Source organism: Paenibacillus tritici (assembly GCF_013204885.1).
GTDB lineage: Bacteria > Bacillota > Bacilli > Paenibacillales > Paenibacillaceae > Paenibacillus_AQ > Paenibacillus_AQ tritici.
This window is the reverse complement of sequence record NZ_JABMKX010000010.1, coordinates 1-230686: the sequence shown is the minus strand read 5'-3', so window position 1 is coordinate 230686 and position 230686 is coordinate 1. Positions and strand designations below refer to the sequence as shown.

At 53.4% G+C, this 230686-nt stretch carries 195 protein-coding genes, 4 pseudogenes, 2 riboswitches and 1 other annotated feature (1 of these 202 cut by a window edge); of the genes and pseudogenes, 136 read left to right on the top strand and 63 right to left on the bottom strand.

Features of this window, described 5'->3' with window-relative positions; all coding sequences use genetic code 11:
* The 3 genes in view from HQN87_RS19320 to qoxA are tightly spaced (at most 43 nt apart) and all read right to left on the bottom strand, a layout consistent with a single transcriptional unit that may run on beyond the window.
* Positions 1-338, bottom strand: partial view of a cytochrome (ubi)quinol oxidase subunit III gene (locus HQN87_RS19320; RefSeq protein ID WP_173136721.1) — the 5' portion only. 259 nt of this gene lie to the left of the window's left edge; 338 of the gene's 597 nt are visible here — the first part of the coding sequence; its start codon is at positions 336-338; the stop codon falls past the left edge of the window.
* Positions 335-2284, bottom strand: a complete 1950-nt coding sequence (gene qoxB, locus HQN87_RS19315; RefSeq protein WP_173136719.1) for a cytochrome aa3 quinol oxidase subunit I — start codon at positions 2282-2284, stop codon at positions 335-337. The genes HQN87_RS19320 and qoxB overlap by 4 nt, the downstream gene beginning before the upstream one ends.
* Before the next feature lie 43 nt (positions 2285-2327).
* Positions 2328-3344, bottom strand: a complete 1017-nt coding sequence (qoxA, locus tag HQN87_RS19310; RefSeq protein WP_173136717.1) for a cytochrome aa3 quinol oxidase subunit II — start codon at positions 3342-3344, stop codon at positions 2328-2330.
* Between the two features lie 528 nt (positions 3345-3872).
* Here qoxA and HQN87_RS19305 point away from each other — a divergent pair.
* From HQN87_RS19305 to HQN87_RS19285, 5 genes are all read left to right on the top strand, one after another.
* Entirely contained in the window at positions 3873-4988 is a 1116-nt protein-coding gene (locus HQN87_RS19305; protein WP_254075565.1) for a polysaccharide deacetylase family protein, read from the top strand.
* Between the two features lie 612 nt (positions 4989-5600).
* Positions 5601-5990 (top strand): GntR family transcriptional regulator, encoded by a 390-nt coding sequence (locus HQN87_RS19300; RefSeq protein ID WP_173136715.1) that lies wholly within the window; start codon positions 5601-5603, stop codon positions 5988-5990.
* Positions 5983-6885 carry an ABC transporter ATP-binding protein gene (locus HQN87_RS19295; protein WP_173136713.1) on the top strand — a complete coding sequence of 301 codons (903 nt, stop codon included), beginning with the start codon at positions 5983-5985 and terminating at the stop codon, positions 6883-6885. Before HQN87_RS19300 ends, HQN87_RS19295 begins: the two co-directional genes overlap by 8 nt.
* Positions 6860-8866 carry a DUF6449 domain-containing protein gene (locus HQN87_RS19290; RefSeq protein ID WP_173136711.1) on the top strand — a complete coding sequence of 669 codons (2007 nt, stop codon included), beginning with the start codon at positions 6860-6862 and terminating at the stop codon, positions 8864-8866. The genes HQN87_RS19295 and HQN87_RS19290 overlap by 26 nt, the downstream gene beginning before the upstream one ends.
* A 173-nt stretch (positions 8867-9039) precedes the next feature.
* Positions 9040-9561: a mismatch-specific DNA-glycosylase gene (locus tag HQN87_RS19285; protein WP_173136709.1), complete on the top strand. Its 522-nt coding sequence runs from the start codon at positions 9040-9042 to the stop codon at positions 9559-9561.
* A 423-nt stretch (positions 9562-9984) separates the two neighbouring features.
* Here the strand turns inward: HQN87_RS19285 and HQN87_RS19280 are convergent, their stop codons facing one another.
* Positions 9985-10944 (bottom strand): MraY family glycosyltransferase, encoded by a 960-nt coding sequence (locus HQN87_RS19280; RefSeq protein ID WP_173136915.1) that lies wholly within the window; start codon positions 10942-10944, stop codon positions 9985-9987.
* A gap of 135 nt (positions 10945-11079) precedes the next feature.
* On the opposite strand from HQN87_RS19280, the gene HQN87_RS19275 reads away from it, so the two are divergent.
* Both HQN87_RS19275 and HQN87_RS19270 read left to right on the top strand, forming a co-directional pair.
* Positions 11080-11766: a YjjG family noncanonical pyrimidine nucleotidase gene (locus tag HQN87_RS19275; protein ID WP_173136913.1), complete on the top strand. Its 687-nt coding sequence runs from the start codon at positions 11080-11082 to the stop codon at positions 11764-11766.
* Between the two features lie 104 nt (positions 11767-11870).
* Complete coding sequence (locus tag HQN87_RS19270) at positions 11871-12569, top strand: stalk domain-containing protein (protein WP_173136707.1); 699 nt, start codon at positions 11871-11873, stop codon at positions 12567-12569.
* A gap of 99 nt (positions 12570-12668) precedes the next feature.
* Here the strand turns inward: HQN87_RS19270 and HQN87_RS19265 are convergent, their stop codons facing one another.
* On the bottom strand, positions 12669-13652 hold the full coding sequence (locus HQN87_RS19265) for a ring-cleaving dioxygenase (protein WP_173136705.1): 984 nt from the start codon (positions 13650-13652) through the stop codon (positions 12669-12671).
* A gap of 402 nt (positions 13653-14054) precedes the next feature.
* Between HQN87_RS19265 and HQN87_RS19260 the strand changes: the two genes are divergently transcribed.
* The 6 genes from HQN87_RS19260 (at position 14055) to HQN87_RS19235 (ending at position 18424) form a co-directional block, all read left to right on the top strand.
* Entirely contained in the window at positions 14055-14891 is an 837-nt protein-coding gene (locus HQN87_RS19260; RefSeq protein ID WP_173136703.1) for an AAC(3) family N-acetyltransferase, read from the top strand.
* A gap of 87 nt (positions 14892-14978) precedes the next feature.
* Entirely contained in the window at positions 14979-15911 is a 933-nt protein-coding gene (locus tag HQN87_RS19255; RefSeq protein ID WP_173136701.1) for a manganese-dependent inorganic pyrophosphatase, read from the top strand.
* Between the two features lie 177 nt (positions 15912-16088).
* Positions 16089-16661 carry a hypothetical protein gene (locus tag HQN87_RS19250; RefSeq protein WP_173136699.1) on the top strand — a complete coding sequence of 191 codons (573 nt, stop codon included), beginning with the start codon at positions 16089-16091 and terminating at the stop codon, positions 16659-16661.
* A gap of 46 nt (positions 16662-16707) precedes the next feature.
* Positions 16708-17409: a pirin family protein gene (locus HQN87_RS19245; RefSeq protein WP_173136697.1), complete on the top strand. Its 702-nt coding sequence runs from the start codon at positions 16708-16710 to the stop codon at positions 17407-17409.
* Positions 17410-17447: 38 nt separating this feature from the next.
* The gene (locus HQN87_RS19240; RefSeq protein ID WP_173136695.1) at positions 17448-17777 is read left to right on the top strand and encodes a hypothetical protein; all 330 of its coding nucleotides are present in this window, start codon (positions 17448-17450) and stop codon (positions 17775-17777) included.
* Between the two features lie 305 nt (positions 17778-18082).
* Positions 18083-18424 (top strand): DUF898 family protein, encoded by a 342-nt coding sequence (locus tag HQN87_RS19235; RefSeq protein ID WP_246553297.1) that lies wholly within the window; start codon positions 18083-18085, stop codon positions 18422-18424.
* A 116-nt stretch (positions 18425-18540) separates the two neighbouring features.
* Here the strand turns inward: HQN87_RS19235 and HQN87_RS19230 are convergent, their stop codons facing one another.
* The 3 genes from HQN87_RS19230 to HQN87_RS32085 all read right to left on the bottom strand — a co-directional run bounded on the left by HQN87_RS19230 (position 18541) and on the right by HQN87_RS32085 (position 21710).
* Complete coding sequence (locus tag HQN87_RS19230; RefSeq protein ID WP_425516995.1) at positions 18541-19251, bottom strand: peptidylprolyl isomerase; 711 nt, start codon at positions 19249-19251, stop codon at positions 18541-18543.
* 321 nt (positions 19252-19572) lie between these two features.
* Entirely contained in the window at positions 19573-20892 is a 1320-nt protein-coding gene (locus HQN87_RS19225) for a voltage-gated chloride channel family protein (protein ID WP_173136693.1), read from the bottom strand.
* Positions 20893-20975: 83 nt separating this feature from the next.
* Positions 20976-21037: riboswitch (Fluoride riboswitch) on the bottom strand.
* Between the two features lie 46 nt (positions 21038-21083).
* Positions 21084-21710, bottom strand: coding sequence for a hypothetical protein (locus tag HQN87_RS32085; RefSeq protein WP_216857380.1), 627 nt, complete (start codon positions 21708-21710; stop codon positions 21084-21086).
* 246 nt (positions 21711-21956) lie between these two features.
* Here HQN87_RS32085 and HQN87_RS19215 point away from each other — a divergent pair, with 246 nt between their 5' ends.
* Together HQN87_RS19215 and HQN87_RS19210 are read left to right on the top strand one after the other, a co-directional pair.
* On the top strand, positions 21957-23852 hold the full coding sequence (locus HQN87_RS19215; protein WP_173136691.1) for an ATP-binding protein: 1896 nt from the start codon (positions 21957-21959) through the stop codon (positions 23850-23852).
* A gap of 143 nt (positions 23853-23995) precedes the next feature.
* A complete protein-coding gene (locus tag HQN87_RS19210; protein WP_367272755.1) occupies positions 23996-25879 on the top strand; it encodes an ATP-binding protein in 1884 nt (627 codons plus the stop codon).
* 18 nt (positions 25880-25897) lie between these two features.
* On the opposite strand, the gene HQN87_RS19205 is transcribed toward HQN87_RS19210, so the two are convergent.
* Together HQN87_RS19205 and HQN87_RS19200 are read right to left on the bottom strand one after the other, a co-directional pair.
* Entirely contained in the window at positions 25898-26137 is a 240-nt protein-coding gene (locus HQN87_RS19205) for an NHLP leader peptide family RiPP precursor (protein WP_173136689.1), read from the bottom strand.
* Positions 26138-26220: 83 nt separating this feature from the next.
* Positions 26221-27159, bottom strand: coding sequence for a hypothetical protein (locus tag HQN87_RS19200; RefSeq protein ID WP_173136688.1), 939 nt, complete (start codon positions 27157-27159; stop codon positions 26221-26223).
* Positions 27160-27380: 221 nt separating this feature from the next.
* Between HQN87_RS19200 and HQN87_RS19195 the strand changes: the two genes are divergently transcribed.
* Together HQN87_RS19195 and HQN87_RS19190 are read left to right on the top strand one after the other, a co-directional pair.
* On the top strand, positions 27381-28457 hold the full coding sequence (locus HQN87_RS19195) for a Gfo/Idh/MocA family protein (RefSeq protein WP_173136687.1): 1077 nt from the start codon (positions 27381-27383) through the stop codon (positions 28455-28457).
* A gap of 359 nt (positions 28458-28816) precedes the next feature.
* The gene (locus tag HQN87_RS19190; protein WP_173136686.1) at positions 28817-31066 is read left to right on the top strand and encodes a glycoside hydrolase family 9 protein; all 2250 of its coding nucleotides are present in this window, start codon (positions 28817-28819) and stop codon (positions 31064-31066) included.
* A 218-nt stretch (positions 31067-31284) separates the two neighbouring features.
* Here the strand turns inward: HQN87_RS19190 and HQN87_RS19185 are convergent, their stop codons facing one another.
* Positions 31285-33564 (bottom strand): helix-turn-helix domain-containing protein, encoded by a 2280-nt coding sequence (locus tag HQN87_RS19185; RefSeq protein ID WP_173136685.1) that lies wholly within the window; start codon positions 33562-33564, stop codon positions 31285-31287.
* 313 nt (positions 33565-33877) lie between these two features.
* Between HQN87_RS19185 and HQN87_RS19180 the strand changes: the two genes are divergently transcribed.
* Genes HQN87_RS19180 through HQN87_RS19160 form a run of 5 tightly spaced genes read left to right on the top strand, consistent with a single transcriptional unit; the run spans position 33878 to position 39677 of the window.
* Positions 33878-34771 carry an ABC transporter permease gene (locus HQN87_RS19180; RefSeq protein WP_254075573.1) on the top strand — a complete coding sequence of 298 codons (894 nt, stop codon included), beginning with the start codon at positions 33878-33880 and terminating at the stop codon, positions 34769-34771.
* A 16-nt stretch (positions 34772-34787) separates the two neighbouring features.
* Entirely contained in the window at positions 34788-35654 is an 867-nt protein-coding gene (locus tag HQN87_RS19175) for a carbohydrate ABC transporter permease (protein ID WP_173136683.1), read from the top strand.
* Positions 35655-35693: 39 nt separating this feature from the next.
* Positions 35694-37259 (top strand): extracellular solute-binding protein, encoded by a 1566-nt coding sequence (locus HQN87_RS19170; RefSeq protein WP_254075563.1) that lies wholly within the window; start codon positions 35694-35696, stop codon positions 37257-37259.
* 48 nt (positions 37260-37307) lie between these two features.
* Positions 37308-37772: a sugar phosphate isomerase family gene (locus tag HQN87_RS19165; RefSeq protein ID WP_173136682.1), complete on the top strand. Its 465-nt coding sequence runs from the start codon at positions 37308-37310 to the stop codon at positions 37770-37772.
* Between the two features lie 24 nt (positions 37773-37796).
* Positions 37797-39677, top strand: coding sequence for a glycoside hydrolase family 20 zincin-like fold domain-containing protein (locus HQN87_RS19160; protein ID WP_173136680.1), 1881 nt, complete (start codon positions 37797-37799; stop codon positions 39675-39677).
* Between the two features lie 48 nt (positions 39678-39725).
* On the opposite strand, the gene HQN87_RS19155 is transcribed toward HQN87_RS19160, so the two are convergent.
* Positions 39726-41657 (bottom strand): beta-N-acetylhexosaminidase, encoded by a 1932-nt coding sequence (locus HQN87_RS19155; protein ID WP_173136678.1) that lies wholly within the window; start codon positions 41655-41657, stop codon positions 39726-39728.
* An 84-nt stretch (positions 41658-41741) separates the two neighbouring features.
* On the opposite strand from HQN87_RS19155, the gene HQN87_RS19150 reads away from it, so the two are divergent.
* From HQN87_RS19150 to HQN87_RS19030, 24 genes are all read left to right on the top strand, one after another.
* On the top strand, positions 41742-42596 hold the full coding sequence (locus HQN87_RS19150) for an AraC family transcriptional regulator (protein WP_173136676.1): 855 nt from the start codon (positions 41742-41744) through the stop codon (positions 42594-42596).
* Positions 42597-42744: 148 nt separating this feature from the next.
* Positions 42745-42915 (top strand): hypothetical protein, encoded by a 171-nt coding sequence (locus HQN87_RS19145; RefSeq protein ID WP_173136674.1) that lies wholly within the window; start codon positions 42745-42747, stop codon positions 42913-42915.
* Positions 42916-43443: 528 nt separating this feature from the next.
* The gene (locus HQN87_RS19140; protein ID WP_246553302.1) at positions 43444-44874 is read left to right on the top strand and encodes a sensor histidine kinase; all 1431 of its coding nucleotides are present in this window, start codon (positions 43444-43446) and stop codon (positions 44872-44874) included.
* Positions 44875-44898: 24 nt separating this feature from the next.
* Positions 44899-45534: a response regulator gene (locus HQN87_RS19135; protein ID WP_173136668.1), complete on the top strand. Its 636-nt coding sequence runs from the start codon at positions 44899-44901 to the stop codon at positions 45532-45534.
* Positions 45535-47333: 1799 nt separating this feature from the next.
* Complete coding sequence (locus HQN87_RS19130) at positions 47334-48074, top strand: YveK family protein (protein WP_173136666.1); 741 nt, start codon at positions 47334-47336, stop codon at positions 48072-48074.
* Positions 48058-48699, top strand: a complete 642-nt coding sequence (locus tag HQN87_RS19125; RefSeq protein ID WP_173136664.1) for a CpsD/CapB family tyrosine-protein kinase — start codon at positions 48058-48060, stop codon at positions 48697-48699. Before HQN87_RS19130 ends, HQN87_RS19125 begins: the two co-directional genes overlap by 17 nt.
* A gap of 46 nt (positions 48700-48745) precedes the next feature.
* The gene (galU, locus tag HQN87_RS19120; RefSeq protein ID WP_173136662.1) at positions 48746-49636 is read left to right on the top strand and encodes a UTP--glucose-1-phosphate uridylyltransferase GalU; all 891 of its coding nucleotides are present in this window, start codon (positions 48746-48748) and stop codon (positions 49634-49636) included.
* Positions 49637-49704: 68 nt separating this feature from the next.
* Positions 49705-50394 carry a sugar transferase gene (locus HQN87_RS19115; protein WP_173136660.1) on the top strand — a complete coding sequence of 230 codons (690 nt, stop codon included), beginning with the start codon at positions 49705-49707 and terminating at the stop codon, positions 50392-50394.
* Between the two features lie 24 nt (positions 50395-50418).
* Entirely contained in the window at positions 50419-51354 is a 936-nt protein-coding gene (locus HQN87_RS19110) for a glycosyltransferase (RefSeq protein WP_173136658.1), read from the top strand.
* 14 nt (positions 51355-51368) lie between these two features.
* The gene (locus tag HQN87_RS19105; RefSeq protein WP_173136656.1) at positions 51369-52715 is read left to right on the top strand and encodes an O-antigen ligase family protein; all 1347 of its coding nucleotides are present in this window, start codon (positions 51369-51371) and stop codon (positions 52713-52715) included.
* The gene (locus HQN87_RS19100) at positions 52712-53485 is read left to right on the top strand and encodes a WecB/TagA/CpsF family glycosyltransferase (RefSeq protein WP_173136654.1); all 774 of its coding nucleotides are present in this window, start codon (positions 52712-52714) and stop codon (positions 53483-53485) included. Before HQN87_RS19105 ends, HQN87_RS19100 begins: the two co-directional genes overlap by 4 nt.
* Positions 53486-53583: 98 nt before the next feature.
* Entirely contained in the window at positions 53584-55014 is a 1431-nt protein-coding gene (locus HQN87_RS19095; RefSeq protein WP_173136903.1) for an O-antigen ligase family protein, read from the top strand.
* Positions 54980-56359, top strand: a complete 1380-nt coding sequence (locus tag HQN87_RS19090; protein ID WP_173136652.1) for an oligosaccharide flippase family protein — start codon at positions 54980-54982, stop codon at positions 56357-56359. Before HQN87_RS19095 ends, HQN87_RS19090 begins: the two co-directional genes overlap by 35 nt.
* Positions 56360-56529: 170 nt before the next feature.
* The gene (locus tag HQN87_RS19085; protein WP_173136650.1) at positions 56530-57384 is read left to right on the top strand and encodes a glycosyltransferase family 2 protein; all 855 of its coding nucleotides are present in this window, start codon (positions 56530-56532) and stop codon (positions 57382-57384) included.
* Positions 57371-58561, top strand: coding sequence for a glycosyltransferase family 4 protein (locus tag HQN87_RS19080; protein WP_173136648.1), 1191 nt, complete (start codon positions 57371-57373; stop codon positions 58559-58561). Before HQN87_RS19085 ends, HQN87_RS19080 begins: the two co-directional genes overlap by 14 nt.
* Entirely contained in the window at positions 58558-59697 is a 1140-nt protein-coding gene (locus tag HQN87_RS19075) for a glycosyltransferase family 4 protein (RefSeq protein ID WP_173136646.1), read from the top strand. Before HQN87_RS19080 ends, HQN87_RS19075 begins: the two co-directional genes overlap by 4 nt.
* Positions 59698-59799: 102 nt before the next feature.
* The gene (locus tag HQN87_RS19070) at positions 59800-60900 is read left to right on the top strand and encodes a glycosyltransferase (protein ID WP_173136644.1); all 1101 of its coding nucleotides are present in this window, start codon (positions 59800-59802) and stop codon (positions 60898-60900) included.
* A gap of 4 nt (positions 60901-60904) precedes the next feature.
* Complete coding sequence (locus HQN87_RS19065; RefSeq protein WP_173136642.1) at positions 60905-62245, top strand: UDP-glucose dehydrogenase family protein; 1341 nt, start codon at positions 60905-60907, stop codon at positions 62243-62245.
* An 803-nt stretch (positions 62246-63048) separates the two neighbouring features.
* Positions 63049-64422: a sugar phosphate nucleotidyltransferase gene (locus tag HQN87_RS19060; RefSeq protein WP_173136639.1), complete on the top strand. Its 1374-nt coding sequence runs from the start codon at positions 63049-63051 to the stop codon at positions 64420-64422.
* 137 nt (positions 64423-64559) lie between these two features.
* A riboswitch (cyclic di-GMP riboswitch) is annotated at positions 64560-64640 on the top strand.
* Between the two features lie 14 nt (positions 64641-64654).
* Complete coding sequence (locus tag HQN87_RS19055) at positions 64655-67000, top strand: PA14 domain-containing protein (RefSeq protein WP_367272752.1); 2346 nt, start codon at positions 64655-64657, stop codon at positions 66998-67000.
* 195 nt (positions 67001-67195) lie between these two features.
* Positions 67196-68722, top strand: a complete 1527-nt coding sequence (locus tag HQN87_RS19045) for a glycosyl hydrolase (RefSeq protein WP_173136637.1) — start codon at positions 67196-67198, stop codon at positions 68720-68722.
* Between the two features lie 61 nt (positions 68723-68783).
* Positions 68784-71468: a discoidin domain-containing protein gene (locus HQN87_RS19040; RefSeq protein WP_173136635.1), complete on the top strand. Its 2685-nt coding sequence runs from the start codon at positions 68784-68786 to the stop codon at positions 71466-71468.
* Positions 71469-71600: 132 nt separating this feature from the next.
* Positions 71601-73079 (top strand): potassium/proton antiporter, encoded by a 1479-nt coding sequence (locus tag HQN87_RS19035; RefSeq protein WP_173136633.1) that lies wholly within the window; start codon positions 71601-71603, stop codon positions 73077-73079.
* Between the two features lie 211 nt (positions 73080-73290).
* Positions 73291-73746, top strand: coding sequence for a Dps family protein (locus HQN87_RS19030; RefSeq protein ID WP_173136631.1), 456 nt, complete (start codon positions 73291-73293; stop codon positions 73744-73746).
* A gap of 104 nt (positions 73747-73850) precedes the next feature.
* Here the strand turns inward: HQN87_RS19030 and HQN87_RS19025 are convergent, their stop codons facing one another.
* Together HQN87_RS19025 and HQN87_RS19020 are read right to left on the bottom strand one after the other, a co-directional pair.
* Positions 73851-74555 (bottom strand): AIM24 family protein, encoded by a 705-nt coding sequence (locus tag HQN87_RS19025; protein ID WP_173136629.1) that lies wholly within the window; start codon positions 74553-74555, stop codon positions 73851-73853.
* Between the two features lie 57 nt (positions 74556-74612).
* Complete coding sequence (locus HQN87_RS19020; RefSeq protein ID WP_173136627.1) at positions 74613-75101, bottom strand: hypothetical protein; 489 nt, start codon at positions 75099-75101, stop codon at positions 74613-74615.
* 208 nt (positions 75102-75309) lie between these two features.
* On the opposite strand from HQN87_RS19020, the gene HQN87_RS19015 reads away from it, so the two are divergent.
* From HQN87_RS19015 to modB, 12 genes are all read left to right on the top strand, one after another.
* Entirely contained in the window at positions 75310-75996 is a 687-nt protein-coding gene (locus tag HQN87_RS19015) for a M50 family metallopeptidase (protein ID WP_173136625.1), read from the top strand.
* 187 nt (positions 75997-76183) lie between these two features.
* The gene (locus HQN87_RS19010; RefSeq protein ID WP_173136623.1) at positions 76184-76867 is read left to right on the top strand and encodes a hypothetical protein; all 684 of its coding nucleotides are present in this window, start codon (positions 76184-76186) and stop codon (positions 76865-76867) included.
* A 232-nt stretch (positions 76868-77099) separates the two neighbouring features.
* Entirely contained in the window at positions 77100-78065 is a 966-nt protein-coding gene (locus tag HQN87_RS19005; protein WP_173136621.1) for a helix-turn-helix transcriptional regulator, read from the top strand.
* Positions 78066-78254: 189 nt separating this feature from the next.
* On the top strand, positions 78255-78809 hold the full coding sequence (locus HQN87_RS19000) for an RNA polymerase sigma factor (protein WP_173136619.1): 555 nt from the start codon (positions 78255-78257) through the stop codon (positions 78807-78809).
* The gene (locus HQN87_RS18995; protein WP_173136617.1) at positions 78810-79130 is read left to right on the top strand and encodes a hypothetical protein; all 321 of its coding nucleotides are present in this window, start codon (positions 78810-78812) and stop codon (positions 79128-79130) included. It begins immediately after the preceding gene.
* On the top strand, positions 79108-79482 hold the full coding sequence (locus tag HQN87_RS18990) for a PLDc N-terminal domain-containing protein (RefSeq protein WP_173136615.1): 375 nt from the start codon (positions 79108-79110) through the stop codon (positions 79480-79482). Before HQN87_RS18995 ends, HQN87_RS18990 begins: the two co-directional genes overlap by 23 nt.
* Before the next feature lie 20 nt (positions 79483-79502).
* A complete protein-coding gene (locus HQN87_RS18985) occupies positions 79503-79883 on the top strand; it encodes a hypothetical protein (RefSeq protein WP_173136613.1) in 381 nt (126 codons plus the stop codon).
* A gap of 24 nt (positions 79884-79907) precedes the next feature.
* A complete protein-coding gene (locus HQN87_RS32405; RefSeq protein WP_173136611.1) occupies positions 79908-80135 on the top strand; it encodes a PLD nuclease N-terminal domain-containing protein in 228 nt (75 codons plus the stop codon).
* On the top strand, positions 80132-81061 hold the full coding sequence (locus HQN87_RS18975; protein WP_173136609.1) for an ABC transporter ATP-binding protein: 930 nt from the start codon (positions 80132-80134) through the stop codon (positions 81059-81061). Before HQN87_RS32405 ends, HQN87_RS18975 begins: the two co-directional genes overlap by 4 nt.
* Complete coding sequence (locus HQN87_RS18970) at positions 81058-81828, top strand: ABC transporter permease (protein WP_173136607.1); 771 nt, start codon at positions 81058-81060, stop codon at positions 81826-81828. Before HQN87_RS18975 ends, HQN87_RS18970 begins: the two co-directional genes overlap by 4 nt.
* Before the next feature lie 201 nt (positions 81829-82029).
* The gene (modA, locus tag HQN87_RS18965) at positions 82030-82809 is read left to right on the top strand and encodes a molybdate ABC transporter substrate-binding protein (RefSeq protein ID WP_436836478.1); all 780 of its coding nucleotides are present in this window, start codon (positions 82030-82032) and stop codon (positions 82807-82809) included.
* A gap of 28 nt (positions 82810-82837) precedes the next feature.
* Positions 82838-83500 carry a molybdate ABC transporter permease subunit gene (modB, locus tag HQN87_RS18960; RefSeq protein WP_173136603.1) on the top strand — a complete coding sequence of 221 codons (663 nt, stop codon included), beginning with the start codon at positions 82838-82840 and terminating at the stop codon, positions 83498-83500.
* A 523-nt stretch (positions 83501-84023) separates the two neighbouring features.
* On the opposite strand, the gene HQN87_RS18955 is transcribed toward modB, so the two are convergent.
* A complete protein-coding gene (locus HQN87_RS18955; RefSeq protein WP_173136602.1) occupies positions 84024-85637 on the bottom strand; it encodes a helix-turn-helix domain-containing protein in 1614 nt (537 codons plus the stop codon).
* Entirely contained in the window at positions 85624-87429 is a 1806-nt protein-coding gene (locus HQN87_RS18950; protein ID WP_173136601.1) for a sensor histidine kinase, read from the bottom strand. The genes HQN87_RS18955 and HQN87_RS18950 overlap by 14 nt, the downstream gene beginning before the upstream one ends.
* Before the next feature lie 224 nt (positions 87430-87653).
* On the opposite strand from HQN87_RS18950, the gene HQN87_RS18945 reads away from it, so the two are divergent.
* The 4 genes from HQN87_RS18945 (at position 87654) to HQN87_RS18930 (ending at position 93426) form a co-directional block, all read left to right on the top strand.
* A complete protein-coding gene (locus HQN87_RS18945) occupies positions 87654-89219 on the top strand; it encodes an extracellular solute-binding protein (protein WP_173136600.1) in 1566 nt (521 codons plus the stop codon).
* Between the two features lie 150 nt (positions 89220-89369).
* A complete protein-coding gene (locus tag HQN87_RS18940) occupies positions 89370-90278 on the top strand; it encodes an ABC transporter permease (RefSeq protein ID WP_173136599.1) in 909 nt (302 codons plus the stop codon).
* A gap of 24 nt (positions 90279-90302) precedes the next feature.
* The gene (locus HQN87_RS18935) at positions 90303-91172 is read left to right on the top strand and encodes a carbohydrate ABC transporter permease (protein WP_173136598.1); all 870 of its coding nucleotides are present in this window, start codon (positions 90303-90305) and stop codon (positions 91170-91172) included.
* A gap of 43 nt (positions 91173-91215) precedes the next feature.
* Positions 91216-93426: an alginate lyase family protein gene (locus tag HQN87_RS18930; protein WP_173136597.1), complete on the top strand. Its 2211-nt coding sequence runs from the start codon at positions 91216-91218 to the stop codon at positions 93424-93426.
* 49 nt (positions 93427-93475) lie between these two features.
* Here HQN87_RS18930 and HQN87_RS18925 read toward each other — a convergent pair whose 3' ends face one another.
* From HQN87_RS18925 to HQN87_RS18915, 3 genes are all read right to left on the bottom strand, one after another.
* On the bottom strand, positions 93476-94267 hold the full coding sequence (locus HQN87_RS18925) for a hypothetical protein (RefSeq protein ID WP_216857364.1): 792 nt from the start codon (positions 94265-94267) through the stop codon (positions 93476-93478).
* The gene (locus HQN87_RS18920; RefSeq protein ID WP_173136595.1) at positions 94264-95265 is read right to left on the bottom strand and encodes an ABC transporter substrate-binding protein; all 1002 of its coding nucleotides are present in this window, start codon (positions 95263-95265) and stop codon (positions 94264-94266) included. Before HQN87_RS18920 ends, HQN87_RS18925 begins: the two co-directional genes overlap by 4 nt.
* An 81-nt stretch (positions 95266-95346) precedes the next feature.
* A complete protein-coding gene (locus HQN87_RS18915) occupies positions 95347-96984 on the bottom strand; it encodes an ABC transporter substrate-binding protein (protein WP_216857363.1) in 1638 nt (545 codons plus the stop codon).
* Between the two features lie 139 nt (positions 96985-97123).
* On the opposite strand from HQN87_RS18915, the gene HQN87_RS18910 reads away from it, so the two are divergent.
* From HQN87_RS18910 to dhaK, 3 genes and pseudogenes are all read left to right on the top strand, one after another.
* A complete protein-coding gene (locus tag HQN87_RS18910) occupies positions 97124-98149 on the top strand; it encodes a PocR ligand-binding domain-containing protein (protein ID WP_173136591.1) in 1026 nt (341 codons plus the stop codon).
* A 531-nt stretch (positions 98150-98680) separates the two neighbouring features.
* Positions 98681-99778, top strand: coding sequence for a glycerol dehydrogenase (locus tag HQN87_RS18905; RefSeq protein WP_173136589.1), 1098 nt, complete (start codon positions 98681-98683; stop codon positions 99776-99778).
* A pseudogene (gene dhaK / locus HQN87_RS18900) lies at positions 99779-101425 on the top strand (dihydroxyacetone kinase subunit DhaK).
* A gap of 154 nt (positions 101426-101579) precedes the next feature.
* Here dhaK and HQN87_RS18895 read toward each other — a convergent pair.
* Both HQN87_RS18895 and HQN87_RS18890 read right to left on the bottom strand, forming a co-directional pair.
* Entirely contained in the window at positions 101580-102602 is a 1023-nt protein-coding gene (locus HQN87_RS18895; protein ID WP_173136587.1) for a helix-turn-helix transcriptional regulator, read from the bottom strand.
* A 106-nt stretch (positions 102603-102708) separates the two neighbouring features.
* Positions 102709-103485: a polysaccharide deacetylase family protein gene (locus HQN87_RS18890; RefSeq protein ID WP_173136585.1), complete on the bottom strand. Its 777-nt coding sequence runs from the start codon at positions 103483-103485 to the stop codon at positions 102709-102711.
* Positions 103486-103678: 193 nt separating this feature from the next.
* Between HQN87_RS18890 and HQN87_RS18885 the strand changes: the two genes are divergently transcribed.
* Together HQN87_RS18885 and HQN87_RS18880 are read left to right on the top strand one after the other, a co-directional pair.
* Positions 103679-105088, top strand: coding sequence for a deoxyguanosinetriphosphate triphosphohydrolase family protein (locus HQN87_RS18885; protein ID WP_173136583.1), 1410 nt, complete (start codon positions 103679-103681; stop codon positions 105086-105088).
* A gap of 211 nt (positions 105089-105299) precedes the next feature.
* Positions 105300-107084, top strand: a complete 1785-nt coding sequence (locus tag HQN87_RS18880) for a methyl-accepting chemotaxis protein (RefSeq protein ID WP_173136581.1) — start codon at positions 105300-105302, stop codon at positions 107082-107084.
* 478 nt (positions 107085-107562) lie between these two features.
* Here the strand turns inward: HQN87_RS18880 and HQN87_RS18875 are convergent, their stop codons facing one another.
* Positions 107563-108519, bottom strand: coding sequence for a D-2-hydroxyacid dehydrogenase (locus HQN87_RS18875; protein ID WP_173136579.1), 957 nt, complete (start codon positions 108517-108519; stop codon positions 107563-107565).
* A 91-nt stretch (positions 108520-108610) separates the two neighbouring features.
* On the opposite strand from HQN87_RS18875, the gene thpR reads away from it, so the two are divergent.
* Together thpR and HQN87_RS18865 are read left to right on the top strand one after the other, a co-directional pair.
* Positions 108611-109222 carry an RNA 2',3'-cyclic phosphodiesterase gene (thpR, locus tag HQN87_RS18870; RefSeq protein ID WP_173136577.1) on the top strand — a complete coding sequence of 204 codons (612 nt, stop codon included), beginning with the start codon at positions 108611-108613 and terminating at the stop codon, positions 109220-109222.
* Between the two features lie 76 nt (positions 109223-109298).
* Positions 109299-110201, top strand: a complete 903-nt coding sequence (locus tag HQN87_RS18865) for a cell wall hydrolase (RefSeq protein ID WP_173136575.1) — start codon at positions 109299-109301, stop codon at positions 110199-110201.
* Positions 110202-110338: 137 nt separating this feature from the next.
* Here the strand turns inward: HQN87_RS18865 and HQN87_RS18860 are convergent, their stop codons facing one another.
* Positions 110339-111535 carry an MGDG synthase family glycosyltransferase gene (locus tag HQN87_RS18860; protein WP_173136573.1) on the bottom strand — a complete coding sequence of 399 codons (1197 nt, stop codon included), beginning with the start codon at positions 111533-111535 and terminating at the stop codon, positions 110339-110341.
* Between the two features lie 302 nt (positions 111536-111837).
* Between HQN87_RS18860 and HQN87_RS18855 the strand changes: the two genes are divergently transcribed.
* From HQN87_RS18855 to HQN87_RS18835, 5 genes are all read left to right on the top strand, one after another.
* The gene (locus HQN87_RS18855; protein ID WP_173136571.1) at positions 111838-112413 is read left to right on the top strand and encodes a TetR/AcrR family transcriptional regulator; all 576 of its coding nucleotides are present in this window, start codon (positions 111838-111840) and stop codon (positions 112411-112413) included.
* A 179-nt stretch (positions 112414-112592) separates the two neighbouring features.
* Positions 112593-114947 carry a YhgE/Pip domain-containing protein gene (locus HQN87_RS18850; protein WP_173136569.1) on the top strand — a complete coding sequence of 785 codons (2355 nt, stop codon included), beginning with the start codon at positions 112593-112595 and terminating at the stop codon, positions 114945-114947.
* Between the two features lie 375 nt (positions 114948-115322).
* Positions 115323-119918 (top strand): glutamate synthase large subunit, encoded by a 4596-nt coding sequence (gltB, locus tag HQN87_RS18845; protein WP_173136899.1) that lies wholly within the window; start codon positions 115323-115325, stop codon positions 119916-119918.
* A 535-nt stretch (positions 119919-120453) separates the two neighbouring features.
* Positions 120454-121380: an ABC transporter ATP-binding protein gene (locus HQN87_RS18840; RefSeq protein WP_173136567.1), complete on the top strand. Its 927-nt coding sequence runs from the start codon at positions 120454-120456 to the stop codon at positions 121378-121380.
* On the top strand, positions 121373-122161 hold the full coding sequence (locus tag HQN87_RS18835) for an ABC transporter permease (RefSeq protein ID WP_173136565.1): 789 nt from the start codon (positions 121373-121375) through the stop codon (positions 122159-122161). Before HQN87_RS18840 ends, HQN87_RS18835 begins: the two co-directional genes overlap by 8 nt.
* Positions 122162-122209: 48 nt before the next feature.
* Here the strand turns inward: HQN87_RS18835 and HQN87_RS18830 are convergent, their stop codons facing one another.
* Positions 122210-122662: a bactofilin family protein gene (locus HQN87_RS18830; RefSeq protein WP_173136563.1), complete on the bottom strand. Its 453-nt coding sequence runs from the start codon at positions 122660-122662 to the stop codon at positions 122210-122212.
* 22 nt (positions 122663-122684) lie between these two features.
* Entirely contained in the window at positions 122685-123935 is a 1251-nt protein-coding gene (locus HQN87_RS32770) for a peptidoglycan DD-metalloendopeptidase family protein (RefSeq protein WP_301953194.1), read from the bottom strand.
* Between the two features lie 201 nt (positions 123936-124136).
* On the opposite strand from HQN87_RS32770, the gene cls reads away from it, so the two are divergent.
* Positions 124137-125567 (top strand): cardiolipin synthase, encoded by a 1431-nt coding sequence (gene cls, locus HQN87_RS18820; protein WP_173136561.1) that lies wholly within the window; start codon positions 124137-124139, stop codon positions 125565-125567.
* Positions 125568-125735: 168 nt separating this feature from the next.
* Entirely contained in the window at positions 125736-126644 is a 909-nt protein-coding gene (locus HQN87_RS18815) for a YitT family protein (protein WP_216857362.1), read from the top strand.
* A 166-nt stretch (positions 126645-126810) separates the two neighbouring features.
* Here the strand turns inward: HQN87_RS18815 and ligD are convergent, their stop codons facing one another.
* From ligD to ku, 3 genes are read right to left on the bottom strand one after another with little or no spacing between them, the layout of a single operon-like run.
* The gene (gene ligD, locus HQN87_RS18810; protein ID WP_173136559.1) at positions 126811-127707 is read right to left on the bottom strand and encodes a non-homologous end-joining DNA ligase; all 897 of its coding nucleotides are present in this window, start codon (positions 127705-127707) and stop codon (positions 126811-126813) included.
* Between the two features lie 29 nt (positions 127708-127736).
* The gene (locus HQN87_RS18805; protein WP_367272751.1) at positions 127737-128729 is read right to left on the bottom strand and encodes an ATP-dependent DNA ligase; all 993 of its coding nucleotides are present in this window, start codon (positions 128727-128729) and stop codon (positions 127737-127739) included.
* Positions 128722-129702 carry a non-homologous end joining protein Ku gene (gene ku / locus HQN87_RS18800; RefSeq protein ID WP_173136557.1) on the bottom strand — a complete coding sequence of 327 codons (981 nt, stop codon included), beginning with the start codon at positions 129700-129702 and terminating at the stop codon, positions 128722-128724. The genes HQN87_RS18805 and ku overlap by 8 nt, the downstream gene beginning before the upstream one ends.
* A gap of 148 nt (positions 129703-129850) precedes the next feature.
* Here ku and HQN87_RS18795 point away from each other — a divergent pair, with 148 nt between their 5' ends.
* The 7 genes from HQN87_RS18795 to HQN87_RS18765 all read left to right on the top strand — a co-directional run bounded on the left by HQN87_RS18795 (position 129851) and on the right by HQN87_RS18765 (position 135672).
* Complete coding sequence (locus HQN87_RS18795; protein ID WP_173136555.1) at positions 129851-130030, top strand: hypothetical protein; 180 nt, start codon at positions 129851-129853, stop codon at positions 130028-130030.
* Between the two features lie 15 nt (positions 130031-130045).
* Positions 130046-130231, top strand: a complete 186-nt coding sequence (locus tag HQN87_RS18790; RefSeq protein ID WP_173136553.1) for an H-type small acid-soluble spore protein — start codon at positions 130046-130048, stop codon at positions 130229-130231.
* A 175-nt stretch (positions 130232-130406) separates the two neighbouring features.
* Positions 130407-130892 (top strand): tRNA (adenosine(37)-N6)-threonylcarbamoyltransferase complex ATPase subunit type 1 TsaE, encoded by a 486-nt coding sequence (gene tsaE, locus HQN87_RS18785; protein ID WP_173136551.1) that lies wholly within the window; start codon positions 130407-130409, stop codon positions 130890-130892.
* A 2-nt stretch (positions 130893-130894) separates the two neighbouring features.
* Positions 130895-131731: a tRNA (adenosine(37)-N6)-threonylcarbamoyltransferase complex dimerization subunit type 1 TsaB gene (gene tsaB / locus HQN87_RS18780; protein WP_173136549.1), complete on the top strand. Its 837-nt coding sequence runs from the start codon at positions 130895-130897 to the stop codon at positions 131729-131731.
* Entirely contained in the window at positions 131728-132252 is a 525-nt protein-coding gene (gene rimI / locus HQN87_RS18775) for a ribosomal protein S18-alanine N-acetyltransferase (protein ID WP_173136547.1), read from the top strand. The genes tsaB and rimI overlap by 4 nt, the downstream gene beginning before the upstream one ends.
* The gene (gene tsaD / locus HQN87_RS18770) at positions 132249-133298 is read left to right on the top strand and encodes a tRNA (adenosine(37)-N6)-threonylcarbamoyltransferase complex transferase subunit TsaD (RefSeq protein WP_173136545.1); all 1050 of its coding nucleotides are present in this window, start codon (positions 132249-132251) and stop codon (positions 133296-133298) included. Before rimI ends, tsaD begins: the two co-directional genes overlap by 4 nt.
* A gap of 447 nt (positions 133299-133745) precedes the next feature.
* Positions 133746-134034 (top strand) — a binding site (T-box leader).
* Positions 134035-134109: 75 nt separating this feature from the next.
* A complete protein-coding gene (locus HQN87_RS18765) occupies positions 134110-135672 on the top strand; it encodes a 2-isopropylmalate synthase (RefSeq protein WP_173136543.1) in 1563 nt (520 codons plus the stop codon).
* Between the two features lie 667 nt (positions 135673-136339).
* Here the strand turns inward: HQN87_RS18765 and HQN87_RS18760 are convergent.
* Positions 136340-138295, bottom strand: a complete 1956-nt coding sequence (locus tag HQN87_RS18760) for an ABC-F family ATP-binding cassette domain-containing protein (RefSeq protein WP_173136541.1) — start codon at positions 138293-138295, stop codon at positions 136340-136342.
* A gap of 217 nt (positions 138296-138512) precedes the next feature.
* On the opposite strand from HQN87_RS18760, the gene HQN87_RS18755 reads away from it, so the two are divergent.
* From HQN87_RS18755 to HQN87_RS18675, 17 genes are all read left to right on the top strand, one after another.
* Positions 138513-139175, top strand: coding sequence for a 5-formyltetrahydrofolate cyclo-ligase (locus HQN87_RS18755; protein WP_173136540.1), 663 nt, complete (start codon positions 138513-138515; stop codon positions 139173-139175).
* Entirely contained in the window at positions 139166-139642 is a 477-nt protein-coding gene (gene moaC, locus HQN87_RS18750) for a cyclic pyranopterin monophosphate synthase MoaC (RefSeq protein ID WP_173136539.1), read from the top strand. The genes HQN87_RS18755 and moaC overlap by 10 nt, the downstream gene beginning before the upstream one ends.
* A gap of 94 nt (positions 139643-139736) precedes the next feature.
* Positions 139737-140222 (top strand): MogA/MoaB family molybdenum cofactor biosynthesis protein, encoded by a 486-nt coding sequence (locus HQN87_RS18745; protein ID WP_036693720.1) that lies wholly within the window; start codon positions 139737-139739, stop codon positions 140220-140222.
* A 123-nt stretch (positions 140223-140345) separates the two neighbouring features.
* On the top strand, positions 140346-140585 hold the full coding sequence (gene tatA, locus HQN87_RS18740) for a twin-arginine translocase TatA/TatE family subunit (RefSeq protein WP_367272754.1): 240 nt from the start codon (positions 140346-140348) through the stop codon (positions 140583-140585).
* Between the two features lie 111 nt (positions 140586-140696).
* Complete coding sequence (gene tatC, locus HQN87_RS18735) at positions 140697-141461, top strand: twin-arginine translocase subunit TatC (protein ID WP_173136537.1); 765 nt, start codon at positions 140697-140699, stop codon at positions 141459-141461.
* A gap of 321 nt (positions 141462-141782) precedes the next feature.
* Positions 141783-142064, top strand: coding sequence for a co-chaperone GroES (groES, locus tag HQN87_RS18730; protein WP_036723192.1), 282 nt, complete (start codon positions 141783-141785; stop codon positions 142062-142064).
* An 88-nt stretch (positions 142065-142152) separates the two neighbouring features.
* Positions 142153-143784, top strand: coding sequence for a chaperonin GroEL (gene groL, locus HQN87_RS18725; protein ID WP_173136536.1), 1632 nt, complete (start codon positions 142153-142155; stop codon positions 143782-143784).
* 715 nt (positions 143785-144499) lie between these two features.
* A complete protein-coding gene (locus HQN87_RS18720; protein WP_173136535.1) occupies positions 144500-145489 on the top strand; it encodes a LacI family DNA-binding transcriptional regulator in 990 nt (329 codons plus the stop codon).
* 21 nt (positions 145490-145510) lie between these two features.
* A complete protein-coding gene (locus tag HQN87_RS18715) occupies positions 145511-146482 on the top strand; it encodes an N-acetylglucosamine kinase (RefSeq protein WP_173136534.1) in 972 nt (323 codons plus the stop codon).
* A gap of 23 nt (positions 146483-146505) precedes the next feature.
* Positions 146506-147804, top strand: a complete 1299-nt coding sequence (locus HQN87_RS18710; protein WP_173136533.1) for a 6-phospho-beta-glucosidase — start codon at positions 146506-146508, stop codon at positions 147802-147804.
* A gap of 23 nt (positions 147805-147827) precedes the next feature.
* Positions 147828-148754: an ABC transporter permease gene (locus tag HQN87_RS18705; protein ID WP_173136532.1), complete on the top strand. Its 927-nt coding sequence runs from the start codon at positions 147828-147830 to the stop codon at positions 148752-148754.
* Positions 148755-148781: 27 nt separating this feature from the next.
* Positions 148782-149672: a carbohydrate ABC transporter permease gene (locus tag HQN87_RS18700; protein ID WP_173136530.1), complete on the top strand. Its 891-nt coding sequence runs from the start codon at positions 148782-148784 to the stop codon at positions 149670-149672.
* A gap of 35 nt (positions 149673-149707) precedes the next feature.
* Positions 149708-151342, top strand: a complete 1635-nt coding sequence (locus tag HQN87_RS18695) for an extracellular solute-binding protein (protein WP_173136528.1) — start codon at positions 149708-149710, stop codon at positions 151340-151342.
* 45 nt (positions 151343-151387) lie between these two features.
* Complete coding sequence (locus HQN87_RS18690) at positions 151388-153121, top strand: family 10 glycosylhydrolase (protein WP_173136526.1); 1734 nt, start codon at positions 151388-151390, stop codon at positions 153119-153121.
* Between the two features lie 277 nt (positions 153122-153398).
* On the top strand, positions 153399-153623 hold the full coding sequence (locus HQN87_RS18685; RefSeq protein WP_173136524.1) for a hypothetical protein: 225 nt from the start codon (positions 153399-153401) through the stop codon (positions 153621-153623).
* Positions 153620-153796: a hypothetical protein gene (locus tag HQN87_RS18680; RefSeq protein ID WP_155991288.1), complete on the top strand. Its 177-nt coding sequence runs from the start codon at positions 153620-153622 to the stop codon at positions 153794-153796. Before HQN87_RS18685 ends, HQN87_RS18680 begins: the two co-directional genes overlap by 4 nt.
* Positions 153783-154154 carry a hypothetical protein gene (locus HQN87_RS18675; RefSeq protein WP_173136522.1) on the top strand — a complete coding sequence of 124 codons (372 nt, stop codon included), beginning with the start codon at positions 153783-153785 and terminating at the stop codon, positions 154152-154154. Before HQN87_RS18680 ends, HQN87_RS18675 begins: the two co-directional genes overlap by 14 nt.
* Before the next feature lie 46 nt (positions 154155-154200).
* On the opposite strand, the gene HQN87_RS18670 is transcribed toward HQN87_RS18675, so the two are convergent.
* Positions 154201-155484 carry an ATP-binding protein gene (locus HQN87_RS18670; protein WP_173136520.1) on the bottom strand — a complete coding sequence of 428 codons (1284 nt, stop codon included), beginning with the start codon at positions 155482-155484 and terminating at the stop codon, positions 154201-154203.
* Positions 155481-156275: a LytR/AlgR family response regulator transcription factor gene (locus HQN87_RS18665; RefSeq protein WP_173136518.1), complete on the bottom strand. Its 795-nt coding sequence runs from the start codon at positions 156273-156275 to the stop codon at positions 155481-155483. Before HQN87_RS18665 ends, HQN87_RS18670 begins: the two co-directional genes overlap by 4 nt.
* A gap of 96 nt (positions 156276-156371) precedes the next feature.
* On the opposite strand from HQN87_RS18665, the gene HQN87_RS18660 reads away from it, so the two are divergent.
* The 5 genes from HQN87_RS18660 (at position 156372) to HQN87_RS18640 (ending at position 160283) form a co-directional block, all read left to right on the top strand.
* Positions 156372-157292 carry an ABC transporter ATP-binding protein gene (locus tag HQN87_RS18660; RefSeq protein ID WP_173136516.1) on the top strand — a complete coding sequence of 307 codons (921 nt, stop codon included), beginning with the start codon at positions 156372-156374 and terminating at the stop codon, positions 157290-157292.
* Positions 157289-158086, top strand: a complete 798-nt coding sequence (locus HQN87_RS18655) for an ABC transporter permease (protein ID WP_173136514.1) — start codon at positions 157289-157291, stop codon at positions 158084-158086. Before HQN87_RS18660 ends, HQN87_RS18655 begins: the two co-directional genes overlap by 4 nt.
* Positions 158087-158117: 31 nt before the next feature.
* The gene (msrA, locus tag HQN87_RS18650; RefSeq protein WP_173136512.1) at positions 158118-159086 is read left to right on the top strand and encodes a peptide-methionine (S)-S-oxide reductase MsrA; all 969 of its coding nucleotides are present in this window, start codon (positions 158118-158120) and stop codon (positions 159084-159086) included.
* 74 nt (positions 159087-159160) lie between these two features.
* Positions 159161-159892 (top strand): ZIP family metal transporter, encoded by a 732-nt coding sequence (locus HQN87_RS18645; RefSeq protein ID WP_173136510.1) that lies wholly within the window; start codon positions 159161-159163, stop codon positions 159890-159892.
* Between the two features lie 94 nt (positions 159893-159986).
* Positions 159987-160283: a hypothetical protein gene (locus HQN87_RS18640; protein ID WP_173136508.1), complete on the top strand. Its 297-nt coding sequence runs from the start codon at positions 159987-159989 to the stop codon at positions 160281-160283.
* A 97-nt stretch (positions 160284-160380) separates the two neighbouring features.
* Here HQN87_RS18640 and HQN87_RS18635 read toward each other — a convergent pair whose 3' ends face one another.
* The 3 genes from HQN87_RS18635 to HQN87_RS18625 all read right to left on the bottom strand — a co-directional run bounded on the left by HQN87_RS18635 (position 160381) and on the right by HQN87_RS18625 (position 163374).
* Positions 160381-161289 carry an aldo/keto reductase gene (locus HQN87_RS18635; protein WP_173136506.1) on the bottom strand — a complete coding sequence of 303 codons (909 nt, stop codon included), beginning with the start codon at positions 161287-161289 and terminating at the stop codon, positions 160381-160383.
* 158 nt (positions 161290-161447) lie between these two features.
* Complete coding sequence (locus HQN87_RS18630) at positions 161448-162437, bottom strand: aldo/keto reductase (RefSeq protein WP_173136504.1); 990 nt, start codon at positions 162435-162437, stop codon at positions 161448-161450.
* Between the two features lie 94 nt (positions 162438-162531).
* A complete protein-coding gene (locus HQN87_RS18625) occupies positions 162532-163374 on the bottom strand; it encodes an AraC family transcriptional regulator (RefSeq protein WP_173136502.1) in 843 nt (280 codons plus the stop codon).
* Between the two features lie 254 nt (positions 163375-163628).
* Between HQN87_RS18625 and HQN87_RS32395 the strand changes: the two are divergent.
* A pseudogene (locus HQN87_RS32395) lies at positions 163629-164174 on the top strand (general stress protein); the annotation flags it as partial.
* A gap of 484 nt (positions 164175-164658) precedes the next feature.
* Here HQN87_RS32395 and glpX read toward each other — a convergent pair.
* From glpX to HQN87_RS18605, 3 genes are read right to left on the bottom strand one after another with little or no spacing between them, the layout of a single operon-like run.
* Positions 164659-165654, bottom strand: coding sequence for a class II fructose-bisphosphatase (gene glpX / locus HQN87_RS18615; RefSeq protein WP_173136498.1), 996 nt, complete (start codon positions 165652-165654; stop codon positions 164659-164661).
* 24 nt (positions 165655-165678) lie between these two features.
* A complete protein-coding gene (locus HQN87_RS18610; protein ID WP_173136496.1) occupies positions 165679-166479 on the bottom strand; it encodes a pyruvate, water dikinase regulatory protein in 801 nt (266 codons plus the stop codon).
* An 18-nt stretch (positions 166480-166497) separates the two neighbouring features.
* A complete protein-coding gene (locus tag HQN87_RS18605) occupies positions 166498-167142 on the bottom strand; it encodes a helix-turn-helix transcriptional regulator (protein ID WP_173136494.1) in 645 nt (214 codons plus the stop codon).
* A 277-nt stretch (positions 167143-167419) separates the two neighbouring features.
* On the opposite strand from HQN87_RS18605, the gene HQN87_RS18600 reads away from it, so the two are divergent.
* Positions 167420-168019, top strand: a complete 600-nt coding sequence (locus tag HQN87_RS18600; protein ID WP_173136492.1) for a hypothetical protein — start codon at positions 167420-167422, stop codon at positions 168017-168019.
* A gap of 356 nt (positions 168020-168375) precedes the next feature.
* Here the strand turns inward: HQN87_RS18600 and HQN87_RS18595 are convergent, their stop codons facing one another.
* Complete coding sequence (locus tag HQN87_RS18595) at positions 168376-169326, bottom strand: DMT family transporter (RefSeq protein WP_173136490.1); 951 nt, start codon at positions 169324-169326, stop codon at positions 168376-168378.
* A gap of 223 nt (positions 169327-169549) precedes the next feature.
* Between HQN87_RS18595 and HQN87_RS18590 the strand changes: the two genes are divergently transcribed.
* A complete protein-coding gene (locus HQN87_RS18590; protein ID WP_173136488.1) occupies positions 169550-170980 on the top strand; it encodes an aminotransferase-like domain-containing protein in 1431 nt (476 codons plus the stop codon).
* Positions 170981-171231: 251 nt separating this feature from the next.
* Entirely contained in the window at positions 171232-171876 is a 645-nt protein-coding gene (locus tag HQN87_RS18585) for a hypothetical protein (RefSeq protein WP_216857361.1), read from the top strand.
* A gap of 257 nt (positions 171877-172133) precedes the next feature.
* On the opposite strand, the pseudogene cysC reads toward HQN87_RS18585, so the two are convergent.
* From cysC to HQN87_RS18510, 15 genes and pseudogenes are all read right to left on the bottom strand, one after another.
* Positions 172134-172697, bottom strand: a pseudogene (cysC, locus tag HQN87_RS18580) (adenylyl-sulfate kinase); the annotation flags it as partial.
* A 517-nt stretch (positions 172698-173214) separates the two neighbouring features.
* Complete coding sequence (locus HQN87_RS18575; RefSeq protein ID WP_173136482.1) at positions 173215-174111, bottom strand: STM4011 family radical SAM protein; 897 nt, start codon at positions 174109-174111, stop codon at positions 173215-173217.
* On the bottom strand, positions 174108-175496 hold the full coding sequence (locus HQN87_RS18570; RefSeq protein WP_173136480.1) for an STM4012 family radical SAM protein: 1389 nt from the start codon (positions 175494-175496) through the stop codon (positions 174108-174110). Before HQN87_RS18570 ends, HQN87_RS18575 begins: the two co-directional genes overlap by 4 nt.
* Positions 175497-175538: 42 nt before the next feature.
* On the bottom strand, positions 175539-176324 hold the full coding sequence (locus HQN87_RS18565) for an STM4013/SEN3800 family hydrolase (protein ID WP_173136478.1): 786 nt from the start codon (positions 176322-176324) through the stop codon (positions 175539-175541).
* Complete coding sequence (locus HQN87_RS18560; RefSeq protein WP_173136476.1) at positions 176321-177796, bottom strand: STM4014 family protein; 1476 nt, start codon at positions 177794-177796, stop codon at positions 176321-176323. Before HQN87_RS18560 ends, HQN87_RS18565 begins: the two co-directional genes overlap by 4 nt.
* Positions 177796-178641 (bottom strand): STM4015 family protein, encoded by an 846-nt coding sequence (locus tag HQN87_RS18555; RefSeq protein ID WP_173136474.1) that lies wholly within the window; start codon positions 178639-178641, stop codon positions 177796-177798. Before HQN87_RS18555 ends, HQN87_RS18560 begins: the two co-directional genes overlap by 1 nt.
* Positions 178642-179740: 1099 nt before the next feature.
* The gene (locus HQN87_RS18550) at positions 179741-181150 is read right to left on the bottom strand and encodes a ferrous iron transporter B (RefSeq protein WP_173136471.1); all 1410 of its coding nucleotides are present in this window, start codon (positions 181148-181150) and stop codon (positions 179741-179743) included.
* Positions 181128-181859: a FeoB small GTPase domain-containing protein gene (locus tag HQN87_RS18545; protein ID WP_173136469.1), complete on the bottom strand. Its 732-nt coding sequence runs from the start codon at positions 181857-181859 to the stop codon at positions 181128-181130. The genes HQN87_RS18550 and HQN87_RS18545 overlap by 23 nt, the downstream gene beginning before the upstream one ends.
* Positions 181856-182110, bottom strand: coding sequence for a FeoA family protein (locus tag HQN87_RS18540; protein WP_173136467.1), 255 nt, complete (start codon positions 182108-182110; stop codon positions 181856-181858). Before HQN87_RS18540 ends, HQN87_RS18545 begins: the two co-directional genes overlap by 4 nt.
* 188 nt (positions 182111-182298) lie before the next feature.
* A complete protein-coding gene (locus HQN87_RS18535; protein ID WP_173136465.1) occupies positions 182299-183399 on the bottom strand; it encodes a GerAB/ArcD/ProY family transporter in 1101 nt (366 codons plus the stop codon).
* Between the two features lie 9 nt (positions 183400-183408).
* Positions 183409-183642: a hypothetical protein gene (locus HQN87_RS18530; RefSeq protein WP_173136463.1), complete on the bottom strand. Its 234-nt coding sequence runs from the start codon at positions 183640-183642 to the stop codon at positions 183409-183411.
* A gap of 12 nt (positions 183643-183654) precedes the next feature.
* A complete protein-coding gene (locus tag HQN87_RS18525; RefSeq protein ID WP_173136461.1) occupies positions 183655-184890 on the bottom strand; it encodes a Ger(x)C family spore germination protein in 1236 nt (411 codons plus the stop codon).
* Positions 184887-185990 (bottom strand): GerAB/ArcD/ProY family transporter, encoded by a 1104-nt coding sequence (locus HQN87_RS18520; protein ID WP_173136459.1) that lies wholly within the window; start codon positions 185988-185990, stop codon positions 184887-184889. The genes HQN87_RS18525 and HQN87_RS18520 overlap by 4 nt, the downstream gene beginning before the upstream one ends.
* Complete coding sequence (locus HQN87_RS18515) at positions 185987-187609, bottom strand: spore germination protein (protein ID WP_173136457.1); 1623 nt, start codon at positions 187607-187609, stop codon at positions 185987-185989. The genes HQN87_RS18520 and HQN87_RS18515 overlap by 4 nt, the downstream gene beginning before the upstream one ends.
* 204 nt (positions 187610-187813) lie before the next feature.
* Positions 187814-188962, bottom strand: coding sequence for a phosphodiester glycosidase family protein (locus HQN87_RS18510; protein ID WP_173136455.1), 1149 nt, complete (start codon positions 188960-188962; stop codon positions 187814-187816).
* Between the two features lie 154 nt (positions 188963-189116).
* On the opposite strand from HQN87_RS18510, the gene HQN87_RS18505 reads away from it, so the two are divergent.
* Positions 189117-189695 (top strand): histidine phosphatase family protein, encoded by a 579-nt coding sequence (locus HQN87_RS18505; protein WP_173136453.1) that lies wholly within the window; start codon positions 189117-189119, stop codon positions 189693-189695.
* Between the two features lie 171 nt (positions 189696-189866).
* Positions 189867-190718 (top strand): GGDEF domain-containing protein, encoded by an 852-nt coding sequence (locus HQN87_RS18500; protein WP_173136451.1) that lies wholly within the window; start codon positions 189867-189869, stop codon positions 190716-190718.
* A gap of 52 nt (positions 190719-190770) precedes the next feature.
* Here HQN87_RS18500 and HQN87_RS18495 read toward each other — a convergent pair whose 3' ends face one another.
* A complete protein-coding gene (locus HQN87_RS18495; RefSeq protein ID WP_173136449.1) occupies positions 190771-191505 on the bottom strand; it encodes a glycerophosphodiester phosphodiesterase in 735 nt (244 codons plus the stop codon).
* Positions 191506-191717: 212 nt separating this feature from the next.
* Here HQN87_RS18495 and HQN87_RS18490 point away from each other — a divergent pair, with 212 nt between their 5' ends.
* Positions 191718-192158, top strand: a complete 441-nt coding sequence (locus tag HQN87_RS18490) for an NAD(+) diphosphatase (protein WP_254075559.1) — start codon at positions 191718-191720, stop codon at positions 192156-192158.
* 1098 nt (positions 192159-193256) lie between these two features.
* Here the strand turns inward: HQN87_RS18490 and HQN87_RS18485 are convergent.
* Positions 193257-193766, bottom strand: a complete 510-nt coding sequence (locus tag HQN87_RS18485; RefSeq protein ID WP_173136445.1) for a GNAT family N-acetyltransferase — start codon at positions 193764-193766, stop codon at positions 193257-193259.
* A 125-nt stretch (positions 193767-193891) separates the two neighbouring features.
* Here HQN87_RS18485 and HQN87_RS18480 point away from each other — a divergent pair, with 125 nt between their 5' ends.
* The gene (locus tag HQN87_RS18480; RefSeq protein ID WP_173136444.1) at positions 193892-194584 is read left to right on the top strand and encodes a copper homeostasis protein CutC; all 693 of its coding nucleotides are present in this window, start codon (positions 193892-193894) and stop codon (positions 194582-194584) included.
* Here HQN87_RS18480 and HQN87_RS18475 read toward each other — a convergent pair.
* Together HQN87_RS18475 and HQN87_RS18470 are read right to left on the bottom strand one after the other, a co-directional pair.
* Positions 194574-196307, bottom strand: a complete 1734-nt coding sequence (locus HQN87_RS18475; protein WP_367272750.1) for a helix-turn-helix domain-containing protein — start codon at positions 196305-196307, stop codon at positions 194574-194576. The genes HQN87_RS18480 and HQN87_RS18475 overlap by 11 nt on opposite strands.
* Before the next feature lie 113 nt (positions 196308-196420).
* On the bottom strand, positions 196421-197407 hold the full coding sequence (locus HQN87_RS18470) for an ABC transporter substrate-binding protein (protein WP_173136442.1): 987 nt from the start codon (positions 197405-197407) through the stop codon (positions 196421-196423).
* A 286-nt stretch (positions 197408-197693) separates the two neighbouring features.
* Here HQN87_RS18470 and HQN87_RS18465 point away from each other — a divergent pair, with 286 nt between their 5' ends.
* Positions 197694-198749, top strand: a complete 1056-nt coding sequence (locus HQN87_RS18465) for an SPFH domain-containing protein (RefSeq protein WP_173136440.1) — start codon at positions 197694-197696, stop codon at positions 198747-198749.
* A complete protein-coding gene (locus HQN87_RS18460; RefSeq protein WP_173136438.1) occupies positions 198746-199732 on the top strand; it encodes an NAD(+)/NADH kinase in 987 nt (328 codons plus the stop codon). The genes HQN87_RS18465 and HQN87_RS18460 overlap by 4 nt, the downstream gene beginning before the upstream one ends.
* Positions 199733-199865: 133 nt before the next feature.
* Here the strand turns inward: HQN87_RS18460 and HQN87_RS33045 are convergent, their stop codons facing one another.
* Positions 199866-200486 (bottom strand): hypothetical protein, encoded by a 621-nt coding sequence (locus tag HQN87_RS33045; protein ID WP_173136436.1) that lies wholly within the window; start codon positions 200484-200486, stop codon positions 199866-199868.
* 255 nt (positions 200487-200741) lie between these two features.
* Here HQN87_RS33045 and HQN87_RS18450 point away from each other — a divergent pair, with 255 nt between their 5' ends.
* From HQN87_RS18450 to HQN87_RS18425, 6 genes are all read left to right on the top strand, one after another.
* Entirely contained in the window at positions 200742-201644 is a 903-nt protein-coding gene (locus HQN87_RS18450; protein WP_173136435.1) for a L,D-transpeptidase family protein, read from the top strand.
* A 178-nt stretch (positions 201645-201822) separates the two neighbouring features.
* Positions 201823-202251 (top strand): hypothetical protein, encoded by a 429-nt coding sequence (locus tag HQN87_RS18445; RefSeq protein ID WP_173136434.1) that lies wholly within the window; start codon positions 201823-201825, stop codon positions 202249-202251.
* Positions 202252-202285: 34 nt separating this feature from the next.
* Complete coding sequence (locus HQN87_RS18440) at positions 202286-202837, top strand: RDD family protein (protein WP_173136433.1); 552 nt, start codon at positions 202286-202288, stop codon at positions 202835-202837.
* A gap of 140 nt (positions 202838-202977) precedes the next feature.
* Positions 202978-203730 (top strand): YjgB family protein, encoded by a 753-nt coding sequence (locus tag HQN87_RS18435; RefSeq protein ID WP_254075558.1) that lies wholly within the window; start codon positions 202978-202980, stop codon positions 203728-203730.
* 1019 nt (positions 203731-204749) lie between these two features.
* Complete coding sequence (locus HQN87_RS32765) at positions 204750-205904, top strand: winged helix-turn-helix domain-containing protein (RefSeq protein WP_173136432.1); 1155 nt, start codon at positions 204750-204752, stop codon at positions 205902-205904.
* Between the two features lie 82 nt (positions 205905-205986).
* A complete protein-coding gene (locus HQN87_RS18425; protein ID WP_173136431.1) occupies positions 205987-207273 on the top strand; it encodes an MFS transporter in 1287 nt (428 codons plus the stop codon).
* A 130-nt stretch (positions 207274-207403) separates the two neighbouring features.
* On the opposite strand, the gene HQN87_RS18420 is transcribed toward HQN87_RS18425, so the two are convergent.
* Complete coding sequence (locus HQN87_RS18420; RefSeq protein ID WP_173136430.1) at positions 207404-208183, bottom strand: TatD family hydrolase; 780 nt, start codon at positions 208181-208183, stop codon at positions 207404-207406.
* Between the two features lie 26 nt (positions 208184-208209).
* Entirely contained in the window at positions 208210-209334 is a 1125-nt protein-coding gene (locus HQN87_RS18415; RefSeq protein ID WP_173136429.1) for a stalk domain-containing protein, read from the bottom strand.
* Between the two features lie 237 nt (positions 209335-209571).
* Between HQN87_RS18415 and HQN87_RS18410 the strand changes: the two genes are divergently transcribed.
* Positions 209572-209757 carry an aspartyl-phosphate phosphatase Spo0E family protein gene (locus HQN87_RS18410; protein WP_173136428.1) on the top strand — a complete coding sequence of 62 codons (186 nt, stop codon included), beginning with the start codon at positions 209572-209574 and terminating at the stop codon, positions 209755-209757.
* A gap of 3 nt (positions 209758-209760) precedes the next feature.
* On the opposite strand, the gene HQN87_RS18405 is transcribed toward HQN87_RS18410, so the two are convergent.
* Positions 209761-210336: a TetR/AcrR family transcriptional regulator gene (locus HQN87_RS18405; protein WP_173136427.1), complete on the bottom strand. Its 576-nt coding sequence runs from the start codon at positions 210334-210336 to the stop codon at positions 209761-209763.
* A gap of 152 nt (positions 210337-210488) precedes the next feature.
* Between HQN87_RS18405 and HQN87_RS18400 the strand changes: the two genes are divergently transcribed.
* The 10 genes from HQN87_RS18400 to HQN87_RS18355 all read left to right on the top strand — a co-directional run bounded on the left by HQN87_RS18400 (position 210489) and on the right by HQN87_RS18355 (position 223502).
* On the top strand, positions 210489-211688 hold the full coding sequence (locus HQN87_RS18400; protein WP_173136425.1) for an MFS transporter: 1200 nt from the start codon (positions 210489-210491) through the stop codon (positions 211686-211688).
* A gap of 233 nt (positions 211689-211921) precedes the next feature.
* Positions 211922-213004, top strand: a complete 1083-nt coding sequence (locus HQN87_RS18395) for a LolA family protein (protein ID WP_173136423.1) — start codon at positions 211922-211924, stop codon at positions 213002-213004.
* Positions 213005-213183: 179 nt separating this feature from the next.
* Positions 213184-214365 carry an alanine racemase gene (gene alr, locus HQN87_RS18390; RefSeq protein ID WP_173136421.1) on the top strand — a complete coding sequence of 394 codons (1182 nt, stop codon included), beginning with the start codon at positions 213184-213186 and terminating at the stop codon, positions 214363-214365.
* Positions 214366-214577: 212 nt separating this feature from the next.
* Positions 214578-214859 (top strand): CopG family ribbon-helix-helix protein, encoded by a 282-nt coding sequence (locus tag HQN87_RS18385; RefSeq protein WP_036697455.1) that lies wholly within the window; start codon positions 214578-214580, stop codon positions 214857-214859.
* A gap of 3 nt (positions 214860-214862) precedes the next feature.
* Entirely contained in the window at positions 214863-215213 is a 351-nt protein-coding gene (locus tag HQN87_RS18380) for a type II toxin-antitoxin system PemK/MazF family toxin (protein WP_019913013.1), read from the top strand.
* Positions 215214-215619: 406 nt separating this feature from the next.
* Entirely contained in the window at positions 215620-216228 is a 609-nt protein-coding gene (locus HQN87_RS18375; protein WP_173136419.1) for a TetR/AcrR family transcriptional regulator, read from the top strand.
* Between the two features lie 57 nt (positions 216229-216285).
* Positions 216286-217497 (top strand): MFS transporter, encoded by a 1212-nt coding sequence (locus HQN87_RS18370; protein WP_173136417.1) that lies wholly within the window; start codon positions 216286-216288, stop codon positions 217495-217497.
* Between the two features lie 453 nt (positions 217498-217950).
* Positions 217951-220179, top strand: coding sequence for a Tex family protein (locus tag HQN87_RS18365; RefSeq protein ID WP_173136415.1), 2229 nt, complete (start codon positions 217951-217953; stop codon positions 220177-220179).
* Positions 220180-221750: 1571 nt separating this feature from the next.
* Positions 221751-222665: a GNAT family N-acetyltransferase gene (locus HQN87_RS18360; protein ID WP_173136413.1), complete on the top strand. Its 915-nt coding sequence runs from the start codon at positions 221751-221753 to the stop codon at positions 222663-222665.
* 84 nt (positions 222666-222749) lie between these two features.
* The gene (locus HQN87_RS18355; protein ID WP_173136411.1) at positions 222750-223502 is read left to right on the top strand and encodes a hypothetical protein; all 753 of its coding nucleotides are present in this window, start codon (positions 222750-222752) and stop codon (positions 223500-223502) included.
* An 85-nt stretch (positions 223503-223587) separates the two neighbouring features.
* Here HQN87_RS18355 and HQN87_RS18350 read toward each other — a convergent pair whose 3' ends face one another.
* Positions 223588-224556: an S-layer homology domain-containing protein gene (locus tag HQN87_RS18350; protein WP_173136409.1), complete on the bottom strand. Its 969-nt coding sequence runs from the start codon at positions 224554-224556 to the stop codon at positions 223588-223590.
* 338 nt (positions 224557-224894) lie between these two features.
* Here HQN87_RS18350 and HQN87_RS18345 point away from each other — a divergent pair, with 338 nt between their 5' ends.
* The 4 genes from HQN87_RS18345 to HQN87_RS18330 are packed head-to-tail and all read left to right on the top strand — an operon-like array spanning position 224895 to position 229436.
* Positions 224895-226529, top strand: coding sequence for a type 2 periplasmic-binding domain-containing protein (locus HQN87_RS18345; protein ID WP_173136407.1), 1635 nt, complete (start codon positions 224895-224897; stop codon positions 226527-226529).
* Between the two features lie 28 nt (positions 226530-226557).
* Positions 226558-227511, top strand: coding sequence for an ABC transporter permease (locus HQN87_RS18340; RefSeq protein WP_173136405.1), 954 nt, complete (start codon positions 226558-226560; stop codon positions 227509-227511).
* 12 nt (positions 227512-227523) lie between these two features.
* Entirely contained in the window at positions 227524-228453 is a 930-nt protein-coding gene (locus HQN87_RS18335; protein WP_173136404.1) for a carbohydrate ABC transporter permease, read from the top strand.
* Between the two features lie 47 nt (positions 228454-228500).
* Positions 228501-229436, top strand: a complete 936-nt coding sequence (locus HQN87_RS18330; RefSeq protein WP_173136403.1) for an AraC family transcriptional regulator — start codon at positions 228501-228503, stop codon at positions 229434-229436.
* Between the two features lie 120 nt (positions 229437-229556).
* Here the strand turns inward: HQN87_RS18330 and HQN87_RS18325 are convergent.
* Positions 229557-230465: pseudogene (locus HQN87_RS18325) on the bottom strand (transposase); the annotation flags it as partial.
* Positions 230466-230686 lie beyond the last annotated feature (221 nt).

The window sequence follows — 230686 nt, the reverse complement described above, 5'->3', positions numbered from 1 at the left end:
TCGTCGATTTCAATACCGACAAAGGCCAGGCCCATGAGCAGCGTAATCGCCATGAAGACCATGGTCGCCTTCTTGTAGCCAAGCCGCATGGCATGGACAGCAAGGCCGATCGTGAATGAACTGGAGAGCAGCAGGAAGGTTTCCATCAGCACAGGTCCGATTTCAAACAGCTCGCTGCCGCTCGGTCCGCTGGCGAACCGGTTAACCATTACGAAATATACAGTGAACAGCGTTGCGAAGAGAGGGATCTCGGCTCCGAGAAAGACCCAGAAGCCGAAGATCTTGTTACTGTTCTCTTCCGTTGAATATTCGAGCGGCTTGGACGCATCTATTTTCATACAGTCTCACCCCGCATCAATTTCTTTTCTGTAGCCTTAACCTCTTCTGCGGAAATATAGTAGCCCTGATCCTTGTCAAAGGACATGAAGCCCAGCATCACTATAACTCCAATTCCTGCGACAATGGCCGGAATCCACATGCTGAAGACCAGGAAGAAGCCCAGGAAGAAGAAGATTACACCCAATATGAACGGCTTGCCGGTATTGCTTGGCATATGAATTTTAGTGATTTTGTTATCCGTATACAACGGGATATTGTCATGCTTCGCAGACCATAAGGCATCACGTGTCTCAACCTTAGGCACAATCGCAAAGTTGTAGAGCGGTATCGGACTGTGTGTAGCCCATTCGAGCGTCCGGCCATCCCAAGGATCGTTGGTCGTATCTCTCGGCATGTAGCGGGTACTCCAGTAAATATTATAGACCAGTATCAGGAAGCCGATAGCCAGCCCGACGGCCCCCACGAAGGACAGCATATTGAGCGGACCAAAGCCTGATTCCTCCGAGTAAGTATACAGACGACGCGTCATTCCCATCAGTCCCAGGAAGAACAGCGGGAAGAAGGTGACGTTGAAGGAAATAATGATCCACCAGAAGGCATGTTTACCCAGACGTTCATTCAGGCGGAAGCCGAACACTTTCGGGAACCAATAGTGGAATCCGGCGATGACGGCGAATACGGCGCCCGGAATCAGCACGTAGTGGAAATGTGCCACCAGGAACATGGTGTTGTGATACTGGTAATCGGCACTGGCCATAGCCAGCATGACACCCGTCACGCCGCCGATCGTAAAGATCGGGATGAAGGCAAGCGTGTATAGCATTGGTGTCGTGAAGGTAATCCTGCCCTTTCGCAGGGTGAATAGCCAGTTAAATATCTTGACCCCTGTAGGGACGGCAATGGCCATCGTGGTAATCGAGAAGAAGCTGTTGACCATTGCCCCTTGACCCATTGTATAGAAGTGATGCGCCCATACAAGGAAGGAGAGGAGCGAGATGATCACCATACTGAATACCATGGAGGTATAGCCGTACAGGTTCTTTTTGGAGAAGGTGGCGATAATTTCGCTATAGATACCGAACGCCGGCAGGATAACGATATATACCTCCGGATGTCCCCAGACCCAGAACAGGTTGGCCCAGAGCATATCCATCCCGCCGTTGGCCATCGTGAAGAACTGGGAGCCGAAAAGGCGGTCGAACATCATCAGCGCCAGCGCTACGGTAAGGACCGGGAAGGCGAAGACGATAATAACGTTGGTGATGAGTACGGACCAGGTGAACATCGGCATTTTCATCAGCGTCATGCCTGGTGCGCGCATCTTCAGAATCGTTACGATGAAGTTGACCCCTGTAATCAGAGTACCGATACCGGAAATCTGCAAGGCCAGGGAGTAGTAGTTGTTACCGACGGTCGGGCTGAACTCAATACTCGCCAGCGGGAAGTAGGCTGACCATCCGGCGTCCGGCGATCCCCCGATGACGAAGGAGATGTTCAGCAGCATGGCACCCATGAAGAAGAGCCAGAAGCTGACGGCGTTAAGCCGCGGGAAGGCAACGTCCCGTGCACCAATCTGCAGCGGGATAATCACGTTCATCAGACCGATGATGAACGGCATGGCCATGAATAGAATCATGATCAGGCCATGGGTGGTGAAGACCTCATTGTAATGCTGCGCATCGAGGAATTTCATTTCCGGCGCAGCCGTCTGCAGACGCATCATCATTGCATCTACGCCGCCGCGGAACAGCATCAGCAGCGCTGCGAGGATATACATGATCCCGATTTTTTTGTGGTCAACCGTTGTCAGCCACTCGCGCCACAGGTATCCCCATTTCTTGAAATAGGTAAGCCCTACGAGAATCCCGATGGTGGCCAGTGCAATACTGATCATGGCCCCGTATATCAAGGGTTCGCCGTGAACCTTAAATTTGTCTAAATCCATTAGGGTAGCTCCTTTCAGTGTGTTGCATCAAGCTCTTTCAGAGCTAGTGTCCTTCATGTGTACTTTCATCCACCGGTGAGCTTGGCAGCGGCTGATCGACCTCCGGATCAGGTTCGCTGTCAAATTCCGTTCCGCTGGACGGCTCGGGAGAAGGATGGATTTCTTTGTTATCCTTATGCTCCGGATTGCCGTTGTCCATATCCATCTCCTTACCGTGACCACTCATATGCTCACTGTGGTCTCCCGGTGGAGGGCTGAACTCCAGATGGGTGGAAGAATAGGTTTTGCGTCCAAGGTAGTCAGTGGCCAGCAAGCCCTTGAACTCTTCCTCAGTAAGCTTAGGCGCGGTTTCCTTCACTTCCTTGACCCAGTCCTCGTAACCCTTGTTACTTAAGACAAGCGCTTCAAACTCCATGTGTGCAAAGCCCTTACCGCTGAAGTTCGCATTTTTGCCGATATAAGAGCCTTCGGTATCTGCGGACAGATGAAGCGTTGTCAGCATGTCGCTCATGGCGTACTTTTGACCGGCAAGCTGTGGAATCCATAAGCTGGTAATGGTGCCGAATGAGTACATTCTGAATTCAACTGCACGATGAACCGGCATATTCACGTAGTTCACCGTCTCAATTCCTTCTTCAGGATAGCTGAAATGCCATTTCCAGTTGGAAGAGGAAGCATAGATGACCAGCGGAGTCTGATCTTTATAGTCCGCAGCCACATTCTCCACTTCAGTAGTTGTCTTGACGGTTACAACGGACAGGAAGGCTACGATAATGATCGGGATGATAATCCAGATGGCCTCCAGTACCACGTTGCCTTCCTCATGCTTAGGGATGTAATCCTCATTACTCTTCTTCGCACGATACTTCACCAGTACAAAGATGTATAGAATGTAGACAACAGCCAGAACACCAAGCATAACAATGATAGAGAGAATAATGGTGTCAGATAACGTTCTTGCAGACGGCCCCTTCGGGTTCAGAACAGCGATCGAGCTGCATCCCGGCAGGAGAAGGATCAGGCTTAGAAACAAAGCGTATAACGGTCCCTTTTTTTTCATATAGAACTCCTTCCTTCAATACTACTTTTCATTCGCCGTTCATTAACGGACTTACATTGATCTGTATCTATAGTAAGAACTACTTACCCATAATGCAAAATACATATTTTGTATAATAAGCTAATAAAGTCCTTAAAAATGGCGAACAAGTTAAATATGTGTGATCAAATTGTTACAACTACCTAAGGGTATGATAAAGATCACTGTAGTGGCGCACTTTAGCTAATTTTAAGGTTGTTCAATTTTTGTTCAATATTTCATGATTGTTATTAATTTTGTCACAATTATTTGGGGTAAAAAACCCGTAATTTAACCGCTTATTGCTTGCTGCGACAGCATTCGACGAAAAATGCCTACTTTCTGAAAATAGTGACGAACCCTCATTTCCCATTGCAGAGAGTAACAATTTTTTAGCTTACGGTTACAATCTCTCAAATTACGTTATATCTATATGTGATAAAGTGATAGACAAATATACATAGATTGGAGACTGCTGCTGTGCGTATCAAAAAAATAATGCTGTTATTCATGTCCTTATTCCTAATTATGGGTCTTGTGCAGATCCCGGCTAACGCTGAAGGCAATAGCACTACTCTGAAGCTTGGAGTAAACGATAAATTAAGTGCGATCGAAGCTGTATCTGACAAAGGCACCTATTATGTTCCGCTGCGCTCTCTGGCGGATGAGCTGAAATGGACCCTCACCGGTCTGGCTAACGGGATTCACATCTCTGGCGGCTCCGGCTCCCTGACCTTGCTGAAGAACGACGGCGGGGCTATGCTCAAAGACGGCAAAGTGGTGCCTATGAGTACATTTGTGCAAAATGGCAAGCTAATGGTTCCACTGAAGGTCAGCGCTTCTCTCGGGTATAGCATTTCCTATGCGGGGGATAAATATTTACTTCGTGTCAAGGACAGCTCGGCGCAGCTGACAGATGGGGCCTTTACCGATAAATATGCTGCTGAGCTGAAGCCGAAGGCTCCAGTGGTTCCAGTGACTCCTGTAACTCCGGCTGAACCGGGCAAACCGGGCCGGACTGTGTATCTTACCTTCGACGACGGCCCGTCGGCCACTACTGGCGAGCTGCTGGATATCCTGCACAAATATAACGTAGAGGCGACCTTCTTCATGCTGGGGAACAACATGAATGAGCATCCCGCCCAGGTGAAACGGATTGCGAAGGAAGGCTATGGCTTAGCGCTGCATGGCGTGACCCACCGCAAGGAGAAGTTCTATGCCTCCCCTTCGGCGGCGCTTGCCGAGATGTCAGGGGCCAATGCGACATTGAAGAAGCTGACGGGAGTCAGCACCACCCTGATCCGTACGCCATACGGAAGCAAGCCCTATTTCACCAAGTCCTTCCGCGATAAAGTCCTGACGCAGGGATATCATCTCTGGGACTGGAACGTGGACTCCTATGACTGGAAATACAAACAGAACAGTGACAGAATCTATAACACCGTGATGGACCAGGTGAATAAGCTGAAGGCATCCAAGACCAATCCGGTCATTCTGATGCATGACCAGAAGGCTACACTCAAGGTGCTGCCGCGTATTCTGGAGAAGCTGAAGAAGGAAGGCTATACCTTCAAGCTCATCACGAAGGATATGGAGCCGCTCAATTTCTGGAAGGATAAACGCTGAGAAGAGTAGTTGATAAGAGTAGCTGAGAAGAGTAGCCGCTAAGAGCATAGGTACGTTAAGGAGCAAGCTGCGGGGGAGATCCCCGATGGCTTGCTTTTTTTTGTGGATAAGGAACCTGTCGCAGAAAGGAAAGGGATAAATCCCTCTGAATCGGCTGAAAGTAGGCCAGGCGTGGAAATGAAAGGGATAAATCCCTCGGAATCGGCTGAGTATAGCTCGAGAGAAGCAATGAAGAGCATAAGTGCACCTGAATACACTGGACGCGGGCTAAATGAGCAAATGAAGAGCATAAGTGCACCTGAATTCAGCGGACGCGGGCCAAATGAGTAAATGAAGAGCATAAGTGCACCTCAATTCACTGGACGCGGGCCAAATGAGCAAATGAAGAGCATAAGTGCACCTGAATTCAGCGGACGCAGGCTAAATGAGCGAATGAAGAGCATAAATGCATCCCATTACGCCAAATGCAGCGCGATCGCGGAACCTGTGTTGATAGATGTTTGGAATTTCATGTTAATGATTGACATATAGAGTCGACTGTATTAATAATAGTAGTACAGTTAATACACTTTAGCGCACCAGGATTATACATCATAGGAAGGGGGGACTGTCATGTTCGAGTTGGATGTACGCAGCCGCAAGCCGATCTATGAACAGCTGACCAGCAAGGTCAAAGAAATGATTATGCATGGTATTCTGCAGGCGGATGAGCAATTGCCTTCAGTGCGAGCCTTATCCTCGCAGCTCACGGTGAACCCCAATACGATCCAGAAAGCCTACAGGGAGCTGGAACGGGAGGGTTATATCTATTCACTGCAGGGCAAAGGAAATTTCGTGGCTGCGCTGCAGCAGGGACATAATGAGAGCAAACGGGCAGAGCTGAAGGAAGAACTGCTGCGGCTGATGGCGGAGGCAGTCTACCTTGGATTTACAGAAAGTGAGATGAGTGCACTGTACCGTCAGGCACTGGATCATAGAAGAGGGGAGAACAGCCATGATTGAGATACGCGGAGTGAGCAAGATTTTCCTGGAGGACAAGGCCGTTGACAACATTTCACTGACCGTACATAAAGGTGCCATCTATGGATTGCTGGGATCGAACGGAGCAGGCAAAACAACGCTTCTGAAGACTCTCGCGGGTATTTATCGTCCGGATGCAGGCAGTGTGAAGATAAGCGGGGAGGCGGTCTTAGAGTCACCTGAGGTGAAGCGCAGGCTGATCTTCATGCCGGACAGTCCCTATTTCTTCACCCAGGCCACGATTAGGAGTATGGCGGCATTCTACCGTTCCATCTACCCGGGATGGAGCCAGAAGCGGTATGAGGAGCTTGTAACCGTGTTCCGCCTGGATGCCCGGCGTAAGCTGAGCCGGTTCTCCAAGGGGATGCAGCGTCAGGCCGCCTTCCTCCTGGCGCTTAGCTGTAAGCCGGATGTGCTGATTATGGATGAGCCGATTGACGGGCTGGACCCGGTGATGCGCCGCCAGATCAAGAATCTATTGTTCCAGGAAGTGGCTGAGCGGGAGCTGACCGTACTGATCTCTTCGCATAATCTGCGGGAGATTGAGGATTTATGCGACCATGTCGGCATTATGCATGAGGGCCGGATGCTGGTTGAGAAGGATCTGGATGATCTTAAGGCGGACACGCATAAGATTCAGGTAGCGTTCCGCGACGCACGTCATGCGGCGGCACTGGAGGCCAAGCTGCAGATTCTCCATCAGGAGCAGCGGGGAAGTGTCAGCCTGTATATTGTAAAAGGGGACCGGGAGCGGATCAGCCAGGCTTTTCATGTCTACGATCCGTATGTGTTTGATCTGCTGCCGCTGACGCTGGAAGAAATCTTTATTTACGAAATGGGGGATGCCGGTTATGACGCGCAGCCGATTATTCTTTAACACCAGTATCATCCGCCAGAATCTGCGCCAGCATGGCTGGATTGGAATTTTATATACCCTGGTCCTCTTGTTTGTGCTCCCGTTACAGCTCTTCATTAATGGTGACCGGCTGGAGGAGCCTGTTGCCATGGACAATCTGTTCGGTCTGGGCATTGATATTGGGGTTATTCTAATTATTTTTCCAATAGGAGCCGGATTGTTCCTGTTCCGTTATCTGCAGTCCAAACGGTCGTCTGATCTAATGCACAGCCTTCCGCTGCGCCGAGCTCATCTGCTGGCTTCCCATGCGGCAAGCGGCCTGCTTCTGCTGCTGCCGCCCGTGTGGATTACGGCTGCGGTTACATCGCTCGTCCGCCCTCTTCATGGCAACATGTACATTTTTCAAGGAGCGGAGATCTGGGAGTGGTGCCTGACCCTCAGTCTGTTAACGCTGTTTCTGTTTGTTTTCACTGTTTTTGTAGGCATTTGCACGGGACAGACCATTCTGCAGGGAATCCTGATCATCATTCTGCTGTTACTTCCGGCTGGACTGCTGCAATTCGTCAACATTCACCTGGGGAGATATTTGTACGGCTATCCCGATTGGTCCGGGCTGTACGATGTTCAGACGAAGTGGGCACCAATTCTGCGTGTGGTAGATTTACCCGTCGCTCCCCTCAGCTTGACCGAGAAATGGGGTTATGCGATCTTCTCCGCTCTGTTCCTGGCAGGGTCCTTCTTACTCTATCGTGTACGCCACAGTGAACAAGCCGGACAAGCGCTGGCCTTCACGTACTTCAATCCGCTGTTCAAAGCGGGGGTTATGCTCTGCACCATGCTGCTGGCCAGCACTTACTTCGGCAGCCTTAAGCGGCAGCCCGGCTGGATCATCGGCAGTGTGATTGCCGGAGGGCTGATTGGTTATATCGTAGTCGAGATGATTCTACGCAAAACCTGGCATATTATGACCCGCAGACTGGTGCTGGAATTCGCGGTGTATGGCGTGCTGATGGCTCTGCTAATCTATATCCCGGTCTCCGGACTAACCGGCTACGAGAACCGGGTCCCGCAGAATGATAAGGTAGCTGAAGTATTTGCCGGGGGCAATTACCGTGAATTAACAGAGAACCAGGTGGGTGACACTACCCGGAAGGAAATGGAGGATGAGGTATTCTCCGCAGACCGGAAGTACATCGAAGCTGTAACTGCATTACATCATGCTGTGGTCACTGCTAAACCGGATCAGAAGAACGGTCCTTGGAGTGAGTATCCTAGATCCCGGAATTTTACGCTGGTGTACCGGCTGGAGAGCGGACGGAAGCTTATGCGGACCTACAATGTTCCTATAGCGGGCTTCGAACCGGAGCTGAAAGCGGTCATGGAACATGAGGAATACAAGCGCGACAGGTATCTCCTTACCCGGATGAATGAGAATATTGAGAGCTTCAGACTGAATAACAGGAACAAGACAGTTGTCATTTCCGATCCGCAGGAAGTACTGGAGTTCACCGGGCTTCTGAAACGGGAGATTCTTAATAAGTCCTTTGAGGATGAGATCTCTGATCAACGGGAGAAGGCATCCATTCAAATCGTCTATAAGCCGGATTCATCCCGGTTCCAGCAGAACTCCTATACGTATAACTGGAATCCTTCTTACAAGGAAATGACCGCCTGGATGGAACAGAAGGGCTATGCGGACAAGCTCAGGGTTACTGCAAAGGAAGTGGTATCCGCTGAGATGTTCAAGGATATCCATCATAGTGCTATCCCCTCCCGGCAGCTTTACAATGCTCACACCCGTCTGCAACTGGCGCGCGATGAGAAGCGGTCGGTTGTCATTACAGACAAGGCCCTTCTGGAAGATGTTATGCTGCACCAGCGTAAATTTACCAGCCAAGAGGGAAGGTATGTAGTGATGATAGAATATAAGAGCGGAAATACTGATTTTGTTTCACTGGACGAACAAGAGATGACACCGGCGCTTAAGGCCCTTCTCCCATAGTCTGCTTATCCTATTGAAGTGAATAATAGTCCTATCTACGCCCCTGCACACTGGAGATTTTCCTGTGCGGGGGCATTGCTCTGTTATGTCCTGGGGACAAGCAGCACTTGATTCTGGGTTATATTAAGTAAAGGATATTGAGTATATAGAGGTCTATGTAAGGAGGAACAGGAATGGAAGAGGTACAAGATCATCTGGATCACGGACTCCAGATTGTGTTCATAGGCTTCAACCCCAGCATAAGGTCAGGGGAGTTGGGCCATCACTACGCGAACCCGCGCAATAACTTCTGGCGCATACTGCATAAGTCCGGGCTGACGCCGCGGCTATACGAGGCCTCAGAGGACGGGGACCTGCTGAAGCTGGGCTACGGGTTCACCAATATTGTCGCTCGTCCCACGGTAGGGGCCGAAGATATCACCCGGGAGGAGTACGCCAAGGGCCGTGAGCTTCTGCGGGCCAAGCTGGAGGAATACCGCCCGGAGATTGCCTGCTTTGTCGGCAAGGGCGTGTACACAGAGTTCAGCCGCAGAACTACAGCCGCCTGGGGCTTCCAGGAGGGCATTACTCCCGTGGTGGACGGAGTCCGCGAGTTCGTCGCCCCATCATCCAGCGGCCTGGTCCGCATGCCGATGCCGGAGATCGTAGGGATCTACTCGCAACTGCGTGACTTCACCGAGGAGCAGGAGCCTTGAGGCCGGAGATATCCGTCATATGGGCGCGTGTGAAATATTAAAAACCGAACACAATTGGGACTACTCCAGTATGAAAAAGGGCCGCATAGACCAAATGTAATCGAAAAACCGAACACATTTGGACTGGGAGCGCCGCGTAGGCCGTGCGTTTATTGCAGTGCCAGACGTATTTTCACAGAAAAACCGAATACATTGCGCTGGCGCGAGGGGGAGTGGCAGGGTCTTACGATTTATTTCGTGTCCCGCTTAAACAACGTTCTGTTCACGCAGCGTCCACCCAAGCGCCTACGCTGATCCTGCTCCAAAGTAAAAGGTTCTCCGAAGTAACCAATTCCATTTACGCAGCGCCCACCCAAACCAAAAAAAGCTGCCCCCATCAGTCATTTCATGACCTTTGGGAACAGCCCTTAAATAGCAGCCTGCCTATATCTGGATCAGCAGCAGGATGATGGAGGACAGAGACAGGCAGACGCTGACGAGATAGAGCACGGCGACCACTTGTTTCTGATTGAGGCCGGCCTTCAGCAGCCGGTAATGAACCTGAGAGGCATCGGCCTGATAGATGGCTTGTCCTTTGAGGAACCGTTTGACGACGACAAAAATATTGTCGAAGATCGGCACGCCCAGCGCGAGAATCGGAATGAACAGCGATAATACGGTGGCCTGCTTGAAAGCGCCGTCCAGTGCAATCACGGCCAGAATGAAGCCGAGGAAGGTGGCGCCGGCATCGCCCATGAAGATTTTGGCCGGAGCCTTGTTGAAGCGTAAGTATGCCAGGGTTACCCCGATCAAGGAAACTGCCATGAACGCAGAGGTGGATTGGCCCATTGCAAGGGCGACTACGAACAGGGTTACAGCCGAAATCGCAGTTAGCCCGCCAGCCAGACCGTCCATGCCGTCCGAGAAATTAATGACCGTTGTGACACCGAAGATCCAGATAATCGTCAGCAGGAACTGCAAAATGAACGGCAGTGAGATATAATCACCTGAGAACGGATTGATGAACCCGGTAAAGGCATTGCCTGAAAAGAAGACCAGAACGGCGGCGGCAATCTGCACGATGAACTTGGGCAGCGCCGGGAAGTCCTTGCCTTTGGTTTTGTACCAGTCGTCGATGGTTCCTATCGTCAGCAGAAGCACACCGCCGATGAACAGGGCGAGCGTCTCCAGAGTGAATTCACGGGCGAAGAGCAGATATGTAATGAAAAAACCTACGAATATAGCATAGCTCGCTGTAAGCGGGATTGGCTCCCTGTGGATCTTACGTTCCACATCTTCCCGCGGCCTATCCACGAAATCCAGCCGGAAAGCCAGCTTGCCAAGAGGAGGAATCAGCAGATAAACGATAAAAAATGACACCAAAAAAGCTAAACCGTAAAAAATGACAATCACCCCGTTGATTTTTTTGAAATAAAGAATGAATTGGACGGCAAAGCCATTTCTGCTTAGCTGCTCTACCCAAGATTATATCGCAGAAGGTTGTATGTTGTCGAACCTGCAAATGAGATGGAGGGAATTATGAGGTACGATTGTGTTTTATTTGATGCTGATGATACGCTGTATGATTACGGGATGGCAGAGAGCCACGCCCTGTCCCATGCCTTCTCCCACTTCGGGCTGCCGACAGGCGCGCAGGAGTATGCCGCCAGCTACCAGGAGATTAACCGCTCGTTGTGGAAGGATCTGGAGCAAGGGAAGATTACCTCTGCCGCCCTGCGGGTGGAACGGTTCAACCGGCTGTTTGCCGCCCATGAGCTTAAGTTTAAGCCGGATGAATTCAGTGAAGCGTATCTGCGCTTTCTGGGGGAGGGTACCTTCCTGATTCAAGGAGCAGCCGAGCTCTGCGGTGAGCTTGCCGGATGCAGGCTGGCTATTATAACTAACGGAATCAAGGATGTGCAGCAATCCAGAATCAAGGGCTCCCCGCTTAGCGAGGTGTTCGAGGCGATTATTATTTCGGAGGAGACGGGCTATCAGAAGCCGGAGACCGGGATTTTTGACTATGCATTTGAGAAGCTTAAGCTTGCCGATAAACGTAAGGTGCTGATGGTTGGCGACTCCCTGACCTCGGATATTCAGGGCGGGATCAATTATGGTATTGATACGTGCTGGTTCAATCCGCTGGGCAAGCCGGGTAATCCTGAGATAACGCCTACCTATGAGATTCGCAGCCTGGATGAGCTTCTGGAGATTGTGAATGAATAGGGCTTGAACAGCGCAGGAAGGTTGAAAGTTTCGTTCTTGTGTTAAATATATAGGTGCGCTAGATTCCTTCTTTAATCATAACAACACACGGGAGAGGATATTGTATGAGAAAAAAATGGTTGATTGCCGCTGTTGTCACCGGCCTTACGGTAACAGGTTCAGCAGGCGTGTACGCAGGCACCAAATTGCAGGAAATCAAAGCTTATCTGAACCACAGCTTAGGGATTGTGGTGGATGGAACTCCTTATTGGATGAAGGACGGTAACGGCAAAACCTTGACGCCGATCACCTATAATGGCCTCACGTACCTGCCGGTCCAGTCGATTGCTTCTGTGCTGAAGGTGCCTATCAATTACGATGCGGCCAATTATAAAGTGAGAATCGGCGCCGGCAGCGGGGATATTCCGGCTCCTGCCCCGACTCCGACTCCTGCTCCAGGAACTTCCACCGGCGGGGGGAATACTGCCCCAGTAGTTGAGGGGACGGCCAGACCGGTTAATCTGCCTAAGGATTTCCCGATTCCGGTCGACGCCTTGATTGCAATTACCCTGGATACGGATGCCGGCGGCTTGAAGAAGTCAGCCTTCACCTATTCCACGCAGGAAACACTGGAGACTATGGGCTTCGTGTACAGTGAATATTCGCGGATTAAAACGCTGGATAATGCTTCTGAGTCAGTATCAGCCAGCAATGTCAGAATTACAGGCAGACTCGGCGGGACAAGCCCGGTATCCATTACAGGCAAAGCATCCACAACCCGGCCAGGCTATAATCTCTTCACGATTACCTGGTCGGAGAGCTGAGCTGAAGCCGATAAGGTAGTCCGTTATGCAGCCAGACCTACTAAAGAACTCCGGCGAGGAAGTCAGCCGGAGTTCTTCAGCATGGAATGCTCGATATCGTTAAGCCTGTGGGCGGGTATCCAGCGGTTTCAGGTGGGCCTCAATCTGTGCCCGCTTCGATTCCAGGAACGGAGGCAGAGCCAGGGATTCGCCCAGATGCTCAACCTCTTCATCCGTGGCGAATCCCGGTCCGTCTGTAGCCAGCTCGAACAGGATGCCATTCGGCTCACGGAAATACAGTGAGCGGAAATAGAAGCGGTCAACAAATCCCGAGTTGGGCAGCTGTACGGTACGGATGCGTTCGATCCACTGCTTCAGCTCCTCTTCGTTATCCACGCGGAAGGCCACATGATGCACGCCGCCCCGTCCCAGCCGCTCCTGCGGGAGGTCGCTGCGTTCCTCCAGATGGATCTCCGTGCCGGAGCCGCCTTCACCGGTCTCGAACACGATTACCTCCGGCTGACCGGCAACAGGCGAAGGGTAGGTTCCCTTACGGCGGAAGCCAAGCAGGTCCTCCAGGATCAGGGCGGTGTGTTCAGCAGTCTCGACGGTCAGATGCGCTGGTCCGAGTCCAATTATGGCGTATTCGGCTGGAACGGGACTCTTGGCCCAGGGCTTGCCGCCGGCCATGCCCTCGTTATGCTCATCCGAGACGAGGATCAGGCGCTGGCCCTCATGGTCGGTGAAGGCCAGCGTCTTGCGGCCGCCGCGTTCGGTGATTTCCTCATGCTCAACGCCGAGCACCGTGAACCGCTGTGTCCAGAAGAGCAGGGCTTCATCACTGGGAACGCGTAGGGAGAGCGCGGAGATGCTGTTGTTGCCGTCGCGGTTCCGCCCTGCATTAGGCAGCTCGAAGAAGGTAAGCTCTGTGCCCGGATTCCCTGTCTCATCCCCATAGAACAGGTGATAGACAGACACATCGTCCTGGTTGACGGTCTTCTTGATCAAGCGGAGTCCAAGTACTTCGGTGTAGAATTTGTAGTTTTCCGGTGCTTTGGCTGTAATGGCGGATACATGATGAAGCCCTTTTAATGTTAAACTCATAAGAATACCTCCTGAATGTTGTGTTATGCTGCTATATTATTAAAGCTGCAAATTACTTATTAATATTAAGTTACTATAATTTTAATAGTAAATGAGTAATTTTGCAAGAGGTATTCCAAGTATATAAGAGGCAATAAAGAAATAAACAAAAAGCAAAAGAAGCGGAGGGGAAATTTGGAACTGGAGGAGCGGTAGCGACCGCCTGAAAGCTTTCCGCAGGAAAGCTCGCTTCGGAAGCATCAGCAGTCCCCGGATTTCATCCGCGAACAGCGGAGTAGATCAAGAAATCTGGGGACAACAGCGGCCGGAAGTCCAAATGTTCACCGTAGTGACGATAAGCTTCAAGTTCAATCTTATGTGCGTCTTATATACAATTTATTATTCAAGAAAGCGGGGTTAATCATGCACACCAGATCAAGTCTGCTGAAGCAGCTGGAGAGCCTGGGAATAGATCCGCAGGGAACACTGCTGGTTCATTCCTCGTTTAAAAGCATCGGTGAAGTCGAAGGGGGAGCAGATACCGTACTCGATGTTCTCTCCGAATATATGAAGGAGGGTCTGTTAGTTCTGCCGACACATACCTGGTCGTATATTAACGGGGAGAATCCGCGTTTCTCCGTGCTGGAGTCGCCTTCCTGCGTCGGCATTCTGCCGGAACTGTTCCGGGCGCGGCCGGGCGTCATCCGCTCCTGGCATCCGACACATTCGGTAGCTGCGCTTGGCGCAGATGCGGCTGGCTTCACAGCCGGAGATGAACGCTGGGATACACCGTGCGCACGCAAATCGGTATATGGCAAGCTGCTGGACCGCAAGGCAGATATTATGCTGCTTGGTGTCGATCTGCGGAGGAACACCTTCATCCATGGGATTGAAGAGTGGGTGGATATCCCCGGCCGGATGACGGACGGGCATGAACCGCTCTGTACCGTGACCCCCGGAGGACAGGAGATTCCCGTCCCTTCACGCAGGCATAGCGGGTTGTCCTGGTCGCAGCATTTTTGGAAGGTAGAGTCTGTGCTGGAGGATGGCGGGGCTCTGCGCAGGGGGAGCTTCGGCGATGCGGCGGTCATGCTCTGCGGGACTGTGGAGACAACCCGCATCCTGAGCGCCATGCTGGAGGAGAATCCGGATTTGTTCTCAGACAATGAGCCGCTCGGCGGGGAGGACGTACCCGAGGCGCTGCCCAAGACGAAGCGGGAACAACCTTTACAGGCAGCAATGAGGCGTACGGAAGGTTAATTCAGGCAAGATATCTACTGCTTCTGGCAGGTTTCTATCAATGTATGGTATATTATTCTCACAAAAAACATAGTAAGGAGATTGGAAATGGAAAAAACATTGATCTTTGGACACAAAAACCCGGATACAGATACCATCTGCTCAGCAATTGCCTATGCGTCACTCAAGAAGGAATTAGGCTGGGATGCCGAGCCGGTCCGGCTTGGAGACATCAGCGGGGAGACGCAGTTCGCCCTTGACTATTTTGCGGTAGAAGCACCGCGTCTGGTAGAGAACGTAGCCGCAGAAGCCAAACAAGTGATCCTGGTTGACCATAATGAACGCCAGCAAAGCGCGAATGATATCGATCAGGTCCGTGTGGTTGAGGTCATTGATCATCACCGGATTGCGAACTTTGAGACGGCCTACCCGCTGTACTACCGGGCCGAGCCTGTAGGCTGTACTGCCACTATCCTGAACAAGCTGTACAAAGAGAACGGCGTAGCCATTCCGAAGAACATCGCCGGGCTGATGCTGTCCGCAATCATTTCCGACTCCTTGCTGTTCAAGTCGCCGACCTGCACAGAGCAGGATGTGGCCGCTGCGCGTGAGCTGGCTGAGATTGCCGGAGTGGACGCTGAGAGCTACGGCCTGGACATGCTCAAAGCCGGTGCAGACCTGAGCGATAAGACTATCGCCCAGCTGATCTCTCTGGATGCTAAGGAATTCAAGATGGGTGATTACAAGGTGGAGATTGCCCAGGTCAACGCAGTGGATGTGAATGATGTGTTATCCAAGCAGGCTGAACTGGAAACGGCACTTGCTGCAATTATCGACGACAAGGGACTCGATCTGTTCCTGTTCGTGGTTACCGATATCCTGAACAATGATTCCGTGGGCTTGGCTCTGGGCCGTGTAGCCGGAGCTGTAGAGCAGGCTTACAATGTGAAGCTGGATGACAATAAGGCTGTGCTTAAGGGTGTAGTCTCCCGTAAATCACAGATTGTACCGGTTCTTACGGAGACCATCGCCAAGCTGTAAAAGAGGTTCCCGGAGTTAACCGGGCTGCGTACCCGCTATAATTGTGCCTTAACCGCCTTAACCGTCTGTGCATTTCCCCAGGAAATTGTACAGGCGGTTTTATTTTACAATTCAGAGCAACTCCTTGGCGTCTGAAGGGTATAAACAGCATAGGACATTCAAGGGGGACGGGAAAAAATGGGGAAGATGCGCAAGCTGGTTGCTTCAACACTCTGCCTGATGATGGTCTCGGGAGGAGGCTTGCTGTACGCCGCTGCCGGCAAGACAGATCTCTCAATGTATGTGAATAATGTGCTGCTCAAGCAGCCGGCCTTATCCTCCGACGGCGGGGTCTACCTGCCTGTGGAGCAGCTTCCGGAGAATCTGCAGGCGATCATGTCCGTGGACGAGTCGGCAGGGACGGTCCGGATCTACAAGCCGAATGTGAACACGGTACTGCTTGATGACCAGGGGAAGATTTTCGGCAAAGTAAGAAGTGACTCCAGCAGCACCTTCTCTGCCCTGGTACAGGTGGATCACTTGAAGACAGAGATATCGGATCTGAAGATTACCATCACTGATCCTGCGGGCAAGACGGATATCGTGGATAACCAGCCGATTACCGAGAAGAAAGACAGCTTCTGGTTCAAATCGGCAGCCTATAATTATAAGGTCACCGATAAGGGGAATTATATGATCCAGGTGTATTTCAAAGATGCGGCATCCAAGAAATGGTTCATCGTTTCAGAGCTGCAAATCTCGACTACTTGAAGACTGCCAAGGCTTCAATCTGATAACCATACAGGAGGCGATCCTATTGATAAAAGTATATCCTGCCGAGTCTGCGCACCGGTTCGATCACGGCTGGCTGAAGGGCAGTCATGTGTTCTCGTTTGGGGATTTCTATGACCCGGACAACACGGCATTCGGCCCGATGCGGGTCTGCAACGACGATACGATCTCCCCGGGCCGGGGCTTCGGCGCCCACCCGCACAGTGACATGGAGATTGTCTCTATTGTCCTGTCCGGCACCCTGCGTCATGAAGACAACCTGGGCAATGTGGCACAGACGTCTTTCGGCGGAATTCAGCGGATGTCGGCCGGGACAGGTGCGATTCATACAGAGCATAACCCTTCGGACAGTGAGCCGGTACGGCTGCTGCAGCTGTGGTTCATGCCAAGGACACGGGGAACCGCTCCATCCTATGCTACAGGACGATTCGATCCGGCGAAGCTTGAAGGAAGATTGCTCCCGGTTGTAGCGGCTGAAGCCTCAGCGGAGATTGTGGATATTGCCCAGGATATGACGATTTATCTCGGCAGGGCTCAGGCAGGCGGACAACTGGACTTCCGGCAGGAGCCGGGACGGCGCAGCTTCGTCTATCTGGTGGAAGGACAGCTCACCCTGAACGGGGACGCGGTGCTGAAGCCTGGAGATTCTGCGAGAATAGACGGAGTGGACAAGCTGGAGCTGAAGGCGGATGAGAATATACTGGTCATGGTGATTGATCTGCCGTAATTCAAGACCCGAATGCAGACAAGGAGGAGGAACTTCTGATGGCAGAACAGGAACGAGTGCTGGTGAAGCATTCCGTAACAGGACGCATGCTGGTGAGCAGTATGGAGGGAGTCGGTTACACCTTCGATGAGCAGGGCGGCCTGACCTTGATTACCCTGACAGGGGTTACGGCTGATCAAGGCGCGGCGGTGGTCGAGCTGAAGACCGAGCTTAATGTATTCCGGTTCGAGGAGCCTGCGGACGGACCTGTCATTAAGCATTGGTATTACGTAGGGGATAATCCGGTTACGTATGATTCGGACTCCGGGCGCCTTACGATAGCTGTGCAGTCCGAGATCGAATACCGGCCTGATCAATACTGGGCATAAGGCTTTAAGAGACATCAATTTGGCACGCTTTAGGTTTCTGGAGATCAGTTCTTTATTTAGGATCAAAGTAAGCACTTGGGTGAACGGTCCGTTCGCGGAGCGTCCACACTAAGTGCTTAAGTTAATCTACAAAAATACAAGGGTTCATCTTAATCTAAACCTTCACAGTATGTAGGAGAAAAAGATAGTTTTCGACAAAAATTTAGCTTTTTATACATAATAGTGAGAAATGTAGCAGAGTGCAGCATGGATAATAAGGAAAATAGAACCAGGAAAGATTATGGATTACTGAAAGGCGGAGGCCCATGGGAGCACTTCATATGAATGCGGCAGCGAATTACGGCAACAGGGAGTCTTATTTTGACGGGAAGCTCATTGAGTATATCGGCTGGTGTCTGGCGGGGTGGCTGGTTACGGTCTGTACAATCGGTATATGCTATCCCTGGTCTATAGTGATGATCTACCGGTGGAAGGTGGAGCATACCGTGGTGGAGGGCCAGCGCCTGCGGTTTGACGGTACGGCCGTCAGCCTGTTCGGACAATGGATCAAGTGGTTCCTGCTATCGGTGATTACGCTGGGAATCTACGGCTTCTGGGTGGTAATCAAGCTGGAGCAGTGGAGAACGAAGAATACCCATTTCCAATAATTCGCAATGATTTAGGACTTAAGAGCAATGAAGATACACGAAGAGCCATCTCCCGTTACCGGAGGATGGCTCTTCGTCTTGTGTTGAATTCTCGCTGCCGCTGGCGGCAAGAAGCGTTATTGCACCTTCTGCGGCTCTGGATAAGTCACGCCAAGCGTATCCACGCTGACCTTCTTCATCACCGGCGGCTGGTCAGGACGGTCATTCTCGCCACGCGGCAGATTGACGATAGCCTGCACGGCGTCAAGTCCTTCGGTAACTTTGCCGAAGGCGGCATACTCGCCGTCAAGGCTCGGATAAGAATCCGCCATAATGAAGAACTGTGAGCCCGCCGTATCCATCTCCTTGCCCCTGGCCATGGACAGCACGCCTTCCGTATGCAGCAGGTTGTTAGTGAAGCCGTTGTTATTGAACTCTCCCGCGATGCTGTAGCCCGGACCTCCAGTCCCCTTACCGTCAGGGTCACCGCCCTGAATCATGAATCCGGGAATAACCCGATGGAAGATGGTTCCGTCATAGAAGCCCTTCTGGATCAGTGAAATGAAGTTGTTGACTGTGTTGGGGGCAACCTCAGGATACAGCTCCGCCTTAATGATGCTGCCGTTATCCATCTCAATCGTAACCACCGGGTGGCTCGCGGTGGCTGAAGGTACGCCTTCCGTAGCTGCTGCAGGATTATTCTGTGGCAGCTCGCTGCCTGTTGTGGGACTGCCGTTTCCGTTCCCGGCAGTATTACTGGTTGGCTTGTTGCCGCAGCCCGCCAGAATCACGAGCATCAGGCACATTATCGCCAGCAGGATGACGGGTTGTCTTGTTGTAAGCTTCACTTCAGAATCTCTCCTTTTATGCTTGAATAATCTGGTACAATCACCTCTGTATCATACCTTCTTTGCCTTGCATCATGCAAAGCCTGCTATATAAGATGCACTTAGGTTTTGAACTTAAAGCTTCATCGTCACTACGGTGAACATTTGGACTTCCGGCCGCTGTTGTCCCCAGATTTCTTGATTTAAACCGCTCTTCGCGGTGGAAATCCGGTGACAAAGGCGGTCGCTACCGCTCCTACAGTTCCAAATTTCCCCTCCGCTTCTTTTGCTTTTTGTTAATTTCTTTAGTGCTTCTCATATAGGAAGCATTCATTGCCATCCTTAAGCCTTGTCCTTGCTGTGATGCTTTTTAGCGGTTGCCAGTGTCGTTCCATCAGGAACCGGGAGCAGCGCACTTTTGGAGCTGCCGATAAGCTGGGAGCTGTAGATGCCGCTGTGTCCCGAGAACAAATAGCTGATGATACAGGCAATGAACATATAGACCGCCCCGCCGGAGCCGAACAGCTCAATGCCCATAATGAAGCAGGCGATCGGTGTATTGACCGCTCCGCAGAAGACGGCGATGAAGCCGAGCGAAGCCAGAAAAGGGCCGTAGAGATGAAGGAGCCCGGCCAGGCTATTCCCCAGAGAAGCTCCGATAGCGAATAGCGGCGTCACTTCGCCGCCCTGGAAGCCGGTCCCCAGGGTGAAGGCGGTGAAGATAAGCTTCCACAGAAAAGCGAAGGGGGGTACATCCGCCGTAAACGAACCGCTGATTAGCGGAATTCCGAGGCCGAGATAGTCCCGTGTACCGGCAATATACACCAGGGCGATGATGATGAGACCGCCGGCGGCGCTTTTGAGCATAGGATTACGGATGAGGGCTGTGAAGGTCCGCTTCAGATAATGGGTAAGCTCACTGAACAGCAGGCTGCATAGACCGAATACGATGGAGGCGGCAATGACTTTGACCAGCACCAGCGCATCCATACCGGGGAAGGCATCCACCTGATAATGGATATGATGCACGCCCCACAAGCGGGAAGCGGTAAGATCCCCGGTGAAGCTGGCTACAAAACAGGGCAGCAGCGCCTTATGGCTGATCAGGCCAATAGCGATAACCTCCAGGCCGAACACCGTTCCGGCCAGCGGGGTTCCGAAGATGGAGCCGAAGCCGCCGCTGATTCCGCACATCAGCAGGATTCTGCGGTCGAGCGGACTGATCCTGATCCATCTTCCGAGGGCGTCGGCCAAGCTGCCGCCCATTTGTACTGCGGTGCCTTCGCGACCGGCCGAGCCGCCGAAGAGATGGGTAATCAGAGTTCCGGCAAGGACCAGAGGAGCCATCCGCAGCGGAATGGCTTCATTGCCCTGCTGAATCTGCTCCAGAATCAGGTTGTTTCCCTTGATACTGCTCTTGCCGTAACGCATATACAGCCCGCTAACGATAGCGCCCCCTAACGGAAGCAGGAAGAGCAGCCAGGCATGCTCGAGCCTTACCCTGGTGACCGCCTCCAGAGCGGTCAGGAACAGAGCGGAAGCACTTCCTGACAGCAGGCCCACCATTCCTCCGAGAATCACCCACTTCACGAACGTACTCCAGAGCGCCAGCTGACTCTGACGCGCTGCAAGCTCTGTCCACCGTGCATACTTACTTTTCATTCTGCTTAAGCCCCCGTACCTGAAATATACTCCTGACGTGAAACAGACTTCTGAAACGAAACAGACTCCTACCAGCAGAGTAAGCACTGGTAGGAGTCATTAGTCCCGAAGAACGGTTATGGCGAACTCCATCGCCATATGGAATGAGATTATAGTAAGTTGATTCTCTCCAAAAGTCAATATGGACCGCTCTACTGGTCTTCACCGCTGGAGCCGTTCAACACATCGGTACCGGGCATAGCGTCAGGGTCCGGGGAGACCGGGTCTATGCGGCTTCCGGGAACCAGTTCGTCCGCATCAGGGACATCCTCCAGCGGAGCGGGTTCATCCGCTTCATCCGTCAGCTCTCCTTCATCACTCCCATCTTCGCCGTCGGCATAATCAATGACACTGCCGGTTAACCCAGCTGCTCCGGCGGTATAGATGGCGTCGGATTCCAGCAGCTCGTCCCGTTCCGGGCCCGGGGTCCCGGCAGAAGGAAGGGGACGATCCGCCCGCGGTCCCAGCCCGGCGTCCGGTACGTTCAGACCGATGTCTGCAGCAAGAATAGGGTCGCTCTCCAACGCCGGATCAGAACCGTCATCCACTACCCCGTCGAAATCTATAGGTGTGAAATGGGCAGGATCATGACTGGCCAGTGCAGATTCCAGCGGACGGTTCCCGGCATCCGCCGCCGCCTCGCTGGGACTTTGTTCTGTAATGGTGCCAAGCGGACGCAGTTCTTCCAGCGGGATATCCTGCTCCGGGGAAATACCGCCCATTTTGGTATAACGCTCATAGGTGAAGTCGGCTTCCGTCTTATTGAATTCATTACCCATTGCTATTCAGCTCCCTTTGTTGTTAGTCCGTTAGTACATCTATACCCGTTCAGCCAGCGGCGAATCTGCCCGGCCGCCCGTTCTGGCGTTCTGCTTAATATATTCATTCCTCCGGCGGAATAACCAGAATAACCGAGCTCATTCGAGGTTATTTGCAGGATAAGGCAGGTATTGTGCAAACGTTGTCGAAAATAAGAATCATATGGACTACATAAATACAACGAATGATTCACTGAGGTGCCACAAATGAAGTTGCCATCAACCAAAATGGCAGCAGTCTTGATTATGCTGCTGCTCGTGATAGCCATAATTCCGGTGGGTATCGCCATGGAATGGGACGGACATACAGAAGCTGAGATTCCAGCATGGGAACTGAAGTGGGAGACAGCCGGGATCAATGGCATAGAAGAGGCGGCGGCATGGCCTGCCGGGGAGTGGAGCTTCATACAGGCGAGCGGAGCCCGGCCGCTTCCTCCTCCAGGTACAGCTTCCGCCTGGCTGCGGTTATCTTTGCCCCCTGCCGGTGCGAACCCGGCTATTCTGATTGATAAAGTATACGGCGATAGCCTAAAAGCTTATATAGACAACCGCCTTATCTACGATTCTGACGGGGATGTGGAATACAGCGGCAACAAAGTGCTGATACCGCTGCCGGCACAAGACAGTGCCAAGCAGCTCTATCTGTGGAACGCAGGCAGCAAAGAGTTTGGGATTGAAGGCGAGGTAAGAGTAGGCAGCTATAATAAGCTGCTGTCCTTCTATGTGAAGCAGGATCTGGTAGACCTTGTTCTCGGAGCTGCCATGATCTTTATGGCCGGGGCCTTATTGGTCTGCCTGCTATTTCTCAAGCCGGAATTTTTCTATAGCGGTTTCTATCTGATTCTTGTCATTATATCCTTTGGTGTGCTGCTGATTACCTACTCCCCGTTCCTGCCGCTGATCATAAGCGGCGGGGAACGGCTGAGGGGGATTTGCTTTGATCTGGCATTGTTTACGCTTATGCCGGCGTTCACGCTCTATTTTGAACAGTTATTCGGACCCGGCAAGCGTGGACTCACAACCCGTGTGCGCAATTTTCAACTAACCTATTCCCTGTTATGTGCAGGTGCGCTTATCCTGAATGCAGTGCTCTCTTTCCGGCTGGATGCCCTGTATTCCTTCCTGACCATTAACGTAACCGGTACGCTGATGATTGCGCAGTTTATGTACCTGCTGTATCTGGCGCTTTCTTATGCCCGCAGGGGCAATACAGATGCCATTGTGTTCTCCTGCGGCTTCACGGTGTTCGCCGTTGTTTCCTTGAGTGAGCTGTTACATTACTTCCTCTCCACGGAGAGATACCATCTGTATTGGTGGAAGTGGGGGATGGTGGTGTTTGTCATTTCCCTGATCGTCATTCTGGGGAGACGGTTTGCGGGAAGCCATGAGAAGGCTGTGGAATACTCCAGGGAGCTGGAGAAGTTCAACAATGATCTGCAGCGTTCGGAGAAAATGGAGATTATCAGCGAGCTCGCCGCCTCGGTAGCCCATGAGGTGCGCAATCCGCTTCAGGTCACCCGCGGGTTCCTGCAGATCCTGGGGGAGCGCTCCGGCAACAAGGAGAAGGAATACCTGCAGATGGCCGTGGAGGAGCTGGACCGGGCCTCGGTGATCATAACCGATTTTTTAACCTTTGCGAAGCCGGGTATGGATACAGTAGATGTATTCGAAGTCTCCGGCGAGCTGAAGCATGTGGCGGGTATCCTGGTTCCGCTGGCCAACCTGCAGGGCGGGTCCATCGAGCTGCGTCTGCAGAAGGATCTTCAAGTCACAGGCAGCCCGGCCAAATTCAAGCAGGCGTTCATTAATCTGATCAAGAACAGTATCGAGTCCTTGCAGGAGGAGGGGCTGATTGTGGTAACGGCCTGGAGATCAGGCGAATCTATCATCGTCAGCGTTAAGGATAACGGCGAGGGCATGAGGGTCAGTGAGCTGGCGAGACTGGGAGAGCCTTATTATTCCAACAAGACCAAGGGAACAGGACTCGGTCTCATGGTCACCTTCCGTATTATTGAAGCGATGGACGGGTCGATTGAGTTCCACAGCCGCAAAGGCGAAGGAACAGAGGTTATGATTACATTGCCGGCCTTTGCCGATAATTAGAAAATATTTTTGTTTATTCCGTTTTTTTGAAGGGATGGGCGGAGTATGAAGCGAAATATTAACACTAACAGAACTTTGCTTCTGAAACTTTCCTCTGAGGTGCTTGCATGTCTTTGACGGTCAAAAGTTTACATATAGCGTTGGTGTTTCTGCTACTCTCCATTACCTGCGGAACGTTTCTGGTATCGGCCCAAGGCTCCTACCCTGCCGGTGAGATCAGACAATGGCAGATGAAGTGGCAGGAGGGACCTGAGGACAACGGACGCAAGGCTCCCGTAACGGAGACCGAGGGGTGGATGGATGTGGAGGCACAGGCCAAGATGCCGCAGATGCCTGCCGGAGTATCCTCCGCCTGGACGAAGATTACATTGCCATCGTATAGTTACGTGTCTCCCGCTGTCTATATTCAGGCGATCTACGCGCTGCATGTTAAGGTGTATGTGGAGGAGCGGCTGATTTTTGAGGGGGACCGCAGCTTCATTAAGGATAACTATTCCCTGCTGCTGCCGCTGGATTTCCAGGATAACGGCAAGACCATCTATATTTGGACGCAAACGCTGCAGGACCGGATCGGGATCAAGGAGAAGGTCGTGATTGGCGAGCATAGTATGCTTATCAAGGACTATATCAAAAACGGACTCACCGATGTCATTCTGGGCGGTGCCTTTCTTTTCGTGGCGGCAGTCCTTTTTGTATGCGCATTTTTCCTGAACAGAGAGTATTTCCCGATTGCGACCTCCCTTTCCATAGTGATAGCCTCGACGGGGGTGCTGTCCATCACCTATTCCCCCTTCACCTATACCTTCTACAGCTATCTGGGAGCGATAAGCGTGGTTTTTTTCGATGTGGCGCTATTGTCGCTGTTGCCTGCACTGACCTTTCTGTTCGAGAATATATTCGGCCCCGGCAGGTATGGCATTATCCGCAGATTCCGCAAGTTCCAGACGGCCTACTCCTTATTCTGCCTGATCTGCCTGATTATCAACGGGCTCTCCGGCGACAGATATGTGGAATTCTATTTCTTCGTCTCTACCAAAATCATCGGAATTATTATGATTCTTCAATTCATTCTGCTCATCGGCTGCGTGATCGTGTTCTCGCTGAAGCGCAATAAGGATGCGATTATCTTCGCCTGCGGCTTCGGCACGGCTGCGTTAACCGGGGTCCTGGAGCTGATCTGGTATTATTTCAATAGCGGGAATTATGATCTGCAGTACTGGAAGTGGGCGCTGGTCGTGTTCATTCTCTCGCTGATAGTGATTCTGGGGCGGCGGCTGGCGCAGAACCACAGCCAAGTGGTGAAGTATTCGCAGGAGCTGGAGCTGTTCAATAATGAACTGCAGCGTTCCGAGAAAATGGAAATCATCAGCGAGCTGGCAGCTTCGGTGGCCCATGAGGTCCGCAATCCGCTCCAGGTCACACGCGGGTTCCTCCAGCTGCTCAGCGAGAAGTCGAGCGGGGATGAGCAGAGATATTTGTTCATGGCTCTAAGCGAGCTGGACCGGGCAGCCAGTATTATTACAGATTTCCTGACCTTTGCCAAACCGGAATTTGAACAGGTCTCCCTGCTTAATGTCAATGAAGAGTTCATGCATATCCAGAGCATTTTGCTGCCTTTATGCCATTTGAACGGGGGCAAAATGATCCTGGAGGTGGAAGAGGACCTGTGGGTCAAAGGGAATTCCTCGAAGTTCAAGCAGGCATTGATTAATATCATCAAGAACAGCATCGAATCACTGGGGGAGGAAGGCACTATTCATCTGCTGGCCTACAGCCGGGGAGACAGCATACATATTCACATCAAGGATAATGGGGTGGGAATGGAGCCGGGGGTGCTTAGCCGTCTGGGGGAACCGTATTTCTCCTCCAATAAGACGAAGGGCACGGGTCTCGGGCTGATGGTTACCTTCCGGATTATTGAAGCGATGGAGGGTGAAATCCGGTTTATGAGCAAAAAAGGAGCCGGAACCGAGTCCATCACCATTCTGCCGCGTGCAGAGGGTCCGGACGATTCCAACTCCCGTTGATGATAAGGCTTGAGTAATCTACCAGGAACTAAGAGGGGCAATGTTTGTCTTCAGCACACCGGAAGACGGGCTCGGAGGGATCACCAGATAGAATTCATTGGAGCCTTCTTCTACGGTCTTCAGTGTAATGTCGTCCGGCAGGTTAATGCCTAACGCTTCTTGGAGGGCTGCCTTAGGATCTGTGAGCAGTCTTTGTTTGAAAGCCGGATCTTCCCATGCCTTCTGAATCACCTGATTCTTAAGAACTCCTACTGACAATACAATCACCCTTTCAAAATGGTTATAATTACCTTTTTAGTATAGCATAGCCCATTCTATAATTCTATTGCTTTTTATATAGATTATGAGAGATTTCCGTGTCTGGATAACCAGTAATCCAGTCCCCCGGCCTGCAGTAATTGCTTCTCCGCTTCAATGGCTGCAGCGATCTGCTGCAGGTTCTTCACCAGCACCAGATGGAAGGATAACAGCCGGGGCAGCTGCCACGGGAAGTCTTCCAGCATAAGGTGGTTAGCCTCTGCAGTCGCTGCATAAGCCGCAAGTCCGCCTGTGATATAGATGAAGTCCTTCACGGCCGCTTCGGTCAGCGGTTCTCCGGCAGCACCGGCATAGGTACGCGCCAGCGACAGCAGGCAGTTGTAATTGCCGTCCCTCAGATCCTCTTCCCAATCTTCATAGTCGTCCAGCATCTGCAGGGTCAGCAGTACAGTATGAAGCATCTCCTCGGCCCCGGCAATAAGCGGGGACTGGCCTGAGAGCAGCAGCGCAGCCGTAAGACTGAGCTTAAGCGGACTTGCCTTGTGCGAGATACGGATACGGTCGTTCAGGAAGTAGTCCCGCCCGGCTTCGCCGCTCACACTGTCTGCCCACTCCGTAATGTAACGGTTGAAATAGGACCAGAACGGGGAATCCGCCGGGAACAATGGCAGGTAGATGCTAAGAAATTCCACATAGAGAAGATTGGCGAGCGGCAGCGCCTGGTCTGCCGGGGTCTCCCGGCTGTCCATCAGATCATCCTGGAGGAAGAAGTAGAGCATGAAGAAGACGTTCCCGGCAGACATGGAGCGGGTCAGCGCAGGGCTTAGACTGCATCTGTCCTGAAGCCAGAAGGGCAGCAGATAACAGATGTAATTCTTATGACTGTCTAACTTAAATACGTTGAACTGGTCCAGATAGGACTGTCCATAAGCATTAAGCGGTTCTGGAAACGCGGAGATCACCTTGCGGCTCTCCTCAAATACCAAACGGAGTTCGTCCTCATAAGCATGAAGCCAATCCATGGGCTTGTCCCCTGTCAATTATGTATTGTCTTACTAACAATAGGTAAAAAGTGGGTATGTGACCTGATTATAATCCTACGTCCGTCCTATTTCAATCAAAATTTGGAAAGTGGGTCCGGGAAGGGTAATCGGGCTATTCTACCCACGAAACTTAGTGCTGGCGGGGCAGGGAAATACCAGAAATAGACCATAGTGAGTAATTACAGAAGGGGAGTGGGGTCATGGGAATCATCAGATTTGGACTGGTGGGCGGAGGCTGGCGGGCAGAATTCTATCTGCGGATCGCCAAGGCCCTTCCTGAGCGCTTTGCTATTGCGGCCATGTACGTCCGCAATAAGGATAAAGCCGAAGAATTGAAGAGAATATGGGGCGTGGAAGTGTACACCTCACTGGATCTATTTGTTGCAGCGGGCGGTTATTCCTTCGCGGTAATCTGCCTGAACCGCGAGGTCAGCAAAGATAGCATCATTAGACTGGCTGCCGAGGGGGTTCCCGTCCTGGCCGAGACGCCTCCTGCGCCGGATCTGGAACAGCTTATTCAGCTATGGAATGCGGTGGACCGTTCAGCTGTCATCCAGATTGCAGAGCAGTATATGTTCCAGCCGATGCACGCAGCCAGAATCAGGCTGGCCTGCTCGGGACGCCTCGGGAGGATCAGCCAGGTGCAGGTATCGGTGGCCCATGGCTATCACGGGATCAGCCTGATCCGCAAGCTGCTGGATGTCCGCTTCGAGAAGGCGGCTATCCGGGCCCGGAGCTTCGGTTCAGCTATTATGAAGGGGCCGCAGCGCAGCGGGCCTCCTCTTGCGGAGGAACTAATACAGACCGGGCAGACACTGGCTACCCTTGATTTCGGGGACAAGCTTGGAGTCTATGATTTCACCCGTGACCAGTACTTCTCCTGGATCCGGGCCAGCAGGCTGCTCGTCCGGGGAGAGCGCGGTGAGATCATGAATGACGAGGTAGCCTGGCTACAAAGCTATGATACTCCGGTCTACACCAAGCTGCGGCGGATAGATGCCGGTCATGGCGGCAATCTGGAAGGCTTGTATCTCCGGGGAATCATGGGGGAGGGGGAGTGGCTGTACCGCAATCCATGTATTCCTGCCCGGCTTACGGATGAGGAGATTGCTATTGCCGAGTGTCTGGATAGAATGCAGCAGCATGTAGAGGGCGGCCCTTCATTCTACAGTCTGGCAGAGGGCTGCCAGGACCAATACCTCGCCCTGCTCATGGAGCAGGCGGCGGCCAGCGGGGAGACGGTCCTGTCCGTTGCCCAGCCTTGGGCGGCGGAGTGACGTACTAAGAAACCTTTCCATGTTGGCGGAAAGGTTTCTTTGCTTGTTGTATAGGATGCACAGTCATCACCTGCCTGAGGGGCTTCATAGCAGCATCACGGAAACGGTGAACTGACCATATACACTATGCCCTGTATGTATTCATTTTCTTCGCTATTCGTAAAAAAGACGATATAAATAACATATGAGGATTTAATTCCCATGATATGACTGGTTATAATGCAGGTACACCGCTCCAAGGCACAGCGGTGTACAGCCTGACATTTAAATGACTTCATGGAGGGGATGGGGTGAGGCGGGCGGCTTCATATAAATTACAGCACCTTGCACGTGAAAAATGAAAGGGCGTGTACAAAGATATGAATTCACCGGATTCGGTTCAAGCTAGTGTAAGCGGCATATTTATAAGGGTTAACCAGGTTGGATACAGTCCGGCTGCGGGTAAAATAGCCATCGTATTATCAAGCACGGGCTTGAGCGGAGTTAGATATGATGTGTTCAATTCAAACAACACCTCGGTATTGAACGGAACCATTACCACAGCCAGTAAAGGGAGCTGGGGTGACGCGGGTGGCGCAAATTGTGCTTATTCCTATGCTATAGATTTCAGTACACTAACTACTGCCGGAAGCGGATATTATATAAAAATCAACGCCTATAAGTCCCCGGTCTTCGCTATAAGCAATTCGGTTTACAGCAGTCTGGCCGATCTGTCCATGCAGTTCTTCAAAGTGCAGCGGTGTGGAAATACCAGTCCGCAGGATCATGGCGTATGCCATATGACGGGAACGAACTCATCCATTGACGGAAAGCCGGATGGTGCTTCCGGCACCAAGGACTTTACCGGGGGCTGGCATGATGCCTCAGATTATATCAAATTTCTGAGCACCATCGGACATGTTACGGATGTGATGCTAACGACTTATATCCACCATCCGGAAGCTTTTCCTGCTCCCGGAGGCGCGGCCGGAGCATTGACGGAAGCGAAGGTAGGTCTTGATTTCATTCTCAAGCTGTGGGACAACACCAACCAGATTCTGTATATGGAAGTAGCCGACGGCCTGGACCATGATGTCGAGAATGATGATCTGGATTCCCGCAGCAAAACCTGGCCGCAAAATGACAATACGATCTATGGCGCGGCGCGTCCGGTGCATCCATGCCCTGCCGGTACAGGCGCAAACTTGGCCGGAAAAGCTGCAGCTGCCTTAGCACTAGGAGCTAAAATATGGGGAGATTCTGCCGGACCGGTCAATAATACTGCATTAGCTGCCGGCTATTTGACCGCAGCCCAGCAAATCTACACCTGGGGGAAGACAAGGACGGGAATTGCTGGGGATGCGGACGGATTCTACGTGGATACGGACTATAAAGACGATATGGCCTGGGCGGCTGCCGAACTCTACCGGGCCACAGGTACCGCCGCCTATTTAACAGAAGCGAAATCGTTCTGTGACAGTGCGGGAGAATGGTACAACAAAAGTAACACAAGCCTCAACTGGTCCAGAGCCTATCACTGGGCAAACTATGAGGTCGCCTCCCTTGATCCGGCTTATAAGAATACTGCCGCAGGCCGGATGAATAATCATCTGAACCTGAAAAAGAATTATGCTGACGGGCAATTCTGGAATACCAGCAGTGAACCCAAATGGGGTACGTATGAAGCCATGAGCAATAATGCGGTAGAAGCGATGATGTATCAGGAATTAACCGGAAATACCACATATGTGGCTCTGGCCCAGCAGCAGATTGATTTCATGCTGGGAAGGAATCCGTGGGGTGTTAGTAAGTTAAATGGTGCGGGTACAACCTGGTTTAAAAATCCCCGCCACCGTGTAACCACATTGAACCGTGTGAATAACCCGAATTATCAGCTCCGCGGAGCCTGGAGCGAGGGGTTTGAGACCAGCAGCCAGTACGTTGTAGACCAGCAGGACCCGCTGCTGGCCGGGCAGGAAGATCCGGGTATCGTGCAGTTCAATGACAACCGGATGATCTGGCATGATAACCGCAGAGATTATGCTACCAATGAGGTTACCATATCAGGCAATGCAGCGGGCATGGCGATGGTCGCCTTCATGGGAGGAGGCGCATCCTCAGGTGCACCAACCGACTATATTACAAATGGAGATGCCTATGTAAGAGACGGCACCTATGCGGCAACCAACTATGGAACAGCAGCAACAGTCGATGTAAAGGGAGATGCGGATGAGGGCTATAACCGGAAAGGGTTTGTAAGATTCGATCTTACCGGTCGTACTGGATCACCCGTTGCTTCTGCTCTCTTGAAGATGTACTGTAATGCCGTATCTGCGTCAACGCCTGTGAAGGTATACGGACTTACCGGCAGTGATGAATGGATAGAGTCGGGAACAGGAGGCATCACCTGGAACAATCAGCCGGGCAGTACAGGTGCAGTGCTGGTTGGAACCATTAATGTATCTACAGCCGGCTGGTACACTATCGATGCAGCGGGTTTTGTGAATAGCCAGCTCGGCGGTGATAAGAAAATGACCTTCAAGCTGCAGGTTGAGAACAATAACGGTGCAACGATAAGCTTCAACAGCAAAGAAAACACAGCCAATAAACCGGTTCTGACTGTGAGTTAGGCAGGTGATTAAATAGGAACCACAGGGAATCCAGACTGGAACGGAAGGCTGCTGAGCTTAGATCAGCAGCCTTTTCTTTGAAATATAAGAATTTATATGTTTCACACGATAAATTATCCTTCTATTTCTCGCTGAAACGGTACCGTCCTTTAAAAGGACGGCAAAGCCGTTTCCACTTGCGTGCGTATGGACCATCGAAGCAGAGGAAGCGGACCGCCTCAAGGCCCGTCTTCCGCAGCGGGCAGTCCTCCGCTGGCATGGCTTTTGCGGTATTCGCCGGGAGTAAGGCCGGAGGCGCGTTTGAACATACGGATGAAGGAATTGACATTCAGGTAGCCGACCTGGAGTGCGATCTCCTGAATGCGCAGGTCGAGGTTCATCAGCAGCTCCTTGGCATGCCCGATCCGCAGGTTGTTCAGATAGTCGCTGAAATTAATGCCTTGCTTCTCCTTGAAGAAGGTAGACAGATAGCCCGGACTCAGATTCAGCTTGTCTGCAACAAGATTCAGATTGATATTCTCTCCGTAATGCTTATCCAGATAGTCCAGCATATAGGCAAGTACGGGGTCCCTGGTCTCGGATTTGGCCCGCATGGCGGCAAGGATCGGCCGGACCATTGCGTGAAGCCATTCCTTATACTGCCCGGTGGAATAGAAGCTCTCGAAGTTCTCCTTAAGAGCTGGCTGAATCAGTACAGCCTCCTCCAACCCCAGCTTCATTACCGTCTTGCCCGCCTGCTCCACCGCTCCCGCGGCAAAGGCCCGGAAATCTTCGGCCGCAGCGTCCTTCTGGTTCAACTGCTCCAGCTGTCTGGCCAGCCATCCCAGCACCGCTTCCTCATTGCCTGACAGCAGTAGGCCCGACAGCTCCTCCCCATGGGTTACCTTGACATGAAAGGAACGGGCCGATGAAGCGCGCGGCTCCACGATAACCTGGGTTTCTTCGTTCAGCCTGCGTTCTTTAAGCAGTGAGGAGAGAATCCCATAAGCACCGGTAATCAGAGTTTCTCCGGAGTAGACAGGACTTACCGCGATGGTCAAATAAAAGGCGGGCTCCACCTCCAGCAGCTCCTTCAGAGTCTGGAGCGTCTGAAGAATAGCGCTCTGCGGTCCGCATTGGAACAGCAGCAGCAGGAGCTGGTTCTGCTCCGGCTGCACAGCCACTAGATCCCCTTCGCTGCCCAGGAACAGGTGCTGGATCAGCTGCCACAGCATCAGGGTATCCTTCTCCGGGCTCTGGGACGGCTGCTTGAAGCTGAGCTTGAACAGCACGGCTGCATACGGCCGGTCTTCCGCTTGGGCATCCTCCAGATCCAGCAGATTGGGGTTCAGGGGGATGTTCTTAATTTTATGGGAGTAGGCGTACTGGCGCACCAGCGAATTTTTATGCTCCAGATCGGTCTGAATGAATTGGTTGGTCTCCAGAATACGGCTCATGCGGTCCCCGATGATAGCGAATTCCTTCACGCTGCTTAGCTTACCCGCGCCTGTACCCGATTTGCGCTCCAGTGCTGCAATCAGCCGCTGCAGCGGCCGGTTAAGACGGTAACTGAAGAACAGCGAGAACAGAATACTGGTGAGCACGGCGGCAGTCAGCAGGGCGGCCAGCAGCAGCTGCATCTGGCGCATTCCGGAAGCGACTGCAGCGGCTGGTGTAACCTGGACATAAGTGAATCCGGTCTGCCCGCCTTTTTGATAGAAATAATATTGGTCTCCGACCTGCTCATGGTAGCTGATGCTCCCGGAGATGTGGCCTAATGCCGGCCGGTCTGCCGAGGTGGAGAACAGCATGACGCCGTCTGCATCCAGAATATAGAACGGATTGGAACTCCCATCCCCGTAAGCCGTTTGCAGTTCGCGTGCATTCAGCATGACAATGCCATAGACCTCCTTATAGGGCAGAACCTGGGTGACCAGCGGCAGCAGCGACCCGAGCGGACGCGAGGAATTCATCGTACTCTCTCTAAAATTAGCTGCAGGCAGGACCCTCATGTACTGATTGCCCATCGTCTGCCGGCTCCAATAATCCGGCGGATACTCCTTGCTGGCATAATATTTGGAGAACATATCGTTCATACTGCTGGTGCCGTCCTTTTCAAAAACATAATCCGCTTCTTTGAAATAGAGAATGAAGTTCTCAATATGCAGGAACGGGTTGGAGTAGACGTTCGCCAGATCCGATTTGACCTCACGGACCACATCATAACGCCTGTTCTCGCGGACCTGGCTCAAGAGACCCAGGTTGGCCGTCCATGTATGCGATCGGTTAAGGGTCAGAATGATGTTCTGTGTCAGCCGGAAATGATTCTCGTAGCTCAGGGCGGTCTGCTTGAGACCCAGCTCATTCTGGCGGACCATCTCCTGATAGACCTTCTTGCTCAGATATAGATGAGAGAAAAGGTTGAAAGAAGCCAGCAGCAGGATAACGCTGAGAAAGCTCAGCATTAGCTTCACGAACAAGGCGTTGAAAGCAAATTTAAAGTCTGTTCTTCTGCGCATGATGTTCCCCCTTGCTATGGACATTCTTTTTATACCATCATAGCTCCCGAAAGCTCACACGGACAATATGCACTTTCTTCTTTTTATACGCCGATTCTAAGAAAATCGCTAATCGGGCGATATGAAATATAACATGCTGATAGCGCTGTCACTGATTTTATTTCTATAATTCAACCATAACTCCCGGCTTGAAAGGGGAAATAAGCTAACATCACTACAGTATTTAGGGGGAATGCGTATGGGGCAAGCAAATGCACTGCCGGAGACAACCGCCGGGAGAAACCGGGAACGGCCGCAGCTGAGGGAACGGGTGATGAAGATCTGGAGAAGAAACAAATTATTATGGCTGCTGTTTCTTCCCTGTCTGCTGTATTATTTGATTTTCAAGTATCTGCCGATGTTCGGGCTGGTGATCACGTTTAAGGATTACAATCTGTTCAAGGGGATCTGGGCCAGCAGCTGGGTGGGCTTCAAATATTACCGGATGTTTCTGGAGAACCCGGACTTCCTGCTGCTGATGAAGAATACCTTCCTACTTGGATTATACCGGCTGGTATTCGGCTTTCCTGCCCCGATCCTGCTTGCGATTCTGCTGAATGAGGTAAGGAAAGCATCCTTCAAACGCCTCGTGCAGACGGTAAGCTATCTTCCGCATTTCATCTCCAATGTCATTGTTGCCAGTATGGTGATTATGTTTCTCTCGCCAACGGGAGGGCTGATTAATAATCTGCTCGGCGGCCTTGGCATCGGGCCTGTTAACTTCATGAACGAGCCGGGTTTCTTCCGTATCATTTATGTACTCTCCGAAATCTGGCAGCATATCGGCTGGGAGACCATCATCTATCTGGCTGCGCTAACCGCCATTGATCCCCAGCTGTATGAAGCGGCAGAAATGGACGGAGCAGGCAGACTGCGGAGGATCTGGCATATTACGCTGCCGGGTATCTCTCCCGCGATTGTCATTACACTCATTCTGAATATCGGGCAGGTGCTGGAGATAGGCTTCGAGAAGGTCTTCTTGATGCAGAATCCGGCGATTTACGAAACTGCGGATATTATCAGCACTTATGTATACAGAGTCGGTATGCAGCAAGGTAATTTCAGCTACGGTGCTTCCATAGACCTATTCATGGGGGTTATCAGTCTGGTCTTCATCTACAGTGCCAACTGGATCAGCCGCCGCATAAGTGAAACCAGTCTATGGTAGAAAAGAGGTGCTTATTATGAAATTCCGGATTAACCTGTTCAGTATAATCAATGGGATTGCGCTGCTGATGGTTGTGGCCGCTACGCTGTATCCGTTTGTACACATGCTGGCGGTGTCGCTTAGCAGTGATTCTTATGTCATCCAGAATACAGTGTCCATCTGGCCCAAGGGCTTTAACCTTGACATGTATAAAGTGGTACTGGAGGACTCCAAGATCTGGGCAGCTTACAAGAACACGATCATCTACACCTTCACGGGTACACTGATCTCCCTGCTCATCACCTCCACGGGAGCTTACGCCTTGTCGCGGAGCGATATGGCGCTGCGCAAAAGCTTGACCATGCTGATTGTGGTCACCATGTTCTTCAGCGGCGGGATGATTCCCACCTTCCTCGTGGTCCGCTCTCTGAATCTGGTCGATACCGTATGGGGGATGGTGCTGCCGGGTGCGGTGAGCACCTGGAATCTGATTCTGATGCGCACGTTCTTCGCGGGCATTCCGAAGGAGCTGGAGGAGTCGGGGCGTATGGACGGATTGAATGACATCGGTATCTTTGCCCGTATCATCGTGCCCTTGTCCAAAGCTTCATTTGCGACGATTGCGCTCTTCTATGCGGTGAGTATGTGGAATAATTTCCTCGGCCCGCTCTTGTATCTGCGCTCCTCGGAGCTGTTCCCGCTGCAGGTACTGCTGCGCAATATGGTCCTTGCCGGCACCTCCAGCTCAGGAGATGTAACCGGTATTGGGGGGGATAATCAGATTGTTGAAGAATCGCTGAAATATGCGACGATTATGGTATCAACACTTCCGATTCTAGCCGTGTATCCGTTTATCCAGAAGTATTTCGTCCAAGGCGCAATGATTGGAGCCGTCAAAGGCTGACAACGAACAGTACAATTCATAGGAATGGGAGTGGCTTATATGAGAAAATGGATGACTGCAAGTCTGCTTACCGTGATGGCATCGCTGCTTCTGTCCGGCTGCAGCGGCAACAATAATAATGCAGCCGTGCCGGAAGCTGCTGTGCAGGAGGGCAGTGAAGGTTCGGGAAGTCCGTCTGCATTGCCGGTCAAGACCTTCACGGCGCTGCTGGACAACAATGCTACGTTTCCTTATTCGGAGTCCTGGCCGGTCTGGAGCTGGCTGAAGGAGAAGACCGGTGTCACCCTGAAGGTGCAGACGCCTTCCGGGGAGCTTGAAGAAAGCCTCAATCTGGCGATTGCCTCCAAAAACCTGCCGGACATCCTATATATGCCGAACCGTAAGGAATCTAACAAATTCGGCCAGCAAGGTGCTCTGGTGGATATCAAGGAGTATATGGACAAGATGCCGAACCTGAGCAAGTGGATCCAGCAGTATCCTGATGAAGCTAAGGCGGCTTTGTCCGCAGACGGGAAGATGTATATGTTCCCGAACCAGGGCTTCGGAGAGACGAACCGCTTAGTCTGGATGTACCGGAAGGATGTTTTTGACAAGGAAGGCTTGAAGGCGCCAAAGACCTATAAGGAGCTTCATGAAGCTCTTCAGGTGCTGAAGGCGAAATACCCGGATAGCTTTCCGCTCTCCATCCGTTACGGGCAGAACCCCGATGAGCTGAATGCCAGCATGACGATAAACTTCGGGACCAGTGAGGGCGCATATTTTAATTTTGATAACAGTGAGTGGCATTACGGGCCAACGGAGCCCGCTTATAAGGAAATGCTCGGCATGTGGAAAAGCTTCTATGATGAAGGGCTGATTCCTCCGGATTTCCTCTCGCTGCAGACCAAGCAGTGGCAGGATATGGTATCTACCAGCAAGTCTTTTGTCACCGTCGATTATATCAGCCGGATTGATTTCTTCAACAATGCGATGCAGAAAGACAACCCTGAATTCAACATGCAGTTCCTGGCTCCACCCGCAGGTCTGGCGGACGGCAAGCAGCTGAATCCTTATTTTCACTATCTGGAGAGCGGTCTGACAGTGGCTTCGACTTCGAAGCAGATTGAAGACATCATGGCCTATATGGATTTCTTCTATACAGAGGAAGGGCGTACACTTGCCAGCTGGGGCAAGGAGGGGGAGACCTATACCAAAGAAGGCGATACGATCAAGTTCAAGCCGGAATACAGCGATGTGACCGAAATGCGCAAGCAGACCGGGCTGCAGACCAGCGGCACGTATACCTGGATCGACTTCGATGCCCATCTGTCGCTGTTCTCCGATAACCTGAAGCATGCTTATGAAGAAGCGGCCAAGTATGACCCGTCCGCCATGCAGCCCCGCCCGGCCTTCACCGAGCAGGAGAATGAAGTGATCTCGCTTACCGGGGAAGCGATCAACAAGCACCGGGATGAGAGCTTCGCCAAATTCGTCACCGGCTCCAGAAATCTGGCCGAATGGGATAAGTATGTGGAGGAAATGAACAATCTGGGCGTGGATAAGCTGGTAGGCGTATATAAGGAAGCTTACGACCGTATGCAGAACGTGCAGCTGAGCGGGGAATGAGGAATGGGATATACGGGCGGGTTGGAGGGAAAGGAAGTGCAGTGCGGTATGGACGATAGAGAAGGGCTGCTTGCGGTAAAAAAAGCGGAGCGGATGTCCATCCAAATCTATAGCAGCCGTAGCCTCATGGGCGCCGCTGCGGCGGTGCAGGTTGGAGAATATATGCGCAGGCTGCTGGAAGAGAAGGACAGGCGTGTACGGATGGTATTTGCTGCCGCGCCTTCGCAAAGCGAGCTGTATGAGGGGCTGGTACGGGAGCAGGGGATTGACTGGTCCCGGGTCGAAGCCTTTCATATGGATGAATATATCGGACTGGACAGCGCGGCACCGCAGAGCTTCGGAACGTATCTGACCGCCAGGCTGTTCAGCCGGGTGAAGCCCGGCAGGGTGGAGCTGCTGGACGGAATGGCGGATGTAGCTGCCGATATCGTGAGCTTCCGCCGGGAAGGAGCACGGCTGAAGCTGCTGGACTGCTGGAAGAACGGAGTGAAGAGCAGGTGCAGCGTAGAATGAAGCTGCAAGATAAGGAGGAGAGCCATGTATCATTTACTGCCAGAACCGCAACAGTTGAAGCTTGAGGACGGCAGCGCTTTTCAGATCAATGACGGAGTATGGCTGAGTCTGATGATGGAGCAGGAGGAGCCAAGGCTGGAGCGGCATTGCCGCCGTGCTTTTCCCGGGGCGAAGCTGGCCAGCTCCACAGAAGGCAGCGGCTATTCTCTGCTGCTGCACAGCGCGGCGGGAACATCTGCTGGAGAGCGTCTGCAGAAAGGTGCGTCAGGAGGGGGCAGCGGTGAGAACGGCATAGCGGGAGCCGGGCCAGTTGGAGTGCCGGAAGCGGAGCTTTCGCTGCTGGAAGGCCGGAAGGAGAGTTACCTGCTGGAGGTGTCTGAGCATCGCGTTCGCATCCGGGCTACGGATGCCGCCGGGCTGTATTATGGGCTCCAGACCTTGCTGCAGCTGCGGAATCCGCAGGGAGAGATCGCCGCAGTCACCATTATGGACTGGCCGGATACCCGTTTGCGTGCGATGAACTATGACCTCCGCCAGACCTTCTCGAAGCCGGAGCTGCTGGTCCGTTATTTGGCTGATTTCTCCAACTACAAGATCAATGCGGTCCTGATCGAATACGAAGACAAGTTTCCGTTCCGGAAGTATCCGGAGCTGACGCACCCGCAGCATGCGCTGAATCCGGAGCAGCTGGAGGCGCTGCACGACGCTGCGAAGGAGCATTTTATCGAGATTATTCCGCTTCAGCAGAGCTTCGGGCATCTGGAATATGTGCTTCGGCACGACCGTTGGCGGCATCTCCGGGAGACCGAGTCTTCCACCGGAGAAATCTGCCCGTCCCGTCCGGAATCCTATCAGCTCATTACGGATTTGCTGGAGGAGATGATGGAGGCCCATCCGGACTCCCCTTATATTCATCTAGGCTGTGATGAAGTGTATAGCTTGTGTGAGTGTGCGCAATGCCGGGAAGCCTTCGGCGGAATCCGGGAGCGGGCGTTCATCGCCTTTCTGAACCGGCTGATTGAATTCACTTCAAGCCGGGGCAGAACGCCGGTATTCTGGCATGATATGCTGGATAAATGCCCGCCTGAGGAACTGGCGAAGCTGGACCCGCGCAGTGTAGCGATGATCTGGATCTATAACGGCCGCAATATTGAAGCGGAGGTCTCAGGGCTTGCGGACAAATTCCGAGCTCTCGGCATTGAAGTGATGGGTGCACCGGCGGTCCGCAGCTTCGACTCGGCAGAGCATCAGAATTATCCCGTGCTGGATAACCGGACGGATAATCTGCGGCAGTGGGCTGAAGCAGCCGGTCGTCTCCACCTTGATTGCGTGGTGGCTACGAACTGGACCGGCCCGTTCAGTCTGGGAGTCCCTTACGGAATCTTTGAAACGACCTGGTATCCCATGCTGCTTCATGCTGAGCTGGCCTGGAACCGGAAGGCGGATACGGAGACTTTTATTGACCGCTTCCTGGAGCGGTTCCACGGCATTCCCGCCGGGAAGGCGCATGAGCTTCAGGGAAGGTACAGGCTGGAGGATTATTATAATCTGATCTGGAAGCTGGTTGATGAAGTCCGGCTGAACAAAGATTCAGCCGGACTGATTGCGGTAATGCATGATTTTGAAGATGCTACAGATCGTTCGCGGGCTATCCATAAATACGTCTACCGCTGGGAGATGTATCCGGGGGATGAGGCGGAATGGCAGTCCCTGCTGAACAGTTATCGGCATAACCGCTGCGGGCGAGAGGCGGTCCGCCCGCGAATGACAGCAGCATTGGAACAGTATCAGTCTCCCGATATGGCTGCTCATTTTGTAAGCTCGCGTTTCTTCCTGCATGATTATCTGGAGCGGACCTTATACCATGTGATGGGGCTTCATTTGGATCACCCAGCAACCAGTTGATAGAACTCTTGACATAAGACGTTTTCCATTGGTCTACACTTAGAAGCTTTACTCCACAGCCGCCCCACTCAGCTTAGCGGCAAGCGCAGCATATTCCCCCCGCAGGCGGACCAGCTTCGAGACACTTTGCTCCAGGCCGCCCAGCCGGTTGCGCCGGGTCCATAGCTGGCGGTACTGATGGAGCAGCAGATCCAGATCGTGAATCTGCTCCTGAATGAGTGCTGCGTCAAGCTGCGGAGGGTCTCCCGCCAGCTGATGCTTGAGCCGTGTCAGCTTAACCGCATGCTTCACGAAATGGATGCCGCTATTTAGTTCTTCGACGACAAGACCGGCATCGTCACATTCGAGGGCCAATGGTTCCAGCCTGGCTTCAAGGCTGCCGACGTACTCTTCTAACTGATCAAGCTGCTCTCCCGAGAGCTTGCCGGACAATCGCACATTCTCCAGATTGCTGCGCAGCAGCATGGACATCTCGGTATCGTTCGGATGGAGGGTTCCTGATTCAAGCTTGTAATAATTACCGAGATCCAGCAGCAATTGTCCGATCGTGCCGGAACGGTCCCGGAAGATAGCAGTATTCAGATATTGCGCCACATCCGCTTCAAGATTCCCCTCTACATTCCAGGCCAGAGCTGCGCCGTAGACGAAGCCGGCATAGCTGACCGGCAGATGCTGCCAGTGGCCGAAATCGCCCCAATCGGTAATGAGGTAGCCGAGCGCACCATTTCGTTTGCCATGAACCGCAGCATTGCGCAGGTTAGCCAGCATATTATCGGTCCGTCCGGTAAGGGAGTTCCAGGAGCTGGTCCCCGGGCAGACGTAGAACGGAATCCCCGCTTCGCGGAATTTCAGGGTATCGGCTTCAAAGGGATGCGTATCGCCGTAGCCCCATTCCATAGCGATCATGTCCTTCGGCAGCCGGGGAATCAGCTCCGGATACTGGATAATGATATCTCCCCAGAATTGCATGGTTTTGCCGCGTTGCTTGACGAGATCCTGAATTTTCTGCAGGAAGGACAGGTAGAGCTCCCCCTTGCCTGAGGTTTCCGCCAAGGCTTTGTTTTTACCTAGTCCCACTTCATAGGTCTCATCACATCCGACATTGAATATGTCCGAGGTGAAGTACGGAAGGAGGTCATCGTACATAGTACCCAGGAGCTTCAGCACTTCCGGATCTTCCGTATCGAAGGTTCCGGGATGCATGAACAGTCCGTCCGGATATAAATCGCTGTTGTACATATGATCCGGGAGCATGAAGCCGTCAGGGGCTTCTGCCAGGCTATTGAACTCCGGCCGGGTGAGCCAGCCCTCCATATGGCCGAAGCTGTTCTGATTAGGCACAAGCTCGATATAGCGCTCCCGGCAATAGGCATCCAGCAGCAGAATTTCCTCGCCGGTTATAGGGGTTTCCAGCTCCCACACCTGCGGGAAGGATTCATAGGCAAAGGGTGCTCCTTCTATATATAGCTGCAGCTGATTCAGCTTCAGATCTGACATTAAGTCAATGATCCGGTACAGTGTTTCCAGCTTGGGGATTTTGTTGCGGCTGATATCAAGCATCAGTCCTCTGGCGGCGAAGTCCGGCTGATCTTGAATAAGCAGATAAGGCACAGTTCTGCCGTACTGCACAAGAAGCTGCTTCAGCGTTGCGGCTGCATAATAAGCGCCCTGCGGGGAGCCGTAAGCGGCGGTGATGCCAGCCTCATTAACATGAAGCTCATAAGCCCCTTCTGTAAGCAGGGCATTATAGCTGAATATAAAGGCCGGAACGGTGGCAGGCCGCAGTCCTATGGACACGGGGGGACGGAGCCGGATCACCTCGGAAGCAGTCTGTTGAAGCCTGCGGGCCGCGGGAAGTGCGGACATCCGGGCCTCACCGGTTAGAACAATGCTGCCCTTAGCGGGAATGTGGAACAGACCTTCGGATACCATGACCTTCTGCGGGCGGGGAAGCAGCTGTAAATGAACAACTTCAGGCATAGCGTGAACACCTCTTATTCATGTAGAATATGATCATCTTCATTACAAACATATCACTCCTGAACGGGTGGAGGAATGCAATGTATGCCCAAGCTCATGGATTATATGATCAGTTCTTATCCCATTAGAATTATTGATCCGAAGGTGGAGGCTTCCAGGCTCCGGCTCCGGTCGATACGTGTAGGGCAAGCGGGCCATTTGCCGGGAAGAACGCTGTTTCGTTCCGGTGCGGTGTTTGATCAATGGGCACTTGTATATATAGTATCCGGAGACGGGACTTATGCGGAGAACGGAGGCAGAGAGCAGCAGGTTCGCGGGGGAAGCTTGTTTTTTTTTCGTCCGGGCTGCAGCTACAGCTTCGGACCGCCGCCGGGAGGGTATTGGGATGAATATTATGTTAATTTCAGCGGGAGCCGTGTCTCAGAATGGCTGGAGACGGGCCTGATCGCCGGGGGAGACGTCTTCGTGGCCCAGGGAATCGAGGGTCTGGAGACTTCATTCGAAGACATCCTGGGCTGGATGGAAGGAGGCATAGCCGGAGACGCTGACCGGGCTGCACTGCTTCTTGAAGAGATGCTGCTGGAATGTTCGCTTCATATTCAAGGCAGTAACCGCCAGTGGGAGCAGGGGACCATGCCGCTGATCCGTGAAGCGTTGAACGCCTGCATCTATGAGAAGCCGGATCTGCCGGGAATTGCTGCGGGCCTGCATATCTCCATGTCCACACTCCGCCGCACGGTGCGGCACAGCAGCGGTTATCCCCTGCATGATTATATCCACCGGCTAAAAATGGCTGAGGCCAAACACCTGCTCCTCAACACCTCACTTCAGGTGCAGGAGATTGCGGGGATGCTTCATTATAGGGATACCTTTTATTTCTCCAGACTGTTCAAGAAATATATGGGGCTCTCTCCTCAGACCTGCCGTAATCAGGTGTGAAATAATAAACGACATAATTCTACGTTTTGTTTAGAAGAATGTCGTTTTTTGCTGATTTTTGTTGACATGCAGAAAAAGAAAATGCTATCATCTAGATAATATTAGCAGTTCTAGAGTAGTTCTTCTAGACTATGCCGGAGATGAAACCATGAGAGAATATTACTGCATCAGTTGCCGCAGTCTCCATAAGGTGGAAGCACGAAACCATACCTTACGTATTCTGTCCACCGGGTATCATATCGTTGGCGAACAACGTTATCAAATTTGTATCTGTAATAAGGCCAAGCTGCAGCAAGCCTTGCCGGCGGTGACCGAATAGACTGTGCATAACGGAATGATCCTGATGATAGAAGACATCCTGTATGTTGAGAGGAGCCTGTCCCCGTGGGAGAGGCTCTTTGTCTTGAGCGGGAAAGCGCTCTATAACTGTGCATACGCTATCATTAGCAGATATGGATAGGAATGATTCTTTTTTTATAAAAAAAGATTGCGAATAATCTTTTTATTTTAAAAGTAAACGCTGTCATTAAAAAGCGAAACTTGTTATTGTGATTTTTCTCATGTATGATGCTTTTAAACATAGCTTAGAATAAACTCGAATTTTCCACAAACTGGAGAATAGGGTGGTGGGATGAAAATTAAATTAACAGCCGAAGACAGAACTATCGCCTTTTTCAGAATCTTTTCTTTGTCCCTCACATCATTGATGTACCTCATGGTTTCCGCGGGGCCTTCCGTAATATACAAATCCCTACTAATCATTGTGCTATTCTTATTTGCTCAACTCTTTACGTTGTATTACCGGAGGTTTCGTGCAAGAACGCGGACTCTTATGCTTGTTATCGGCATGGAGACGGCATTAATTGTGGTGTTGATGTTATTTACTGGAGGATACGATAGTCCTTTTAAGCTATATGCACTTAACCCGGTGCTGATTGCGGCGGGTTCGCTCTCTTTTTATTTTGCCTGGACGCTGACCCTTGGTTATGTCGCCATTGTGGCTGCTGCCGGCTATATTTATTCGGATTCCAGCGGTATAACCTTCGCCGAAATTATGATTGCCAATGGTAACCTGTTTCTAGCCCTGGCACTTGCGGTTATAGTTATGCAAATGGTTAACGGGATAAAGCGGCAGCGGGAGGAAGCAAACGCGCGGACGAACGATACCATGGAACATATCAAATCACTGTATCACATCGTAGAAACCTCGAGCCAGCATGACTTCATGAATATTGGCCAGGTGATTACCGACTATGTAGTCAAGCTTACCAAGCTGGAGAAGGCCCTGTTCTGGTTCGCCAAAAAGAGCGGGGAGCCCGCTCCGCAGAGCCGCCAGACCGGTTGGCAGCATGAGGAGGAGCGCTCTCTGTTCATGGAACTGGAGAAGCATGAGCATGAATGGAGGCTGCAGCGGGAACCGGTATTCAAGAGTATGCCGGGACTCGGGGACTTCCTGCTGATGCCGGTAAGGATGAGCACCAGGTTCGTCGGTATGATTGGAGTGAAGCTGGAAGCCTCGGAAGGGCTTGAAGGCCGCAGATGGTACATCCAGCAGTTGATGTTCCTGTCGGAGCTGAGTGCGATTATTCTTGAGCGCCATGAACTGGGCGTGATCGAGAACCGGCTGATCATCACGAACGAGCAGAACCGGATCGCCGATGAGATGCATGACAGTGTCTCCCAGAGTCTTTTTGGCATCGTGTATGCGACCCATTCCCTGAAGCAGACCTGGCGCAAAATGTCCGACAGGGAGCTGGAGGAGCAAATTGAGCTTATCCATGATTCAGCCACCAAGGTTGCCAAGGAGCTGCGGATTACGATCTACAGTCTCAGCTCCAAGAAGAGCGGCGGCCCCAGCTGGCTTGGGATGGTGCGCTCACATCTCAAAAGCCTGTCCAGACTTAACGATGTGGAAATTGAACTGAAAATAACGGGGGATGATTTCAGTCTCCCTTATCCTTACCACAAGGCACTCTTCCGGATTATTTCGGAAGCTACAGGCAATGCCATACGACATGGTGCTGCCAGCCGGGTGGATGTTGAACTGTCACTGAAGCCGAAATGGATCAGACTATCGATTGTTGACGATGGCGTCGGATTCGATACGGACTTGATCTGGACCGAGTCTGAGGAGCACTCAGGCGGACTGGGAATGAAGAATATGCAATATCTGGCACAGTCCCTTGGCGGCGATTTCCAGTTGTCCAGCAGTGAGAATGCTGGGACCCGAATTTTAATCTCTATACCTGTCGGTGTGGCTGAACTGAAAAATGCATAAACTTTAGGCAGGAGGTCGTTCCAAGTGAAAATCGTCATTGTTGATGATCACCCTTTGGTGAGAAGAGGATTGGCATCTGTAATTTCCATGCAGTCCAATCTGCAGTTTGCCGGCGAAGCAACGAATGGCCAGGAAGCTCTTCTCGTTATAGAGGAGATACAGCCTGATCTTGTGCTGATTGATCTGAAGCTTGCCGATGAATCAGGCCTCGACATTATCAAAGAAGCACGCGTACGCGGATTCTCGTGCAAGTTCATCCTGCTTACGTCCTCGGCCAGCCGGGAAGATTTCCTCAAGGCGGAAGAAGTGCTGGTAGACGGTTATGTACTGAAGGAAGCTCTGCCCGAGGAATTGCTGTTTGCGATTCAACTGGTCCACAAGGGCAGGAAGTATTACGATCCCGGACTGATGGAAGACAAGATGCGGATGAGCGGGAACAGTCCAACGGATGAGCTTACCCCCAAAGAGAAGGAAGTCCTGATCGAGCTTGGACAGGGTGCCTGCAACCGGGAAATCGCTTCACGCCTGTTCATCAGTGAATTCACCGTCAAGAAGCATGTCAGCCAGATTCTGGCGAAGCTGCAGGTGGCAGACCGGACACAGGCGGCCTTATATGCCAATGCGGTCGGGCTTACCAAATACGAGATGTCATACGATTAATTATACCTAAGAACGTGATGGGGAATGGAACATAACGCTGTTGAGGAATGGAACATAGCACGTTTAGGAAAAGTACATGGCACGAATGAGGGAATGGAACACGGACAATGCTGTCCGTGTTTTTTTGCGTTTTGGTTTTTTTTGCATTTTGGGAAAATGTGATTTTAGTTCCCGTCTCTGAATCCTGCGAAAGTGGGAGGTTAGCGAGGTTCCGCCGCAAGTGGGCGGGGTGCGGAAATGAAAGGGATAAATCCCTTTGAATCCGCCAAAAGTGGGCGAGGTGCGGAAATGGAAGGGATAAATCCCTTTGAATCCGCCGAAAGTTGGCGAGGAGCGGAAATGGAAGGGATAAATCCCTCTGAATCCGCCGAAAGTTGGCGAGGTGCAGAAATGAAAGGGATAAATCCCTCTGAATCCGCCGCAAGTGGGCGGAGAGTGGAAATGGAAGGGATAAATCCCTCTGAATCCGCCGAAAGTGGGCGGGGAGTGGAAATGAAAGGGATAAATCCCTCTGAATCCGCCGAAAGTTGGCGAGGTGCAGAAACGAAAGGGATAAATCCCTCTGAATCCGCCGAAAGTGGGCGGGAAGTGGAAATGAAAGGGACAAATCCCTTTGAATTCGCCGAAAGTGGGCGGGGAGTGGAAAGGAAAGGGATAAATCCCTTTGGATTCGCCGAAAGTGGACGGGGTGCAGAAATGGAAGGGATAAATCCCTCTGAATCCGCCGAATGCGGGCCAAAGGAGTCAATGAAGAGTAAAAGTGCACCTGAATTCCTGGGATGCGGCCCAAATGAGCTAATGAGGTGCAAAAGTGCACCTGAATTCCTGGGATGCGCCCCAAATGAGCCAAGGAGGTGCAAAAGTGCACCTGAATTCCTGGGATGCGCCCTAATTGAGCCAAGGAGGAGCATTAGTGCACCTAATTTCCTGGCATACGGCACAAATGAGCTAATGAGGAGCATTAGTGCACCTGAATTCCTGGGATGCGGCCCAAATGAGCCAAGGAGGAGCATTAGTGCACCTGAATTCCTGGGATGCGCCCCAAATGAGCCAAGGAGGAGCATTAGTGCACCTAATCCCCCAGATGCGGCCCAAACGAGCCAAGGAGGAGCAAAATTGCACCTGATTCCCCCGGATTCGGACTAGCCCCATCACGCGGCCTATAGGAGGGAATCAGTCCAAATGGAACAACCCCCGAGTTACTTGAAGGCTGTAATACCTGCGTCTAGCTTCAGCCAATCATTCGCAGGGTGTAGGATGTTATGTTTAGTTTGTTTAGTTTGTTTAATTAGTTAAGGCGTCTGGTTCTTGGGATTCGTTAATGAAGATAAGGCTCTGCTCTGCGGGGTTATTTGAAATATAAGAATTTATAGGTTGCACACGATAACTTATCCTTCTATTTCTCGCTGAAACGGTACCGTCCTTCTGAAGGGCGGTACCGTTTCCACTTGTGTTCTAGTACACGCATCCTGGCCGGAGTGAATGAAGCCTGGGTGAATGAGGCCTGTATATTCGCTCTGAAAATTAACATGAGCTGCCCATGATCCGGGCGCTCAAACCACTCACTGTTACACCTGGAGTCGGTATGGCTCACAGTTGGTGTTAGTATTTTCCAGTCATATGGTACTAAAGTATACCATCCGCCCCCTCAATCGAACCAAACGGGGTTACTCGAAAGTGAAGTGTAAAGTGATGCTAGGGGGCATGTGATAAATGCTGCGCATTGTTAGAATTATAGCAAGACATCTGAAACTTTCATGATTGCTTTCAAAACGAACACAAGCGGAAGGAGGGTTACTGTGGAAAAGACGATTCTGGATTACATTAACCTGATAAAGAAAAAATTATGGTTAATCATGGTGTTTGTGCTTATCTCCTGCGCCACCACCTTCTATGTCAGCAAAAACTTCGTTGCACCCGTCTACTCCGCCTCTGGACAGCTACTGGTCAACAATGTTGTAAATGTCCCCGAGAGCAATAATCTCAACGCACTGAACTTCAGTCTTAACCTCATCGAGAGCTATAAGGAAATCATGAAGTCACCAACGATTATGAAGAGTGTCATCGCGGAGCATCCGGAATTCGGCCTGACAGCGGGCCAACTGGCCGCCAAGCTGCAGATCAAATCCTCGGATAAAAGCCAGGTGATCAACCTGAGCGTGGAGGATGACAACTACGCTACCGCAGCTACTATAGTAAATGCGGTCTCGCAGACGTTCATCCGCAGCCTGCCGGCACTGATGAACCTGGATAATGTAACGTTCCTCACCCCGGCTGATCCTACAGCACAGCCTCTGCCGGTCAACGGCGGATCGACCATGAACATTCTCATCAGCTTCGTAGTTTCACTGATGGCAGCGGTCGGCATCATTCTGCTGATGGAGACGCTCAACGGTACACTGAGAAACGAGAAGGAAGCCGAATTCGATCTTGGCATCCCGGTCATTGCCAGTATCCCGGCGATCCGGAAACGCGATTTAGGCAAAGCGGCCAACGACAAGGCAAGAGTAGGGGAGGGCAAATATGTTACGGCTGAATAGAAGTCTAATTACAGACATGAACCCGTCCTCGCATGTCTCCGAATCCTTCCGCTCGCTGCGTACCTATATCCGCCAGCTCGGGTTGCTGAAGGGCGCAGGCGGACAGGTGCTGCTCTTCACTTCTGCTGAAGGCGGCGAAGGCAAGACAACGATCCTCTCCAATCTGGCGGTATCCTTCGTCCAGGATGGCAAGAAGGTGGCGGTGGTGGATTGCAACCTGCGGAAGCCCGGCCTGCACAGCGTGTTCGATGTGGAAGGCAGCCAAGGGCTGGCCGCTTACTTAAGCGGCTACGAAGAAGCCAAGGATATTGCTGTCTATGGCAGCCTGGCGAATCTGGCCGTGATTCCTGCCGGAATCACCCATGTCAGTCCGCCGGACCTGCTCGGCAGTGAGAAGATGGCCGGGCTGCTGGAGGAACTGAAGGCCAGCTTTGATCTGATTCTGCTGGATTCGCCACAGGCGGTGGATTACAGTGATGCACGGATTCTGGCCCCGCTCTCGGACGGGGTGATCATTGTCGCCAGACACGGCAGAACGAAGCGTGAATCTCTCCGCAAGCTGAAGGGCCTCATGGAGCAGACAGGTGTAAGGATTCTTGGGATAGCGATGAACCAGACCAAATAGAACACGGAATCGGCATGTGAATGATACTACTTGGGAGGTATGTGTGATGAAAAAGGTAAAAAAGGTAATTATCCCGGCGGCCGGGTTAGGCACACGTTTCCTTCCGGCTACTAAAGCTATGCCTAAGGAAATGCTGCCCATTATCAACAAACCAACGATCCAGTACATCGTAGAGGAAGCCATTGCTTCCGGGATCGAAGACATCATCATTGTTACCGGTAAAGGCAAACGGGCGATTGAGGATCATTTCGACAACGCCTTTGAACTTGAATCCAGACTGCTGGAAGACGGCAAGCTGGAGCTGCTCAAGGAGGTTCAACGGTCCTCCAAGGTTGAAATTCACTATATCCGGCAAAAGGAGCCGAAGGGTCTGGGACATGCCGTATGGTGTGCCAGACGGTTCATCGGCGATGAGCCGTTCGGCGTCATGCTCGGCGATGATATTGTAACCGGCGCGGTCCCTTGCCTGAAGCAGCTTATTGACCAGTATGAGGAAACGCAGAATTCGGTGATCGGGGTTCAGGTCATTCCTGATGAATTCACGAACCGCTACGGGATTATCGAACCGGATCTGCAGGACGGACGGCTCTACCGGGTTAACAATTTCGTAGAGAAGCCTGCGCTTGGAACAGCGCCTTCCAATCTGGCGATCATGGGCCGGTATGTTTTCACCCCGAAGATCTTCAAATATCTGGACCTTCAGGAGAAGGGCGCCGGCGGCGAGATTCAGCTTACGGATGCCATCCAGAAGCTGAACCAGAGCGAACGTGTCTATGCTTATAACTTTGACGGTACAAGATATGATGTCGGTGAACGGCTGGGCTATATTTTGACCACACTGGAATTTGCCCTTGCGAGCGAGGATTTACGCTATCAGGTCATGGATGCTATGGCGGAATGGCTGAAAAAAGCGGAACAGACCACACTCAGCAGCTAAGCCGGTCAACCCGGATGCGGGAATGGCTCCCAAATGCTGCATAAACCTTTAAGGAGAAGTGAGGAGAGATGAGCATGCAAAAACTGCCGGAAGACTACGAGGCCGTCCTGCCGAAACTTTACATGCTGCATGCCAATGAAGGAAAGGGAATGGAATCCTATCTGGTCATGAAGCGGATGATTGACATCCTTTTCTCCGCCCTGGGTCTTCTGTTCCTGTTACCGCTGTTCGCAGTGGTGGCTGTCCTGATTAAGCTGGAGGACCCGAAGGGCAAAGTGTTCTTCCGCCAGAATCGGGTAGGCAAGGACGAGAAGCAGTTCCCCATGTACAAGTTCAGATCTATGGTCTCCAATGCCGAGGAGCTGAAGGCGAATCTCATGGCGTATAACGAAGTAAGCGGAGCGATGTTCAAAATCAAGAATGATCCCCGCATTACACGGATCGGAAGATTCCTGCGCAAGACAAGTATTGATGAACTGCCGCAGCTCTGGAACGTGCTGATGGGCCATATGAGTCTCGTAGGTCCCCGTCCTCCGCTCGTTGAAGAGGTGGAGCAGTATACGGAATACGACAAGCAGCGGCTGATGGTTACGCCAGGCTGCACCGGCTACTGGCAGGTGAACGCCAGAAACAGTGTCGGCTTTGACGAGATGGTTCAACTGGATCTGACGTACATCCATATGCGGAGCACGATGCTGGATCTGAAGATCATTGTCAAGACTGCCCTGATGCTGCTCGGTTCCAAAAATGCGTATTAAAAATATGGGAATTGGGTGATGCCGATGTTTGTACACGGAGATGTACCTGAGATTTCCATTATCATTTGCACCTATAACCGGTCAGCTCTGCTGGTTAAGACTCTTCACTCGCTGCTGCCGCTGGAGAATTTGCACCAGGCCGAAATCATCGTGGTGGATAATCAGTCTACGGATGATACGGCGGCCGCTATCAAGGGGTTCATCGGGACCTATGGTAATGATATGGATATCCGTTATCTGCTGGAGCCGGTTCAAGGGCTGTCAGCAGCCCGCAATACGGGCATTCTGGCTTCCAAATCGCAGCTCATTGCTTTTCTGGATGATGATGCGATTCCTTGCCGGACCTGGATTTCGACCATTGTCAGCACATTTGCGGCTAAGCCGGAAGTGATGGCTATGGGCGGCAAAATCGCTCCGATCTTCGAGAGCAAACGCCCGGATTGGCTGATTAAGCCGTTCGAGCTTCCTTACACGATTGTTGATCTGGGCAACCGGATCAGAGAATATCCGAAGCGGCTTCATCCCTGCGGCGCCAATATGGCGATGCGCAAGCCGGTGTTCGATATCAGCCTGTTCCCGCTGGAGCTGGGCCGCAAAGGCGACTCGCTGCTCTCGGGTGAGGAGACCTGGCTGTTCAGCCAGCTGCAGCAGGAGGGACATTCTATCCTCTACCATCCTGAGATGGAGGTCGATCATTTCGTTCCGGCGAACCGTCTGACGGAGGACTGGATCATGAAGCGGTACTACAGCCAAGGCATATCGAACGCCATGAAAAGCGAAGGGATGAAGGATCACCTGCTGCTGCTGGGAAAAACAGGAGCCAAAGTCATCTACATCCTGGCTGACTCCGTTCTCTCCCGCAGTAAGGGAAGAAAGCTGCTCAATAAGTGCCGGCTGGAGAGTATTCGCGGAACTCTCCATATGATCTGGAACCGGAAGAGGGAATCCGCAGCGGGGTGAGGGGAGGGCGAGAGATGACTAACTTTGAGTGGGGCTCCAAAATAAATATTTTGCCATACGGAATGCTCTATCTCGTATCTGCACTGTTCCTGGGAACAGCCGTCATCTTCCAGCCGGTAATTGCGGTAGCAGCCGTACTTCTCATTCTGTTGCTGGTAGCGTCTCTGTCACGCCCCGAACTGATCAGCTATTTCGTTCTGCTGACTACGGCGGTATCCATTAACTTTTTGTTCAGCGGCAGTATGTTCGGTATCGAAATCCTGTCGCTCTACAAGCTGGTTATTCTGATGCTGCTCGTGCCGTGTATTCTGGTCAATGGTCTGAAGTTCCGTCTCAGTCCTCCCTTATGGGCTATGCTGGCCCTGATTCTCCTCACCTTCAGCTTCTCGATCTGGCTGCCGGAGATGAGCGCGTCGATTGCAGTCAAAGCCTTCATCGGATTGTCCCTGCCCTTCGTCCTGCTGCTGATCAACTGGAAGAAGGAAGTAGCCGAGAAGCAGATCCGGATCATTACCCTGCTGCCTCTGGTCAGCATGTTACTGGGCGTGGTTCTGCAGGCTGCGAACTTGCATTCACTTGTAGCTGTTGAGTTCACAGGCGCGGTGCGGGTGCAGGGGGCGAACATTCCGCCCCACCTGGCTATGCTGGCCTTCATGGGAGTAGCGATCGCATTCATTGAGATCAAACGCAGCCCGCAGTATATCCGGTTCAATTACATCATGCTGGGTCTGAATTTCTTCATTCTGGTGATCACGGGGACACGGGGGCCGATTCTGGCTCTGGTGCTGATGGTACTCTATTATTTCTACGATATCTCCCGCGCCTTCCTGAAGGGCAAGAAGAAATTTCTGATCCCGCTGCTGTGTTCGCTGCTGGTCATTACCTCGGCCGTATACATGCAGCTGGACAACATCAAGAAGCGCTCCTTTGAACGGACGACCGAGACCGGGATAGACCTGTCGGGACGGGCGGAGGCCTGGGAGTACTTTTTGAACAAAGCCGCGGATTCACCTTATGCCGGGCGGGGGCTTGGAGCGGTAACGGTGGCGAATGACGGAACGCTGTACGGCGGGTTTGTTGTTCCTCACAATGAGTATATCCGCTTCTACTACGACGGAGGATACATCGGTGCCATTCTGCTGCTGCTGTCTTTACTCGCTGTGTTTATTCTGGTGTACAGGGTGCTTTTGCCAGCGGTGAAACCTTATTATCTGCTCTTTATTGCAGCTTTTCTGATCTACTCTTTCACGGATAACACGCTGTCGACGGTCCAATTCATCATTCCGTTCTGTTGGTACCTGAACTGCCTGTATCGATCTTCACAGCTGGCCGATTCCCCACAAAAAGAAGTGATACGATGAACCAAGTGAATATGTTCGATGTCAATTTCGATAACTATGATTTCATGGACCTGCTTGATTACATAGACAGAACCATTCAGGAAAGGAGCCAATCCTACATCCTGACCTGCAATGTCGATCATGTGATCAAGCTCCGCAAGGACAAAGAGTTTCGGGAGGTCTATTCCGAAGCAGGGGCTGTTGTAGCCGACGGAATGCCGCTGATCTGGGCGTCCAAGATGCTCGGTAAGCCGCTGAAGCAAAAGGTATCCGGGGCTGATCTGTTCAGCCAGCTGGGTAACGCATTTGAACAAAGACAATACCGGTTGTTCTTCCTGGGGGCCGCCGAAGGCGTCGCAGAGCAGGCAACGAAGAATCTGAAGGCAGCCTTCCCGGGCATCAATGTTGTCGGCTGTTATTCTCCTTCCTACGGCTTTGAGCACAACGAAGAAGAGAACCAGCGGATTATCCGGATGCTGACCGAGAGCCAGCCGGATATTGTGTTCGTAGGCGTGGGAGCGCCGAAGCAGGAGAAATGGATCTATCGTCACTATACCTCCTATCAGGCGCCGATCTCGATCGGTGTGGGCGCAACCTTCGACTTCCTGTCAGGCTCGGTGAAACGGGCACCGTATTTCATGCAGAGAACGGGAATGGAATGGCTCTGGCGGCTTAGCCAGGAGCCGGGCCGGCTCTGGAAGAGATACCTGGTCGACGATGCCCAGTTCCTGGTGCTGCTGCTCAAGGAGCTGCGCAAACGGGATAAAGTGAAGAACAGCAGTACAGATTGAAGCGAAAGCGGCGGAGACAGGAGGCAGGAATGAAGATGCTAAGCAGAGATGAGAATAGTCTGAGTCTTCCATCGGCAACAGCCGTGAAGTCGGCAGCCATGATGACCTTGATCTGCGGTGCAGCCGTAATTCTGCCGCTGCTGATCGGCTTCGCCAGTGCGAAGCTAAGCTCATCGAACAGTCTGCAGGGTGTCATTCTGGCAGGTATCCTCTTTCCGGCCTTTCTGCTGGCCCTGCTGAATACACGGATGCTCATCCCGTACACTTTGCTGATCTGGGCAGTGGCCCCGGAACTGCGGCGGATCGCCGACTGGTATGAAGGCGTGTATCACTCCGTATCCCTGCTCAGTCTGGCACCGCTGCTGACCGGAGCTACCTTAGCCATTCCGGTACTGAAGGAGATTCACCGGATTCGCAAATCTTCGACCCGGATCATTCTGCTGTTCTCCATCGCACTGGCTTACGGCGCGATCATCGGCCTGGCGAAGAATGGGATCGGCTCGGTATACGATCTGGCGAATTACATCGTACCGCTGCTGCTGATTCCATTCTTCGCGGTAACGCCGTTCAAGCCGAAGGATATAGACCGGCTGCTGTACGCTTTTGCCAATATAGCCGTGCTGGTTGCGATCTACGGGATTGTGCAGTATCTGACCGTTCCGCCCTGGGATGCCTTCTGGATGCGCAATGCGGATATGATCTCGATCGGTACTCCGTATCCGCTGGAGATCCGGGTCTTCTCGACCCTGAACTCTCCGGGTCCGGCGGCAACCTTCCTGGTCTTTGCCCTGGTGCCGATGATTCTGGAGAAAAGATGGCAGGGCACGCTGCGCTGGATCGGGGTTCTGCTCGTAGTGGTCTGCCTGCTGACTACGCTGGTCCGCTCCGCTTGGCTGGTCCTGCTGGTGATGCTGCTGGTCTACATTGCTTCCTCTCCCTCCAAGGGCAAATGGAAGTCTCTGCTTCAGCTGGTCTTCGTAGCCGCGGCGCTTTTCTGGATTGTTCCCAAGCTGCCTGGAGCAGAGGGTCTGGTGGCCCGGGTCGAGACGCTCACCTCGGTGCAGGAGGATCACTCCTATAATGAACGTCTCAGCCTCTGGACGAATATGCTCCCGATGGTGGCAGGCAATCCGGTGGGGCAGGGGATCGGCAGTGTCGGCCAGGGTACCAAGCTTGGCAACGGCGGAGAGCTTGGCGAATATGGCAACATGGATAACGGCTTCATCGCCCTGCTGCTTACCTTCGGAGTCCTCGGCGCCTTGTTCTTCTTCGGCGCGCTGGGCGCAGTCATCAAGGAGATAGGCGCCAGAGTTACACGTAAGAATGAGCTGCAGCCCTACGCCAGGCTGTCGCTGGCAGCATGGATGGGAGCTGTGGTAAGCCTGGTATCAGATAACGGTTTTCCCGGTCTTAAGGGATATCTGATCTGGATGCTGATCGGACTTGGACTCAGCGCCAAAGAGTTTACTCAGAGCAGAAAGAAGGGAACACCGCATGCAGCAGTCGAACGCCAAATCACTTCCCGCTAACAGGGTATGGTCCACCTTCCGGAGATTCACGAAGAGTAAGGACAATAGCTCGGCTGCTGTCAAAACAATGTTCGTCAGCGTGCTGATCCTGCTGGTCAATATGCTGACCGGTGTGCTGACCGCCCGTTATCTCGGTCCGGCCGGGCGGGGGGAACAGACCGCCATGGTGAACTGGTCGCAGTTCCTGGCGTTCAGCATGAGCTTCGGCATTCCTTCGGCGCTGATCTACAACGCCAAGAAGAATCCGCAGGAGGCCGGGGTGCTGTACAGAATCGCCCTGCTGATCGGCCTTGTGTTCGGAACCCTTGCAATGACTGTAGGGATACTCGTGCTCCCTTATTGGCTGGGCTCCTTCAGCCATGAGGTAGTGGTCTTCGCCCAGTGGTCCATGATCCTCTGCCCGCTGATTGTAATCTCACAGATTAACAATGCGGCCTTCCAGTTCAGAGGGGATTACAAAACCTTCAACTGGATGCGGTACCTGGTGCCGCTGCTGACACTGGGAGCCATAGGCATTCTGATCCTGACCGGCTACATGAATCCTTATACGACCGCACTGGCCTATCTGGTCCCGTCAGTTCCGTTGTTCATTGGAATGACCATCCTGCTGCTGCGGACCTACAAGGTGAAGCTTCGGGATTCCTACCGCAATTTCAAAAGATTATTTACTTACGGCCTGGGCTCATACGGTAATGATCTGCTCGGCCAGTTCTCAGTGTACATAGACCAGATCATCATCGCCGGACTGCTTAGACCGGCGGATCTGGGGCTCTATGCGGTAGCGGTCAGCCTGTCGCGTATGGTTAACTTCTTCGCGAATTCCATAACGGTGGTGCTCTTCCCGAAAGCCTCCGAGATGGCGAAGGACGAAGCGGTTGCCCTTACCTTCAAGGCTTTCCGGATCAGTACTACCTGTACTTTGCTTGGTGCAGTATTCCTGATGGTGGTAGCGCCGTTTGTCATCCCGCTGCTCTACGGCAAGGATTTCAATACCGCGCTCACCGTGTTCCGCCTGCTGCTGCTGGAAGTTACCATCAGCGGCGGGACGCTGATTCTGGCTCAGGTGTTCATGGCGCTGGGCAAGCCGAAGTTCGTATCCATCCTTCAGGGAGTCGGCCTGATCCTCGTGATTCCGCTGCTGTTCCTGCTGGTGCCGAAGTTCGGATTGTTCGGAGCCGGAGTGGCTATGCTCTCATCGGCTGTGCTGCGGTTCCTGTTCATTATTCTTAATATCAGATACAACCTGAAGGTTAAGCTTCCGCGGCTACTCATTAACGCCCAGGACCTTCAGTGGATGAAGACGACGATGAATTCGTATATTCGCAAGAAACCTATGGATGTGTAAGTGGAAAGTGAGCAGAGGCACGATGCGAACTGCCCTTCTGCTAAAAAACCATGGGACGGTGCTTGGAGGAGCGTAGAGAAAATTTGGAGCTGTAGGAGCGTCAGCGTCCGGAAGCCCAAATTTTTCTCGCAGCGACGACACACACCGGACCATAAAAGGAGGAACCCTTCATGGATTCACTGACAAGCGTGCTCGGCGGCCGGGGCAGTTACCCGATCTCGGCAATCATCATCGCCCAGGACGACGAAGTTCGAATCACCAAAGCCATTCAGTCCTGCCGGTTGTTCGCCGACGAGGTGGTAGTTATCGACGGAGGAAGCAAAGACGGGACAGTCCAGCTGTCCGAGAGCCTGGGGTGCCGGGTGTATGTCAACCCATGGCCCGGATATGCGAAGCAAAGGGAATTCGGAGTGGAACGCGCCAGCCATGATTGGGTCTTCCTGATTGATACCGACGAAGTGGTCAGCGAAGAGCTGGCGCAGGATATCCTGGAGCGCAAACCGGGACTGACCGATGCTACCGTGGCGTTCTCATTGTACCGGATCGGTGATTTTCTCGGCAGATGGCTGGATAAGGGCGAATACCTGGTGCGGCTCTATAACCGCAAGGAATATGGAATCCGCAACAGTCTGGTGCATGAGATGCCGGAGGTGTCCGAGGAGCGGACTGTGAAGCTCAGCGGAATACTGTGGCATCAAGGCTTCCGCAGCATCAACGATCATGTCGCCCGGTTCAACAAATACACGGATCTGGAAGCGCAAAGCGCATTCGCCAGCGGCAAGCCGTTCAAGCTCAGTCATCTGCTGCTGCGGCCGCCGGCACGGTTCCTGCAGAAGTATTTCCTCCATGGCCTGTTCAAGAAAGGAATCTCGGGATTCGCGGTATCTGTATTCTGGGTGATGTATGAATTCATGGTCGGCTTCAAGCATTACGAATTGCACAGCTCCGGCAAGCTGGCCCGGCATAACGCAGAAGGCCAGGCGGAGAAGGAGAACAAGGGGGAGAGAAGCTATGTCGTACAATGACGGATTGAACATTATGACGACCGGCCTCAGCTGGCCCTCGTTACAGCCCGGAGGATTGAATACTTATTTCAAATCGGTATGTGAGCAGCTCTCCACACGGAATCAGGTGCATGCCCTGATCTGCAGCCAGGAGACGCCGGAGACTAACAAGGAACTGATCATCCATAATGCCGGCGACCCGAAGGAGACGATCTGGAAGCGCAAGGATGCTTTTCAGCGCAAGGCGGCGTCCCTGATGGGGGATGGGAGCGGGCGGATTGATATCCTCTATACCCACTTCGCACCTTACGGCATCGGTCCGGCGATTGAAGCGAAGAAGCGGGGGATTCCGGTGGTCATGACCTTCCACGGACCCTGGAACGAAGAGATGAAGATCGAAGGTCAAGGCATCAAGCATAAGGTCAAAACAACGATTGCCAAGTCGATAGAACATAAGGCTTACAAGCTGGCGGACAAATTCATCGTCCTCAGCGAATACTTCCGTAATATGCTGCACGAGCTGCACGGAGTGCCGCTGCACAAGATTACCGTCATTCCGGGAGCGGCCAATGTGGAGCGGTTCATGCCTGCCACGAACCGGCTGGCGATCCGCCGGACGCTGAATCTGCCGGAAGGCGCCACCACGGTCCTGACGGTCCGGCGGCTGATGAACCGGATGGGGCTGCTGCAATTGCTGGAAGCCTGGAAGCAGGTCGCCGAGCGGTTTCCGAACGCGATTCTGCTGATCGGAGGCAAAGGCCCGCTGCGCGGGGAACTGGAAGAGAGAATAGCCGATTACGGGCTGGGCAACAAGGTCCGGCTGCTCGGCTACATTCCCGATCATGAGCTGGCCTCCTATTATCAGGCAGCGGATATGTTCGTCGTTCCTTCTCAGGCGCTGGAAGGCTTCGGCCTGATCACCGTTGAGGCCCTGGCCTCGGGGCTGCCGGTGATGGCGACTCCGGTCGGCGGCAACAAGGAGATTCTCCAGGGCTTCCGCCCGGAGCTGCTGTTCAAGAGTGCCGCCAGCGAAGATATGGCGGAAGGCATGATTCATATGCTGAGCAACCGCAAGCTGCTGCCCGGCCGGGATGAATGCCGGAATCATGTGCTGGAGAAGTACACCTGGCAGCATGTAGGCGATCAAGTGGAATCTGTGTTCCTCGAAACCTTGGGAAAGGGTGTGAGCGTAGGATGATCAAAGTCGCTTATATTGATCACACCGCCAAATGGAGCGGGGGAGAGGTCGCCTTGTTCAACATTCTCACCAATATCGGTGAGCAGATTGAACCGCTGGTTATCCTCGCAGAGGAAGGCGCGCTTGCTGAACGTCTGCGGGAGAAGGGCATAGACGTCCGTATCATCCCGCTGGACGAGAGCATCCGCAGCCGTGGGCGCAATGCCTTGAACCTCGGTGCCCCGGCGGCTGCGCTTAAGCTGCTGGCGTATGGCCGCAAGCTGGCTCCGCTGCTTAAGGAGGAGAAGGTGGATTGTGTGCATACCAATTCCCTGAAATCAGCCTTTTACGGAGCAGTAGCTGCCAAAAAAGCAGGAGTGCCGCTGATCTGGCACATCCGGGACCATATCGGTGCGCCTTACCTTAAGCCGGTTGTCGCCAAGGCGATCCGGCTGCTGTCGCGCCTGCTGCCGAACGGGGTGATTGCCAACTCCCATTCCACGCTGAATGCGCTGGAGCTGCCGCGCTCGAAGAAGACGCTGGTCGTCTACTCCGCTTTTGCCAAAGCCATCGGTGAAGGCATCGGCAAGCGGGACCAGAAGGACTTCAACGTCCTGCTGGTCGGCCGGCTCGCCCACTGGAAGGGCCAGCATATTGTGCTGGAAGCGGCGAAGGCCTTCAAGCATGACAGCCGCGTGAAGTTCTGGCTTGCCGGTGACGCGCTGTTCGGCGAAGAGGAATACAAACAGGGATTAATTCAGCAGATGCAGCAAGGGGACATCAACAATGTCAGCCTGCTGGGTCATGTGGATGATATACAAGGACTCATGAATAAAGCGGATTTACTGATTCATACGTCGATCACCCCTGAGCCGTTCGGCCAGGTTATCGTCGAAGGTATGGCGGCCGGACTGCCGGTGATCGCCTCCAATGAAGGCGGACCGGTGGAGATTGTGGTTCCTGGCGAAACAGGACTGCTGATCCAACCTGGAGATGCTACTGTACTTGCAGATTCCATCACCTGGATGCTGAACCATCCCGAAGAGCGTAGACGCATGGCGGACAATGGAATGAGACGGGTGAAAGAGCATTTTGTCATCGAGAACACGGTCAAGGACATCGTCGCTTACTACAAAGGTCTGCTGGCTGTCACCTGATCCTCCCGCTCACGATAATGATTAAGGCTTGCATCACATCTGTTTCAGCCATGCGTTCACTGCTTGATGATGCTGCTCCAAAAAACTTTGAGGATGATTCACATGAAAATTGCGATAGCGCACGATTATTTAATCCAGATGGGCGGGGCGGAACGGGTGGTGGAGGTCTTTCATCACATGTATCCGGAAGCTCCGATCTTCACAACGGTTTTTAACGGAAGCCGCCTGACCGATAACCTCAAAGACGCGGATATCCGCGCCTCCTGGCTGCAGAACATTCCGGGAGTGAAGCGGAATTTCAAAGGGGTGCTGCCGCTCTACCCTATGGCTGTCCGCGATTTGGACTTCAGCGGGTATGATATCGTCCTTAGCTCCAGCAGTGCTTTTATGAAAAGCATCCAGGTGCCCGAGTCCACCTTCCATCTGTGCTACTGTCATACGCCGATGCGTTTCGCCTGGGATTATGACACGTACATGGAGCGGCAGTCGAATTCAGGATTGTTCAAAAGACTGCTGAAGGTGTATATGCAGCGGCTCAAGAGCTGGGACCAGCGCACCTCCAAAAATGTAAACCAGTTCGTAGCCAACTCTTCTGTCGTGAAAACGCGGATTCAAAATTATTATCACCGGGATTCCGATGTTATTTTCCCGCCGATCAATACAGCCCGTTTCAGCAGCTCCTCGAACATTGGCGATTATTATCTGATTGTCTCGCGGCTGGTTTCCTACAAGCGGATCGATCTGGCGGTGGAGGCATTCAACCGTAACGGTCTTAAGCTGTATATTGTCGGGGACGGACCGGACCGGAAGCGTCTGGAAGGCATGGCCAAAGGGAATGTATCTTTTCTGGGCCGGCTGGAGGATGAGGAAGTTACAGGGCTGATGTCACAGTGCCGGGCGTTTGTTTTCCCTGGGGAAGAGGATTTCGGTATCACGCCGCTGGAGGCGAATGCCGCAGGAAGACCGGTTATCGCCTATCAGGCCGGAGGAGCGCTGGACACGATTATTCCTTACGTCAACGGCGTATTCTTCCAGCACCAGGAGGTTGATGATCTGCTCCGGGCCATTGATGAGGTGGAGTCCTATGCATGGGATATTGACCAGATTATGGGCCATGCACGCAAATTCGATGAGCAGGCGTTTATGGTTCAGTTCAAGCAGTATGTGGAACAGGCCTACGTCAATTTCCTAAAAGGAGGATGAAACTATGAAACTCGCAGTAATTGGTACCGGCTATGTAGGACTTGTATCAGGCGTCTGCTTCACCTTGAACGGGAATCATGTCATCTGTGTGGATAAGGATGAGGAGAAAATCAATAAGCTGAACCGGATGGAATCCCCCATCTATGAGCCGGGCATTGAGGCCCTGATCGAAATGAATCTGCGCGAGGGCCGCCTAAGCTTCTCGTCCGATCTTCAGGAGTCGGTCCGCCGCTCCGATATCGTTATTCTTGCAGTGGGTACTCCTTCACTTCCGGGCGGCGAAGCCGATCTGAGATACATCGAAGGGGCGGCAACCGAGATTGCCCAGGCGATGGAGGGCTACAAGATCATCATGACCAAGTCGACGGTTCCCGTTGGCACCAATGAGCGGATCCGCAAGCTGATCGCCTCCCATACGAATCATCCCTTCGATATCGTCTCTGCCCCTGAATTCCTCCGTGAAGGCTCTGCAATCCGCGACACCCTTCATCCCGACCGGATCGTGATCGGACTGGATAATTCGGCGCTTGAGCCGACCATGCGCGAGCTTCATAAGGGATTCACGGACAACGTGTTCGTTACCGATATCCGCAGCGCAGAGATGATCAAATATGCGTCTAACGCTTTTCTGGCGACGAAGATATCGTTCATTAACGAAATTGCCAACATTTGCGAAAAGGTAGGAGCTGATGTAACCGAGGTGGCAGAGGGGATGGGCATGGACCGGAGAATCGGATCTACCTTCCTGCAGGCCGGAATCGGCTATGGAGGCTCCTGTTTCCCGAAGGATACCAATGCGCTGATCCAGATCGCCGGCAATGTGGATTATGAGTTCAAGCTGCTCAAATCGGTCGTCGAGGTGAACAAAGGCCAGCGGTTCATGATCATCTCCAAGCTGCATGAATCGCTGGGCAGCCTGCGCGGCGCCGTGATCGGTATCTGGGGGCTTGCGTTCAAGCCCAATACCGATGATGTCCGCGAGGCACCGGCCCGCGAGATCGTGGAGGCACTCGTCGCCGAGGGGGCTACCGTGAAGCTGTATGATCCCATTGCCGCCGACAACTTCCGTAAGGAATACGATCATCCGCAGCTGCGCTGGTGCGGTCTGGCTGAAGAAGCCGCTGAAGGCAGCGACGCCGTCTGCCTCCTGACCGACTGGAACCAGTTCAAAGAGATCAACCTGCATCAGCTGGCAAAGACCATGCGCCGTCAGGTGCTGATCGACGGCCGCAATATCTATACCAAAGACCAGATCGAAGGCACCGGCCTGGAGTATATCTCTGTCGGACGCCCGCAGATGGGCGGCCTCAGCGGCTTCTCCGCCAGCGTGGCTGGCGCGGTTTAGCTGATTACGCGCCGAAAGTCGGCTGAGTGGTGGAATGAGAGGGGAAAATCCCTCTGAATGCGCCGAAAGTGGGCTGTGTGGTGGAATGAGAGGGAAAAATCCCTCTGGATGCGCCGAAAGTCGGCTGAGTGGTGAAATGAAGAGTATAAGTACCCTTGATTTATCGGATGCTGGCCGAATGGAGCAAATGAGGAGCACAAATGCCTAGTACTTAACTAACTAGCTTCTGCCGCCGCGAACTTGTGCGGCGAGCCCTTGGCACAAGAGTCTTGAATTCCGATCTTGAATTCCGGTCTTGAATTGCCGTGTTGAATTCCATTGTCTTGGATTCTGTTGCCTTATACTCTTGTTTTCTCTAGCCGCTAAATCAGCGGCGACGCCTTGGAACAAGCGGCACTTAAGAGTCTTTGAGCCTTTGGATTTTTCTCCGCCGCAACAGTAGGCGGCAACCAGGGATTCAACTGCTGCCGCGCAAGCATAGCGGCCGCGCCGCTCCCCTTGCCGCTACCACAAGCGGCAATATCGGATCTTTAGCCGGGAGCTTCGCCTGCGGGCGAAGCGGATGTAAAAGCACAGCCTGTTATGAAATGGAGCGGAGAGGAATTTTGGAGCTGTAGGAGCGTTAGCGTCCGCCTTTGTCTCCGGATGTTATCTGCTGCAAGCAATATAATCAACAGCATCTGGAGACAACAGCGGCCGTAAGCCCAAAATTCCTTGCAGCGACCCTCATAACAGGCGGGATTTTAACTCACAGCTCCGCAACAAGAAATACCCAATAACAATACGATATGGAGGGTTCACATATGAAACTGGTACTTCTATCAGGCGGTTCTGGTAAACGGCTCTGGCCGTTGTCCAATGATTCACGTTCGAAGCAATTTCTGAAGGTACTGGAAAGCCCGGCAGGTGAACCGGAATCCATGGTACAACGCGTATGGAGACAACTGCAGGAGACAGGAATGGCGGAGTCGTCGTACCTTGCGACCGGCCGCAGCCAGGTGGAGATGATTCAGAGCCAGCTCGGCAGCGAGGTGCCGATAATCGTTGAGCCGGAGCGGCGGGATACCTTCCCCGCTATTGCGCTGACGGCAGCCTACCTGTATTCCATCGCCGGAGTCTCCCCAAGCGAGACGGTGGCGATCCTGCCGGTGGACCCTTATGTGGAATCCTCCTTCTTCGAAACGGTATTACAGCTGGAGAACACCATGCTGGTGAGCGGAGCGAATCTGGCGCTGATGGGCGTAGTTCCAGAACATGCTTCAGAGAAATACGGCTATATCATTCCAACGAGCGCAGAGGCAGGGGCGAGCGGTTACCTGCAGGTGAGCCACTTCCAGGAGAAGCCGGACCGCAAGCAGGCCGAGGAGCTGATCAGCCGGAATGCCCTCTGGAACTGCGGGGTATTCGCTTTCCGTCTGGGCTACCTGCTCGATATCCTGCAGCGCAAAGGGCTGCCGCTGAATTACGAGGAGCTGCAGAAGCAGTATAAGCTCTTGTCCTCCATTAGCTTTGATTACGAAGTGGTGGAGAAAGAGGATAATATCGTTGTCCAGCCGTATGCCGGATTCTGGAAGGACCTGGGGACCTGGAACACCTTAACGGAGGAAATGACCAGCAACCATGTCGGCAAAGGGTTCGTGACCGCTGACTCCGAGGGCACCTGCCTCATTAACGAGCTGGATATTCCGATCACGGTGATCGGGGCGAAGGATCTGATTATTGCCGCCAGCCCGGACGGCATTCTGGTGACGCATAAGGCAGAAAGTCCGCGGATTAAGGAAGTGCTGAAGTCTTTTGAACAAAGACCGATGTACGAAGAGCGCCGCTGGGGCCACTACAAGGTGATTGATTATGTGAAATATGACGAAGGCAATGAGGTGCTGACCAAGCGGATCTTCATCAACGAGGGCAAAAACATCAGTTACCAGCTGCATCACAAGCGCTGTGAAATCTGGACTTTTGTCAGTGGGGAAGCAAGCATTGTGATTAACGAGAAGATGCACAACGTGAAGGCAGGAGATGTGGTAAGGATACCGGAAGGGACCAAGCACGCGATTCTGGCGCTTACAGATGTGGAATTTATTGAGGTGCAGACCGGCTCTGAGCTGGTAGAAGAGGATAACATTCGTATTACTCTGGACTGGGAGGATATAGGTCTACATCAGTTCATTTCGTAGGTCCAACTTATCTATTTAACCAATTGTTACGATTTTAAATCAGGCACTGAGAACTATTTTTTGGATAAATTTCGCCAATACTATACATTAAATTTGCATACTGACGATACTTACGGTAAGAGGGATTGATCCTTCCAAAACGACAAAGGCAAACCTAATCGAAAGATAGGGACGCAAAGCTATAGGGCCTTCGCAAGAGTGGCAGCCTGGCTACCGAAAGGAAGAGAATATTGTGAAAACTTACCGTAAGTCTCGTTTGCTCTGCACTGTGTTGTCGCTGGCCGTATTATTGTCTGCTGTACCTGCAGGACTCGGAATAGCCCCGTCATCGGTCAAGGCTGCTTCTGCTTCCGGAGCACCTGTGAATCCCAATGCTTCAGCCCAGGCTGTCAAGCTGCTGAACGATCTCTATGAGATCTCGGGAAATGGAATTATCACAGGGCAGCATGACTATTTCGAGAGCCCGGATGAGCTAAGCAATAAGCTGAAGGGAACAAGCGGACATTACGCAGCACTGCATGGTTATGAGCTTGGAGCGATTGGCGGACAGACGGAGAGCGGAGTTGCCAAGCAGCGCAAGAATATCGTCTGGAGTGCGACGAACTGGTCCAGAGCGGGCGGGATTGTCGCTATGACGTTTCACCAGAGCCTTCCGGGCACCAGATATGAATGGTCCAATGTGCAGAAGCCAATCACCCAAGCGCAATTCGACAAGTACGTAACCCCCGGCACGACTGAGTATAAAGCGCTGATTGCGGATCTCGATAAAGTGGCCGTTTCCCTGAAAAGCCTGCGGGATGCAGGTGTTCCGATTCTATGGAGACCTTACCATGAGATGAACGGCGGCTGGTTCTGGTGGGGGAAGAAGAACAATTTTGTTGCACTGTGGAATATAATGTATGACCGTTTCGTTAACGTTCATCAATTAAATAATTTGCTGTGGGTGTGGAACCCGAATGCGCCCAATTCCAACTCAGACCCCTACGAACGGACCTATCCGGGTGCGGACAAAGTAGATGTGCTGGCAGCAGATATATACAATAATGACTACTCGAATAAATATCATGATGAACTGTCCAGCCTGGCTGCCGGTAAACCGATTGGCATCGGGGAGAACGGTGAAATGCCAAGTATATCCAAGCTGAAGCTTACCCAGCAGAATTATGTGTTTATGATGAACTGGGGCAAGATGCTCTATGAGAACAACAGCACGGCGACAATCAAGAATTTCATGAATGACAGCTATACCCTGACTCGTGACCAATATAAAGCCTGGGCAGGACCTGTGGCAAGACCGACACTATCGCCAACAGCAACGCCTACACCTGTACCAACAGCAACGCCTACGCCAGTACCAACAGCAACACCTACGCCAGTACCAACAGCAACGCCAACGCCAACGCCTGTACCAACGTTAGCAGCACCAACAGTCCCTCCGGTACCGAAGCCAGTCCCCGTTCCCAGTGATACGGAACAGCCGCCCCTCCAGAACGGTCTGACGGGAGAATATTTCAAGAATATGACCCTCTCAGGCACGCCAGTGATGGTGCGCGGTGATAATGTGGTCAGCTTCAACTGGCGCCAGGGAACTCCGGCTGCTGCGCTGGGTACAGATGCCTTTTCGATCCGCTGGACCGGCCAGATTAAGCCTGCTTACAGCGAAACCTATCAGTTCTACACTACCTCGGATGATGGTATCCGCTTATGGGTGAACGGCACAGCAGTCATTGACAGCTGGGTCAAGCAGAGCGGGACAGTCCGTACCGGAAGCATAGCCCTTACTGCTGGGCAACAGTACGATATCAAGCTGGAATATTATGAGAACGCTGGCGATGCGAATGTCCATCTGATGTGGCAGAGCCCGAGTCAGGTGAAGGCTACCGTTCCGGCCAGTGCATTATATATAAAAACAAGCAATACCTCCATACCTGCTCCATCGGCAGCACCAACGCCAACAGCAACGCCGGCACCAGTACCAACACTAACGCCAACAGCAACGCCGGCACCAGTACCAACGCCAACACCAACAGCAACGCCGGCACCAGTAACTACACCGACGCCAACACCAGTGCCGACACCAACGCCGACAGCGGCACCTGCTCCGGTACCCACTCCTACAGCAGTACCGGAGAATCCTCCGGCTGCAAACGGATTGTACGCGGAATACTTCACTAATATGACGCTATCGGGCGATCCCGCTGTAGTGCGCACCGATGCTGTACTTGATTTCAACTGGCGTCAAGGCTCGCCGGATGCCGCCATCGGCATAGATTTCTTCTCCGTACGCTGGAGCGGCAAGATTAAGCCGCTGTATACTGAAACTTATCAGATCTATACCACTTCGGATGACGGTATCCGCGTACGGGTTAACGGTGAGCTTGTGATCGACAGCTGGGTGAAGCAGAGCGGGACCGAACGCTCGGGCAGCATAAGCCTGACCGCAGGCGAGCTGTATGATATTCAAGTAGAGTATTATGAGAATCAAGGGGATGCGAAAGCGCGCCTGATGTGGCAGAGTCCTAGCCAGGCCAAAGGAACGGTTCCGGCAAGCGCACTATTCCTCCCTTCCGCTTCCTAAGCTTATAAGGTCCGCAACTGTGTTCATTCTTGGCGCTGTTACTGGTTAAGACGTTACAATTATAAATCCTGTAAGCCCACTCTTAATGGCCCTGCTGATCAGCAGGGCTACTAAGCTATAGACGATTCCGGGAAGGCTTAGCCTCCCGGGAGACCTAGTCTACCGGAGCAGTGCGGCTGGAGAAAGGAGATTACATTGAACACTTACCGTAAATACAGGCTATATATAACCATTCTTCCTCTTATCCTTATCCTTTCACTGATCCCATGGGGGACGGGGGAGGGGCGCAGTCTTCCCGCAACCGCCAAGGTTACGACATCTGCCGCCTCCGTACCCGTCAAGCCCATTAATCCCTCGGCCTCCAAGGAGGCTTCCGCATTGCTCAGTTATCTCAGTGATCTCAGCGGCAAAGGCATGATTTCCGGCCAGCATGATTACCTGGAGAGCCCCGATGAATTCAACAACAAGCTCAAAAACACAAGCGGCCAGTATGCCGTTCTGCATGGCTATGAGCTGGGAGCGATAGGCAACCAGTCCAAGGAGACCATCGCCAGGCAGCGGCAGGCTGTCGTAAACAGCGCCATCCGGTGGCATGAGAACGGCGGGATTGTCGCCATGACCTTCCATCAGAATCTGCCGGGAACCTCCCCCATATGGACCAATGTCCATATGCAGCTTAGCCAGGATAAGTTCAATGCTTATGTGACCCCCGGGACTGCGCAGTACAAAGCGCTGGTTGCGGAGCTGGATGAGGTGGCGAAATATTTGGGTGAGCTGCGGGATGCCGGAGTCCCTGTCTTATGGCGTCCTTATCATGAAATGAACGGCGGCTGGTTCTGGTGGGGGCAGAAGGATAACTTCGTTAAGCTCTGGGACCTGGTGTACGACCGCATGGTGAACACGCATAAGCTCAACAACCTGCTGTGGGTGTGGAATCCGAATGCCCCGAACAAGTCGTCACAGCCTTACGCCGATTATTATCCGGGTGCCGCCAAGGTGGATATTCTAGCCGCCGATATCTATGACAATGATTTCAAGCAGTCTTACTATGACAGCCTCCTGAAGCTGGCCGACGGCAAACCGATCGGAATCGGGGAGAGCGGAGAGCTTCCAGACCCTGTCATCATGGCTCAACAGCAAAGTAAATGGGTATATACGATGACATGGGGGAAAATGCTGGTTGAGAATAACCCGCCCCTGAAAATCCAAAGCTTCATGAACCATAAATACACGGTATCCCGGGAGGATTACAAGCTTGCGATGGGCCCCAGACTCCCTGCGTTCGCTGCAGGTTCCCGGAAGGGTCTGAGAGGGCAGTATTTCGGCAATATGGACCTGTCCGGCTCACCGCTGCTTACCCGTAACGACAGCAGGATTCAGTTCAACTGGCACGGGAATTCACCGGCAACCGGCATTGCCAAGGATTCATTCTCGGTGCGCTGGACCGGGACGCTGAAGCCCCTCTACAGTGAAAAGTACACGTTCACGGCTTCCTCAGATGACGGCGTTCGTGTATGGATCGGCGGCAAGCTGATTATTGACAGCTGGAAGAACCAGAGCAGCGCCAGCAGGGAGGGCAGCATTACGCTCTCCGCGAATACCCCCTACTCGATCAAAGTGGAGTATTACGAGAACCGCGGGGATGCCAGCGTCAGTCTGATGTGGAGAAGTCCCAGCCAGAAGCAGATGATTGTTCCCCAGAGTGCACTGACGCTTCCTTAAGGAAACGTTACGTAAGCCCGGTATAGTGCAGGAGACCCCGGAAGAAAGCGAGGACAAGGGAATGAGGACTAGACTAAAAAAGAAACCCAACAAGCAACTTCACCGACTACTTAAATTTGCAGCATTGATCATTCTGTTACTGTTGTCCGTGTCTGTTTTCGGAGAGGATGGGACGAATACCGGCGAGGAGGGAGCCGATTTGTCTACATTGCCAACAGCCAAGGATGCCGGGCCGGAACTGCCGGAAGGGACTGTGATATGGAAGCTCGGCAAGCATGACGGTTCAGCGTCGGAGTTCAGGTCCGCAGGTTCTGCGGGGGTGAAAAAGAATGCCCGCATGGCTTCATCCGCAGCGAAGTCGGCAGAGCTTAAGACGCTGCCCTCCGGCCTGCACGGCGAGACCAATCCGGAGCTGCGGATTCAGTACGAGCTGGATAAGATCCCGGTTAACGGGGTCTTATTTCGCGTCAGCATTATAGATGCTTACAAAGCCGTACCGCAGATGAGTGTATTCTCCAACAGTCAGCTGTCAGGCATCATCCAGATTGCCGGTATTGCCGGAACAGGCAGCAAGTATGATTTCCGCAAAAGCTATGAGCTGTACATTCCCAAAGAGCAGCTGATCAAAGGCACCAACGAACTGACGCTGCGGACTGCGCGCGGCATCTATTCCTCGGAAGCAGAGGATAAGTACAACTGGTTTACATGGGATAATCTCAGTCTGGAGGCGCTGAAGTCTCCGATCAAGGAGCCGATTCACGGCAGCTATACGTTGACCGGAACCGTCGTGAACAACAAGCAGTTTTATTTTGACGAGGGTGCGGTTACCCATCTGCCTTATATTATGAAATGGCTCGGTGTTGCCTACAGCGGCAATATTATGCGCACCAGCTGTGCCAGTGATGTAGGCCGTTCCTGTGAGAACATGGAGGAATACTATAAGGTATTGAAGGATTACAATATGCAGGCCGTTGCGCTCTATCTGCATACAGGGGATATCAAGCTTAAGGCTGACGGGACACTTCCGGATGATGCTGAGAAGAAGCTGACGGATTATTTCCAGAAATACAGCCCTTATTTCCAGTACTATGAGGTGGATAATGAACCGGGTCTGTTCAACCGTTCCAAGGCGGTCAATCTGGCCATCGCCGAATGGCTGAACAGCAAGGGCAAGACGATTGCTCCGCATCTGCAGACCGTGGCCCCCGGATGGGCCTACTGGCCGGGATACAGCGAAGATTCCTGCGGCAACCAGAAGGGGCCGCTCAAGCAGTGCGGGGACCCGGACGGCTGGGAACGTGACCCGGCACAGCGTGACGAGCTGGAGGCCGTAACGGACTTGACGAATGGACACTCCTATGGCGATTCTTATATTTTCAGCCAAGGCGGGAGCTTCACAGAGAACCTGAAGACCTTTGGCGGAGCGGCGGACGGACTTAGCAAAAAAATGCTTGCCACCGAATTCGGTACCTCCGACTCCCATGTCGATGCTTATCAATACGGCGCCAAGGAGCGGACTTCGGCTGTCTTCGACCGGATTATGCGGGCACATCTCGGCTATGCCGATATGTTCGTCCAGCATGCCGCCTTCTTCAAGAACTTCAGCCTCTTCAAGTACGGCTTCAATCTGGAGGAGCATGATCCGGCCGCTACAGAGATCTACTACACGAAGGAAGGCGAGGACTCCCGCGTCAGTATCATGCGCCGGCTGGATCTGGCTTATGCTACGCACGGGGCTCCGCTGACCTACCAGATCAGCAACAAAGAGGAATTGGCCAATAAGCTGGTCTACGTTAGGGCCGTGGATACCTCTACGCTGGAGCCGCTGGCAGGCAGCAAGGCGAAGTCCAACAAGGTGCTTGTCAATTTCGTGAATTTTGAAAAAACAGAGCAGACCGTCAAGGTGAAGGTGACCCTGCCCAAGAAGACAATGTATGAAGGGGAGCGGTTCGGCAACGGGGACACGTATGAAGAGGCCCGCAGTTATATATCCGGCAGAATGGCTTCCCCTGAGCTGGAATTCACGGAGACGCTGGCCCCGGGAGAAGGCGTACAGTATATCCTGGAGCCTTCTTCCGAGGTGGCGGTCAGGGCGCCGCAAGGCTTGAAGGCTGCTGCCGTCAAAGGATTGTCCATGCAGCTGAGCTGGCTGGAAGCTCCCGGAGCAAGCTATGAAGTGCTCCGGGCTGACGGCCCCGGCGAGGCATTGAAGGTGATTGCAGCAGGAGTGAAGAGAACGGAGTACAAGGACAGCAAGCTGAAGGAAGGTACACTTTATACTTATGCTGTAAGAGTGTCCGGCTCTGGCGTGATGTCAGAGAAGACACAGATTACAGCCACCGGACTTGTCCCGCTGGCGCGGGCGGACTGGACAGTGACGTCGAGTGTTGATAAGGAGGCCTCCAATCCGGCAGGGGCGATTGACGGAGACCGGCGTACCCGCTGGGATACAGTCAAGCACCAGGCTTCAGGGGAGTACTTCCAGATTGATCTGGGCGCAGAACATACGGTAGAAGCAATAGATCTTGATTATCATTTATCCCCCTATGACTATCCGCGCGGTTACATGGTCCAGGTCTCGGAGGATGCCAAGAGCTGGCGACAGGTTGCAACGGGCAAAGGCCAGCTGGGAATGACCAAAATCGGGTTTACTCCGGTCAGCACCCGGCATATCCGGATTGTCCAGACAGGCTCCGGCGGCAACTACTGGTCCATCCAGGAGCTGCAGGTGTATTCAAGGGAATGAAGGACGGCATAATAACCTCCGTGGATTACAGCGCCCACCGGGGTTTTTTTCTGTCCGAAGATTCATAAATATACTATATATCAAGGGGCTTAGGCGCATACCCTGCTCCCGGGAAAGGTGTGAACCGGAACCATGACTCATCTTGCAGATCAAATTATTCTGCTGCTGGCGGCGTTGCTGCTGATCGCCGTGCTCTCCACCAAATTCTCCACCCGTTTTGGAATGCCCGCGCTGGTCCTGTTTATTGCAGCCGGAATGATACTCAGCCATTTCATTTATTTCAACAATGCTTCGCTCACGCAGATTGCCGGAATTTTTGCACTGGTGGTGATATTGTTCGAAGGCGGAATGCAGACGAGCATGAAGGATATCCGCCCGATCATGAAGCCCGCGTTGTCGCTGGCTACACTCGGAGTGCTGCTTACCACCGTAATCGTCGGTATTGCTGCCAGATTGGTGTTAGGTGTGCCCTGGGCGGAGAGCTTCCTGTTCGGGGCCATTGTCGGCTCAACGGATGCGGCAGCAGTGTTCTCTGTCCTCGGCGGCAAGAATATTGAGAAACGGCTGACCTCGACGCTTGAAGCGGAATCCGGCAGCAATGATCCAATGGCGGTATTTCTCACCGTGTCACTGATTGAATGGGTGCAGCATCCAGGTATGGCGGTATGGAGTCTGGTGCTGGCTTTCTTTTGGGAGATGGGAGTGGGTCTCCTGATCGGGATTGTGGTGGGTAAGCTGGCTGTATACCTGATCAACCGGATTAATCTGGACTCAACTGGACTCTATCCGGTGATGGCGGTCGGTTTTGCCGTTCTGACTTACGGGGTCTCGGCTATGGTACACAGCAGCGGACTGCTCGCCGTCTATGTTATGGGGCTGGTGCTGGGGAATTCCGAGCTGATGTACCACCGCACCATAATGAATTTCAATCATGGCTTTGCCTGGATGATGCAGATTGCCATGTTCATTCTGCTCGGACTGCTGGTCTTCCCGCAGGAGCTGGCGGCTGTCGCCTGGCAGGGGCTTCTGCTGTCTGTAATTCTGATGATCATCGCAAGGCCGCTGGGGGTCTTCATCAGTCTCTTGTTCAGCCGGTTCTCCTTCCGGGAAAAGACACTGATCTCCTGGGCCGGACTCAAAGGAGCCGTCCCGATTGTACTGGCGACCTACCCGCTGCTCGCAGGGCTGCCGCAAGGCAGGCTGTTCTTCAATGTAGTCTTCTTCGTAGTGCTGACTTCGGCGGTGATTCAGGGCACAACCATTTCGCCCCTCGCCTCGCGGCTGAGGCTGGTTGGCCGGGAGGGAGAGGCCCAGCCGTCCCTGATGGAGCTGGTGGCGCTCGGCAAGACAGACTCTGAATTCAACCATATCGGGATTAACCCGCAGATGCCGGTAGCCGGAATGCAGATTGCAGACATTGGTCTGCCGGATGATATTCTGTTCACAGCGATTATACGGAACAAGAGCATCGTAACGCCGCATGGCAGTACGGTTATTGAGCCGGGGGATACGGTATATGTGCTCAGCCCCAAGAGTAAGCGGGAGGAGATGCGCGCGATCTTCCGGAGCGGGAAAGGGAAGGCGGCGGAAGCGGATATCACTTCAATCTAAAGGGTACTCTAGGGAGATCATTGCGGTGTATTTACTGGATTGTGACAGAAATAACAGGATTATGACTAAGAGAAATGCTAAAATCTGGAGTAGATCAAAGATTGAGGACAACCAGATTGCATTCCATCAAAAAATATGTTAAATTGTATATAGATTTAGATCGAGTCTAAATACATCGAAATTTGAATACACATCCCGGGAGGTTATTAAAATGAGTACACAAGTCAAGAGCCACACTGAACTACATGCTGCATTGAATCGTCAGACCGCGAACTGGACTTTGCTTGGAGTGAAGCTGCATCACTACCACTGGTACGTCAGCGGAACCCAGTTCTTCACACTGCATGAGAAATTTGAAGAGCTGTACAATGAAGCTGCCGGGTATGTCGATGAGCTGGCTGAACGGCTGCTCGCGATTGGCGGACAACCGGCTTCCACCATGGCGCAATACCTTGAGCTCTCCGGACTGAAGGAAGCTGCCGGCGGAGAGAGTGCGAAGGAGATGGTCTCACAGCTGGTTAAGGACTTTGCTGCTATCGCTGAAGAGCTGAAGCAGGGAATCTCTGCCGCTGAGGAGCTTAGCGATCAGCCGACGGCGGATCTGCTGATCGGAATCCGGACCAGTGTAGAGAAATCGGCCTGGATGCTGAACGCTTACCTGGGTTAAATTCCGGGGATTACTCCCATACAGTTACAGATAGAAGAGCGCCCGCGTTAGACTTCACGCGGGCGCTCTTTGCTGTTGAATGGCACAGGTACATCAGCGGGAGCCTACTTAATAAAGACACCGCCAAAGGGCAGCGCTTCACGCAGAAACCGTTTGATAATGCCGTCTTCATTATTGTCGCGCTCGAAGCGCCTGCTCTGGCGCCCGGCCTGGAACAGTACCGGCCCGTGACCGGTCATCTTCCAGTGATAGCTCATATGCTGGCTGGCAAGATGGTTGCCGTAGACCGTAAGCTCAAGCTTGGCATTCTCGGGATAGGCGATAATACTGCCGGCATCCACATACAGCGGGTCAAAGGGATGCAGCTCGGCTTCACAGACCGTGCCCTCTGTCAGAATGCCGATGCTGCCACGGCCGGAGAATTTGACCTTGACGATATCCCGGGTAATCAACGCGTTTTTCATGCTCAGCACTCTCGTCTGCATCGTCACTCCTTTGCTGTAGAAGAAGAGATGCCTGAAATCATAGAGCAGATCACTTTTGCTGTCGAGCTGGATCGTCTTGACCCGGTAGCCGGGCGGAAGCGCGGCTGTGAACCGGCAAGGGCCGGTCATGTCCGAGCGGATCAGCTTCCGCTTGCGGTACATGCCCTTCACATCCATGAACCGGTCGGCCCGTCCCGATGAAGGACCCTGATACGCTATGATCTGCTGCGGATGCAGCACATGGACCTCTTCATTCTCCGCAACGCTAAAAGCAACAGCTTGTCCGCTGCCGCTGTCGCCTTCATCCTGAATATCAATGTTCATCTTGGAGCCTCCCTTCATGCTGTGCCGGTATTTACGCAGCCGCTGCCTGCTCCGGGCTTAACGCAGCCGGTCACTCTTTCTGGAACGGTGGCGCATTGTGAAGCGCAGCAGCCGGATCAGCAGGAAGTACCCCAGGACCAGGGCGAGTCCGGCGATGACCGTCACCTTAATCCGGTTGAAGTAATTCTCCCTCGCCGTCCGGTCGTTCTTCAGCTCATCGACGACCTGGCTGAGCTGGCGGTTCTGCTCCTGCAGGGCAGCATTCTGGGCCTGATACGTCTGCATCTGCTGCAGGCTGTCCGTCAGCTGGTCCTTGGCTTCACCCAGATCCTCCTTCGTCTGCTGAAGCTCCTCCGCAGTCTTCTGGTAGCTCTCCTGCAGCTTGGTGACTTCTCCCGGAAGCTCTGAGAAGCTCTGTAATCCGTTGTATATGTCATTGAGATAATTGGCCTTGGCCTGAGGCATATCGAAAGTGAAGGTAATGCCGAGCAGCAGCAGGGAGGAACCCAGCAGCTTCAGCATAACTCCTGTTAACCGTCTTTTCATTAGCAGATCACCACCTGTATAGCTAGTTGTCTTCCTATTTTATCATAGCTGCCTGCCGTTTGGACAACACGTGCTGTAGGCATAATTACCCGTACTGCCCATAGAGAGAACCATAGAAGTAATACAGCGTACAGGCAGTGATGGTTTCTGTTATATTGAGTGTCGGTGCAAATTAACGTATACTGTGAACGGAAAGGGGCTGTTACTTATGAATAGATGGCTCAAAACACTGCTGATCCTGGCGGGCTCCGCCCTATTGACCCGGTTTATTCCGTTCTCCTCCTTATTCCGTAATCTGGATACGATGTTCCATGAGTTCGGCCATGCCCTGATGACCCTGCTGCTCTCCGGAAATGTGCTGCGCATCGAGCTGTATTCCGATCATAGCGGTGTAACCTATTCAGCAATTGCAGCCGGGGGCAAGGCGATACTGGTGTCGCTGGCGGGATATCCTCTGGCTTCACTGTTCGCAGTGCTGCTGTTCTACTTATATAGTAGAGACAAGCGGCAATGGGGGCTGATCCTGGCCAGTCTCGTAGCGCTGATCATGCTTGTGCTGTATGTGCGGGGCGGCTTCGGGATGCTCTGGCTGAGCGGATTCATTCTATTGAATGCTGCCATGCTGTTCCTCTGGCCGAAGGTCAGCAAATATTATTACTTATTTCTGGCGTTTCTGACTCTGGAAGAATCTGTAATGGGTACGTTATTCCTGGTCTCTGCTTCCATTCTGACCCCCTCCCGTGCAGGGGATGCAGCGAACCTTGCCCGGTTGACCCCATTACCGGCGGTCCTGTGGTCCCTGCTGTTTTTTCTCTTCGCGCTGCTGTGCGCAACCTGGGCGCTGGGGCTGTTCTTCAGGAAGGAGCAAGCCGGCAGGCGGGCAAGAAGATTATAATGCGCAACATTTTGTTCGTCATAATTTGACAAAAGAATAGACTTTCGCAAAGAGGCAATCCCCTTTAGGGGGAGGTTGGCTCTTTTTTTGTCGATATTATAGGACCGAACATACATTCCATGACAAGGAGTTGTCCGCCAATATTGGTACATTAATAGAAGACCCAAAAAAAGAAAGAGGTGGAAATATGCAAGCAAGTATTCAGACCCTGTTTACATGGAGTCAGGATCGTATTTTGGCAGGCGGCGCGAAGAAAGTCGTTCTGCTTGTGGAGTGGACAGGAGTAGCCCAAGGTGAGGATTTCCGCAAGAGAAGCCGCAAGGTAGTAGCCCGGGATATTGAGCTGAGAGTGTGGCTGGAAAGCCATGTCAAAATAACAGGATGTTACGGTTGTAGTGCAGAAGAAGGAGAGGGACGGTCACTACTCCTGAAGCTTGGCAAAATCCATTCCGGACAGCGCAGGTACATCGCCCTGGAATTTATGATGAAGGGGATGCCTGCAGGCATCCATGAAGCCCTGTGGCTGCAGTGGCAGTTCAAGCAGCCTTCAGTGGAACGAATCCGCGAGCTGCCCCTCAAGAAGCTGGGGATTGAATATTCCCACCATACCGACCTGCTGGGCTCCCGCTGCTGCTTCCATGTAGAGAAGCATCTGGAGCTGCTGCACACAGCGGCGCTGCTGGCGGAAGCCGGGGAGGCCCGGATCAGGAACAAGCCGGATGTACCCTCTGACAAGCTGCGCAGACAGGCCGACCAACTGCTGCTGATGGCCGCGCGCTCCGGTGATATGCAGCTCCTTAAGGAAGCGGAGACACTGTATAAAAAGCTGGAGGTGGAGAATCTGCCATGGAGCAGGACGGGGATGAGATAATTACAGGAACGCTGCGTAGATATAATAGGCATTACTTATACATAGGACTCAAACTAAGAATCTCACTCCCGGAACAGATAACAAATTGCGTAATATATAAATGTGGTAATATAGTAAAATAGTTCTATTATATTTTCTTATCTCGGTTATTACATCCTTGGTTATAGATATATATAACTAATTTATTTAAAAATAATGGGTCTATTTTACCATAAGTCAAGGAGAACTGAATATGACAGACCGATTAATCAGGCTGATGCGCATCATTACGCTAGTTCAGGCCAAACCGGGAATTCTGGCCCGTGAGCTGGCGGAACGATGCGGCAACAGCGAGAGAACGATTTATCGGGATATGGATGCGCTGAGTGCCATGCATATCCCCATTACCCATATGGGGCACGGTAAAGGGTATGCTTTTATCGGGAATTTCGCATTGTACCCCCTGGATTGGTCAGAAGAGGAAGAAGAGGCCTTTTCACAGTTGCGCAGTATTATGACGGATATCAAGCCTTTACTGCCCCCCAGCTTCGAGGATGCATATGAGAAAGTGATGGCCGCTGATTATAAGCAAAAGGCAGAAAGGGAAGAAACAATGGAACGTACTAAAAAGGAAGCCGGACAGCATTGGGTGGAGAAGAACGGATCTCAGGGAGATCAGCCATTCTTTCTGACTGACATTCTGGATGCCGTTATGAAGCAGAGAAGCATACAGGCCGACTACAGGGAGAACGCATACGAAGAAAAAGGTATCCGAATTGATCCCTATTGCCTGGTCCCGCTCGAGAATCGTTTTCACCTGATTGGTTTTTGTCACCGCTTCGGAATTATCCGCACCTTTCATATTAACGGTTTTTCCAGTGTGAATCCGCTGGACCGATGGTTCTCCAAGGATCAATTTGATCTGCAGTCCTTCATGGAGCAGAAGTGGTCCCTCGAGCAGGATAGCCTGCAGGTTGAATTCCGGGTCAAATTCTCACAGCGCATGATGGAACAGCTGAAGCATGAAGAGATGTTCGTGAAGCCGAGCAGGGTGGACCGCCAGAACCGCAGCCTGCACTTCAAGGTCGCTGTGGAACAGGATATCGGCTTCGTCCACTGGATTATGAAATACAAGGAAGAAGCTGAGATTATGGAGCCGGAGTATTACCGGGATGTGCTGAGACATCAGCTTGAGAAATGGCTGTCGCTATACAAATGATTATCGTCCTCTAAAATACTTTTCTAACCGGGCATTTGACCTTCGTTCAATTTAAACAAAAGAGGGAGAGACGTTGTCGGTAGGTCAAATAACCAATTAGGCCGTAAGGGCCTGGTTGGTTTTTTTGTGAAATTCCGAACAATATTGAAATCACTTCGTAATGTAGATTGAAAGGGTGGCGGAGAACAGATGATGACCGACAAACAGCTTGTTGAAGGATGCAAGTCCGGTCAGCAGGAGCATCTTGAGCTTCTCATTGTCAGGTATAGGGATGATTTGTACCGGTTCTGCCGCCACCTTACACTGAACCGACAGGATGCGGAGGATCTGTTCCAGGAGGTATGGGTTCGGGTGGTCCGCAAGCTGGAGAAGTATGATGCACAGCGTCCCTTTAAGCCTTGGCTTTTCCAGGTGGCCTTTAATATGTACCGCGATCACTACCGGAAGTGGAAAAGTGTATATGCCCTTTGGACATGGTTGTCCTCAGATGCTGAGCTTATTCAGATCAGAGACCCGGCTTCTTCGGCAGAAGAGAAGCTGCTGCGAAATGAGGAGCACCGGTTACTTGAGGAATGCCTGCGGAGTCTGCCCAAACGTTATCTTGCGCCCTTAGTGTTGTATTACTATGAGGAGTTCAGCTATGAGGGCATTGCGGAGGTACTTGGTGTTCCCATCGGAACTGTCAAATCCAGATTGAATCAAGGGAAGAAGCTGCTGCACAATCTAATGAAGGAGATGAAATAATTGAAGGAGCCCAGAGACGAAGACCAACTGCTGACGGAATATTTCAATATATCTGTCACACCATCGCCAGAGCTTGTCTCTAATACGATTCAGCGGATACATGGGCGCGGGAGGATAAGAATGCTTGCCGGGTTAATGAGCCTGCAATGGCTAATTCTAGTCCTGTCAGGCATATGTTTCCTGGCCGGTCCGGCTGCCCTGCAATGGAAAATCAGCATGGGGCTGCTGTTCATCCTACTTCCAATGATTGCAGCAGCCTTAGTAATGTACCGTACTATGGGAAGCGGGGGAGGATCTTATGAAAGTTCACCTAACCGTTGAGAAATTCGTGTTTTGGGCGCTTACGCTAATCATTCTGTTCAGCTGCATTGCACTGGGATATGGCATAAGTCCTTATATGGATGAGTTTCTGGAGGAGAATCGGACCTGGCTTATCGTGATGAGCCTGCTGGCCTTGCTGTTCCTGAGCCTCAATATTCTAATTGCAGTATTCATTTACAAGGACGCTTCACGGCGGAGGATGAATGCCTGGTTATGGATGACTGCGGTCATCTATATTCCTAACTTCATCGGCCTGATCCTCTACCTCCTGGCCAGAAAACAGCATCACATTCACACAGCGTCTGATGAAGTTAAGGGTATCCAATGTCCGCACTGCGGGCATCTAATCTAAACCGGGGAGTGCTGAAGATTATGCACAAGAAATGGATCACACTGGGGATTGTAGTATTAACGGCTTCTATGTTGCTGACAGCCTGCGATAAGAGATTAATGTTCGTCGGGTCCAGTACCAAGAGTAAGATAAGTGCATCCTACAAGCTTTTTACGGGTACGGAGGAGAAGAAGCTGAGCATGAAAAGCGGCGAAACCATCAGCATGGATTACAGTTCCAAGGTGGAAGAGGGGCAACTGTCTATGAAGTTGTATGGCCCGGACAATACGGTGCTTACTGAACTGGGAACCAATGAATCCGGAACCGAGAAGGTAGCTGCCGACAAGGATGGGAAATACCGGATTGAAATTAAGGGTGAAGAAGCCAAAGGAAGCTTCGAGGTTGCATTCAAGGTGGAATAATAGTCTACAAGGGGATGTGGGAGTATGGAATTTGGTACATTTACAATCGGGGAGAATGTGGATTCGAAATTCTGGCTGATGTTATCGCCACTCATAGTTCTTCAGCTTGTGTTGTGGATCGTCGCGTTCGTAGATATGAGCAGACGAACCCGGTTTCGCTTCGGAAATAAGTGGATATGGTCACTGATTATACTCCTTGGCAATTTTCTTGGACCTGTAGCTTACTTTCTATTCAAAGGAGAAGAAGAGTGAGTTATATTCTGGAAACCGGGCAGTTATGCAAAAAATTCGGAGCCTTCACGGCTGTAAATAATATCACTGTAAAGGTCCCCGCACTATCGGTTTATGGCATATTGGGAGCCAACGGAGCAGGGAAAACAACTACCTTGAAAATGCTCTGCGGGCTGTCGCGTCCGACTTCGGGGAGTATCCGGATTGATGGAGAAGAATTGCAATTCGGTAAGACTCACGATTCCCGGCTTGGTTTCGTACCGGATGTCCCGCAATATTATAAATGGATGAAGCCCAGAGAGCTCATGCTGTTTGTAGGGAATCTGCATCATAAGCAGGGGCCTTCGTTAACCAGCCGAATTGATGAGCTGCTCCATAAGGTTGGACTTGAAGGGTGCAACCAAAAGATAGGAAGCCTCTCGCGGGGAATGAAACAGCGGCTTGGCATTGCTCAAGCTTTGATCTCTGAGCCTACGATTCTTGTACTTGACGAACCGACCTCCGCGCTCGATCCGATCGGCAGAAGTGAAGTAATGGATCTTATCCGGTCCCTTGCGGGTGAACTGACCGTATTATTGTCCTCACATAATCTTCATGATGTTGAAGAAATCTGCGACCGGATTCTGATGATGGATCAGGGGAGGGTGATTGCAGATGATTCGCTGCTTAGCATTAAGAGCCAATTCGCCTTAAATACACTTGAGCTTCAGACTGAGGACATGTATCTTCTACAGTCCGCAGCTTCCTTGTTAAGCGGGCATTCAGAGGTGCTGGAAGTAGAGATTCTGGAAGACAAGCAATCATTAAGCATAAGTGTAGTTAATTTAAGGGCAGCACAAATCTATATTCCCAGTATGATGTCGAGTGCCGGGATTCCCCTTTCCTTGTTTAAAGTGACGGAACCAACCCTTGAACAATTTTTTCTGAAAATGGTGACGGCCCGATGAATGTTAAGGTGCTTTTTAGAAAAGATCTGAAAGAGCTGATCGTGAGCAAAAAAATGCTGATCTTATTGGGTGTATTCGTATTTTTTGCCCTGTCAGGGCCGCTTTCAGCGAAGTTCGAACCGGAATTAATGAAGGCTTACTCCAGTAAATTAGGTCCCGGCAGCATCATTAATGTCCCCGCTCCTGTATACACCGATGCCTACAAGGATACTTTTAATAATCTGAAGCAGGCGGGAATTATAGTAGTGATTCTCTTGGTTTGCAGTACAATTGTTGATGAGAAAAGAAACGGGACAGCCGCCTTTCTGTTGACCAAGGGACTCTCCAGGTCTTCTTTTTTATTAAGCAAAATTGCTTCAAGAGTACTGATCTTCACTCTTGCTTGCGGTGCAGCCAGCTTCGTATGTATCTTGTATACCTTTATCATTTTTGGTGAGTTTTCCATTCCGAATCTGTATTTGGCTTTTCTGTTGTACTGGATTTATGGGGTTTTTATAATCTGTGTTTCCATATTGGTCAGCGTGCTTGCCCGAACGTTTACGCAAGCCTTTTTTGCCGGATTCGTGGCCTATTTCGTTATAAGCCTTTTGAATATGGTACCTTATCTTAACCGCTACTTGCCCGGAAGGCTGAACACCATTATGTCCGATATCCTCTCGGAGAAAACCCTGCCCGATCACTGGACTATTCCTCTGGGCATTACACTGCTACTCTCCATATTGTCGGTCTTGCTTAGCCAACGGATATTCAAGGAACAAGAATTATGAGGTTAATCCTAAAGTTGACGGGCCCTTTCCTTAATCATAGGACGGGGTCTTTTATTTGTTATTGGGGATTAAACTTCATAAATTCGATACTATTTATAGCTAAACATATACAAACATAACTAAATATATAGAATAATGAAAATTCATATGATAGAATATCACCTAAATATACATGGATGTATTTAGGGAGGTATGGGCTTGCTGAAGAAGTGGATTGTGGGATTGCTGGTGCTTATCCTGGTAGCGGGAGTGTCTGCCGGTTCGTTAGGGGATGCAGAGGCGGCAGTTAAGAAGACGGAGATTATGGTCTCCGCAGCGGCGAGTCTGCAGGACAGTCTCGACAAGATCGCGGTTCAATATGAGCAGCAGCATCCTGAGATTAAGCTGGTGTTCAATTACGGCGCCTCCGGTACGTTGCAGAAACAGATCGAACAGGGCGCACCGGCAGATGTATTCTTCTCGGCAGGCGATAAGCAGATGAAGGCGCTGGTGGACAAGGGCTTGATCGGGCAGCACAAGATGCTGCTGAAGAACCAGCTGGTCGTAGTCGTTCCTTCGGACTCGAACACGAAGCTTACAACCCTTACAGACCTTACCGGGCAACCCTTCCGAAAGATTGCCCTAGGGCAGCCGGAATCGGTACCAGCCGGACAATACGCCCAGCAGTCCTTAACAGCGAAGAAGGTATGGGATACGCTGCAAGGCAAGCTGGTCTTCGCCAAGGATGTCCGCCAGGTACTGTCCTATGTGGAAACAGGGAATGCAGATGCCGGCTTCGTCTACAAGACGGACGCGTTAACCTCGAAGAAAGTGAAGATTGCCCTGACCGTAGGGGAACATGTACATAAGACGATTCATTATCCGGCCGGAGTTGTGAAGGATTCCCGGCATCAGGCGGAAGCCACAGCCTTCTATCGGTATGTACAGACTTCTGCTGCAAGTTCGGTCTTTAGCAGCTACGGTTTTCAATTGGCCCAATAAGTAATTCTGAGTAGATGGGGTGGAAGAAATGGAGATCAATTGGACTGATTTTTTCGCCCCGGTCTGGCTGTCGCTTAAGATTTCGGTATTAACCAGTCTCATCGTATTCCTGCTCGCAGTGCTAGCTGCCCGTAAGATGGCTGGACGCAGGTTCTTCGGACACAACCTGGTCGAGACGGTCCTGCTGCTTCCGCTGGTTCTCCCGCCGACAGTAGTCGGCTTCGTACTGCTGGTGATCCTCGGGCGGCGGAGCTGGATCGGCAGGCTGTATGAACAATTCACGGAGCAGACGATTCTGTTCACCTGGGGGGCGGCGGTCATTGCCGCAGTCGTGGTGGCTTTTCCGCTCGTATACCGCACAGTCAAAGCAGGCTTCGAGGGTGTGGAGAAGGACCTGGAGGATGCGGCGCGTGCGCAGGGTGCCAGCGAGCTGCAGGTGCTGCGTTATGTTACCCTCCCGCTGGCGGGCCGCTCACTGGCTGCCGGTTATGTGCTTGGATTTGCCCGCGGGCTGGGTGAGTTCGGGGCAACGATTATGGTGGCCGGGAATATTCCGGGACGCACACAGACGGTGCCCACTGCAATCTATGTAGCGGTGGACGGAGGCAACATGACCCTGGCCTGGATGTGGGTAGGCTCGATAATCGTCATTTCCGCGCTTATGCTGATGTTCGTGAACCGCCGTTCCTGATAGGCTACAAGCAAGGCCCCTGTCTTCACCTGGATTTCGGGTGAGGATAGGGGCCTTTTCGTTAAGAGACAGTGAAAGATGCCGGGAACAGCAATAGCAAGGTTTTTGGATGCGCCTGCAGTATCCGGTAGTAACAGGTGATTGACGGTAATAGATGGATTTCCTCCACTTGCTTAGGAACAAAATAACCCTTTGGAGGACATAGTTGGAAAAAAGGCACTTACTAGGCTACGTATGGATCGGATTCGAGGATATGCATGAAATTAAATAGCATTTATCCAACTAATCCCCTCAAATACTGCCAAACATCCAAATTAAGATACATTTTTCCAACTATATAAGAGGAAGCCAGTAACAGGCACCTCATAACAGTAACCTCATAACAGGAAACTCATAAGAGGCGCCTCATATCAGTAACCTCATAAATGGGGTCCTCATAAGACGCTAGTCAGCTAGCGGACGCCCCACTTTGCTTAGCAAGGATTTCGTCCGGAGTAGACGCTTCCGCCACCACCGGAGGTTGTTACATCACCGTACCCTGCCGGCGGTAATCGGATGGGGAGACCCCGGCCTCTTTTTTGAAGATGCGGTTGAAGGAGCGGTAGTTCTCGAATCCGATGGATTCGGAGATTTCGAAGGTTTTCTGATCGGTGGTGAGCAGCAGCAGCTTGGCCTGTTCAATCCGCAGGCGGGTCAGATATTGGATGAAGCTCTCCCCGACGGCTTTCTTGAACATGGAGCTGAAATAAGGCACGCTGTAATTGATCGAAGCCGCCAGCTCCTCCAGCTTGTAGGGATAGCTGAGGTCTTCGCGCATCTGCTGAATGATTCTTGTGATGGAGGCGTCAATCTTCCGGCCGCCCTCCTGGAGCTGCTGGAGCTTGCGGAAATAATCGCAGGTCATCTCGTGCACGGAGTTGAAGGTCTGACACCGCTCTATTTTTTTGCGCAGGTCGGCTTCAAGCTCCGCACCGCCATCGGCTCCGATTACGTTATGGCTCATATCCAGGAAGACTCTCAGATACAGCGATTTGACCTGCTCCGGGTCCCAGGATTGCTCCATGGCCTGACGGTACAGGGACAGGCGCTCCTGCTCCAGTGCCGCCGTATTGAGATGCGGCTCCAGCAGCGCTTTCTTCAGCACCTTGCTCCAGAACCGGCTGAGCGGCTCGGGAATCCGCTGGAAGCTGGAGAGCTGCTCCCACTCTCCAATGCCGATGCTCTCATCACAGCGGTAAAAGAACGGGTAGGGTGCAGAAGCCAGCCGCTTCAGCGCCTCCGGCCATTCCCCCAGACCCTGTTCGAAGCTGCACAGCAGAGCGATGCATCTCATTTTGAGATTCGCGGCAAAAGACTCCAGCACCTGCTCCAACAGGCTCGGGCGCCCTGTCCTCAAGGTATCGGTATATAAGGCGAGGAACCGCCCTTTGTCGAGGGCGATGACTTTATGCGGACCTATGCTGCCAAGCAGCTCCTTCAGCACGTTCACGCCGGCAAATTGCCACAGCTTCAGCTCCTCCAGCTGGTCTAACGGGAAGCGCAGGGAGTTGCGGTCCAGCTCCAGCAGCAGGGTCTTGAAGCCTTGGCCGTGAAGCGGAAGCTGGGATTCCTCCAGGCTGCGCAGCCACTTGGCTTCGGCCGCCGGACTGCGCAGCATGTCCAGGAACAGGCTTTGCTCGATCTCCACTTCACTCAGCCGCACCTGCTGCTCCAGCTGCAGGTAATTATCCCTTGTCTCATCGCGTGAATCCGCCAGGACCGCCAGCTCTTCCATCGTCCGGGTTAACAGGCCCGGATCAGAGAGGCAGTCATCCTTAATCAGATAGGAGGCTGCCTTCAGATGAATGGCCTGCTGGGCATAGTGGAAGTCCTGATGACAGGTCAGGATAATAATCTGCGGCGCACGCACCCCGCTTCGCTCAATCTCGCGCAGCATCTCCAGCCCGTTCATTCCCGGCATCGTAATATCGGTGACGACAAGCTCCGGCTTATGCTTCAGGAACAGCTCCAGCCCGTCCCGGCCATCTTCAGCTTCGCCGACAAGGGTGAACAGATCTGCACGTTCTTCAATGAAATGGCGGAATACCGTTCTTGCCGGAATCTCGTCTTCTACCAGGACAACTCTATAGTGATTCATGATGTTCCTCCCTAATAAGAACGGTCTCGGACGGCAGCAGCATACGGATGATCAAGCCTTCGCCCGGCGTACTGGAGAGCAGAATCTGGGTACCTGATCCGAATAGCAGCTTCATCCGCATCCATACATTCTGCAGCCCGATATTCTCCGTGGACTCTTCCTGCTGGAGATGGAGCTGCAGCTTCTTCAGTTCAGCCTCTTCAAGACCTGTACCATCATCCTTGACCTCAAGGATAATATGGCTCCCGCCCGGACTGCTGAACACGCGCACAGTGATATGTCCTTCCGTTGCCTTGCGCGGGAGAATGCCGTGGAACACGGAGTTCTCAATCAGCGGCTGAAGACTCAGCTTAGGAATCTGCATCCCTCTCAGCGGCTCCTCAATTTCAGCCTCCAGATGGATCTGGCACTTGTAGCGCATATTGAGCAGTCCGACATAATCCGCCAGATAATCAAGCTCCTGCTGCAGCTGCACCGTCTGCTCGAAGTTCTCCATCGAATACCGCAGCAAGGCCACCAGCCGTCCCATCAGCGAGTTAATCTTCTCATAATCCTTCATCATGGCGAACATGCGGATCGTATTTAAGGTATTGTACATGAAATGGGGGTTGATCTGCGATTGCAGCGCCCGGATCTCCAGCTTGCGCTTCAGGTCCTCGGAATCATGCAGGTCGGCCAGCAGATCCTGAATGCGGACGGCCATTGTATTGAGCATCCGCCCCAGATCGCCGATCTCATTGTTAGCGAAATGCGTGACCCGGGCATCAAAATGCCCTTTCTTCAGTGCATCGACCTGCCGCTTTACAGCCTGTAGAGGCCGGTAGAGCTGATACCCGAAGCCGACCACGCACAGCGCCCCGAGCAAGGCCAGAAGCACCAGGAAATAAGTGACGGTCCGGCGAATAATCTCGGCGCTGGCTGTAAGCTCCTTGGACGGAATCTCCGAGAGCACGATCCACTTGTCGTAGGTGGAGGTCTGTTTCACTGAGACAATGGAGGAGCCAGCTGCGAACTGGTCCGGGCGGTTCAGCTCCTTCCAGCGCTTCAGAATCTCCTGCACCCGCTGCGTATCCTCCTGTTTCTCCAGCTTACTGGTGGTGGCAATGCTCAGGCCGTCTTCGGTCAGCAGCGAAATAGAGCCCTTGCTCCCAAGCTGAATATTCTCGATCTGCTGCTGGTATTGGCTGTTGCTCATGGAGATCAGCAGCACTCCCTTAAGGTCCTTATATAAATCGAAGGGAACCCGTGAGATATAATAGGTGGAGGAATTCAGGATGGCAAGCTCCGGCAGCGAGTGTTTGTCCAGGAACAGATTCGGCCGTCCCGAAGCGAGATACGCTTCAATCAGCGGACGGTACGGGGACGCTTCCAGGGTGGCCGGGGCTTCCGTGGAGGAGAGGACTTCTCCTGTAACGGCCGAATAGACCTGCAGGCCTTCCACATTCCCGATAATGGCTGAGGCGCTGCTGAGCACCGAGATCAGATCCTTTTTGCGGACAACCTCTTCAAAATACTGGGCCGAAGGCGACACCAGTGCCCCTTGAATGGACGAGATCCGTGAGTATTGCTCACTTAATTCCCTCAACCGGGTCATCGTTAATTCGATACGGTCCACGACCTGATTGACAAGCTGGGCATTCAGGCGGTTCACCTGCTGCTCTACAGTTGTACTGGATACGCTTACAGAGATAAAGGACAAGACAATCAGCGGGATCACAGAGATGGCGAACATGACCACAATCATCTTAATATAGAAGCTCCGCCGCAAAAAGCTGAAGAAGGGTGAATTCATAAGGGCCACATCCGTTACTGGGTTTTGGAATACGGATACCGGGCAGGCTATCCTATACAGATTATAGTACATTGTAGAAACGGGAGAAACATCGAACCCGGCAAATCTTAAAAATGGTGACACTTTGGCTGGAATCCGGCATGTTCTTAAGTCCTGACGTCTTCTATAATCCAAAGTGTAAGCACGATGTAAACGCAATCAATACAAGCAAATGGGGGATGACAATGAGTTTCAAAAGAAAGCTTGTACCGCTTGTAGCCACAGCGGCGTTGATGGTAACTACCCTGGCGGGCTGCTCCGGCGATAAAAATTCAGCGGCAGGCAGCACAGCGGCACCGGAGGGTGGAAGCCAGAACGGTACAGCCGCCAAGCCGGCCAGCATCAAGGCGATGACCATTCTCTTCGGCAATCCGCCGGAGATGACGAACAACAAAGCCCTGGAGGACCTGGAGAAGCGCGGCAACGTAGATCTGAACGTAACCTTCGTGCCCTCTGAGGCCTACACCGATAAGCTCTCCGTGGCGGTATCCGCCGGAGATTCCTATGACCTGCTGCTGATGGACGGAGGGAAGGACGACAAGTTCAACAACCTGGTGAAGATGGGTGCCTTCCATGACCTGACCCCATATCTGGAGAAGACCAAGAATATCAGCCAGATTGATGAGGTGGTCTGGAACGGTGCCAAGATTGAAGGCAAAATATACGGCGTTCCCCGGCCGCGCGGCCTCTACGGCGGAGGCGAAGCCAATATCCTGATCCGTAAGGACTGGCTGGACAAATATAATCTGCCCGTACCGAAGACGATGGATGAGCTGACGAATGCACTTGCGGTGTTCAAGGAGAAAGATCCGGCAGGCGGCGGCAAAACCATTCCGTTCACGATCTACGGTTCAGACGGTGTGAGCAGCCCCGGTCCCTTCTCGGGCGTACTCCCGATCCAATATGCCTTCGGCATTCCTAATGTGTGGAAGCTGGACGGAGAGAAGGTTGTCCGTGATTTCCAGACTCCTGAATACAAGGCATTCCTGGAGTGGCTGAGAGATTCCTGGAGCAAAGGCCTGATTGACAAGGATGCGCCGGTACTGAAGAACCAGGGTCAGGCACGGAGCAAATTCCTGGCAGGCACAGCGGGGGCTTTTGTCGGGAATGTCAGTGATATCGTAGAGACTAATGTCGAGAAGCTGAAGCAGACAGACCCGAAGGCTGAAATCGCGATTGTGGATGTGCTTGAAGGCGCGAACGGACAGAAGGGCGTTTCTATCCTCTCCGGATACTACGGACTGTGGGCGATTCCAAGCTCTGTGCCGGAAGACAAGGTGCAGCAGATTGTCGATTTCCTTGATTTCTCCGCTTCCGAGGAGAATGTAGCGTTCTCCAAAGCCGGAGTCACTGGCATTCATTCCAGTGAGTTCAAGGATGGAATGGCTGTTCAGACTGAGGAGCAGAAGAAGCAGTATGAGCTGGATAAGCCGAATAACTTCATTCTGGAGAACCGGTCAGATCCATATGTGTACGCCAACTCCAAGGAACCGGACATCCTGGCGCTCCAAAAGGCTACACTCGATACGATCAGCAAGATCGGGGTGGAGAATCCGTTCCTCAGCTACAATTCACAGTATGCCAGCAAGAATCCGGACAGCTATAAGAAGATGAGTGCGGTCATGACGAAATATGTGCTGGGTGAAGGAGCTTGGGAGGATGTGCAGAAGGAGATTGATGCCTGGACTACCGGTGCAGGGGTGCAGATTACCAAGGAACTGCTGGATCAGTACAAGGCAGAGCATCAATAAATAACAGCTTACACAGAAAAATAACATATAAACAAAGGCAAAGAGGGGGGCTTCCCCCTTTCTCTTGAAATATAAGGATGTAAGGGTTCGCTTTCCCCATCATCCTTATGTTTCTCGCTGAATTTGCCCATGGATAAGGAGGTTTAGCCTGTGCAGAGAGCTTTACGACCGAAACGGTTTCATCAGCTATGGCCCTTTTATTTACTGGCAGCACCGGGTATTCTCTATTTTCTCGTATTTCATTACATCCCGATGTCGGGACTCATTCTGGCTTTCAAGGAATACAGCCCGTTCAAAGGCATTATGGACAGCCCGTGGGTGGGGCTGGATAATTTCAGACAGTTTTTCGGAACCTCCGATTTCTATATGTTGCTCAAAAATACGCTGCTGATCAGCCTGCTGAATCTGATCATTTATTTTCCCTTCACGATTCTTCTGTCGCTGCTCCTGAATGAGGTACGGCTTAAGGTATTCAAGCGTGTGTCGCAGACCATCGTGTATCTGCCCCATTTCCTCTCCTGGGTCGTTATCTACGGGATCACGATTTCCTTCTTCGGACCTTCGGGCGTGATTAACCATTATCTCGAGCAGTGGTTCGGCAGCAGTGCCAACTTCCTGGTCAGCAATGAGTGGTTCCGGCCGCTGGTAATCTTCCAGTCCATCTGGAAGGATGCAGGCTGGGGGACGATTATATTCCTGGCGGCACTGGCGGGGATTAATCCCGAGCAGTATGAGGCAGCCAAGGTGGATGGAGCAAGCCGGCTGCAGAGCATCTGGCATATTACCCTCCCTGGCATCAAGGGCACGATTGTCATTCTGCTGCTGCTCCGTCTGGGTTCCTCCATGGACTCCAACTTCATGCAGATCTTCCTGATGACCAACAGCCTCAACCTGGATGTCTCCAATGTGTTCGATCTGTTCGTCTACCATATCGGTCTGGAGCAATTCAATTACAGCTTCGCGATTACCGTGGGCATGTTCAAATCCGTTGCCAGTCTGATCCTTGTCCTGGGGGCCAATTATGCGGCAAGGCTGCTTGGCGAGGAAGGCATATTCTAGAACGAGAACAGGAGTGGAGAGGTTATGAAGCTTAAGGCAACCTGGTTTGACACCATTATTGTAGTTATTATTTGCTTAATCAGCCTGCTGGTTATTCTGCCTTTTCTATATATTATCGCGGTTTCCTTCAGTCCGCCGGGGGATTCCATGGCCGGGAATTTCTTCATCTGGCCCAAGCACTGGACGCTGGATGCTTACAGCTATCTGCTGAATGCCAATACGTTCCTGACCTCGGTCAAGAACTCCGTGATTATCACGGCTATGGGGACGCTGCTCAGCCTGTTTGTCTCCATTACACTGGCTTATGCCCTGTCGAAGAAGTTCCTGCCCGGCCGCCGCATTATGCTGCTGGTTATTTTCTTCACGATGATCTTTCACGGGGGGATGATTCCGAGCTATCTGGTGGTCAAGAATCTGGGTCTGATTGATTCCTACTGGGCGGTGGTGCTACCGGCAGCCTCCAGTGCTTTTAATATTATGGTTATCCGCTCCTTCTTCCAGAGTCTGCCTGAAAGCCTGGATGAAGCGGCAAGAATTGACGGGGCGGGGGAGTTCAGGATTCTGTATTCCATCGTGCTTCCGCTGTCCAAGCCGATTATTGCCACCTTTACGTTATTCTTCATGGTGCAGTTCTGGAATGAGTTCTTCTCTGCGGTGATCTACCTGAATGATACGTCACGCTGGCCGATTCAGCCGCTCCTGCGGCAGATGGTGGCGATTAGCGCCTCCAATATTTCGGCAGAAGCGGCAGTGGATGCGCAGCTTGCCGCCAACCTTGGGCCGAATGTCCAGAATGCGGCTATATTGCTGGCGATGCTGCCGATTGTGATTGTGTATCCGTTCCTGCAGAAGTATTTTGCCAAGGGTGCTATGCTCGGTTCGATTAAGGAATAGACGCGGAGCCGCTCCGCTAAACGAAGCAAGGGTGAGGGTTCAAATGAAGATTGGATATAAAGAGTTACGCCATAATCCGAAGTATACGAAGCCGCAGATGTCCGACGAAGCCTTCTTGCGCACGATGCTGGATCTGGATCAGCCGGAGCTTGCCGGTGTGGCTGCCCAGTTGAATCAAGGCGATATTCCCGGTGCACGGGATGCCTATTTAGAAGTTATTGCAGCGGGTAACAACGGGAGATATTACTTTGAGGTGAAGGATGTTCCCAAGCTGCGCGTGTATGCCGCAAGCCGTTACAGCGGGGAGGAGGAGGCGCAGCAGGATATCGCCGAGGCGGACCGGATTGTGGAAGGCGATATTCCGCTGTTCAAAGGGAAAAGAGTGGTCTTCCGCAATGGAGCCTATGACTGGAACAGCTGGCTCTTCGACAGCTCGCAGTATCAGCTTCATCTGACCCGGTTCGTGTATGTGAAGCGCCTGGCGAGAGCCTATGCGCTGACCGGTGATGAGAAATACGCCAAATGCTTCAATGATATGATCAGCCACTTCATTGATGATAACCCCATGCCGGTAGAGGATACGTTCCGGGCGGAGCATTCCACCTGGGACCCCCTCTCAGTGGGTGTTCGGCTGTTCATGCTGCCGGAAGCCTTCATTACCTTCTTCGGCTCTCCGGCCTTTGAGCCTGCGGTGAAGCTGAAGCTGATTAAGTCCTTCCATCAGCATGGGGAGTATGTGCGCAAATATCATGCGAGCGGCGGTAATCATGTCTGCATGCAGCTCCGGGGGCTGATTCAGACCGCGCTGCTCCTGCCGGAGCTGAAGGATTCCGCAGAATGGCTGGATTATGGGGGGCGTGAGCTGCCGGGATATATCCGCCAGAACGTCTACCCGGATGGAGTGCAGTTTGAAGGAAGCCCCAATTATCACCTGATCGTGATGCGTGATCTGTACGAGCTGGTGACATTGTTCCATAAGCTTGGCCTGGATGCCGGAGAATACCGGGAGCTGCTGGAGAAAATGTTCGTCGTTACGATGCATCTCCTGGCACCCGACGGTCAGCTGGTCAAATTCGGCGATACCGATGTGCAGGTGGTCAGCGAGCTGCACAATATTATGAGTCTGGGCGCTTACCTGTATCAGCGGGGAGATTTCAAAGCGCTGGGGTATGAGCGGCTGCCGTTCTCTCTGCTGTGGAGAGTCGGGCCGGATGCCGCAGCGCAGTATGATCAGCTGCAGGCCGCCATGCCAGCCGAGACGGCAGCCTGCTTCCCGGTCGGCGGTTATGTGACTTCCCGGCAGGGCTGGAACCACAGTGATATGTACATGGCTATGCGCGCAGGCGTAGGCATCGGCGGACATGCGCATTCCGATGCGCTAAGTCTGGTGCTGTATGCCGGCGGGCGCGAACTGCTGGCCGACTCGGGCATGGGATTATTCGAATGGAACAAGGAACGTAAATATACAGTCTCTACCAGGGCCCATAACACTGTGGTTGTGGACGGCCAGGATCAGCATGTGCGCAGCTTTCACTGGAATACACCGCCAACCGCGAGCTGCAGAATCTGGGATACCCAGTTTAAGGAAGCCTACGATTATACCTTTGCGAGCCAATACGGGTATACCCGTTACGAAGATCCGGTGATCCATTCCCGCAAGGTGCTGTTCATCAAGAACAGCTATTGGCTGATCGTGGACCTGTTTGAAGCCAAGGGGCAGCACCGCTATGAGCAGTATTTCCATCTGCCGCCGGGGATAGCGGGCTACGATTCTATCAGCAGGGAAGTCTCTACCCGGCTGGAGGAAGCCAATCTGCTGCTGAAGCATCTGCCAGCCGGGCTGGCGGACGACCAGCTGACGCTTGAGCCGGGCCTGATCTTCAAGCAGGGCCAGTATGACGAGAGTCCGGTGGTGAAGCGTTCGTTAACGGTGACAGGGAGTGCCGCCATCGTTACACTTGCCGTTCCATTCGGAGCAGAGAAGCCGCAGGTGAGCGCAGAACGCCTGCCTGTGCGGCAGAACGGGGAGCTGCTCTCGGTACAGGAGGCAACGGCTCTGCGTATTGTCATGGAAGACCGGGTGGATGAGATCTGCCTGTTCCATAAGAGTGTAGATGTAACCAGCTACCTCGACCATACCGGCAATATCATCTCCGAAGGGCTGCTGCCCCGCAAGACGGAGCCGGAGGCCGTTGAATTTGCCGGAGGCCTCTTTAACCGGGATGTCATTGTTATTAGGGATTCCAAATCATAAAGCAGCTGAAATGAGCAACGCCCATCCTGAACCAGGGATGGGCGTTACTTCAGGAATTCAATATATCCCACCGCTCCTCAGCGGATAGCTTGGGGCAGGTGCTGCAATACTCTTCTGCATCAGGTGTAGTCTTGATCCGGTAGGCCAGGCAGCAATGCTTGCGCAGATAGAAGGGACGGCCTTGCAGCTTCGGATGCTCCACCTTGCGGAACCGCATGGATAATTCATCAGGCTTCTCCGGCTGAAGCAGCGTATTATAGTCCTGGCTGATAATTAAGCCCCGCTCCCCGGAGTCCCAGAGTCCCCTGTCCGTGCGCAGTCTTCCATACAGGTCATGCAGATTATGCGAGACCAACGACCACATGACTCGTTCCTTGGCTCCTGTATAACTGGATACTGCTGCGAACACCTGCCGCAAATGCTCCAGCAGGTGCTCCAGATATCCGGCAAGGCACGCCTGACGGGCTTCCGCTGCGTGAACAGGAACTGTGCCCGAGGCTGCCAATTCCGCTTCATAATGCATGATCCCTCTGTCAGCCGGCCGGAACCGCAAAGCGCCGGGCAGCAGAGACAGTGAAGTGTCGAACAGGCTGATCGAGGCGGCCAGCCCCATAATTAATACGGAATATCGCTTGGCGAACAAAGTTCCTACCACAAGTCCTGCCGGCTCACCAAGCTGAACCGATTGCTGACGGAGGATTAGCGGGAGTTTCGCTTCGTCCAATAGATCTTCGGTGCTGTAAGGATAAGCAACACTCCGGTTCTCCCTGACAGTAACGGCAAAGTGCTGCTGCAAAAATACTTTTATCCACTCGTTGTCAACAGGTTGACCGCCACTCATTGCTCTATCCAGGCCATGATTTCATCTATAATCTCACCCCGGCCAATAACCCCCCAGCCCTTGAAGAGCCAAAAGGAATCAGTCTCATGGACCCTTCCCTCCTGTACGGCGGGGATGTTCTTCCAGAGCGCGCTCTTCTGCATATTGCCCAAAAAATCCCGGGCATTCGGGTCCGTCTCGAGGACGATAATGTCTGCCCCAAGCTCCGGCGTTTTCTCCAGAGATAAATCCGCTCTTTGCTCTTCCGGCGTAAGTGCTGCAGGCTCAAATCCGAGATCCTGGTAGAGCAAAGCATTGGTCGGATGACCTTTTTGGGCATACACTTGGAGGGTCTTTTCGCGTACACGGAGGTAGGCGAGTTTTTTGTTGTCCAGCACTTTGATTTTCTCGCTGGCCTGGACCGTTTTCTGTTCCAGTTCAGCAATTTTTTCCTTCGCCAGGTCCGTCTTGTCATACATCTCCGCAATGGTTAGCAGATCCTTGGTCCAAAAGGAAGTATCGTCGCCATAATCAAGCCATTCATTTCCAAGAACGATGGTAGGAGCGATTTTGTTCAGTTGCTCATACTTATTCTCGGCCGTCCGGCTCTCAATAAGAATCACATCCGGATCAAGCAAGGTAATGGCCTCAAGGTTGGGATTATCCGCCGAACCTACGGTTTGTACCCCCTGCAGCTTGTCAGCCAGATAGGGAAGATACTCTCCTCCGTACCGGACCTCGGTGTTCACACCGGAGGGCTTCTCTCCGATAGTCAACAGATGATCTATGTACTCTGCCGAGAGAACAACGATCTTTTCGATTTTGGACGGAATCACGGCTTCTCCCTTAAGATGGGTAATTGTGCGTGTGCCCGGTTCCGCAGCCGCCTGATCCTTGGTTTGGGAAGCGGAGGGACTCTGCTCTCCGGAAGCCGGTTGTCCCGCTCCATTGCTGCAAGCGGCCAGTATCAGCAGCAGAACGGCAAGGAGCAGGATCTGGATGGATTTCTTTCTATTCATGGGTTTCTATTCTCCTTTGTGCGATAGATAATAATAATCATTATCATTATGATAGGAGAACGATGCATACTTTACAATGGATTATAACCCTCTGTTGGCATGGATAATTCTATCGTTCAGCGTACCTATCCGGGATGCAACATAAGACATGGCCCACATCCGGCCTGTGGGTCCAAGGGTTTTGAACAGCAGATCTCCTGCATCGAACACCCGGCGCTGCCTCACTGCATCCAGTGAAGACCATTCTTGGGATGACAGCAGCGTCTCCAGCCGTTGTCTCGATTCCAGGGTAGGGTCCGCAGCCAAAAAGATGTACCCCGGGTTATACCGCGGAAGCTCATCAATCTCAAAATCCACCGCCTCGGTCTGTTCAGGGAATGAGAGGGAAGGGCGTAGTCCAAGATCTCTGTATAGTAGGGTTCCTGTCTGATTGGAGGCACCGTACAGGCGGTAGAATTCAGAGCTGACTCTGATAAAAGAAACCGTTGGCAGCCTGTCCCGTTTTTCAAGCCCCGATCTAATGAGGTATTTCTGCTCGGTGTAGCTGTTCATCCAATCGTCAGCCTGTTGCTCTCTGCCGAGAATACGGGACAGCCGGGACAGCTGCTGCTCAACATTATCGGTATGCTTAAGGACAACCGTGGGTGCGATGGACTCCAACATCTCTCCTGGTAAGAAGCGGTCGCTCCCAATGATCAGATCAGGCTTCAGCCGTACAAGCTCCTCATAATTCAGCCGGGAACCGTTCAGGCGGACAATATCCTGCTGCAGCACACCCGGATGGGGAAGGGCATAATTTCTGGACACCCGCTCCAGGTAAGACAGCGCAGCCACCGGCGTCAGTCCAAGTGTCATCAGGTAATCATCCAGTCCATAATATAGAACAGCGATACGGAGATGACTGTTTTTCAGATAGCTGGCCGGTGCTACCCCTTCGGATTTCTTGAACACCCGGCTGAAATAATGCTCGTCCTTGTAGCCTACTTCCTTGGCGATCTGCTTGACCCGTTCGGAAGAGAACAAGAGCTGCTTGGCTTTTTTAATCCGTTCCTCCAGCAAATAGGTCATGGGTGTCTTGTCAGTAAGCTGTTTGAAAGCTCTGATGAAATGATTGGTGCTTAGCCCGGCCATTAGAGCCAGCTGCCCGACTCTAAGCTCCTGGTTGTAGTTGTTCTTCATGTGGGCCAGCACCATATCCATCCCTACGGCCTTGTCCTGCGCAGTGCGCTCACTTGGTTGAAGAAGCATGAAGAGCAGCCGCTGCAGCCGGTACTTAGCGCGTATGATATCCTCCGGTTCACGGGTTCGGCTGCGTACTGTCATTTGATTCATGATCTCAGCAGCCCGCGGCTGGCCGGATGCTTCAAGCTTCCCGCTAACGGGGAATGCCGGAGGATGAAGCTCCTGATGTCTGCGGTCCTTCCGAAGCTGCATACAGGAGAAGAAAATGATCATGTAACGTACAGGCTCTGTAGTCAGAGCTTTGCCTTCCACTGCCGTCCCGGGCAACAATAAAAAGAAGTCCCCTTTATTCGCCGTGAGCAGCACTCCATTAAGGGTCAGTTGCCCTTTACCCTCGGTCACATAACACAATGCATAGTGGGTAAGGAACCTTCGGGGCAATGCCTTCCCTTCTGCATGACTGCAGAAATAGCTGTGCACACTTGAGAAAAATAAGCGCTCCAGCCTAAGCGTTGATTGCGGAATATCGGATATCACAGGTTCCTCTCCTTTCTGCTCACCTTCATAGTATACGATAATTCTGACAATGCCGGTTATAGAGGGAATCATTTGGTTATTGCAACCGTTATCATGTTATAATTTTAGATATAATTTGAATGAATTAAAGGAGGGACTCATGCGGAACTCTCTGGAACAGTTCGAACAGGTCGTGGATACACAGGCGTTGCAGGTCATTCAGGATGACCTGGCAGCGGTGACGGATATGGCTGTGCTTACGGTAGACGCGGCAGGCAAGCCGGTCACCAGGCACAGCAAATGTACGGATTTCTGCCGGGCGATGAGATCGGCTACCCGCTCCTCGCGGTTATGCGAGAGCTGTGATTACCGGGGAGGCCATGCCGCGCAGAGCATGCAGCGTCCCTATGTCTACAAATGCCACATGGGTATCGTCGATATGGCTGTACCGCTGGTAGCCGGGAGCCGATACCTCGGCTCAATTATGCTGGGCCAGATCTCAATTCCTGGACAAGAGGCAGCCAGAGAGCTGGATCTGCTGGGTGCAGGCGGCGGTACCGGCCAGCGGGAATATGACACCATGCTGGAGGAATATTACCGCAGCCTTCCGGTGATGTCGTATGAGCGGATTGAATCCGTAGCCCAGCTCGTCACCCATATGAGCCACTATATTACCGGGCGGATAGGCGCCAAGAACCGGACCTATGGATTTGGCAGTACTGCGGCTGCTGGGGCTGCTACAGATGCTACGGATGTGAAGCCAGAACAAGCAGTGCAGGAGCAGAAGGTTCCCCGGCAGCAGGTACAGGAAGCAGGCCCACCGGCTGGCAGGAAGCAGGCTCCGGGCACGGTAGGCGGCAGCATCAGGCTGAAGCCGGCGCTGGAGTATATTCATGAGCATTTCCGGGAGCGGCTGACGCTGGCCGGGATGGCGAAGTTATGCTGGATCAGCGCGGATTATTTCAGCAGACTGTTCCGGCAGGAGACGGGCAGTACTTTTTCTTCCTATATAAGTAGCCTTAGGCTGGAGGAAGCGAAGCGTTGTCTGGTGGACGGAGAGGATTCGGTGGTGAGCATCGCTTATGCCCTGGGCTTCGAGGACTGCGGGTACTTCATCCGCACCTTCAAGAAATCCACCGGGGAGACTCCGGCAGCCTACCGGCTGAAGAGACGGGGAGAAGCTTAGTAGAGCGTCAGATTTAAACTAGTGGCTGGAGCTCTATAATGCCCGAAAGAGTACAGGAGTGGAGGTTCCCCCTTCAAGTGGCATTCCCAGATGAAGATGGGAGCTGCTCATTCGGGCGTTTGGCAAGGCGTAACGGACTGAGACGCGCTTATTTCGAAGGAGAGTCACAACTTGGGCAAGTTGCGGACACCATGCGACTAGAATAGACCTTATTCTTGGAATTTCTATGCTTAAACCTCTCGTAGAGAGACGATAAGGTCCACTCCGTCCGTTAACCCGCAAAACGTGTTATTTTCTTGGGAATAGGGTCTCTCAGGTCCGTTAGGAGCAAACTCGGCCGGAGGGCCAAACATTCTCTGGAGTCACGGCCATCCCAGAACGGAAAACTTACAAGTACAATCTATATAGATGGTAATATATAGTCCATAATAACGGAAAAGTTCTATACGGGATCGTGCAATGTAGAATAACAGCAAATCGCTTATACTGAATAGGAAGCGTTTACAAATCCTGCTTAAGGAGTGCTGTGACATGAGAACTATTCTGACCTCTCCCTCTAAATATGTTCAGGGCAAGGATGAACTGTATAACATTGGGGACTATGTAACGATCTATGGACGGAAGGCGCTGCTGGTCGCGCATAAGGATGACCAGGCCAGAGTGCAGGAGTACCTGGACAAGGCAGTGGCCACCGGCGGATTTGAATTTGTAACCGGCGGCTTCGGCGGGGAGTGCACACTGAAGGAGATTGACCGGCTGGAGCAGTTCGCAGCGGAGCATGGCTGTGACGTTATTGTCGGCCTCGGCGGCGGCAAAGCGCTGGATACAGCCAAAGCCATCGCCAACCGGGCGAGAATTGCGATAATTGTCGTGCCGACAATTGCAGCGACCGATGCGCCGTGCAGCGGTTCCTCCGTAATCTATTCCGAGCACGGCGAGTTCGAATCCTACCTGTACGCCCGGCAGAATCCGAATGTCGTGCTGGTGGATACCGGAATTATCGCCAAAGCGCCGACGCGGTTTCTGGTAGCCGGGATGGGGGATGCGCTGTCTACTTTTTTTGAAGCGAGATCCTGTGTCCGCGGGTTTACCTATAACAATTCCGGGGCGGTAAGCACCAAGGCGGCAATGGAGCTGGCCCGGCTCTGCTACGAGACCCTGCTGGAGGACGGACTGAAGGCCAAGGCGGCCAATGACAGCAAGGTGGTCACCCAGGCACTGGAGAACATTATCGAGACGAATATCCTGCTCAGCGGGCTTGGCTTCGAGAGCGGCGGGCTTGCGGCGGCACATGCGGTGCATAACGGGCTGACCCTTCTGGAGGAGACCCATCATTATTATCACGGTGAAAAGGTGGCGTTCGGCACACTGGTTCACATGGTGCTGGAGAATGCGCCGCAGGCGGAACTGGATACCGTGCTTGGCTTCTGCAAGTCGCTCGGGTTGCCTACCTGCCTGAAGGATCTCGGCGTTACGGATATTAGTGAAGCCCGGCTGATGCCGGTGGCCGAAAGAGCCTGTGCCGAAGGGGAGTCCATTCATAATATGCCGTTCCCGGTCACACCGTATGGTGTGTATGCCGCCATTCTGGCAGCGGACCGGCTGGGCGGAAGCGGAGGCGATATTTAGGTGAAGAAGATCATCAATGCTCCTGAAGATGTTGTAGTGCAAATGATCGAAGGCATGGTGCTGGCCCACCCGGAGCTGCTGGAGTGGAACAGGAAGTACAAGATTATTACCCGCAAGGAGCTGAACCCGGATAAGGTCACCCTGATCAGCGGCGGCGGCAGCGGCCATGAACCGGCGCATGGCGGGTATGTGGGCAAGGGGATGCTTGACGCGGCGGTATGCGGTGATGTGTTTGCTTCGCCTTCGACGGTGCAGGTCTATCAGGCCATCACGAAGACAGCCTCCTCCCAAGGCACCCTGCTGATTATCAAGAACTATTCCGGGGACTGCATGAACTTCGATGCGGCGGCGGAGATGGCGGTTGAGGATGATGATCTCCTCGTGGAGAAGGTATACGTTAATGATGATGTATCGGTGGCCGATGATCAATCTACAGCAGGCAGAAGAGGGGTAGCCGGAACAGTATTTGTGCATAAAATTGCCGGAGCCGCTGCCGAGCGGGGAGATACATTGCCGGAGGTGAAGGCCATCGCGGAGAAAACGGTACGGAATGTCCGCTCGATCGGCTTCGCGCTAACCTCCTGTACCGTACCGGCCAAAGGCTCGCCGACATTCCTGCTTGGCGACGATGAGATAGAGTTCGGGGTTGGGATTCATGGCGAGCCTGGCATTGCCCGGGAGAAGCTGGTTCCGGCCGACGAGCTGGCCGCGAAGGCATTACAGGCGCTCCTCGCCGATATGCCGGTTAACCCGGAGGAAGAGGTTGCGCTGATGATTAACGGCTTCGGGGCAACGCCCCTGCAGGAGCTGTATATCTTGAACCGGTCCGTCAGCCTGCTGCTTGCGGAAGCTAAGATCAAGGTGTACCGGACCTTTGTCGGCAATTATATGAGTGCCATTGATATGGCGGGAGCATCGCTCACCCTGCTGAAGCTGGATGAAGAGCTGAAGCAGGCGCTGGATTACGGTGCGGAGACAGCAGCATACAGATGTTAGGAGGCGGATGGAATGGAGAAGCTGCATACAGCGGATATCGTAGGGATGGTAGAGGAGATGGCGAAGCTTATCATAGATAAGGAAGTCGAGTTCTGCGAACTGGACTCCTTCGCCGGAGACGGGGACTTCGGCATGTCGCTGGCCAAAGGCTTCCGGCAGCTCAAGCTGGAATGGGCCGAGCTGCCGCAGGAAGACATCGGCGAATTCCTCAAGGGCTGTGCAATGGTCATTATCGAACACTGCGGAGGAGCTTCGGGTCCGATCTGGGGCTCGGCCTTCCGCAGTGCGGCGAAATATGCCAAGGGCAAGACCGAATTAAGCGGACTTGAGCTGGCGGAGCTGCTGGAGAACGCGGTAGAGGGCATCCAGAAGCGGGGCGGGGCCAAGCTTGGCGACAAGACGCTGCTTGATGCGCTGATTCCTGCGGCTGCAGCCCAGCGGAAGAGTGCGGAGAATGGCGAGGCCCTGTTGGTCAGCATGCGCAAGGGGGCAGAAGCAGCGGTACAGGGTGCCGAACAGACCAAAGACATCGTTGCCTCCAAAGGCAGGGCAAGCTATGTGGGCGAGCGGAGCCTCAGCCACCCGGATGCCGGCGCTACAGCGATAGGCATTCTATTCACCGGGATCGTAGACCGGATGGAGCAGCAGTAGGGCCGGAAGGCCGCCAGGCTAACCGGCAGGGAAGCAGGCGGCTGCGGTCCGTTAGACCAGAGGGGCAGCCCTGCAAATAGCTGTAGGCACAGTCAAAGGGACATCCGGCGGCAATTCTGCTGCTGAATGTCCCTTTGACTATTTGTCTATGGCTTCAAGTCTCGTAAATGATATTCCCGGTCTCGGACAGGTCGTAGCTGTGAATCGAGCTCAGCTCACTGCGGAAGGCTTCCGAACGCAGAATATCAATGACCGTGCTGATCCACGGTTCATTCTCCGGCTTCTTGATCATCACCAGGTCATAGCGCTCGCGGATCAGCGGGATGAAGTCGATGCCGTCCACGATCCGGGCGGCTTTCTCTATGCCGATACCCACATCCGCGCCGCCCCGCGCCACGAGGCCCGCTACGGCCAGATGGCTGTTCTCTTCATTACTGTATCCGTTTAAGCGGGATGACGGAATATCATGCAGGCGGAGCTGTTCATCCAGCAGCACCCGGGCGCCGGAGCCGCGCTCCCGGTTGATCAGCGTCAGCCCGTGCTGCCGGAGGTCACTCCAGCTGCGGATGCCCTTCGGATTGCCCTTCTGCACATAGAAGCCTGCGCTGCGTGTCAGCAGATGCACAACAATATAGGAGAAGCCCACAAGCAGCTTGCGGATATAGGGCAGATTATATTCGCCGCTGTCGCCGTCCAGCAGATGAGTGCTTACAATATCGGATTCCCCCTGATACATGGCAATGAGGCTGTCCAGACTGCCGGCATAGGAACGGAGAGGGCGGGTGGACGGCAGGGTCCGCTCCAGATGGGTCGCCAGAATATCCAGCGACATATCCTGTCCGGTGATGACTACATTCAGTCCGCTGTGCTTAAGGCTGTGCGGCGGCGGAGAAGCAAAGGCCTGATACGGAGCCGCGAACGGGGCAGTCTGCTGTGGCTGCTGGGTCTGCGGCTGGTATGCCTCAGGGAATCCGCTCTCGGGAAGCGGATGACTGTAAGCCCCGCTGCTGCGCGAGTTCTGCTTGTACCTCTCCAGATCTGAGAGGTCCACCCGCATCTGCTTGCCCACCCGGTAAGAGGGCAGCTCTCCTTTTTTGATCAGGTCATAGACCTTAAGCTTGGAGATCTTGAGCAGGCGGGCAATCTCCTCGGTTGTATAGGAAGTATTCTCGGACATCTGTTAACCCTCCTGGGGGATGCCCTGCGGTATAGCCGCAGGCAGCCTTATCATGCTCAAGACTACCTTATTTCGTAAGCCTGTGCAATGAAAGACGCCCTGGACTTCAATAGGTGATCTGCCGGTCTGTCTTCGCCTGCTGCACATCGGATAACCCAATCAGCTCCGAGACGGTGACGAACCGGAAGCCCTGCTTCTCCAGCTCAGGCAGAATGATCTTCAGCGCTTCCTTGGTCTGCGATCTTCCGTGGACATGATCGTGGAACAGGACAATATCACCGCTCCTCGCATTGCGGATCACCCGGCTGGAGATACTCCATACACCGGGGCGGTTCCAGTCGCGTGTATCCTGATGCCAGGACCAGAGCACCGGCTTCAGACCCATGCTGTTGGACACATCAATCAGGGTCTCGTCATACATTCCGCCCGGCGGCCTGAACAGGCTGCTGTGTCTGCCGGATATCTTCACAATCTCCTTCTCCGTCAGCTCCAGCTCCTGCTGAATCTGCTCCCCGGAGATGGGTTTTTTGAAATACACATGGTTATAGGTATGGTTCGCCAGCTCATGTCCTTCATTAATAACGCGTCTGGCGACCTCGGGATAAGCGGCGATCCGTTTGCCAATGGCAAAAAACGTGCATTTCGCATGATACTCATGCAGCACCTCCAGAATGCCGTCCGTCTCCAGCGGGTCCGGGCCATCGTCGAAGGTCAGGGCAATGACCTTCTGACTGGTGCGCACTTCCCAGATCATGTCGCCCCGCTCCTCATAGTAGTAGCGGTTCTTGGGCTTGTCCAGACTGCCCTGGGCAAGCGCTGAGGAGGTGTGCATCAAGGTGAGGGCTGCAAGAACTGCTGCGGTTAGTCTGGAAGCTGTTGTCATAGTCTCGGGTTCACTCCACACTTGTGTCGTTATAAGCTGCTCCTGCAGTTTAAGTCTTAGAATGCTCTATCGTCCCCGGTTACTATGCATTTACAAGCGCCTGCACAGTGAATTGCATTTTAGAGTGAAAGTTCCGGCGGAAATGACTTATAATAAGTTACTAAATACAGATCAAGGAACAGGAGCGGCGGAGATGACACTGATTGAGCAAAGAGAACATAGACAATATCCGGAAATTACCAAGCTGGAAACCTCCAGAGCCGCATATGAACGCGACTATTCGCGTCTGATCCATTCGCCGACCTTCCGCCGGCTGCAAGGCAAATCCCAGGTGTTCGGAGCCGGGACCGGGGATTATTACCGGACACGCCTGACTCACTCGCTGGAGGTGGCGCAGATCGCCCGCGAAGCGGCCAAGAGCCTGCTGCGCTCTTACCCGGAGGTAGAGACAGGGGCGGCCGGGAACCCGGGGCTGGTCATTGACCCGGAAGTAGTGGAATGCGCCGCTATCGCGCATGATTTCGGCCATCCTCCATTTGGGCATAAGGGAGAGGAAGTGCTGGACAGCCTGCTGGAGAGCCTCATTGTCAAGAAAACTGCGGAGGCTGCAGCCAAATCCGGCGCCGGTCCGGTCCAGAAGCAGACCATCTATGAGAGCCTGAAGCGCAAATACGAGCATTTTGAAGGCAATGCCCATAACTTCCGCCTGATCATGTTCCTGGAGAAACGGGAGAATATCGACGGTCTGAACCTCTCTGATGCGGTGCTGCTGGGGATTAACAAATATCCTTTTCCCGGTACGGTCCTGAAGAAGGGCATGTATCTGCATGAATGGAACTACATCAACGAGATCCGCAGCCAGTGGGGGGTTCCGGCGGGCAAGAAGACGCTTGAAGCCCAGCTGATGGATCTGTGTGATGATATTGCCTATTCGGCGCATGACCTGGAAGACGGCATTAAGGCCGGGAAGATTGAGGTGCATGAGCATTTCATGCATGACGACTATATCCAGCGGCTGATTGTGGAGAAAATTACCACGCTGGAGGATGCCTTCTGGTCAGGCTGGAACGAGGCGGCAATCCGCTTCAAGGTAGAGGATGTGCTTAGCTCCTTCCTTCGCGTATGGATGGAGAAGATGCCGACCTGTGAGAATGACTATTCCCGCACCCGCCGTGAAGTCAAGGCCTATTGGGTTAGTACCTTTGTCGCCAGTCTCGGCGTCATTGAGGACGGGGACTGGAAGAAGGTCACGTTCATTAAGGAAGGCAAGGAAGATGAGGACATGCTGCGGACCGTCAGTGTGCTCAAAAGCTTCGCCTGGGTGACCATGATCCGTGATTTGCGCGTGCAGCGTCTGCAGAAACGGAGCGAATGGATTCTCCGGCGGCTGTGGGAGGCCTTTCTTGATCCCGAGACGTCGCGGAATATTATTCCAACCGACTGGCTCCAGCGCTTTGAGAAGGACCAGAAGTCGGCGAAGCCGATCTGGACCTGGGAGCATATGGTGATCGACTATATTGCCGGAATGACCGATGCCTTTGCCGAGAAAATATACAACGAGCTATACGGGCTGAAGGTCGGTTCGATTTACGATCTGGACTAAATATTGGGTTAGAGAACCTGTGGTTCTATTTACTTGTCGGCCGTTTGGGCCGGCAGGTACAACCTTACATAGTGAGATGTATAAATTTTTAATCCCCTGTTGCCGAAATAGTACGTATATACTATTTTTTTTTGTCTTTTTATGAAAAAGAAAGGGTAACAGATGGAAAATGGTGTAATATTCTCGGCAATTATCAAGGGGGCATACAGGTATGGGTAAGGGTCAGCGACTGAAGGATTGGTTTAGTAAAGGGAGGAATGAAGCGGATAAGAAGCAGCGGGTCAGCCTGACCGGGCGCGGTAAAAGTATTGGCTTCAAGATTGCCTCCGGGTACGCGGCTCTGGCTGTGCTGGTTCTGGTGACCGGCGGGGTCTCGCTCTATCAAATGTACGGTATGCAGAAGAACACAGGTAGTATTCTTAATCAGAGCATTCCTGCACTGGATAAAATCCACAATGTTAATTATCTCACAGAGCATGTGATGGCGCTCAGTATGCAGCATATCCTGAACTCGGATATTGCGGAGAAAAGCGTACTTGCGGAAGAGCGGGCCAAATTCATCAGCAAAGTGTCAGATACGATGAAGGAATACAAGCTCACCTTGCACGGGAATAAGGAACTGGGGCAATTACAGTCGCTCGTCGGGAAATGGGCGGAGTTCCTGACCGTCAATAATCAGGCGATCCTGCTCAGCAGCTCGAGTGACGAGGCATTGGCCCTGGAGGTATCGCGCAAGGGGATCGCGGCGTTTAATTCCATGCAGGTTGATCTCGATGCACTAGTTAAGCACACTCAGGACGAAGCAGCGAAAGAGGGGAAAGTTTCCGAGCAAATTTTCCACACTTCGCTGACATTGAATATTGTAACTGTACTGATTGTCTTGTTGGTCATCGGAATCATTAACATGGTGATCCGCAGAACGATCATCCGTCCGCTGAAGAAGGTAACCGCCCAGCTCCAGCAGATCGCAAACGGGGATCTGACGGCGGAAGAGACCGTGATCAGCAATAAGGATGAGATTGGCCTGCTGGCCAAGACTGTGAATGAAACCAACCGCACCCTGCTGGAGATGGTCAGCCGGATTCGCAATGTGTCCAACGTCATATCCGAGCAGGGTGATGAGCTGATGCATACGATTGCCGAAACCAGGGAAGGCAGCAGTCAGATTGCCTTGACGATGGAAGAACTGGCTACAGCCTCGGGAAGCCAGGCTGAAGCAGCGGTGGAAGCCTCCAAGGCAGTTGAGGACTTAAATAAGCTGATCGAGAATTTTGCCGGCAGAGGCACGGATCTCTCCCTTCATTCGGAACAGGTGCGGCTTAAGGGTGAGAAAGGTCGGGCGCTCATGGAAAGCTCCGTATCGCAGATGAACCAGATTGCCGAGACCGTCTCACTGTCCATGGGAACCGTGGAGGAGCTGAACCGCAAGAATGAAGGCATCTTCCAGCTGGTAGGTGCCATCCGGAGCATCTCGGAGCAGACGCATCTGCTGGCCATTAATGCTGCGATTGAAGCCGCCAGGGCCGGTGACAGCGGACGCGGCTTCGCGGTAGTGGCTCAGGAGGTGCGTAAGCTCTCGGAGGATGTGCAGCGGACCGTATCGGAGATCACGGAGATTACGCAGGGAATCCAGCTCGACTCCAGAACCATGGTGGAGCAGCTTCGCGGAGGCGTAGCCAAGACAGAGGAGGGCAGCCGGCAAATTGTTGAGACAGGCGAAGCCCTGGCTGAAATCAACGGCTCGGTCCTTGGGATGGCGGTAACCATTGATGAGATGAGCCAGGACCTGCAGCAAATGACTGGAGCCAGCGAGACCATGAATGAGTTCAGCCAGCATATCTCGGCCCTTTCCCAGCAATCTGCGGCAGGTGTGGAGGAGACCTCGGCATCAGCGCATCAGCAGTTCACTGCCACTACGGAAGTGGCTAACGGCATCGGGCAGCTGAAGGTGCTGCTTACTGAGCTTCGGGAGTCTGTTACGCGATTTCAGGTGTAGGGGGATATAGGCTGAAGGTGAAATATAGTACTTAGGGATACGCCGTGACTACAGAGAATATTTGGACTTCCGGCCGCTGTTGTTCCCGGATTTCCTGATTTGAAACCACTGTCGTGGTAGAAATCCGGGAACAAAGGCGGTCGCTACCGCTCCTACAGTTCCAAAATTCCCCTCCGCCACTTCTCCCTAAATTTAAATTTCAAGTTCAGTCTATATAGTGTGTATGTATATATTAAACAGCCTCTGCTTAGGTTCAGCAGAGGCTGTTTGTATTTGTATAGGTGAATCCTGCACAAATTGCAACATTCGCTCATTAAATCAACCCTAAATCGAAGTTTGTTGCAGAAAAGGCAGCATTTTGTCCACGTCCAGCAGGTAATCATGACAAATTATTGCATTTGATGCAACAATTGTATCGGGTGTGCGTTATCAGCGAACCGGAGTTGTAATTAGTGCAACATTTCGCCGGAGCACCAGCCTAATACTGGCGGCTGTAATCCACCAGATTGCGCGAAGGCTTGCCGGATTCCAGATACGCTTTCATGTTCTCCACAAAGATGTCCACGACCCGGTCAGCATAGCGGTCGGTTACCCCGGCACAGTGAGGGGTCATGATGACCTGCTCCATCCCCCAGAGCGGGTGATCCTCAGGCAGCGGCTCGGTCTCGAATACATCGAGGCCCGCACCGGCGAGCTGTCCGCTGTTCAGCGCAGCGATCAGATCGTCCGTATGGGTAGTCACTCCCCGGCCAATATTAATATAATATGCCCCCTGCTTGCAGGCGGAGAAGATCTCTGCATCGAACAGTCCACGGGTCTCGTCTGTCAGCGGAAGCGTGTTGATCACGAAGTCAGCCTCGCGGACGGAATGCTTCAGCTCCCCGGTGGTCAAGACTTGATCGAAGTTCTCCACCGGCCGCCCAGAGCGGCTGACACCGATCGTCTTCATCCGGAAGGCCTTGGCAATTCTGGCGGTCTCGCTGCCGATGGCGCCGGTTCCGGCAATGACCACGGTCTTGCCGGTCAACTCACTCTCTTGCCCGTCCGAGTGCCAGCGTCGGCTCTGCTGGTTGCGGATAGCGGTATGCATATTGCGCGTGAACATCAGCATGAAGCTTAGGATGACCGCCGTAATCGGTTCAGCATGTACACCGCTGGCATTCGTCAGCAGGATTTCGCGTTCCTTCAGCGCTTCCAGCGGAAGCTTCTCTACACCGGCAGACCAGGCTTGTACCCAGCGGAGCGGCGAATCCTGCCGCAGTACGGTATCGCGGATGCCTTTGCCCCAGCCGATAATAATCTCTGCGCCGGAGAGCAGCTCAAGATCAGGGTTCCTGGAGTCTCCAAGGGTCAGGGTGTAATCTGGTGCAGCAGCGCGGATCATCTCCTGCTGGCCGGACGAGAGGTGCTGCAGACAAACGATGGATTTAGTCATGTTGGTGCCCTCCTGTTCTACATTTCAGTAGAGAAATGGACGATAAGTATAGAATAAGCATAACAAATCTGCCTGGAAAGGTGAAATTAGCATGAGACCTATAGAACCGGAGCAAGAAGTTGAGCGCCTGTTTGTGGCAATACCGCTGCCTGATGCGCTATGCGATTATCTGAAAAATGAGTCTGCCCATGTGTCGTCCGGGCTTCATTTTGCCAGATGGACACATTTTAAAGATTTCCATATTACGCTGCAATTTCTTGGAGATACCCCCAGGGAACATATTCCAGCTCTTTATCAGGCACTCCGGGAGGTTGCGAAGTCAAGTAAAGGCTTTCAGCTGAAGCTCGGGGAGTGGGGCACTTTCGGTCTCCCGGATTCGCCAAGAGTACTCTGGACAGGGGTTTCCGGCGAATTGGAGCCGCTGAAGGAGCTGCAGAAACGGGTGGTTTCCGCGACCCTTCCATTAGGATATACGGCAGAGATGCGAACGTACAATCCCCATTTAACACTCGCCCGCAAATACCGCGGAGAAGGCTCTTTTACGCTGGAGCGGCTGGAAAATTTACGGATGCAAGGGCGTCCTGCGGGACAAGCACTTCCAGACATAGGCTGGACGGTTGATGCTTTTGTGGTGTATGCTACCAGGATGTATGCCATTCCTATGTATGAAATGACCGAAAAATTTACATTTTTCTCAACATAAATCGACAAGTGAGTTTTCAAGGCTTCCATTTTCGGTTACATACAATAGGAGTGTGCCGTAAAATAGGAGGTAAATTATGTTGATTTTTAAACAGAGCCGCTATATTGCGCTGCTGGTTGGTGTAATCCTAGTGTCTTTCTCAGCGATAAGTTTGATGAACCCCGCAGGATCTGCTGCTACCGGGGAGAATATGATAGAAATGGGTAAATTGAATTCTGCAAGCCACCAGTCTGTGGAGCGGCTTGTCCCGCAAGCTGCATCAGTCCTGCATAGGACAAGCCCTTCAGCCAGCACGATTACACCCATGCTTTACACCACAGCCGCCAAACCGGCCCATACCTGGACCCGCACGGTTCATGCAGGATGGTTAAGTCCCGAGAAGCTTCAGCGTAAAGACGCTGCACAGAAGACTGCCATTCCGCCGAAGCCTAAGGTAACTGTGGTGAAAGCATCGCCGCCAGCGGCGCAAGTGCCGAAGATAGCGGCAACGGGGACAACGAGTGTCATTCCAAGCAAAGCTGTAACTCAGTATCATCCCCCCGCAACATTGTTCTTCTCTCGGACCAAGCTACTAACCAAGGAGCAGCAAGCTGAAGCTACCTGGAGCTACGCCGTATCCGAAGAAGACCTGCATCTGCTGCAAAAAATCGTTATGGCAGAGGCAGAAGGCGAACCGTACAAGGGCAAGGTGGCAGTTGCCAACGTTGTTCTAAACCGGCTGCGGTCAGCCAATTTTCCCGACACAATCAGAGAAGTAATCTATCAAAAAAGACAATTCAGTCCTGTGGCCAACGGGCGTCTTAAACGTGTGAAGCCTAATAAGGACAGCATTAAGGCTGTTAATGCAGCGCTGCTGGGAGTTAAGGAAGTGACGGATGATACGTACTTCTTCCTGTCGCTGACGCTGGCCCAGGACCTTACTGTGCATCATTCACGGACACTCGCCAAGACGATCGGCAATCATACATTCTATAAATAAACAAGGACACAATACATTAGGACGCTATAAGTCTATTCTATTACGGCCATTCAGCATTTCCGCGCAAAAAAAGAACCTCCAACTCCACGCTTACCGGTGGATTGGAGGTTCTTTGCGGCTTGGTTCCTATAATCCGCTTAAGGAGTGACATAGACAGCTTCTTCATTCCGCACCTTTTGCGGAGGGACATTCCAGGCCTCTGAGACGGCTGCAGCAGCGGCGGGCTTGCCCAGCAGCTGAAGTACGGTCGCTGCGCAGTGCTGCGGCTGCTGGCGGTCCGGGGAGGTCCGGCGTCTGTGCGGTGCCCCCTGTCCGGCATATTCACGCAGGAGCATCGTGAACCATTTGTCCACGACGGCCGAATCCAGCATCTCAGCCAGCCCCAGCTCAACGAAATATTGGCTGTTCTTCTCTTCCTGTCCCGGTATTGCGTTGTAGAACAACATCGGGATGCCCTTAGCCTGACCTTCGGTGCAGGTCATTCCGCCGGGCTTGGTAATCAGCAGATCGGAGGCATCCATCAGCTTGTTAATCTCACTGCTGTACCCCAGTATTCTTACATTGGGATGGTTCAGCAGGGGGTTGGCTTCCATCTTGGCTACCGCCTTGTCATTGCTGCCCATACAGAAGATAAGCTGAATCTCATCAATCCGGGCCGTGAGCGAGTCCATGATATCCTTGCCGAACATCAGCCCCCAGCCGCCGCCCATAATAAGCGCAGTCGGGATGTCGGCAAGACCCAGCTCTTTGCGCAGCTGGGTCTTGCCCTGGCACTCCCAGAACTTCGGATGCACCGGAATCCCGGTAACCGTCACAAGCTCGGAAGCTACGCCGCGTCCGGTAAGGATCGACTTGACCCGGGAAGTCGATACCAGATAGCGGTCCGACTCCGCATTCACCCAGCTTCCGTGGGCATCATAATCAGTAATCAGCGTATAGAACGGTACATCCAGCCCCTGGCGCTTCAGCCTGGAGATGACAGCAGCGGGAATCGGATGCGTACAGATAATCAGATCCGGCTTCAGCTGTTCAATGACCTGTGAGGCATGTGTATAAAAAATCCGGTGAAGTGCCAGCTGGGTCAACCGGTTCAGTGATTTATGATATTGGGTCTTATACATCATGCCGACCAGCTTGGGCTGGCTGCTGACGGTTTTGCGGTAAGCGGAAAGAATCCAAGGAGCGACCGTAGGATTTAGGAATTTCCCGAGCTCAATGACCCGGCACTGAACATCCGGGTTCAGCAGTCTTATTCCTTCAGCCAGAGCATAGGCTGCCCCTGTATGGCCCGTGCCGAAGCCTTCCGAAAACAGCAGTACTCTTTTCTTTCGCATAAGTTCACCTGCAACTTTCCATATAGGTAGATTTACGAATTCTCTTCATTAGTCCATGTGCTTATCCTGCGTGCTTGTTCTCTTACTCCTAATATTATACTAGGGATTTTGCTTCTTTTCTCACATTATACAAATAAGACGTAAATAGAAAGTTAAAACACTGCAATAAAATAAAAAAAATTATACAAAAGTATTGCAAAGACATAGGCAACATGATAAAGTTGGTCTTGACCGAATGACCGGATCAGTAAAATGGTCATAACGAGGATGTAAGACATTCCTGAGGGAAAGGAAGTGTATGAATGGCTGTGGTAGATCGAAGGCAGCAGGTGCTGCAGGCGGCGACCAAATCTTTTTCATTATTCGGCTATAAGGCAACAACCATGGATCAGGTCGCTAAGATTGCCAATGTCGGCAAAGGGACGATTTACACCTTTTTTACAAACAAGGAACAGTTATTTGATGAGATCCTGCGTGATGTTATTACCGAGATGAAGATTATCGCCGAGCGGGAGATTAAGCGCGACAAGCCGTTTTTTGATAATCTGCACCGCGTACTGGATGCCCTGCTGGAATTTCGCAGCGAACACGAGCTATTCATCAAGCTGTCCCAGGAAAGTCATGACTTCGGAACGCCGCAGGCCGGTGAAGGACTCGACAAGATCGAGAGTGTAGTGCTTGAATATCTGGAACGGGAGGTGGAGCAGGCCATTCGTCAAGGGGAGATCAAACCCTGCGACCCCCAGATTGTATCGGTGGTAATGTTCAGGTTATATATTGTGCTTACGGCTGAACTGAGTAAGGTACACGTGCCTTTGACCAAAGAACAGATCAAGAGCTATTTTCAGCTTTTTTTGGTAGAGGGGCTGGCACAGTAGATTATAAGTTCAGTATAGGGACGGCGTGTGCACCGCACTGCGCTATCCCGGAATAATTTTTTTTGCCCTTGAATGACTAAATGGGGAAAACGGTCATCTGGTGTTACTGTAACATTCACGAAACTATCATTTCGAAAAGCATTTTAAAGAGAGCATATGATCATAAGGAGAGAACCAGAATGAAATCTTTATCCGTGTTTATGAAGGATCTTGGCGCGGTTTTTAAGAATCCCAAGATGCGTATTTCCATGTTTGCCATTCTGTTTATTCCTGTACTGTACAGCGGATTGTTCCTGAAGGCATTCTGGGATCCTTACGGCAAAATGAACGAGCTTCCGGTGGCTGTTGTCAATGAAGACAAGGGTGCCGATTATGAGGGCTCCAAGCTGAGCGCAGGATCAGACCTGGTCGCGGAGCTGAAGAAGACGGACGGGTTCAAGTGGAATTTCGTCAGCCGGGAGACTGCGGAAGCCGGACTTGCCGATAATACTTATTATATGGCGATTGTGGTTCCGGAAGACTTCTCGGCCAAAGCAACTACACTGCTTGATGCGGATCCCCAGCCGGCCAAAATTATCTATGAGCCGAATGAAGGCTACAACTTCCTGGCGGGTCAGATTGGCGGCACGGCGGTGAAGGATATCAAGACCAAAGTATCCGCCAAAGTCACAGAGGCTTACACTAATTCTGTATTTGATAAAATTACTGAAATCGCCAGCGGTCTTGGCGAAGCCGGAGACGGCGCAGCCAAGATTGCAGACGGTGCCACCAAGCTGGATGACGGTGCACTTAAGCTGAAAGACAATCTGCTTGTGCTGACAGAAGGCACCGGCAAGCTGCTTGACGGAGTAGCGCCGCTTACCCAGGGTGTGAGTGATCTGAATAACGGAGCAGCCGCACTGAAAACAGGCAGCAGCACGCTGGCCGGAGGGCTTCAGCAGTTGTCCGCAGCGCATAAGCAGCTCCAGGACGGGGTGGCGCAGTCGGCGGCAGGCAGCAAGCAGCTTCATGCTGGGCTGCAGAAGACAACGGCCGGAGCATCTGCGCTCAAGGATGGAACACAGTCGGCTGTAGTCGGTACCGAGAAGCTGCAGGCGGGTACGAAGTCGGCTGTTGACGGCAGTGCGAAGCTTGCCGCCGGATTATCCTCCGCCGCCGAGGGCAGCGCGAAGCTCGAAGCCGGACTTACGGCATCGAAGGACGGCAGTGCGAAGGCAGCAGCCGGAGCCAAGGCGGTAGCCGATGGCCTGCAGGCGCTGGCGAAGTCGAATCCTCAGCTTGCGGCTAGCCCGGATGTACAGAAGCTGCTGGCGGCAAGCACCGCAGTAGCTGCGGGTACAGCCCAGCTGGACCAGGGCCAGCAGCAGCTCCTGGACGGAGCGGCAGCCCTGAACAGCGGCCAGCAGCAGCTACTGCAGGGCGCGAATCAGCTGCACAGCGGAACGCAGCAGCTGGATGCAGGGGTAACGCAGCTGCATGACGGAGCGCAGCAGCTAAGCGCTGGCAGCGCACAGCTGCTGGAAGGCCAGCAGCAGCTCGTAGCCGGTGCCGGGACGCTTGAAACCGGCGGCGGCAAGCTTGCAGCAGGCATGAAGCAGTTCGGCGCCAAGCTGGGCGAAGCGGCAGCAGGCGGCACGAAGCTGGCAGACGGCGGCAAAGCGCTGGAAGCCGGCACAGCGAAGCTGCTGAACGGGGCAGGCCAGCTTGGCAGCGGCCTCAGCTCGGTAGCCGACGGGTCGAAGAAGCTGAGTGACGGAGCAGGCCAGCTGAAGGACGGCCTGGATGAGCTGAAGACAGGCTCCGGTGAGCTGGCAAGCAAACTGGGCGATGCCGCAGCGCAGACGAAATCGGTGAATAAGACCGATGGAATGGTATCTATGTTCGCCCAGCCGGTACAGATCGAAGAAGTGAAGGTCAACGAGGTGCCTAACTACGGTACAGGGTTCGCTCCTTACTTCCTGTCACTTGGATTGTTCGTAGGTGCACTGATCTGCACCATTGTTATTCCGATGAGGGAATCCGAAGTGATTGGAGCCAGCCGGTTCAACCGGTTCATGAGCCGTACGCTTACGTTCTCCTTGATGAGTGTGCTCCAGGCTCTGCTCGCTATCCTGATTGTCTTGTACGGTCTGGGACTTGAAGTACAGAATGTGCCCTTGTTCTACGCCTTCTCCTTCATTACCAGCCTTGCCTTCATGTGGATGATCCAGGCGATTGTAACCTGGCTGGACCAGCCGGGCCGTTTCGTAGTCATCCTGATTCTGATCTTCCAGCTGACTACAAGTGCCGGAACCTTCCCTCTGGAATTGATTCCGGACTGGATGAAGATTTTCAATCCGCTGCTGCCAATGACTTACAGTGTCCAAGGCTTCAAGGCAGTGATCTCGACAGGGGACTTCGGCTCCATGTGGAGTGATGCGGGAATGCTTGGCGTATATGGAATTATATTCCTTGCGCTTACCTTCACCTACTTCATGACCCGTGACCGGGGCAATGAGGCTGTGCTGAAAAGTGAACAAGTTTTGACTGTATAAAAGAACATTATTTCCTGTAAACCGTGTGAACTTGAAACGCCCCCTAAGGGGGCGTTTTTGGTTTATAGAGAAAAATAAACAGCTTATAAAAGTGCCATCTCCATGGCAGGAAAAAAGTTGAAACGTTTTCAATGCATAAGTGCTTATTCGTCATTTATGCATAAATATACATTCGAAAGTTTTTTTACGCTTCTATTCGCTAAAGCTGCGCTGCAAAAGCATTTGTTAATCAAGCTCATAAAAAAGTTTAAATTGCACTGATGTCAGCGCGATGATAAAATAATAACACCAATTCTGCCTGAATAATTATTAAGATTTTCCGCTGAAAAATTTTCCTGGAATTCCGTCTACTTTATAATAGAAAGGTTGCGTATGATGAGACACACTGAACTGCCCGGCAAACAGGGCCTTTATGATCCCCAGTTCGAAAAAGACGCTTGCGGCATGGGATTTGTCGCCCATATTAAAGGCAAACCGTCCCATGATATTGTTAGCAATGCTCTGACTATGCTCTTCAATATGGAGCATCGGGGAGGCCAGGGAAGCGAGCCGAATTCCGGTGACGGAGCCGGCATCATGCTGCAGATTCCTCACCGGTTCTTCGCCAGCGAAGCCGCCAAGCTGGGCTTCGAGCTTCCGGCACAGGGCCATTATGGCGTGGGCATGATCTTTCTGTCTCATAACGAGGAGATCCGGGCCCGCCATGAGGCACTCCTGAGCGAGATTATCGCTGAAGAAGGCCAGCAGATCCTCGGCTACCGCGATGTGCCTACCTTTGATGAGATGCTCGGCAAGACGGCTAAGGCTGCCAAGCCTTATGTACGCCAGGTATTCATCGGCCGCTCTGAAGGAATCAAGGACGACCTTTCTTTTGAACGCAAGCTGTATGTAATCCGCAAACGCGCGGAGCTGTCAATCCGCTACGGCGGGGGAGAAGAAGGCGAATCCTTCTATGTGCCAAGCTTATCCTGCAAGAAGATCGTATACAAAGGTATGCTCACCACTGTTCAGGTAGGACAATTCTATCTGGACCTTCAGGATGAGAACCTGGAATCTGCAATTGCGCTTGTCCACTCCCGCTTCAGCACCAACACCTTCCCTAGCTGGGAACGTGCCCACCCTTACCGCTTCATGATCCACAACGGTGAAATTAATACCCTTCGCGGCAACGTCAACTGGATGCATGCCCGCCAGTCGCTGTTCAAGAGCGAGGTGTTCGGAGAGGATCTCGGCAAAATCAAACCGGTTGTGAATCCCGACGGCTCCGATACCGCAATGTTCGATAATACCTTTGAATTCCTGTACCTGAGCGGACGCTCCCTGCCGCATGTGGCGATGATGATGGTTCCTGAGCCTTGGAGCAATCATGACAGCATGGACGCGAAGAAGAAAGCCTTCTACGAATACCACAGCACCCTGATGGAGCCATGGGACGGGCCTGCCGCAATGGGCTTCACGGACGGTGTGCAGATCGGGGCGATTCTTGACCGTAACGGCCTGCGTCCTGCACGCTACTATGTAACGAAGGATGATCTGATTATTCTCTCCTCCGAAGCGGGTGTCCTTGATATTCCGGCTGAGGATGTACTATACAAAGACCGGCTGAGACCAGGCCGTATGCTGCTCGTGGATACGAAGCAGGGCCGGATCATCTCTGACGAAGAGGTCAAGGCGGAGATTGCCTCCGAGCAGCCTTATCAAGAGTGGCTGGATGAGCATCTGATCGGCCTCGATGAGCTTCCGGATGCGCCGGAGCTGCCGAATCCGAAGCATGATAACGTGCAGCAGCTGCAGCAGTCCTTCGGCTACACCTTTGAGGATCTGCGCAAGGTGCTGGAGCCTATGGCTTCGACTGGCGCTGAAGCTGTCGGCTCCATGGGTTACGATTCACCGCTGGCGGTGCTGTCAGACCGTCCGCAGCGTCTCTACAATTACTTCAAGCAAATGTTCGCCCAGGTAACCAATCCGCCGATTGATGCCATCCGTGAAGAGCTGGTAACCTCCACGGCCACCACCATCGGACCGGAACGCAACCTGCTGAAGGCTGAACCGGAGAGCTGCCGGCAGATCTCGCTGGCTTCCCCGATTCTCTCGAACGAGGATTTCGCCAAGCTGCGCCATGTTCGCCGTGCAGGCTTCAAGTCGATGTCGATCCCGATTCTTTTCCCGGCTGAGCTGGGGGCAGAAGGACTGCGCATCGCGCTTGAGCGTATGAATGAGGCGGCAGACCGCGTTATGGGCAAAGGTCATAATATTCTTATTCTGTCCGACCGGGGTGTAGACCGCGAGAATGCCGCTATTCCGGCACTGCTGGCTGTCTCCAGCCTGCATCACCATCTGATCCGCTCGGGAACACGGACCAAGGTCAGCATTCTGCTGGAGTCCGGTGAACCGCGTGAAGTTCATCATTATGCGCTGCTGCTTGGATATGGCGTCAGTGCGGTCAATCCTTATCTGGCCTTCGAGAGTCTGGATGATATGATCGGCCAGGGCCTGCTCCGCGGAATCTCGCATGAGAAGGCTGTGAAGAACTATATCAAGGCAGCTACGAAGAGTGTTGTCAAAATCCTGTCCAAAATGGGGATCTCCACCATTCAATCCTACCGCGGCGCACAGATTTTTGAAGCGGTCGGGCTGAATTCGGAGTTCGTGGACCGCTACTTCACCTGGACACCTTCCCGGATCGGCGGGATTGGCCTTGCGGAAGTGGCTCAAGAAGCGCTTGCCAGCCATAACCGCGCCTTCACCGACAAAGACGGCAACGACAAGGTGCTCGATTCCGGCGGTGAATACCAGTGGCGCAGTGACGGGGAAGAGCATCTATTCAATCCGCAGACCATTCATCTGCTGCAGCATTCGGTGCGCAGCGGAGATTATGAGATGTACAAGAAGTATGCGGCACTCGTTCAGGGCGAAAGCGAGAAGCACCAGACGCTGCGTTCGATGCTGCAGTTCAGAAGTACGAATGCCCCTATATCCCTGGATGAGGTAGAATCGGCTGAGTCGATCATGAAACGCTTCAAGACCGGCGCGATGTCCTTTGGTTCGATCAGCAAGGAAGCGCATGAGACACTTGCGATTGCGATGAACCGTATCGGCGGCAAGAGCAACACCGGTGAAGGCGGGGAAGATCCGGCGCGCTTCATTCCGGATGCCAACGGCGATTCCCGCCGCAGTGCGATCAAGCAGGTGGCATCGGGACGGTTCGGCGTAACCTCTAACTACCTGGTGAATGCCGACGAGATTCAGATCAAGATGGCACAAGGAGCCAAGCCTGGCGAAGGCGGACAGCTTCCGGGCCGCAAGGTATATCCTTGGGTGGCAGAGGTCCGCGGCTCCACAGCGGGCGTAGGGCTGATCTCGCCGCCGCCGCATCATGATATTTACTCGATCGAGGATCTGGCGGAGCTGATCTATGATCTGAAGAATGCCAATCCGCGTGCCAGTATTAACGTGAAGCTGGTCTCTGAAGTCGGCGTAGGCACCATCGCCGCCGGTGTGGCCAAGGGCCGCGCTGATATTATTCTGATCAGCGGTTATGACGGCGGTACCGGCGCTTCGCCGATGAACTCCATCCGTCATGCCGGACTCCCTTGGGAGCTGGGGCTGGCGGAGACTCACCAGACGCTGATGCTGAATAATCTGCGTGACCGTGTCGTGCTGGAGACAGACGGCAAGATGCTGAGCGGACGCGACCTCGCGGTAGCTGTTCTGCTCGGCGCTGAAGAATACGGCTTCGCCACTGCGCCGCTGGTTGCTGTAGGCTGCATCATGATGCGCGTATGCCAGATGGATACCTGCCCGGTGGGCGTAGCTACACAGAACCCGGAGCTTCGCAAGAACTTCATGGGCGATCCGCAGCATGTAGTGAACTTCATGACCTTTGTAGCACAGGATCTGCGCGAGATTATGGCAGAGCTGGGCTTCCGCACCATTGAAGAGATGGTCGGCCGCACCGATTGCCTCGATGCGGTGAAGGCTTCCGCGCACTGGAAGAAGAAGGGCGTCGATCTGAGCAGTCTCCTGCATACTCCGGCTATGCCGGAAGGAAGCACCCGCTTCCGCAGCAAATTCCAGAACCACGGCCTGGACGAAACGCTGGATGTAACTCATCTGCTGGATATCGCTGCACCTGCGCTGGAATCCGGCACTGCAGTTGAAGCCTCCCTGCCGATCACGAACGTCAACCGTGCAGTGGGGACGATTCTGGGCAGTGAGCTGACACGCAAGTACGGCGCGGCAGGGCTGCCGGATGACACTATCCGGCTGCATTTCACCGGATCGGCCGGACAGAGTCTGGGCGCATTCGTACCGAAGGGCATCACCATTACGGTCGAAGGCGACTCCAATGACTATGTCGGCAAAGGGCTGTCCGGAGGCAAGCTGATTATCCGGCCTTCCCGCAAGGCAACCTTTGCGGCGGAAGATAATATCATCATCGGGAATACCGCGCTGTACGGAGCGACCGGCGGCGAGGCCTACGTTAGCGGCATCGCCGGTGAACGGTTCGCCGTCCGCAACTCCGGGGCGAATGTAGTCGTGGAAGGCGTGGGCGACCACGGCTGTGAATACATGACCGGCGGCCGTGTGGTGGTGCTGGGTGCAACGGGCCGCAACTTCGCGGCTGGGATGTCAGGCGGTATCGCCTATGTCTATGATCCTGACGGCACGTTCATCAGACGCTGTAACCTGGAGATGGTGCTGCTGGAGCGTGTGGAGGAAGCGGATGAGATCGCTGAGCTGCATGCCCTGATTACCCGTCATACCGAGCTTACGGACAGTAATGCAGGCAGAGCAATTCTTGATTCATGGGATCAGGCGCTGCCGAAGTTTGCCCGGGTCATTCCGAAGGATTACAAACGGATGCTTGAGCAGATCCGCAAGGTGGAGAGCAGCGGGCTGACCGGTGAGGCTGCGCTGATGGCTGCTTTTGAAGCGAATATGCGTGAGCTTGCCCGTGTGGGCGGTTAAGATTCTAATCTAAGTTATTCAAGAGACCATGTCTTTCCATTGCGGAAGGATGTGGTCTTTCTTTAAAATATAAAAATTTATATGTTCCACATGATAAATTATCCTTCTATTTCTCGCTGAAACGGCTACGCTGTCCTTTAAAGGACGGCGTAGCCGTTTCAACTTGCTATTCCTGCATATTTTTCCGGTTTTCAGGAAAAAGGTAAACTGTGGTAAAATATAAAAATGGTTGAAACGGGTTGTTGATACAGCGATAAGGTTAATAATAGCTTGAACTGAAAAAGATAATATGAAGATGGGAGTAACGGAGGGGAATTTTGGAACTGTAGGAGCGGTAGCGTCCGCCTTTAGGTTTGGATTTCTACCGCAACAGCGGTTTTAATCAGGAAATTCAAACCTAACAGCGGCCGGAAGTCCAAACATTACCCGCAGTTACGGCTAACATCTAGATTAGAGCCTTTTCAGTTCTCTTATTATTTACCGTATCCGAAAGCGCAAGGCCGTTTCATCCAAACCGACGAAAGGAAGTGAAGTTATGCCGAATACGGCAGAAGTGGTAAAGCCGGTGGCCAGTCTGATGGGGGTCACCAAAAAGATCGGCTCCAAAACGCTGGTCAGCGACTTGACACTCGATATTCCACCCGGGCAAATCTTCGGATTCCTGGGACCGAACGGAGCCGGTAAAACAACAACCATCCGCATGATGGTAGGACTTATCTCCATCAGCCGCGGAGATATTCTGATCTGCGGACGCAGTATTAAAGACCATTTTGAAGAGGCCATAGCCAATGTAGGGGCCATCGTAGAGAATCCGGAGATGTACAAGTTCCTTACCGGATACCAGAATCTGCGCCAGTATGCCCGCATGGTGCCCGGAGTAACCAAAGAGCGTATTAATGAAGTGGTCAAGCTGGTCGGTCTTGGACAGCGGATCAATGACAAGGTCAAAACCTATTCCTTGGGGATGCGCCAGCGTCTGGGGGTAGCCCAGGCCCTCTTGCACCGGCCGAAGCTGCTGATTCTGGATGAACCGACCAACGGACTGGACCCGCAGGGCATCCGCGAGCTGCGCGATTATCTGCGTCAGCTGTGTCAGACCGAGGGCACAACGGTGTTTGTCTCCAGCCATCTGTTATCCGAGATGGAGCTGATGTGCGATAGTGTAGCCATTATCCAGAACGGCCGTCTGATTGATGTGAAGCAGCTGAAGACGGTTGGTGATGTATTGATACCGGTGGGCGAAACCTTCTTCGAGGTGGATAATCCTGAAGCTGCGCTGGCCCTGATCGGCCAAGGTGTGCTGAAGGAAGGCGGAGTGGCGGTAGGGGCGGCACGTGAGGAGATTGCCGAGCTGAATGCGAGGCTGGTAGCCGGCGGCATTAAAGTGTACAGCATCAAGGCGCTGTCCCGTTCGCTCGAAGATCAATTCTTGGAAATTACAGGAGGTGAAGGCATTGGGTGAGTTCGCTGCTCTCATACATAATGAGAATATCAAGATTTTCAGACGTCTGCGGACATGGATTATGCTGTTCATTCTGGCACTGATAAGTGCGCTGTTTCCTGCGCTGATTCATTTCACCAGCAATGGCAATGATGTCACCGGGATTTGGGACAGCTTTCAGACCACAATGGCTATCGCTTTTTTCCTGAACACTATTTTCACAGCTCTGGTGGCTGCTGACTCCGTTGCGGGCGAATTCACCTGGGGAACGATTAAGCTGCTGCTGATCCGCCCTTGGAGCCGCTCCAAGATTCTGCTCTCGAAATATCTGTCCATGGTCATCTTCAGTCTGATTAGTACAGCGGTGCTGATCGGATTCGGGTATGGCTCCGCGCTGATCTTCTCTTCCTCGGCAGTAGAGCCGTTAGGCGGGAATGTGATGAGCTGGAGTCAGGGGGAATATGTCTTCCTGCTGATTCTGTGCAGCTATATTGAGCTGTTCCTGACGGCAGCTATTGCCTTCATGATCTCCAGCGTCTTCCGTTCAAGCGGCCTGGCGATTGTGCTGTCGCTGTCCATCATGTTCACCAAAGATATCTTTATCGCCATCTTCAGCCCGGAACGGTATGAATGGGCGAATTATCTGATCTTTGCCCATATGAATCTGAGCAACTATCTGCTGACGGACACCGGTCCGGGAGGAGCTACGCTGGGGTTCGCCATTGCGGTCCTGGCCGTGTACTATGTTATTCTCATGGCGGTATCATGGATTGTATTCCGTAAAAGAGATGTCGCTGCCTAATTAGGCAGCCGGGCGGTACAAGCGTATAGGAGGCTGGAAATAAGCGGCTCATGCGCCTTCCAGACTGCTCTGTTTATCCGCTCTGCGTTTGCCTGCCTTATTCTTGGGAGTGACCGTATGCAGCCCGCCCGCTGTCTCAGTGGCGGGCTGTTCGGTCATGGTCATAGCCACAGCCCCGTTAACAAGGCTGCCTTCCGTAATGCTCAGGGAGCCAGCTGTAATGTTGCCGTGCAGTTGTCCGGTTCCGGTAAGGATCAGCTTCCGCTGGGCCGTTACGTTGCCGTAGACCTTGCCGGCGACAATGATCTCCTGCGCCTCGATACTGGAATGGACCGTGCCTTGTTCACCAACCGTCACTGTGCCTTCGCACAGAATCTCCCCGCTGAAGTTCCCTTCAATCCGCAGGTTGGTATCGCAATGTACCTTCCCTTCGAGCGTGCCTCCATACCCGATAAGCGAGTCGGTGGACGGGTATGAGCTAGTCTGCCGTCTGTTCCACATGCCTGCATTCCCCTTTCTGTTCTTAAGGATTCACATAATTGAGCGGATTCACCGGCTTGTTCTGCTTCACGACCTGAAAATGAAGATGGGGACCGGTGCTGCGTCCGGTGCTGCCCAGCATTCCGATCTGCTCGCCCTTGCTGACCGTGTCACCAGGGGAGACCAGCATATGATTCAAATGCATGTACCAGGTCTCGAGTCCGTTATCATGACGGATCACAACATATTTGCCTCTGGCCCCCACCTGCTCTGCGGAGATGACCACTCCACCCAATGCCGCGTATACCGCATCTCCGATATTCCCCGCAATGTCAATTCCGGAATGATAGGCGGAGCTCCCCTTGAAAGGATCGGAGCGGTAACCGAAGCTGGAGGTGATGATCCTCGAGCCGGTTGGCCACATTACGGCCCGGGCGAGCCTGGATTGCTTCTCCTGTGATTGCTTTGCCTGAAGGTCTGCCTTCACCTTATTGGCCTTCTCTGCCTGTGAAATGGTGATCGGGATACTGTTGATCATCTCATCCAGCAGGCTGTGGATCTCCTCGAAATCGTCTTTCGCTTCCTGGACCAGCTTCTGCGGATCTTCCTCATAGACGGCGATGTATTCACCGCCAACCTGCGGATTAACCGTACTGCGCAGGGCCTTCCCGGCAGCTCTGATCCGAAAAATAGCGGCAGGCGAGCCGGCGGAAGGTACAGCTTCGGGCTGCTCCTGAATGAATGGACCGGCGCTTAACCGGCTGACTCTTCCGTAGGTTCCCGCGGCTGCGGCGCTGAGTTCCGGCGGGGCCGGGAGTAACGGCTGGCTGCCTTTACCGGAAGCGGAAGCTGCGGAGGATGTCGTATCGGCGTCGTACGTTCCGTCACCGGCATCGGCACCTACACCAGCAGGAGAGCCGGTCTCCTTGTCGATCAGCGATTGAAGCTGCTGCTCCAGCTCCGTCACACTCTTCAGCTTGTCTTTAATGTCCTCAGCTTCCTCCGAGAGCTCGGTCACCTGGCCGCGAAGCTGCTGGAGCGCCTGATCCTTATCGGCAACCTTCAGCTCCATGCGGATATTAGTCAGCGATAATGCTGCTGCTTCGGCCTCCAGCTCTGCGATGGACCGGGAGGCATGAATATGCATGGAGGTGACCAGACTGGAGAGGGACAGGGCGGCTGCGGCAGGCAGGGCCAGCGCGTAGGACTTCGACATCTCCAGCTGTCTGACGGGCCTTCCGGCCTCACGCATAACGAGCAGCTTAATCTTTTTATGACCTGGCTGACTCTTCATAACGTCTCCTTACTGCGGCTTGGGCAGCCGCTTGGTATGAATGACTGATTGCAACCTGTTCATGGTGCTGGGGCTTATCCGGTTCGTCCTACTACTCTATGTATTCCATAACTAAGGTGAACATGACAACGGTTTACTTGAATAAAGAAGGAGAGTTAAGGCAAAACCTGTAGTAGTCATGCATTTTTCAGGAGGCCTAGGATGAGGATATTTGCCGTTATATTATGCTTATTTATTGTGCAGCTTGCCATCATATTAGGTTCGGAATACCGGCGTCCGCAGAGAGCCGTCGCCTGGCTATGTATAACATTCTGCTGCCCGCCGCTGGGGCTGCTGTTCTATTATTTCCTGGGACGCGATTACTGGCAGAGCCGCAAGCTCGGCACAAGATGTGTCTCCCTGCTGCGCGAAATCCGCGCCCATATCACCGGTAAAATTCACAGGGTCAAAAATGTGGAGGAGACGGGTAATCCCGGGTTTGTGGACCGCCCTGAGCTGCTGCATCTGCTGAACGGACTGGCAGAGAGCCACGTTACGCAATATAACCGGTGTGAGGTGCTCTCCGGCGCGCAGGAGGCTTATAAGTCTATGCTGGAGGCTATGGAGGGCGCGCATGAGCATATCCACATGGAATTTTATATTTTCCGGGAGGATGGGATCGGCAGGCGGTTTCAGGAGCTGATGATCCGTAAGGCACGCCAGGGGGTGAGAGTACGTCTGCTGTGTGATGGCCTTGGGAGCCATAAGCTGAGCCGGAGCTTCGTGAATACGCTGAGGAATGCGGGGGTGCAGGTGCATTTTTTCTTGCCTCCGCTGACTGCGCTGCCGGACCGCCGCTTCAATTTCCGGAATCACCGCAAAATCCTCGTCGTTGACGGACTGGCCGGATTCACCGGAGGAATGAATATCGGGGATGATTATCTGGGCAAAAACCCGAAGATGGGGGAGTGGCGGGATACGCATCTGCGGCTTGAAGGGGATGCTGTATATCAGCTGCAATATGTGTTTCTTAAGGACTGGAGGCTGGTAACCGGAGACGTTCTCAGCCATCCGCGGTTTTTCCCTGATCATGCCTGCAGCGGCAGGGAGGCGGTTCAGATTGTAGCCGGCGGCCCGGATGGGGCGATTGATGTCACTCAGGAGATGTACTTCGCGTCCATCTGTGCAGCGAAGCAGCGCGTCTGGATGACCTCGCCGTATTTCATCCCGGACCCCGCAGTTTGCAGGGCGCTTAAGAATGCGGTGCTCAGCGGAGTGGACGTAAGGATCATCATCCCGGCGAAGCCGGATAACAGGCTGGTCTATTATGCAACGCTGTCTTACCTGGAGAATCTGCAGGATGCCGGGGTGAAGTTTTACCGCTACACCGCAGGGTTCATGCATGCCAAAGTAATGATTATCGACAGCCTGCTGGCAACGGTCGGCAGTGCCAATCTGGATATGCGCAGCTTTTATTCCAACTTCGAGCTGACGGCGGTGCTGCTCCAGCCGGAGGTTATTGCCGAGCTGGCTGAGGACTTTAGCAGAGATTTGAAGCATAGCGAATACATTGATCCGATAAAGTTCAGGGAGCGCGGCCGTAATGTCAAACGGATTGAGAGTCTATGTCAGCTCTTATCTCCGCTATTATGAGAGAAAAGATGGCGGAATCATCGTTTATCGAAGGTTATATCAATTTACATGCGTTATTTGAGGTTCCTTTATGATATAATGTGAATATAAGAAGAACAGGGGAGAAGGCACGCCTGTCAGCACTGCTTTCGTATACTTCTTAGATACACTATTTAGAGGGGGAGTTCTATGACTGTAAGCCAACATATCTTTACGAGTGAAGAACAGAAGAAGCCACAGAAGTCCGGAGTTTTTAAGACGGCAAGACTGGCCCAGCGGATTGTGATGATTATCATCGGAGCGGCTATGATGTCTGTTGCGCTTGAGATTTTTCTTGTTCCCAATAAGTTGATTGATGGCGGAATCACCGGTATTTCCATTATGTTGTCCCATATTTTTAATATACCGCTTGGTATTTTGTTAACCCTGCTTAACCTGCCGTTCCTGGTTATCGGTTATAAGCAGATCGGTAAGACATTTGCTTTATCTACGCTATTCGCTGTAATTGTGATGTCCATCGGAACCCAGCTGCTCCATCCTGTTCATCCTATTACGGTTGAGCCGCTGCTGGCAGCCGTATTCGGAGGGGTAATCCTCGGCGTAGGGGTTGGACTCGTTGTCCGTTATGGCGGATCGCTTGACGGCACGGAGATTGTAGCCATTCTTGTGTCCAAGAGGCTTCCGTTCTCTGTAGGGGAAGTCGTCATGTTCTTCAATCTGTTTATTCTGTCCGGCGCTGGTTTTGTGTTCGGGTGGAACAATGCGATGTTCTCACTTATTGCTTATTACATTGCTTTTAAACTGATAGATATTACACTTGAAGGTCTGGATCAGTCGAAATCAGTATGGATTATCAGTGATAAGTTCCGCGATATCGGCGAAGCCCTGACGGAGCGTCTGGGACGCGGAGTAACCTATCTGGATGGTGAAGGCGGATTCTCCGGCGATAACAAGAAAGTGATTTTTGTAGTCATTACCCGGTTGGAAGAAGCTAAGCTTAAGTCTATTGTGGAGGATTGGGATACCGAAGCATTCATCGCAATCGGCAATATCCATGATGTTAAGGGCGGCCGATTCAAGAAAAAAGCAATTCATTAGCGTAGTCAGCCCGAGCTGGAACGCTTCCGAAGGAAGGTATATTTACGAACGACAGATTAACCAATACGGCGGTTCTGACATGCTGCGCCGTATTCTCATATAGAATACCTTCCGTCCAAGATTTGGACGCCAGGATAAGCCCGCAGCCTGATAAGGCATTGCGGGCTTATTGCTGTCCTGGGGGCAGCTTGGCAATAATTGCTTCCACTGGCTGTGGAGGAACCCCTGCGATCAGATCTCCTGTCCGGGCCAGACGGTCCTCAATATTCAGCAAGTGGTAATCTGTAGGCTTGACGTCCCGCTGCACTTCCTCCCACAGGAGGGGCGTTGAGACGGTGGCAAGCGGCCTGGCACGCGGAGTATAAGGTGCAGCAAGTGTTTTGCCGCCGTAGTGCTGCAGGTAATCAAAGTATATTTTGTCCCCGCGGTGTTTCTTCAGGCGCTCCAGGGTGAAGAGATCAGGCCGCTTCTCCGTAACATAACGGCCTACGAAATGCCCGATCCGGCGCAGGCCATCGAAGGTTACGCCCGGCTCCACCGGAACGATAATCTGTACTCCGGTGGCTCCGGAGGTCTTCGGAACGGATTCCAGACCAAGCGACTTCAGCACCTCCCCCACAAGGGCGGCTGCCTCCATGATACGCGGCTCCTCTTCAAGCGAAGGGTCCAGATCAATCATCCATTCGCAGGGCAGTGTACTGCCGGCGTAATGTAGCGAGGGATGAAATTCGAGTGCGGCCAGATTGCCCAGCCAGAGCAGCTCCGGCAGCCCTTGCAGCACAATGTAGGTAATATTCTCATGCACAGCCGTATGGACGTATTCCGGTAGCGGCTCCGGGGCGTTCTTCTGATAAAAGGACATTCCCGGCACACCGTGGGGATAACGGATCACCGTCAGCAGCCTGTCTTTGCAATAGCGCAGCAGATAGGGGGAGAGGGCGGCCAGCTTTTGCAGATAAATCTGCTTGGTGATGCCGCGTTCAGGCCACAGCGGCTTATCCGGGTTCGTAATGGTAATCTCATGTCCCTCTGCGGTAATGGTGCCTCTAACCTTCTGCGGCATAACCCGGTTCCTCCTTCTGAGCTTAATGACTAACTCTTCTGATCCATCCGGCAGGATAATGGCGGCAGCCCGACCTGGGCTTGAATCACTGGCTGGCGGAAGGTGCCGGAGGGATTCCACTCCAGGAAATGCAGCTTGAACACCAGCTCCGGCTTAATCCAGACTGCACCTTTGCTGCGCTCAGGAAGCTCTGCAAAAGGCATACGCTCCGTAATTAGTCCCTCTATCTGTGCCGTCAGCGTCCGCCAGTCCTGGACGGTCATCCTGCCCGCCCCGGCATGTCCGATATAATGCAGCTTGCCTGCATCATCATACAGTCCGAAGAGCAGCGCGTTGACCTGGCCGTCGCGGAAGGTGACGCCCCCGGCGACAGCGGTGACATCGGAGATAATTTTGAGCTTCTGCCAGCGTTTGTCTTTGCCGCCGGGGGCATAGGTGCTGTTCAGGTCCTTGCAGACAATTCCCTCCAGACTGCCCTTACGGGCTGCGGAGAACAGCTGGGCAGGATCATGATAGCTCGGCACCTGCTGCACATGGGGATGGGGCAGCAGGTGCTCCTTCAGCAGCTCCTGCCGCCGGGACAGCGGCTCGTCCAGCAGCCATGAGCCGTTGCAGTACAGAATATCAAACACCATATACAGCACCGGAACCCGGGGCACTGCCACCGCAATCGCGGCCTCATTCTTCAGGCTGTCGCGCCGCATGACCTCGTGGAAGGAAGGCTTGCCGCCGCTTAGCGCTATAATCTCGCCATCCAGAATGACAGAGCCGGCCCGGCAGTAGGCCTCGGGCCTGGCGAGCTCGGGATACTGTAGGGTGCGCCGGTTGCCCCTCCGGTTAATCAGCTCAGCGCTGGTTCCGTCATAATAGGCGAGCATCCGTACTCCGTCCCACTTGATCTGGGCGATCCACTGGCTCCCGGAAGGAATCCCGTATGCCAGCACAGGTTCAAACGGAGTGAGCGGCTGCAGCTTCAACGAAGGGTAGGTGCCTGCCGCCCCGAGCGTCCGGCTTCTAGGCACCGGTACCCTTGCTCTTGGCCGTCCGGCGTTTCGGCTTCGGGGCGATCACCGGAATAGGTCCGGTGGCATCATCTGCAACCGGAGCAGCAGGGGCGCCGGCGTCTGTACCGGTGTCTTTGGACTTGGCTGCCCGCTTCTTCGCACCGGCGGCTGTCCGGGGTTTCGCACCGCTGCCTGCCTTGGAGGGGCCGGGATCGGAAGGGATATGCTGCACGGCCTCGATACTGGCCTGGAGGGCCGCCATCAGGTCGATGACATTGTTCTCCTGGCGGGCCGGGGCAATATGGAACTCTTCTCCGGCAATCTTGTGCGTAATCAGATCAAGCATCCGCTGGCGGTAATCATCGGTATATTTGGCCGGCTCAAAAGGCTGGGACAGCTGGGAGATGAGCAGCTTGGCCATGTCCAGCTCTTTGTCGTTGACCGTTCCCGGCTCAGGCAGGCCGGGTACCTGCGATACCGGACGGACCTCGTCCGGGTAGTAGATCGTCTCAATCGCGAGGCAGTCAGCCAGGACGCGGATGGCGGCCAGACTGCTTTTGGAGCGGATGGAGATTTTGGCGATGCCGATCTTTCCGGTCTGGCGCATGGCCTCCATCAGCAGACGGTATGCGTTGGCGCCAGCCTGATCTGGAGAGAGGTAGTAGGTTTTCTGGAAATAAATCGGGTCGATCTCCGTCAAATCCACGAAATCCAGAATCGTGATGCTCTTGCTGCTCTCCTCGCTCAGCTGGTCCAGCTCTTCCTTGTCGAACAGGACGAACTTCCCCTTCTCATATTCGTACCCCTTGCCGATCTCCTCCCAGGTGACTTCCTTGTCACAGACAGGACATTTGCGTACATAGGACAGCGGGCTGCCGCATTCTTTGTGGATATAACGCAGCGAGATGTCTTTGTCCTCCGTAGCGGAGAACATTTTGACCGGTACATGCACAAGCCCGAAGCTGATGGCTCCTTTCCAAACAGTATGCATGAGAATCGCCTCCTGATGATGTGTGTTATGGCTTAGTATGGAGCGTCAGGGCTGTTTCTAGCCGGATGCATGAATTGAGAAGTATGGGAAAAAATAAAGCGGTTCCGCTTAGAAAGAGGCAGAGTCTGCCCTTGTTAAAGGAGGCGCCATGGACAAAGAGCTGAATCACTGGAGCGATGCCTTGTCAGAGCAGGATATTCCGGCAGAGGCTGTCCAGTGGGAGAATATTATTTCGGACCCGGAGGATGCCGGACTGGATGAAGCTGCAGGGCTGCTGGATGCCGAAGCAACGATAGGCGAACTTCCGGCGGAGGACGAGGATGAATAAGGAGGGAAGAGCAGAATGGATATAACACGGGCAAAGGATATTTACGACTCCAAAGACAAGATCGCGGTGCATCTTGACGGAGAGCCGGTCTGGATTGAGCATGTGGATACGGATAACGGCATGGCTACGGTTCAGGTAGGCTCCAGGCCGACTAATACACAGACTGTCGGGGTAGACCGGCTGGAGGAGCAGGGACATTAAGGTAATAGAGCAGGGGAACCTCCTGGGATCGTTATTCCGGGAATACCCCTGCTTTTTTGTTGTGTGGTCACTCCAGGACGGCCTGCGGCCTGTTGCGGTGCAAGTATCATACCGATATAATTAAATATATTGTTAACCGGTAAGGGATATTTAAATTAAGGTGGTCGTTGCAGTCTTGGACAATAATACAGAAACGGTGTTCACGTACCGTTCATTCGGCCTTCAGGATACGGAGGCGCTGGCGGCCGCTATTGCTGATGCGTCATCGGCGGGCATGGTGATCGGCCTGGACGGGGATTTGGGCGCGGGCAAAACGGCGTTCTCGCAAGGATATGCGCGCCATCTCGGTGTGGAGGGTATTGTGAACAGCCCTACTTTTACAATTATCAAAGAGTATGAAGGACGTCTGCCGCTGTATCATATGGATGTCTACCGGATTTCGGTGCAGGAAGCAGATGAGCTGGGACTGGAAGAGTATTTCTACGGCCAGGGTGTGAGCCTGGTGGAATGGAGCCGGATTATTGCAGACCTGATGCCGCCGCGGCATCTCCATATAGAGCTGAAGACAGCCGGCCCGGACGAACGGGAGATTACGGTGACCGGAATCGGAGAGCCATACGGCGAAGTGTGCCGGACGCTGATCCAGAAGTGGGGTAAATAAATATGACAAACTCGAATATTGAGCCGCGCAAGCGGTTTTTGGCGCTGGATACCTCGACGGCTGTTCTGGGAGTGGCAGTGACGGCAGGCGGGGAGCTGCTGCATGAGATTAATGCTTCCGGGGAGCGGAACCACTCTGTCCATCTGCTGCCCATCATTGAACAGGCGCTTCAGGCTTCAGCAACTACTGCAGATAGAATCGGCGGAATCTCGGTCGGCATCGGCCCGGGCTCCTACACCGGAACGCGGATCGCCGTAACCGCAGCGAAGACGCTGGCCTGGGCCTGGAACGTCCCGGTTACCGGCGTATCCAGCCTTCATGCGCTGGCCTGGGGCGGATACCATGCAGCTTCTGTGCTGCAGCAGGAAGCTCAGCACACGGAGCAGCCATCGGTGCCCCCGGCAGCAGGACCTGACTGGATCATTCCGCTGATTGACGCCCGGCGGGGACAGGTCTACACCGCTGTATTCGCGGCAGACGGGGACAAGCCTCCCCGGCGGCTGGCGCCGGATGCCATCCGGCTGATGGCGGACTGGGTACAGGAGCTGGCCACGCGGCTTACGGAAACCGCAGGCGAAGGCAGAATGCCGGGCAGCCTGTGGTTCGTAGGCGAGACGGCGCTGCACGGAAGTGCGGAATCACTGGCTCCGCTTATGGAAGCGGGCAATGTCCGCACCCTGCCGTATGAGCTTGAAGGCCGCTGGACCGGCTTCCTGGCCGAAGCGGGCATCTACGCGGAGAGCGGAGATCTGCACACGCTGATTCCCAATTATACGCAGCTGTCGGAAGCGGAGGCCAATCTGCGCCGCAGCAGCGAAGGGAGCCTGAACACACGATGATAGAACCGGAACCAGTAAGGGCTCAGGGGGCTGACCTTGTTTTTCGGCTGATGCGTCTTGAGGATATCCCTGAGATTCTTGTGATTGAACGGGAGGCCTTCACCATGCCCTGGACGGAGGAAGCCTTCCGCAACGAGCTGAACCATAATCATTTCGCCAAATATATGGTGATGGAGCTGGAAGGGCGGTTAATCGGCTATGCCGGAATGTGGGCCATTGTGGATGAGGCTCATGTCACCAACATCGCTCTGCTGGAGGCTTACCGGGGGCGCAAATGGGGAGAACGGCTGCTGGACGAGCTGATGAGAACGGCAGCTTATCTCGGGATGCAGTCGATCACACTTGAAGTACGGGTCTCGAACGAGGTGGCCCAGAATTTATATCGCAAAAAAGGCTTCCGGCCGGCCGGTACCCGCAAGGGTTATTATTCGGACAACCGTGAGGATGCGCTCATCATGTGGGCGGATCTGCCGGACTACGGGGAGCAAGCTGTAACGGAAGGAAGCGTGGACTTGAAATGAAGACAGACACGGGCTTACTTGAGCCTGTATTAATTCTTGCCATTGAGACGAGCTGTGACGAGACCTCTGTAGCGATCGTGAAGGACGGCTGTGAGGTGTTGTCCAATATCATCTCCAGCCAGATCGAGACCCACCGCGCATTCGGGGGGGTAGTGCCTGAAGTGGCCTCCCGCAAGCATGTCGAGGTGATTACGCTGGTGATTGAAGAAGCCTTAAGCACGGCTGGCATACGTCCGCAGGAGCTGACGGCAGTGGCGGTAACCCAGGGTCCGGGACTTGTGGGGGCGCTGCTGGTTGGGGTAGTGGCTGCCAAAAGCCTTGCGCTGGCCTGGGGCAAGCCGCTCATCGGTACCCATCATATTGCCGGCCATATCTATGCCAACCGGCTGGTCCGGGAATTGAAGTATCCCAATATGACACTGGTAGTGTCCGGCGGGCATACGGAGCTGGTCCATATGGAGCGGGAGGGCGAGTTCCGGATCATCGGGCGCACCCGCGACGATGCGGTGGGCGAAGCCTATGACAAAGTGGCGCGTGCCCTCGGCTTTCCTTACCCGGGAGGCCCGCATGTGGACAGGCTGGCCCATGAAGCGGAGGAGGCCTTTGTACTGCCGCGTGTCTGGCTGGAGCCGGGCTCCTATGACTTCAGCTTCAGCGGCCTGAAGTCTGCGGTGCTGAACGCGGTGAATCAGAGCAAGATGAAGGGACTTACGCCGGATGTGGCCGGAATCGCCCGCGGGTTCCAGGAATCCGTAGTGGAGGTGCTGGTGGAGAAGGCAGTCCGTGCGGTCCGCGAGTACAACGCAGGGCAGCTGCTGCTCTGTGGAGGCGTAGCGGCGAATAGGGGTCTGCGTGAAGCCCTGATCCGGCGCTGCGGGGCAGAGGGCATCGAGCTAATCATCCCGCCGCCGGTCTATTGTACGGATAATGCGGCGATGATCGGTGCCGCGGCCTATGTGAAATGGAGACATGAAGGCGGGATTCCGCTGGATATGGTCGCCGATCCCGGCTTCTCGCTGGAGAAGTGGTCGGTAACTGCCTATTGACTTTGGGAGAAGCAGGCGGTTATAATCAGTTCAATTCAAGAAACTTATATTTGAACAAACGCAATGATCGGAAGCAGTAAGGTAACTCCGGGATAAGAGAGCTGCGGTATGGTGCGACGCAGTCGAAGGAGACCTGAACTCGTCCGGGAGCGGAGCGGTGGAAGCAGGCAGCTCGTTGTAACAGGAGCACTGACCGGAGTAATCCTTAATCCGGTGGCCTTATGTACACCGTTACGGTTAACCTCCGTGAGAGGGTGGTCAAGCAGGGAATGACGGAGTGAGAACTTCCGGAGAATCCTGCAGGACTTGGAGTGGGTATCGCAGGACAGCCGAAGCAAGTGGCTGAAGCCGGATATCAACAAGAGTGGTACCGCGACAGTTAACAGCCTGTCGTCTCTTGAATGAGACGACAGGCTTTTTTGTGCGCTTATCCAGGCACACATAGAATGACACGCAATGATCGGGAGCAGTAGACGGCCAAGGTGAACAGAGAGCTGCGGGGAGGTGCGACGCAGACACCGGAGGCCGGCGAATCTCGCCCGTAAGCGGAGCGGCGGAAAGAGCACCAGGTACGCCGCTACGGATGTCCCCGTTACAGGACGGTTCATATCTCCCGGGCTTCGCGTTACGGAGCAGGGGGATATGATGCTGAGCTGGACGCAGCTTGGGCTTGCAAGCAGGAGCCTTATGCGTCAACAAGAGTGGTACCGCGGAGGGGTGACCCGCCGTCTCTTATACGAGACGGCGGGTCTTTGTGTTTTTTTAGATGGTGACCCTTGAAGGATCAACCCAATTTGAGGAGGAACTAACGATGATTATTCCGGTAAAGAAACGAATTCAGATCTTTGACACCACGCTGCGTGATGGAGAACAGGCTCCGGGGGCCAGTCTTACGCCCGAACAGAAGATTATTCTGGCTGCGAAGCTTGCCGAGCTGGGAGTAGATGTGCTGGAACCGGGATTCCCTGTATCCAGTCCGGGCGACTTTGCAGCGGTGGAGACCATCTCCCGCAAAATCCAGGGCCTGGAGATCTGCGGCTTCGCCCGCGCGGTCAAAGGGGATATTGATGCTGCTGTCCGGGCCACCCGCGATGCTGAGCGGCGGCGGATTCATCTGTTCATCTCCTCCTCCGACATTCATCTGCGCCATCAGCTGCGCATGAGCCGCCCTGAGGTTGTGGCTGCCGCGCGTGAGATGACGGCTTACGCCCGCCAGTTCTGTGATGTGGTGGAATTCACCGCCATGGATGCCGCGCGGACCGGAATCGACGATCTGATCGAGATGGTCGAAGCCGTGATTGAAGAGGGCGCGTCGATTATCAATCTGCCCGACACCGTAGGGTATGCGCTGCCGCAGGAATACGGCGAGATGTTCCGGCGGGTACGGCTTGGGGCGAGAGGCGGCGACAAAGTCATCTACAGTGCCCATTGTCATAACGATCTGGGTCTGGCCGTGGCGAACAGCCTGGCTGCGATTGAAGGCGGCGCAACGCAGATTGAGGTCACGGTGAACGGAGTGGGGGAACGTACCGGCAACTGTGCGCTGGAGGAGCTGGTTATGGCTCTGGAGACGCGCGGCGATTCTATTGGCGCCGAGACAGGAATTGTACTCGACAAGCTGTATGACACTTCGCGTATGATCAGCGGAGCGATGCATTTCCCGATTGCCTACAACAAGCCGGTTGTCGGCCGCAACGCCTTCCAGCATGAATCCGGTATCCATCAGGACGGCCTGCTTAAGGACCGCAGCACCTACGAGATTATGGACCCGGAACGGCTGGGCATCCCGCGCAGCATGATTATCCTGGGCAAGCATTCCGGCAGACATGCGCTGAAGGACCGCGCCGCGAAGTATGGAATTGCCCTGGATTCGGCGGAGCTCGACGCGTTGTACGAATCCTTCAAGGAGACGGCTGACCGCCAGAAGGCCGTCAGCGATGATGAGCTGCTGCGGATGGTCAGCAGCACCACCGGGCAGCTCGCCCAGGTATATGAGCTGGGCGAAGTGCAGGTGCTGGCCGGCAGCGCGCCGCGCCGGGTGGCCGCAGTGACGGTGCGTCATCTGCAGAGCGGCGCAGAGACTACGCAGACCAGCACCGGAGACGGTCCGCTGGAAGCGATCATTGCCGCCATCGGGCAAGGCATCGCTGAGGATATCCGCTTTGACGGCCTGGAGCTGCATTCTCTGGGCAGCGGCGGGAATGCCCAGGCAGAGGCTGCTGTAATGGTGGAGTGGAAGGACGCCAAATTCCGCGGCACAGCCATTCATCATGATATTGTGATGGCTGCGGGGATTGCTTATATTGCGGCCTGCAATGCGGCGCTGCTGTCGGATTCAGCGGTCGTGTATCCAGACGCGGCTGTGAACGGCTAGAGCGAAGTTCCCCACAGCTTCAGAGCTGTCTGTTTCTAAATGCATCTGCCCATGTCAGTGCTGACATGGCAGATGTTTTTTGCTGATCTCAGTGACTACGTCTTTAACGTTTTATAGAGTTAGTTGGACAAACGTAGCTTAATTTCTCGATTTCTGACGTTTATCCGTAAGCAAGTGGAATAACAGCATCTAATGCTGCTGATTTTGCCGCTTTGACCTGAATTGTGATCCAGTAAGTGATGTTTATCCAACTACTCTTGCAGCAGAACCCGTTCGTGCCTCAGCAAGTGTAGAAAATCCAGCTGTTGTTCCAAAAAACTAACATGATTTTTACTCTCAGCGGCTTTTGTCAAGCTGTGGACAACGTTATCCACATATTCCGCACGAATTGTGTAAAAACCGTGTAAAATCAGCAATAACGCCTTTTTTCTGAACCCTATAAACAGGAGGTTATACAATGAAACATATTTGTGGGAATTGTGGATAATGTGGATAATTCGGTGGATAAAAAGTCCTTGACAAGCGGAATAGCGATTTTACGCATGAAAAAAGCCCCGAAGGGCTATTTTTAACCAATAGTTATGCACGAAAACTGTGGATGGCGCTGTGGATAACTTTATTTGAACAAATTGGAAACCGTTAAAATTTATTTATAGCTTCCTTTAGCTTATTCTTCAGCCAGTTTCTCCCATTCGCTAAATAAATCTCCCAGCTGCCGTTTTTTGTCTTTAAGATCACTTTCATGCTCCTGAAGGGCCAGATAATCCTGATAGACCTCAGGTTTGGTCATTTCATGCTCGACTACCGAGATGGCTTCCTCCAGCTTGGCGATCTGATCCTCTAATTCGGAGATACGCCGCTGGCGGTTACGCTCCTCACGTTTGGCCTGCTTGTCCGCTTCATAGGAGAGGGAGGTGCCTTTCTCCGCTGAACTGGCTTCATTATCGGCATTCCGCGAGCTCTTGGCGGCCGCCAGCTCGGCTTGCTCCTCGGCAATCGCTTCGAGCTCGCGTTTTTTCTCAATATAGTCGTCATAATTACCCAAATACTGATCAATTCCGTCCGGATGCAGCTCCAGAACCCGTTCAGCCATTTTATTCAGGAAATAACGGTCATGGGAAATGAACAGCAGTGTGCCTTCGAAATCAATCAGGGCCGATTCCAGCACTTCACGGCTGACGAGATCCAGATGGTTGGTCGGCTCATCCAAAATCAGCATGTTGGCTCCCCGCAGCATCAGCTTGGACAAGGCCACCCGTGCTTTCTCGCCGCCGCTCAGGGCAGCCACCTTCTTCAGCACATCTTCGCCGCTGAACAGGAAGTTGCCGAGAATCGTGCGGATCCGGGCCTCCTCCAGCATCGGGTACTCACTCCACAGCTCTTCCAGCACGGTGTTGCGCGGGTTCAGCCTTGTCTGCTCCTGGTCGTAGTAAGCGATCTTCACTTTGGTTCCCCAGTTCACGCTTCCGGCGGAGGGCTCGCGGGTGCCGGTCATACACTGCAGCAGCGTGGACTTCCCGATTCCGTTCGGCCCGATCAGTGCCGCTGTCTCGCCGCGCCGCAGCTCGAAGGAGGCATTGCGGAACAGCGGGGCAGCTTCTTCACTAAAAGCCACAGCCACGCTGCGGACCTGCAGCACTTCCTTGCCGGACATGAAGTCCGGTTCGAAGGAGAAGCTGGCTTTCTTGAGGTCGCCCAGCGGCCTGTCGATGCGTTCCATTTTGTCGAGTGCCTTGCGGCGGCTCTGTGCCCGCTTGGTGGTGGAGGCCCGCACAATGTTGCGCTGCACGAAATCCTCCATCCGTGATATTTCATCCTGCTGTTTCTCGTATTGCTTCATGCGGATCTCATATTCCGCAGCCTTCAGCTCCATATACCGGCTGTAATTGCCCGTGTATCTGCGGGACTGGTGCCGTTCAATCTCCACGATGGTCGTCACCAGACGGTCAAGGAAATACCGGTCATGGGATACGACCAGAATACCTCCCGGGTATCCGCGCAGATAATCCTCCAGCCAGGTGAGTGTCTCGATGTCCAGGTGGTTGGTCGGCTCATCGAGCATGAGCAGGTCAGGAGCCTGGAGCAAAATGCGGGCCAGTGCCAGACGCGTCTTCTGGCCTCCGCTTAAGGTCGAGATGGGAGTTTCAGGTGCGAACTCCCCGAAGCCCATACCATGAAGAACGCTGCGGATACGCGTATTCATCTCGTAGCCGCCATGATCCTTGAACCAGTCGGAACGTCTGGCGTAGCGCTCCAGCAGATCCTCATAACGCTTCGGATCTTCGGCGAGTGCCGGATCGGCTATATCCGTCTCCAGCTGCCGCAGCTCAGCCTCGGCCTCCAGCAGCGGCGCAAATACGGCCAGCATCTCTTCCTGTATGGTTTTATCCGACTGCAAGCCGCTGTTCTGGGCCAGATAGCCAATCGTAGTCTCTTTGGACTTATGAATTTGCCCGCTGTCGTAAGACATTTCCCCGGCCAGAATCTGCAGAAAAGTCGATTTGCCCGCTCCGTTAACGCCGACGAGACCGACTCGTTCCTTCTCATTCACCATGAGGCTGATGCCGTCCAGCACACTTTGTATTCCGTATGATTTCGTAATTCCTGTCGCTTGAAGAAGCATTCTGTATGAAACCTCCGCCCTTGCAAATTGGCCTTGGCAGCTTGTGCCCCGGCTATATCATAATCTTATTCTCCAGTTTACATGAAAAAGGTTTGCCGTGCGAGGTTCATTCTTCTAACAAGGGTAATGGATCAACCTTGGCGAACCAGTGAGAAGAGTGGTAAACTGAGCTTACAAACTATGATAAGCTAGGAACAAGTTAAGGAGGAGGCTGCCCATGCAGGAGCAGAGCATGCAGCTTACCGAGTGGAAGCGCAGGCTGCGGGCCGGGAATACCGCGCTCCGGGACGCCCTGTCTATAGAGCAGCGGGCGCTGTTATCTGCCCGGGTATGCAGTCATGCCTGGAGCTGGTTCTCGCAGGCAAAAGCGGCTTCCCTGCTCGCTTATGCCCCGTTCCGCTCGGAGCTGGACTGCCGTCCGCTCCTTGCGGAGGCATGGGCGGGCGGGTGTGAGGTGCTGCTTCCCCGTGTGAACCGGGAGAGCGGGGACTTAAGTCTCCACCGCGTCCGCTCCTGGGAAGAGCTTGTCCCGGGCGCTTACGGAATACTGGAGCCTGCAGCTGTGGGTACCGCTCTAACCGGACCCGGCACGGCGGCAGGCGGGAGGACCAGCTGGCCGGAGGCCGTTTTCGTGCCGGGTCTGGCCTTTGACCGGAAGGGCGGCCGCCTCGGCTACGGACGGGGGTATTACGACCGCTTGCGCGCGGCAAGTGAAGCCGGGCTTCCCAAGGGGGCTGCCAGGCCGCTGTGGATTGGCCTGGCCTATGACCTGCAGCTGGTCCCTGAAGTACCGCTTGAAGAGCATGATGCCCTGATGGATCTGCTGATTACGGAGAACGGCATCTGGGATTGCCGGAAGGAGAGGGTTAGATGGAGTTAACTCATTTCAACGAGCAGGGCAGAGCCCGCATGGTGGATGTCAGCGATAAGGAAGTTACCAAGCGGACAGCTGCTGCCCGCAGCCTGGTGCGTATGGCCCCGGAGACGCTGAGCGCGATTAAGGCGGGCACGATCCGCAAAGGCGATGTGTTAGCTGTAGCACAGGTTGCTGGCATTATGGCTGCGAAGCAGACCTCAAGCTGGATTCCGATGTGCCACCCGCTGCCGCTTACGGGAGTGGATATCCGCTTCTCGGATAACAGCAAAGATGAACTATATATAGAAGCAACCGTCAGCACAACGGGTAAGACCGGGGTGGAGATGGAGGCGCTGACTGCCGTTTCAGCAGCGGCGCTGACCGTATATGATATGTGCAAGGCGCTGCAGAAGGACATGATTATCGGGCCAACACTGCTGGTGTCCAAGAGCGGCGGCAAGAATGGGGATTACGCGCTGGAAGCAGAATAGAGAGCAGCATGGAATTATTTGTACAGCAGAAGGCGCAGCGGCAGCTTCTTCAGAAGCCGGACATACATAGTACATAGAGAGGGAGGGACAACCTATGGCGTGGAAAACAGCAATCCTGACGGCCAGTGATAAAGGGGCCAGAGGCGAACGGGAAGACACGAGCGCCCAGGTCATTCGGGAGCTGGTGGAAGAGGAGCTTGGCGGTGAGATCATTGAATACCGGATCGTGCCCGATGAGCAGGATGAGATTATTGCTGCACTGATTGAGCTTACAGATTATTTCCAGGCAGATCTGGTGTTGACCACCGGCGGAACCGATCTGGCTATCCGCGATGTTACGCCGGAGGCGACGAGGCGTGTCATTGAGCGCGAAGTACCCGGACTCTCCGAGGCGATGCGCAGTACGGTTATGCAGAAGAACCGCGCAGCCATGCTGTTCAGGGGGATCTGCGGGATTCGCGGAAGAACATTGATTGTCAATCTGCCCGGTACCCCGAAGGGGGTCCATGAGAACCTGGCGGCGATTATGGATCAGCTGCCGGAAGCCTTGTTGATGGTTACAGGACAATACCGCCAGTAATTCCATCTCCTTTTGTATAAAACGTTCATGATAGAAGATGGATGTGTGATATAAGTTATGGTATTATTATTTTATTGTTAACGATATCATGAACGGACAGAAGGATGGGAGGAAACCGGAATGATAAGTGGTATTGGCGCACCCGGAATTATTTTGCTCGTGATCTTGGCGTTGCTGCTCTTCGGCCCCAATAAGCTTCCTGAGCTTGGGCGGGCAGTCGGGCGTACCTTCCGTGAATTCAAGGACGGCGCGCGGGAGATTGTGAATGAGCCGGAACCGGCCAAACGGAGCGAATCACCTGCTCCTGCGGCTCCGCAGACTGTAGCAACAGAACTTCCGCAGGACCGCCGTCTGCCGGAATAATCTTCAGGTTACCCATGCAGGGGCGTCTTTCCCAGGTCTTCTTCAGACCGGGGCGGCGCTCTTTTTTTCTCTAATGTATATAGCCATATTCATATTCGGGTGGTGTCAGTCATGTCTCTGGAAGCGGAAGAAATGTCCCTGGTCGATCATCTGACGGAGCTGCGCAGACGGCTTATCTACGTGCTGATCGTGTTCGTGGCCGGGCTTGTGCTGGGCTTGTTCGTTGCCAAACCAATCTATCTGTACCTTATCGACGCTGACGCGGCGCAGGGCTTCGTGCTTCATGCCTTCTCCTTCTGGGACGGGATCGGCATGTACGTGAAGATTGCGATGGCGGTATCGCTGGTCTTCTCTGTGCCGTTTATTGTTTTTCAGCTATGGGCGTTCATCAGCCCCGGCCTGCGTCCCGTGGAGCGGAGCGCTGCACTGCGTTATGTGCCGTATGTGTTCGTTTTGTTTATTCTTGGTATCGCTTTTGCCTATTACATAGTGTTCCCTATGGCCTTATCCTTCACCATTTCGATTACGCGCAGCATGGGACTTGAGGAGACCTACGGCATCGCGGAATACTTCAGCTTCCTGTTCGGTCTCGTGATTCCGCTGGCCCTGCTCTTCGAGCTGCCGCTGATTGTCATGTTTCTGACCAAGCTCAGGGTGCTGAACCCGCTGCGTCTGCGCCGGATGCGCCGGTATGCGTACTTTGCGCTTGTGTTTATCGCTGTGGTGATTACGCCGCCTGACTTCATCTCGGACTTCCTCGTGACGATTCCGCTGCTGGCGCTGTATGAATTCAGCGTGTTTCTGTCTGCGTTCGTCTACCGCAGGCAACTGGCTGAAGATGCGGAGCGGGAAGCACGTTATGTTAAGGCGGAATAGGGGAGGGGCATATTTTGCCCCTTGGGGGATAGAATGTAGTAGAGTGTGTGTCGGACAAGCGCTGAAACCATAATTTTACCAAAAACAAATACGATTTTACGTAAAAGGACTTGAAATTCGTCTTCAAGTTGAGTATCATAAAAATTGTTGTTAGCACTACAGAGGGTTGAGTGCTAACGCTGCGAAAAAAACCGGGAATAGCCGGAGCAACATCCTTTTTCAAGGTGCTGATCAGCTATATTGCCGCCTAACGGCAGATCCCCGCAGTTCAATCTATGTTTTCAAGGCAAATAACATAATTTCAAAGGAGGCTATTTTTTCATGATTAAACCACTAGGTGAACGCGTATTGGTAGAACCAAGCGAGCAACAGGAAACCACTTCTTTCGGGATCGTGCTTCCGGACTCTTCCAAAGAGAAACCGCAAGAAGGCACTATTATCGCTGTAGGCAGCGGAGCTTTGAAAGACGGAGTCCGTGTAGCGCTGGAAGTTAAAGAAGGCGACCGTGTGCTTTTCTCTAAATATGCCGGAACTGAAATCAAATACGAAGGCAAAGAGTATCTGATTATGAAAGAAAGCGACATTCACGCTATTCTTGACTAGTCCGGGATGCTTCTCATAAGTTAGTTTCAGAGTACTTATATTCAAGGCAAGTGAATGCTCACAATACTATTAGGAGGTTAACTATACAATGGCAAAAGAAATTAAGTTCAGTGAAGATGCTCGCCGTGCAATGCTGCGCGGGGTTGATGCTTTGGCAAATGCAGTAAAGGTTACACTGGGTCCAAAAGGCCGTAACGTGGTGCTTGAGAAGAAATTCGGCAGCCCGCTGATCACTAATGACGGTGTGACGATCGCCAAAGAAATCGAACTCGAAGATGCCTTCGAGAACATGGGCGCACAGCTCGTTAAAGAAGTAGCTACCAAGACCAACGATGTTGCCGGTGACGGTACTACGACTGCAACTGTTCTGGCTCAGGCGATGATCCGCGAAGGTCTGAAGAACGTAACTGCAGGCGCTAACCCGATGGTTATGCGTAAAGGTATCGACAAAGCAGTGAAGGCTGCTGTAATTGAGCTGCAGAATATTGCTAAGCCGATTGTAGATTCCCAAGCGATCGCTCAAGTAGCGGCTATCTCCGCTGCGGATGAAGAAGTGGGCCAACTGATTGCTGAAGCTATGGAAAAAGTGGGCAAGGACGGCGTAATCACCGTTGAAGAATCCCGCGGATTCCTGACTGAGCTTGAAGTGGTAGAAGGTATGCAGTTCGACCGCGGTTACATCTCCCCGTACATGATTACGGATACGGACAAGATGGAAGCTGTTCTGGAGAACCCGTACATCCTGATCACGGACAAGAAAATCAGCAGCACACAGGAAATCCTTCCACTCTTGGAGAAGATCGTTCAGCAGGCGCGTCCGCTGGTGATCATCGCTGAAGACATCGAAGGCGAAGCTCAGGCGATGCTGATCGTGAACAAGCTGCGTGGAACCTTCAATGCTGTAGCGGTTAAAGCTCCTGGATTCGGCGACCGCCGTGAAGCTATGCTGCAGGATATCGCTGCTCTGACAGGCGGCCAAGTGATCACTGAGAAGCTGGGCCTTGATCTCAAGAGCACTTCCATCGAGCAACTGGGTAACGCCCGTCAAGTGCGCGTAACCAAAGAAAACACTACCATCGTAGACGGAAGCGGCGACAAAGCGGATATCAATGCACGTGTAAGCCAAATCCGCTCCCAGCTGGAAGAAACTACTTCCGAGTTCGACAAAGAAAAACTGCAGGAGCGTCTGGCTAAATTGGCTGGCGGCGTAGCCGTTGTCAAAGTCGGTGCTGCTACTGAAACTGAACTCAAAGAGCGCAAGCTCCGCATCGAAGATGCCCTGAACGCAACCCGCGCTGCGGTTGAAGAAGGTATCGTATCCGGTGGGGGTACTGCTCTTGTGAACGTATATGCTGCTGTAGCTGCTGTTGTAGCTGAAGGCGACGAAAGAACTGGCGTTAACCTGGTGCTGCGCGCATTGGAAGAGCCAGTTCGCACCATCGCTGCTAACGCAGGCCAGGAAGGTTCCGTAATCGTGGACCGCCTGAAAAAAGAAGCTATCGGCATCGGCTACAACGCTGCTACCGATGAGTGGGTAAACATGTTCGAAGCAGGGATCGTTGACCCTGCCAAGGTAACCCGTTATGCGCTGCAGAACGCAGCTTCCGTAGCGGCTATGTTCCTGACTACCGAAGCGGTTATCGCTGACAAGCCAGAGCCTGAAAAAGGCGGCGGCATGCCGGATATGGGCGGCATGGGCGGAATGGGCGGCATGATGTAAATTAACGCCAAACCCTTGTAGTCACAAGGGTTTGGCGTTAGGGGAAGGTTATTTCCCCACATTTCCCCCACAAGGGGTAACACAATTAGAAGCTTCTCATGAGTTCATTGAACTTGTGGGAGGCTTCTTTTTGCATGGCCGGTGAATTTCTTCCCGGTGTCAACGTTCATATTATGTCGGGACACTATGGGAGGAAATAGGTGGATTTACTCCACTTGCTGAGGAACAAATAGACTCTGCTCAAACAGCAGTTGGATAAAGAGCACTTAAATATTCGCATTTCAGCCCAAGTAGCAGAAACCCCAAACATTAAATGTTGTTTTTCCACTTGCTTGCCCCAAATCCGCCCAAATCCACTAATTAAGATACGTTTATCCACTTGCTTGTTGGAGCCGTTGGTATCGTCCGCAATTCACTCCCTTTTTGTTCAGATCATTCAGCAGTGTCCGAAGTAGAGCAGACGGTCAGGGAGTTGGAGATAGGTATATTAACAGGTTTTGGATTGACGGATATTTAGAACGGTGGTAATATTAACCCAAAGTAAAAACCTTTAAACTTTTGTAAAGATTAATAAGGTTTGTATGGAGATAAAGCTGACATTAAATGTTCTATTATCAGTGAGGACAAGGATATATCATGATATGTAAGGAATTTTTTATTTTCACTGAAAGTTTAATCGTTTAAACTTTGGAGTGAAGGAGGCGGGTAATCTTAGATGAATATTCATGATGTAGCCAAAAAGTCGGGGCTCTCGGTAGTGACTGTATCCAGAGTGCTTAACCACTCACCGTCTGTGCGTGAGTCCAATAGACAGAAGGTGCTTAAAGCGATGGAGGAGCTGAATTATCAGCCCAATTCCGCAGCGCGGAGTCTGGTACGCGGCAAGACGGGAGTCATCGGGATGTCGATTAACAACTTTAATGATTCTTTTTATGACCGCGTAATTCGTGTGGTCAACCGTAAGCTGACGGAGCAAGGGTATTTCTTGGCGTTATCCATTGCCGAGAATGAGGATGAAGGGGATAACTTCCTGTTTCAGAAGGACCGTGTGGACGGGATTATCCTGTTGTCCCCGCTGGAAGAGGAAGCATCTGTAGAGGAACTGAAAAGAAAAAATATTCCGTTTGTACTGCTGGATAACCAGTTCCAGCATGAGGATGTTCCCAGTGTCGTGGTCGATAATTACCAGGGTGGTTATGAGGCAACCAAGCATTTGATTAATCTTGGACACACGCAGATTGCCTTTATCGGCGGCCCTTCGGTATTCCTGAGCGTTGCGGAACGTAAGCGGGGGTACAGCCAGGCACTGGAGGAAGCAGGGCTAACGTCGTTCGGCACAGATTCCTGCGGGTTCACCGTAAGTGGGGGGTATGAGGTCGCCAAACGCTGGGTCCGTGAAGATAAGCTTCCGACAGCCTTTTTTTGCGGAGATGACTTCATTGCTCTTGGAGTAGTCCAGGCGCTGCGCGACGAGGGGATTCGGGTTCCTCATGATCTCTCGGTCGTGGGATTCGATGATCAGCAGTTCGCAGGCGAATTCTACCCGCGGCTCACGACGGTCAGGCAGCCTGAAGCGCAAATGGGCAGCATCGGGGTTGATCTGCTGATGCAATTAATCCATGGGGAGGTGATGCCGCCCGCTGTAACGAAGCTCGCTCCTCAGCTTCTCGTGCGCGAATCGTCAGCAAATGTAAGATTAACCTGAATATTAGGAGTGAAATGATCTGTGAAGTATTACTTGGGAGTGGATGCTGGGGGCAGCAAAACCTATGCCATGATTGCAAGTGAACAAGGTCAGGTTATTGCTGTAGGCCGGGGAGGAAACGGAAATCACCAAAAGAATTGCGAGCAGGCAGAAGAGAGCTTACAGCAGGCGGTATCGGAAGCGGTCATGGCGTCAGGGTTGACGAAGGACCAGCTGGAGTATTCCTGGTTCGGAATGGCAGGAGCCGACAGAGAGGCTGACTTCAGGATTCTGCGGCCGATCATCAGCCGCCTCAGCCTTCCCCGGACGGAGATTTCCTGCGATACCTGGAATGCACTGCGCTCCGGCACCGGGGAGAATTATGGAGTTGTACTGATTTGCGGTTCAGGTGTGAATTGTGCCGGCAAGAATCCGATGGGTGTTATGCATCAATGCGGGGGGTTCGGTTACCGGTTTGGTGATTTTGGCGGCGGCTATGATCTAAGTATGGAGGTATTCCGCAGCGTGATGCGGGCGCATGATGGAAGAGCGGGCAAGACGGTGCTGGCAGAGCGCTTGACCCGGCGGCTGGGCTATTCCAGCGTTACGGAGCTGCGGGAGGAGTATCTGGATCATTACCGGGAATTACCGGCTGATATTGCCGAGCTGCTGTTTCAGGCGGCAGAGGACGGGGACGAGGTTGCCACTGAATTACTGATCAGACAAGGCGAGGAATTGGGGCTGGCTGCGGCGGCGACAATCCGCCAACTGGCGATGGAGAAGGATACTTTTGACGTTGTACTGGCTGGCAGCCTGCTGACCAAGGGAGACCGTTCGGGAATCATCAAGCGCGCCATTGAGCAGAGAGTGAAACAGTCGGCTCCGAATGGCACCTTAAAGATATTAAACCGTGAGCCGGTGGTTGGTTCGGTCGTTCTGGCGATGGAAAGCAGCGGAATGGATGTGAATCATGAAATCCTGGACCGCCTGTCTCTGGAGCAGGTAATCAAATGAAAATGGTGAAGGAAGGTTCTATCATGGAGGAAACATTGAAGCTGGTTGTAATCGGAGCCGGGTCATCGTATACACCTGAGCTTATCGAGGGGATTATCAAGCACCACCAAGAGCTGCCCATCGGCGAAGTATGGCTCGTGGATATTGAGGAGGGGCGGGAGAAGCTGCATACGATTACGGAACTAAGCAAGCGTATGATTGCGGAGTCCGGCCTGCCGATCACATTAACGGAAACGCTTAACCGCAGGGAAGCCATCGCCGGAGCGCACTTTGTCTGCACACAGATCCGGGTAGGTATGCTGGAAGCGCGGAAATGGGACGAATTGATTCCGCTGAAGTACAATGTGATCGGTCAGGAGACGACAGGCCCCGGTGGGATGATGAAAGGCCTGCGGACGATCCCGGTCATTCTGGATATCTGCAGGGATATGGAGGAGCTGGCCCCAGAGGCCTGGCTGCTGAATTTCACCAATCCGGCGGGCATGGTGACCGAGGCGGTACACAAATATTCTTCGGTAAAGAGCGTAGGGCTGTGCAACTCTCCCATCGGTTTTCAAAAGTGGCTCTCCGAGTTCTTCGGACTCCCTACGGAGAAGATTTACGCCGAGTTCGTGGGCATCAATCATCTGCACTGGGTATCTGATGTGGTGATTGACGGAAAGAGCAAGCTGCAGGAGCTGATTGACTATCCTCAGAATTACAAGGCCAGCAATGTACCGTTTGATTCCTGGGACCACCGGTTCCTGAATGGGTTAAAAGCGATCCCTTCCTATTATCTAAGCTATTACTATATGACAGACGACATGCTTGCGGAACAGAAGGAAGCGGCAGCATCAACCGGCTCGCGGGCTGAGGTGGTGAAGCAGGTGGAGGAAGAGCTGTTCGAGCTGTACCGGAACGTAGAGCTGAAGGAGAAGCCGAAGCAGCTGGAGCAGCGCGGCGGAGCCTATTATTCGGAGGCGGCGGTACTGCTGATGCGGTCTATCTATAATGATTCGCGCGACATCCAGACGCTGAACGTACGAAATAACGGAATCATTGATTTCCTGCCGGATGATGCTTCCATCGAGGTGAACTGTCTGGTGACCAAGCAAGGTCCGCTGCCGGTCCCGCTGCGCCGCATTCCACCATCCGTCAGAGGTCTGCTGGCGGCGGTTAAGCAATATGAGAGTCTGACCATCGAAGCAGCCGTTCGCGGAGACCGGGATATTGCCCTGCAAGCCCTGGTGCATCATCCGCTAATCCCTTCAGTCACCGTAGCTGAACAGCTGCTGGATGAGATGCTGGAGCACAACAAACCGTTTTTGCCATTATTTCATTAGACTTAACGCCGGGGGGAAGACGGATGAAGATGGCTGAGAAATCAAGGGTAAGGCATAAGTTTAGGGATCAGTTAGATTTACAGTCCATGGTTTGGCCGGGCATTATCTTTGTTCTTATATTCAGCTACATTCCAATGTATGGCGTGGTTATGGCCTTCCAGCAGTATGATATCTTTGGCGGCATGATGAAGAGTCCGTGGGTCGGATTGATGAATTTCAAAATGTTCTTTGAAGCGCCGGAGTTCTGGAATGTGATGAGAAATACAATTGTGATTAGCTTGCTGAAGCTGCTGATTACGTTCCCGGCCCCCATTCTGTTTGCGCTCATGCTGAATGAAATCGGGAATATGGCGTTCAAACGGTTCATCCAGACCGTCAGCTATCTGCCGTATTTCCTGTCCTGGGTCATTGTATCCGGGTTCGTATTCTCGCTGTTATCTGTGGATAACGGAACGCTGAATTATTTGCTGGAACGGCTGGACCTGATTGTAGAACCGGTTAACTTTCTGGCGATTCCGAAATACTTCTGGTCCATTCTGGTGAGTGTCAATGTGTGGAAGGAGATCGGATTCGGGAGCATTGTCTATCTGGCCGCGATAGCGGGTGTTGATCCGGCCTTGTATGAGGCAGCCTCTATAGACGGTGCAAGCCGCTTTAAGCAAATCTACCTGATTACCCTCCCCAGTATTGCTTCTATTATTATCATCTTTATGATTCTTGCCATCGGTAATCTGCTCAGTGCAGGATTTGAGGACATTTTGCTGCTGGCGACCAATCCGGTCTTGCGGCCATACTCCGATGTCATTGACACCTACGTATACCGTGTCGGGATATTGAATGCCAGATTCTCTTATGCGACAGCGGTAGGACTGTTCAAAGCGGTGATCAGTGTAATTCTGCTGGTGACAGCCAACAAAATCGCCCGCCGGGCAGATGTTAGTCTCTGGTAGACCTACAATCTATAGGAGGAGTGAACAATGAGACTAAGCCTGGGCGACAAAATCATGCAGCGGACGATCTATATCCTCTTGACACTGATGGCTGTTATTATGCTCTATCCGTTTTGGAATGCGCTTGTGATCTCCTTTAATCAGGGGAGCGATACGGCGCTGGGCGGCGTAACCCTGTGGCCGAGAGTGTACACCTTCGAGAATTATTATATTGTGTTTCAGGATCACCGCCTGCTGAACTCTTTTCTGATCACCGTCCTTAGAACCTTGAGCGGCACGGCCTTGTCGGTCTTCTTCACGGCCCTGTTAGCCTACGGCATGTCCAAAAAGACATTGCTGTACCGTAAGCAGTATATGGTATTCTTCATGGTTACGATGTTCTTCAGCGGCGGGCTGATCCCCACTTATCTGCTCATCCGCTCTCTGCATATGCTGGATACCTTCTGGGTACTGATTATCCCGGGAATCATCAGCGTCTACAATATGATTGTGATCCGCACCTTCTTCGCTGCGCTGCCTGACGGGCTGGAGGAATCGGCCAAGATCGACGGCTGCGGCAACTATGGGATTTTCTTCAAAATTGTCATTCCCGTCTCCGGCCCGGTCCTCGCTACGATTGCATTATTTACAGCGGTGGGGTACTGGAACGACTGGTTCACGGGAGCCATCTATATTACGAAGGACAATCTGCTTCCTATACAGACTCTGCTGCGGCAGATCATGAACTCCAACATTATGACTGAGATCGGCTCATCGAATGCCATTGCACTGGATCATATGAACCGGAATCGCACGGTCACCACGAAGTCATTGACTATGGCTACGATGATGATCGCCACTATCCCGATTATTTTGACGTACCCCTTTCTCCAGAAGTATTTTGTTAAGGGCGTACTGATCGGTTCATTGAAAGAATAGCAGTCTTTCATATCGTGTAGAAAGAAGGGGACAACATGCGCATTCGGTTGAAATGGGTATCGCTTCTGCTTACCGGCCTGCTGCTGCTCACTGCCTGCAGCAGTGGCGGGGAATCCGGCACTCCGCAGAACACAAGTGAGGGAGAGGCCGGGGCAGCCACAGATGACGGCGGCATTAAGCCTACTACCTTCAGCTTCTATGGGAACTACGACTGGCTTACAACAGCCTCTTGGGGGGAGAATGAGGCGACGAGATGGATTCAGGAGAACCGCAAGGTTACCGTTGAGCCGGTGCAATCCGGGGGGGCGGCCGCAGAAAAGCTTAACACGATGATTGTCAGCGGCGCTCTGCCGGATGTGATCTTCACGGACCGGGGAGCCACAGTGGAACGGCTGGTGCAGGCAGGAAGGCTCGTAGCGCTCGATGAGTATTATGAGAAGTATCCGAATTTCAAGAAATATGTAAAGGAATCCACCCTGAACCTGCTTCGTTCTGAGGACGGCAAAATCTATCAAATCCCCAACTGGTACACCTCCGGGCAGTTCGGCAACGGGGGCTATATGGTCAATAAGGATATCTATAACGCACTCGGCAGACCGAAGCTTGAGACCTTCGAGGATCTGTATCAATATTTGCTCCAGGTGCGAGACAAGTACCCGGATGTAGTGCCTCTGGAGGTTGGTGAGAAGGGAGGCGGCCTTGACATTATGTACGGTGGTTTCAAGGAGAATGCCACCAGCAAATTCATCTCCCTTATGGGTTATCCGGAAGGCGACAGGCTGATTCCGATCTATGACGATCCTGCTTTTGAGGACATGATGCTCTATATTAATAAGCTGTTCCGCGAACGCCTGGTTACCCAGGATGCGCTGCAGCAGGTCCAGGATGCGGTGAAGGAGAAGGTGAATACCGGCCGGGTGGCGGTCATGGTCGAATCCAACATCACTACGTACGGCGCCGAGGGGCACCGGGCACTGACTGCGGGCAACCCGGACAGCGGATATGAGATTATTTGGCCGGTGCATAAGGCGGGAATAGACAAGAATAAGGTGTTTGTCAGCGGCTTCGAGACACTGGGCTGGAACGTCAATGTCATTACCACCTCCGCCAAGAACCCGGAGGCCATCTTCGCCTACTATGACTGGATCACGGGTCCGGAGGGACAGAAGGTCCTGTTCTTCGGTCCGAAGGGTCTGTATTGGGATGAAGAGGATGCAGACGGCGCCCCGGTTCCGAATGAGAAATACAAGACAACACCTGCTAATGAGCGTACGGAAACTATGCGGAAGTTCGAAGATTTCAACTGGGCGGGCAACACGACTCTTATTGATACGGCAAAAATGAGCCTGGAGGCTTCGCTTGCCGCCAACCAGAAATCATGGGAGACGGTAGCGCAGTCCACGGTGACCTGGAAAACCGCTCTGGACATTACGGAATTCGTGAATACCGATCCGGTTCCCGATACGGAGATGGGGATCATCGCCCAGAATGTTCAGAATATTCATACCCTTGCTTTTGCCCAGATGGTTCAGGCGAAGTCGGATGAAGAGGTGCTGTCCGCGCTGGAAACGGCTAGAAAGAACGCCAAAAAAGCCGGGCTGGATAAGCTGCTCGAGTTCAAAACGCAAAGATGGCAGGAGAATGTCCAGAAGATTAACGCGAAGAAATAATTCTTGTTGTGACCCGAATAAGACTATTATTATGGAGGCGTGTCTATGACAATTACCCTGAGAGCAAGGTTCACTGCGGTGTTAAGCTTGGCGTTGGTTTTCTCTGGAATAGGTGCTTCGGTTCCGGCTATGGCCGAGGAGGAGAGCAATCCGCCTTTTGAGACGGAAGTCATTGTACGAACCGTTAACCAGTTCAAAAATGTGGCGGATGTCGAGGACTTTATTGAGCTGTCCGAACAGCACGGAGTGGATGTCATCAGCTTGAACGTGAAGCAGGATGAAGATGATGAGGTCCCGTCCGGGCGGGTATTCTATCAGAGTGATATCGCTCCGATTGCCCAAGGCTACGAGAACTTCGATGCCCTTCAGGAGGTAATTACAGCCGCACACGCCGCAGGAATTAAGGTTCATGCGTGGATTCCGCAATTCCATGACCAGGAGGCCTTCCTGGCGCACGATGAATGGCAGATGCAGTCGCTGGTGGGCGGGGTTCAGACTCCGTTCACTGGCGCGAACGGCAACGAATACTTCGTCAATCCGCTGCATCATGAAGTGCAGCAGTATGAGCGCTCCATCATTCAGGAGGTCATTGAGAATTATGCGGTGGATGGTGTGGTGTTAGACTGGATTCGCTTCGATAATTACAACATGGATGTCAGCAATTATACGGTAGCCAAATATCAGGCAGCGTTCGGATATTCTCCGCTCACTATTAATTTCGATGTGGATTCTGCGAAGCGGCGGCAGTGGAATGAATGGAGAACCGAACAAATCGGCCAGTATGTAGGTGATATCCGGCAGGACATTACCGGGTCCTCGAATCCGGATGTGGAGCTTGGCGTGTATATTTTGCCGCCGGAATTCACTGAGGTGGGGCAGAATGTGGCCAAATTCAAGGATGATATCGACTTCGTCGCCCCGATGGCGTATTTTGATGACTGGGAATTCAACAGCGACTGGGTGTACAGCACTTCCTACGGTATCCTGAAGGATACGAGCGACCGGATCAGCGGCAGCCCAGTAGACATTGTGCCGACGCTGGATAATGATTGGACGAATGATCAATATCAGGAGATCTACCAGGGAATCCGCCAGAATTATCCTGGCGTGAAGCGCCTGTCGTTCTTCTCCTATGGAGCCTGGCCTGAATCCGAGTTAATCAAAATCAATGAACGTACTACCTGGCCGACCCCTGACTGGACAGCACCGGGGGAACATGATTATCCGGCCCAGTTACCGGCAGGCTGGAAGGCCAGAAATATCGGCTCCAAGCCGGGGAGTGCCACCTATAATACTTCCAAAAAGCAATTTACGCTCAGCAGCAGCACTACGGATATTTGGGGAAATGGAGACCAGCTGAATTATATCTATCAATCCGTGAGCGGCAATGCGGAGATTATAGTTAAGGTGCAGTCCACTAGCGGGCTGGACGGCTGGGCCAAGGCCGGTATTATGATTCGGGAGTCGCTGAGTTCGAATTCCAAGCACGCGGATATGATGCTTACCCCAGAGAATGGGGCAACCTTCCAGTACCGGACAGCGACTGCGGGCACTATGACCGATCAGACTGCGGCGGCTTCGGTTCCGAAGTGGCTAAAGCTGAAGAGAACCGGAAATACCTTCAAAGGCTTTATCTCATCTAATGGAAGCAGCTGGCAGACGGTCGGAACCGTGCAGATTCCCATGAACAGCCAGGTGTATATTGGAATAGCGCTCAGTAATCCGGGGGATGCCTCCGGGAGTAAGGCCGTGTTCGGCAATGTGAAGATTACCAATTAAGCTCAATGAACCAGTTAGGAAGCACGCCCTGTAGGGGGGCGTGCTTTTTCTTGTTGTCGCCGGAACCGTTCCGCTCCTACCCGGCTGCACTAACAATATACCGCTCTACCCAATCCAAATAGCAAGTCCTGGAGTAGACTGGCTTGAGGGTGGTTTTGTTAGACTCGCGGCAATGGATTGCGCCAAAAATGTGGACAGGGGTTAAGATGCAATCCGTTCCGATTCCATTAGGAAATGGGGGATACAGATGGATTTCAGTGCGTTGACTGGCCTTTTCGTGGATAACAATGGTTCAGTCGTACTGAATGTTCTGTTATCTACTGCCTTGATCTGGAGTGTTAAGCAAATTGCGAACAAAGAGAAAGTGATCCAGAACTATCAGAAGCGGGATGAGGACAATGAGAAGCAACTGAGCGAATATAACCGCACATTAGTGAAGCTGCTGATTGAGAGAGGTACCGCTCAGACAAAACCTAATGATGAGGAGGTCGTCAACAAGTGAAGCTCCTCGATATATTCCGAAAACACGAGCTCAAGCCCAGCCGGGTCAAACGCGAAATTGAGACTTTGGGCCAAATTCAAGAGGCGTATGAATCCAATGATCTAGAGCGGCTTATTGATCTGCACCGCACCGGTTTAGGTAGAAGGGGAGATGATCTGCATGGACATTATTGATTTGATCCTGATCACACTGGAGACGATAGCCTTGATTGCTTTTACCGCTTATGTTATCCGCTACAGCAGGTATTTCATGGGACGGGGTCCTATGCGCACGTATAATTTGTATCTCCGCAGTGTATGGGTAACTTACGGTGCTGTAGCGCTGCTATGTCTTAATCTGTTGTGGGGAAGGTTAAATATCATTCTCGGATACAGTGCAGACGGCGCTCTATCCAATATCATGCGGGAGTATGTACTGGTTCTGACCCTCGTGATGCTGGTATTCGCTGGCTGGATGCACAAGGAGCTATGGGACACCAACCGGAAGAACAAGACCCGTCCGAAGCGTACCAAACAGCGGGAACTTGAATAGATAATCCTTAAGGGATCACTCCCGGCCAGCCTACGGCTATTCAGCCCTATAATCTCTCTATATGAAAAAGCACCAGCTCCAGTTGAAACCGCTGACCGCTGTAAGAAAGATTAAACAATCCTCCGGCTCTCTCAATCGTCTGGCGCATGTTTCGCAGTCCGATACCGTGGGCACGCTTATCGCCTTTGGTGGTCAGAAGCTCACCGTGCGGGCTTAGGCGAATAGGACCGGAGTAAGGATTCTGAATTCGTATAAATAAGCTGTCATTCAGATAATGCATATGTACAGCGATGTACCGCTCCGCTCCTGATTCCTTCTGTACCTGGCAGGCAGCCTCTAACGCATTATCAAGGGCATTGCCCAGAATAACGCTGATCACAGCGGTATCAAGCATCATCCGGGGCGGAAGGTTCAGCTCCAGGCGCAGGGCGATCTCCGCGGTGTCTGCCTCCCGCCGTTTGTAGTCCAGAATGGAATCAATGACCGGGTTGCCGGTATTGCAGAAAGCGCCGGACTGCCCGGTCCAGCCCAGTAGAGCATCCAGCTCGGCTTTGGTGGCCGCTTCTTCTCCGTTAAGCACGCTGGCCCGCAGGCCTAGCAGGATATGATTGAGGTCATGGCGGAATCGGAGGGCTTCCTCCTGAAATTCCCGGTTCCGGTGATACTGGTTCACATAATAGCTGTTCTGCTGCTCCAGCAGCAGGCGCTGGCTGCGCTCAGAGCGTGCACTTAGCACGCGGTCCGTCAGAATGAAGATCAGGACATTAATGGTGAGCAGCAGTGCCGGAACTACAGGGAATAACCGCGGATATAGCCGAAAGAAGGGATTGCCGGACAACTGGAGCAGAGCGGCAATACTCAGAAAAGGACAGAGCCAAATGGCAGACCCTAACCATCCGGTCGGCTGGCCCCGGCCTTCGCCTCTAACGACCCGGTGCAGCAATAGAACGATGAAGAGCATCAGCAGCTTGGAGAGCAGCAGGCCAAGCCTGTAGCCATTGTCTGTCGGGATAAGCGGAATCCCCGCATCGCTGAGAATAATCACAGCTGAGATAAAGAGCGCAGCGTACAGCCGCCATTTAAGCTCGCCCCTGTAGAACAGGGACAGACCGAGGATAAGTCCGACATTGCCTGCCATCAGCAGCAGGGCGGGCAGGGAACTGTAATGGAGCAGAATATGGACAACTATGTACAGAATATATAGCGTCATCAGCCGCAGCCGGGACTCCGTCAGACAGGTGAAGAAGCGGCCGAAGAAGAGATGCAGTATGACTGGCATCAGCGGAAGTACAGCTAAATAGATCAGTTCATCCAGGAGGACAGGATTCAAGCAAGCTCCCCCCTGAAACGCAGATAAGCCTTACGTAATGCGTGGCTGTATTTATCACTCACCGGCAGCTCGCAGCCGGTGATCAGAATGATCTTTTTGGCACTAATAGCCTTGATTGAATAGAAGTTGACAATATAGGATTGGTGAATCCGCACAAAATGGCTGGCCGCCAGCTTCTGCTCCTCCAGGGCCAGCTTCCCGTAATATTGCAGCGTGCTATCCCGGGCAACCAGCGTGATCCGCCTTATACTGCTCTCCAGATAGTGAATTTCCCGGTGGGGAATCCGCAATTCCTGGTTCTTTAGCTGCACTGCAAGGAAGTTCGTCCGGCCCTGCTGCCTGGTGCGGATGGTTTTGTGTATAGCTCCGGCCAGCTTCTGTCTGAAGCTCTCCGGCTCCACAGGCTTCTTGATGAACCCTGACGGACGCAGGTCAAACAGCTGCATATGGTACTCTTCATGGCTGGAAATATAGATCAGCTGCACCGGATCATTGCCGTCGTCCTCGCGCAGAAGCTGGCCCGCTGTAATGCCATCGAGTCCACCCAGCTCAATATCCATCAATATAATATCGAAGCACCGGCCGTCCCGGAGGGCACGGGCGAAGCTTTCTCCTGAATAATATAAAGAAATTTCAATGTGCTCGTCCAAGCTTTCCCCGGATTCCATGATCAGGCGCTCGGCTTCTCCGGCTGCGCGGGGCTCATCATCACACACGGCAATATGAATCATCGTCTTCTCCACCTCTGCAAGTATTCCTTCATTATACAATTTATCCCTTAAAAACGACATGATCTCCCGTGAATATGACACTGGCTGCACCGGAGGGAGAGGGCGGTGTTAGGGTTAAGCCTGGAACAGAAATGAGATAGAGAAGGAGTGTTTGGTTTGACGGCAGCGGTATTTGAGGCTGAGGGCTTATCCAAGAAGTACCCTTCGGGTTATGCGCTGGATCAGCTCAACATGAGGATTGAGGCAGGGGATGTGTATGGATTCGTAGGAGAGAACGGGGCGGGAAAAACTACGCTGATGAGAATGATCGGCGGTGTCGTGCAGCCGACAGCCGGGACAATAGCCTTGTTCGGAGAGCAGGCCAAAGAGAGGCTGATTGCGGCCAGACGCCGGATCGGATTCCTGATCGAACGGCCTTCACTCTACCCGCATATGAATGCGCTGGAGAATCTGGGCTTTTATTGCCGGATATTTGGAGTCAGGGATAAGGGCAGGAGCGCTGAAGTGCTGCGGATGGTAGGTCTTAGTGAATCTGGACCGAAGAAAGCCGGAGAGTATTCGCTAGGGATGCGCCAGCGGCTAGGGATTGCCGTTGCTCTGCTGAATCGGCCGGATTTCCTGGTGCTGGACGAGCCGGTGAACGGATTAGATCCTGCCGGGATCGTGGAAATCAGGCATATCCTGGAGCAGTTGGCCCATGAACGAGGGGTGACTATTCTAATCTCCAGTCATATTCTGAGTGAGCTGCAGTTACTGGCCGGCAAATATGGCTTCATTCATCAGGGCAGGCTGATTAAAGAGATTTCCGCTACGGAATTGCAGCAGTCTGCGCAGGTCATGATCTGTATTACGACATCAGCTCCTGCAGCAGCAGCAAATATGCTGAAGCAGGAGCTGCAGCGTGAGGATATTCGGATCAACAAGGCCGGAGAAATTGAACTTCCACGGGACGGGGTAGATCTGGAGCACCTGATGTCTCTTCTTGTACAGCGGGGAGTTCCGATTGACGGTTTTAACCTGACAGCGCCCAACCTGGAACAGTATTATATGGATTTGATCGGGGGCGGCGGAAGATGAGAAACTTGTGGCAGGCAGAAATCTACTATTTGCGTAAAGATCTGGCGTTCAAAAGCGTCACTGCCGTCTTCGCGCTCGCCAGCTTCGTGCTTGTTCTTATCCTGGGCAGCAATGGAGGTTATGCCTTAAGGAGTTATGCGGAGCCGCTAAAGTCCGCTGCTTCGTTCTCCATCCTGTTCTATCTGGTTATTCCGCTACATGCCTGCTTCTTCGCAACGGAAGGCTTTGAGCATGGCTCGGTGCAAAATATTATTGGTGCCGGGCACAGCCGGATGAAATACTTCACCAGTAAATATGTGCTGGAGTTGCTTGCAGCTCTGGGTTGGCTGCTGGAGTTCTACGGATTATTCTATCTCTTCTATCTCGCGGCAGCGCTGATCACGGGAGCGCCAATGGGTCATGCCGGATTTACAGCTGATCTGATGGCCGGTATGACGGCATTGGGGCTGAACCTGCTCTATCTGGCTGCCTATTGTGCGGCAGTCATGATGCTGGGGATGCTGTTCCGCAAACCGGCCTCGGCGGTGGTAGCTGCTTTTTTCTTTATTTTCGGGAACCTTCTGCTCAGCGGATATCTCAAGGATTCATCCTCTGCGGTTCTGCGTGTGATCTCAGAGTATTCCCTGATGACGCAGATTCTCAAATTCTCAGGGATCTACGTGGCGCAAGCCCGGCTTGTACTCCTGTCGGACGCGGGAGATTATATACGTGCGGTGCTTATTCCTGTAATTTGGATCGCTGTTTGCCTGAGAGCTGCCCTGCTTGCTTTGGAGAACAAAGATATTCATATATAATAGGAGAAAAGCGTGCAGGGAGGCGGTCTGTTTGACTGAAGAGACTACGCTGCAGCTGGCTACCTTTGCCGGGGGCTGCTTCTGGTGTATGGTTAAGCCGTTCGACGAGCTGCCGGGAATCGTCTCGGTGGTGTCAGGGTATACGGGCGGGCATACGGAGAGTCCAACCTATGAGGAGGTGGGGTCAGAAACCACCGGCCACCGGGAGGCGGTGCAGATCGTCTTCGACCCGGAGCTGTTCCCCTATGAACGGCTGCTGGACATCTACTGGCAGCTGATTGATCCGACGGATGACGGCGGGCAATTCATGGACCGGGGGCATTCGTATGCGGCGGCCATCTTCGTTCACAATGAGGAGCAGCGGAAGACAGCGGAGCTGTCGAAGGAGCGGCTTAAGGCCAGCAAGCGCTTCAAGGCGCCGATTGTGACGCCGATATTGCCTGCTGCGCCCTTCTATCCGGCTGAAGCGGAGCATCAGCAGTATTACCGGACCCATCCGCTGGATTATAAGTTATATCAGAAAGGCTCGGGCCGCGATGACTTCACCGCGCTGCACTGGAATGGTCGTGAGGACAAGCAGCGGCTGCGCAAGCGGCTGACGGAGCTGCAATATGAGGTCACCCAGCATAAAGGCACGGAGCCTGCCTACCAGAATGCGTATTGGAATCACTTCGAGGAAGGTATCTACACGGATATCATCAGCGGTGATCCGCTGTTCAGCTCGGCGGACAAATTCGATTCCGGTACGGGCTGGCCCAGCTTCACGGGGCCGGTGGAAGACGGACTGATCCGGCGGGAGGCCGATTATAGCGGCGGGCAGGTACGGACCGTGCTGCGCAGCAGGCTGAGCGGAGCTTATCTGGGATATTTAACCTTTGATGGCCCGGAGCCGGCGAAGCAGCATTACCATGTCAATTCCGCCGCGCTGGAGTTTGTCCCTAAGGCGGAGCTTAAGGACAGAGGGCTGGGGCGGTATTTGGGACTATTTTCCACGAAGTGAAAGCTTGGTCATATTTATAGCTGCCGGGAGCATATGCTTGATCTATAGTCCTGTCCACAAAAGGGGTTGAAGATTTGGCGGGTGCACTTTTAGGCAGCTTTTGTTCTGCAATGGCAACGGTGCTGGGCGTTATTCCAATTCTGTTCGTAAGGCGGCTGTCCGAGCTGTGGAAGGATGTGCTGGTTGCCTTTACTGCCGGGATTATGGTCTCTGCAAGCACCTTCGGGCTGATGCCGCAAGCGATTAAGGAGTCAGGCATTATTGCGCTGACCCTCGGGCTGATTACCGGTGTGCTGCTGCTTGATCTGATTGAGAGCCATATTCCGCATATTGATGTAGAGAACAAGCCGGGCCTCAGCAATCTGGATTCCAAAGCGCTGCTCGTAATGATTGCGCTGTTCATCCATAACATTCCTGAAGGGCTCAGCACAGGCTTCAGTTATGCCAGCGAGCAGACAAGCCTTGGCCCGATGGTGGCGATTGCCATCGGAGCACAGAATATGCCGGAAGGGCTGATTCTGGCGATCTTCCTGATGAATGCCCGCGCCACCCGGCGCAAAGCCCTGACTATAGCCGCCCTGACCGGTCTCATGGAGATGGTATCGGCCGTGATCGGATATTTCACAGCCAGCTATGTACAGAATGTGGTTGGATACGGATTGGCATTCGCTGCCGGAGCGATGCTCTTCATCGTGTATAAGGAGCTGATCCCGGAGAGTCACGGCCACGGCTTTGAGCGGCCCTCGACGTATTCGTTTATATTTGGGCTGCTGGCGATGGTCTATATTACACAGTTCTTTGGCTAAGCTGCTTCTGTAGCACTGTCATTTGCATCTGCCGGCGGTAGCCGCTATACTATTACGCAATCCCCGGTTCCTATGGATGAGGAGTGATGACAGGATGATTAGTCTGGAATGGGAAGCTGTATTATCCTTCGTATTATTGATTGCTTCGTACCTGTGCTTGTATGCTGCCATTCACAAACGGACGAATTTCGCCCGCTACAGTATGATAGTTCTCCTCGTAGCCAGTGGAGCACCGCTGGCGGTCATGCTGATCCTGGAGAGCAGGAGGGAAGCGCTGGATGCCAATATCGGGTTAGGCATGGCGTTCCTGCTTACATGGCTCATTAGCGCAATAGTATTGGTGGCTGCACTGATCACCTGGATCGTTAAGGCAAGAAAGCGTACATCCTAAGAATTAAGAAACAAGAAAATGAAGCTGTCCAGAGACTGTATTGTCTACAGTATCCAGGCAGCTTCTTCTGTGTGTTCCTCTTTATCGATCGGCCGCTCTACACATGCAGTGTATACCGGCCCGCCTTGCTGGCCTCCTGTACCGCCTCAAGCTCCAGCGCAGAGAGGGGCTGTGAACGGGCTGCGGCCATATTCTGCCGCAACTGCTCCAGGCTGCTGGCCCCCGGAATAATGGCGGCCACCGCCGGATCGGCCAGCGGATATTGCAGCGCGGTCTGCGTCAGTGTCCGGGTGAGGGTGGTCTGGCTCATTAGCTGTCCGTGAAGCTCTGTAAGCTCAGCCTCGGTATAATCCAGATATGCCCGCTTAGCCTTGCTGCTGCCATGCTCTGTCAGGATGCCGCTCGCCAGCGGCCCCCGTGCAATCAGGCTGATGCCTGCGCGGGCCAGCAGCGGAAGGATGCTCTCCTCCGGGCGTCTGTCGAGGATGCTGTACTGGCTCATCACGCTGACTATGCCGGAACGCTGTACATATTCACGGATTACATTCGGCCGGATGGAGGAGATGCCGTAATGCCGGATAACCCCTTCGCGCTTCAGCTCTTCGAAGGCTTCAATCGTCTCGTCAATATTATCCTCCAGCGTTCCCCCGTGAAGCTGATACAGGTCAATATAATCGGTCTGCAGCCTGCGCAGACTCTCCTTCACCGCGGAGCGGATATAGGCCTTGGAAGCATCCCAGCTCCAGCCCTCTTTACCGGGAATTCTGCGGTTGCCCACCTTGGTCGCCAAGATAACATCTGCGCGGCGGTGCCGGATGGCCCGGCCGATGATCTCTTCATTGCGGCCCTCATCGTAGAGGTCGGCGGTATCCAGGAAGTTGATCCCGCGGTCCAGCGCTTCGTGGATAATGGCCGTTGCCTGCGCTTCATCGGTGCCCAGTGACATGCAGCCGAGGCCCATGGCACTTACGTCTAAATCGGATGATCCCAATCGGTTAGTCTTCATCGGATGTCCTTTCGTTAGTGCAGTTATAGTTGAATCCATTATAGCATTCAGCGCGTTCTGTAATCCCATTACACCAAAACGGCAATCCTGCACCACCGCGCGGATAAGCGGATGGGGAGGATTGCCGTCATGATCTATAGGTGGAGTGCCTGCTTAACTTATCCGCGCAGAATCTGCTCGATCTGCTCCAGTTCTTCCGCACTTAGCTCAGGCGCATTCAGTGAGGCTACAGCATCTTCGATCTGGCTTACCTTGCTCGCACCGATCAGTGCAGAGGTCACTTTGCCGCCGCGCAGGACCCAGGACAAGGCAAGCTGGGACATCTTCTGTCCGCGGGCTGCGGCAATTTCGTTCAGCTTGCTTACCTTGGCGATCACCTCGGCAGTGATCTCCTTCTCGGAGAGGAACACACTCGGTCCGGCGGCACGGGAATCGGCGGTGATGCCGTTCAGGTAACGGTCGGTCAGGATGCCCTTCTGTAGCGGAGAGAAGGCAATGGTGCCGATGCCTTCTTCTTCGAGCACATCCTGCAGGCCGTCTTCGATCCAGCGCGACATCATCGAGTAGTTCGGCTGATGAATCAGGCAAGGCGTGCCCAGGCGGCGGAGAATCTGCGCCGCTTCGCGCGCCTCTTCAGGTCTGTAGTTCGAGATGCCGACATACAGCGCCTTGCCCTGCCGCACCAGCAGATCAAGGGCGGACATCGTTTCTTCCAGCGGCGTATTCGGGTCCGGGCGGTGGTGGTAGTAGATATCGACATAATCCAGTCCCAGCCGCTTCAGGCTCTGATCCAGACTGGATACCAGATTCTTTTTGGAGCCCCATTCCCCGTAAGGGCCAGGCCACATATAATACCCGGCTTTGCTGGAGATGATCAGCTCATCGCGGTAAGGGGCGAGGTCCTTCTTCAGCATCTGTCCGAAGCTCTCTTCAGCAGAGCCGGCGGGCGGGCCGTAGTTATTGGCGAGGTCGAAGTGGGTAATCCCCAGATCGAATGCCCGCCGGACCATAGCGCGGCCGTTCTCAAATACATCCTGGCCGCCGAAGTTATGCCACAGCCCGAGCGAAATCGCCGGGAGCAGCAGGCCACTGCGGCCGGTGCGGTTATATTTCATAGTGTCATAGCGTTCAGGACTGGCAATATACATATTGGATTCCTCCTAAGTTTAAGTTGTGCAGACTGGATACCTCCCTAATTGTAGAGGATAAACGCTTTCAATCGTATGTCAGCATGGATGATTTTTATAGCACAATGTCCGTATCTGTATGGCGGAGCCGGTATTCTTTGGGCGAGCAGCCCTTCACCTTCTTGAACATCCGGGAAAAGAGCAGAGCATCCTGATACCCAACCGATTGCGAGATCTCCCCTATGGTGCAACCGGTCTCCGTCAGCAGCTCACAGGCTTTGGACATACGAAATTGGAGCAGATATTGCTGCGGAGGCAAGCCAACCGTCCGCTTGAACAGCGCCGACATATATTTGCGGTCCAGCTTCAGGGAAGCGGACAGGCTCTCCATCGTCACATTCTCGGCGTAGTGGGCTTGAAGGTAATGCAGGCACTGCTCGACATAGACACTTCTGCTGCGCGGAACCGGGCTTTCGGCAGCCGGGACCGTGCGCAGCAGCAGGGAGAAGAACTCATAGAGCATCACCTTCAGCGGCAGATCCAGCAGATCCCTGCTGCTCCCCGTTTCAGATAACCTGGCAGACAGAGAGGGCATCAGCACCTGGTCCATCGGGAACACCGGCTGCTCCGGGGTTAGTGAAGTCCGTGAGAGCAGATACCCGGCTTCCTCCCCGGTAAAAGCAATCCAGGAATACAGCCAAGGGTCATCTTGATCTGCAGCATAATGCGTTACCACATGCGGATAAGTGAGGAAGGCCTGCCCTGCGCCCAGTGTATGTGTGGCTTCACCGACGGTTATCTTGCCGGTTCCGGCGTGTATGAAGTGGATTTTGTACAGGCTTCGCACTCCGGGTCCGAACGAATGACCGGGTGCGCACTGCTCCTGGCCCCAGTAATGCAGATACAGGTCAGGACTGGCCCGGTGGGGGCGATGGGCGTTATATTTGAATACAGTCATGCTTTGCAGCCTCATTTCCGGGTAGTAAGATCGTGCTCCGCATGAAAGCGGTTATCTCCATTATACATCAGCCTGGTGAGAGCCAAACAACCCTAAAAAGTTCCAGCGTGCAGTTTTCTGTTTCATAAATTTTTTTGTGGAACCCGGGCAAAGATTGAAAGTTACCAGTTTCGCGGAGGAGCGTTTGGTTAAGTAAGGGGTGTGAAAGTTAAGCGAGAACTAAATTACAAATCAGCTACCAGGAGGGAATCGTTATGAATAAGAAAATTGTAGGGGTATTCCATACGGAGCATGAAGCTTCGCGGGCTATTGAAGACCTGAAGGCACATGGATTTCTGACAGAGGATATCTCAGTGATAGCGAGAAATAGACGCGATGCAGAAGCAATCAATGAAGAGACAGGAACCAAAGCGCCTGAGGGGCTGGCATCCGGGGCGGCGACAGGAGGTATTCTTGGCGGTGTGACGGGGCTGTTGGCAGGCATCGGCGCCCTGGCAATTCCGGGAATCGGGCCGATTATCGCAGCGGGACCGATCGCAGCGACATTGACCGGAGTGGCCGTTGGAGCAGGAACGGGAGGTCTCGTGGGCGGTCTGATCGGGCTGGGTATTCCTGAGGATGAAGCGGCAAGCTACGATAATGATGTGGATGAAGGCCGCATTCTGGTCATGGTGGATGCAGATAACAAGCGGGAAAGTGAAGTGTATTCTGTATTCCGCAATCATAATTCAGCGAACGCTGACCGTTATATGACTGATACAAGTGCTGCCGGGGATGCCCCGCGGGACTCCGTCACAGATGCTGTGGATGCGGCGTTCAACGGCTCTGGTCTTGAAGGCAGACATGATACAGGGCTGGATACCATGAATTCCGCTACGGAGCATGATCTCCCGGAGAGAAGAGCGGTGGAGGACATGAACCGGCCGGGGATGACAGGAGACCTGTATTCTGGCACGCGTAACGGCATAGACAAGACACCGGATCATACAGCGGACCGCAGACTGGCGGATCTGGAGGAGAAGCAGGCACAGAATGCTGCAAGGAATGAAGGAGCACGAGCCGGCCAGAGCCGTGAGGGCGGACGGTTGTAGTGAACTGCTGCTAGACCAGAGCATGGTCGCAGCTGGCAAGCGATGAATGTAACATGTGAATGACACAAACAAGGGTTTCCCGAAGTCCCGCCGGACTTCAGGGAAACCCTTGTTTGTCGCTGCAACGAATGACGTCTATTAAAAGGATGGCGGAGCCTGTTCCTGCTTGATGGATAAGCTGCCGGGCAGAAACCTACATCCAAGCCGCATCCTGCCTGGCCGCAGCAATCTGCGGGATCTCCTTGCCGGGCAGGAAATGGATGCTGCGGATGTAACGGATCGTGCGGCTCTGCGCCCGCATGATCACGGAATGGGTCTCGGCGCGTTCCTTGCCGATGAAGCGGACGCCGCTGAGGAACTCGCCGGAGGTCACTCCGGTTGCGGCGAAGATCACATCACCGGTGCCGACCATGTCCTCCATGGACAGCACCCGTGCCGGATGGTCCAGGCCCATCTGCTGGCAGCGCTGCATCTCTGCAGGGCCTTCGGGCAGCAGCCTGCCCTGAAGCTCCCCGCCCAGGCAGCGCAGTGCGGCAGCAGCCAGTACGCCCTCCGGTGCACCGCCGGAGCCCATGTACAGATCGACATCGCTGTCCGGCAGCGCGGCGGCAATCGCTCCGGCAACATCGCCATGGCCCAGCAGCTTGATGCGGACGCCCGCTTCGCGCAGAATGGCGATCAGCCGCTCATGCCGCTTGCGGTCCAGCACCATCACCGTCAGCTCGGAGAGCGATTTGCCGGTAATCCGGGCGGCCTTGTGCAGCGTTACTTCCGCCGGGTCCCCGAGGCTGAGCCTGCCGGCCAGCTCGGGGCCGCAGGCCAGCTTCTCCATATAGATGTCAGGCGCATGAAGAAGGCTGCCCTTATCCGCAATTGCAATGACAGACTGGGCATTATGCAGCCCGCAGGCCACCACCTCAGTGCCTTCCAGCGGGTCCACCGCCACATCGACGGAAGGGCCGTTACGGTTGCCGACCCGTTCCCCGATGTAGAGCATCGGGGCTTCGTCCATTTCTCCTTCACCGATCACGACGGTCCCGTCAATGGAGACGGAATCGAACATGGAACGGATTGCAGTTGTGGCAGCTTCATCTGCCGCGTGCTTGTCGCCCCGGCCGATCCAGCGGGCTGAGGATAATGCCCCAAGTTCAGTGACCCGTACAATTTCCAGTGCCAATTCGCGTTCCATAAGATTCCCTCCAGTTCAGTCTGATTAGATATAACCCATAATAATGCCGGCCGTTTCTTCAATGGCCTTATCCGTAATATCAATGACCGGACAACCCAGCTTGGCGAATAGGGCTGCCGCATATTCCATTTCCTCTGTAATACGTTCAAGGCTGGCATACTGTGAGCCTGTGGGCAGACCCAGCATCTTCAGCCGCTCGGAACGGATCTTCAGCATATATTCGGATTTCATGGTTAGTCCGATGATCCGTCCTGCAGGCAGGCTAAGGAGCTGCTGCGGCGGGCCTACCTCCGGCACAACCGGATAATTCACAACCTTTTTGCCCCGGTGGGCCAGAAAGATACTAAGCGGCGTCTTCGAGGTGCGGGACATGCCGAGCAGGACGATATCCGCCTTCAGCATCGCACCGAGGTCGCGCCCGTCATCGCAGGCGACGGTGAATTCAATAGCCTCCATCCGCCGGAAGTAATCCTCGTCCAGCTGGTGCAGCAGTCCCGGACGAGCCTGGGGCGCATCGTCGAAGGTATCAATGAAGGCCTGCATCATCGGCCCCATGATGTCAACCACTCTCAGATCGAGGCGGACGGCCTCTTCACGGATCACCTCCCGCAGTTCAGGCTGAACGAGAGTATAAGCTACGAAGCCCTGGTGTTGAGCGGCCTCTTCCATTAACTTGCGCAGTTCATCTTCATGTCTGACATTACCGTATCTTCTGATGGTGACACGCTGATTCTGAAATTGGTGTATCACGGCCTGCACAACAGCCTCCGCCGTATCTCCAATAGAATCCGAGCATATCGTAATGAAATGGGTGGATGGCTCCATGCTCTATCAATTCCTCCGTTATCCTTTGGCTTCAAGCTCGAGGAGAAGCTTTACGATGGAAGTCTTGGTCAACCGCCCGACTACGTCCAGCCCGGTGGCGGACCCTTCCCCGCTGCCGGGAATAACTACCGGCAGACTGTCTACCTCGTGATATATCATGCGCTGCGCGGCGTCAAGCACCGTGTCATCGGGCGAAACAGTGACTACCTTGGGCTGACGCGTCATGACCATGCTCACAGGCATGGTTACCGCTCCGGGATTACCGAGCGTGACCTTCAGGAAGTCCTTGCGCGAGGCGACCCCGGTTAGCTTACCGTTGCTATCGCAGATGATCAGCGTACCGACATCCTGCAGGAACAGTGTAACTACAGCATCCTGAATCGTCGTATTCTCGCGGATAATGACCGGGATGCTCTGGATATCGCTAACCTTGGTATCCTGAAGCAGGCCCCGGCTGTTATGGCGCGCTGCCGCCTTGGTGCCGGGGAAGTAGCCGACCTTGGGCTTCGCGTCCACATATTCAAGCATGACCAGGATGGACAAGTCTCCCCGGATGGTCGGCCGGCTGAGGCCCAGGCTTTCGGCGATTTGGTCACCGGTAATCGGCGCTCTTTTTTTCACAATCTCAATAATTTGCAATTGTCGGGTTGTCAGTTCGATCACAATGTTCCTCCGCTTTCCGGTATACGAATAGATGCAGGTACTTCTCTATAGAAAAGGAGTACCGTTCTGCCGATTCCCCCTTTCAATCAGACGTCCTAATGGAAGCTTATTCCCTAACTTGGTTATATAATACGCAATAATGATCATAAATGCAACATATAGTACGTCATATATAAAATTATTGAGCCTTGGGCAAACAAAAGATAGGCGAGTTGTGTCCGACGTTGGGAAATATGGTAAGGTTTGGAGAGATGTTCAGGCAAGGAGGTGTATTCATTTGAGGAAATCATGCTTCATTCTATTGTATAGCGTGGTCCTACTATCATTGTTAGTTGCCGGATGCAGCAAGGACACCCCAAAGTATGCAGAACTGTTCACACAGGTGGACAAGCACCAGGCTGTGTTCAAGCAGCCACTCGAAGAAGGGCTTGCTGCTCTGGAAATTACGGATGCCGTAGGGGAATACGATACAACTCTGGGGACAGTGATGCAGGATGAAATCCTGACCGTGAATGATATGGAATTCATCCAGCAGATTACGGCAGATGTACCAACGGATAAGATCATTGGCTACCGGATCGGGACAGTATTTCCCAGATCAGAGTCCGGATATGAGAATGCGAGAGAGCTTGTGCGCGTATTCTTGGAACATTACAGGCCTGCGGATAAGGAAGAGGCGGCCAAAGCTCAGCAATCCATCCAGAAGATTGACCGGATGACGCTTCCGCTTAAGCCGCTGACTGGATCCATCGAAGAATCATGGACTTATGGCGAGGGTGAGAAGAAGCTGTATATCACCTACAAGATATCGAACAGCAACCAGAGTGATGAGGAATTGCCGCTGAATTTGTATTTCAGTTCGGAAGAGAAGCATTAAACTCCAGGGCACCCCAAGCCCTATGAAAAGACAACAGAACAGCCTGTAACCCTTAAAGTCAGGGTACAGGCTGTTTGTGTTTCTGCAGGACACCTATAAGGAGTACTGTCTATAAGAAGCACTAAAGAAATAAACAAAAAGTAAAAGAAGCGGAGGGGAAATTTGGAACTGTAGGAGCGACAGCGACCGCCTGAAAGCTTTCCGCAGGAAAGCTCGCTTCGGAAGCATCAGCAGTCACCGGATTTCCACCGCGAAGAGCGGTATGAATCAAGAAATCTGGGGACAACAGCGGCCGAAAGTCCAAATGTTCACCGCAGTGACGATGAAGCTTCAAGTTAAAAACTTAAGTGCTACCCTTACTCCTGCGGAAGTGCTTCAATGCCCGCTTTTGGCAGCACGGGGATTACCGGTTTCGGCTTGAATATTAATTGCCTCAGGGCGCCCGCATTCACCAGGATGGTTCCGGCGATAATGGTAATTACACCAAGCAACGTTACCCAGGTGACCGCCTCGTTATAGAACAGGAAGCCTACACCGACGGCAATCGGCGGAGAGATGTACAGCCAGGTGGACGGAAAGACGGGATTCGTCTTCGAGACGAGCCAGTAGAACAGGGTATGTCCAACCATGGAGCCGATAATGGTCAGGTAGAGCAGAGAGCCGGCGGTTTGGAACGACAACAGGTAGGAAGGGTGCAGCGGCTCGGTGAACAGGGACAGGATAAACAGCAGCACCCCGCCGTACATCATCTGGGCTGCGTTTAGGGCCACAGGGGATACTCCAGAGAAGGTGGTGATTACTTTTTTGGAGTAAATGGCCCCTGCCGCATAGCAGAGTTCTCCGATCAGCACAACCACACAGCCGATCAGCCAGAGCGGAGTGACATCAGCCGCAAGGCTGGGCAGCACCAGCAGCAGGACGCCGGTGAAGCCGATGATACAGCCGAATAGAGAATAGGCGGGCGCTTTTTGCCGCATAAAGGCCATCTGCATGAGCAGAATCATCATCGGCCCGGTGGCAGACAATACGGCGGCAAGCCCGGAGGATACATATTGTTCCGCCCAGTAGAGAGCGGCGAAGGTGCCGAAGGTCAGCGCAGCTCCTGTGAGCAGCATTTCCTTGCGCAGCAGCAGGGAGAAGCGGGCTTTGCCCCGCAGGACCATGAACAGGAACAGCACCGCACCCGCCGTGAAAAAACGCAGTCCGGCAGAGAAGAAGGGCGGCGCTCCGGCGTCTACGCCGATTTTGATGGCCAGGAAGGTAGTGCCGAAGATCAGACAGACCAGTGAATAAGCTAACATAATCATGATTCAGTTCCCCTTTGCGGTGGTAATGAGGCAGCCTCTTAAAGTATTCTGTTCATCATATCCTCATAGGCACAGAACAGATTGCAGAACACAGAACAGTTACCGGGCGGAATGCTGTACAATAAGGCGGAGAGAAGTTAGCGGTAGAGTGTGCAGGAGCTAGCAGGAGTAACCAGTGAGCTGTGAAGCGATTGCGGTTAAATGAAGGAGAGGCGGTGTAATTATGAGAAAAACGGCGGGAGCCGAGCCAAGTCATCCCTTATTTCGCCAAGTCTATGAATTCATGCTGAAGCGGATTGAGCGCGGGGAATGGAAGGCCGATGACAAGCTGCCGTCGATCCGGCAACTGGCGGATGAACTGGGTGTCCACCGGCTGACAGTCTTCAAGGCTTACCGGGCGCTGAGCGAGAATGGCAAGCTGTATGTCAAGGATAAATCCGGTTATTATGTTACCCCCGGCAGCAAGCTGGACAGGAATATCGAGGAGGGAGCAGGCGTGGCAGGGTATAGGGTCCGCAGTCCGATGTCCGACATCCAGCGGCTGCCGGTCACTTACCAGTTCTCACAGGCATTGATTGATCCGGGCCTGCTGCCGAACCTTTTTCTGTCCGACTATGTCAAAAAAGTATTCGACCTCTACCCGAAGGTGATGGGCACCTATTCCTCCGTGCAGGGGGATGAGGAGCTGCGCACTACACTGAGCAGCCATTTCCACGAACGGTACAGGCTGCAGCTGTCGGCCCGTGAGCTGCTGATTACTTCCGGCGCACAGCAGGCCATTAATCTGATTGCCGGGATCATGCTCGGCCCGATGGATGCCGTATTGGTGGAGCGGCCTACGTATAGTGTGGCGCTGGATATTTTTCGGCGGGCAGGGGCGCGGCTCGTAGCGGTAGAGATCTCGCCCCAGGGGTACGATCTGGCGGCGGTGGAAGAGCTGATGCGTAGGCACAAGCCCCGGATGTTCTATATCAACCCGACCCATCATAATCCGACGGGGTATACGGTTCCTGCGAAGCAGCGCAAGCTGCTGGTGGAGCTGGCGGAGCGTTACCGCTGCCTGATCGTAGAGGATGATCCGTTCCGCGACATGTACTTCTTAGAGGAGCCGCCCCCGCCGTTCTTCGCTTATGATACGGAGGGATGGGTTATGTATATCAGCAGCTTCAGCAAATATGTGGCCCCCGGCCTGCGGATCTGTGCGGTGGCCTGCCGTTATCCGTTCATGGAGCGGCTAATCGCCGCCAAGTCCTTGGCGGATAACGGGACGCCGCTGCTGAACCAGAAGATATTCCTGCATTACTACACCTCGCCGCGCTTACAGCAGCATCTCGGGAAGCTGCGGATTGCGCTCCAGGTGCACAAGGAGATTATGGAGGAGGAGCTTGCAGCCACCGGCTGGGAATGGCTCACCCCGCAGGGCGGCCTGAGCCTATGGGTGAAGCTGCCGGAGGCGGTCCCGGTAGATAAGCTGTTAGCCCGCTGCCTGGAACATTCGATCTCCTTCGTTCCGGGTGAAATCTGTGATCCGCTGGGGGAGATGAAGTCCTGGCTGCGCCTTAGCTACTCCTTCGCCAGCGAAGCGCTGCTCCGCGAGGGGGTGCGGCGGCTCACCGCGATTGCGCGGGAGATTGAGGCTGAAGAGGGAAGCTGAGAGCAGAAGATAGATGCAGGGAGGAAATGCAGAAGGGCCTGCGTTTAATCCCCCGGACAACAGCAACCGGGAGTCTAGGCAGGTAATAGCTGTTCCGATTGTTCTCTCTGCTGCTGTTTGCCAATTTTGTTTTATTTTGGCTGGAGCGGTAACCTTTCTCCTGTTTTTCCGTCTTGTTAATAAGGAGAGTGATTGCGATGTTTGCGATAAGGAAAATCCGGGGCGTTATGCTCATGCTTCTCTGTGCCTTGATGGTCTTCATAACTCTGTTGACTGTACGCCCGCAGGTAACTTATGCCTGTTCCTGTGTCATGCCAGCTCCGCCGCTGGAGGCGATGGAGAAGAGTGCGGCTATTTTTGAAGGAACGGTGGTCAGGATTGAAGAGGAAGTTAAGCCTATGCAGTCCAGCATGGACCCGGTGTCCGTAACCTTTCAAGTGGGCTCCCGCTGGAAGGGAGAAGTGGGGGAGCAGGTGACTGTAACGACGGCATTGTCGGATGCTAGCTGCGGATTCGAGTTCACCGAGGGTGAACGCTACATGGTATATGCAAGTGGAGAGGAAGCAGAGGGCAATGGGGGAACCACTAAGCTTACAGTCAGCCTTTGCAGCCGGACGGCGCTGTTCTCTGGAGCGCAGGAGGATCTGAACGCGCTTGGTGCAGGGATGTCGGGGGGCTCGCCCACGGAGCCGCCTGGGATCCCTGACGATCAAGGGGCGGTCTCTGGTAACCATCCAACCTCAACTAACCATCCAGCTTCTGAAAATAACCCAACAACTGAGCCTGAAACCACATCTGCATCTTGGCTGCCATACGCCGGAGCGGGTGCCGGAATCATAGTCCTTGGAACCGCCGCACTGATTCTCCTGCGCCGCCAATCTAACTCGCGCAAGTAATCTAGAGCATCTGGAGTATCCTTAACTCCAGAATGCAGCGGACGGGGAGCGATGGGCATAGGAAGAACTGAAGTGCACCTGAATTTGCCGGATGCGCGCTAAATGAGCGAATGAGGAGCACTAGTGCCCCTGAATGCAGCGGATGCGGGCTAAATGAACGAATGAGGAGCACTAGTGCCCCTGAATGCAGCAGATACGCGCCAAATAAACAAAGGAGGGGCATTATCGCCCCTCCTTATTCCGTTGCTCCTTTTCCATCAGAGCTGGTAAAGCCTATGCTCTGTCAGCCAGCTTATCAGCTTTTCCATACATTGTTCCGGCGTACGCTCCGCCGTGTGCAGTTTCAGCTCCGGGTCAGCCGGAGCCTCGTAAGGATCGGAGATTCCGGTGAAGCACGGAATCTCACCGGTGCGGGCCTTGGCGTACAGCCCTTTGACATCCCGTACTTCACAGACGGGGAGCGGGCAGTCGACATAGACCTCCACGAAGCCCGGCAGCTCCTGCCGGGCATAGCTGCGCATGTCGGCATAAGGGCTGATCACCGAGACCACAGTGATCACGCCATGCCGGTTCAGCAGCCCGGCGATGTAGACGGCCCGGCGGATATTCTCGAACCGGTCCTCACGGCTGAAGCCAAGCCCCCGGCCCAGGCTGCGCCGCAGCTCATCGCCGTCCAGCCATTCCACCGCCTGCCCCTGTTCCCGCAGCCGGTCTGTGAGCAGTGCGGCAAGCGTGGACTTGCCTGCCCCCGACAGACCGGTAAGCCAGATCGTTAATCCATTAGGTGTGTGTGCATGTACCTGAGCCGTCATTGCTCTGTCCTCCGTCTCATGTCGTTATAGATAGTCACAATTGCTATAATAATGGAGCCAGTTGAGCGGTAACGTTTCGGGAGCGGGCTATACTTAGGCATGAAGCCAAGCTAAGGAACCTTAGCTATAGACCTCGCTTATGGACCTTGCTGATGGACTTTGCTTATAGACCTCGCTTATGAACCTTGCTGATGGACCTTGCTTATAGACCTCGCTTATGAACCCCGCTTATGGCCCCCACCGGAATATAACTGTATTTGCTGCAACTAAAATCACCAGATAACGGAAGGCAAGCACTTTAGTTGCACTTTCTACACTTAAAAAGTCCGTATTACCTCGAAAGACCACTTAACACCAATTTTAGCTGTACGAAATACACTTATCAGAACAAATTGATGTTTAAACCTGATTTTAGATGTACGAAATACAACTATGCGCGATCCGCCGCCCTGCCGCCATGTTTCAGCTCTTGTAGCTAAGGCGATAGCCACTCCTCGCACCCGGTTCCTGCGGAACCTTCATTTCCTCAGTTCATGGGGAATGATCTCTTCAGGGCGGGAAGAAGCCCCGCGCCGTAAGGAATCCGCTCCAGCAGGCCGGAGCCGTAGACCTGCTCCAAACCAAGCTCCGGCATATGAATATAGCCGATGTAGCAGTCGCATACCTTCATGCGGCAGCTCCGCTGGGCAGCCAGTCCTTCCAGTCCGTCGCGGTAGAGGTTGCCGATGACTGCACGGTCCTTGTAGCACCGTTTGACCAGGCCGGGCCCCTGCACATAGAACACGTTGCGGCCGGCGTTGCAGCTTGCGCCGAGGCTGTCGTAGTCCATCGCATTAATCTGAAAATGCGGGTCGATGCCGCTAAGGAAGCTTATGTCCTCAGCGGTATAATAATCCGGCTTGTCCTTGTAGGCGTTCACCCACAGATAGACATCCTCCGGCAAGGCGGCCCGCAGCGAGGCAATGGCCGGAAAAGCGCCGCGCACCCCCACACTGCCCACACTGAAAGGAATGCCCTGCCGGTATACCGTCATGCACTGCGCCAGGAACTTTTCCTCACTCACCTGACCGGGATGATAAGTCGCCCAGAAGGCAGCTTTGGCCGGGTTCAGCTCAGCGGTGAAGTCAAGCCGGGCTGACAGATTGGTCTGGATGGCGACTTTGTCCACATGCTCCATATGGGACAGCGTAATCAGCGCGTCACGGTACCAGCGGTGAGTCAATCCCTCACCGTAAGGATTGAAGAATATAGACAGACGGTGGCCTGCCGCCTCCTGCTCCGATACCCAGCGAACGAAGGTGTCCAGGCCCGCACGGTCTTTGGCGAGGGTGGCGGCGCTGTCTTTGGTTTTGCCGAAGGGGCAGTAAGGGCAGTCGTAGTTACAGGAAGAGAGGGAGCCGCGATAGTAGAGGACCGCCTTCATGGCACGATGAACTCCTGCATCTGCTCCCTGATCTCACCGGAGATGAACCAGTCCCCGATCGAATCGGAGTATCCCAGCCCATCCGGTGTCAGCCGCAGAATGCCCTCTTCCTCCGTAGCGAACCCGCTCTGCACCAGCAGGCCCAGCTCGGGATGATCTTCCCACAGCGAAGATCCAAACCGCCGGTTGTAATCTGCCACGGTGAGTCCTTCGCTGTGCAGGATGGCTTTTAGAATGAAGCGCCGTTTCTGCTCCGCAAGGCTCAGCACGATGCCGTAATCGGCCGTATCGTAACGCTCAGCTGCAACATAATCGGCGATGATGCTCTCCGTAGCTTTGCGGCTGACGCCGTAGCGGGAGGCATAATGTACATTCCGGGTATAGGACCGCGCGCCGCAGCCGAGGCCGACCATCCCTTCCTCCTGGCAGCTGTAATCGAGAAGCTCCTTACTGGTTCCTGCATCCTCCTTGGCGAACCGCCGCATCGAATATTGGCGGTAGCCATGCGCTGCCAGCAGCGCACATGCAGCCTGATAACAGTCATGGCGGATATCACTCTGGCTGAGCAGATCGCCCGGCTTCACAATGGTATGCTCACGGGTGTAGAGCGGGTAGATGAAGATTTCCTCCGGTTCCTGCAGCAGCGCCTGATTCAGCGAATAGAGCCAGGAATCCACCGTCTGCCCCGGGAGTCCGTAGATCAGATCCAGATTGAGGACCGGAAAATCATATTGGCCCAGCAGCTCCAGCGCACGGTAGACCACCTCCGGGTCCTGCGGCCGGTAGATGGCAGCCGATTCGGCGGCGACGAAGCTCTGGATGCCCATGCTGACCCGGTCCACCGTATGCTCCTTCAGAATCGACAGCTTCTCCTCGGTCAGAGTCTCGGGCGAGGTCTCCACGGAGATGGAGGTGGTGCTGAGGTCTACTCCCATAATATCTGTGGCGATGCTGAACAGCCGGTTCAACTGCGCAGGGGCCAGCAGGCTTGGTGTGCCGCCGCCGATGGCGAAGCGCGCGTAAGGCTTGTGTCTGGTGAAGGCGGCCCACTGCTTCGCCTGACGTTCCAGCGCATCCACGTATTCGGCGTGGACATTCGCTCTTTTATCGGGCAGCGTGAACAGGTTGCAGAAGCCGCAGCGGGCGCCGCAGAAGGGAATATGCATATATAAGAAGAAACTCTCCGCAGGCTCATCCCGCCACAGCTCCGCTAAAGAGAGGGGGGAGGCGAACTCGCGGTAAGCGGTTTTGTGCGGATAGGAATAGAGATAATTGCGGTAGGGATGGGCCGTAATATGCCCGGTCCACTGCTGAAGCTCCCCTGAAGAGAAGGGAGGTTGTCCGTCTTGGTTCGTGTGGTACAGAGATTGCCGGATGGACGTCATACGTTCTCCTTCCTTGTGCGGGATCAGATTTGGATTAACTTGTTACAGCATGAATTCGCGGTAAGGAACATTCCATACCGTGTCATGCGCCAGCCGGTGGCCCTGATAGCCGTCTTCGCCGTAAGCCGTACCGTGATCGGAAAAAGCCAGACAAAGAACCGGATTCCCGCGCTCACGGAACGCATCGAACAGCCGCCCCAGCTCTCCGTCGGCATAGCGGAGGGCCGCGCGCTGGCTGTCCACAGAATCCCGGCGGGCACCCGGAAGGAACATATGATTCGGGCCGTGGATCGCTGACACATTGAGGAACATGAATAGCCGCTGATCCAGCGGGGTATTGCCCAGCAGCTTGAGCGCGTGGTTGACCTGATGCTCCGTCGAGCGGGGGTTAGTCACCCCGAACGTCATCCGCCAGTAGCTGTGCTGGAAGTAGCCGGGCAGGACACGGGCGAGAGGCACTTTTTTGCTGAAAAAGATGACGCCTCCGATACACACCGTCTGATAACCGGCCGCCGCCAGCCCTGACACCATATCCGGCGTATCGAACAGCCAGGTATGGGGATGGGTCTTCATCCCGGTATTTCTGGAATGGAACAGCCGCACATGCTCCGCCTTATTCGTAGTGGCCGGAGTAGGCAGGAAGCCGCCGAAGAAGGCGTGATGAGCCGCGTAAGTGAAGCTGCCGGGGGTATGCCGCTGCTCCCAGGAGCCGCTGCCGCAGAGGTTAGGGCAATTCGCCTCCTCCAGAACAGCCGCATCATAACGCAGGGTATCGAGTGTAATCATTAAGATATCGTGGGTGCCGACGACGGCATTCATATCTGTCATAGGGACAGGTTCCTCCCGGAGAGCTGCTTCATTTCCCATTCATAGGTGCTGCAGCCCTGGTATTCAACATCGTACAATAAGTCGCCAAAAGGGTTCACATCCGCCGTATATGTCCGCCCGGAGCTTCCCACCAGCACATCAATCCCGGCGATAGAGCAGCGCGGAAAAGCCGCCAGCGACGCCTCCGCGCTGCGGCGTACCTGGGCCTGCATTTCCTCCGGGAGACCCGCTTCCGCCGGAGTCATCCTCTGGCTGCGCAGATGCAGATTCGTAATCGGTGTGGTGCTGACCCTGGCGACGGCATGGCAGGCTTCACCGGCAACCACCAGCTGGCGGATGTCGAAGGAATGCCCGCTTATGCCGGGCTTCGGAATCCACTGCTCGGCATAAGCGCCGTGGCGGTAGAGCCAGTTGATGATTCCGGCAAGGCGGGCCGAATCCGTATAGCGCTGCAGCTTGCCGGAATTATAATATACCGGGGGACGGGTGATATAGTTCTCGACCCCGATGGTGGTAACGGCCACCTCGGCTCCTGTTGCCGGGTTGAGCTGATAAGCAATAACGCCGGAGGCTGCGGAGCCGCTGGCCAGCTTGATGAACACGCGGTGCATCCGCTGCGTAAGCATGAGCTCACGCAGGGAGGCATAATCCACAGGGGCCTGCCCGCCGCTGCCGCAGAGCGGCCGGGGCACAGGAACGCCTGCCTCAGCCAGAATCTGCTGGGTCCGGCGTTTATCTGTCATGGCGGCGATCTCCGCCGGATCATTGGTCCAGCGGGAGGCTGGCAGGAGCTGCCCGGCCTCCCGCCGAATGTGTGCGAGCAGGCGGCAGTAGCCGCGGAACCATTGGGATGGATGATGCAGCACCCCAGGCATGTCCTTAAGGGCTGCGGCCGCCTTGAAGCTCAGCGGCCGGAGGTCCGGCTGCTGCCCGAACGGGTGCAGCGAGTCGTCCGTATCCGGCGCATCCGGCGCGCCCAGCGCGATGAGTGCCCGTTCCAGCCCGAAGCTGCCGCCGGGAGATTCCAGCCGCAGCAGCGGGGGGCGCGCTTGCGCTGAGGAATCCAGCGCGGGGTGCCTGCTGAAGCTGCCGTCGGAAGATTCGAGCCGTAGCAGCGGCGGGCCTGCTTGCGCTGGGGAATCCAGCGCGGGGCGTCCGCCGCTGCCGTCCGGGAAATCCGGCGTAGGACGTCCGTTGCTGCCGTCTAGGGAATCCGGCTGTTCCAGCTGCGCTCGCCCCGGCGCTCCGTTCAGCCCCGGTGTGGGCAGCCCCGCCTGTTCCGGCATTCCGTCCCGGACCTGCTGCTGCACAGCCTGCTCCAGCAGATCGGCCAGCGGCTGGCCCTCCAGCAGCCCGGCGTACGGAATCAGGAGCGCGGGGGGCATCCCGAGGCGCAGCCGCGCCTGCTGAATGCCTGCCGAGCGCCTGTCGCCGGGACTACAGAAGACAATCAACGGCTCTGAAGCCGGCATTATTCAGTGATGGACGGATAACGCCAGTCATCATCGTCATCGGCTTTTTGCTGGTCGCTGATATCGACCGGCAGTCCGCTGTTTTTCAGGCGCAGCATCATCTCATCAGACAGGTAATGATGGCTCAGGTTGAGCAGCTTCAGTCCTTTGATCCGCTCGCTGGCGAGCAGAGCCTCAGCACCGGTGTCACTAAGCGTTCCCAGTGACAGATCAAGGGTGTGGAGCTGATCCAGAATCGGCGCATCCGCCAAGGCTGAGGCAATTTCATCCTGGATTTCACTGTTTTTGAGTCCGAGATAGGTAAGCTTAGGGAACTTTGCAGGCTCAATAAGCGGATAGAGGTCTTCCAGTCCGCCATCGAAACCATAGTTGTCCACCCCGAGATACAGTTCAAGCTTCTGCAGATTAGGCAGAGTTGAGGCGGCAATATCGGCCAGTACAACTTTGCCGAGTCCGCCTGTAATAATAATCAGTTCTTCGAGCTTCTCATGCTGCAATTGGCTTAGCCGCAGACTGGTGCCCCCTTGGATCGTCAATGACTGAAGCTCCGGATAAGCAGGGAGCAGCGGTGAGAGATCGCTCTGGGTAATCCACGAGATCTCACATTCCTCGTAGCCCATTTCACCGATGAACAGCTTACGCAGTGCCGGGAAGCTTGCGCTATGCTTCACAAGCGCCTGAACGGTTTCCTCTGAGCTGTTCTCATAGGCTTGTCCCCAGTCGCCAATCGTAAGACTGGTCAGATCAGCTGCCTCCGGGCTTGCGCTTAAGCGTTCAATCTCCGTCTCCATCCGCTTGCCTTCTTCAAATCCATCGTAATCAATACTGAGCTTCACTGCTGTCATGAACATCCCTCCAAGGTAATATTATGGCTTCCAAATCACCCTATCATTTAGCGGAAAGGGAGTCAAATTACCGCGATGGAAGGTTGTGAGAGAGGAATGGAATACCCCTTATTTGGAATTTGTTGGTTGTAATTGACAGGGTTTGAGCGGGAGGTACAACGGAGGGGAAGAGCGAATGAAGGGGAGCTAAGCAAAGGGGGCGAAAGCTAAGTGGAAGACTTGGGAGGTTAAACAAATATGCTCGTGTACCTAACAGTCCTGTACCTTCAGTTCTTGTACTGTAAAGTTGTTGCATTTTAACGTTCTGTTACTTTACTGGTTCTGGCACTTTAACGTTCTGTTACCTTACTGTTCTTGTGATTTACCCGTTCTGGTACTTTAATGTCCTTGTACTTTACCCGTGTGTTGACCGAAAACAGATGGATTTCCTCCACTTGCTGATGAACGAATCGGGCGCTTCTGGATAGCAGTTGGAGAAACAGCACTTAAATTCTCGCATTTTGCCCAAAGTGCCCGTTACCGCCAATAGTAGATGCCCTTTTTCCACTTGCTTCCTTGCATTGTTCGGAAATTGGCAAATTAAGATACGTTTGTCCACTTGTTTGTGACGGGAGCGCGGTATCGTGCCGGTTAGCACTCGTTAGTATGGCTCTCATCAGTGTGGCTCTCATCAGTGTGACTCTTGTTAGTGTGGTTCTCGTTAACTTGTTTGTGGCGGGAGCGGGTAACGTCCCGGTTAGCTCCCGTTGGTTAGCCCCCATCAGTGTGTCTCCCGTCAGTGTGGCACTCGTTAGTGTGTCTCCCATCAGTGTGGCTCTCGTTAGCGTGTCTCCCATAAGTGTGATTCTCGTTAGTGTGTCTCCCATCAGTGTGGTACTCGTTAGTGTGGCTCTCATTTATTAGCTCTCATTTATATGTAGCGTCATGAACGTTGTCATGTGGGGGGCAAATACGGGGGACAGACGCACACCGCGCGCGGGGTGCTGCATAGACAAGCAGCATCCCCCGCGCGCGGTGCTCACATCTCATATTTCGCATCTCATACTTCACATCCCGCATCCCGCATCGCACCACATCCCGCATCACGCCACATCCCGCATCACACCCAGCCGAACAGCCGGGCCGCCGAAGCTACGGTGAAGGTTACGCCGATTGCGATGGCGAGTGGGATCACAGCGGAGAGTACGGCCCACTTCATGCTTTTGGTCTCCTTGTAGATGTTCACCAGCGTGGTGCCGCAAGGATAGTGAAGCAGGGAGAACAGCATCATATTCAGCGCGGTCAGCCAGGTCCAGCCGTGGCTAAGGAAGATATCCTTGATGCTGCCCAGGCCTTCAATATCGACCATAGCCCCGGAGGACATATAGCCCATCAGCAGGATCGGCAGCACAATTTCGTTGGCCGGCAGGCCGAGGATGAAGGCCATGATGATGAAGCCGTCCATACCGAGCAGCTGGGCGAACGGATCGAACCAGGCCGCCATATGGTTAAGCACGCTCTCCCCGCCGACGAAGACATTGCCGAGAATCCAGGTGATGATGCCTGCCGGAGCGGCCACGATGATGGCACGGGTCAGTACATTCAGCGACTTCTCCTTGGAGGAGCGGACAATCGTCTTCCAGATCTGCGGACGGCGGTAAGGCGGAAGCTCAAGGGTGTAGTGGGTAGGGACACCGCGCAGCGCGGTTTTGGACATGACCCACGATACGCTCAGGGTGACAACAATACCGACCAGTACGATCCCCATCAATACCAGCGCAGTGGAGAAGGTACGCAATGCCCCGGTGGTGGCAGCCCCGACCATGAACATGGAAGAGAGCAGAATAAGTGTCGGCCAGCGGCCGTTGCACGGAACGAAGTTGTTGGTCAGAATGGCCAGCATCCGTTCGCGGGGCGATTCAATAATGCGGGTGGACAGAATAGCCGCGGCGTTACAGCCGAAGCCCATCGACATCGTCAAGGCCTGCTTGCCGTGCCCCCCGGATTTCTTGAACAGGCGGTCCATATTAAAAGCTACCCGGGGCAGATACCCGAAATTCTCCAGCAGCGCAAACACCGGGAAGAAAATCATCATGGGCGGCAGCATGACGCTGATGACCCATGAGGTTCCTCGGTACAGTCCAAGGACAAGGACGCCATGCAGCCAGGCTGGTGCATGAACCGCCGCGAAGCCTGAGGTCAGATAACCTTCGATCCAGCTGAAGAAGGAGGCAATCCAGCTCGAAGGATAATTGGCTCCGGCAATCGTAATCCAGAAGACCAGGCCAAGCCCGGCAAGCATAATGGGGAAGCCCCAGATCCTGGAGGTAACGATATTGTCCAGCTTGTAGGTGCTGCCGAGCTTCTTCTTGTCTTGGTAGATGACGGCATCCCTGCAGATGTCTGCGGATACACCGTAGATTCCGCTGACAATCTCATCGCGGATTCCCCCATGGTCAGCCAGCTTTTTCGCGGCAGTGAGCAGGGAATCCATCGGGTCGTGCCCGTTAATGGCATGCGGTGATTCCATGGCTGGCCACCTCCTCGCTTACGTGAATATCCTTGCGGCCCATATGGGCTTTGAGGGAAGCAAGCAGGCTGTGATCACCGTCCAGCAGCCGCAGGGCAATCCAGCGCGCCGGATATCTTGCGCCGACAGTCTGCTCCACCATCGGGATCAGCTCCGCAATACCTTGCTCAATCTCATCGTTATAGGTGATCTTCAGCGGTTCAGCCCTGAATTCACCGGTAGCCACGCGCTCGATCTGATCCAGCAGTTCATCAATGCCGATCCGGCCCCGGGCAGAAATAGCTGTTACCGGAACCCCGAGTCTTTTGGCGATCCGCTTCAGATTAATATCAATGCCCAGGCGCCGGGCTTCATCAATCAGGTTGATGCAAACCACTGCGCGTCCGGTAATCTCCAGCACCTGCAGGGCAAGATTGAGGTTGCGTTCCAGCGAGGTTGCATCCAGAACCACCAGCGTTACATCAGGCTGCTCAAAGATAATATAGTCTCGCGCGGCCTCTTCATCGGCGGAATTGGAGTACAGGGAATAGGTGCCCGGAAGATCAACGGCCAGGTAAGTATGATCCTTATGGGTGAACTGTCCTTCGGCGGTGACCACGGTTTTGCCCGCCCAATTGCCGGTGTGCTGGCGCATACCCGTCAGCAGATTGAACAGCGTGCTCTTGCCTGTGTTGGGATTGCCTGCAAAAGCGACCGTATAGCGGCTCATCCTTCACCGCCCCCAATCAGTTCCCCGTAGATGAGGGAGCTCTCTTCCCGGCGCAGGGCAATCGTTGTATTGCTAACCCGAAAAGCCGTAGGGTCTCCAAGCGGGCTGCGCCGCAGCACTTCCACGCTATTCCCGGCGACAAATCCAAGATCCAGCAGTCTTCTCCGCAGCACACCCTGAACTTCGATGCCGCTGATGCGCAGCGTGCTGCCGTTCACGGCTTCTGACAATGGAATTACGGCTCCAGCCATACCATCTCCTACTTTCGTATTAAAAATAATAAATGAATCGTTATCCATTAGTATGAAGTATGCACTTGTATAGTATATTGTGCAGGGCATAGAATATTGCAGCCTGCCACAATATTAGTATAAGTAAATAAATTTGTCCTTGCAACAATAATGTTGCCCTCGGGAAAGAAAAAATACAGCAAGATTTATCAAAAATTCCCTGACCGCCCGAACCGCCCCCGCACCCAGATAGAAACCGCCAGGAGCAGCGGAATGGCGACCTGGAATACCGGGTCAAGCTTAAGGCTTGGCCCGAGGCCGATGGCAATGTGCTGGGTATAGTCCCGCTCCAGGAAGGAAGCGCCGTAGATAACCGCACCCACGGGGAACACCCACCATTTGGCGGGTTTGCCGGTCAGCCCGGCCATGGCTTTTACCGAACAGAAATAGAAGATCATCATCTTGATCAGCAGCCCCACGAAGAGCTGGGCGGTTACCAGGATATCAAGCCGTTCCACGAATTTGAGATTGGATAAGGTGCGGACGGTTTTGAGAAAAGGCAGCTGGCTGATTCCCGCGATAGCCGGGCCAAGGACCGCCACATTAAGCGCGTTCATGAAGATCAGGAACAGGCTGATGAGCAGATAAGCGTTCACCGTATATTTTACAGGCAGCCCGGGCTTCTCCCATAAGGACCACAGCATCAAAAAAACAATCATCTGCCCGAAGGGGAACGAGACGATTTCCGGCAGCGCAGCTTCAATCACCGGCATTAGCCCGCCCCCAAGGACAGGGGACAGACGGCCGAAGTCGATAGCCCCCATTATTCCAAGCATGATAACGAGCAGGATATAGAAGACAAGCATCACCGGCAGCAGGACCTCGGGCAGCCTGAATACAACCTCGGCCCCCTTCCAGATGGCGTATAGCGCAAGCAACACAAAAACAAGCATCGTGACAGACATAGGTGTTCTTGGCAGCATGGTCATCGCCGTCAGTTCACCGAGATCGCGGACATTACGCATGGACTGATAGGCAAAATACAGGCTATAGACCCCGCCGATGACGGCTCCCGGAAGCTTGCCGAAATGGAGCTTAAGCATCCCGATCAGGTCTGTACCCGGAGAGCGCCACTGAATCCACATCAGCAGCAGAAGCAGGATGAATCCGGCGGCGGAGCCTGTACACATCGCCAGCCAGGAGTCCTGCTTCGCCGTGCCTCCGAGTAGGAACAATGGCGTGCTGCCGATCTCAAACAGCATAATCATGAACGCAATCTGGAGGGAAGAGACCTGTTCTTTGTTGGGCATGATTACGAATTAGCCTCCTAACCAATAGATGATGGCTCTGCCGACAGGCTGGAAGAACGCCGTATATAGAAGGCTCAGTGATACATGAGGGGTTCTGGTTATCCCGCATAGGTTAATGTAGGCACAGTAGCCAAGAATACAGCCGAACCAGAGCCGCTGCAGGCGGCGGCCTTTTCCGCGCAGCTTCGTCCACCCCCAGAGATAAGCAATCGCGTAGAGTATTAGAGTTATAGCTATTTTCATAGATAGGCTCCTTTACTCCTGTTGGACGGATTTGAACGATTTATTGCTGAGGCCGGTCCGTTCAATCTCGATCGAGACCTGCGGGCGGATCTCAATCTCCTGAAATATGCGGTCCCAGCTTCGCTCCTCTTCGATCTGCTTCCAGCGCTTGCGGTCGCTCCGGTGGATTCTCACGGCAAATCCCGTAACGTCGGCACCCAGCCGCTTGACCTCTGTCCATGAATCATTGACGAGACTCAGCACCTGCTGTTCAAGAGAGGCTTCCATCTCACGGATGGCCTTGCGGTCATTCAGATCCATGACACTCCCAAGCTCGGTGAGTACGCCGCTGCCTTGGACCTCAATATTCATCACATAATGATCCTTATCCCAGACGGGATGGACCGTAGTAGCCGAATTCTGCAGAATAAATGAGGCGTCCAGCTTGTCACTCTTCGTGGGCTGAGAGGCGAAGGCGAGGGTCGCAGAGTCGATGTTATTGGTCAGAAAAGAGAGGCCAAAAGCCTGCTTCTGGCTAAGCCACCCCACGAACGTGTCCCCCTTGATGACGCCCAGTCTTCCCAGCGCCAGGCGTGAAGGCAGATCTGTAACGCCTGTCTCGCTCGTCTCATCCATCGTCTGGGGACCGGTCAGGAGAATCTCCGGCAATACGGCACTTCTTGACTCGGAGGAGAGGGCCATAGCCAGCTCATACAGGCGGGTTCCGGGATAATAGGACATAAGCTTCGCTTCCTGTTCAATCATGAGCTGGATACCGGCCCCCTGATTTTTGGTCATCTGCATGAGCTGATCCAGGATATCCCCGGCTTCTCCCTGGGTTATGAATACGAATACAGTTTCCCTGGCATCCTGCTTACGCAGGAACATATCAATCAGCTGATTGATCCCGTGCCTGGCGAGGCTCTCGCCAATGACGGTTATTCTGGAGTGGGAGAAGAACATCTCCCGCGTACTGGTCAGATTGGTTCGTTCAATGGCCTCCATGATCGTCCGGCCTTTGACGGTGAAGGTGAGGAACGGCGGTGAGCTGGTACTGCCGCCTCCGCCGCCTCCCATACCGCTGGCCCCCGATGAAGGGTTGATCACCTGATAGGTCGCTTTCCACTGATTGTTCTCCCAGTCATAGGCGGAGCCGGAGGTAATGCCCAGTTCATTCAGCTCACGGTCATCCCAGCAGCCGGAGAGAAGTACAGACAGCAGCGGAAGACAGAGGATCAGGCACAGCAGGGTTCTCTGTTTGCTCTTCATGTCTCCAGCTCCTTCCGCCTGGACCTGGCCTTCTGCACCCTGTTCAGCAGAACCGCCCCCAGCGGAACCAGCACATTGAACAGGAAGAAGACCACGAACCGCCCTTCCTTGTTGTAGTCATTAAGCTCGGCTGAGCTTTGCCAGGAGAACAGGCATTCCAGCGCAATGACCAGGCCCAGCGCCCCGATGAAGGGCCGGCTGCTGCTGACCCGGAACGTCTGCTTGAAGCACTCTACCGTGACGAACAGGAAGATCCCGAATTTGAGATAGATCGACAGCACCCAGTAGGAGATGAAGAGAATATCCAGCTTCTCCACGAACCGGCCGATGCGGACGATCCCCACGGTGGAGAAGCCCGGATAGGCCGTCAGCTTGATAAACTGGCTCCCGAATACCATCAGAGCGGAGACCAGAGAGAGCATCATCAGCGTAGCGACGAACAGCAGGCCCATCCAGCCGATGATCCGCGCCCTCTGCGGATACCGCAGGTAGGGCGCCAGGAACAGCATCACGGCTACTTCGGACATCCAGGCCGTTGGCGTCAGGCTGGCTAGTGTCAGCTCCGCCAGGGTATGATCGAACATCGGCAGCAGCTGGTGCACATTCAGATCATGATATAACCCGAACAGGTACAGCGGTGCGAAGAACAGGTAGAGCAGAATAACCAGGCTGTTCACCCGGGCAATGGCTTCGATGCCTTGTCTTACCATATAGATTGAAATGCACAGGATCAGAATCACGAGCACCGTGACCGGCGTGTTGATCAGTACATTGTCTTTGATGAAATTGACGAATTCGCGCAGGATCGTTGCCGAGGTATCCAGATAGAATTGCAGCATCAGCAGGCCCAGGATGGTTGAGACAACCGGAGAGCTTTTCTCCCCGACCCAGTCCAGAAAAGGAGCGCCGTTGCTGCTGCGAATCACAGTCCCGACGATGGCAGCAATCAGCAGACCGGCCAGGGTGGACATAATGATGGCCAGCGGTGCATCTTGTTCGGCATAGGTGCTGATAATGATGGGCAGCACGACGGTGGCCGTCGGCAATATGGTATTGACGATGAGCATGGCTGCCTGGGTAGTGCCGATTTTTCCGTTCATGCCGGCCCCTCCCCCTGCGGATTCTGCTGCTCCCGGGAGGGCCCGTTCGCGCTTTCCGCAGGCTTGGGCTTCTGGTGCGGTGCTTGTCTGCGGGTTTCTTTACCCAGGTTAGTCTTAGGACGTATGTCCATGCTCCACAGCGGAACGCGGATGAAGATATCCTTCAGATAACGCGGAATCATCGGCGCTACCGGAGACAGGTAGGGCACCCCGAAGGAACGCAGGCCCGCCATATGAATCAGCAGCACCATCAAGAAGGACATGATGCCGAACAGCCCAAGCGATGCGGCGATAAACATCATTACAAAGCGTATCAGCCGGATGGAGTTAGCGATAGCGAGTGACGGGATCACAAAGTTCGAGATCGCGGTAAAAGAGACGACAATGACCATCGCCGCAGAGACAAGCCCTGCCTGAACGGCAGCCTGTCCCAGCACCAGTGCGCCGACAATAGAGATGGCCGGACCGATGGTGCGGGGCATACGTACCCCCGCTTCGCGCAGCACATCGAAGGTCAGCTCCATGAGCAGCGCCTCCGCGAAGGCGGGAAGCGGCACTCCTTCGCGCTGGGCAGCCAGACTGATCAGCAGGGTGGTCGGCAGCATCTCCTGATGAAAGGTGGTCACTGCAATATAGAGCGCAGGCAGCAGCATGGATACGAAGAACGCACCGTAGCGTATCAGCCGCAGAAAGGATGAAATATCATACCGCTGGTAGTAATCCTCGCTGGATTGAAAGAAATTGAAAAAGGTAGACGGTGCCAGCAGGGCAAAGGGAGTACCGTCGATAATAATTCCTACTTGTCCTTCCAGGATACCCCCGGCCATAGCGTCAGGCCGCTCTGTATTCTGAATGGTGGGAAAAGGCGTCAGACCGCCGTCCTGGATAAATTCTTCGATATAGTTGCTCTCCAGAATAGCGTCGGTATCAATGGCGTTCAACCGGCGGCGTAATTCGGCCAGCACCTGCTCACTGGCAAGGCCCTTCAAATAGACGAGGGCAATGCCGGTCCCGGTCCGCTGGCCGATTTTATATTCCTCAATCCGCAGATCGGTAGTTTTCAGCCTCCGGCGCAGCATAGAAGTCCCTGTGCGCAGGCTTTCCGTGAAGCCTTCCTTGGGCCCGCGGATAACCCCTTGGGAGGTGGGCTCGTTAATGCTTCTTTTCTCCCAACCGGCAGTATCGGCGGCCACAGCGGTCTGAAGCCCCTCGAATAGAATCAGGGTGTAGCCTTCAAAAAGCAGGGGCAGCAGCCCTTCCAGGGTTGCCCCTTCCTTGACTCCCCCGACCGGCAGCATATGATCCTTAATCAGGGTGAAGGCCGCCCCGGTTGTAAGCGTGCCCCCATTCAGCGCGCCATTCTCCATGATCGGCTGAAGCACCATCTGGTTAACCGCATCGGCATTCACCAGGCCGTCAATATAGATGAAGCATAGAGAGAGAGAATGCGGGGATTCACTATTGAACTTACGGATAACGATATCCGAGCTGTCACCGATCCGGCGGCTGATTTCCTGCAAATTGGCCTCCAGTGAGAGATTCAGCGGCAGCGGCGCAGGTACAGAGGTCTCTGCGGGATCTTTGGTTGTTCGGGTACTTTTCTTCTGATTGTGAGGCATCTCGGATACCCCTTTCTGCTGAAATCTGGATGTGATCCCTGTATTATCCCCCGCAATGGGATTCCTTATTCTGGCTGATATAATCGTATAATAGAGAGCGTTTACGACAAAAAAGAAACTGCCCTTTAGGCATGGTATCTTCCCACCATTCCATAAAAGCAGTTTCATAATGAACATACGTATTTACGATAGATTGAACTCGTATTATCTAGTCTGAACAACCAGCGCATTGCTGATCAGGCGGCCCGGCGTGGTCAGATATTTGCCGTTGTAGTACAGGCCGCTTGAGGCGCCGCCATCCAGATTCATTGCCTGGTAGGCTCCGGCCTGCTTCATGATTTCTGCAAGCTGGGGGATGGTTGCCCCGCCGGAGGTCAGCAGAATCAGCTTATGGTCGCGGGTCAGACCCAGCGCGCTGCGGGAGCCTCCGCCTGTCAGGATCTTAGGGTCCTTGAAGCCCTCGGCGAGCACATTCAGGGCCACCTTTCCATTCACCAGCAGGCGCGGGCCAGCCTGAATTGCGCCCTGGATGGAACCGGCGTCGAAGCGTTCCCGGAACTGGCTTCCCGGGATCAGCTCAGCCAGGAGATTGCGGTCATAGGCGAAGACGGTCCGCTTGTCCCCGGAGCTGTTCTTCAGCATTTTGCCGCCGCTGATGATGTAACCGTAAGGGGCTTTGAAGGCGCCATTAGTATAAGCATCGAAAAATGTGCCGTTGATAGCAGCGGTTGCCTGACTGCGCTTGGCAATACTGGCCAAGGCTTCTGTCTTGCCGACGGTATTGCCGGCCAGAACGGCATCCAGCTTCACCGAAGGATGCAGCAGGGAGACCGTAACCGTCTGTACGCTGAAGGAGCGGCCGCCAACCTTGTATGTATGTTTCCCGCTGACCATAGCAGGCGTACCGTTCTTGATCAGGGCACCGTTCTGGACAGGCAAGGTGGCAGCTTCTTCACCGATTGTAAGGGTGAGCGAGCCTGCTTCTCTATTCCACTGGAGCTGGATGCCGAGCGTTTGGCTTACGAGAGACAAAGGGACATAGGTTGTCCCATTCTGACTGAAGGGCCGCTGACCGGATGCAGCGGGCTTGCCGTTAACTGTGGCACCCCCACCTGGATTGAAGGTAATGGAAGTATCCCCGCGTGTGATCTGGATCTGGCCGCCGGAAGCGGCGAGGACAGACTGGATCCCGGCGAATTCGTTAAGAGAGCGGAGCGGGATGAAGGAATGATTCTCCTTGTCCACATATGCGGCAAGTTTGGTCTGCGGCGCCGCAGCGGCCCCGCTCTGCAATGCAGGAAGAAGTGCCGCCAGCAGACAGAAGGCGGTGAAGAGGGTAAGTGTTTTTCTCATAGTACACAGAATCTCCTTTAGAATGATAGCAGTATCAGTTGAGATACCATCATATAATCGTCTCCCGTTACCGTCAATGGAGCATGCATCCAGGGGGCGGTTAGTTTATAATAGGATGACATATGGATATCAGAATAAAAGGCGGTTAGCGACGATGACAAGGATAGGCTTAATCCGGCACGGCAGCACACGCTGGAATCAGGAGGGCCGGGTACAGGGGCACACGGATAACCCTCTGGACGAGGAAGGCTTCCGGCAGGCTGCCGTACTTGCGGAACGGCTCAGCAGGGAATCGTGGGAGTACATCTATGCAAGTGATCTGCTGCGGGCCAGGCAGACGGCAGAGGTAATCGCCGGGAAGCTGGGGATTCCGCTGGCAGGTCTGGTTCCGGGCCTGCGGGAAATGAATGGCGGATTAATTGAAGGAACCACCGAGCAAGAGCGGGTGGAGCGCTTCGGCAGCCAGTGGAAGACGATGGATATGAAGCTGGAGAGTCAGGAGGTGGCACGGGAACGGGGGGTGAAGGCTATCGAAGAGATTGCTGACCGCCATCCCCGCAGCAATGTGCTCATCGTCAGCCATGGTGCCATTCTGCGGAGTACGCTGGCCGGGCTGGTGCCTTCACTTGACGTTGGCATTCTGCTGAAGAATACCTCTATCACCTGTCTTGTACAAGAAGAGGGTGGCTGGAGCTGCGAAATCTACAATAGCGCAGAACATATGGATGGATAGAAGAGACATCCCCGCTCAAAAACATACAGGTTCTGCCGATAATAGATGTTATAAAGATAGACGGCCCGGCATACCCAGCCGGTGATGTTCAGAAAATGTTTAGTCTGACCATGTACAGTAGCGCTTGAAAGTGATGGATTCTATGATAGACAAAAGGAGGGCGCAGGATTAATGGAAGAGGCCCGTAATTATATGCTGACGATTCTATCCCTACTGATAGGCGTCGTGACTGTATACAGTGCGTACAGACTGACCCGGAACTTCTCCAGGCAACAACAAAGAACCCGGGCGGTATGCTCGAGTCTTGTTGTTCTGGTTATTAGTGCCGGCCTTGGGGGTATGCACCTGCTCGGCAGGAGATCCCTGTCCGGTTCCGCTCCTGAAGACGGGAGCCTGTTCATGGCACTGGCGTTGTATCTGCTGACACTCGCAGGTATCCTGTACCTGTTCCTGCGGTTGCGCCAGCTCCTTGGGGAGCGCGAGCAATTGAAGGAATTGGCTTACCGGGATACCTTGACCGGTCTGCTTAACAAGAACGGAATGGATCATTTCTGGGATCACTGCAAAGCAAGCGAGCAGCTTGCGGTATTATATCTGGACCTGAACCGTTTCAAGTCCATCAATGACACTCTCGGCCATCATACAGGGGATTTGCTGCTGGAGGCTGTAGGTACCAGCCTCCAGCAGTTCACCCGCAAAGGCAAACGGCATATTTTCCGGGTAGGCGGAGATGAATTCGTCATTATCGCCAAACGCTGCAGCCGGAAGGAAGCCGAACAGCTTGCCCTTAAGGTTCTGGAATACATCACCCGGAACTACAAGCTGGAGGCGCAGGAATTATTCGTGTCCGCCAGTGTCGGCATCACGATGAGCCAGGGCAGACTCAACCCGAAACGGCTGCTCCAGGAAGCGGATACCGCCATGTACAATGCGAAGCAGCTTGGAAGCGGGCGTTATGCTGTATACAAGCAGGAGAGTCATGTTCCGCCCGTGAAGCTGGTTAGCAGCTCAAGGGCACAATAACAGGGTTATGTCAGGCGTAAGCAGTTTAATGCTTACGCCTGTTGTCATTTTTTCAGACTCCCGTGGCTGCCAGAAGCCCGGCCAGAACATCCGGATAATCGGTGATGATCCCCGCCACCTCAGCTTCGATCAAGGCCTGCATCCGCTCGGGATCATTTACAGTCCAGGGATGGTAGACGACACCTTTCTCTGCTGCTGCATTGACGAACTCCGCCAGAACCGAGGAATGATGGGCATGCAGGGCATCCGCCTGCAGGGACGCAGCATAATTCCATGGGCGGTACAGCCCCTCCCCGTAGAGAATACCCGTACGGATCTCTGGTGCCAGGGACTTGCAGTAAGCCAGGGAGTAATGGTTGAAGCTGGAGATGACAACCCGCTCACTCATGCCCTGTTCCCGGACAGCGGCGATGACCTTTTCTTCCATGCCGGGGTAGAGGAAAGTCCCGTTCTTCAGTTCTATATTAAGAATCGTCTCCCGGCCCTGAAGCAGATCCAGCAGCTCGTCCAGTGTCGGAATCCGTTCTCCCGTGAACTCAGGGTTGAACCAGGAGCCTGCATCGACCTCCAGCACTTCACGAAGCGTCTTATCCTTCACATAACCGCTGCCTGTGGTGGTGCGGTTGAGACTTTCATCATGAATGACTACCACAGCTCCGTCACTCGTCAGCTGTACGTCTGTCTCGATGCCGGTTGCACCAAGCTCAAGAGCCTTACGGAATGCCGCCATTGTGTTCTCCGGGGCGACTGCGGATGCGCCGCGATGCGCGAAATTAATAATGTTCATGTTGTGTAGTTCCCTCCATCTCTGTGATGTAATACTGCCCGTGTGGACGGGCCCCTTATAGTATATTCCACAGTCTCTTAAGAAACCCTGTCCGCAGGGAACAAATACAGAAAGAAGTGATAGGGTTGAAATTTTGTCTGGAGTGCGGAAGCCGGCTGGTACTGAAGGAATGTAACGGGGAGGGAGAGGTGCCGTACTGTGAAGCATGTGCCATGTTCAGATTCCCTGTGTTCAGTACAGCGATAAGCACAGCCGTACTGAACCGGGAACTGGACAGAATTCTGCTCATTCAGCAATATACACGCAAGGATTACATTCTGCTTGCCGGGTATGTGAATAAAGGAGAGAACGCCGAAGCTGCTCTGGTCCGTGAAGTGAAGGAAGAAGCGGGCCTAGAGGTCATTGCCTATGAATATATGCGCAGCCAGTATTTCGCGCCGTCCAATACGCTTATGCTTAATTTCATTAGTGTGGCGGACACGGAGGACTTAAGCGCGATGAGTGACGAACTGGATCATGCCGCCTGGTTCACGCTGGAGGAAGCTGCGGAGGCTATATTACAAGGCAGTCTCGCGGAGAGCTTCCTGCTGACGATCATTGATAAGCTGAGACAGGGACGGGTTCTGGAGGATTTTACAGCCGTTGCCCGGTAAGCGTGAATTTAGGCCGACACGATATCGCGGATACGTTCATGCACCTGCTGCGGGCAGGAGGGCTTCGGAGTGCACCTGAATTCAGCGGATGTGGGCTACATGAGCCAATGAGGAGCAATAGTGCACCTGAATTCAACTGATGTGGGCTATATGAGCCAAGGAGGAGCAATAGTGCACCTGAATTCAGCGGATGCGGGCTATATGAGCCAAGGAGGAGCATTAGTGCACCTGAATTCAGCGGATGCGGGCTAAATGAGCTAAGGAGGAGCATTAGTGCACCTGAATTCAGCGGATTTAGGCTACATGAGCCAAGGAGGAGCATTGGTGCACCTGAATTTACTGGATGCGGGCCAACTGAGCCAATGAGGAGCATTAGTACACCTGAATTCAGCAGGCGCGGCCAAAAAAAGGTGGGCCACGCGTGAAAATGAAAGGGATAAATCCCTCTGAATCTGCCCAAAGCAGGCTACGTGTAGAAATGGAAGGGATAAATCCCTCTCAATCCGCCCAAAGCAGGCTACGCATAGAAATGAAAGGGATAAATCCCTCCGAATCCGTCGAAAGTGGGCCACACGTGGAAATGAAAGGGATAAATCCCTCCGAATCCGTCGAAAGTGGGCCACGCGTGGAAATGAAAGGGATAAATCCCTCTGAATCTGCCCAAAGCAGGCTACGTGTAGAAATGGAAGGGATAAATCCCTCTCAATCCGCCGAAAGCAGACTACGTGTGGAAATGAAAGGGATAAATCCCTCTGAATCCGCCCAAAGTGGGCTACGTGTGGAAATGAAAGGGAGAAGTCCCTCCGAATCTGCCCAAAGCAGGCTACGCGTAGAAATGAAAGGGATAAATCCCTCTCAATCCACTGAAAGTGGGCAGCAGTCGAGAACTCGGATGCTGCCGCCAGAAGTATGCCGCTGGAGAAGGGTGAGGTTACCGTAGAAGCTGTTCAAGCAGAAATGTGAACATTACTTGCAAAAATAAAAACGGCCATACTGATCCTTCGGGACCGGTACAACCGTTTCAGCTTGTCTGCTCAAGTGATGGGCGAATCAGGATACCTTGTCCCACTTATCCTGCAGTGAACAGGTATGCCCTGTTCACTGCTGCTTGTAATAGATCACTGTGGCATCCATTCCTCCGCTGGCAGAAACGACATAGTCGGGAATCCTTCCGGCCTCTATATATCCCCGTGACTGATACAATAGATTGGACGGATCGCCTTCCCAGGTGTCCAGTACCAGCAGTGTCCGGCCCCCCGCAGCAGCAGCCTGCTCGGCGGTCTCCAGCAGCACTCCCGCGATACCCTTGCGGCGGTGAGCCGGATGGACCATCAGCTTGGCGATTTCCGCCCGGTGCAGGGCGTTGGGCTTCAGTACCACATGGAGCTGCACTGAACCGACAATGGTATCGCCCTCCAGCGCTGCCCACAGCCGGACAGCAGGCCCGGGGACATTCTGCCAATACGTAGCCGCTTCCTCCTGTCCCAGCGGAGGCAGAAATCCGATGGAAGCACCATCCTCCACTACAGCAATCAATAAGCTACTTAATTGCGGTACAAGCTGCGGGCTAAGCTCCTGAAGGGATACAATCTTTAATTCATGGCCCATACTCATTCTGCAAACATTCCTTTCTGCTATTTACTATGATTATCATTATACTGGGAGTAGGGCCGGTTACAATTGATATATACGGTACGGATCATTACGAGCCAAGAAGGGGAGTAGAGCAAACTATGCTGTTAGAGGTTATAGCTACTACAGTAAGTGATGCAGTCACAGCGGAACGTTATGGTGCTGACCGGATCGAGCTGATCACGGCAATCGGTGAAGGCGGATTAACGCCAAGTCTCGGGCTGATTGAAGCGGTCCGGGCGAAAGTCGCGATTCCTGTGAGAGTGATGGTCAGACCCCATGCGCGTTCCTTCATATATGATGCGTCCGATGCGGGGACGATGCTGCGAGATATCCGGCATATTGCCGGAGTGGGCGGGCTCTCCCTGGTCACGGGGATGCTCCGCGAGAATCATACTATAGATGAAGAGCTGCTGACCCGGCTGCTGGAGCAGGCAGAGGGGATGGAGGTTACCTTTCACCGTGCGTTTGACGAGGTGCAGGACCAGCTTGAAGCCCTCGAAGTCCTGAAGCGGTATCCGCAGATTACGGATATATTAACCTCCGGCGGCACTGCCGCCGCCACTACACCTGGCGGCATGGTGAGGCTCGCCGTATTGGAACGGCTGTCTGCCGGTTCTTCGTTATCCATCCTTGCAGGCAGCGGCCTGAATGCCGCAGCGCTGAAGGACTTCATTACACGGACCGGGGTTCGCCGGGTACATTTCGGCTCGGCGGTCCGGGAGGATGGCGATCCGCTGAAGCCTGTGGACCCGAAGCGGCTGGAAGCCGTATGCAAGATTCTCAAGCCTTAGGCTGCCCTGCATGACCGCTCTGCCCGCCCAGCAGCCTGGGCAGCAGAGTCAGCAGCCGCTCCCGGGTCAGGGCATCGCCGGAATTCCATTTGGCTCCGTCCAGCATGTAGGCATGGCCCTGCTGTACGGCGGGCAGACTGCTCCAGAGCTGCGACTGTAGCAGCAGCTCCATCGCTTCCCGCGAGTCTTCGCGCTCCGGGATCAGCATGAAGACGCGGTCTCCGGCGTAGCTGTGCAGCCTCGCGGGCTCCACCTCGCGGAACCCCAGACCCTTGTCCAGGATGTCCTTGATCTCCGCCGTCGGCTGCAAGCCGCCGGGGGCGTACAAGGCCGCGGACAAGCCGGTCATTCCCATGGCGAACAGACGGTTGCCATGGTCATAGAACAGCGCCGAGGCCGTTTCACCCGCTTGAAGCCCCCCGTCGTACAGACGCTGCCACATGGCGGCGTTTTTGACATGGTAGGCTTCCAGCCAGGCCTCTGCTTCGCGTTGCTTCCCGAGCCACTCCCCGAGAATCCGCAGCCGCTGCTCAAGCGGTGCGAAGGAGTCGAAGGTGAGTGCCGGTGCAATGCCGGATACGCCCCGGTACACCTCCTCATCCGGGCTTGCGAGGATGATCAGGTCAGGGCGTATGGACCGGGCCAGTTGCGGGTCCAGCGGAAATCCCACATTGACCAGATGCTTAAGCCGGTGGCTATAGACGCTGCCCCGGGCACAAGCCTCGTCGCCTCCCGCAGGCTTCACCCCCAGTGCCAGCACATCGCCCAGTGTCTCCCCGTGATAGACCACCCGCTTCGGACGTTCAGGAATGTCTACCGAATGTCCGGTCCAATCCTTGACGGTAATCTTGCGCTGCCGTGACTGGGCATATTGCCCGGGAGTCACCCCCGTCTTCTGCCGGAAGCGGCGGCTGAAGTAGTATTCATCCGAGAAGCCGACCAGCCGGGCGATCTCGCGCAGCGGCTCGGCAGCTTCGAGCAGATAGTTCTTCGAGTGCGCGATGCGCAGATCGGTCAGATAATCGAGCGGCCTTTTGCCGGTCAGCTTCTGGAAGATGGGCGTGTATTGCCAGGGGGAGACGCCGGCCAGCTCTGCAAGCTGCTTCACCGTAATACTCTCCCTATAATGATCCTGCATAAAATGTATCGTGCGCTCCACCGATTGCGCCGGACTTGGCAGCTGTCGGGTGGAGTGGTTCTGTTCAAACAGCAGGAGCAGCAGCTCCTGGAACCGCAGCTGTTGCCTGAGATGCTGGAGTTCGTCCCCGCTGTTATGGTGCACAAGCAGCTCCTCCGCCAGCCGGATCACTCTGGTGAAGGGGTGGACGAGCAGCTCTTGCCGGCCCGGAAATAATTCATCCAGATAGGTCGCAGGGGAATCCCCTGTAGCAATAGCGGTGAATCGAAGCAGATAATAATAGAGCGTCAGCTCCTGATTATCTATGCTGTATGAGGTTCCGGGAGAGAGCAGACAGCATTTGTCTTCATGTACGGAAATTGAAGTCTGTTCCGGGATACTGAGCTCACCGCGGCCGCCCGTGAACAGCAGGAGGGTATGCTCCTTCACAGTCTGCACTGCGGACACTGTGTCAGCGCTCTGCATCACCAGCTCCAACTCCCTCAGTTGAAACAGCAGGGACCGCAGAGGGACGGACGTCAGGTGTGAAGGCGGGGTAGGCGGGAGTGCAGGCAGTTGTTCAGGGTTGCGGGCAGTCTGGCGCAAGGGTCGGTACTCCTTTCAGGCTTGTATTGAGAACAATTATCAATAAAGATCATTGTATATAAAATAAAGCAGCTTATCAACAGGGTTGATAAGCTGCTTGAACAGTGTGTCCGTTACTGTTGCTCGCTGAGCATTGCAGGAATCTCGCCCAGCAGCCATTCTCTAGTGGTAGCATCACTGGAGGTCTTTGTGATGTCCTGCGTGTAGACGTAGCCGTTCTTAACGGCAGGCAGGCTGTTCCACACCGCGCTTTTCAGCAGATTGCTGGTCGATTGCTTGGCTTCGTCTGCTACCGGAGTCAGCAGGAAGATGCGGTCTCCAGCGTATTCCCGGAGCACTTCCAGCGAGATTTCCTGGAAGCCCATATCGGCATCCAGCACCTTTTGAATGGCCGGGGTAGGCTTGAAGCCTTGCTCTCCGTACAGTACCTGCGAGAGGCCCGTCGTTGCCATTACGAACAGCCGGTCTCCCGGATAATAAGTGAAGACCGAAGCGGTCTCGCCATCCTTCATCCCCGAAGCCTTAAGCTGAACCCACATCGCATCCTCCTTCGCCTGATACTGGGCCAGCCAGTCCTCCGCTTCCTGCTTCTTGCCTAAAATATCCCCAATATCCAGCATCCGCTCCTTCAGGGGGGCGAAGGTATCGAAGATAATCGTTGGAGCAATTTTGGAGAGAGCGTCGTAATCAGCTTCATCAATCCCGGCATAGATAATCAGATCGGGCTGAAGCTCCAATGTCTTCTCCAGATTGATCGGGAACCCGACATCTGCAATTCCGGTCAGCTTATCCTCGAAGACCTGGCCGTCCCCCATGGAGAGCGGATAGCCGATGGCCTGTACACCAAGTGCCAGCAGATCGCCATAAGTTTCCCCGGAATAGATAATCCGCTGCGGATTCACTGGAATCTCCGCCGTATGGCCTTTGTAATCCGTGTGTGAACGGGTAGTAGCGGCAGGTTCAGCAGTGGCTTGCGCGGCAGGTGCGGTGGTTGCTGCACTGCTCCCCTGATTATTCTTATTGCTGCTGCAGGCGAGCAGTAAGGTGCCCATCAGGACGATGATGCATGGAATCGCGAAAAATGGTCTTGCTTTGTTCATGGTAGATAGGCCTCCCCAAAGGTATGGTGATTACCAATAATGATAATCATTCTCGTTTAAGTCATCATAAAGGATGACCGACTGTTACTCAATAGACAAAACCCAATGCAGGATTTGAGTTTGTACAATAATTTTTTTCGCGAAATTTGTTATTAACATATTGATAATATCAAAATTTCCTGTTATGATGTTGTTAATAACGAATTAATAATAACATAATATGATTAACAAAATGCAGCTCCGCTAACCCAAGTGACTCTCAAACCTACTATAGGAGGTAATGACCATGTTCGGATTCCGGTTCGTGAAATTTCAGCCCAGTGATTATGTGCTTAAGGTGAAGAACGGCAAGGTAGTGCGTGAGGGGGTTGGACTTTCTTTTCGTTATTATGCGCCGACGACTTCGGTTGTTGTAGTGCCGGTCTCCTCGATTGATGTCCCCTTCATGTTCGAAGAGATTACGGCAGACTATCAGACGGTGACCGTGCAGGGGCAACTGACTTACCGGATCGTCGATTACCGCAAGACCACGCAGATTCTCAACTACACCTACAATTTGAAAAAGAATACCTATCTCTCCGATGATCCGCACAAGCTGGCCCAGCGGGTGATTAATATCGCCAAGGTCCTGACCAAGAAGCAGCTGGGGCAGCTGCCGCTGAAGGAAGCCATCCAGTCGAGTGAACGTCTCGCCAAGACTATCACCCATGAGATCGGACAGAGTGCAGAGATCGAGAAGCTGGGCATCGAGCTGATGGGGCTGTCCATTCTGGCTATTGTGCCGAATAAGGAAACGCTGCGTGCCTTGGAGGCGCAGGCCAGAGAGGAGATTCTCCGCAGCGCCGACGATGCGCTCTATGAACGGCGCAACGCCTCGATTCAACAGGAGCGGCGGGTGAAGGAGAATGAGCTGAATACGGAGATCGCTGTCGAAACGAAGAAGAGACAGATCCGCGAAACCCAGCTTGACGCCGAACGTTCGGTGAAGCAGAAGCAGAACGAGATGAAGGAAGAACAGCTTAGCTTCGATACGGAGCTGGAGGAGAAAAAGCAGGCGCTGATTGAGCTGGCGATTGCGAATAAGAGAGCTGAAGCAGATGCCAAGGCCTATGAGCTGTTAGCAGTGATGAATTCGCTGCAGGGGGTATCGCCTAATGTTCTGCAGGCGTTGACCAATGTCGGCATGAACCCGGATAAGCTGATTGCCATCGCGTTCCAGGAGCTGGCGGAGAATGCCGGGAAGATCGGGCAGCTTAATATTACACCGGATCTATTGCAGGGAATTATGGCCGGGTCGTCGGGTAACGGGGCTGGCACGGCAAGAGGAGGCAACGGCCGATGAGCAGCAGCCGGGGATCGGAGAATAAGATTATTCTGATTAAGCGCAAGACACGCCTGGAGGAGCTGGTGGTCCGCTACAATACGATTCAGCAGGCCCAGTTCTATATTGAACGGCTGGGGGCCGACTTCAGCGATTATCTGAGCGAGGACTTTCAGTACCGCAAGGCAGTAGAGACTGCTGTGACCCAGCTGAGCGCCATTGGCCGCCTGCAGGTTCTGGAGCGGCAGCATGTGCCGAACTTTATTTTTGGGGCTCAGGATACAGTGGTGGTCCTGGGACAGGACGGCCTGGTAGCCAACACGCTGAAGTACCTCCATGAGCAGCCGTTGATCGGTGTGAATCCTGATCCGCTGCGTTGGGATGGCGTACTGCTGCCCTTCAGGGTGAAGGAGCTGGGGCAGCTCGTGCCGGAGGTGCTGCGCGGCCAGCGTCAGGTCCGTGAGGTGAGCCTCGCCAAGGTGGAGCTGAACGACGGACAGAGCCTGTATGGAGTGAACGATCTGTTCATCGGCCGCCGGACCCATGTCTCGGCCCGCTATCAGCTTGAGCTGAACGGGGTGCAGGAGCAGCAGTCCTCCAGCGGCATTATTGTCTCCACCGGCATGGGCTCAACAGGCTGGCTCAAGAGTGTTCTCGCCGGAGCAGCAGGCATTGTCAGCCGTGCCGCACAGATGCAGACTGAGGATGCTGAACGGACAGCAGCGGCCCTGGCCGATATTGCCGGGGTGAGTGCCGGCAGGGGGCTGGCCTGGGACCACCCGGAGCTGTATTTTACAGTGCGGGAGCCTTTTCCGAGCCGGACGACTTCAGCAGAGCTGGTATTCGGGAGAATTAGCAGCAAGCTGCCGCTGCGCATCACCTCGCAGATGCCGGAGGACGGCGTGATCTTCAGTGATGGAGTAGAGAGTGATTATCTGGAGTTCAACTCCGGTGTGGAGGCGACGGTCGGACTCGCGGAGAAGACGGGGAGGCTGGTAGTGTAGATTATGTATGGACCGCTCAGCCCGAGGTACACGAAAAAGGGGTTCTCTGCAGTGTCCGCCTATGCGGTCTGCGAGAACCCCTTTCTAAATAATAAACCGGCGGTTCAGATGAATCCGCCGATGCTTACCGCTCCTACTGCTGGAAGCTGCGTCCCTGGTTCATTGGTGAGCTGAAGGACGAACCTGCCGACATTGGTGTATGCATCGGCTGCGGGTTGAAAGAGTTCATTGGACGGTGCAGCGGGTTCACCGGTTGGCTGCCTGAAGTGAAGGACGGGCTGAACGAAGAGCCGATACTCCCGCTTCCCATGCTGGAATTCATGCTTCCCATGTTAGAGTTCATGCTCCCCATGCTAGAGTTCCCGCTTCCCATGCTAGAGTTCATACTTCCAGAGTTGAAGCCCGACATGCCTGTACTGCTCTGGATGCCAGTGCCAAAGCTCTGATGCTCTGGATTCATTCTGTGCATATCACTTGTATTGAAGCCGGTTGTCTGCGGGAACTGCTCAAGCGATTTGACGGTCTGCAGAATCTGCTGCATCTGCTGCATCGCTGTCTGATGGCCCTGCATCGCCTGCTGGATCATCTGAATCGCCTTGTTGTTGTGCTGGCTAAGCTCCTGGAGCTTGGCAGCATCCTGTTGCTCCTGCTGAAGCATCTGCTGATACAGCTGTGTTCCCTGCTGGGTCTGTGCCATCAGCTGCTGAATGATCTGTTCACATTCTCTGATCTGTCCGGATGGGTTGGAATTCAAAATATTTGGCCTCCTTGGCACTAAGGTTTATGGTCATGCGGCCTTATTATCTCTGACGCAGTTAGCAAATATTCATTGTTCTTGTGTATATAGCAGGAGTCCCGCGGAACGGTTACAATTCTGCAAACGTTGCGTCAATCCAGGCGGGACGAGTTGATAAGAATAGGAACAAGCTGCTGTGCAACTATTACGGCAGATGAACGTCTATGTAGAAAGACGATCCAGAATCATCCATAACCCGGAGGTGGGGCAACCATGAATCAGCGTGAACAGGCAAGCCGAATGAAGAAGTATTTTCCCAAAAGCATCGCGTTGACAATAGTATTTGTAATGCTATTGACAGCGTGCTTCACAGGATCAGCCGCAGCATCGTCATCCTCAGATCTGATTATTGTGAACAAAAAAACGAACAAACTGGCCTATTACAGTGACGGCAAGCTGGTGAAGATTTTTCCGGTCGCTACCGGCAAGACCAAGAGCCTGACTCCTGAAGGCAGCTTCCGAATGGTGGTCAAAATCAAGAACAGACCCTATTACAAGGAAAAAATCCCCGGGGGCGATCCGGCCAATCCGCTGGGCGACCGCTGGCTGGGGCTGGAGGTTAACGATACCTACGGCACAACCTATGCCATTCACGGCAATAATAATGAGTCCTCTATCGGTAAGTATGTCAGCGCCGGATGCATCCGGATGCATAATGAAGATATTCACTGGCTGTACCCGAAGATCGCCAAGAATACGAGAGTGATTATTACCACCTCCGGGCTTGATATGGCCGGCATTGCCGAGAAGAATGGCTACCGGCTGGGATCAACGATGTTTGCCGGAGCTTTTATCAGGGGCGGGCAGAAGCTTCCGGTGAAGGATTCCTTCCTGCTGGAGGATTCGCGGGTGTACATTCCGCTGCGCGAATCCGTGATGCTGCTGGGCGGAAGCCTGATGCAGGAGAAGGGAACCGGATCACTTATCATCCACATTGGTAAAAATACAGCAGTTCATAGACCGCTCAGCAATACGGCAAAAGTAAACGGAAAAACAGTGGAGATGCTGCCCTCCAAAAGTGTGGACGGCCGTCTGTATATTCCTCTGGGCAGCTTAACGCCTCTGTTCGGCCTACCGTTCACATGGAGTGCCAAAGAGGCAGCGGTAAAACTCTAAGACCCGTGAACGATGCACAAGTTTGTTATCAATAGAATTCCCCGCCGCAGTCCTTGCGGCCCTGAAGCCGGCCAATCACTGATGGGCCGGCTTCAGGGCTTAAGCAGGATTACCAGAATACATATAGAATAGTTCATATTCCAGATACCCCAGATCTTCCAAATATTTCAGGGAGGGATTGAAGATTAGAATTCGGATCACCGTACGTCATAACCGTGAGATTCTGCAGCATGTCAGGAAGGGGCCAACGCCCGGGTGGCGGGCCAATCTATTCAATGAACCGGAGGTACTTATGGGCAAATTAGCAACTTTTGGTATCGAGATGCTGCGTGTAGTCATTCTGCTGATGCTTACGTTACTCGTGCTGGGAGGCGTGGAGCAGTGGGTGTTCAAGCTGTTGTATGGATGGGAAGGGAATTTGTATACGGCTGTGCCCGGTAATCTGCTGGTGTTCTTTGTCCTGTACCGGAACTATTGGCAGTTCAAGGGCTGGTACCGGTCGGAGAAGAATCAGCGGCTGAAGCCGGTATGGACCCGAAGTCTGAGTATTGCCGCGCTGCTGCTGGTTCTGCTGCCGTTTGCTATTCCGGTAGTGCTGAGCTCGTAGGTAAAAGTCTAACTTCTATCTGAGGAGGAACAATATGGAGCAGCGGATCGAGCAGCAGCTGGATTGGAGCGACTATGTGGGCTTTTGGTCAAGAGTGCTGGTCACCTTCATCGACTTCGTGATTCTGGCGCTTCCTACCTTTGTGCTGGACCGGCTGTCTATTTCGGTTACAGTGTCTGCTGGTTCGGTATTTCCACTCTTTATCCAATTTGCGCTGCTTATGGGGTTCAATGTATTCATGGTCGTCAAGTATGGAGGGACACCGGGCAAGCTGATTCTCGGAATGAGAATTGTCGATGGGGATGGGAGGTATCCGGGACTGAAGCAGGCATTGATCAGGGATTGTTTATTCATCATCAACGGCTTCCTGGCCGTGATTGTGAGCCTGAATTCTGAGGAGTTATCCGCCGTATCCAGCAGTCTTGCCAACTGGAGTCCGCTCGCTACCGACCTGAATGCCATCTTAGGCTGGGTTGTAGTCGTAGATTGCCTGATCGTTGCCTTCACCCAGCGCAACCGGGCACTGCATGATATGGTGGCCGGAACGTATGTGGTGAAGAAAACTTCACTCGACCATCTGGTCTGAGGATAAGCCATTCTATAGGACACTTCAATCGCTAGAATCCAATACCGCATCCTATATGGTGCAACCTTTGTCACTGCCTCAGCGTCTTAGGACACAGTAGACATAAGAGGATATTTCCCAATAACGAAGGAGATGGCATCATGATTACCTCATTCAAAACAATAGCTGGCATTCTCATACTTGGAGGAATGCTCAGCCTTACCGCTTGTAATTCCGGCAAGCCGGATGCGTCGTCCGGCGAAGTCACTTCGGCAACGGAAGCGCCGGCAGCTGTGCAGCCGGAAGCCAGTCCGTCACCGGCAGCGGATGCGGGAACGGTCAGTGAGCCCGGTGCAGATGACGGCGCTGCGGCGGGGGCAGAGCCGGTAACGGCAGATCCGGGAGCAGCGGCCGGAGCCTCTACAGTCACTGAGGCCGCAGAGGCTGAAGCGGAACTGGTGGCTCCCGCCACCCCGGAGGAGCGGAGCAAGCAGCTGAAGGAGCTGCTGGAGCTTGCCAAGCAGGGCAAAGTGCCCGGCGTAGAATATGCTGCGCACAGCGGACTCATCGACGAGGTGGAAGCCGCATGGGGAGAGCCGGATCTCAAGGAGTCGGCAGGCAAAGGGATGTATTCCACCTATTCAGGCAAGAATGCAGTAATTGGTTTCAATAAGGGCAGCAAGATTTTCGATGTGCGCTCCAACGCTTCGAACCTCCAGAGCCTGACGCTGGAGCAGATTGAAGAGGTTCTCGGCAAGCCGGATGCAACCTCCTCACTGGGCAGTGACAAGATCTATATATATCAGGCCGGCAAGCAGTATCAGCTCAAGTTCATCATCCCGGAATCGACCGGTACCGTAGATCATATCTCAGTATTCTCCGAACAGGATTCAATCAACAATATGGCGGGGTAGGTAACTCGCTGGCTGGGGGTTAGCTGTTCTTGGAACAATTACGGTACATGCGGTATGCGCTTGCTCAATTGCACTCTGTACAACTATATCGTCTGATATTCCACCGAATATCCGCTTAGCTGTATTTCGTACAATTAAAAAGCATCTGTCCCTTTGTTTTCGCCCATTCGGGCAGATTTAGTTGTACAGACTACAGCTATACGTGGCAAGCCTTCCTTTTCACTGTTTTTAACTGTACAGAATACAGCTATCACCGAATTTTCACTTCAAACCGAACAAAGAGTCCTCCCGCAGCGGCAACTGCGTGGAGGACTTTTGATTTTCAACCTCACTTTAACCGAAGCCACAGAATGCTGAAATGCAGAGTTTGCAGTACAGCGTCAGATTTAGACTAGTGGAGGGGGCTCTATAATGCCTGAAGGAGTACAGGAGTGGAGGCCCCCCTTCACGTGCCATTCCCAGATGAAGAGGGGAGTTGTTCATTCGGGCGTTTGGCAAGGCGTAACGGACTGAGGCGCACGTATTCCGGATGAAAGACACCCCTTGGGCAATGGAACGGACCCCACGGAGCGTATTCTTGGAATTTCTACGCTTAAACCTCTTGTAGAGAGACGATAAGGTCCACTCCGTCCGTTAAACTGCAAAACGTGGTGTTTTCCGGGGAATAAAGTCTCTCAGGTCCGTTAGGAGCAAACTCGGCCGGGCGGTGTAGTTCCTAGTTTAAAAGGAGCTGAAAACTGGTGCGAATGGCAAGCTCCCATGAAATCCACAGGTCCTTCGCACTTCAGAATTTGTCGAAACCTTATGTAACTGTAAGTGTTTATAAGAAGTCAATGATTGATGTATACTTTTTCTTGTAATACATAAGGGGAATAGTACGGATTCATACGGAACAAGCACTATAGAGTGCGTAGATTGATCGGCACAGACGATGTGTTTGGGCTTCCAAGTCGCACTCCGTATAGAGTGCATGGATAAAGAATCACAGCGTTGAAAAGCAGAAGAAAAGAGGCACAGCCATGCATCTCGAATTGAACGGAAGTGAATATAAGGTATCCTCCGGCGGATTGACGATTGAACTGCTGCCCAAGGAGTTTGCGCTTCTGCAGTTTCTCTACCGGAACCGGGGGCGGACCTTCAGCCGCGAGCAGCTGCTCGATAAAGTGTGGCCTATGGAGTATCCGGTGGAGCGGACGGTTGACGATCATATCTACCGGCTGCGCAAGAAGCTGCGCCAACTGGGCGGGATCGACATTAAGACGATTCGCGGATTCGGCTATAGTCTGGCTATCCCCGGCAGTCTTGAAGGGGTGGCGATGAATCCGGCAACGAATGACCCGGAGCTGCGCAATACGATGCGTGAGGTGTTCATGAAGTTCCATGTCTACGGTCAGGGGCAATCCATGCTCACCCTTGCCCGCCAGCAGGACATCCTCGGCTACGAGCTGGACCCGCATTATTCCATGGTCGTTCATTTCGTGCAGGGAGATTTGGACTGGCTGATCCATACCGATGAGGTTCCGCTGAAGGACCGGCTTTTTTATCTCAATCTGTTCTACTTCTTCATTGGCGAACCCGGCGTGAAGGTAGAATATGCCGAGCGGCTGATCAAGAAGAAACTGCTGAATGAACCGGAACAGCTGGAGCTGGAGATACTGACCATGCTGGATCTCTATACCCTGGCAGGTCAGCCGGAAAAAGCGCTGGAACGCCTTAAGCGTTCCTATCAGGTAATCTCTGAACCCGGCTTCGAGAACTTCGTTCCGGTTACGGTGATTACCGAGCTGTTCATTCATCTCGTAGCGGGCGCCGGTGATGTGGAGCTGGAACGGATGGATGAAGCCGCCAGCCGGATTCTCCAGGACAAGCCTTTTTTGAGGGAGATTGGCGGGTACAAAGTAGTGAAAGGGCTCTGGAAGCTGCGCCGTGCACAGTGGGCGGAGGGGGAGAAGCTGATCCATGAGGGATTGCAGGTGCTGGAGATGTCAGGCTTCATCCCGCTGCGGCTCTATGCGCTGTACCGGACTCATCATTTTTGCCGCATGTTCCTGACCGGGAGCGCCTTGGACCGCAAGTATGAGCGCCTGTTCACAGCGGAGCTTGAAGCCTGTGGTCTGACAAGGCTGGAGCAGTCCCTCGAAGACCTGCTGCTGCGGCTGCTGGAGGCCCCATGATTATTCTCTGACAATTCTCCGTTACCTTAAGATCATAGATGGATCACCATCTACGATTACAAGGAACCTGGAGGAATGTCAGATGGAGCTCTCAACCAAGCAAGGAACCAGCTTGCTTCATAACAAAACGTATATGCGGGTGTACAGCGCTTTTGCCACGGCAAGCTTTGGCGACTGGTTCGATACACTCGCCATTCAGGTGCTGGTCGGCTACCGCTGGCAGGCCGGACCGCTGATGCTGTCACTCATTCCGGTAGCGCTGGCGCTGCCGAGCATTCTGCTCGGCTCGGTTGCCGGAGTAGCCGCTGACCGGCTGAACAAGCTGAAGCTGATGCGTGTCTGCGATCTGCTGACGGCGCTGCTGACGGTGCTGGTGTTATTCGCACCGAGTATGGCCTGGCTGCTGCCGCTGCTGGCGGTGCGTTCGGCGCTATCCACGCTGAACATGCCTGCCCAGCAGTCTTTGACCCGCAGCCTGGTCAGGGAGGATCAGCTGCTGCAAGCCTCATCGCTCAACGGGCTCGTCAACCAGGGCTCCAAAATCGCCGGCCCGCTGCTCGGAGGTCTGGCCCTGGCCTTCCTTACGCCGCAATGGTGCATCCTGCTCAATGCTTTGCTGCGCGGCTGCTCTTATCTGCTGCTGCTATCGGTGAAGAACATCCCTGCGGAAGAAGAGGACAGTAAGCAGCGTGAAGCCCGCCAGGAGGAGGCCATCCCGCTTCATCTGATGTGGAGGGAGGGCTGGAGCTTCATGCTGCGCAGCCGCTTGCTGCTGAATACGATGTTGTTCGGGCTGGCCGGAGCGCTGGTGATTCAGGTGGTCGACTTTCAATTCACCAGCCTGTTCCGGGTGTTCGCACCGGAGCGGGAATCGCTGCTCGGCTGGATGGTAGCGGCTTCAGGAATCGGAGCGGTGATGATTATTCTGGTCCTGAACAAGCTGCAATCGGCTATAGGGTATGGCTGGCGGCTCGGCAGCGGATATGTCCTGATTGGCGGGTCTGTTGCTGCACTTGGGCTGCTTCAGCCGGGGGCTTCCATTCTCTGGGTGCTGCTGATCGGATTTGTGCTGGGGATCGGCAACGGGGTGTTCATGATTACTTTCAATTATTGTCTGCAAAAAGAAACCCCGCCGCACATGACCGGCCGCATCTTCGGCATCCAGAACACCATACTCAGCACAGTACTCATTGTTGCGCCCTTGCTGGGCGGTATGCTTGTGCAGTATGCAGGTCCTGGCCGGATTTTTGTCAACATTGGTCTGCTGCTGCTGCTTCTGGGTCTGACCGGGGTGCTGTTCGGGCGGCAGCTCTGGCCTGTGGCGAGGAGTGCAGTGGAAGGCGTACAGTCTGTAGTGAAGGCCAACTAGGGAGAGAGGCGGGCAGCTCCGAGTCCAGATTAAGCTGCCCGCACTACATACTCAGGAGGAAGCTATGATAACTTATATTTACTTGGTGAGGCACGGGGATTCATTGAATGAATAATGTCTGTAGCCGAACCTAAATTCCATAGAAGCACCTTGTATTCGCCGTCAATATGGCCTTGGCCTCGGGAATGGAGTAGCCATGCAGGGTGCCCCAGGCGGCGGCAACGTCATGTACCATTGCCGGATGGGTGGCGCGCCCGGTGAACGGCCCTTCAAACGGCCAGGGGCCGTCCGTTTCGGCCATGACTAGCTCCGGCGGGTAGCGGCGGGCAAGGTCTTGAATCTCTTGCTCATAGAGGATGTCAGGAGTGAAGGAGATATAATAGCCGCAACTGATCATACGCTGGACAGTAGCCTCAGGACCCTTGAACCAATGGAAATGGGCTTGTGTAATGTTATGCCGCTCCAGCAAATCGCATACGGTCCAGGCATCTTCATAGACAGCATGAAGCACAACCGGCTTGCCAACCTGTGCGGCCAAGCCAAGTAGCCTGTCGAGAAGCTCTATGTAGGGCCCCATATCCCAAGCTTCGCCTCGGGCTGCAGCCTCGGCCCGGGAATAGTAGGGAAGCCCGATTTCACCTATGGCAGCCATGTCCCCGGCATGAGCTGTAATCCAGTCCAGCAGCGCTGTCAGCTCCTCTGCCTCAGGCAGCGTCTGTTCAGGATGGAAGCCATAAGCAGGCTTCACCAAGCCGGGATAACGGGCGGCAATCTCCCGCGTACGCCTGCTGGAAGCAAGGTTCATCGAGACGGCTATCAGGGACTCGATGCCCTGCTGGGGCAGGCCCGCCAGGAGGGAGGACCGTTCGTTATCCTCATATTGTTCGAGATGAATATGGGCATCAATCATAGGTAAGCGGCTCCTTCCGCAGCGGATTATTTCTCAACGAATGCTTCAGTGGTATCATGCGGCTCAAAAGTAATGGAGCCAGACTCCATCCCCGTTAGTCCTGCTTTGTATTCCAGTCTCAGTGTTCCCATGCTCTCGCTCATGCCTAGCATCAGGCTGGTATCGGCGAGCAGCTTGTTTTTCTCCACCGTGTAATAGGTGACCGCACCAATCGCCGCTGTTTTGCCAAAATATTTCAGCCCGTCCTCCGCACGGTCCGGAATTCTCATCGTCACCTTGGAGGGCGTGGGTCCTTTGAGATCGAGCTTCAGCAGGACATCGTTCTGATCTATGGAAATACTGGAGGATACAGCGGCGGCTGCTGCTTTGTCCGCAGCAGGCACGGAGAGTTCCTTCCACTGCTCCGGCTTAACGACATGAACCTCCTGCGCGACCACTGAGGTTCCGGTGCCGAGTGTGAATACAACCGTTGCCTCCGGTTTGCCGTCAGCATCTATATCAGCGTAGAAAAGCTGGGGCGGATGTGAGTAATCCCGGGGTACGTTCCAGTTGAAGCGTTGCTTGCGGCCGTTCACTTCAAGGATGAATCCTTTGTAGGTATTGCCGTCCTTCAGCGCGGCGTACAGCTTCACCTTGGCATTATTGTCTGCGACAGCAAGGGGGGCTGCGGGGACCCTGACAGTTGTGCTGACATCGCCCGGTGTAACGGTAACCCGGCTTCCTCCCGTCTTCAGCTCCGTGACCGCTCCCGTAAGGGAGTCCAAGCTAGCTGCCGCGATATAGACCCGGCCGGCCTTCAACAGGACTGGGGCGTCCAGCTCTTCATTATAACCTCCGTCCGTTTGCGTATAACTTACCTGCATGGAAGCGCTGCCCGGTGTAAGAACAGTTTTGTCCCAGGAGGTCGAAAGCGTAAGCTGCTTGCGGCTGTTATTCCATTGCAGTTGTACAGGGAAGTACTCCAGCAGAGCACGGGCCGGAATATATAATACTCCATTGGACCGAAAGGGAGGAGCTTGGGGAAGGACGGCTTGTCCGTCTACAACAAGGGATAGGGGGGCAGGGGCAGAATGGGCAATATTTATGGATGATACTGCCGCATGGCCTGCGAAGAGCAGGGCGATGGCGGAAGCAGCAATTAATTTTTTCATAAGATAACCTCCGGAGTCTGGAAATTCCAATCCATTATATTATAAATGAAAAACTCCGCTTGCGGGTCACGTTCTGATAACAAAGATAAGACAAGCCTGTTACGGACCTGTTCTAGGCACATAGCCTATCACCGGACTTCAACAAAGATGCGCTCTCCGCTCCAGTCCATGCTGCACTGTGCCAGCTCCCCTGCAATTCGCCATATCCTTATAGAATACTTGCAGGAGGGTATATAAATGGATCAATTGGAAGCGATCGTGCAGCATATAGAAGCAGAACGGATCAGATTGAATCAGCTGGAAGAGCAGTACGGCCGGCTGCATCCCAGCGTCATCAGACAGTCCAGAATCCTGGATGAGCTGATTAATGAATATCACAAGGCAGACCCTTCCGGCAAAAACCGGGATTCCAGGATGGAATAGCGGTCAGGCTTCAATCCCCTCAAATGCGAGTAACACCAGGGATCTGACAGAGGCTTCACTCAGTTCATCCCCGGTCAACAGCAGCCGGTAAAAAATAGGGCCATAGATCAAGTCGATACAACTCCCAATATCAAGTTCCTGCTTCAATTCCCCCTTGGCAATACCCCGTTCAAGCAGCTTCCAGGCTTCCTGGCGGCGCGGGCCGAAGTATCTGCTCCGGTAAGCGTCGGCTAGTCCCGCATCGAATTGCCCTTCACCAATCAGCTCCGTAATGACTTTGCCTTCCCTGCTGGTCAGGAACTGGGCAAGGGTCCCTGCATGAATCAGTATATCCTCCTTCACGGAGCCGGTGTCCGGTAAGGGCAGTCTGGCAGACGCGGCAAAAAGATATCCATCCATCACGACAGCAGCTTTATTGGGCCACCATTTATAGATCGTTGCTTTACTGACCTGGGCCTGCTCCGCAATTTTCTCCACGGTAACTGCACCGAATCCCATCTCCAGCAATAAATCATATGAAGCATTTAGAATAGCGTTCTTCGCCTCGGTATTGCGCGGGCGGCCTCTCTTCTTATCCATTGCGATTCCTCCTATAATAGAGCTTGACCAACTATAACTGGAGTATAACATAAAATTGCCTATTTACAATACTGAACGTATAGTATATTATTTGGTCATGGTAATTATTGAACTGAACGTTCAGTATTTAAATTTGAAAGGTGGAATTCATAATGAAACAACAAACAGCGTCTCCTGTGATTCAAAAAGCGGTTCCCGGCTGGATCACTTTTCTGCTGGCCGTCTCCTGCGGACTGATTGTGGCGAATCTCTATTATGCGCAAACACTGGTCGGACCAATCGGGCAGGCGATTCATCTGTCGGCCGGGGCGACGGGGCTGATCGTTACGCTGACACAAATCGGTTACGTGGCCGGGCTGCTGTTCATTGTCCCGCTGAGTGATATTATCGAGAACCGGCGGCTCGCCGTGACGTCACTTGTATTGGTGGTAGCCGCACTGGCCCTGGCGGTCCTGGCGCCGAATGCTCCGCTGTTCCTTGCAGCCTCCCTGCTGATCGGGCTGGGTTCCGTAGCAGCGCAGATCCTGGTTCCATATGCTTCCTATCTGGCGACTGAGGAAGCTCGCGGCCGGGTGGTCGGCAACGTAATGAGCGGATTGTTGCTGGGAATTATGTTTGCCCGTCCGGTAGCCAGCTTCATGGCCGGACTGTGGGGCTGGAAATCTATATTTATGGTCTCTGCTGTAGTAACTGCATTGCTGACGCTTCTCCTGTCCCGTATTCTGCCGGTCCGCAAGCCGGTTCCTACCTTGAATTACGGGCAACTGATCCGTTCCCTGGGCACACTGTTCATGCATACCCCGGTTCTGCGGCGCCGGGCATTATACCAGGCCAGCTTATTCGGAGCCTTCAGCCTGTTCTGGACAACGGTTCCCCTTCACTTGGCCAGCTATTATCACCTGTCCCAGCAAGGAATTGCCCTGTTTGCTCTGGCCGGAGTAGGTGGAGCGGTAGCCGCGCCCATTGCGGGCCGCTTGGCCGACAAGGGCTGGACCAGACTGCTGACCGGTCTTGGCATTTCACTGGCGGCGGTCTCCTTCATTCTGGCCTATCTGCTGCGGGACTCCTCCAATCTTACACTCGGTCTGCTGGTGCTTACGGCCATTCTGCTCGATATGAGTGTGTCCGGTAATCTGGTTCTGGGGCAGCGGGCAATTTATTCACTAGGCAATGAGACCCGGGGGCGGCTGAACGGATTGTTTATGGCGATCTTTTTTGTAGGCGGGGCTGTCGGCTCCTCGCTGGGCGGCTGGGCCTATGCTTATGGCGGCTGGAATCTGACCACCTTAATCGGGCTGGCGCTTCCGGCGCTGGCACTGGTGTACTTCTTGACGGAGAAGAAGGAGCTATAAACGGCATAGCGGGTAATTCCAGATCAGAATAGAGTAGGCAGAGGACTCCGGTTCTCTGTAACACCAGACTGCAGCCCGAGAGGGAATGCGGCTCTGGTGTTTTTTTGCCTGAAAATCCGCCCGGGAAGAAATACTTCTCTTCAAGCTTGTCATGCCCGTCTGCATATTGGGGCCAAGTCCCTCATAGACATGTACTAATCAATGCATTCAAAACAGGTTAAGGGGATGATGTCATGCGCCGGATAACATGGGTACTCGCGATCATTATGAGCGTGGCCTTAGTATTGACGGGGTGCGGGAAGAAGGATGCCGCCTCTGTGGTCAAGGATCTGAACAATGTGTCTGACAAGCTGGAGAGCAAGCAGGGAGCTTATCAGGGCTCAGGCACAATGACCTTGTACACCGGGGAGCAGCCGCAGGAATACAAGGTGGAGGTATGGTACAAGAATCCTTCGTACTACCGGATCAGCCTGTCGAATGTCCAGAAGGATGTGAAGCAGATTGTGCTGCGCAATGATGAGGGCGTATTCGTTCTGACCCCAAGCCTTGGCAAAAGCTTCCGCTTCCAGAGCGACTGGCCGGACAAACAAGGTCAGGTATACCTGTACCAGACGCTGCTCAAGGGTATTGTCTCCGACAACAACCGCCAGTTCGTGGAGGACGGGGATAATTATGTATTTGAGGTAGCCGCGAACTACCAGAGCAGCGCATTGGTCCGTCAGAAGATATGGCTGGCCAAAAAGACGTATGAGCCGAAGCAGGTTCAGGTCTCAGACTCTGAAGCCAAGGTTGTGGTGAACGTGAGCTTCGACAGCTTCAAGTTTGATCCGGAGTTCACCGCAGATTCTTTTGACATGCAAAAGAATATGGCGGCCGGCAGCCCTTCCGAGAACACGATGGCTGAAGTGGACATCAACGGCAACCCGGTGGTCCCTGCAGACGGTGAAGAGACCGGAGAACCGGTTACAGCAGATCAGGGCGACTTCGGCATCATTGAGCCGGATTATATCCCGGCCGGCGTGAAGCTGAAGGATACCAACAAAATTGAAGACAGCAAGGATCATGCGGTGCTGATTCGTTATGACGGGCTTTACCAGTATACGATTATGGAAGCCCGTCCGCTGGACCGTGCGGTATCACTGGCTCCAGGATCACTGATTGATCTCGGGTTCACGGTCGGCCTGCTTAGCGGGGATGAGCAGCAGACACTGACCTGGATGAGCGAGGGCGTGGAGTACCGGATTACAAGCGCAAATCTGCCAGTTACGGAAATGATGCAAATAGCCGCTTCTATGGAGGAACAATCGGGTAAATAAAGTTCAGTGGGCGGATACTGCGCAAGGTGGGAATCATTCCTCTACCCGCAGTGTCCGTTTTTTGCTACCTTTGCTCACATTGACAGCGGCCTTCCCGAGCATTACCATTGCAGTAAGACTTCTGATTCTGTGCGAAAAAAGCAGAGATGTTTTACTACAATGTAAGAAGGTGACCTGTAGTGGGGGCAAGCTATCGGCCGACAGTTGCCGAGATTAACCTGGATGACTTGCGTGCCAATTACGAGGCTTTCCGCGCGGCATTGCCGCAGGAGACCAAGTTCATGGGATGCGTCAAAGGAAATGCGTATGGACACGGAGCCGTGGAAGTAACGCGGGAGCTCCAGCGGCTTGGAGCGGATTATGTCAGTGTTGCCTTTTTGGATGAGGCATTGGAGCTGCGTCAGGCGGGAATACTACTTCCTATTCTGGTGCTGGGCTACACCTCACCGGAAGGAATAGCCGTTGCCTGGAAGAACAATGTTACCGTTACACTGTTCACACCGGAGGTACTGGAGGCGGTTAGAGCGCTTCCTGTAGACCCGGAGCACCGGCTGAAGGTACACATCAAGATTGACAGCGGAATGGGCAGGCTGGGATTATTGCCGGCGGATGCACCTGCATTCATCGCTGAAGTGCATTCTGTAGCACAGGCGGAGCTGGAGGGCATGTTTACCCATTTTGCCAGAGCAGACGAACGTGTCAAAAGCTATACACTCATGCAGTACCGACGATTCATGAACGTGGTGGAAGCGCTTCGGGACATGGACATTAAGATCCCGATCATACATACGGGCAATAGCGCTACGGCCATTGATACACCTCTCCTATCCATTAACATGGTGCGTGTAGGCATAAGCTTGTACGGATTCTACCCCTCGGCTGAGGTGAACCGTGAGCTGGTGGCTCTACACCCGGTAATGACGCTGAAGACGCAGGCTGTCTATATCAAGACCCTGCCGCCTGACTCAGGCATCAGCTACGGCACCCGGTACTTCACGGCAGGCGATGAGATCATCGCTACGCTCCCCGTGGGGTACGCTGACGGATATTCCCGCATGCTAACAGGCAAAGCGGAGGTGCTTATACGCGGACGCCGCGTTCCTGTCGTCGGAACCATCTGCATGGACCAGTGTATGGTATCACTCAAATCTTTCGCTGCAGAAGCGGAACAAATCCAAGCAGGCGAAGAGGTTGTACTCATCGGCCGCCAGGGAACCGAGTCGATCACGGCAGATGAACTGGCGCTCCATTTAGGGACGATTCACTACGAAGTTATCTGTATGCTGGCTCACCGGGTACCGCGCGTATATGTACGCAGCGGTACACCGCCTCATCTTGTGAATCCCTTGCTGCAGGCTTAAGCCCCTGACCAGATTACCCAGTAGAGGAATTGAATATAAGGAACGTACCGTATAGAGCATGTGACTTATAGTCTATACGAACCGCCATTTCTAGTTTATAATGGGATGCAGCATACTTGATATACTGGCGGCATATATTCCTTGTATAAAATTCCTTGTATATTGTAACACTGGAACACAAGGGCAGAAGGTTTGTGGGGGTGGAAGAGAAGGTGGCCAATTTGCAGAACACCAAAAGAATCATGATCAGCTTGCCCGATCATCTCTTGCAGGAAGTAGATGGGATCGTTCAATTGGAGAACTCTAACCGTAGTGAATTGATCAGGCAGGCCATGAAGCTGTATCTGAGCGACCGGAGGAAACGTACCATCCGTGAGTCCATGCAGCGTGGCTATATGGAAATGGCTAAGATTAATTTGACCATGGCATGCGAGGCCTTTCTCGCGGAGGAAGATGCAGACAGTACTCTTGGCCGCTTAGTAAGCGGGGTGTAAATATTGATTGTTAAACGCGGCGACGTTTTTTTTGCCGACCTTTCACCGGTTGTAGGTTCTGAGCAAGGTGGAGTAAGGCCGGTACTGGTCATTCAGAACGATATTGGCAATCGCTTCAGCCCGACTGTGATTGTGGCAGCTATCACCGCCCAGATCCAGAAGGCCAAACTGCCGACGCATGTAGAGATTGATGCGGCTGCACATGGCTTTGACCGGGATTCCGTGATCTTGCTGGAGCAGGTTCGGACAATTGACAAACAACGCTTGACCGATAAGATCACCCACCTGGACGATGAGACCATGAAGCTGGTGGATGATTCGCTGCAAATCAGCCTGGGGCTGATTGATTTCTGAACCCTCCGGGGATTGGATCGAACATCAATAATCGTAACAAAAGGCAGGCCGGATGAATCCCGGTGCTGCCTTTTTTAATAAGATAAGAATTTATATATTTTGGGCCCCCGCAAAGTACCTGAGTAAACATCGAAGCAAAGCCCCACTTTGTGGGGTTATTTAAAAAGATAAGAATTTATATGCTTCGCGCTATAATTATCCTTATCTTTCTCGCTGAAACGGTACCGTCCTTTAAAAAGGACGGCAATGCCGTTTCCACTTGCGTGTATGGATATACGTAAAGTGATAGACGGAATGATGGATAAACATCTGTTACGGGTGCTGCTGGGTATATTTCAGCCGGGGTTGTGTAAGGTTATATCTGCGTGATATAATTGGACCGATCGGTCGGTCTAGAGGAGGGGTAATGATCAGAGGACGTTCAGATGGAGAAGAAACCAAAAGCCGTATTCTGCACAATGCTTCCAGTCTATTCGCGCAAAAGGGCTACGGAGCAGTAAGCATGAATGAGGTCTGCCTGGCTGCGAAGGTCAGCAAGGGCAGTTTATATCACCATTTTCCCAGTAAGGATGAGTTGTTCCTGCATGTGGTGGAAGAGGATACACAGAAATGGATCTGTGAGTGGGAGGAGCTGAAGAGCAAGCTCAGCGGAACGGAAGCCCGCCTGTTCGCGCTGGGGGATCATTATGCGAATGATTTTCAGAATCCGCTGATTCACGCACTGGAGGAATACGCCAGATCCCGCACACTTCCGGACGATATCCGCCAGCGTCTCTCGCAGATCTATGAGTTGGTTGCACGGGTCTGCCGTGAGCTGCTGCAGGAGGGAATGGATTCCGGGTACCTGAACAACATGAATCTGGAGAGCTGTGTAATCACACTCAGCGGGATGCTAGAAGGAATCGGCCGGGTCAATGAGATTACAACCATCGCCAATACCCGTGAGGAGATCAGGGCATACTACCGTGCAGCCGTTCAGATCCTGCTGCAGGGGATACGCGCCGGGGAACGATAATCAACAGATACAGATAGATATAGATAGATGAATCTAGGAAATTCGGAGGGAATCACAATGTCATTACTGTTAAGGAACCGGGGAGCGATGCTGCTTCTCATGCTGAATATCTTTTTGGCGTTTACGGGGATCGGTCTGGTTGTCCCTATTATGCCTACCTATATGAACGAGCTGGGTATCGGCGGGAGTATGGTCGGGCTGCTGGTGGCCGCATTCTCGCTGACTCAGCTGCTGGTCTCGCCCTTCGCCGGAAGACTCTCGGACAAAATGGGCCGCAAAAAAATCATTGTCGGCGGTCTGGTGGTGTTTGCGTTCTCGGAGCTTCTGTTCGGTCTGGCTAACGCATCATGGGTGCTGTTCGTCTCGAGAATGCTTGGCGGGATCGGTGCAGCGATGATTATGCCTGCTGTTATGGCTTATGTGGCGGACACCACCTCCTCGGAGGAGCGGGCCAAAGGTATGGGCTTCATCAATGCGGCCATTACTACGGGCTTCATCATCGGGCCGGGAATCGGCGGCTATCTGGCCGAGCTGGGCATCCGTGTTCCATTCTTCGTTGCTGCGGGTGCTGCCGGGATTGTGGCCGTCATTACGTTAATCGTCCTGCCGGAATCGCGTTCGGCGGAGCTGCGTGAAGAAGCCAGAGACCAGAAGGGGAATAAGGATAATCTAATTCTCCAGCTTGTACGCTCTTATCGTGAGCCTTACTTTTTCGGACTTATTATTGTATTCGTACTGTCTTTCGGGCTGGCTAACTATGAAACGGTATTCGGACTGTTTGTGGATCATAAATTCGGGTTCACGCCCAAGGATATTGCGTTTGTCCTGACGTTTGGCTCGATTGCCGGGGCTGTGGTACAGGTTACCGCATTCAGCTGGATTCTGAACAAGTTCGGGGAGAGCCGGGTCATTTCCGCCTGTCTGCTGGTCTCGGGCCTGTCGATCCTGTTGACGCTGTTCGTGCATGGCTTCGTGGCGATTGTATCTGTGACCTTTGTTGTGTTCCTCGCCATGGATATCCTTCGCCCGGCTGTCGGGACACAACTGTCCAAGATGGCGGACGAGACGCAGCAGGGCCTTGTAATGGGAATGAATTCCGCGTATACCAGCCTTGGCAACATTGCCGGACCGATTGTAGCGGGCATCCTGTTCGATATGAATCTGAATTTCCCTTATGCGGCGGCTGCGCTGGTCATGTTCCTCAGCTTCCTGTTGTCAGTGAGCTATGGCAGACGGAGAAGAAGCAAGGGGATTCCGGTGGTACGGTAACATTGGAGAGGGATTCAGACCACTTTACATGCCAATAAGATAAAAATTCCTATAAAATAAGAATACGGCTATGTCATCCCGGAAGGGGCGGCGTAGCCGTATTTCGTATATAAACTTAAGGGTTGAAGATAGCTGGATTTCGGTCGAAGATAGCTGGATTTCTTCCACTTGCTGATGAACGATTGAATGCTGCTGGAACAGCGAGTGGATAAAAGGCATTTAATAATCTCTTTTCAGCCGAAATAGGGGAAACGCTCTATAGCAGATGTTGTTTATCCACTTGTTCAAGCATATTTCTCAGAAATCGGCGAATTAAGATACGTTTGTCCACTTGCCTGCTGCTGAATTCTGTATGCCTGCCTGGTGGTGCCGGACTTTGGTCCGGCGGCAAACTGTGATAGTATTTCAGTAGAGAGCTATGAACTCAGACTGTGTATAGAAAGAGGGATCTACTTGAGCGTTGATACGAATCAGGCGGGGAAGGCAGCAGAGGATGCTGCTGCCCGTCAGGAGCAGGAATTGATACTTGCAGCCATTGCGAAGGAACTGAGCATCAGCCTGAAGCAGGTGCGGACTACGGTGGGGCTGCTGGATGAAGGCAATACCATTCCGTTCATCGCCCGCTACCGCAAGGAAATGACCGGGGAGCTGGATGAGAACGCGCTGCGTGACATCGAAGAACGGCTGGGCTATCTGCGCAATCTGGGTGACCGCAAGAAGGATGTTATCCGCAGTATTGAGGAGCAGGGCAAGCTGACCCCGGAGCTGCAGGAGCAGATCATGAGAGCGGTCAAGCTGCAGGAAGTAGAGGATCTGTACCGCCCGTTCAAGCAGAAGCGTAAGACAAGAGCAAGTGTGGCGAAGGAACGGGGACTGGAGCCGCTGGCGGATTGGGTGATGGAGCAGCGCCGGCAGGGTGTTCCGCTGGAAGAGGCCGCTAAGTATATTGATGCAGACAAAGGTGTAGATAGTGCGGAGCTTGCGCTGCAAGGGGCGATGGACATCATTGCCGAGAATATTGCCGATGATCCTGCAATCCGTTCGTGGGTGCGTCAGTATACGGCGAGCCAGGGGATTCTCGTCTCCGAGGCCAAGGATGCGCAGCAGGAGAGTGTATACGAGAATTATTATTCGTACCGGGAGCCTGTGCACAAAATGCCGCCGCACCGTATTCTCGCCATCAACCGCGGGGAGCGGGAGAATGTGCTGAAGGTCGGCATTGAGGTTGTGGCCGACAAGATCCATGCGTTCATTATCCGCAAGCTGGTGAAGGGGCCTTCCCCGGTCAAGGAGCTGCTCGAAGCGGTGACCGAGGATGCGTACAAACGGCTGCTGGCCCCTTCCGTCGAGCGCGAGGTGCGCGGGGAGATGACGGAAAAGGGGGAGACGCAAGCGATTTCCATCTTCTCCGGAAATCTGCGCAGCCTGCTGCTGCAGCCGCCGGTGAAGGGACGACATGTACTTGGTGTCGACCCGGCCTACCGCACCGGCTGCAAGCTGGCCGTAGTGGACGATACCGGCAAGCTGCTGGAGGTAGCGGTCACTTATCCGACGCCGCCGAACAACAAGAAGAAAGAGGCGGCGGCCAAGTTCAAGGAGCTGATTGCCAAATATGGCATCCAGCTCATCGTGATCGGCAACGGCACCGGCTCGCGGGAGACGGAGCAGTTCACGGCCGAGGTCATTGCCGAGGTCGGTAACCCGGAGCTGGCCTACCTGATCGTCAACGAGGCAGGGGCCAGCGTGTATTCGGCCTCCAAGCTGGCGCAGGAGGAGTTCCCGGATCTGGATGTGGCGGAGCGCAGCGCCGCCTCCATCGCCCGCCGCGTGCAGGACCCGCTCGCGGAGCTGGTGAAGATTGACCCGAAGGCCATCGGTGTCGGGCAGTACCAGCATGATGTGTCGCAGAAGCATCTGGAGGAGAGCTTGAAGGGCGTCGTGGAGTCGGCGGTTAACCACGTCGGTGTCGACGTCAATACCGCCTCGGCCTCCCTGCTGTCCTATGTGGCGGGAGTGAATACGACGATCGCCAAGAATATTGTGAAGTTCCGCGAAGAGAACGGCAAGTTCTCTACCCGCAAGGCACTGCAGAAGGTTCCGCGCCTGGGCGCGAAATCGTACGAGCAGTGCATCGGCTTCCTGCGTATCCCCGGAGGGGACAATACGCTGGACCGCACGCCGATCCACCCGGAATCCTATCCGGTGGTGGACCGGTTGTTCCGCGAGCTGGGGCTGGATGTGAAGCAGCTTGGCAGCAAGGAGGTTGCAGCACAGCTGAGTGCCCAGGATGCGGCAGAGCTGGCGGCGAAGCTGGAGGTCGGCGTACCTACGCTGCGCGACATTCTGGAGAGCCTGCAGCGCCCGGGCCGCGACCCGCGCGAGGAGCTGCCGCTGCCGATCTTCCGCACGGATGTGCTGAAGATCGAGGACCTGGTGCCCGGCATGGAGATGCAGGGAACCGTGCGCAACGTGATCGACTTTGGCGCTTTTGTCGATATCGGGATCAAGAACGACGGGCTGGTCCATATCTCCCAGCTCAGCGGCAGCTTCGTGAAGCACCCGATGGATGTAGTCTCCGTTGGCGACAATGTCACCGTATGGGTGATGGGCGTAGACCTGAAGAAAGGCCGCGTCAGCCTGACCATGCGCCAGCCTCGTGAGGCCGCGGGCAGCGGGAAGTAAGGCGAGCACGAATCAGGGTACTATAAGAGAACAAAGCAGGTACCAAGTACCAAAGTACAAACAAGAGTACAAACTACAAGTTCAAACCAAAGTATAAATCAAGTACAAACCAAGTAAAACCAGAGCACGAACCAAAGTATGATCCAAAGTACAAACAAGAGCACAAACAAGAGCACAAACAAGAGCACAAACAAGAGCACAAACAAGAGCACAAACAAGAGCACAAACAAGAGCACAAACAAGAGCACAAACAAGAGCACAAACAAGAGTACAAACAAGAGTACAAACAAGAACACAAACTACAAATCAAAGCATAAACCAAGTACAAACCAATGCACAAACCAAGTACAAACCAAGTACAAACCAAGTACAAACCAAGTGCAAACCAAGTACAAACCAAAGCATAAACCAGAGCACTAGCTATAGTACAAACTTTAGGGCCCAACCAACTAATCAACCAGCAGCCCCGGCTGCGCTTCCTTCATTAGGAGCGCAGCCGTTTTGGTTGTATAAGAAATTAAGATATCCCAAGAAACCCTCTGATCCCGCCGAAAGTAGGCGGTACGGGGAAATGAGAGGGATAAATCCCTCTGGTCAAGCCGAAAGTGGGCGGAACGAGGAAATGAGAGGGATAAATCCCTCTGGTCCCGCCGAAAGTGGACGGTATGTGGAAATGAGAGGGATAAATCCCTCTGGTCCCGCCGAAAGTGGATAGTATGTGGAAATGAAAGGGATAAATCCCTCTGATCCCGCCGAAAGTAGGCGATATGGGAAAATGAGAGGGATAAATCCCTCTGGTCCCGCCGAAAGTGGACGGTATGTGGAAATGAGAGGGATAAATCCCTCTGGTCCCGCCGAAAGTGGATAGTATGTGGAAATGAGAGGGATAAATCCCTCTGGTCCCGCCGAAAGTGGATAGTATGTGGAAATGAGAGGGATAAATCCCTCTGGTCCCACCGAAAGTGGACGGTATGTGGAAATGAGAGGGATAAATCCCTCTGATCCCGCCGAAAGTGGACGGTATGTGGAAATGAGAGGGATAAATCCCTCTGGTCCCGCCGAAAGTGGATAGTATGTGGAAATGAGAGGGATAAATCCCTCTGGTCCCACCGAAAGTGGACGGTATGTGGGAATGAGAGGGATAAATCCCAATGACTAAGCCAGAGACACGTGCCAAATGAGCAAACGAAGAGCAATAGTGCACCAGAATGCAGCGGCTACGAGCCAAATGAGCAAACGAAGAGCAATAGTGCATCAGAATGCAGCGGCTACGAGCCAAATGAGCAAACGAAGAGCAATAGTGCACCAGAATGCAGCGGGTACGAGCCAAATGAGCAAACGAAGAGCAATAGTGCACCAGAATGCAGCGGCTACATGCCAAATGAGCAAACGAAGAGCAGAAGTGCACCACGTTGCTCCCGATATGTCCCAGGAAAGTAGTCTGAACGGAACAATATAAGGTTATGTTAAACGAGCAACAGTAGAAAACAACTATAGTCGTTTAGGATCAACTGGATGAGCGTTGGAAGTGGTAGGATGGGGGAAATTAGAGACAAGGTGGCGGGATGGAAATGGTGAACAGAAGGATCCGGCAGTTTGAGCAGGGCGATATGGAGGCACTTGGGGAGATGTACGCGCTGGTGTCGGCGCAGGAGGATGTGCTGTTCTGGTGGGTGGGGGACGAGGAGAACTGGGAGAATGTGTTCTGCGCCTTTGAGGGGGATAAGATGGTGGCGAAAGGCCAGCTACAGATCTTCAATGTGGTACCTCCGGGACGGGCGGCAGAGAGCAAACACAAGATTTTTATGAATCTGAAGACGCTGCCCGGACGGGAAAAGGATCTTGAACTGCTGGACGGCCTCTACTCCCGTCTGCTGAAACGGGCACATGAACTGCGCGGTACGCTGTCCAGGGAATATGGCACAATTCTGTGTACAGGGAATTATGCTGCGGAGGAGAGCTACCATACTTATTTTGACAAGCATCTGGGTTACCTGCCGTATAGCCGCTTGTATACGCTCCATCGTGACTTGAATGAACCTATAGCGGCGGCGGAGCCCGATTCAGGGTTGGAGGCGGTTTTTGCTCCGCTGGATTCACCGGAGCAGAGAGAGGCTTATCTGGAGCTGGAGGCTGAAATCTGGCCGGATACACCACTGGGTATGGAACGTCTGCTGGAATACCAGGAGCATCCGCTCTGGACCTCCATTGTTGTGAGGGATGCAGGCCAAGTAGCCGGCAGTCTGATGGTCTGGCAGGAAGAAGAGACCGGCATTATTGAAGATGTATTTGTCCGTGAGCCCTGGAGAAGACGGGGCATCGCCAAGGCTCTGCTGAGCCATGCGCTGTCGTATCTGAAGGAGCAGGGGCTGGAGCAGGCGCAGCTTGTCGTACTGACGGACAATGACTCGGCCTTGTCCCTATATAAGTCAGTCGGGTTCCAGACGGGACGGCAGGAGATCAGATATTATACGGAGCTGGGGTAAGGGAGCAATCAACCTGCAACTATCTCCGCCCGGCAAGCGTCTAAATAGAATAAGAATAGCATCATAAGGAGGAATTGCAGGTTCATGAATACATCCAGAACTATTGGTTTTACTGCACTGCTGGCTCTAACGCTGGTTCTGGCCGCTTGCGGTTCTGCAGAGAATACGGCGCCGGAAGCTACGTCTGCTCCAGAGCAGACTCAGGCCCCTACGCTGGCACCTGCGGAGACCGCGTCTTCCCCGGCACCTTCATCAACGGCTGCTCCAAGTCCTGCGGCCACGGAAGCACCGCCGGTAGCGGAAGATCCCGGACCGCCGGAGGAAGGCACCCCGCCTACAGCATTGGAAGCGGCAGCAACGGTGATGCGGGCACTGAAGAGCGGCAATATGGAGACGCTGGCGGCCTGGGTGCACCCGGAGCGCGGAGTACGATTCTCCCCCTACGCCTATGTCGATACGAAGCGGGACGTTGTGCTTAGCAGGGAGGAGCTCGAACAGGCGATGCAGGATACCCGCAAGCGGGAATGGCGGGAGTTCGCGGGTACTGGCGAGATCATTGAGCTAACCTTTGCCGACTACTACAAAGACTTTGTGTACGATGCTGATTTCGCCGGCAAGGCTGAGATTGCGCTGAACCAGGGTCTGGGCCAAGGGACGACACTCAACAATCTGAGGGAGGTATACCCTGCAGACAGCCATGATTTCGTAGAATATCACATTGCCGGTGTAGATCCTTCGGCAGAGGGGATGGACTGGAGCAGCCTGCGTCTGGTTTTTGAGAAAATCGGCCAGGACCACACGCTGGTTGGCATTATCCACGATCAGTGGACTCCCTGATTCCCGCAGCATGTGAATAGAACCAACTGCAAACAGCGCACCGCCGGATGTCCGGACGGTGCGCTGTTTTTATATAAATATCAACTTATCTAACTGGAGGAGTGGTCGAAGTCTCCTGGCCTGCTACGGGTTGGGCTACTGCTGTGTAGCCTTCCGGCAGATAAGTGACTGCGGTGCCTGCCGAGATTACCTGCGGGTTCATGGAACCGGGAGCCGGCTTAGTCACCCTGAAGTAGATCACTGCGGTGTGGTCCGCGCCGAATTCAATCCGTTCAATGAACAGGCCGTACCCCGGGTTCGGCAGATTGGAGACAGTCACAGTGGCTTTGTTCACACCAGTTGCGGCTTTGTCCAGCGTAACTGCGGCTTCGTAGGTGTAAGCGGGAGCTGTATTGCTGTTATCCATGTTAATCACTTCCTTGGCGAATTTGGCGGCATCATAGACCCATACCGCAGCCTCCGCGCGGGTAACCGGTTCATTCGGACGGAAGGTGTTATTCTTCTCCAGTGCGATCAGCCGGGTGTTGACCAGGATCTGCAGGCTGTTCATCTCCGCGGCGGATAGCTTGCCGCCGTCCGAAATCTCTGCGTACCTCTCCGTATACGCGAAGTCCCCTTTGTTCTGGAGCGTCTGAAGCAGCAAATGTGCGAACTGGATACGGGTCATGACGGCGTTAGGATCAATGGACCTGTCCAGCGGCAAGCCGCTCTCTTTGGCCGTCAGGAATGCGGGGGCATACCAGGCCGTATTCTTCACTTTGTCGAAGTAATCACCGGCTTGCTTGCCGGAGGTGTTCTGCGGAGAGAGCTTCAGGCCGCTTACAATGAACTGCAGGCCTTGGGCATAAGTCAGCTTGGATTTCGGTGCGAACTTATCGCTGGTCACTCCGTTAAGGGCGCCCTCTTGATGAAGGGCATTGATTTTGGATTCGGAAGCATGGCCCTTCAGATCCGAAAAGGCAGAAGCCGATGCTCCGAAAGTTACCGTTGACGCCAGAATGCTGCATGCCAGAGTGAATTTTGCAGTACGCATCTGGAAAGATTTATTCTTCATTGTGCCTCACCTCGTATACTCTTAGATGGCATTACGGGGTAAAAGGTTGCAGTCAGAGCTACATAAACAGGAATTATTATTCTCCATCCGCGCACAAGTGATTCCTGTTCCTCGCAAGAATCCCTATGTGTCAATTTTCACCTACTTCAAGCCGGTAGAACCCTTGTAATATCACATTCTCTCTGCCAAAAAGGTCAAAATACGATGATTAAAAGGTAATATACGGTGAGACATGGGCAAGAAGAAAAATTATAATAATGATAACGCTTACCTTAATAAAGAAAGAATTAAATGTATAAATTGTTAATTCTTATATTCCATCTGAGGGGGTAGATTAAATGAGAAAAAAGAGTGTTCTTGCCTTACTTTTGGCAGGCTGTCTGGCGGGACTATCATTGGCGGGTTGCAGCAGCAAGGAGAATAGTTCGGATGGGCCGGATTCGGGCAACAGCTCACCGGAGGGGAAGACGAAGCTGAAGGCCATTATTGTGAAGCACTCGCTCACCAAAGACGTCGGGGAAATGAAATGGCTTACAGATTTAGAAGAGAAGGCGAACGTAGACATCGAATGGCAGCAGATCTCCGCCGACTGGGATCAGAAGAAAAGCGCTCTTTTTGCCAGCGGTGAAATTCCAGATTTGCTGTTTAATGCTACGTCCAATTCGGATTTCGTCCAATTCAACGGATTATTTGAGGACTTAGGTCCGCTGATCGACCAAGGTGCACCCAATATCCAAAAGATGTTCAGCGAGCACCCGGAATTGAAAACGCTTGCTACACAAATTGACGGTAAGCTCTATGGCACTCCGCGATATAAAGGGATTTGGCCCGGCTCCACGGCCTCCATGTTCATTAATAAAACCTGGCTGAACAATCTGGGCCTTCAGGTGCCTACGACCTGGGATGAGCTTGAAGCCGTGCTGATTGCCTTCCGCGACGGAGATCCGAATCAGAACGGGGATAAGACGGATGAGATTCCGATGGACTTCAATCCGATAGGCTGGGACTTCACGCCGAAGCTGCTGCTGGGCAGCCTGGGGCTTCCTCTGTCCAATGGGGCAAGCGACGGCTACTTCACGGAAGGGGCGCAGGTTAAGAATTTCTACGTGGATGAGCGGTTCAAGACATTGATGCAATTCCTGCAGAAGCTGTACAGCCAGAACCTGATCAACAAAGAGGCCGTCACACAGGATTACTCCAAATTCCAGTCCGTTGCCCGGGGCAGCGGCGCTACTGCCAAAGTCGGATTTACCTGGGGCTGGGAGACGGGGGACCGCTTCGGCAACGAGCTGAAGGATCAGTATATTACTTTGCCGCAGCTTAAGCACCATGCAGACTCTACAGATGAGCTGTACTGGAGCGATGATTACTACTATCAGAATTACGGCTCCAATGCCGTGTCGGTCAGTGCCAGCTCGAAGAACAAGGAAGCCGCGATCCGTTTCATTGATGCTTTTTATGAGCCGGTTGTCAGCCTGCAGGTATTGTTTGGCGGGATGAATGACACGGACAAGGGCATGAAGGACAACGGGGATGGCACCTATGAGGTTCTTCCTCCGGCGGATGCTTCGCTTGACCCGGGCTCCTGGAAATGGACGAATTCATTCGCCGACAACGGTCCGATGTATATTGCCGATGCGCTGAAAGACAAGCTGACTCTCGGCTCGGATATGCAGAATGTCCTCAAAGAAAAAGCCGTCTATGACGAGCTGCTGAATAAGGCGGACCAGAAAACGAATGTCTATCCGCAGAACTTCATGAAATACAGTACGGAGGACACCAATACCCTGGCTATGAATCAGGCGAACATTAATAATATCACCGATCAGAAGTGGGCCAACTGGCTGACAACGAAGGTAGATATCGAGAAGGAATGGGCCGCGTATGTTGCATCCGTCAATAGCTCCGGTCTTGAGCAGAACCTGCAAATCCGTCAAAAAGCCTATGAGGAATATCTCTCGACCTTGAAATAGCGGACTTGAATGGAAGGAGCGCTCTTAAATGAAACCAGCACAGACGACGGTGCCGCCTCAGACCCTTCGCGGGAACGGATGGTTACGTAAGCAAGCCGGGCATGTTCAGCTATGGCTGATGGTGCTTCCTGCGGTTATCTATATCGCCATATTCTGCTATGGTCCGATGTATGGCATTCAGCTTGCTTTCCGTGAATTTGATTTCAGCAAAGGGCTGACGGGGGGAGACTGGGCCGGATTTAAATATTTCGAGCAATATTTCACCAGCCCGATGTTCTGGCCCACGCTGAGAAATACCTTTATCATCGCTTTTTTCTCCATCCTGCTGGGCTTTCCGATGCCTATATTGCTGGCGCTGGTTGTCAACTCGATCCGCAGCAACAGACGCAAGCGCATCCTCCAGACTACCGTATATATGCCTTACTTCATTTCAACCGTAGTTCTGGTAGCGTTGCTGCAGATTATGCTGTCTCCTACCACCGGACTGATCGACGGCTTCCTGAAAGCGCTGCATCTGATCCCTGCGGATACGAATCTTATCGGTGATCCCGGCGCCTTCGTCCCTGTGTATGTGATCTCTGCCATCTGGCAGGCGTGCGGCTGGAACAGCATTATCTTCATCGCAGCCCTCTCCTCGGTGGATTCACAGCAGTACGATGCTGCCAGAATTGACGGGGCCAACCGCTGGCAGACGGTCTGGCATGTGGAGCTTCCGGCCATCCTGCCGACGATTATTATCCTGCTAATTATGAATATGGGCAGCATCCTCAGTGTGGGCTTCGAGAAGACTTTTCTGATGCAAAACAGTCTCAACAAACCGGTCTCGGAGGTCATCTCCACGTATGTGTTCAACGTAGGCGTGAAATCCAACCAGTTCAGCTTCGGTTCAGCGGTCGGACTATTCAACACCCTGATTAACTTTACGTTCCTGATGCTGGCGAATGCACTGGCCAAAAAAACTTCAAAAATAAGTCTGATGTAAGGAGGGGATGGGATGTCACGCCGACAAGCGTCTCATTCACAAAGCTTGAATGTTTCGGGCGGGATTGCAGACAGGCTGTATACGCTGGTAGTTGCGGTTATAAGCATTGCAGCGTTCGTGATGGTCGCCTATCCATTGTATTTCATCATCATCGCCTCGGTCAGCAACTCCACCATGGTGAACCAGGGACAGGTTATTTTATGGCCGAAGGCGGTTAATTTTTACGGCTATGAGCAGATTTTCAAGGACACCCGGATCTGGCAGGGATATATGAATACGATCATCTACACGGTGCTGGGCACACTGCTGAATCTGCTGGTTACGCTTCCTGCGGCTTATGCCTTGTCCCAGCGGAAGTTCAAGGCACGCAGGTTCATTATGCCGCTATTCGTCATCACGATGTACTTCGGCGGCGGCATGATTCCTACCTATCTGCTGATCCGGGATCTGAATCTGCTCAATACGCCATGGGTAATGATTGTGAATGGAGCGATTAGCGTTTACAATCTGATTATTACGAGAACGTTCTTCGAGACTTCAATTCCGGAAGAGCTGCACGAAGCGGCTACCCTGGATGGCTGCTCGCATTTCCGTTACTTCGTATCGGTTGTGGTCCCGCTGTCCAAGGCGGTAATTTCAGTCATTACGCTCTATTATATGGTCGGTCACTGGAACGACTTCTTCAACGCGTTGCTCTATATCAATACGGATAGCTTACAGCCGCTGCAGATTGTCCTCCGCAATATTCTGCTGTCCAATCAGGCGTTCGCCGGCGGAGCCGGATCAGGTGCGGGAGCCGGTGCGGGCAGCTATGCCCAGCAGTTCGCGGATCAGATCAAATATGCGGTCATTATCGTATCGACGGTGCCGGTGCTGATTATCTATCCGTTTATCCAGAAGTATTTTGAGAAGGGTGTAATGATCGGTGCAGTGAAAGGCTGAGTCATGCTGCGGGCTGCATCTTGCGGGCCGGGAGGGAGAGAACTTCGGTGAAAAAAACGCTTGAACTGCTGGAACCCATCGGCGAGCCCGTCTCTCAGGATATGAAAGAGAAACTTACTCATGGCAGCAGACAGTTCCGCATGAGCGTGCATGTGACCAAGGTACCTCCCATGAATAATCTGGTGCTGTATTCCCACTGGCATGAAGAGCTGGAGCTGCTGTTCATGGTCAAGGGGGCGGCCAAGTTCCATGTGGGGCAAGAGAAGATGGTCGTGCAGAGCGGAGAGGTGGTATTCATTCAGCCGAATATGCTGCATTCTGCGATCCGGCTGAATCAGGAGGAGATTATCTTCTGCGCGGTGCTGGTGCACTTCAATTTCCTCTCCAGCCTGGAGAATGATCAGATACAGCAGCAGTATGTCTTCCCGTTGTTCTTGAATAACCGCCGTTATCCGCTGCTGATCAAGCGGGAGCTGGAGGAGAAGCTGCGGCTTATTCCACTGCTGGAGGAAGTGCGGGATCTCTATCAGCAGGAGGCTCACGGCTATGAGATGCTGATCAAGGCGAGGATGTTCGAGGTGCTGTGTCGTCTGGAGAAGTGTGCGGCCGAGTATCCGCCTACGGGGTTGCCCGGGCAGTCCAGGGGCGGCAACAGTTCCATGCTGGCCAAAAAAACGCTGGCCTACGTCCAGCAGAACTACAGCAAGCGGATCACACTCTCCGATATGGCGCAGCAGGTCAATATGAGCCCATCGTACTTTTGCCGCTTCATGAAGAAGCAATTCGACCTGTCTCCGATGGACTTCCTGAACGAATACCGGATCTCGGAGGCGGTGAGCCTGCTGGAAACCACAGATAAGAAAATCATGGAGATCTCCGGGATGACCGGCTTCAGCAATGTTAACCGTTTCACGGAGATGTTCAAGAAAACCTACGGCTGCCGGCCGATGGATTACCGGAAGAGACTTAGGCAGAACCGGTAGACGGAGCAGAATAGATCCCAAAAAAAAGGGGCTGTCCCAAAAGTAGATTTTCTACGGCGGAAGACCGTTCTCTTCATATTCTTAATGCTACAAAAAGTGAGCAGAGCAGCGATTCTCCCGTTATTGGAGGATCGCTGCTCTGCGTTTTTGGTCATTGGCGGCTTGCTTCAGCAGATTATGTGCAAGGGAAAGCCACCCGACCTCAAGCGTCACTTTCTCCATGCCGCGAAGCAGAAATCGCCGGAACCCCCGGTTGTTCTTCAGTTGTCCGAATACACTTTCCGGCTCCGTCATTCGGCGTACGGCCAAGGCGTAGCCCTCTTCACTCCGTAGAATTTTCCGTGCCTGGTTCTGGTATCGCAGCCGTTCCAGACTGACGACCACCTCCCGATTTCCTGCCGCTTTCGTGCAACGCTCCTTTAGAGGGCAGCCTTCACAGGAGCTGCTTCGGTAATGCCGTCTGCGAATTTCATAGCCGCTTTCTAGGGTCTCCTTGCTTTCCCTTTGGAAACGCAGCATGTTCCCAGCTGGGCACACCCAGTGATCCTCGCCTGTATCGTATGTCCAGTTTTCGATTTTACCAACATTCGCTTTCCAGGCTTTAGTTTTTTCCTTGTGGTAACTACCGTACTTCACCACCGCCTGTATCCCTCTATTTTCCAGATAGGCGTAGTTTTCTTCGCTGCCGTAGCCTGCATCCGCAATGACTGTCTTTGGCCATTTTCCTAGGATCTGCTGGGATTTTTCCAGATGCGGCTCTAAACAGCGGGTGTCGGTTGGTCTTTGATGTATACTGTAGGTTAAAATAAATTGGTTTTCGGTCCCGATTTGCACATTGTATGCCGGTTTCAGCTGGCCATTTCGCATGTGGTCTTCTTTCATCCGCATAAACGTTGCCTCTGGATCGGTCTTGCTGAAACTGTTCCGGTCCCCAAGCAGCTTTTGATATCGTTCGTACTTCTGCAGTCGAGGGAGCAAATCCTTACGCAACTTCCGAACGGCTTTTTTCAGGGGCTTGTCTTTGGGTTTAATACGAAAATAAAAGTATCGGAAAATGCGCCGCAGACTGGATTTTGACAAAAAAAGACCCACCGCCCCAAAATTACGTTTCGTTTTTTTTGAAAAAGGGGAGACTATTGGATAGGATTTAATTGCACGCTATATCCTAACTGCTGGATATATTGCACGTACCGATCCAACGGGTTTTTCTTGGACGTCTCATCGCCTAGTGAGACGTCTATTTCTTGGTA

What these genes read in the sequence shown, in the direction of transcription:
- HQN87_RS18925 (WP_216857364.1), bottom strand. Translation starts at nt 94,267, where the DNA reads ATGAGTGGCGGTCAACCTGTTGACAACGAGTGGATAAAAGTATTTTTG.
- HQN87_RS18590 (WP_173136488.1), top strand. Translation starts at nt 169,550, where the DNA reads ATGAGAAAAACGGCGGGAGCCGAGCCAAGTCATCCCTTATTTCGCCAA.
- HQN87_RS19000 (WP_173136619.1), top strand. Translation starts at nt 78,255, where the DNA reads ATGATGACCGACAAACAGCTTGTTGAAGGATGCAAGTCCGGTCAGCAG.
- HQN87_RS18930 (WP_173136597.1), top strand. Translation starts at nt 91,216, where the DNA reads ATGAAGATTGGATATAAAGAGTTACGCCATAATCCGAAGTATACGAAG.
- HQN87_RS18550 (WP_173136471.1), bottom strand. Translation starts at nt 181,150, where the DNA reads ATGGAATCACCGCATGCCATTAACGGGCACGACCCGATGGATTCCCTG.
- HQN87_RS18335 (WP_173136404.1), top strand. Translation starts at nt 227,524, where the DNA reads ATGTCACGCCGACAAGCGTCTCATTCACAAAGCTTGAATGTTTCGGGC.
- HQN87_RS19150 (WP_173136676.1), top strand. Translation starts at nt 41,742, where the DNA reads ATGCCCAAGCTCATGGATTATATGATCAGTTCTTATCCCATTAGAATT.
- HQN87_RS19265 (WP_173136705.1), bottom strand. Translation starts at nt 13,652, where the DNA reads ATGAGTTTAACATTAAAAGGGCTTCATCATGTATCCGCCATTACAGCC.
- HQN87_RS19030 (WP_173136631.1), top strand. Translation starts at nt 73,291, where the DNA reads ATGAGTACACAAGTCAAGAGCCACACTGAACTACATGCTGCATTGAAT.
- HQN87_RS18910 (WP_173136591.1), top strand. Translation starts at nt 97,124, where the DNA reads ATGCGGAACTCTCTGGAACAGTTCGAACAGGTCGTGGATACACAGGCG.
- HQN87_RS18460 (WP_173136438.1), top strand. Translation starts at nt 198,746, where the DNA reads ATGAGCAGCAGCCGGGGATCGGAGAATAAGATTATTCTGATTAAGCGC.
- HQN87_RS19085 (WP_173136650.1), top strand. Translation starts at nt 56,530, where the DNA reads ATGGATTCACTGACAAGCGTGCTCGGCGGCCGGGGCAGTTACCCGATC.
- HQN87_RS19300 (WP_173136715.1), top strand. Translation starts at nt 5,601, where the DNA reads ATGTTCGAGTTGGATGTACGCAGCCGCAAGCCGATCTATGAACAGCTG.
- HQN87_RS19195 (WP_173136687.1), top strand. Translation starts at nt 27,381, where the DNA reads ATGGGAATCATCAGATTTGGACTGGTGGGCGGAGGCTGGCGGGCAGAA.
- HQN87_RS19215 (WP_173136691.1), top strand. Translation starts at nt 21,957, where the DNA reads ATGAAGTTGCCATCAACCAAAATGGCAGCAGTCTTGATTATGCTGCTG.
- HQN87_RS19080 (WP_173136648.1), top strand. Translation starts at nt 57,371, where the DNA reads ATGTCGTACAATGACGGATTGAACATTATGACGACCGGCCTCAGCTGG.
- HQN87_RS19235 (WP_246553297.1), top strand. Translation starts at nt 18,083, where the DNA reads ATGGGAGCACTTCATATGAATGCGGCAGCGAATTACGGCAACAGGGAG.
- tatC (WP_173136537.1), top strand. Translation starts at nt 140,697, where the DNA reads ATGTCTCTGGAAGCGGAAGAAATGTCCCTGGTCGATCATCTGACGGAG.
- HQN87_RS18515 (WP_173136457.1), bottom strand. Translation starts at nt 187,609, where the DNA reads ATGCCTCACAATCAGAAGAAAAGTACCCGAACAACCAAAGATCCCGCA.
- HQN87_RS19095 (WP_173136903.1), top strand. Translation starts at nt 53,584, where the DNA reads ATGATGACCTTGATCTGCGGTGCAGCCGTAATTCTGCCGCTGCTGATC.
- groL (WP_173136536.1), top strand. Translation starts at nt 142,153, where the DNA reads ATGGCAAAAGAAATTAAGTTCAGTGAAGATGCTCGCCGTGCAATGCTG.
- HQN87_RS18425 (WP_173136431.1), top strand. Translation starts at nt 205,987, where the DNA reads ATGGAGCTCTCAACCAAGCAAGGAACCAGCTTGCTTCATAACAAAACG.
- HQN87_RS18560 (WP_173136476.1), bottom strand. Translation starts at nt 177,796, where the DNA reads ATGCCGGCTTCAGAGCCGTTGATTGTCTTCTGTAGTCCCGGCGACAGG.
- HQN87_RS19260 (WP_173136703.1), top strand. Translation starts at nt 14,055, where the DNA reads ATGCACACCAGATCAAGTCTGCTGAAGCAGCTGGAGAGCCTGGGAATA.
- HQN87_RS18355 (WP_173136411.1), top strand. Translation starts at nt 222,750, where the DNA reads ATGAATACATCCAGAACTATTGGTTTTACTGCACTGCTGGCTCTAACG.
- HQN87_RS19165 (WP_173136682.1), top strand. Translation starts at nt 37,308, where the DNA reads ATGGACGATAGAGAAGGGCTGCTTGCGGTAAAAAAAGCGGAGCGGATG.
- HQN87_RS18595 (WP_173136490.1), bottom strand. Translation starts at nt 169,326, where the DNA reads ATGATTATGTTAGCTTATTCACTGGTCTGTCTGATCTTCGGCACTACC.
- cls (WP_173136561.1), top strand. Translation starts at nt 124,137, where the DNA reads ATGAGGATATTTGCCGTTATATTATGCTTATTTATTGTGCAGCTTGCC.
- HQN87_RS19040 (WP_173136635.1), top strand. Translation starts at nt 68,784, where the DNA reads ATGAGGACTAGACTAAAAAAGAAACCCAACAAGCAACTTCACCGACTA.
- HQN87_RS18905 (WP_173136589.1), top strand. Translation starts at nt 98,681, where the DNA reads ATGAGAACTATTCTGACCTCTCCCTCTAAATATGTTCAGGGCAAGGAT.
- HQN87_RS18450 (WP_173136435.1), top strand. Translation starts at nt 200,742, where the DNA reads ATGAATCAGCGTGAACAGGCAAGCCGAATGAAGAAGTATTTTCCCAAA.
- HQN87_RS19145 (WP_173136674.1), top strand. Translation starts at nt 42,745, where the DNA reads ATGAGAGAATATTACTGCATCAGTTGCCGCAGTCTCCATAAGGTGGAA.
- HQN87_RS19170 (WP_254075563.1), top strand. Translation starts at nt 35,694, where the DNA reads ATGAGAAAATGGATGACTGCAAGTCTGCTTACCGTGATGGCATCGCTG.
- HQN87_RS19065 (WP_173136642.1), top strand. Translation starts at nt 60,905, where the DNA reads ATGAAACTCGCAGTAATTGGTACCGGCTATGTAGGACTTGTATCAGGC.
- HQN87_RS19105 (WP_173136656.1), top strand. Translation starts at nt 51,369, where the DNA reads ATGACTAACTTTGAGTGGGGCTCCAAAATAAATATTTTGCCATACGGA.
- HQN87_RS18850 (WP_173136569.1), top strand. Translation starts at nt 112,593, where the DNA reads ATGAAATCTTTATCCGTGTTTATGAAGGATCTTGGCGCGGTTTTTAAG.
- HQN87_RS18920 (WP_173136595.1), bottom strand. Translation starts at nt 95,265, where the DNA reads ATGAATAGAAAGAAATCCATCCAGATCCTGCTCCTTGCCGTTCTGCTG.
- HQN87_RS18575 (WP_173136482.1), bottom strand. Translation starts at nt 174,111, where the DNA reads ATGAAGGCGGTCCTCTACTATCGCGGCTCCCTCTCTTCCTGTAACTAC.
- HQN87_RS18970 (WP_173136607.1), top strand. Translation starts at nt 81,058, where the DNA reads ATGAATGTTAAGGTGCTTTTTAGAAAAGATCTGAAAGAGCTGATCGTG.
- HQN87_RS19305 (WP_254075565.1), top strand. Translation starts at nt 3,873, where the DNA reads ATGTCCTTATTCCTAATTATGGGTCTTGTGCAGATCCCGGCTAACGCT.
- qoxA (WP_173136717.1), bottom strand. Translation starts at nt 3,344, where the DNA reads ATGAAAAAAAAGGGACCGTTATACGCTTTGTTTCTAAGCCTGATCCTT.
- HQN87_RS19070 (WP_173136644.1), top strand. Translation starts at nt 59,800, where the DNA reads ATGAAAATTGCGATAGCGCACGATTATTTAATCCAGATGGGCGGGGCG.
- HQN87_RS19075 (WP_173136646.1), top strand. Translation starts at nt 58,558, where the DNA reads ATGATCAAAGTCGCTTATATTGATCACACCGCCAAATGGAGCGGGGGA.
- gltB (WP_173136899.1), top strand. Translation starts at nt 115,323, where the DNA reads ATGAGACACACTGAACTGCCCGGCAAACAGGGCCTTTATGATCCCCAG.
- tsaB (WP_173136549.1), top strand. Translation starts at nt 130,895, where the DNA reads ATGACAAACTCGAATATTGAGCCGCGCAAGCGGTTTTTGGCGCTGGAT.
- HQN87_RS18535 (WP_173136465.1), bottom strand. Translation starts at nt 183,399, where the DNA reads ATGCCCAACAAAGAACAGGTCTCTTCCCTCCAGATTGCGTTCATGATT.
- HQN87_RS18370 (WP_173136417.1), top strand. Translation starts at nt 216,286, where the DNA reads ATGTCATTACTGTTAAGGAACCGGGGAGCGATGCTGCTTCTCATGCTG.
- HQN87_RS18520 (WP_173136459.1), bottom strand. Translation starts at nt 185,990, where the DNA reads ATGAACGGAAAAATCGGCACTACCCAGGCAGCCATGCTCATCGTCAAT.
- HQN87_RS18830 (WP_173136563.1), bottom strand. Translation starts at nt 122,662, where the DNA reads ATGTGGAACAGACGGCAGACTAGCTCATACCCGTCCACCGACTCGCTT.
- HQN87_RS19110 (WP_173136658.1), top strand. Translation starts at nt 50,419, where the DNA reads ATGTTTGTACACGGAGATGTACCTGAGATTTCCATTATCATTTGCACC.
- HQN87_RS19015 (WP_173136625.1), top strand. Translation starts at nt 75,310, where the DNA reads ATGAATAGATGGCTCAAAACACTGCTGATCCTGGCGGGCTCCGCCCTA.
- HQN87_RS18570 (WP_173136480.1), bottom strand. Translation starts at nt 175,496, where the DNA reads ATGACGTCCATCCGGCAATCTCTGTACCACACGAACCAAGACGGACAA.
- HQN87_RS18565 (WP_173136478.1), bottom strand. Translation starts at nt 176,324, where the DNA reads ATGACAGATATGAATGCCGTCGTCGGCACCCACGATATCTTAATGATT.
- HQN87_RS18765 (WP_173136543.1), top strand. Translation starts at nt 134,110, where the DNA reads ATGATTATTCCGGTAAAGAAACGAATTCAGATCTTTGACACCACGCTG.
- HQN87_RS18440 (WP_173136433.1), top strand. Translation starts at nt 202,286, where the DNA reads ATGGAGCAGCGGATCGAGCAGCAGCTGGATTGGAGCGACTATGTGGGC.
- HQN87_RS18865 (WP_173136575.1), top strand. Translation starts at nt 109,299, where the DNA reads ATGTTGATTTTTAAACAGAGCCGCTATATTGCGCTGCTGGTTGGTGTA.
- HQN87_RS18655 (WP_173136514.1), top strand. Translation starts at nt 157,289, where the DNA reads ATGAGAAACTTGTGGCAGGCAGAAATCTACTATTTGCGTAAAGATCTG.
- HQN87_RS18555 (WP_173136474.1), bottom strand. Translation starts at nt 178,641, where the DNA reads ATGACAGCAGTGAAGCTCAGTATTGATTACGATGGATTTGAAGAAGGC.
- galU (WP_173136662.1), top strand. Translation starts at nt 48,746, where the DNA reads ATGAAAAAGGTAAAAAAGGTAATTATCCCGGCGGCCGGGTTAGGCACA.
- HQN87_RS18500 (WP_173136451.1), top strand. Translation starts at nt 189,867, where the DNA reads ATGGAAGAGGCCCGTAATTATATGCTGACGATTCTATCCCTACTGATA.
- HQN87_RS18690 (WP_173136526.1), top strand. Translation starts at nt 151,388, where the DNA reads ATGACAATTACCCTGAGAGCAAGGTTCACTGCGGTGTTAAGCTTGGCG.
- HQN87_RS19270 (WP_173136707.1), top strand. Translation starts at nt 11,871, where the DNA reads ATGAGAAAAAAATGGTTGATTGCCGCTGTTGTCACCGGCCTTACGGTA.
- HQN87_RS18860 (WP_173136573.1), bottom strand. Translation starts at nt 111,535, where the DNA reads ATGCGAAAGAAAAGAGTACTGCTGTTTTCGGAAGGCTTCGGCACGGGC.
- HQN87_RS19285 (WP_173136709.1), top strand. Translation starts at nt 9,040, where the DNA reads ATGGAAGAGGTACAAGATCATCTGGATCACGGACTCCAGATTGTGTTC.
- HQN87_RS18545 (WP_173136469.1), bottom strand. Translation starts at nt 181,859, where the DNA reads ATGAGCCGCTATACGGTCGCTTTTGCAGGCAATCCCAACACAGGCAAG.
- HQN87_RS18955 (WP_173136602.1), bottom strand. Translation starts at nt 85,637, where the DNA reads ATGAATCACTATAGAGTTGTCCTGGTAGAAGACGAGATTCCGGCAAGA.
- HQN87_RS19005 (WP_173136621.1), top strand. Translation starts at nt 77,100, where the DNA reads ATGACAGACCGATTAATCAGGCTGATGCGCATCATTACGCTAGTTCAG.
- HQN87_RS18635 (WP_173136506.1), bottom strand. Translation starts at nt 161,289, where the DNA reads ATGAAGACTAACCGATTGGGATCATCCGATTTAGACGTAAGTGCCATG.
- HQN87_RS19010 (WP_173136623.1), top strand. Translation starts at nt 76,184, where the DNA reads ATGCAAGCAAGTATTCAGACCCTGTTTACATGGAGTCAGGATCGTATT.
- HQN87_RS19290 (WP_173136711.1), top strand. Translation starts at nt 6,860, where the DNA reads ATGACGCGCAGCCGATTATTCTTTAACACCAGTATCATCCGCCAGAAT.
- HQN87_RS18525 (WP_173136461.1), bottom strand. Translation starts at nt 184,890, where the DNA reads ATGAAGAGCAAACAGAGAACCCTGCTGTGCCTGATCCTCTGTCTTCCG.
- HQN87_RS18990 (WP_173136615.1), top strand. Translation starts at nt 79,108, where the DNA reads ATGAAAGTTCACCTAACCGTTGAGAAATTCGTGTTTTGGGCGCTTACG.
- glpX (WP_173136498.1), bottom strand. Translation starts at nt 165,654, where the DNA reads ATGGAACGCGAATTGGCACTGGAAATTGTACGGGTCACTGAACTTGGG.
- HQN87_RS18510 (WP_173136455.1), bottom strand. Translation starts at nt 188,962, where the DNA reads ATGAGAAAAACACTTACCCTCTTCACCGCCTTCTGTCTGCTGGCGGCA.
- HQN87_RS18610 (WP_173136496.1), bottom strand. Translation starts at nt 166,479, where the DNA reads ATGGAGCCATCCACCCATTTCATTACGATATGCTCGGATTCTATTGGA.
- HQN87_RS18530 (WP_173136463.1), bottom strand. Translation starts at nt 183,642, where the DNA reads ATGAAAATAGCTATAACTCTAATACTCTACGCGATTGCTTATCTCTGG.
- HQN87_RS18495 (WP_173136449.1), bottom strand. Translation starts at nt 191,505, where the DNA reads ATGAACATTATTAATTTCGCGCATCGCGGCGCATCCGCAGTCGCCCCG.
- ku (WP_173136557.1), bottom strand. Translation starts at nt 129,702, where the DNA reads ATGCATACTGTTTGGAAAGGAGCCATCAGCTTCGGGCTTGTGCATGTA.
- HQN87_RS18470 (WP_173136442.1), bottom strand. Translation starts at nt 197,407, where the DNA reads ATGAACAAAGCAAGACCATTTTTCGCGATTCCATGCATCATCGTCCTG.
- HQN87_RS18945 (WP_173136600.1), top strand. Translation starts at nt 87,654, where the DNA reads ATGAGTTTCAAAAGAAAGCTTGTACCGCTTGTAGCCACAGCGGCGTTG.
- HQN87_RS18985 (WP_173136613.1), top strand. Translation starts at nt 79,503, where the DNA reads ATGCACAAGAAATGGATCACACTGGGGATTGTAGTATTAACGGCTTCT.
- HQN87_RS19250 (WP_173136699.1), top strand. Translation starts at nt 16,089, where the DNA reads ATGGGGAAGATGCGCAAGCTGGTTGCTTCAACACTCTGCCTGATGATG.
- HQN87_RS18465 (WP_173136440.1), top strand. Translation starts at nt 197,694, where the DNA reads ATGTTCGGATTCCGGTTCGTGAAATTTCAGCCCAGTGATTATGTGCTT.
- thpR (WP_173136577.1), top strand. Translation starts at nt 108,611, where the DNA reads ATGAGACCTATAGAACCGGAGCAAGAAGTTGAGCGCCTGTTTGTGGCA.
- HQN87_RS18760 (WP_173136541.1), bottom strand. Translation starts at nt 138,295, where the DNA reads ATGCTTCTTCAAGCGACAGGAATTACGAAATCATACGGAATACAAAGT.
- HQN87_RS18855 (WP_173136571.1), top strand. Translation starts at nt 111,838, where the DNA reads ATGGCTGTGGTAGATCGAAGGCAGCAGGTGCTGCAGGCGGCGACCAAA.
- HQN87_RS18890 (WP_173136585.1), bottom strand. Translation starts at nt 103,485, where the DNA reads ATGACAACAGCTTCCAGACTAACCGCAGCAGTTCTTGCAGCCCTCACC.
- HQN87_RS18625 (WP_173136502.1), bottom strand. Translation starts at nt 163,374, where the DNA reads ATGACTGTATTCAAATATAACGCCCATCGCCCCCACCGGGCCAGTCCT.
- HQN87_RS19155 (WP_173136678.1), bottom strand. Translation starts at nt 41,657, where the DNA reads ATGCCTGAAGTTGTTCATTTACAGCTGCTTCCCCGCCCGCAGAAGGTC.
- HQN87_RS18585 (WP_216857361.1), top strand. Translation starts at nt 171,232, where the DNA reads ATGGTCTTCATAACTCTGTTGACTGTACGCCCGCAGGTAACTTATGCC.
- HQN87_RS19115 (WP_173136660.1), top strand. Translation starts at nt 49,705, where the DNA reads ATGAGCATGCAAAAACTGCCGGAAGACTACGAGGCCGTCCTGCCGAAA.
- HQN87_RS19225 (WP_173136693.1), bottom strand. Translation starts at nt 20,892, where the DNA reads ATGAAAAGTAAGTATGCACGGTGGACAGAGCTTGCAGCGCGTCAGAGT.
- HQN87_RS18720 (WP_173136535.1), top strand. Translation starts at nt 144,500, where the DNA reads ATGAATATTCATGATGTAGCCAAAAAGTCGGGGCTCTCGGTAGTGACT.
- HQN87_RS18395 (WP_173136423.1), top strand. Translation starts at nt 211,922, where the DNA reads ATGCGCCGGATAACATGGGTACTCGCGATCATTATGAGCGTGGCCTTA.
- groES (WP_036723192.1), top strand. Translation starts at nt 141,783, where the DNA reads ATGATTAAACCACTAGGTGAACGCGTATTGGTAGAACCAAGCGAGCAA.
- HQN87_RS18875 (WP_173136579.1), bottom strand. Translation starts at nt 108,519, where the DNA reads ATGACTAAATCCATCGTTTGTCTGCAGCACCTCTCGTCCGGCCAGCAG.
- HQN87_RS32770 (WP_301953194.1), bottom strand. Translation starts at nt 123,935, where the DNA reads ATGAAGAGTCAGCCAGGTCATAAAAAGATTAAGCTGCTCGTTATGCGT.
- HQN87_RS19140 (WP_246553302.1), top strand. Translation starts at nt 43,444, where the DNA reads ATGGAGACGGCATTAATTGTGGTGTTGATGTTATTTACTGGAGGATAC.
- HQN87_RS18705 (WP_173136532.1), top strand. Translation starts at nt 147,828, where the DNA reads ATGAAGATGGCTGAGAAATCAAGGGTAAGGCATAAGTTTAGGGATCAG.
- HQN87_RS18675 (WP_173136522.1), top strand. Translation starts at nt 153,783, where the DNA reads ATGGACATTATTGATTTGATCCTGATCACACTGGAGACGATAGCCTTG.
- HQN87_RS18935 (WP_173136598.1), top strand. Translation starts at nt 90,303, where the DNA reads ATGAAGCTTAAGGCAACCTGGTTTGACACCATTATTGTAGTTATTATT.
- HQN87_RS19060 (WP_173136639.1), top strand. Translation starts at nt 63,049, where the DNA reads ATGAAACTGGTACTTCTATCAGGCGGTTCTGGTAAACGGCTCTGGCCG.
- HQN87_RS18640 (WP_173136508.1), top strand. Translation starts at nt 159,987, where the DNA reads ATGATTAGTCTGGAATGGGAAGCTGTATTATCCTTCGTATTATTGATT.
- HQN87_RS19255 (WP_173136701.1), top strand. Translation starts at nt 14,979, where the DNA reads ATGGAAAAAACATTGATCTTTGGACACAAAAACCCGGATACAGATACC.
- HQN87_RS19295 (WP_173136713.1), top strand. Translation starts at nt 5,983, where the DNA reads ATGATTGAGATACGCGGAGTGAGCAAGATTTTCCTGGAGGACAAGGCC.
- HQN87_RS18420 (WP_173136430.1), bottom strand. Translation starts at nt 208,183, where the DNA reads ATGATTGATGCCCATATTCATCTCGAACAATATGAGGATAACGAACGG.
- HQN87_RS32085 (WP_216857380.1), bottom strand. Translation starts at nt 21,710, where the DNA reads ATGGGTAATGAATTCAATAAGACGGAAGCCGACTTCACCTATGAGCGT.
- HQN87_RS18340 (WP_173136405.1), top strand. Translation starts at nt 226,558, where the DNA reads ATGAAACCAGCACAGACGACGGTGCCGCCTCAGACCCTTCGCGGGAAC.
- HQN87_RS18405 (WP_173136427.1), bottom strand. Translation starts at nt 210,336, where the DNA reads ATGGATAAGAAGAGAGGCCGCCCGCGCAATACCGAGGCGAAGAACGCT.
- HQN87_RS18435 (WP_254075558.1), top strand. Translation starts at nt 202,978, where the DNA reads ATGATTACCTCATTCAAAACAATAGCTGGCATTCTCATACTTGGAGGA.
- modB (WP_173136603.1), top strand. Translation starts at nt 82,838, where the DNA reads ATGGAGATCAATTGGACTGATTTTTTCGCCCCGGTCTGGCTGTCGCTT.
- rimI (WP_173136547.1), top strand. Translation starts at nt 131,728, where the DNA reads ATGATAGAACCGGAACCAGTAAGGGCTCAGGGGGCTGACCTTGTTTTT.
- HQN87_RS18630 (WP_173136504.1), bottom strand. Translation starts at nt 162,437, where the DNA reads ATGTATATTGCCAGTCCTGAACGCTATGACACTATGAAATATAACCGC.
- HQN87_RS19200 (WP_173136688.1), bottom strand. Translation starts at nt 27,159, where the DNA reads ATGGATTGGCTTCATGCTTATGAGGACGAACTCCGTTTGGTATTTGAG.
- HQN87_RS18795 (WP_173136555.1), top strand. Translation starts at nt 129,851, where the DNA reads ATGGACAAAGAGCTGAATCACTGGAGCGATGCCTTGTCAGAGCAGGAT.
- HQN87_RS18345 (WP_173136407.1), top strand. Translation starts at nt 224,895, where the DNA reads ATGAGAAAAAAGAGTGTTCTTGCCTTACTTTTGGCAGGCTGTCTGGCG.
- HQN87_RS18415 (WP_173136429.1), bottom strand. Translation starts at nt 209,334, where the DNA reads ATGAAAAAATTAATTGCTGCTTCCGCCATCGCCCTGCTCTTCGCAGGC.
- HQN87_RS32405 (WP_173136611.1), top strand. Translation starts at nt 79,908, where the DNA reads ATGGAATTTGGTACATTTACAATCGGGGAGAATGTGGATTCGAAATTC.
- HQN87_RS19275 (WP_173136913.1), top strand. Translation starts at nt 11,080, where the DNA reads ATGAGGTACGATTGTGTTTTATTTGATGCTGATGATACGCTGTATGAT.
- HQN87_RS18485 (WP_173136445.1), bottom strand. Translation starts at nt 193,766, where the DNA reads ATGGGCCATGAATTAAAGATTGTATCCCTTCAGGAGCTTAGCCCGCAG.
- ligD (WP_173136559.1), bottom strand. Translation starts at nt 127,707, where the DNA reads ATGCCGCAGAAGGTTAGAGGCACCATTACCGCAGAGGGACATGAGATT.
- HQN87_RS18665 (WP_173136518.1), bottom strand. Translation starts at nt 156,275, where the DNA reads ATGTCGTTTTTAAGGGATAAATTGTATAATGAAGGAATACTTGCAGAG.
- HQN87_RS18540 (WP_173136467.1), bottom strand. Translation starts at nt 182,110, where the DNA reads ATGGCTGGAGCCGTAATTCCATTGTCAGAAGCCGTGAACGGCAGCACG.
- HQN87_RS19185 (WP_173136685.1), bottom strand. Translation starts at nt 33,564, where the DNA reads ATGCGCAGAAGAACAGACTTTAAATTTGCTTTCAACGCCTTGTTCGTG.
- HQN87_RS18815 (WP_216857362.1), top strand. Translation starts at nt 125,736, where the DNA reads ATGACTGTAAGCCAACATATCTTTACGAGTGAAGAACAGAAGAAGCCA.
- HQN87_RS19020 (WP_173136627.1), bottom strand. Translation starts at nt 75,101, where the DNA reads ATGAAAAGACGGTTAACAGGAGTTATGCTGAAGCTGCTGGGTTCCTCC.
- HQN87_RS18490 (WP_254075559.1), top strand. Translation starts at nt 191,718, where the DNA reads ATGTTCAGATTCCCTGTGTTCAGTACAGCGATAAGCACAGCCGTACTG.
- HQN87_RS19240 (WP_173136695.1), top strand. Translation starts at nt 17,448, where the DNA reads ATGGCAGAACAGGAACGAGTGCTGGTGAAGCATTCCGTAACAGGACGC.
- HQN87_RS18350 (WP_173136409.1), bottom strand. Translation starts at nt 224,556, where the DNA reads ATGAAGAATAAATCTTTCCAGATGCGTACTGCAAAATTCACTCTGGCA.
- HQN87_RS19090 (WP_173136652.1), top strand. Translation starts at nt 54,980, where the DNA reads ATGCAGCAGTCGAACGCCAAATCACTTCCCGCTAACAGGGTATGGTCC.
- HQN87_RS19180 (WP_254075573.1), top strand. Translation starts at nt 33,878, where the DNA reads ATGAAGATCTGGAGAAGAAACAAATTATTATGGCTGCTGTTTCTTCCC.
- HQN87_RS18950 (WP_173136601.1), bottom strand. Translation starts at nt 87,429, where the DNA reads ATGAATTCACCCTTCTTCAGCTTTTTGCGGCGGAGCTTCTATATTAAG.
- HQN87_RS19025 (WP_173136629.1), bottom strand. Translation starts at nt 74,555, where the DNA reads ATGAACATTGATATTCAGGATGAAGGCGACAGCGGCAGCGGACAAGCT.
- HQN87_RS18710 (WP_173136533.1), top strand. Translation starts at nt 146,506, where the DNA reads ATGGAGGAAACATTGAAGCTGGTTGTAATCGGAGCCGGGTCATCGTAT.
- HQN87_RS18410 (WP_173136428.1), top strand. Translation starts at nt 209,572, where the DNA reads ATGGATCAATTGGAAGCGATCGTGCAGCATATAGAAGCAGAACGGATC.
- HQN87_RS18885 (WP_173136583.1), top strand. Translation starts at nt 103,679, where the DNA reads ATGACACTGATTGAGCAAAGAGAACATAGACAATATCCGGAAATTACC.
- HQN87_RS19125 (WP_173136664.1), top strand. Translation starts at nt 48,058, where the DNA reads ATGTTACGGCTGAATAGAAGTCTAATTACAGACATGAACCCGTCCTCG.
- HQN87_RS18480 (WP_173136444.1), top strand. Translation starts at nt 193,892, where the DNA reads ATGCTGTTAGAGGTTATAGCTACTACAGTAAGTGATGCAGTCACAGCG.
- HQN87_RS18880 (WP_173136581.1), top strand. Translation starts at nt 105,300, where the DNA reads ATGGGTAAGGGTCAGCGACTGAAGGATTGGTTTAGTAAAGGGAGGAAT.
- HQN87_RS18745 (WP_036693720.1), top strand. Translation starts at nt 139,737, where the DNA reads ATGGCGTGGAAAACAGCAATCCTGACGGCCAGTGATAAAGGGGCCAGA.
- moaC (WP_173136539.1), top strand. Translation starts at nt 139,166, where the DNA reads ATGGAGTTAACTCATTTCAACGAGCAGGGCAGAGCCCGCATGGTGGAT.
- HQN87_RS32765 (WP_173136432.1), top strand. Translation starts at nt 204,750, where the DNA reads ATGCATCTCGAATTGAACGGAAGTGAATATAAGGTATCCTCCGGCGGA.
- HQN87_RS18700 (WP_173136530.1), top strand. Translation starts at nt 148,782, where the DNA reads ATGAGACTAAGCCTGGGCGACAAAATCATGCAGCGGACGATCTATATC.
- HQN87_RS18400 (WP_173136425.1), top strand. Translation starts at nt 210,489, where the DNA reads ATGAAACAACAAACAGCGTCTCCTGTGATTCAAAAAGCGGTTCCCGGC.
- qoxB (WP_173136719.1), bottom strand. Translation starts at nt 2,284, where the DNA reads ATGGATTTAGACAAATTTAAGGTTCACGGCGAACCCTTGATATACGGG.
- HQN87_RS18360 (WP_173136413.1), top strand. Translation starts at nt 221,751, where the DNA reads ATGGTGAACAGAAGGATCCGGCAGTTTGAGCAGGGCGATATGGAGGCA.
- HQN87_RS19035 (WP_173136633.1), top strand. Translation starts at nt 71,601, where the DNA reads ATGACTCATCTTGCAGATCAAATTATTCTGCTGCTGGCGGCGTTGCTG.
- HQN87_RS18505 (WP_173136453.1), top strand. Translation starts at nt 189,117, where the DNA reads ATGACAAGGATAGGCTTAATCCGGCACGGCAGCACACGCTGGAATCAG.
- HQN87_RS18755 (WP_173136540.1), top strand. Translation starts at nt 138,513, where the DNA reads ATGCAGGAGCAGAGCATGCAGCTTACCGAGTGGAAGCGCAGGCTGCGG.
- HQN87_RS18840 (WP_173136567.1), top strand. Translation starts at nt 120,454, where the DNA reads ATGCCGAATACGGCAGAAGTGGTAAAGCCGGTGGCCAGTCTGATGGGG.
- HQN87_RS19160 (WP_173136680.1), top strand. Translation starts at nt 37,797, where the DNA reads ATGTATCATTTACTGCCAGAACCGCAACAGTTGAAGCTTGAGGACGGC.
- HQN87_RS18695 (WP_173136528.1), top strand. Translation starts at nt 149,708, where the DNA reads ATGCGCATTCGGTTGAAATGGGTATCGCTTCTGCTTACCGGCCTGCTG.
- HQN87_RS18375 (WP_173136419.1), top strand. Translation starts at nt 215,620, where the DNA reads ATGATCAGAGGACGTTCAGATGGAGAAGAAACCAAAAGCCGTATTCTG.
- tsaD (WP_173136545.1), top strand. Translation starts at nt 132,249, where the DNA reads ATGAAGACAGACACGGGCTTACTTGAGCCTGTATTAATTCTTGCCATT.
- HQN87_RS19190 (WP_173136686.1), top strand. Translation starts at nt 28,817, where the DNA reads ATGAATTCACCGGATTCGGTTCAAGCTAGTGTAAGCGGCATATTTATA.
- HQN87_RS18790 (WP_173136553.1), top strand. Translation starts at nt 130,046, where the DNA reads ATGGATATAACACGGGCAAAGGATATTTACGACTCCAAAGACAAGATC.
- HQN87_RS18895 (WP_173136587.1), bottom strand. Translation starts at nt 102,602, where the DNA reads ATGTCCGAGAATACTTCCTATACAACCGAGGAGATTGCCCGCCTGCTC.
- HQN87_RS19175 (WP_173136683.1), top strand. Translation starts at nt 34,788, where the DNA reads ATGAAATTCCGGATTAACCTGTTCAGTATAATCAATGGGATTGCGCTG.
- HQN87_RS19100 (WP_173136654.1), top strand. Translation starts at nt 52,712, where the DNA reads ATGAACCAAGTGAATATGTTCGATGTCAATTTCGATAACTATGATTTC.